General features: G+C 58.8%; 190 protein-coding genes, 6 pseudogenes and 3 riboswitches (1 of these 199 cut by a window edge). Of the genes and pseudogenes, 91 read left to right on the plus strand and 105 right to left on the minus strand.

Annotated features, from left to right (window positions below):
• The 4 genes from CRO62_RS16225 to CRO62_RS16240 form a co-directional block, all read left to right on the plus strand.
• Positions 1 to 438, plus strand: the 3' portion of a protein-coding gene (locus CRO62_RS16225) for a TetR/AcrR family transcriptional regulator (protein ID WP_097100882.1). It extends 222 nt beyond the left edge of the window; 438 of the gene's 660 nt are visible here — the last part of the coding sequence; the start codon falls outside the window, past its left edge; the stop codon is at positions 436 to 438.
• A gap of 198 nt (positions 439 to 636) precedes the next feature.
• A complete protein-coding gene (locus tag CRO62_RS16230; RefSeq protein ID WP_097100883.1) occupies positions 637 to 1,839 on the plus strand; it encodes an efflux RND transporter periplasmic adaptor subunit in 1,203 nt (400 codons plus the stop codon).
• A gap of 53 nt (positions 1,840 to 1,892) precedes the next feature.
• Positions 1,893 to 4,982, plus strand: a complete 3,090-nt coding sequence (locus CRO62_RS16235; protein WP_097100884.1) for an efflux RND transporter permease subunit — start codon at positions 1,893 to 1,895, stop codon at positions 4,980 to 4,982.
• A 149-nt stretch (positions 4,983 to 5,131) separates the two neighbouring features.
• On the plus strand, positions 5,132 to 6,574 hold the full coding sequence (locus CRO62_RS16240) for an efflux transporter outer membrane subunit (protein ID WP_097100885.1): 1,443 nt from the start codon (positions 5,132 to 5,134) through the stop codon (positions 6,572 to 6,574).
• A gap of 113 nt (positions 6,575 to 6,687) precedes the next feature.
• On the opposite strand, the gene efp is transcribed toward CRO62_RS16240, so the two are convergent.
• On the minus strand, positions 6,688 to 7,257 hold the full coding sequence (gene efp / locus CRO62_RS16245) for an elongation factor P (RefSeq protein ID WP_003516849.1): 570 nt from the start codon (positions 7,255 to 7,257) through the stop codon (positions 6,688 to 6,690).
• Between the two features lie 250 nt (positions 7,258 to 7,507).
• Between efp and epmA the strand changes: the two genes are divergently transcribed.
• From epmA to CRO62_RS16260, 3 genes are all read left to right on the plus strand, one after another.
• Positions 7,508 to 8,572: an EF-P lysine aminoacylase EpmA gene (gene epmA / locus CRO62_RS16250; RefSeq protein ID WP_097100886.1), complete on the plus strand. Its 1,065-nt coding sequence runs from the start codon at positions 7,508 to 7,510 to the stop codon at positions 8,570 to 8,572.
• Positions 8,569 to 9,633 (plus strand): lysine-2,3-aminomutase-like protein, encoded by a 1,065-nt coding sequence (locus CRO62_RS16255; protein ID WP_097100887.1) that lies wholly within the window; start codon positions 8,569 to 8,571, stop codon positions 9,631 to 9,633. The genes epmA and CRO62_RS16255 overlap by 4 nt, the downstream gene beginning before the upstream one ends.
• 378 nt (positions 9,634 to 10,011) lie before the next feature.
• Positions 10,012 to 10,200, plus strand: coding sequence for a hypothetical protein (locus tag CRO62_RS16260; RefSeq protein ID WP_003516843.1), 189 nt, complete (start codon positions 10,012 to 10,014; stop codon positions 10,198 to 10,200).
• Positions 10,201 to 10,508: 308 nt separating this feature from the next.
• Here the strand turns inward: CRO62_RS16260 and CRO62_RS16265 are convergent, their stop codons facing one another.
• Both CRO62_RS16265 and CRO62_RS16270 read right to left on the minus strand, forming a co-directional pair.
• Positions 10,509 to 10,745: an Lrp/AsnC ligand binding domain-containing protein gene (locus tag CRO62_RS16265; RefSeq protein ID WP_003516842.1), complete on the minus strand. Its 237-nt coding sequence runs from the start codon at positions 10,743 to 10,745 to the stop codon at positions 10,509 to 10,511.
• A gap of 119 nt (positions 10,746 to 10,864) precedes the next feature.
• Positions 10,865 to 11,773: a LysR family transcriptional regulator gene (locus CRO62_RS16270; protein ID WP_097100888.1), complete on the minus strand. Its 909-nt coding sequence runs from the start codon at positions 11,771 to 11,773 to the stop codon at positions 10,865 to 10,867.
• A 130-nt stretch (positions 11,774 to 11,903) separates the two neighbouring features.
• Between CRO62_RS16270 and CRO62_RS16275 the strand changes: the two genes are divergently transcribed.
• From CRO62_RS16275 to modC, 4 genes are all read left to right on the plus strand, one after another.
• Positions 11,904 to 13,187, plus strand: coding sequence for an NAD(P)/FAD-dependent oxidoreductase (locus CRO62_RS16275; RefSeq protein ID WP_097100889.1), 1,284 nt, complete (start codon positions 11,904 to 11,906; stop codon positions 13,185 to 13,187).
• A 130-nt stretch (positions 13,188 to 13,317) separates the two neighbouring features.
• Positions 13,318 to 14,109: a molybdate ABC transporter substrate-binding protein gene (gene modA / locus CRO62_RS16280; RefSeq protein WP_097100890.1), complete on the plus strand. Its 792-nt coding sequence runs from the start codon at positions 13,318 to 13,320 to the stop codon at positions 14,107 to 14,109.
• Positions 14,110 to 14,165: 56 nt separating this feature from the next.
• A complete protein-coding gene (modB, locus tag CRO62_RS16285) occupies positions 14,166 to 14,873 on the plus strand; it encodes a molybdate ABC transporter permease subunit (protein WP_097100891.1) in 708 nt (235 codons plus the stop codon).
• On the plus strand, positions 14,870 to 15,946 hold the full coding sequence (gene modC / locus CRO62_RS16290; protein ID WP_097100892.1) for a molybdenum ABC transporter ATP-binding protein: 1,077 nt from the start codon (positions 14,870 to 14,872) through the stop codon (positions 15,944 to 15,946). Before modB ends, modC begins: the two co-directional genes overlap by 4 nt.
• On the opposite strand, the gene CRO62_RS16295 is transcribed toward modC, so the two are convergent.
• The 6 genes and pseudogenes from CRO62_RS16295 to thiC form a co-directional block, all read right to left on the minus strand.
• A complete protein-coding gene (locus CRO62_RS16295) occupies positions 15,915 to 16,313 on the minus strand; it encodes a winged helix-turn-helix domain-containing protein (RefSeq protein ID WP_097100893.1) in 399 nt (132 codons plus the stop codon). The genes modC and CRO62_RS16295 overlap by 32 nt on opposite strands.
• Before the next feature lie 3 nt (positions 16,314 to 16,316).
• Positions 16,317 to 17,321: a P1 family peptidase gene (locus CRO62_RS16300; protein WP_097100894.1), complete on the minus strand. Its 1,005-nt coding sequence runs from the start codon at positions 17,319 to 17,321 to the stop codon at positions 16,317 to 16,319.
• Between the two features lie 61 nt (positions 17,322 to 17,382).
• Positions 17,383 to 18,155, minus strand: a pseudogene (locus CRO62_RS16305) (thiazole synthase).
• A gap of 4 nt (positions 18,156 to 18,159) precedes the next feature.
• A complete protein-coding gene (gene thiS / locus CRO62_RS16310) occupies positions 18,160 to 18,357 on the minus strand; it encodes a sulfur carrier protein ThiS (RefSeq protein ID WP_097100895.1) in 198 nt (65 codons plus the stop codon).
• The gene (gene thiO / locus CRO62_RS16315) at positions 18,326 to 19,330 is read right to left on the minus strand and encodes a glycine oxidase ThiO (protein ID WP_102024268.1); all 1,005 of its coding nucleotides are present in this window, start codon (positions 19,328 to 19,330) and stop codon (positions 18,326 to 18,328) included. The genes thiS and thiO overlap by 32 nt, the downstream gene beginning before the upstream one ends.
• Position 19,331: 1 nt before the next feature.
• Complete coding sequence (gene thiC, locus CRO62_RS16320; protein WP_097103071.1) at positions 19,332 to 21,155, minus strand: phosphomethylpyrimidine synthase ThiC; 1,824 nt, start codon at positions 21,153 to 21,155, stop codon at positions 19,332 to 19,334.
• A 94-nt stretch (positions 21,156 to 21,249) separates the two neighbouring features.
• Positions 21,250 to 21,361: riboswitch (TPP riboswitch) on the minus strand.
• Positions 21,362 to 21,541: 180 nt separating this feature from the next.
• Between thiC and CRO62_RS16325 the strand changes: the two genes are divergently transcribed.
• From CRO62_RS16325 to CRO62_RS16345, 5 genes are read left to right on the plus strand one after another with little or no spacing between them, the layout of a single operon-like run.
• Positions 21,542 to 21,793, plus strand: a complete 252-nt coding sequence (locus CRO62_RS16325) for an acyl carrier protein (RefSeq protein WP_003492279.1) — start codon at positions 21,542 to 21,544, stop codon at positions 21,791 to 21,793.
• A complete protein-coding gene (locus CRO62_RS16330) occupies positions 21,793 to 22,974 on the plus strand; it encodes an acyl-CoA dehydrogenase family protein (protein ID WP_097100896.1) in 1,182 nt (393 codons plus the stop codon). Before CRO62_RS16325 ends, CRO62_RS16330 begins: the two co-directional genes overlap by 1 nt.
• Before the next feature lie 4 nt (positions 22,975 to 22,978).
• Positions 22,979 to 23,887, plus strand: a complete 909-nt coding sequence (locus CRO62_RS16335) for an amino acid--[acyl-carrier-protein] ligase (protein ID WP_013636844.1) — start codon at positions 22,979 to 22,981, stop codon at positions 23,885 to 23,887.
• Positions 23,888 to 23,893: 6 nt separating this feature from the next.
• Positions 23,894 to 24,877, plus strand: coding sequence for a DUF1839 family protein (locus tag CRO62_RS16340; protein WP_097100897.1), 984 nt, complete (start codon positions 23,894 to 23,896; stop codon positions 24,875 to 24,877).
• Entirely contained in the window at positions 24,874 to 27,330 is a 2,457-nt protein-coding gene (locus CRO62_RS16345) for a glycoside hydrolase family 2 protein (RefSeq protein WP_097100898.1), read from the plus strand. Before CRO62_RS16340 ends, CRO62_RS16345 begins: the two co-directional genes overlap by 4 nt.
• On the opposite strand, the gene CRO62_RS16350 is transcribed toward CRO62_RS16345, so the two are convergent.
• The gene (locus CRO62_RS16350; protein ID WP_097100899.1) at positions 27,301 to 29,118 is read right to left on the minus strand and encodes an alpha/beta fold hydrolase; all 1,818 of its coding nucleotides are present in this window, start codon (positions 29,116 to 29,118) and stop codon (positions 27,301 to 27,303) included. The genes CRO62_RS16345 and CRO62_RS16350 overlap by 30 nt on opposite strands.
• A 346-nt stretch (positions 29,119 to 29,464) precedes the next feature.
• On the opposite strand from CRO62_RS16350, the gene CRO62_RS16355 reads away from it, so the two are divergent.
• The 4 genes from CRO62_RS16355 (at position 29,465) to CRO62_RS16370 (ending at position 35,635) form a co-directional block, all read left to right on the plus strand.
• Positions 29,465 to 32,182: an ABC transporter ATP-binding protein gene (locus CRO62_RS16355; protein ID WP_003516808.1), complete on the plus strand. Its 2,718-nt coding sequence runs from the start codon at positions 29,465 to 29,467 to the stop codon at positions 32,180 to 32,182.
• Positions 32,183 to 32,225: 43 nt separating this feature from the next.
• Positions 32,226 to 32,681 (plus strand): cyclic nucleotide-binding domain-containing protein, encoded by a 456-nt coding sequence (locus CRO62_RS16360; protein WP_097100900.1) that lies wholly within the window; start codon positions 32,226 to 32,228, stop codon positions 32,679 to 32,681.
• A 188-nt stretch (positions 32,682 to 32,869) separates the two neighbouring features.
• Positions 32,870 to 33,730, plus strand: coding sequence for an MBL fold metallo-hydrolase (locus CRO62_RS16365; RefSeq protein WP_097100901.1), 861 nt, complete (start codon positions 32,870 to 32,872; stop codon positions 33,728 to 33,730).
• Positions 33,731 to 33,940: 210 nt separating this feature from the next.
• On the plus strand, positions 33,941 to 35,635 hold the full coding sequence (locus CRO62_RS16370; protein ID WP_097100902.1) for an adenylate/guanylate cyclase domain-containing protein: 1,695 nt from the start codon (positions 33,941 to 33,943) through the stop codon (positions 35,633 to 35,635).
• A gap of 36 nt (positions 35,636 to 35,671) precedes the next feature.
• On the opposite strand, the gene CRO62_RS16375 is transcribed toward CRO62_RS16370, so the two are convergent.
• Positions 35,672 to 36,154: a class I SAM-dependent methyltransferase gene (locus CRO62_RS16375; RefSeq protein ID WP_003516804.1), complete on the minus strand. Its 483-nt coding sequence runs from the start codon at positions 36,152 to 36,154 to the stop codon at positions 35,672 to 35,674.
• 79 nt (positions 36,155 to 36,233) lie between these two features.
• Positions 36,234 to 37,574: a nucleotide sugar dehydrogenase gene (locus CRO62_RS16380; RefSeq protein ID WP_179784549.1), complete on the minus strand. Its 1,341-nt coding sequence runs from the start codon at positions 37,572 to 37,574 to the stop codon at positions 36,234 to 36,236.
• 127 nt (positions 37,575 to 37,701) lie between these two features.
• On the opposite strand from CRO62_RS16380, the gene CRO62_RS16385 reads away from it, so the two are divergent.
• The gene (locus CRO62_RS16385) at positions 37,702 to 38,799 is read left to right on the plus strand and encodes a glycosyltransferase family 4 protein (protein WP_097100903.1); all 1,098 of its coding nucleotides are present in this window, start codon (positions 37,702 to 37,704) and stop codon (positions 38,797 to 38,799) included.
• Positions 38,796 to 39,539, plus strand: a complete 744-nt coding sequence (locus tag CRO62_RS16390; RefSeq protein WP_097100904.1) for a polysaccharide deacetylase family protein — start codon at positions 38,796 to 38,798, stop codon at positions 39,537 to 39,539. The genes CRO62_RS16385 and CRO62_RS16390 overlap by 4 nt, the downstream gene beginning before the upstream one ends.
• Here the strand turns inward: CRO62_RS16390 and CRO62_RS16395 are convergent.
• The gene (locus CRO62_RS16395) at positions 39,531 to 40,493 is read right to left on the minus strand and encodes a glycosyltransferase family 32 protein (protein ID WP_179784550.1); all 963 of its coding nucleotides are present in this window, start codon (positions 40,491 to 40,493) and stop codon (positions 39,531 to 39,533) included. The two genes, CRO62_RS16390 and CRO62_RS16395, sit on opposite strands and share 9 nt — an antisense overlap.
• Before the next feature lie 213 nt (positions 40,494 to 40,706).
• Here CRO62_RS16395 and CRO62_RS16400 point away from each other — a divergent pair, with 213 nt between their 5' ends.
• The 7 genes from CRO62_RS16400 (at position 40,707) to CRO62_RS16430 (ending at position 50,389) form a co-directional block, all read left to right on the plus strand.
• On the plus strand, positions 40,707 to 42,599 hold the full coding sequence (locus CRO62_RS16400) for an ABC transporter ATP-binding protein (protein WP_025594512.1): 1,893 nt from the start codon (positions 40,707 to 40,709) through the stop codon (positions 42,597 to 42,599).
• Positions 42,596 to 44,497, plus strand: a complete 1,902-nt coding sequence (locus CRO62_RS16405) for an ABC transporter substrate-binding protein (RefSeq protein ID WP_097100905.1) — start codon at positions 42,596 to 42,598, stop codon at positions 44,495 to 44,497. Before CRO62_RS16400 ends, CRO62_RS16405 begins: the two co-directional genes overlap by 4 nt.
• Before the next feature lies 1 nt (position 44,498).
• Complete coding sequence (locus CRO62_RS16410) at positions 44,499 to 45,497, plus strand: ABC transporter permease (protein ID WP_003516797.1); 999 nt, start codon at positions 44,499 to 44,501, stop codon at positions 45,495 to 45,497.
• Positions 45,494 to 46,669, plus strand: a complete 1,176-nt coding sequence (locus tag CRO62_RS16415; RefSeq protein ID WP_003516796.1) for an ABC transporter permease — start codon at positions 45,494 to 45,496, stop codon at positions 46,667 to 46,669. Before CRO62_RS16410 ends, CRO62_RS16415 begins: the two co-directional genes overlap by 4 nt.
• 72 nt (positions 46,670 to 46,741) lie before the next feature.
• A complete protein-coding gene (locus tag CRO62_RS16420) occupies positions 46,742 to 47,950 on the plus strand; it encodes a glycosyltransferase family protein (protein WP_003516795.1) in 1,209 nt (402 codons plus the stop codon).
• Between the two features lie 43 nt (positions 47,951 to 47,993).
• On the plus strand, positions 47,994 to 49,241 hold the full coding sequence (locus CRO62_RS16425; protein ID WP_179784551.1) for a glycosyltransferase family 4 protein: 1,248 nt from the start codon (positions 47,994 to 47,996) through the stop codon (positions 49,239 to 49,241).
• Entirely contained in the window at positions 49,238 to 50,389 is a 1,152-nt protein-coding gene (locus tag CRO62_RS16430) for a glycosyltransferase family protein (RefSeq protein WP_097100906.1), read from the plus strand. Before CRO62_RS16425 ends, CRO62_RS16430 begins: the two co-directional genes overlap by 4 nt.
• Here CRO62_RS16430 and CRO62_RS16435 read toward each other — a convergent pair.
• The 6 genes from CRO62_RS16435 to CRO62_RS16460 all read right to left on the minus strand — a co-directional run bounded on the left by CRO62_RS16435 (position 50,355) and on the right by CRO62_RS16460 (position 57,613).
• Positions 50,355 to 51,095 (minus strand): copper homeostasis protein CutC, encoded by a 741-nt coding sequence (locus tag CRO62_RS16435; RefSeq protein ID WP_097100907.1) that lies wholly within the window; start codon positions 51,093 to 51,095, stop codon positions 50,355 to 50,357. The two genes, CRO62_RS16430 and CRO62_RS16435, sit on opposite strands and share 35 nt — an antisense overlap.
• A gap of 79 nt (positions 51,096 to 51,174) precedes the next feature.
• Positions 51,175 to 52,380 (minus strand): MFS transporter, encoded by a 1,206-nt coding sequence (locus CRO62_RS16440; protein WP_097100908.1) that lies wholly within the window; start codon positions 52,378 to 52,380, stop codon positions 51,175 to 51,177.
• A 62-nt stretch (positions 52,381 to 52,442) separates the two neighbouring features.
• Positions 52,443 to 53,876 carry a M81 family metallopeptidase gene (locus CRO62_RS16445; protein ID WP_097100909.1) on the minus strand — a complete coding sequence of 478 codons (1,434 nt, stop codon included), beginning with the start codon at positions 53,874 to 53,876 and terminating at the stop codon, positions 52,443 to 52,445.
• Positions 53,877 to 53,888: 12 nt separating this feature from the next.
• Positions 53,889 to 55,808: a beta-N-acetylhexosaminidase gene (locus CRO62_RS16450; protein ID WP_097100910.1), complete on the minus strand. Its 1,920-nt coding sequence runs from the start codon at positions 55,806 to 55,808 to the stop codon at positions 53,889 to 53,891.
• A 42-nt stretch (positions 55,809 to 55,850) separates the two neighbouring features.
• Positions 55,851 to 56,633 carry an SDR family oxidoreductase gene (locus CRO62_RS16455; RefSeq protein ID WP_003516784.1) on the minus strand — a complete coding sequence of 261 codons (783 nt, stop codon included), beginning with the start codon at positions 56,631 to 56,633 and terminating at the stop codon, positions 55,851 to 55,853.
• 116 nt (positions 56,634 to 56,749) lie between these two features.
• Positions 56,750 to 57,613, minus strand: coding sequence for a MurR/RpiR family transcriptional regulator (locus CRO62_RS16460; protein WP_003516783.1), 864 nt, complete (start codon positions 57,611 to 57,613; stop codon positions 56,750 to 56,752).
• Positions 57,614 to 57,856: 243 nt separating this feature from the next.
• Between CRO62_RS16460 and CRO62_RS16465 the strand changes: the two genes are divergently transcribed.
• Positions 57,857 to 58,342 carry a hypothetical protein gene (locus CRO62_RS16465; RefSeq protein WP_097100911.1) on the plus strand — a complete coding sequence of 162 codons (486 nt, stop codon included), beginning with the start codon at positions 57,857 to 57,859 and terminating at the stop codon, positions 58,340 to 58,342.
• A 146-nt stretch (positions 58,343 to 58,488) separates the two neighbouring features.
• On the opposite strand, the gene CRO62_RS16470 is transcribed toward CRO62_RS16465, so the two are convergent.
• The 5 genes from CRO62_RS16470 to CRO62_RS16490 form a co-directional block, all read right to left on the minus strand.
• Positions 58,489 to 59,601, minus strand: a complete 1,113-nt coding sequence (locus tag CRO62_RS16470) for an ABC transporter ATP-binding protein (protein WP_003516776.1) — start codon at positions 59,599 to 59,601, stop codon at positions 58,489 to 58,491.
• Positions 59,602 to 59,786: 185 nt separating this feature from the next.
• Positions 59,787 to 61,019 carry an ABC transporter substrate-binding protein gene (locus CRO62_RS16475; RefSeq protein ID WP_003504912.1) on the minus strand — a complete coding sequence of 411 codons (1,233 nt, stop codon included), beginning with the start codon at positions 61,017 to 61,019 and terminating at the stop codon, positions 59,787 to 59,789.
• A gap of 40 nt (positions 61,020 to 61,059) precedes the next feature.
• Entirely contained in the window at positions 61,060 to 61,917 is an 858-nt protein-coding gene (locus CRO62_RS16480; protein ID WP_003516772.1) for a carbohydrate ABC transporter permease, read from the minus strand.
• Positions 61,914 to 62,798, minus strand: a complete 885-nt coding sequence (locus CRO62_RS16485; protein ID WP_003516771.1) for a carbohydrate ABC transporter permease — start codon at positions 62,796 to 62,798, stop codon at positions 61,914 to 61,916. Before CRO62_RS16485 ends, CRO62_RS16480 begins: the two co-directional genes overlap by 4 nt.
• Before the next feature lie 12 nt (positions 62,799 to 62,810).
• Complete coding sequence (locus tag CRO62_RS16490; RefSeq protein ID WP_097100912.1) at positions 62,811 to 63,992, minus strand: Gfo/Idh/MocA family protein; 1,182 nt, start codon at positions 63,990 to 63,992, stop codon at positions 62,811 to 62,813.
• 439 nt (positions 63,993 to 64,431) lie between these two features.
• On the opposite strand from CRO62_RS16490, the gene CRO62_RS16500 reads away from it, so the two are divergent.
• The 4 genes from CRO62_RS16500 to CRO62_RS16515 are packed head-to-tail and all read left to right on the plus strand — an operon-like array spanning position 64,432 to position 68,329.
• The gene (locus CRO62_RS16500; protein WP_003516768.1) at positions 64,432 to 65,187 is read left to right on the plus strand and encodes a GntR family transcriptional regulator; all 756 of its coding nucleotides are present in this window, start codon (positions 64,432 to 64,434) and stop codon (positions 65,185 to 65,187) included.
• Between the two features lie 26 nt (positions 65,188 to 65,213).
• Entirely contained in the window at positions 65,214 to 66,236 is a 1,023-nt protein-coding gene (locus tag CRO62_RS16505; protein ID WP_003516766.1) for an SIS domain-containing protein, read from the plus strand.
• Positions 66,233 to 67,399, plus strand: a complete 1,167-nt coding sequence (gene nagA / locus CRO62_RS16510; RefSeq protein WP_097100914.1) for an N-acetylglucosamine-6-phosphate deacetylase — start codon at positions 66,233 to 66,235, stop codon at positions 67,397 to 67,399. The genes CRO62_RS16505 and nagA overlap by 4 nt, the downstream gene beginning before the upstream one ends.
• A 3-nt stretch (positions 67,400 to 67,402) precedes the next feature.
• Positions 67,403 to 68,329 carry an ROK family protein gene (locus tag CRO62_RS16515; RefSeq protein WP_097100915.1) on the plus strand — a complete coding sequence of 309 codons (927 nt, stop codon included), beginning with the start codon at positions 67,403 to 67,405 and terminating at the stop codon, positions 68,327 to 68,329.
• 6 nt (positions 68,330 to 68,335) lie between these two features.
• On the opposite strand, the pseudogene CRO62_RS16520 reads toward CRO62_RS16515, so the two are convergent.
• Positions 68,336 to 69,593: pseudogene (locus CRO62_RS16520) on the minus strand (FAD-dependent oxidoreductase).
• Positions 69,594 to 69,620: 27 nt separating this feature from the next.
• Positions 69,621 to 70,322 carry a phosphatase PAP2 family protein gene (locus tag CRO62_RS16525; RefSeq protein ID WP_097100916.1) on the minus strand — a complete coding sequence of 234 codons (702 nt, stop codon included), beginning with the start codon at positions 70,320 to 70,322 and terminating at the stop codon, positions 69,621 to 69,623.
• 163 nt (positions 70,323 to 70,485) lie between these two features.
• On the opposite strand from CRO62_RS16525, the gene dxr reads away from it, so the two are divergent.
• Positions 70,486 to 71,679 (plus strand): 1-deoxy-D-xylulose-5-phosphate reductoisomerase, encoded by a 1,194-nt coding sequence (dxr, locus tag CRO62_RS16530; protein ID WP_097100917.1) that lies wholly within the window; start codon positions 70,486 to 70,488, stop codon positions 71,677 to 71,679.
• 35 nt (positions 71,680 to 71,714) lie between these two features.
• On the opposite strand, the gene hemA is transcribed toward dxr, so the two are convergent.
• Entirely contained in the window at positions 71,715 to 72,932 is a 1,218-nt protein-coding gene (gene hemA, locus CRO62_RS16535; RefSeq protein ID WP_097100918.1) for a 5-aminolevulinate synthase, read from the minus strand.
• Positions 72,933 to 73,303: 371 nt separating this feature from the next.
• Here hemA and CRO62_RS16540 point away from each other — a divergent pair, with 371 nt between their 5' ends.
• From CRO62_RS16540 to CRO62_RS16560, 5 genes are all read left to right on the plus strand, one after another.
• Complete coding sequence (locus CRO62_RS16540) at positions 73,304 to 73,555, plus strand: YMGG-like glycine zipper-containing protein (RefSeq protein ID WP_003492347.1); 252 nt, start codon at positions 73,304 to 73,306, stop codon at positions 73,553 to 73,555.
• A 175-nt stretch (positions 73,556 to 73,730) separates the two neighbouring features.
• Positions 73,731 to 75,656 (plus strand): autotransporter assembly complex protein TamA, encoded by a 1,926-nt coding sequence (locus CRO62_RS16545; protein WP_097100919.1) that lies wholly within the window; start codon positions 73,731 to 73,733, stop codon positions 75,654 to 75,656.
• 45 nt (positions 75,657 to 75,701) lie between these two features.
• On the plus strand, positions 75,702 to 79,862 hold the full coding sequence (locus CRO62_RS16550) for a translocation/assembly module TamB domain-containing protein (protein ID WP_097100920.1): 4,161 nt from the start codon (positions 75,702 to 75,704) through the stop codon (positions 79,860 to 79,862).
• Between the two features lie 167 nt (positions 79,863 to 80,029).
• A complete protein-coding gene (locus CRO62_RS16555; RefSeq protein ID WP_003504949.1) occupies positions 80,030 to 80,506 on the plus strand; it encodes a chemotaxis protein CheW in 477 nt (158 codons plus the stop codon).
• Positions 80,507 to 80,878: 372 nt separating this feature from the next.
• Positions 80,879 to 82,651: a methyl-accepting chemotaxis protein gene (locus CRO62_RS16560; protein ID WP_097100921.1), complete on the plus strand. Its 1,773-nt coding sequence runs from the start codon at positions 80,879 to 80,881 to the stop codon at positions 82,649 to 82,651.
• Positions 82,652 to 82,694: 43 nt separating this feature from the next.
• Here CRO62_RS16560 and fdhD read toward each other — a convergent pair whose 3' ends face one another.
• From fdhD to CRO62_RS16600, 8 genes are all read right to left on the minus strand, one after another.
• Positions 82,695 to 83,510, minus strand: a complete 816-nt coding sequence (gene fdhD, locus CRO62_RS16565) for a formate dehydrogenase accessory sulfurtransferase FdhD (protein WP_097100922.1) — start codon at positions 83,508 to 83,510, stop codon at positions 82,695 to 82,697.
• A 275-nt stretch (positions 83,511 to 83,785) separates the two neighbouring features.
• The gene (locus CRO62_RS16570; RefSeq protein WP_003516751.1) at positions 83,786 to 84,196 is read right to left on the minus strand and encodes a F0F1 ATP synthase subunit epsilon; all 411 of its coding nucleotides are present in this window, start codon (positions 84,194 to 84,196) and stop codon (positions 83,786 to 83,788) included.
• Positions 84,197 to 84,325: 129 nt separating this feature from the next.
• Positions 84,326 to 85,780, minus strand: coding sequence for a F0F1 ATP synthase subunit beta (atpD, locus tag CRO62_RS16575; RefSeq protein ID WP_003516750.1), 1,455 nt, complete (start codon positions 85,778 to 85,780; stop codon positions 84,326 to 84,328).
• A 23-nt stretch (positions 85,781 to 85,803) separates the two neighbouring features.
• On the minus strand, positions 85,804 to 86,682 hold the full coding sequence (locus CRO62_RS16580; RefSeq protein ID WP_045021190.1) for a F0F1 ATP synthase subunit gamma: 879 nt from the start codon (positions 86,680 to 86,682) through the stop codon (positions 85,804 to 85,806).
• 30 nt (positions 86,683 to 86,712) lie between these two features.
• Entirely contained in the window at positions 86,713 to 88,242 is a 1,530-nt protein-coding gene (gene atpA, locus CRO62_RS16585; RefSeq protein WP_097100923.1) for a F0F1 ATP synthase subunit alpha, read from the minus strand.
• Positions 88,242 to 88,808, minus strand: coding sequence for a F0F1 ATP synthase subunit delta (locus tag CRO62_RS16590; RefSeq protein WP_026330904.1), 567 nt, complete (start codon positions 88,806 to 88,808; stop codon positions 88,242 to 88,244). Before CRO62_RS16590 ends, atpA begins: the two co-directional genes overlap by 1 nt.
• A gap of 261 nt (positions 88,809 to 89,069) precedes the next feature.
• Positions 89,070 to 89,456: a phage infection protein gene (locus tag CRO62_RS16595; protein ID WP_019566060.1), complete on the minus strand. Its 387-nt coding sequence runs from the start codon at positions 89,454 to 89,456 to the stop codon at positions 89,070 to 89,072.
• Positions 89,457 to 89,533: 77 nt separating this feature from the next.
• On the minus strand, positions 89,534 to 91,750 hold the full coding sequence (locus tag CRO62_RS16600; protein ID WP_097103079.1) for a primosomal protein N': 2,217 nt from the start codon (positions 91,748 to 91,750) through the stop codon (positions 89,534 to 89,536).
• 144 nt (positions 91,751 to 91,894) lie between these two features.
• Between CRO62_RS16600 and CRO62_RS16605 the strand changes: the two genes are divergently transcribed.
• Complete coding sequence (locus CRO62_RS16605) at positions 91,895 to 92,842, plus strand: tyrosine recombinase XerC (RefSeq protein WP_097100924.1); 948 nt, start codon at positions 91,895 to 91,897, stop codon at positions 92,840 to 92,842.
• Positions 92,843 to 92,922: 80 nt separating this feature from the next.
• Entirely contained in the window at positions 92,923 to 94,017 is a 1,095-nt protein-coding gene (locus CRO62_RS16610; protein ID WP_013636881.1) for a TraB/GumN family protein, read from the plus strand.
• Here the strand turns inward: CRO62_RS16610 and CRO62_RS16615 are convergent.
• The 16 genes from CRO62_RS16615 to sdhC form a co-directional block, all read right to left on the minus strand.
• A complete protein-coding gene (locus tag CRO62_RS16615) occupies positions 94,001 to 94,399 on the minus strand; it encodes a DUF2867 domain-containing protein (RefSeq protein WP_323455507.1) in 399 nt (132 codons plus the stop codon). The genes CRO62_RS16610 and CRO62_RS16615 overlap by 17 nt on opposite strands.
• Positions 94,400 to 94,658: 259 nt before the next feature.
• A complete protein-coding gene (locus CRO62_RS16620; RefSeq protein WP_097100925.1) occupies positions 94,659 to 95,159 on the minus strand; it encodes a cytochrome b in 501 nt (166 codons plus the stop codon).
• A 112-nt stretch (positions 95,160 to 95,271) separates the two neighbouring features.
• Positions 95,272 to 96,678, minus strand: coding sequence for a dihydrolipoyl dehydrogenase (gene lpdA / locus CRO62_RS16625; protein ID WP_097100926.1), 1,407 nt, complete (start codon positions 96,676 to 96,678; stop codon positions 95,272 to 95,274).
• A 64-nt stretch (positions 96,679 to 96,742) separates the two neighbouring features.
• A complete protein-coding gene (locus tag CRO62_RS16630; protein ID WP_097100927.1) occupies positions 96,743 to 97,387 on the minus strand; it encodes a LysE family translocator in 645 nt (214 codons plus the stop codon).
• A gap of 14 nt (positions 97,388 to 97,401) precedes the next feature.
• Positions 97,402 to 97,815, minus strand: coding sequence for an MAPEG family protein (locus CRO62_RS16635; RefSeq protein ID WP_003516731.1), 414 nt, complete (start codon positions 97,813 to 97,815; stop codon positions 97,402 to 97,404).
• Positions 97,816 to 97,883: 68 nt separating this feature from the next.
• The gene (gene odhB / locus CRO62_RS16640; protein WP_019566052.1) at positions 97,884 to 99,116 is read right to left on the minus strand and encodes a 2-oxoglutarate dehydrogenase complex dihydrolipoyllysine-residue succinyltransferase; all 1,233 of its coding nucleotides are present in this window, start codon (positions 99,114 to 99,116) and stop codon (positions 97,884 to 97,886) included.
• Between the two features lie 53 nt (positions 99,117 to 99,169).
• Entirely contained in the window at positions 99,170 to 102,166 is a 2,997-nt protein-coding gene (locus CRO62_RS16645; RefSeq protein WP_097100928.1) for a 2-oxoglutarate dehydrogenase E1 component, read from the minus strand.
• Between the two features lie 176 nt (positions 102,167 to 102,342).
• On the minus strand, positions 102,343 to 103,245 hold the full coding sequence (sucD, locus tag CRO62_RS16650; protein WP_097100929.1) for a succinate--CoA ligase subunit alpha: 903 nt from the start codon (positions 103,243 to 103,245) through the stop codon (positions 102,343 to 102,345).
• A 17-nt stretch (positions 103,246 to 103,262) separates the two neighbouring features.
• Positions 103,263 to 104,456 (minus strand): ADP-forming succinate--CoA ligase subunit beta, encoded by a 1,194-nt coding sequence (gene sucC / locus CRO62_RS16655; RefSeq protein WP_003516725.1) that lies wholly within the window; start codon positions 104,454 to 104,456, stop codon positions 103,263 to 103,265.
• A gap of 131 nt (positions 104,457 to 104,587) precedes the next feature.
• Complete coding sequence (gene mdh / locus CRO62_RS16660; RefSeq protein ID WP_003516723.1) at positions 104,588 to 105,550, minus strand: malate dehydrogenase; 963 nt, start codon at positions 105,548 to 105,550, stop codon at positions 104,588 to 104,590.
• A 176-nt stretch (positions 105,551 to 105,726) separates the two neighbouring features.
• Complete coding sequence (gene zapE, locus CRO62_RS16665; protein WP_097100930.1) at positions 105,727 to 106,890, minus strand: cell division protein ZapE; 1,164 nt, start codon at positions 106,888 to 106,890, stop codon at positions 105,727 to 105,729.
• A gap of 87 nt (positions 106,891 to 106,977) precedes the next feature.
• Complete coding sequence (locus CRO62_RS16670; protein ID WP_097100931.1) at positions 106,978 to 107,520, minus strand: protease inhibitor Inh/omp19 family protein; 543 nt, start codon at positions 107,518 to 107,520, stop codon at positions 106,978 to 106,980.
• 205 nt (positions 107,521 to 107,725) lie between these two features.
• On the minus strand, positions 107,726 to 108,505 hold the full coding sequence (locus tag CRO62_RS16675; RefSeq protein WP_003516718.1) for a succinate dehydrogenase iron-sulfur subunit: 780 nt from the start codon (positions 108,503 to 108,505) through the stop codon (positions 107,726 to 107,728).
• Positions 108,506 to 108,520: 15 nt separating this feature from the next.
• A complete protein-coding gene (gene sdhA, locus CRO62_RS16680; protein ID WP_097100932.1) occupies positions 108,521 to 110,362 on the minus strand; it encodes a succinate dehydrogenase flavoprotein subunit in 1,842 nt (613 codons plus the stop codon).
• Positions 110,363 to 110,369: 7 nt separating this feature from the next.
• The gene (gene sdhD, locus CRO62_RS16685) at positions 110,370 to 110,750 is read right to left on the minus strand and encodes a succinate dehydrogenase, hydrophobic membrane anchor protein (RefSeq protein WP_003516716.1); all 381 of its coding nucleotides are present in this window, start codon (positions 110,748 to 110,750) and stop codon (positions 110,370 to 110,372) included.
• A gap of 14 nt (positions 110,751 to 110,764) precedes the next feature.
• On the minus strand, positions 110,765 to 111,157 hold the full coding sequence (sdhC, locus tag CRO62_RS16690; protein WP_013636889.1) for a succinate dehydrogenase, cytochrome b556 subunit: 393 nt from the start codon (positions 111,155 to 111,157) through the stop codon (positions 110,765 to 110,767).
• Positions 111,158 to 111,463: 306 nt separating this feature from the next.
• Between sdhC and CRO62_RS16695 the strand changes: the two genes are divergently transcribed.
• Positions 111,464 to 111,832: a hypothetical protein gene (locus CRO62_RS16695; RefSeq protein ID WP_097100933.1), complete on the plus strand. Its 369-nt coding sequence runs from the start codon at positions 111,464 to 111,466 to the stop codon at positions 111,830 to 111,832.
• 5 nt (positions 111,833 to 111,837) lie between these two features.
• Here CRO62_RS16695 and CRO62_RS16700 read toward each other — a convergent pair whose 3' ends face one another.
• The 5 genes from CRO62_RS16700 to tsaD form a co-directional block, all read right to left on the minus strand.
• Entirely contained in the window at positions 111,838 to 112,482 is a 645-nt protein-coding gene (locus CRO62_RS16700; RefSeq protein WP_097100934.1) for a class I SAM-dependent methyltransferase, read from the minus strand.
• A 7-nt stretch (positions 112,483 to 112,489) separates the two neighbouring features.
• A complete protein-coding gene (locus CRO62_RS16705; RefSeq protein ID WP_003516712.1) occupies positions 112,490 to 112,933 on the minus strand; it encodes an EVE domain-containing protein in 444 nt (147 codons plus the stop codon).
• 6 nt (positions 112,934 to 112,939) lie between these two features.
• A complete protein-coding gene (locus CRO62_RS16710) occupies positions 112,940 to 113,233 on the minus strand; it encodes a YciI-like protein (protein ID WP_097100935.1) in 294 nt (97 codons plus the stop codon).
• 86 nt (positions 113,234 to 113,319) lie between these two features.
• Positions 113,320 to 114,303 carry an NAD(P)H-dependent glycerol-3-phosphate dehydrogenase gene (locus tag CRO62_RS16715; RefSeq protein ID WP_013636892.1) on the minus strand — a complete coding sequence of 328 codons (984 nt, stop codon included), beginning with the start codon at positions 114,301 to 114,303 and terminating at the stop codon, positions 113,320 to 113,322.
• Positions 114,303 to 115,400 carry a tRNA (adenosine(37)-N6)-threonylcarbamoyltransferase complex transferase subunit TsaD gene (gene tsaD, locus CRO62_RS16720; RefSeq protein WP_097100936.1) on the minus strand — a complete coding sequence of 366 codons (1,098 nt, stop codon included), beginning with the start codon at positions 115,398 to 115,400 and terminating at the stop codon, positions 114,303 to 114,305. Before tsaD ends, CRO62_RS16715 begins: the two co-directional genes overlap by 1 nt.
• Positions 115,401 to 115,473: 73 nt before the next feature.
• Here tsaD and hemC point away from each other — a divergent pair, with 73 nt between their 5' ends.
• From hemC to CRO62_RS16750, 6 genes are all read left to right on the plus strand, one after another.
• A complete protein-coding gene (gene hemC, locus CRO62_RS16725; RefSeq protein ID WP_097100937.1) occupies positions 115,474 to 116,403 on the plus strand; it encodes a hydroxymethylbilane synthase in 930 nt (309 codons plus the stop codon).
• 4 nt (positions 116,404 to 116,407) lie between these two features.
• Positions 116,408 to 117,148 carry a uroporphyrinogen-III synthase gene (locus tag CRO62_RS16730; protein ID WP_097100938.1) on the plus strand — a complete coding sequence of 247 codons (741 nt, stop codon included), beginning with the start codon at positions 116,408 to 116,410 and terminating at the stop codon, positions 117,146 to 117,148.
• Between the two features lie 73 nt (positions 117,149 to 117,221).
• Positions 117,222 to 118,664 carry a COG4223 family protein gene (locus CRO62_RS16735; RefSeq protein WP_097100939.1) on the plus strand — a complete coding sequence of 481 codons (1,443 nt, stop codon included), beginning with the start codon at positions 117,222 to 117,224 and terminating at the stop codon, positions 118,662 to 118,664.
• A 3-nt stretch (positions 118,665 to 118,667) separates the two neighbouring features.
• The gene (locus CRO62_RS16740; protein ID WP_097100940.1) at positions 118,668 to 120,275 is read left to right on the plus strand and encodes a heme biosynthesis protein HemY; all 1,608 of its coding nucleotides are present in this window, start codon (positions 118,668 to 118,670) and stop codon (positions 120,273 to 120,275) included.
• Positions 120,276 to 120,285: 10 nt separating this feature from the next.
• Entirely contained in the window at positions 120,286 to 120,774 is a 489-nt protein-coding gene (locus tag CRO62_RS16745; RefSeq protein ID WP_003516699.1) for a TerB family tellurite resistance protein, read from the plus strand.
• Complete coding sequence (locus tag CRO62_RS16750) at positions 120,764 to 121,495, plus strand: glutamine amidotransferase (protein WP_097100941.1); 732 nt, start codon at positions 120,764 to 120,766, stop codon at positions 121,493 to 121,495. The genes CRO62_RS16745 and CRO62_RS16750 overlap by 11 nt, the downstream gene beginning before the upstream one ends.
• A 12-nt stretch (positions 121,496 to 121,507) precedes the next feature.
• On the opposite strand, the gene CRO62_RS16755 is transcribed toward CRO62_RS16750, so the two are convergent.
• Entirely contained in the window at positions 121,508 to 122,740 is a 1,233-nt protein-coding gene (locus CRO62_RS16755) for an MFS transporter (protein ID WP_097100942.1), read from the minus strand.
• Between the two features lie 137 nt (positions 122,741 to 122,877).
• On the opposite strand from CRO62_RS16755, the gene CRO62_RS16760 reads away from it, so the two are divergent.
• Both CRO62_RS16760 and CRO62_RS16765 read left to right on the plus strand, forming a co-directional pair.
• Entirely contained in the window at positions 122,878 to 123,168 is a 291-nt protein-coding gene (locus CRO62_RS16760; protein ID WP_003516688.1) for a YggT family protein, read from the plus strand.
• Positions 123,165 to 123,476, plus strand: a complete 312-nt coding sequence (locus tag CRO62_RS16765; protein WP_097100943.1) for a DUF167 domain-containing protein — start codon at positions 123,165 to 123,167, stop codon at positions 123,474 to 123,476. The genes CRO62_RS16760 and CRO62_RS16765 overlap by 4 nt, the downstream gene beginning before the upstream one ends.
• A 15-nt stretch (positions 123,477 to 123,491) precedes the next feature.
• On the opposite strand, the gene ppa is transcribed toward CRO62_RS16765, so the two are convergent.
• The 4 genes from ppa to CRO62_RS16785 all read right to left on the minus strand — a co-directional run bounded on the left by ppa (position 123,492) and on the right by CRO62_RS16785 (position 128,948).
• Positions 123,492 to 124,025 carry an inorganic diphosphatase gene (gene ppa, locus CRO62_RS16770; protein WP_003516686.1) on the minus strand — a complete coding sequence of 178 codons (534 nt, stop codon included), beginning with the start codon at positions 124,023 to 124,025 and terminating at the stop codon, positions 123,492 to 123,494.
• A gap of 169 nt (positions 124,026 to 124,194) precedes the next feature.
• The gene (locus CRO62_RS16775) at positions 124,195 to 124,701 is read right to left on the minus strand and encodes a GNAT family N-acetyltransferase (protein ID WP_003516685.1); all 507 of its coding nucleotides are present in this window, start codon (positions 124,699 to 124,701) and stop codon (positions 124,195 to 124,197) included.
• Positions 124,702 to 124,917: 216 nt separating this feature from the next.
• On the minus strand, positions 124,918 to 126,738 hold the full coding sequence (gene typA, locus CRO62_RS16780) for a translational GTPase TypA (protein WP_097100944.1): 1,821 nt from the start codon (positions 126,736 to 126,738) through the stop codon (positions 124,918 to 124,920).
• A 149-nt stretch (positions 126,739 to 126,887) separates the two neighbouring features.
• Complete coding sequence (locus CRO62_RS16785) at positions 126,888 to 128,948, minus strand: M3 family metallopeptidase (RefSeq protein WP_097100945.1); 2,061 nt, start codon at positions 128,946 to 128,948, stop codon at positions 126,888 to 126,890.
• A gap of 176 nt (positions 128,949 to 129,124) precedes the next feature.
• On the opposite strand from CRO62_RS16785, the gene CRO62_RS16790 reads away from it, so the two are divergent.
• From CRO62_RS16790 to CRO62_RS16800, 3 genes are all read left to right on the plus strand, one after another.
• Positions 129,125 to 129,550 (plus strand): hypothetical protein, encoded by a 426-nt coding sequence (locus tag CRO62_RS16790; RefSeq protein WP_097100946.1) that lies wholly within the window; start codon positions 129,125 to 129,127, stop codon positions 129,548 to 129,550.
• A 133-nt stretch (positions 129,551 to 129,683) separates the two neighbouring features.
• Positions 129,684 to 130,139 (plus strand): MarR family winged helix-turn-helix transcriptional regulator, encoded by a 456-nt coding sequence (locus CRO62_RS16795; RefSeq protein WP_003516681.1) that lies wholly within the window; start codon positions 129,684 to 129,686, stop codon positions 130,137 to 130,139.
• 20 nt (positions 130,140 to 130,159) lie between these two features.
• Positions 130,160 to 131,338, plus strand: coding sequence for a multidrug effflux MFS transporter (locus tag CRO62_RS16800; RefSeq protein ID WP_097103081.1), 1,179 nt, complete (start codon positions 130,160 to 130,162; stop codon positions 131,336 to 131,338).
• Between the two features lie 54 nt (positions 131,339 to 131,392).
• Here the strand turns inward: CRO62_RS16800 and CRO62_RS16805 are convergent, their stop codons facing one another.
• Positions 131,393 to 132,616: an argininosuccinate synthase gene (locus CRO62_RS16805; RefSeq protein ID WP_003516677.1), complete on the minus strand. Its 1,224-nt coding sequence runs from the start codon at positions 132,614 to 132,616 to the stop codon at positions 131,393 to 131,395.
• Positions 132,617 to 132,955: 339 nt separating this feature from the next.
• Between CRO62_RS16805 and CRO62_RS16810 the strand changes: the two genes are divergently transcribed.
• Positions 132,956 to 133,810 (plus strand): SDR family NAD(P)-dependent oxidoreductase, encoded by an 855-nt coding sequence (locus CRO62_RS16810; RefSeq protein ID WP_097100947.1) that lies wholly within the window; start codon positions 132,956 to 132,958, stop codon positions 133,808 to 133,810.
• Positions 133,811 to 133,960: 150 nt separating this feature from the next.
• Complete coding sequence (locus CRO62_RS16815; protein WP_003516674.1) at positions 133,961 to 134,608, plus strand: LysE family translocator; 648 nt, start codon at positions 133,961 to 133,963, stop codon at positions 134,606 to 134,608.
• 45 nt (positions 134,609 to 134,653) lie between these two features.
• Here the strand turns inward: CRO62_RS16815 and CRO62_RS16820 are convergent, their stop codons facing one another.
• The 7 genes from CRO62_RS16820 to CRO62_RS16850 form a co-directional block, all read right to left on the minus strand.
• Positions 134,654 to 135,448: an ABC transporter ATP-binding protein gene (locus CRO62_RS16820; RefSeq protein WP_003516671.1), complete on the minus strand. Its 795-nt coding sequence runs from the start codon at positions 135,446 to 135,448 to the stop codon at positions 134,654 to 134,656.
• Positions 135,445 to 136,326, minus strand: a complete 882-nt coding sequence (locus tag CRO62_RS16825; RefSeq protein ID WP_003516669.1) for an ABC transporter permease — start codon at positions 136,324 to 136,326, stop codon at positions 135,445 to 135,447. Before CRO62_RS16825 ends, CRO62_RS16820 begins: the two co-directional genes overlap by 4 nt.
• A 96-nt stretch (positions 136,327 to 136,422) precedes the next feature.
• On the minus strand, positions 136,423 to 137,376 hold the full coding sequence (locus tag CRO62_RS16830; RefSeq protein ID WP_097100948.1) for an ABC transporter substrate-binding protein: 954 nt from the start codon (positions 137,374 to 137,376) through the stop codon (positions 136,423 to 136,425).
• Between the two features lie 108 nt (positions 137,377 to 137,484).
• Entirely contained in the window at positions 137,485 to 138,657 is a 1,173-nt protein-coding gene (rlmN, locus tag CRO62_RS16835) for a 23S rRNA (adenine(2503)-C(2))-methyltransferase RlmN (protein WP_075807724.1), read from the minus strand.
• Positions 138,658 to 138,923: 266 nt separating this feature from the next.
• Positions 138,924 to 139,427 carry an invasion associated locus B family protein gene (locus CRO62_RS16840; protein WP_003516662.1) on the minus strand — a complete coding sequence of 168 codons (504 nt, stop codon included), beginning with the start codon at positions 139,425 to 139,427 and terminating at the stop codon, positions 138,924 to 138,926.
• A gap of 298 nt (positions 139,428 to 139,725) precedes the next feature.
• On the minus strand, positions 139,726 to 140,106 hold the full coding sequence (locus CRO62_RS16845; RefSeq protein ID WP_003516660.1) for a YkvA family protein: 381 nt from the start codon (positions 140,104 to 140,106) through the stop codon (positions 139,726 to 139,728).
• Positions 140,107 to 140,157: 51 nt separating this feature from the next.
• A complete protein-coding gene (locus CRO62_RS16850) occupies positions 140,158 to 140,463 on the minus strand; it encodes a 4a-hydroxytetrahydrobiopterin dehydratase (RefSeq protein WP_097100949.1) in 306 nt (101 codons plus the stop codon).
• Between the two features lie 80 nt (positions 140,464 to 140,543).
• Between CRO62_RS16850 and CRO62_RS16855 the strand changes: the two genes are divergently transcribed.
• Complete coding sequence (locus CRO62_RS16855; RefSeq protein ID WP_097100950.1) at positions 140,544 to 141,023, plus strand: low molecular weight protein-tyrosine-phosphatase; 480 nt, start codon at positions 140,544 to 140,546, stop codon at positions 141,021 to 141,023.
• Here the strand turns inward: CRO62_RS16855 and thpR are convergent.
• Together thpR and CRO62_RS16865 are read right to left on the minus strand one after the other, a co-directional pair.
• Positions 140,957 to 141,551, minus strand: a pseudogene (gene thpR / locus CRO62_RS16860) (RNA 2',3'-cyclic phosphodiesterase). The gene CRO62_RS16855 and the pseudogene thpR sit on opposite strands and share 67 nt — an antisense overlap.
• 68 nt (positions 141,552 to 141,619) lie before the next feature.
• Positions 141,620 to 142,270, minus strand: a complete 651-nt coding sequence (locus CRO62_RS16865; RefSeq protein WP_025594574.1) for an arylesterase — start codon at positions 142,268 to 142,270, stop codon at positions 141,620 to 141,622.
• Positions 142,271 to 142,360: 90 nt separating this feature from the next.
• On the opposite strand from CRO62_RS16865, the gene CRO62_RS16870 reads away from it, so the two are divergent.
• From CRO62_RS16870 to CRO62_RS16880, 3 genes are all read left to right on the plus strand, one after another.
• Entirely contained in the window at positions 142,361 to 143,071 is a 711-nt protein-coding gene (locus tag CRO62_RS16870; RefSeq protein WP_003516652.1) for an ABC transporter ATP-binding protein, read from the plus strand.
• A complete protein-coding gene (locus CRO62_RS16875; protein ID WP_097100951.1) occupies positions 143,068 to 145,629 on the plus strand; it encodes an ABC transporter permease in 2,562 nt (853 codons plus the stop codon). The genes CRO62_RS16870 and CRO62_RS16875 overlap by 4 nt, the downstream gene beginning before the upstream one ends.
• Positions 145,630 to 145,847: 218 nt before the next feature.
• The gene (locus CRO62_RS16880) at positions 145,848 to 146,585 is read left to right on the plus strand and encodes a Bax inhibitor-1 family protein (protein WP_013636912.1); all 738 of its coding nucleotides are present in this window, start codon (positions 145,848 to 145,850) and stop codon (positions 146,583 to 146,585) included.
• A 137-nt stretch (positions 146,586 to 146,722) separates the two neighbouring features.
• Here CRO62_RS16880 and CRO62_RS16885 read toward each other — a convergent pair whose 3' ends face one another.
• The 3 genes from CRO62_RS16885 to acnA form a co-directional block, all read right to left on the minus strand.
• The gene (locus CRO62_RS16885; RefSeq protein WP_003516645.1) at positions 146,723 to 147,115 is read right to left on the minus strand and encodes a DUF2794 domain-containing protein; all 393 of its coding nucleotides are present in this window, start codon (positions 147,113 to 147,115) and stop codon (positions 146,723 to 146,725) included.
• A gap of 397 nt (positions 147,116 to 147,512) precedes the next feature.
• Positions 147,513 to 148,253 carry a DUF1223 domain-containing protein gene (locus CRO62_RS16890; protein ID WP_003516643.1) on the minus strand — a complete coding sequence of 247 codons (741 nt, stop codon included), beginning with the start codon at positions 148,251 to 148,253 and terminating at the stop codon, positions 147,513 to 147,515.
• Between the two features lie 195 nt (positions 148,254 to 148,448).
• A complete protein-coding gene (acnA, locus tag CRO62_RS16895; RefSeq protein ID WP_097100952.1) occupies positions 148,449 to 151,142 on the minus strand; it encodes an aconitate hydratase AcnA in 2,694 nt (897 codons plus the stop codon).
• Between the two features lie 271 nt (positions 151,143 to 151,413).
• Here acnA and ccmA point away from each other — a divergent pair, with 271 nt between their 5' ends.
• The 5 genes from ccmA (at position 151,414) to CRO62_RS16920 (ending at position 154,374) form a co-directional block, all read left to right on the plus strand.
• Positions 151,414 to 152,055, plus strand: coding sequence for a heme ABC exporter ATP-binding protein CcmA (gene ccmA, locus CRO62_RS16900; protein WP_065705171.1), 642 nt, complete (start codon positions 151,414 to 151,416; stop codon positions 152,053 to 152,055).
• Between the two features lie 43 nt (positions 152,056 to 152,098).
• The gene (ccmB, locus tag CRO62_RS16905; RefSeq protein ID WP_097100953.1) at positions 152,099 to 152,758 is read left to right on the plus strand and encodes a heme exporter protein CcmB; all 660 of its coding nucleotides are present in this window, start codon (positions 152,099 to 152,101) and stop codon (positions 152,756 to 152,758) included.
• Positions 152,759 to 152,832: 74 nt separating this feature from the next.
• Entirely contained in the window at positions 152,833 to 153,594 is a 762-nt protein-coding gene (locus CRO62_RS16910; protein ID WP_097100954.1) for a heme ABC transporter permease, read from the plus strand.
• A gap of 4 nt (positions 153,595 to 153,598) precedes the next feature.
• A complete protein-coding gene (ccmD, locus tag CRO62_RS16915) occupies positions 153,599 to 153,772 on the plus strand; it encodes a heme exporter protein CcmD (RefSeq protein WP_097100955.1) in 174 nt (57 codons plus the stop codon).
• Positions 153,769 to 154,374 carry a DsbE family thiol:disulfide interchange protein gene (locus CRO62_RS16920; protein ID WP_013636917.1) on the plus strand — a complete coding sequence of 202 codons (606 nt, stop codon included), beginning with the start codon at positions 153,769 to 153,771 and terminating at the stop codon, positions 154,372 to 154,374. The genes ccmD and CRO62_RS16920 overlap by 4 nt, the downstream gene beginning before the upstream one ends.
• Positions 154,375 to 154,392: 18 nt before the next feature.
• On the opposite strand, the gene CRO62_RS16925 is transcribed toward CRO62_RS16920, so the two are convergent.
• From CRO62_RS16925 to CRO62_RS16955, 7 genes are all read right to left on the minus strand, one after another.
• On the minus strand, positions 154,393 to 155,580 hold the full coding sequence (locus tag CRO62_RS16925) for a GGDEF domain-containing protein (RefSeq protein ID WP_179784553.1): 1,188 nt from the start codon (positions 155,578 to 155,580) through the stop codon (positions 154,393 to 154,395).
• Between the two features lie 121 nt (positions 155,581 to 155,701).
• Positions 155,702 to 156,298 carry a DUF2585 domain-containing protein gene (locus CRO62_RS16930; RefSeq protein WP_097100956.1) on the minus strand — a complete coding sequence of 199 codons (597 nt, stop codon included), beginning with the start codon at positions 156,296 to 156,298 and terminating at the stop codon, positions 155,702 to 155,704.
• Positions 156,295 to 156,945 carry a septation protein A gene (locus CRO62_RS16935; protein WP_003516625.1) on the minus strand — a complete coding sequence of 217 codons (651 nt, stop codon included), beginning with the start codon at positions 156,943 to 156,945 and terminating at the stop codon, positions 156,295 to 156,297. The genes CRO62_RS16930 and CRO62_RS16935 overlap by 4 nt, the downstream gene beginning before the upstream one ends.
• Positions 156,946 to 156,947: 2 nt before the next feature.
• Positions 156,948 to 158,378: a signal recognition particle-docking protein FtsY gene (gene ftsY, locus CRO62_RS16940; RefSeq protein WP_097100957.1), complete on the minus strand. Its 1,431-nt coding sequence runs from the start codon at positions 158,376 to 158,378 to the stop codon at positions 156,948 to 156,950.
• A 30-nt stretch (positions 158,379 to 158,408) separates the two neighbouring features.
• The gene (gene mtaB / locus CRO62_RS16945) at positions 158,409 to 159,683 is read right to left on the minus strand and encodes a tRNA (N(6)-L-threonylcarbamoyladenosine(37)-C(2))-methylthiotransferase MtaB (protein ID WP_097100958.1); all 1,275 of its coding nucleotides are present in this window, start codon (positions 159,681 to 159,683) and stop codon (positions 158,409 to 158,411) included.
• Complete coding sequence (dapF, locus tag CRO62_RS16950) at positions 159,680 to 160,582, minus strand: diaminopimelate epimerase (RefSeq protein ID WP_097100959.1); 903 nt, start codon at positions 160,580 to 160,582, stop codon at positions 159,680 to 159,682. The genes mtaB and dapF overlap by 4 nt, the downstream gene beginning before the upstream one ends.
• A 122-nt stretch (positions 160,583 to 160,704) precedes the next feature.
• Complete coding sequence (locus tag CRO62_RS16955; RefSeq protein ID WP_179784554.1) at positions 160,705 to 161,820, minus strand: MBL fold metallo-hydrolase; 1,116 nt, start codon at positions 161,818 to 161,820, stop codon at positions 160,705 to 160,707.
• 282 nt (positions 161,821 to 162,102) lie between these two features.
• On the opposite strand from CRO62_RS16955, the gene ffh reads away from it, so the two are divergent.
• The 5 genes from ffh (at position 162,103) to trmD (ending at position 165,894) form a co-directional block, all read left to right on the plus strand.
• Positions 162,103 to 163,674 (plus strand): signal recognition particle protein, encoded by a 1,572-nt coding sequence (gene ffh / locus CRO62_RS16965; protein WP_097100960.1) that lies wholly within the window; start codon positions 162,103 to 162,105, stop codon positions 163,672 to 163,674.
• Between the two features lie 11 nt (positions 163,675 to 163,685).
• Complete coding sequence (locus CRO62_RS16970; RefSeq protein ID WP_013636924.1) at positions 163,686 to 164,003, plus strand: chorismate mutase; 318 nt, start codon at positions 163,686 to 163,688, stop codon at positions 164,001 to 164,003.
• A 33-nt stretch (positions 164,004 to 164,036) separates the two neighbouring features.
• Positions 164,037 to 164,414: a 30S ribosomal protein S16 gene (gene rpsP, locus CRO62_RS16975; RefSeq protein ID WP_003516612.1), complete on the plus strand. Its 378-nt coding sequence runs from the start codon at positions 164,037 to 164,039 to the stop codon at positions 164,412 to 164,414.
• Between the two features lie 204 nt (positions 164,415 to 164,618).
• Positions 164,619 to 165,185: a ribosome maturation factor RimM gene (gene rimM, locus CRO62_RS16980; protein ID WP_097100961.1), complete on the plus strand. Its 567-nt coding sequence runs from the start codon at positions 164,619 to 164,621 to the stop codon at positions 165,183 to 165,185.
• A 4-nt stretch (positions 165,186 to 165,189) separates the two neighbouring features.
• Entirely contained in the window at positions 165,190 to 165,894 is a 705-nt protein-coding gene (trmD, locus tag CRO62_RS16985) for a tRNA (guanosine(37)-N1)-methyltransferase TrmD (RefSeq protein WP_097100962.1), read from the plus strand.
• Here the strand turns inward: trmD and CRO62_RS16990 are convergent.
• A complete protein-coding gene (locus tag CRO62_RS16990; protein WP_097100963.1) occupies positions 165,876 to 166,622 on the minus strand; it encodes a sulfite exporter TauE/SafE family protein in 747 nt (248 codons plus the stop codon). The two genes, trmD and CRO62_RS16990, sit on opposite strands and share 19 nt — an antisense overlap.
• Positions 166,623 to 166,890: 268 nt before the next feature.
• On the opposite strand from CRO62_RS16990, the gene rplS reads away from it, so the two are divergent.
• The 4 genes from rplS to CRO62_RS17010 all read left to right on the plus strand — a co-directional run bounded on the left by rplS (position 166,891) and on the right by CRO62_RS17010 (position 171,864).
• Entirely contained in the window at positions 166,891 to 167,430 is a 540-nt protein-coding gene (gene rplS, locus CRO62_RS16995; protein ID WP_097100964.1) for a 50S ribosomal protein L19, read from the plus strand.
• A 321-nt stretch (positions 167,431 to 167,751) separates the two neighbouring features.
• A complete protein-coding gene (locus CRO62_RS17000) occupies positions 167,752 to 169,416 on the plus strand; it encodes a type I secretion system permease/ATPase (RefSeq protein ID WP_323455508.1) in 1,665 nt (554 codons plus the stop codon).
• The gene (locus CRO62_RS17005; RefSeq protein ID WP_097100966.1) at positions 169,409 to 170,722 is read left to right on the plus strand and encodes an HlyD family type I secretion periplasmic adaptor subunit; all 1,314 of its coding nucleotides are present in this window, start codon (positions 169,409 to 169,411) and stop codon (positions 170,720 to 170,722) included. Before CRO62_RS17000 ends, CRO62_RS17005 begins: the two co-directional genes overlap by 8 nt.
• A 179-nt stretch (positions 170,723 to 170,901) precedes the next feature.
• Positions 170,902 to 171,864 carry a rhizobiocin gene (locus CRO62_RS17010; protein WP_097100967.1) on the plus strand — a complete coding sequence of 321 codons (963 nt, stop codon included), beginning with the start codon at positions 170,902 to 170,904 and terminating at the stop codon, positions 171,862 to 171,864.
• A 123-nt stretch (positions 171,865 to 171,987) separates the two neighbouring features.
• Here the strand turns inward: CRO62_RS17010 and CRO62_RS17015 are convergent, their stop codons facing one another.
• Entirely contained in the window at positions 171,988 to 173,265 is a 1,278-nt protein-coding gene (locus tag CRO62_RS17015; RefSeq protein ID WP_097100968.1) for an MFS transporter, read from the minus strand.
• Positions 173,266 to 173,692: 427 nt separating this feature from the next.
• Here CRO62_RS17015 and leuC point away from each other — a divergent pair, with 427 nt between their 5' ends.
• Positions 173,693 to 175,102 carry a 3-isopropylmalate dehydratase large subunit gene (gene leuC / locus CRO62_RS17025; protein ID WP_097100969.1) on the plus strand — a complete coding sequence of 470 codons (1,410 nt, stop codon included), beginning with the start codon at positions 173,693 to 173,695 and terminating at the stop codon, positions 175,100 to 175,102.
• A 61-nt stretch (positions 175,103 to 175,163) separates the two neighbouring features.
• Here the strand turns inward: leuC and CRO62_RS17030 are convergent, their stop codons facing one another.
• The 7 genes from CRO62_RS17030 to CRO62_RS17065 form a co-directional block, all read right to left on the minus strand.
• Complete coding sequence (locus tag CRO62_RS17030) at positions 175,164 to 176,624, minus strand: M48 family metalloprotease (protein WP_025594597.1); 1,461 nt, start codon at positions 176,622 to 176,624, stop codon at positions 175,164 to 175,166.
• Between the two features lie 307 nt (positions 176,625 to 176,931).
• Positions 176,932 to 177,648, minus strand: a complete 717-nt coding sequence (locus CRO62_RS17040) for an ATP-binding cassette domain-containing protein (RefSeq protein WP_097100970.1) — start codon at positions 177,646 to 177,648, stop codon at positions 176,932 to 176,934.
• Positions 177,645 to 179,270 carry a thiamine/thiamine pyrophosphate ABC transporter permease ThiP gene (gene thiP / locus CRO62_RS17045; RefSeq protein ID WP_097100971.1) on the minus strand — a complete coding sequence of 542 codons (1,626 nt, stop codon included), beginning with the start codon at positions 179,268 to 179,270 and terminating at the stop codon, positions 177,645 to 177,647. The genes CRO62_RS17040 and thiP overlap by 4 nt, the downstream gene beginning before the upstream one ends.
• A 19-nt stretch (positions 179,271 to 179,289) precedes the next feature.
• A complete protein-coding gene (gene thiB, locus CRO62_RS17050) occupies positions 179,290 to 180,303 on the minus strand; it encodes a thiamine ABC transporter substrate binding subunit (protein ID WP_097100972.1) in 1,014 nt (337 codons plus the stop codon).
• Positions 180,304 to 180,341: 38 nt separating this feature from the next.
• A riboswitch (TPP riboswitch) is annotated at positions 180,342 to 180,452 on the minus strand.
• A 45-nt stretch (positions 180,453 to 180,497) separates the two neighbouring features.
• Positions 180,498 to 180,890: a VOC family protein gene (locus tag CRO62_RS17055; protein ID WP_003516574.1), complete on the minus strand. Its 393-nt coding sequence runs from the start codon at positions 180,888 to 180,890 to the stop codon at positions 180,498 to 180,500.
• Positions 180,891 to 180,981: 91 nt separating this feature from the next.
• Complete coding sequence (locus CRO62_RS17060; RefSeq protein WP_097100973.1) at positions 180,982 to 182,808, minus strand: ABC-F family ATP-binding cassette domain-containing protein; 1,827 nt, start codon at positions 182,806 to 182,808, stop codon at positions 180,982 to 180,984.
• Between the two features lie 4 nt (positions 182,809 to 182,812).
• Positions 182,813 to 183,466 (minus strand): thiamine diphosphokinase, encoded by a 654-nt coding sequence (locus CRO62_RS17065; protein WP_097100974.1) that lies wholly within the window; start codon positions 183,464 to 183,466, stop codon positions 182,813 to 182,815.
• A gap of 90 nt (positions 183,467 to 183,556) precedes the next feature.
• Positions 183,557 to 183,633: riboswitch (SAM riboswitch) on the plus strand.
• 82 nt (positions 183,634 to 183,715) lie between these two features.
• Between CRO62_RS17065 and metA the strand changes: the two genes are divergently transcribed.
• A complete protein-coding gene (gene metA / locus CRO62_RS17070) occupies positions 183,716 to 184,642 on the plus strand; it encodes a homoserine O-acetyltransferase MetA (RefSeq protein ID WP_003516567.1) in 927 nt (308 codons plus the stop codon).
• A 74-nt stretch (positions 184,643 to 184,716) separates the two neighbouring features.
• On the plus strand, positions 184,717 to 185,736 hold the full coding sequence (locus CRO62_RS17075; protein ID WP_003516565.1) for an aldose epimerase family protein: 1,020 nt from the start codon (positions 184,717 to 184,719) through the stop codon (positions 185,734 to 185,736).
• Positions 185,737 to 185,751: 15 nt separating this feature from the next.
• Here the strand turns inward: CRO62_RS17075 and mtgA are convergent, their stop codons facing one another.
• A complete protein-coding gene (mtgA, locus tag CRO62_RS17080; protein WP_003516563.1) occupies positions 185,752 to 186,498 on the minus strand; it encodes a monofunctional biosynthetic peptidoglycan transglycosylase in 747 nt (248 codons plus the stop codon).
• 135 nt (positions 186,499 to 186,633) lie between these two features.
• Here mtgA and CRO62_RS17085 point away from each other — a divergent pair, with 135 nt between their 5' ends.
• The gene (locus tag CRO62_RS17085; protein ID WP_097100975.1) at positions 186,634 to 187,548 is read left to right on the plus strand and encodes a polyprenyl synthetase family protein; all 915 of its coding nucleotides are present in this window, start codon (positions 186,634 to 186,636) and stop codon (positions 187,546 to 187,548) included.
• Between the two features lie 32 nt (positions 187,549 to 187,580).
• Here CRO62_RS17085 and CRO62_RS17090 read toward each other — a convergent pair whose 3' ends face one another.
• From CRO62_RS17090 to CRO62_RS17115, 6 genes are all read right to left on the minus strand, one after another.
• Positions 187,581 to 188,243 carry an OmpA family protein gene (locus CRO62_RS17090; RefSeq protein WP_045020242.1) on the minus strand — a complete coding sequence of 221 codons (663 nt, stop codon included), beginning with the start codon at positions 188,241 to 188,243 and terminating at the stop codon, positions 187,581 to 187,583.
• Positions 188,244 to 188,309: 66 nt separating this feature from the next.
• Positions 188,310 to 189,560, minus strand: coding sequence for a flavodoxin-dependent (E)-4-hydroxy-3-methylbut-2-enyl-diphosphate synthase (gene ispG, locus CRO62_RS17095; RefSeq protein WP_038492469.1), 1,251 nt, complete (start codon positions 189,558 to 189,560; stop codon positions 188,310 to 188,312).
• A gap of 120 nt (positions 189,561 to 189,680) precedes the next feature.
• Positions 189,681 to 190,871 (minus strand): MFS transporter, encoded by a 1,191-nt coding sequence (locus CRO62_RS17100; protein WP_097100976.1) that lies wholly within the window; start codon positions 190,869 to 190,871, stop codon positions 189,681 to 189,683.
• A 12-nt stretch (positions 190,872 to 190,883) separates the two neighbouring features.
• A complete protein-coding gene (locus CRO62_RS17105) occupies positions 190,884 to 191,684 on the minus strand; it encodes a DeoR/GlpR family DNA-binding transcription regulator (protein ID WP_097100977.1) in 801 nt (266 codons plus the stop codon).
• Positions 191,685 to 191,828: 144 nt separating this feature from the next.
• On the minus strand, positions 191,829 to 195,290 hold the full coding sequence (gene pyc, locus CRO62_RS17110) for a pyruvate carboxylase (RefSeq protein WP_038492474.1): 3,462 nt from the start codon (positions 195,288 to 195,290) through the stop codon (positions 191,829 to 191,831).
• Between the two features lie 106 nt (positions 195,291 to 195,396).
• Complete coding sequence (locus tag CRO62_RS17115) at positions 195,397 to 196,134, minus strand: LuxR family transcriptional regulator (RefSeq protein ID WP_003516548.1); 738 nt, start codon at positions 196,132 to 196,134, stop codon at positions 195,397 to 195,399.
• A gap of 337 nt (positions 196,135 to 196,471) precedes the next feature.
• Between CRO62_RS17115 and CRO62_RS17120 the strand changes: the two genes are divergently transcribed.
• Positions 196,472 to 198,235 carry a glucan ABC transporter ATP-binding protein/ permease gene (locus CRO62_RS17120; RefSeq protein ID WP_097100978.1) on the plus strand — a complete coding sequence of 588 codons (1,764 nt, stop codon included), beginning with the start codon at positions 196,472 to 196,474 and terminating at the stop codon, positions 198,233 to 198,235.
• Positions 198,236 to 198,655: 420 nt separating this feature from the next.
• Here the strand turns inward: CRO62_RS17120 and CRO62_RS17125 are convergent, their stop codons facing one another.
• Positions 198,656 to 207,151 (minus strand): GH36-type glycosyl hydrolase domain-containing protein, encoded by an 8,496-nt coding sequence (locus CRO62_RS17125; protein ID WP_097100979.1) that lies wholly within the window; start codon positions 207,149 to 207,151, stop codon positions 198,656 to 198,658.
• A 567-nt stretch (positions 207,152 to 207,718) separates the two neighbouring features.
• Here CRO62_RS17125 and CRO62_RS17130 point away from each other — a divergent pair.
• Together CRO62_RS17130 and CRO62_RS17140 are read left to right on the plus strand one after the other, a co-directional pair.
• Positions 207,719 to 208,897: a M20 aminoacylase family protein gene (locus CRO62_RS17130; protein ID WP_179784555.1), complete on the plus strand. Its 1,179-nt coding sequence runs from the start codon at positions 207,719 to 207,721 to the stop codon at positions 208,895 to 208,897.
• A gap of 452 nt (positions 208,898 to 209,349) precedes the next feature.
• Positions 209,350 to 210,453: an NAD(P)/FAD-dependent oxidoreductase gene (locus CRO62_RS17140; RefSeq protein ID WP_097100981.1), complete on the plus strand. Its 1,104-nt coding sequence runs from the start codon at positions 209,350 to 209,352 to the stop codon at positions 210,451 to 210,453.
• Positions 210,454 to 210,466: 13 nt separating this feature from the next.
• Here CRO62_RS17140 and CRO62_RS17145 read toward each other — a convergent pair whose 3' ends face one another.
• The 4 genes and pseudogenes from CRO62_RS17145 to denD all read right to left on the minus strand — a co-directional run.
• Positions 210,467 to 211,441 carry a threonine/serine dehydratase gene (locus CRO62_RS17145; RefSeq protein ID WP_097100982.1) on the minus strand — a complete coding sequence of 325 codons (975 nt, stop codon included), beginning with the start codon at positions 211,439 to 211,441 and terminating at the stop codon, positions 210,467 to 210,469.
• 127 nt (positions 211,442 to 211,568) lie between these two features.
• Positions 211,569 to 213,353 (minus strand): IlvD/Edd family dehydratase, encoded by a 1,785-nt coding sequence (locus CRO62_RS17150; RefSeq protein WP_097100983.1) that lies wholly within the window; start codon positions 213,351 to 213,353, stop codon positions 211,569 to 211,571.
• A 9-nt stretch (positions 213,354 to 213,362) separates the two neighbouring features.
• Positions 213,363 to 214,266: pseudogene (locus tag CRO62_RS17155) on the minus strand (NAD(P)-dependent oxidoreductase).
• 2 nt (positions 214,267 to 214,268) lie between these two features.
• Positions 214,269 to 215,249, minus strand: a pseudogene (gene denD, locus CRO62_RS17160) (D-erythronate dehydrogenase); the annotation flags it as partial.
• 200 nt (positions 215,250 to 215,449) lie between these two features.
• Between denD and CRO62_RS17165 the strand changes: the two are divergent.
• The 6 genes from CRO62_RS17165 to CRO62_RS17190 all read left to right on the plus strand — a co-directional run bounded on the left by CRO62_RS17165 (position 215,450) and on the right by CRO62_RS17190 (position 222,071).
• The gene (locus CRO62_RS17165) at positions 215,450 to 216,895 is read left to right on the plus strand and encodes an FAD-binding oxidoreductase (RefSeq protein ID WP_097100984.1); all 1,446 of its coding nucleotides are present in this window, start codon (positions 215,450 to 215,452) and stop codon (positions 216,893 to 216,895) included.
• Between the two features lie 119 nt (positions 216,896 to 217,014).
• On the plus strand, positions 217,015 to 217,731 hold the full coding sequence (locus CRO62_RS17170; RefSeq protein ID WP_097100985.1) for a FadR/GntR family transcriptional regulator: 717 nt from the start codon (positions 217,015 to 217,017) through the stop codon (positions 217,729 to 217,731).
• A gap of 206 nt (positions 217,732 to 217,937) precedes the next feature.
• Entirely contained in the window at positions 217,938 to 219,098 is a 1,161-nt protein-coding gene (locus CRO62_RS17175) for a fumarylacetoacetate hydrolase family protein (RefSeq protein ID WP_097100986.1), read from the plus strand.
• A gap of 116 nt (positions 219,099 to 219,214) precedes the next feature.
• The gene (locus CRO62_RS17180) at positions 219,215 to 219,745 is read left to right on the plus strand and encodes a TRAP transporter small permease (RefSeq protein WP_097100987.1); all 531 of its coding nucleotides are present in this window, start codon (positions 219,215 to 219,217) and stop codon (positions 219,743 to 219,745) included.
• Positions 219,746 to 219,749: 4 nt separating this feature from the next.
• Positions 219,750 to 221,027, plus strand: a complete 1,278-nt coding sequence (locus CRO62_RS17185; protein ID WP_097100988.1) for a TRAP transporter large permease — start codon at positions 219,750 to 219,752, stop codon at positions 221,025 to 221,027.
• A 36-nt stretch (positions 221,028 to 221,063) separates the two neighbouring features.
• A complete protein-coding gene (locus CRO62_RS17190; protein WP_003516523.1) occupies positions 221,064 to 222,071 on the plus strand; it encodes a TRAP transporter substrate-binding protein in 1,008 nt (335 codons plus the stop codon).
• A gap of 105 nt (positions 222,072 to 222,176) precedes the next feature.
• Here CRO62_RS17190 and acs read toward each other — a convergent pair whose 3' ends face one another.
• Positions 222,177 to 224,132: an acetate--CoA ligase gene (gene acs / locus CRO62_RS17195; RefSeq protein ID WP_003516521.1), complete on the minus strand. Its 1,956-nt coding sequence runs from the start codon at positions 224,130 to 224,132 to the stop codon at positions 222,177 to 222,179.
• 232 nt (positions 224,133 to 224,364) lie between these two features.
• Between acs and CRO62_RS17200 the strand changes: the two genes are divergently transcribed.
• Complete coding sequence (locus tag CRO62_RS17200; protein WP_003516519.1) at positions 224,365 to 225,069, plus strand: DUF1013 domain-containing protein; 705 nt, start codon at positions 224,365 to 224,367, stop codon at positions 225,067 to 225,069.
• Between the two features lie 108 nt (positions 225,070 to 225,177).
• Here the strand turns inward: CRO62_RS17200 and CRO62_RS17205 are convergent, their stop codons facing one another.
• The gene (locus CRO62_RS17205) at positions 225,178 to 225,837 is read right to left on the minus strand and encodes a YggS family pyridoxal phosphate-dependent enzyme (RefSeq protein WP_097100989.1); all 660 of its coding nucleotides are present in this window, start codon (positions 225,835 to 225,837) and stop codon (positions 225,178 to 225,180) included.
• A gap of 193 nt (positions 225,838 to 226,030) precedes the next feature.
• Between CRO62_RS17205 and leuS the strand changes: the two are divergent.
• The 3 genes and pseudogenes from leuS to holA all read left to right on the plus strand — a co-directional run bounded on the left by leuS (position 226,031) and on the right by holA (position 230,249).
• Positions 226,031 to 228,662, plus strand: a pseudogene (gene leuS / locus CRO62_RS17210) (leucine--tRNA ligase).
• A gap of 46 nt (positions 228,663 to 228,708) precedes the next feature.
• Positions 228,709 to 229,200, plus strand: a complete 492-nt coding sequence (lptE, locus tag CRO62_RS17215) for an LPS assembly lipoprotein LptE (protein ID WP_003516512.1) — start codon at positions 228,709 to 228,711, stop codon at positions 229,198 to 229,200.
• Between the two features lie 11 nt (positions 229,201 to 229,211).
• Positions 229,212 to 230,249, plus strand: coding sequence for a DNA polymerase III subunit delta (gene holA, locus CRO62_RS17220; protein WP_097100990.1), 1,038 nt, complete (start codon positions 229,212 to 229,214; stop codon positions 230,247 to 230,249).
• An 86-nt stretch (positions 230,250 to 230,335) separates the two neighbouring features.
• On the opposite strand, the gene fdxA is transcribed toward holA, so the two are convergent.
• Positions 230,336 to 230,674 (minus strand): ferredoxin FdxA, encoded by a 339-nt coding sequence (gene fdxA, locus CRO62_RS17225; protein WP_003516508.1) that lies wholly within the window; start codon positions 230,672 to 230,674, stop codon positions 230,336 to 230,338.
• Between the last annotated feature and the right edge of the window lie 12 nt (positions 230,675 to 230,686).

The following is a 230,686-nucleotide window of genomic DNA, read 5'->3' on the forward strand; positions in this document are numbered from 1 at the left end:
GCGCTCGTCGATGCCATCGGGTTTGAGCAGATCGGTGCATTCGAGCGGGAAATCCACCCGCTCGATAAAAGTCATGCACCAGTTTCAAGGCTGCGCCATCTCGCCCGCACCCTGATGGAACAACATCATCAGAACCTCAACGACAATCCCTATATATTCGAAATGATCCTGATGACGGCAAAGCAGGACATGAAGTGCGGTGACTATTACAAATCCGTTATCGCAAACCTGGTGGCCGACATTATTCGCGATGGCGTGGATAAGGGAATTTACGCCCCTGCCGACATCCCGCCTCTGGCGGAAACCGTTCTCCACGCACTCACAAGCGTCATCCATCCCGTCCTCATCGCACGGGAAGATATCGGCAATTTAGCAACACGTTGCGATCAACTGGTTGATTTAATCGAGGCAGGATTGCGCAATCCGCTTGCTAAGTGACGATTCTCAACTTACGTCACCTTCTCGCAATTGCTTGCGAAGCGTGAAAGCCTGCGCTTCTATGCGAATGGCGGTCCGAGCAGATTGAACGAAGAAGGTCCACACAGGGCCTTCATCCATCGTCCCTGCACCCGGACCAGCATCCGCCGAGCGACACTGCGCTTATAGTTGAATGCGACCGATACGCAGGGAAGAACAATGAGCCGACGTATTTTACCCCTATTTGCTTCTCTGTGCATGACCGCAGTTCTCGCGGGATGCAGCGATGGCAGCGAAAGCAGCCAGACCGCCGGCCAGGGCGCCGCGCGTCCCCCGTCTCCGGTCAGCATCATCGTGATGAAGACCAGCGAATATCCCCTGACTACCGTTCTTCCCGGCCGCGCAAGCGCGTTCCAGACGGCGGAAATCCGACCGCGCGTCACCGGCATCATCCGCGAAATTCCCTTCAAGGAAGGCAGTGAGGTCAAGCAGGGCGATATTCTCTACCAGATTGAGGACAACACCTATCTGGCAGAAGTGGCGCAGGCCAAGGCAAGCGTGGCGAAAGCCGAAGCAAGCGTTCCGAGCGCCCAGGCGAACCTTGCCCGCTACGAGCGGCTGGTCAACAGCGGCGCAACGCAGATCGAATATGAAAACGCCAAGGTGACGCTGCTGCAGGCCGAGGCCGACGTGGCCCAGACCAAGGCTGCGCTGGAAACGGCTGAGATCAACCTCGATCTCACCAAGGTCCGCGCGCCTTTCGACGGCATCACCAGCACAACCGCTTTCAGCATCGGCAACGTGGTGACGGCAAACCAGACGACGGCTTTGACGACGCTGCGCCGCATCGATCCGATCTACATTGATCTGATGGAATCCAGCATCAATCTTCTGCGTCTGAAAAAGGCGATCTCGTCGGGCCAGCTCGGAGGCGATACCAAGGAAACCGGCATTCACCTGACGCTGGAAGACGGCACCGAATACAAGCATGACGGCAAGATCGACATGTCGGACATGGCGGTGAGCGAAACCACGGGCACCTTCTCCATTCGTGCTCTCTTCGATAACCCGGACGATCTTCTGCTTCCCGGCACCTATGTTCGCGCAACGCTGACCATCGGTAAGGAAACGGGTTTCCGCATCCCGCAGCGCGCAGCGAGCCGGAACGCCAATGGCGAACTGACCGCAAAATTTGTCACCGCGGAAAACAAGGTGGAAACGCGCACCTTCGCGTCCAGCCAGCAGTCGGGCAATGCCTGGCTGGTGACGGAAAACGTCAAGGATGGCGACAAGCTCATCGTTGACGGCTTCCAGTGGATTGCCGACGGCGCGACGGTCGCAGCCGTGGAAGTGACCATCGACGATCGCGGTATCGTCGTTCTGCCGCAGCAAGCTCCGCCTGCCGCCGCCCCCTCGAAATAAACATGAGCACGAAACCCTCGGTCGAAGCTCGTAAAAGGTAAGGCAGGACTGCCATGGCCCATTTCTTTATCAGGCGCCCCGTTTTTGCATGGGTTATCGCCATCGTCATCATGCTGGGCGGCGCTCTGGCAATTGTGACGCTCTCCATCTCGCAATATCCCGATATTGCCCCGACGACGGTCCGCGTCAGCGCGACCTATAATGGCGCTAGCGCGGAGACGGTCGAAAAATCGGTGACGACCATCATTGAGGACGGCATGACCGGCCTCGACGACCTCACCTATATGACCTCGTCTTCCTCGACCGGCAGCGCCGAAGTGACACTGACCTTCGGCAACAGCATCCTGCCTGACATCGCGCAGGTTCAGGTGCAGAACAAGCTGCAGCTCGTGCAGTCGCAATTGCCCGACACCGTGCAGCAGCGCGGTATTCAGGTTAGCCGCTCCACATCGAGCATTCTGATGGTGGGTGCGCTGATCTCGACGGACGGCAAGCGCAATTCGGCCGATCTCGGCGACGTGTTCTCCTCGCGCGTTGAAGACCAGATCAAGCGCCTTGAAGGCGTGGGCAGCATCAACGTCTTCGGTTCCGAATATGCGATGCGCATCTGGCTCGATCCGTTCAAGCTCAACAAATACCAGCTGACCACGGCTGACGTCACCGGCGCCATCGAAAGCCAGAACACCCAGGTTTCGGTCGGCTCCCTCGGTGCCGTTCCCGCCGTCCAGGGCCAACAGCTCAATGTGACGGTGACGGCGCAGAGCCAGCTCACCACCGTCGCTGATTTCGAATCGGTCATCTTGAAGGTTGAGAAGGACGGTGCAACCGTTCGCCTGAGCGACGTGGCCCGCATCGAAATCGGCCAGGAAACCTATGGCGGTGATTCCCGCTCGAACGGCCGTCCTTCGGCCGGTTTCGCGGTCAATCTCGCCACGGGCGCCAACGCGCTCGACACCGCAGCGCGTGTCAAGTCCGCGCTTACCGCCGTTGAGGGCTCGCTGCCTGCAGGCGTCTCGATCGAATATCCCTACGACACGACACCCTTCGTGAAGCTGTCGATCGAGAAAGTGGTGCATACGCTGATCGAGGCGATCATTCTCGTCTTCGTCGTGCTGCTGGTCTTCCTGCAAAACCTGCGCGCCACCTTCATTCCGATGATCGCCGTGCCCGTCGTGCTCCTCGGCACGTTCGGCATCCTCGCAATAACCGGATATTCCATCAACACGCTGACCATGTTCGCCATGGTTCTGGCGATCGGCCTTCTCGTGGATGACGCCATCGTCGTTGTTGAAAACGTCGAGCGCATCATGTCGGAAGAGGGCCTGTCGCCGGTCGAGGCGACGGAAAAATCGATGGGCGAGATAACCGGTGCCATCATCGGCATCGCGCTCGTCCTGACCGCCGTGTTTATTCCCATGGCCTTCTTTGGCGGATCGACTGGTATCATCTATCGCCAGTTCTCGATCACGATCGTTTCGGCCATGCTGCTTTCGGCGGTGGTCGCCATCGTTCTGACGCCGGCGCTGTGCGCAACAATGCTGAAGCCCATCGACCATACCAAAAAGCAGCGTGGACCGGGTGCCTGGTTCAATCGCGGCTTCGGCAAGACGACGGACGGCTATGTTTCGTCGATCGGCTATCTGCTGAAGCGGCCCCTGCGTGTGACGATTCTTTTCCTGATCGTCGTCGGCGGCTGCGCCTGGTTCTTCACCAAACTGCCAAGCTCCTTCCTCCCACAGGAAGATCAGGGCGTGCTGCTGACGATCATCCAGACACCGACCGGTTCGAACATCGAACGCACCAATGAGGTGGTAAAACAGGTCGAAAGCTACTTCCGTGAAAAAGAAGCAGCCAACGTCGAATCGGTTTTCGGCGTGCTTGGATTCAGCTTCAGCGGTTCAGGTCAGAACAACGCGATCGTCTTCACCAGGCTCAAGGACTTTTCCGAGCGAACCGCACCCGATCAACACGCCGCCGCCATTGTGCAGCGGGCCATGGGTACGTTCTTCGGCTTCCGCGATGCACAGGTATTCCCGCTTTTGCCGCCGGCAATTCAGGGCATGGGCACGTCGAGCGGTTTCTCCATGTATCTCGTGGATAGCGGCCGCAACGGCACCGACGCTCTGACAGCCACCTCCAAGGACCTGATTGCGCTTGCAACAAGCAATCCGAAGATCAGCTCTCTGCGAAGCGACAGCCAGGACAACGAAACGCAGATGAAGATCATTCTCGATCAGGAAAAGATGGGGGCCATGGGCGTCGATCTCTCCTCCGTGAACCTCATGCTGTCGACGATCTTTGCCGGACGTGATGTCAACGACTTCACCCTGAACGGCGAACTCAAGCCGGTCTATGTTCAGGGCGATGCGCCCTATCGCATGCAGCCGGACGACCTGAAGTTCTGGTATGCCCGCAACACCAGCGGCGAAATGGTACCTTTCTCTTCCTTCAGCGAGGTGAAGTGGATCAACGCGCCACCGTCACTGGCACGCTACAACGGTACGGGCGCGATCTCGCTTGAAGGCACCGCCGGCGCAGGCGTTGCTTCCGGCGAAGCCATGGACGAGATGGAACGTCTGACGGCAAGCATGCCAGGCGGTTACACCGTGGCATGGCAGGGCATCTCCTATCAGGAACGCCTTTCCGGCTCGCAGGCGCCCATGCTGTACGCGCTGTCGGTTCTCATCGTGTTCCTTTGCCTGGCTGCCCTTTATGAAAGCTGGTCGATCCCGTTCTCGGTCATTCTGGCTGTCCCGGTGGGTGTCCTCGGCGCTTTGACTGCGGCCCATTTCTTCGGCCAGACGAACGACGTCTACTTCAAGGTGGGCCTGCTGACGACTATCGGCCTTGCCGCGAAAAACGCGATCCTGATCGTTGAATTCGCCAAGGAGAGGCAGGAGCACGGGTTAAGTCTGGTGGAGGCGGCACTGGAGGCGGCGAAGCTGCGCCTGCGTCCGATCATCATGACGTCGCTCGCCTTCATCCTCGGCGTCGTGCCTCTCGCGATCGCAACCGGAGCGGGTTCTGCTGCGCAAAATGCAATCGGTATCGGGGTGCTGGGTGGTATGCTTTCTGCAACACTGCTCGGAATTTTCTTCGTTCCGTCCTTTTTCGTCATCATTCGTCGCCTTTCAAGGCGTTAACAAAACAAAAATGGGCTGTGCCAACCGTTAATACGCTGCTAGAAATATGGCCGATTTGGCAAACGCACGTTTCTAGGGCATATCGACCGCGCAGCCCATTTGTCAGCAAGCCGCGCTTGGTAAGCCAACCAGAGAATTGGGAAAATTATATGCTGTCTATTCGCGCTACTATTCCCCTGACAATGCTACTGCTTTCGGGCTGCGTTGTCGGACCCGACCACAAGACGCCGGAAATTCAATTGCCGGGAAAGTTCGCGGAAGCCGGAAAAACCAGTAATGGCGACATCAGCAGCGTTGCATGGTGGACGGCCTTTAACGACAACCGCCTGAACGGTTACGTCTCCACTGGCCTTGCGCAGAACCTCACCGTGATGCAGGCAATCGAGCGCATCAATCAGGCGCAGGCCCAGGTGATCGTGGACGGCGCCGGCGGCCTGCCGAGCCTGACAGGCAGTGGCAGCCACACGACCAGCGAGACCAAGGGCAGCTACCGTGACGTTCCCGTCACCAACGTGTCCAACGGCAGCCTTAGCGTTTCCTGGTTCCTCGACCTGTTCGGTCGCTATCGCCGTGCAACGGAAAGCGCCGATGCGTCGCTTGACGCCGCGTACTCCACCGTCGACGTTCAGCGCCTGACGCTGATTTCGTCAGTTGCCGCGGCCTATATCGACGTGCGCTATTATCAGGAGCGCCTGGCGATTGCCCGCCAGAACCTGGGTTCACGCCGCGAAACGCTCGATCTGACGAAGCTGCAGCTCGAAGCGGGTGCAGCCTCGCGTCTCGATGTCGTCCAGTCCGAAGGTCTGGTCAATTCAACGCTGTCGCAGATACCCGGCCTCGAAACCAGCTTCCGCAAGTCAGCCCACCGCATCGCGACCCTGCTCGGCATGCCGGCCTCGTCGCTCATCGCCGAGCTGCAGAAGGGCGCACGCCAGCCTGTTGCGCGCGCAGTTCCCCGCACCGGCATCCCGGCCGACCTTATCCGCAACCGTCCGGACATCCGCGTCGCTGAACGCAATCTCGCCGCTGCGGTCGCCACGATCGGTGTAACCGAGGCACAGCTTTATCCAAGCATCGAGCTTGGTGGCGCGATCACCCCGAGCTACAATTTCCTGAGTGGCGGCGGCAGGGGAACGGCCAATAGCTGGTCCTTCGGTCCGAGCCTCACTCTCCCGATCCTCGATGGTGGCAGACTGCGCGCCAATGTCGACATCGCGAACTCGCAAGCACGCGAGCAATATCTCGTCTGGAAGGCAACCGTTCTCAATGCAGTTGAAGAAGTCGAAAACGCCCTGGCCGCCATCAATCGCGACCAGCGTACCGTCGACGCGCTGAGAAAGACTGTCTCATCCTACCAGGAAGCGCTGCAGCTCTCGACAGCCAGCTATCGTGACGGTGCTTCGTCTCTGCTCGACGTTCTGGATGCCCAGCGGTCGGTCTCCGATGCGCAGGCAAACCTTGCCACGGCGATCCAGACGACCGCGCAGGATTATGTCTCGCTCAACGTGGCTCTCGGTGGCGGTTATGCCGTTGGCCAGCCTGCCCCGAAGAAGTCCGCCGGCCCAACCGTGGCCGCTGCAAAGGGCATGTAAGAAACGCCTCAAGGCAAATGAAAAGCCCGCGTCGAGACGCGGGCTTTTTTTGTATTCCAGACACAAAAAAAGCACCGGTCGCCCGGTGCTTTTTGTTTAACCTGCCGTCAGGCTCAGTTCTTGGCGCGCTCGACGTAGGAATTGTCTTCCGTCGCGATGACCACGCGGATACCGGCGTCGATATGCGGCGGCACCATGGTGCGGATGCCGTTGGAAAGAATTGCCGGCTTGTAGGAAGAAGAAGCCGTCTGACCCTTCACAACCGGTTCCGTTTCCACGATTTCCAGCGTGACGTGGCGCGGCAGTTCGACAGCCAGCGGATTGCCTTCGTGAATGGAAAGAACGCAGGTCATGCCTTCCTGCAGATAGGCCTTCTGGTCGCCCATCGTCTCGACATCGACAACGACCTGGTCGTAGTTTGCCGGGTTCATGAAGTGGAAGCCTTCGCCGTCTTCATAAAGGAACTGGAAGTTCAGGTCTTCGACGAAAGCGCGCTCGACCTGTTCGGTCGTGCGCCAGCGCTCGGAAACCTTCACGCCGTCAACGATGCGGCGCATGTCAACCTGCGTGACCGGCGTGCCCTTGCCCGGGTGAAAGTTCTGCGCGGTGAGAACAACGTAGAGCTTGCCGTCCACGTCGAGAACATTGCCCTTGCGGACGGATGAGGCGATAACCTTGACCATATGACTTCCTTGTAACTCGATGAAATGCGTCGTAAAGGACTGCGCGATAGCACCGGCCCGGCAGACGTTTTGTCTTTTTTCTGGGGCGCAACTACCTTAAATCCGCGCGAATTGCCAGCCTTCTACAGCAATTCGCGGAAGAGTGCCTAGCGGTTTTCCGCCCGGAATTGCTTTAAATGATGCGATCAGGCGTTTTGCGGGCCGTTTATCCGTAACAAGGCCAGCAGGTAAGACGGAAAAGAAAAAAGAGATGGGCTCAAGCAACGAGACAATGTCGCCCTGGTGGACGCCCGACGTCCACGCCGACCGCCGCGCCTTTCTGCTTGGACGCAACGCGATCCAGTCGGAATTTCGCAGTTATTTCGCGCGCGCGGACTTTCTCGAGGTAGACACCGCCACATTGCAGATTTCTCCCGGCAACGAGGCACATTTGCACGCCTTCGCCACCCAGGGACTGACGCCGGCCGGCGACGCTGCCCCGCTTTATCTCCACACCTCGCCCGAATTCGCCTGCAAGAAATTGCTCGCGGCCGGTGAAGAACGCATTTTCTGTTTCGCCCATGTTTATCGAAACCGGGAAAGAGGCCCCCTGCACCACCCAGAATTCACGATGCTGGAATGGTATCGGGTCGGCGAAACCTACGAGACCCTGATGAAGGACAGCTCCAATCTTCTGGCGCTGGCGGCAGAAACCGCCAAAACAAACAATTTCACCTATCGTGGCCGCAGCGTCGATCCGTTCCTCGAACCGGAACGTCTGAGCGTCGCCGAAGCCTTCGATCGCTATGCGGGAATTGATCTTCTGGCGACGATTGACCGAAACGGCGAGACGGATAGCCAGCACCTTGCCGCAAGCCTCACCAATGCGGGAATCCGTGTGGCCGAGGACGACATCTGGGCGGATATGTTCAGCCGCGTTATCGTGGAGCGGGTAGAACCCGAACTGGGCTTCGGCCGCGCCACCATTCTCGATGAATACCCCACCAGCGAGGCTGCGCTTGCCCGCAAATCGCCTGGTGATGCGCGAGTGGCGGAACGGTTCGAGCTTTATGCGTGTGGCGTGGAACTTGCCAATGCCTTTGGCGAATTGACCGATGCTGCCGAACAGAGACGGCGTTTCGAAATGGAGATGGTTGAGAAGCAGCGGGTTTACGGCGAGACCTATCCTTTGGACGAGGATTTTCTGGCGGCGCTGGCGATCATGCCGCCGGCAAGCGGCATAGCACTCGGTTTCGACCGACTGGTGATGCTGGCAACCGGCGCGCCCCGCATCGATCTGGTCATGTGGGCACCTGTCGCGGAATACGGACGATGACAAGGCTTGAAACCATAAAGACACCCGAAGCGCTTCTCGAGGCGGGGTTGATCAAGCCCGAGGCGCTCGAGGACCTGCGCGCGGTGACGCAGCGTTACGCGTTGGCCATCACACCGACAATGGCCGATCTGATGGACAGCCGCGATCCGCAGGACCCCATCGCGCGGCAATTCGTGCCGGACCTAGCCGAACTCGTCCACCTTCCCGAAGAACAGGACGATCCGATCGGCGACGGTGCACATAGCCCCGTCCATGGCATCGTCCACCGTTATCCGGACCGGGTGCTTTTGAAGGCGGTGCATGTCTGCCCCGTCTATTGCCGTTTCTGTTTCCGCCGCGAAATGGTCGGGCCGCAGGGCAACGGCATGATGAGCCCGGAAGAGCTGGACGCCGCATTCGACTATATAAAAGCCAACCCGGCCATCTGGGAGGTCATCCTCACCGGCGGCGATCCGCTGGTGCTCTCGGCGCGGCGATTGTCCGACCTGATGACGCGGCTGAAAGACGTACCGCATGTCAAAATCGTTCGCTTCCACACCCGTGTACCGGTCGTCGATCCCGAACGAATCGACGGGCGGATGATCGAGGCATTGAAGGCCAGCGGCAAAACCACCTATGTGGCCCTGCACGCCAACCACGCACGCGAACTTGGGCAAGCAGCCAGAAGTGCCTGCGCGCGGCTGATCGATGCCGGCATCGCCATGGTCAGCCAGACCGTGCTTTTGAAGGGCATCAACGATGATTCGACAATTCTCGCCGAACTGATGCGCGCCTTTGTCGAAAACCGTATCAAGCCCTATTACCTGCACCACCCCGACCTCGCGCCTGGCACCAGCCATTTCCGGCTGACGATAGACGAGGGGCAGCGAATCGTTTCCGCCTTGCGCGGGCATGTCTCCGGTCTTTGTCAGCCGACCTACGTTCTCGACATTCCGGGCGGTCACGGCAAGGCCACGATCGGCCCGAATGCGGCCGAAAAAACCCGCGATGGCTGCTACTCGGTCTCCGACTTCAACGGAAACGATCATATTTACCCGCCGCCTGCATCCGGCGACGATTAAAAAAAGCATAAAAAGCCCGCCGTGCCGGGCTTTTCAAAGCGGCGTCGAACGAAAACAAAAATTTCACATTTCCGCCCCTCTCCTGTCATCATAAAGAAAAATATTCTACCTATAACAATCAGCATTGATTTTAATGGTGGTCTGGATTATCAGTGTGGAACTGGAGAGCGAGTCTCCTGATTCCGGACCAACACCAATACAGGGAGTGTGTCATGTCAAAATATATTCGCATCAACGCAATCCTTGGTCTTGAGTCCTGGAATGCTGGATTTAAATCCACGTGTTCCCGCTGCTGTCGAATGTGACCTGACGGTCTCAATTTTCTGAAAATCAGTTCGACAACATGCTGTGTTAATGAGCCACAGCGGGAGTATACCTATGCAAAAGCAAGTTATTGAATTCGCTGGCGAACCCGTCGGCATCGTCATACCGGACAACGACCGGCTGAAGTTCATCGCGGTGAAGTTCCACGTTCACGACCTGGACGAACAGAAGTTCGACAGCGCCGACGATGTGCGGATTGCAATTCGCAATCTCGTGCGCAGCCGGAATCTGGCCGCGGCCTGATGCGGGAAACCCATCACCCGCTCACGGACCTATCAAAACCAAAGCGCGCCCAATATCGGATCCCGAATACTGGGCCAATGGCGCGCTTTTCTATTGCCTGACAATTCGTCCGCTGGTCTGTCGTGAACCACGACGGGGTGTATCAATACGCCCTACACTAAGTTGAAATAGCTTTTTCAAATCCGGATTAGAGTCCAAAAGCCACGCGCGCTCGTGGAGCTCCCACCTCTCATTTCTGTGCTTGTCACAGGAATCCAGCCAGCCGAGATCCTTGGGCTGAAAAGACTCTCTCGCCGACCAGACGCGCGTCAGAACGCGGTAAAGGTCAGCGTCGTCAACGAGCGGACGATGCCTGGAATATTGACGATGTTCTGGTTGATGAACTTGCCGATATCCTCTTCCTGCGGAAGATAGATCTTCAGCATCAGATCATATTCGCCGCTGGTGGAATAAAGCTCGGAAACCAGCTCCGTTTTATAGATGGCATCGGCGACATCATAGGTCTTGCCGGGCTCGCATTGAAGCTGGACAAAAATGGGCTTCACGGACATCTCCCGTATTGGAACTTGCGGTGCGTGGCTCTCCGCCACGCGTCATGGCGCACTATTGGCTTAGCCGCGCCGGTCTTGCAAGACCGCCTGCCGGTTTAGGCCGAAATGTCTGATCAACTGCCACCAGCCCCGATTGCGGCCTGAGAAACGATCCAGCTTCGAAAACTTTCAAGCGGAGCGTAACCGGCGCGATCCGGCATGCAGGCGAGATAATAGGCCTCTTCGCTCTCCACCTCGCCGGTAACCGCCGCGACAAGCCGGCCGCTTCGCAACTCCTCCCCGATCATGAAGGACGGAATGAGCGATACCCCCACCCCGGCACTCGCCGCCTCGGCAATCGTCGTGAACTGATCGAAAAGCATGCCATGCACATTGTCGAAAACCACATCATGGCTGCGAAACCATTGTTCCCAGGCATCCGGCCGCGTCGTCATGTGCAGCAGCGGCACATGCACCAGATCGCCCGGCTGTGAAAGCCCGTAGCGCTCCCTGAAAGCGGGACTGCACACCGGAATGACTGTTTCATGCATCAGAAAAACGAGCTCGGTACCCGGCCAATGCGGCAAACCGAAATGGATCGCCGCATCGACGGTATCCGTACGGAAATCGAACAGCGACGAACGCGTTAGAAGATTGACCGAGACACCCGGATGTCGGGCGATGAAATCGGGAAGACGCGGCACCAGCCAGCGTGTGCCGAAGCTTGGCAGAACACCGAGATTGAGCGTGCCGCCATCCGGATTGGCGCGCAGATTGAGCGACGCGGTCGATATTCGCCGCAGGGCCTCCCGGATTTCCCGCGCATAACCCTCCCCCGCCCGGGTGAGCCGGATTGTCTGCCGTTCGCGCAGAAACAGCGCCACGCCAAGCTGCTCCTCAAGCGCGAGGATCTGCCGGCTGACCGCGCCTTGAGTGAGCCCGAGTTCTCTCGCCGCCGCGGTCACGCTGCCCGTGCGCGAGGCGGCTTCAAAGGCCGCAAGCAGCGAAAGCGACGGTAAGAAGCGGCGAGGCGGTAGAACCATATTCCCTCACGGAATGAACTCTTGACGATATGTCGATATTCAACAGGTGAAGCCACTTGTAAAGTCTCATAAACAAGGACTTGTCACTCATACGGAAAACAAATGAACTCGCCCGGAAAATGGTGGAACGATGTATAATGACCCCCGCTCGCACGGCCTCTGGGAAAAGACCGCGCCGCAGCCGCCCGCTACGCCTGCACTGCAAGGCGAGACGGTTGCCGATGTGGTGATTGTCGGCGGCGGCTTCACCGGACAATCCGCCGCCCTTCATCTTGCTGAAAAAGGCATGGATGTCGTTCTTCTCGAAGCCAGGGAAATCGGTTTTGGCGGCGCCGGCCGCAATGTCGGTCTCATCAACGGCGGCATGTGGGTCATGCCGAGGGAGTTGCCCGGCGTGCTGGGCGAAACCTACGGGGAACGGCTTCTCAGCCTTCTGGGTGATGCGCCGTTGCTGGTGCGCGAATTGGTGGAAAAACACGCGATTCCCTGCGAGATCGAAAAGAATGGCACATTGCATTGCGCCGTCGGTGAAAAAGGGCTCGCCGAAATTCGCGAGCGTTGTGAACAATGGGCAGCGAGGGGCGCTCCCGTCCGCCTTCTCGATGCCGATGAAACGGCAAGACGCACCGGCAGCACCGCCTATTCCGGCGCACTTTTCGATACGCGCGCCGGCACGCTTCAGCCGCTGGCCTATGTCCGTGGTCTGGCTGCCACCGCGCAAAAGGCAGGAGCACGGCTGCACACCGACAGCCCCGTCGTGTCGACCGAACGCAGCGGCGAAAAATGGGTGGTAAAAACGCCGCAGGGATCGGTGACCGCCAACTGGATCGTCGTCGCCACCGAAGCCTACAGCACCGGGCCGTGGCAGATCGTCCGCGACGAACAGACCTACCTGCCCTACTTCAACTTCGCGACCAGACCACTTAGCGACAATCTGCAAAAGAGTATCCTGCCGAACCGAGAAGGTTGCTGGGATACAAAGGAAATCCTCTCCTCGTTCCGCATGGACAAAGCGGGTCGGCTGGTCTTCGGCAGCGTCGGCGCCTTGCGCAGCACGGGTGCCGCCATTCACCGGGCATGGGCCAAACGATCGCTGAAGCGGCTTTTCCCGCAACTGGGCGAGACGGAATTCGAATGCGAATGGTACGGCCAGATCGGCATGACGGACAATGCCGTGCCGCGTTTCCATAAATTCGCGGAAAATGTCGTCGGTTTTTCCGGTTATAATGGCCGCGGCATCGCACCCGGTACTGCCTTCGGCAAGGTGATTGCACAACATATTCTCGGTGATATCGCCGAAAACGACCTGCCTCTTCCCGCGACCGAACCAAAAGCGCAGGCCTTCCGGGCAGTGAAGGAAGCCTATTACGAGGCGGGCGCACAGATTGCCCATTTCGCCGGTGAACGCTTCTGATCAACAGGCCGAAAGCCGCCGGTCGTGGCGGCTTTTTTAAGCGGCATCGATATATTCTTGAAAATATAATGATTGCCCTATAGGCCTATCGATATATTCATCAGGATATCTCGAACCGGGGGAACACACCATGAGACTCTTACGCCGCACCTTCTTCAAAACCATCGCCGCAGCAACATCCTTCTGGGTGGCGGCATCCTTTGCGGTAGTTCCCGCCCATGCCGCCGAAAAAGTCACGGTGTTTGCTGCCGCGAGCATGAAAAACGCACTTGATGCGATCAATGCCGAATGGGCGAAGGAAAGCGGCAACGAAGCGACCGTGTCCTACGCCGCAAGCTCCGCGCTCGCCAAACAGATCGAGCAGGGTGCACCGGCGGATATCTTCATTTCCGCCGACCTCGCCTGGATGGATTATGTCGCCGAGAAGAAGCTGATCAACGTCGAAAACCGCTCCAATCTGCTTGGCAACCGCATCGTTCTCGTCGCCCCGGCCGACAAGGCCAAGCCGGTCGATATCAAAAAGGACTTCGATCTCGCCGGACTGGTGGGCGATGGCCGACTGGCCATGGGCGCGGTCGATTCAGTTCCGGCGGGTAAATACGGCAAGGCTGCGCTGGAAAAGCTCGGCGTCTGGTCATCCGTGGAAAAGAAAGTCGCCGGCGCGGAAAGCGTGCGCGCAGCGCTGCTGCTCGTGTCGCGCGGCGAAGCGCCCTATGGCATCGTCTACCAGACCGATGCGGCCGCCGATCCGGGCGTGAAGATCGTCGGCACCTTCCCGGAAGACAGCCACCCGCCGATCATCTACCCCGTCGCCATTCTCTCGGAAGCAAAATCTCCGGCGGCAAAATCCTATCTGGATTTCCTGAAGTCCGCCAAGGCTACGCCCTTCTTCGAAAAGCAAGGCTTTACCGTTTTGAAATAAACTGCGTTTCGCGGTCCCATCCCGTATGGGACCGCGAGAGATGACGATTGTAGGATATGGATTTGCATTGGTGGACACTCAGCCCTGAAGAATGGACGGCGATCAGGCTCAGCCTGTGGGTGTCCTCCATCGCCATGTTCGCCAGCCTGCCCTTCGGCATTGCGGTTGCCGTCGCGCTGGCGCGCGGGCGCTTTTGGGGCAAGTCGCTGCTCAATGGCATCGTCCACCTCCCGCTCATTCTGCCGCCCGTCGTCACCGGCTTTCTGCTGCTTGTCCTCTTCGGCCGCAGAGGCGCCATCGGCCAGTTTCTAGACAGCTGGTTCGGCATCGTCTTTTCCTTTCGCTGGACGGGGGCGGCGCTCGCATGCGCCGTCATGGCGTTTCCGCTGATGGTGCGCTCCATCCGCCTCTCCATCGAAGCGGTGGACAGCAAGCTGGAAGAGGCGGCCGGAACCCTGGGTGCAAGCCCCCTATGGGTGTTCCTCACCGTCACGCTTCCCCTGATCCTGCCCGGCATCATCGCGGGCATGATCCTCGCTTTCGCTAAGGCCATGGGCGAATTCGGCGCGACCATCACCTTCGTTTCCAATATTCCCGGCGAAACCCAGACGCTGTCCGCAGCCATCTACACTTTCACGCAGGTTCCGGGCGGCGATGCAGGCGCATTGCGGCTGACCATCGTTTCCGTCGTGATTTCCATGTCGGCCTTGCTCGTCTCGGAGTTTCTGGCCCGCATCATCGGCAAACGGGTGAGCATGGAATGACGCTTTCTGTCTCCACCCGCCACCGCCTCGGCTCCTTCGAACTCAACGCGTCATTTACCTCTGATGGCGGCGTTACAGCGCTTTTCGGACGCTCTGGCTCCGGCAAAACCTCGATGATCCGCATCATCGCAGGTCTGCTGCGGCCAGATAGTGGTCAGGTATCGCTCGATGGCGAAGTGCTGGCCGATAGCGGAAAGCGCCTGTTCCTGCCGGCGCACAGGCGCCGTTTTGGTTATGTTTTTCAGGAAGCGCGGCTGTTTCCCCATCTCAGCGTTGCCCAGAACCTGAACTACGGCAAATGGTTCGCTACGGAAAAAGCTGAGCGGGCGAATGAAAACCGCATTATCGAAATGCTTGGCATCGGCCATCTTCTCCAGCGTCGTCCGAACAAGCTTTCCGGCGGTGAAAAACAGCGGGTCGCCATCGGCCGCGCACTCCTGTCATCGCCCAGACTACTGTTGATGGACGAACCTCTCGCCTCACTGGACGAGGAACGAAAAGCCGAGATCATCCCTTATCTGGAACGGCTGCGCGACGAGACGAAAATCCCGATCGTCTATGTCAGCCACTCCATCCAGGAAGTCGCCCGCCTTGCCGACCGCATAGTTGTTATGAAGGACGGCAAGGTGGAGGCACAGGGAAAAGCGACCGATGTGCTGTCGCGGTCGGATTTCAGCGCACATCTCGAGCGACGAGAAGCGGGCAGCATCCTTTCGGGACATATCGAAAGCTTCGATGAAAGGCACGGGCTTGCTGCCGTAAGGCTCTGCTCGTCGCTCCTGCAGGTTCCAGCAAAAAGAGGAATGCCCCGCACCCCGGCACGCGTGCTGATACCGGCGCGTGATGTCATGCTCGCCACGGCAAAACCCGAAGGCCTGAGCGCACTTAACATCCTCGAAGGCCATATTGCCGGCATCTCCGCCAGCGAAGATGGCATGGTAACCGTTCAGGTGGATTGCGGCGGCGATATTATCCAGTCGCGCATCACCGATCTGTCGCGCGAACGTCTCCAGCTGGAACCCGGGAAACCGGTACATGCGATCATAAAGTCGGCAGCTCTCGATCCATATTAATGATGGCGGCATCCGGATTGCGGTTGGCCTCAAGCCAGTCGATATCCTTGCGCAGGGCCTCATTCATCCGCTTTTCCATGCTGCGATACCGTTCAAGCAATTCGGCACCGAATGCGGTCAGCGCAGCCCCGCCACCCTGCTTGCCGCCCCGCTGGGATTCGATCACCGGCTGCCTGAACATATGGTTCAGCGCATCCACTAGCAGCCATGCACGGCGATAGGACATGTCCATCGCTCGCCCGGCGGCCGATATCGAGCCGGTCTCGACAATCAGCTCCATCAACTCGATCTTACCGTGGCCGAGACGATCTCCGGGCGGAAAATCGATGCGGAGAACGGGCTTCAGTGGCTGATGTATATTGCTCATCGGCTAGAAACCCCGGCCATGAAGATCGTGATAGGCTTTCTGCGCACCGTGCTGCGGCAGAGCCGTCGCCTCGTAAACACCGCGCGCCACTGCGCGCGCCATAACGATGGTAGCGAGATGGCAAAGCTCGGCAAAATGAGCGCCGCCCTCAAGCGGCTTCTCACCGGTCGCAGCCGCGAACATGGTGTCGCCATCGCTCGGCAGATGGGCGGGCAGCACGGCGCGCGCCAGCCCGTCATGCGCCATGATGGAAAGGCGATGCGCCTGCGCCTTTGTCAGGACGGCATCGGTGACCACGGCGCCGATGGTCGTCGCGGTGAGGTTGACCCCCTTGAGACGAAGCGCGGTGTGATCCGGTTCGAAACGATCAGGAAAACCGCAATCACCAAACTCGCCCTGCTCTTCAAAAGGCGCGGACCAGAAATGGCGGCTGGTGCCAACGGTTGCAGAGCCAAGCGCATTGACGGCGACGATCGCCGCCACCTTGTAACCGCCGGAACTGACAGCGCTTGCCGAACCAAGTCCGCCCTTGAAGGTGGCGGTGGTCGCCCCCGTTCCCGCGCCGACTGTTCCAAGCTGGAAGGGCTCCGCACGCGCCGCCGTGAAAGCCGCATATCCCATCTCGCGATAGGGCGAATGCAGCCCCCACTCCTTGTTGCCGCCATTCAGCAGATCCATGAGGATCGCCTGCGGCACAATGGGAACACGGGTGGAACCGACTTGAAGGCCACGCCCGATCTCCCGCAGACCGGCCTGAACACCACCCGCCGCATCCAGCCCGAAGGCCGAACCGCCTGAAAGTACGAAGGCATCCACGGTTTCCACCGTCATCGCCGGGTCGAGCAGGCCGGTATCACGACCACCGGGCGCCCCGCCAAGAACCGAACCGGAGGCGATTACGGGTTTTTCGAAAACGATTGCGGTGACGCCGGAACCGAGTGCAAGATCGGTGACATTGCCGACCAAAATCCCATTGATATCCGTCAGAAGATTATTGCGTGCCGCCATGCCGTTCCCCTTTTCTCCCGGTATCTCGCCGCCACGGGGCACTGTCAACGCAAAAGGTGAATCAGGAAAATACCGCCGTGCCAATCACCGGTGTCGAGGGAATGGCCATATCCCTTGGCTCCAGCGGCCCCGCCACATAAGCCTGATGCCCGGCCTCAATGGCGCGGGCGAAAGCTTCCGCCATGCCGACCGGGCACCCGCCCCCGCGACCGCCGTGTTGAGCAGAACGGCATCGTAACCAAGCTCCATCACCGTCACGGCATGTGACGGCCGCCCGATACCGGCATCGACGATCAGCGGCACATCCGGAAAACGCGCCCGCATGGATTTCAGCGCCATCAGATTAAGCGGCCCCATGGCGCTGCCGATCGGCGCGCACCAGGGCATCAGCACCTTGCAACCCGCATCCAGGAGCTTTTCCGCCACGACAAGATCATCAGTCGTATACGGAAAGACTTCGAAACCATCGTCGCACAGAATTTTCGCCGCTTCGACAAGCGCAAACACATCAGGCTGCAAGGTGTCGTGATGGCCGATGACCTCCAGCTTGATCCAGTTGGTGTGAAAAACCTCACGCGCCATCTTGGCCGTCAGCACCGCTTCCTTCACGGTATGGCAGCCAGCCGTATTGGGCAGAATGTAACGATCCAGCTGGCGGATCAGCTCAAAAAACTGGCCACCCTTCTTGCCGCCTGCCGTTTCCCGACGCAGCGAAATCGTCAGAATATCCGTGTTGCTGGCCCGCACTGCATCGGCAAGCACGGCGGGAGACGGATAACGCGCCGTGCCGAGCAGGAGGCGCGACGAGACCTCACGGCCATAAAGCGTCAGCATGGCCTCAACCTCCCTGCATCGGTGAGAGGATTTCGACCCGGTCGAACGCCTTCAGTTGATAATCGGCGCGCTCTTCCGAATGCACCAGATCGCCATTGACCGCCGTCGCCAGCCACTCGCCTTCATAGTCGAGGCTGGTGAGTAACCCGGCCAGCGTCTCGGTGGCGAGATCAAGCTCGTCGCCATTCACCAGAAGTTTCATGATCCTGTTCCTTTCCAGAGATATTTTGGCAGACGATTTCGGCCGCCCGCCGCGCCATCGCCGGCGACAGCAGGAAGCCATGCCGGTGGGCGCCGTTGATGAAGACGGTCCGGCCGTCCTGCGTAACTTTCGGCAGATTGCTGGGATAGGCGGGACGCACGCCCGTTCCGGTCTCGATGATTTCCGCTTCGCCGAAGGCCGGATGTACGGCGTAGGCAGCATTCAGAAACTCCATCATCGAGCGCGCTGAAATGGCTCCGGCATCCTCTCTCTCGATCATCGTCGAACCCACCATGAAGCGACCCGGCTCGCGCGGCACGATGTAAAGCGGAATGCGCGGATGTAAGAGCCGGACGGCGCGCGACAGGGAAACCTCTGACGTGGCGAGATAGAGCATTTCTCCCCGAACGCCGCGAAGGTTGGCAATCTCGCCCACCGCCGCAGCGCCGGTACAATCCACCACCCGATCGAACGGCTGCTCATCCACCGGAATACCCATATGAAACCGCACGCCCAAGCCGCAAAGTCGCGTAAGCAGCGATTTGAGCGCAAGGCGCGGATCGAGATGCCCCTCGCCCGTGAAATAAAGCCCGGAGCGGAACCGCCCGGCAAGGTCAGGCTCCAGAGCGGCGATTTCACCCTCATCCACCCACTGGTACCCTGCGGTTCTGGATGCGAAACGCGAAAGCTCGGCTTTGTCGCGGGCGGGCGCGACGACCAGCGTGCCGTGTCTGATGACAAGGCCGGGGGTCGCCTCGTCCCACCAGTCGAGCGCCGCCTGGCCGAGCGTCAGCACCGCCTCGTCCGCACTTTCACGTTCGCACCAGGGCGCCAGCATTCCGCCCGCATAAAAGGATGCGCCGCGCGAGGCTTCAGCATTGCGCTCCGAAACCTCAACGGTCACGCCGTTTCGCGCCAGTTCGAAGGCCGCCGTCAAACCGGCGACCCCCGTTCCCTTGACAAGGACACGCATGCTACTGGCCGTCTGCCGGGGTCGCGAGCGGCATGTAAAGCTCGCCACCTTCCTTGAAGCGCGCGGCCATGGCCTCCAGCCCCTCCTTCTGCGCCTCGGCGCGGATGTCGTGGGAAATCCGCATCGAGCAGAATTTCGGCCCGCACATGGAGCAGAAATGCGCGACCTTGTGCGCCTCCTTCGGCAGGGTCTCGTCATGGAAGGAGCGCGCCGTGTCCGGATCCAGCGACAGGTTGAACTGGTCTTCCCAGCGGAACTCGAACCTTGCGCGCGACAGCGCATCGTCCCGCACCTGTGCCGCCGGATGCCCCTTGGCGAGATCGGCCGCGTGAGCCGCGATCTTGTAGGTGATGACACCGACCTTCACGTCGTTACGATCAGGCAGACCGAGATGTTCCTTTGGCGTGACATAGCAAAGCATCGCTGTGCCAAACCAGCCAATCATCGCAGCACCGATGCCTGACGTGATATGGTCATAACCGGGGGCGATATCGGTCGTCAGCGGCCCCAGCGTATAAAAGGGCGCCTCACCGCAGGTCTTCAGCTGCTTGTCCATGTTCTCCTTGATCTTGTGCATCGGCACATGGCCGGGGCCTTCGATCATGACCTGGCAATCCTTCGCCCATGCGATCTGTGTCAGCTCACCGAGCGTCTCCAACTCCGCAAATTGCGCGGCGTCGTTGGCGTCGGCAATCGAACCAGGCCGCAACCCGTCACCCAGCGAGAAGGAAACATCATAGGCACGGCAGATGTCGCAGATCTCATCGAAATGCTCGTAGAGGAAGCTTTCCTTGTGGTGATGCAGACACCACTTCGCCATGATCGAACCGCCGCGTGAGACGATGCCGGTGACACGGTTGACGGTAAGCGGAATGTAATGCAGCCGAACACCGGCATGGATGGTGAAATAATCCACGCCTTGCTCCGCCTGTTCGATCAACGTGTCGCGGAACACTTCCCAGTTGAGGTCCTCGGCAATGCCGTTGACCTTCTCCAGCGCCTGATAAAGCGGCACGGTGCCGATCGGTACCGGCGAATTGCGGATGATCCATTCGCGGATGTTGTGGATGTTGCGCCCAGTCGAAAGATCCATGACGGTATCGGCACCCCAGCGGATCGCCCAGACCATCTTCTCCACCTCTTCGGCCATGGAGGAGGTGACGGCGGAATTGCCGATATTGGCGTTGATCTTGACCAGAAAATTACGGCCGATGATCATCGGCTCAAGCTCGGGGTGATTGATATTGGCCGGGATGATGGCGCGGCCCGATGCGACTTCCTGACGGACGAACTCCGGCGTCACATAATCGGGTATCTGCGCGCCAAAACTCTCGCCATCACGAGCCAGCTTCTCCTTCGCCGCTTCGCGCCCCAGATTTTCGCGGATGGCGATGAACTCCATTTCCGGCGTGATGATGCCTGCCCGCGCATAGGCAAGCTGCGTTACGGCTTTTCCTTCCGTGGCCTTAAGCGGCTGGTGGCGCACGGCAAACTCCGGCGTGAGACGCTCACCGGTGGCAAAGCCGTTATCCTCCGGCTTGACATGCCGCCCGTCGTAAGCCGCGACATCGCCGCGCGCTACGACCCAGTCGTGACGCAGGCGCGGTAGACCCTTTTCGATCAGAACGTTATGCAATGGATCGGTATAGGGGCCTGAGGAATCATAGACCGTGACCGGCGGTTCGCCCGCCGTCGGGTGGACGGCGATTTCGCGCATCGGCACGCGAATATGCGGATGCAAAATTCCGGTTTTGTGGATTTTCGTGGAGGCGGGATGCGGCCCGGTTGTGACGACAAGCGGGATATTCTTGGCAACGATATTCATCATGAGGCTCCAAAGTTTGACAGTGGAGACCCAGTTCGAGCCGGAATGATGGAAAATACCGAAGCGTCGGCAGCGCACGTTACACGCAATCCGACCTTCGGTCTTTGCACCGTCCCTACGCCAGTATGAACTGGATCAGGTTCAACGGGTCACTGCGCATAAAAGCAGAATCTCAGCCCCTTGACGGGACACCCCTGGTGAATGGACACAAGAGAAAACACCGCCCGACATTTGTCAAGGGTGCTGCTGATGGCTGGCAAAGGTGGACGAACAACAAAAGCGCCGTTAGTGGTAATTAACCTAACGGTTTAGGCGAATATTATCGTTTTCAAATTAACGATAAGCACAAACCATCCTGATGTTAAATTCATGGGAGATAAGTCGGAATGAATGCGACTATTCGTGAAATACTGGCAAAATTCGGCCAGCTTCCTACCCCCGTCGATACGATTGAAAACGAAGCAGATCTTTATGCGGCAGGCCTTTCTTCCTTTGCATCGGTGCAATTGATGCTGGGTATCGAGGAAGCTTTCGATATCGAATTCCCCGACAACCTCTTGAACCGCAAGTCCTTTGCCAGCATCAAGGCCATTGAAGACACCGTTAAGCTCATTCTGGATGGTAAAGAGGCAGCCTGATGAATGTGACCGTTGCGCCGCAGGATGAAACGCTGTCCGCGCGCGCAGGCCGCGTCGCAGCAATTGCCGCCAAACACGCGGACGAGGTGGACGTCACCGGTCGCTTCCCGGAGGAAGCCGTCAAGGCGCTGAGACAAGAGCGCTTTCTCGGCATTCAGGTCCCGTCCTCTCTTGGTGGCGAAGGCGCATCCATACAGCAAATCGCCGATATCTGCGCCCGGCTTGGCCAGGCCTGTTCGGCAACCGCGATGATTTTCGCCATGCACCACATCAAGGCATCGAGCCTTGTGGAACACGGCGAGACAAGCCCATGGCATGCGGGCTTCATGAGCCGCATCGCAAGCGAACAGCTTCTGCTTGCCTCGGCCACGACCGAAGGCGGAATCGGCGGTAATCTGCGCAATTCCATCTGCGCGATCGAGGTCGAAAGAGACATCTGCCGGCTGGAGAAGGACGCCACCGTCATTTCTTACGGCAGCAATGCGGATGCCATCCTCATCACCTCGCGCGCCCACAAGGATGCCGCCCCGGCCGATCAGGTGATGACCGTCTTCCTGAAAGATCAGTACACGCTCGAGAAGACCCATGTCTGGGACACACTCGGCATGCGTGGCACCTGTTCGGACGGTTTCCTGTTCCGCGGCGAGGCACCGGCGGTGCAGATATTCCCAAAACCCTTTGCGGAAATCGCCGCGCAATCCATGCTTGCAAGCTCGCATCTTCTGTGGAGCGCCGTGTGGTATGGCATCGCGTCGGATGCGGTGCTGCGCGCGCAATCCTTCGTCAGGACGGCAGCACGCAAGTCGCCCGGTGTCACACCGCCAGGCGCTATCCACATTGCCGAAATTTCCACCAAATTGCAGGTGGTCAAATCCAACGTCATTGCGGGCGTAAAGGCTTACGAGGACACCAAGAGCGACCCGGACAAGCTGATGTCCATGGCGTTCGCGGTTGCAATGAACAATGTGAAGATCTGTTCTTCGGAAACCATTCTGGAGATCATCGACCACGCGATGCTGGTCTGCGGCATCATGGGTTACAAGAACGGTACGCCCTACAGCCTTGGCCGACACCTTCGCGACGCGCATTCCGCGCGCCTGATGATTTCCAACGACCGTATTCTCGGCAATTCCGCCAATCTCCTGCTGGTTCACAAGCAGGACACCAGCCTCTTGGGATAAGACCATGGATATGCAAACATCGTTTCTCGATCGACTGTTCGAAGAAGGCCTGCTGATTGAAACGGGTGTCGATGGTCTTTATGGACGCAGCGGCCAGTTCGAGGATGTCATTGCCGCATTCGAACGCCTGATCGACCGCACCGGCGGCCCGGACAGTGCAGAGGCGATCCGCTTTCCGCCCGGCATCAACCGCGCCTATTTCGAAAAGAGCGGTTACATGAAAAGCTTCCCGCAGCTTGCCGGCACAGTGCATTCCTTCTGCGGTTGCGAACTTGACCATGTGAGCCTCCTCAAATCCATGGATGAGGGCGGCGACTGGACAAAGGACCAGAAAGCAACCGATATCGTGCTGACGCCGGCCGCTTGCTACCCTCTTTATCCGACCATCGCCAAGCGCGGCGCATTGCCTTCCGGCGGCGGTCTCTACGACATCCAGTCCTATTGTTTCCGCCATGAGCCCTCCAAGGACCCGGCACGTCAGCAGCTGTTCCGCATGCGGGAATATGTGCGCATGGGCACGGAGAGTGATGTGACCGAATTCCGCCAGACATGGATGGATCGCGGCGTGGCGATGATGGAAGCCGTGGGCCTTGAAGTGACCATCGACGTGGCCAACGATCCCTTCTTCGGCCGCGCCGGCAAAATGCTCGCCAACAACCAGCGCGACCAGAACCTGAAATTCGAACTGTTGATTCCCGTCACATCCGCCACCAACCCGACGGCCTGCATGAGCTTCAATTACCATCAGGACGCCTTTGGCCAGAAATGGGGATTGAACCTCGACAACGGTGATGTGGCTCACACCGCCTGCGTCGGTTTCGGCCTTGAGCGCATTGCGCTGGCACTTTTTGCGCATCACGGACTGGATGTAAAAACATGGCCCGAAAAGGCCTTGAAAACACTCTGGGGCTAACCATTCATGCGGCAGATTTTCCCCGGTCTCAATCCCAAAAACTATGTGCAGCACCCGCTTCATTCTTCGGAAAGAATGTGGCCGGAGACCAATTGCTACATCGATTTGTGGATCGAGGTGCTGGCCTCGAAAGGGTTGCCGCCTGAGGCCATGTTCGGCTTCACACTGACGCAGGATTTCGAAGGCGACCACTTCACCTTCTTCAAAGTGCCGCTGGAAGATCTGGAAGCACTTTATGGCGTTCGCGCCACCGAACTTGCGATCTTCGACCGGGTGGAAAACCATATCGAAGCGCAGCTGGAGCGCGGCCGCATCTGCCTGATCGAGATGGACAGCTTCTATATGCCCGATACCCACGGGGTGGGCTACCGGAAGGAACATGGCAAGACCACCATCGCCATCAACCGGCTGGACCTCGCAAACCGGGAACTCGATTATTTTCATAATGCAGGCTTTTTCCACCTGTCGGGCGAAGATTTCGACGGCCTGTTCCAGCATCACCTGTCAGAGAGCGAGCCGACGTTCCTGCCTTATACGGAATTTGCGAAATTCGCAGACAGCAACCCTTCGCCGGCGCATATCCGCAAAACGGCCGAACGGCTGCTGAAGTTTCATTTTTCGAGGCGACCATCCGACAATCCGGTCAGGGCTTTTGCAGCCGTGTTTCCGGCTCAGGTCGAGAAGGTGGCAGACCGGCCGTTCGGCTTTTTCCACAAATATGCCTTCAATACGCTGCGCCAGCTCGGCGCCAATTTCGAACTGGCGGCGAGCCACCTCGAATGGCTGGACAAGAGCGAATTTGCTGAAGCAAGAGACCACGCGCTACGCATATCCGAGGTCGCCAAGACCGTGCAGTTCCAGCTCGCTCGCGCCGTCACGCGCCGCAAATTCGACGCGCTCGCCTCGGTGCTCGATCCGGCTGCGGATGCATGGGATGGTGTGATGGAAGCCCTTGCGGCAAAATTGTCGAACACCAGCGAGGCCGCGTGAGGACTTATCTTCCGCGCGAAAGCGAAAAATTACTAAGCGAAGGCTGGACGCTGACAATGACGCCGGCCAATGCCTGCGAAACGCCCTCGGATATTCCCGCAACCCTTGAAAGCCTTCACGTATCCGTTCCCGGAACAGTGGCGCAAGCTCTGGAACTGGCCGGAAAATTTGACCGTCTCAATCCGACACCATTGAACGACAGGGATGCCTGGTACCGTCTGACGATGATTTCCGATGTGCGGGAGCGGGCGATCCTGCGCTTCGACGGCCTGTCCACGATTGCAGAAATCTTCCTCAACGGCGAACTGATCGCCGCCAGCCAGAGCATGTTCGAAAGGCTGGAAGTACCGGTTGAACTGACGGGCGCGGACGAACTGTCCATCTGCTTCCGGGCACTTTCGCCAAGGCTCGAAAAAACCGGTCCCCGCGCCCGCTGGCGGCCGCAGATGATGAACACCCAAGGTCTGCGGCTGATTCGCACCACGGCGCTCGGATATATGCCAGGCTGGTGCCCGGAAATCCATGCCGCCGGCCCATGGCGACCCATCAGCCTTATAAGACAGGCAGGCGTGCTCTGCACAGTCCGGTCCTCGCTCGACGAAACCGGGACGGGAACGGTCAACATCGCCCTGGAGGCGAACCACGACATTCCATCCGCACGGCTCACCTGCGCGGGCTACGGCGTCGATCTTTTCGGGGGTGAAAACGGCAGGCTCCTAGGCCAACTCCACATACCCGATGTCGAGACGTGGTGGCCGCATACCCACGGCAGACCGGCGCTCCATGAAGTCGTTCTGGAACTGGATGGTAAGCAACACAGGCTCGGGCGCACGGGCTTCAGGCGCGTAGAGGCGGGTTACGGCGAAAACGGCAACGGTTTCGGCATCCAGATAAACGGGCACCCCGTTTTCTGCCGGGGCGCAGTCTGGACGACCGCCGACATCGTGCGGCTGCCGGGAACAAGACCGGACTATGAGCCTTGGCTTCGAAAAGCTGCCGAAGCCGGCATGAACATGATCCGCGTCGGCGGCACGATGGCCTATGAAACGCCGGAGTTCTTCGCGCTGTGCGATGAACTCGGCATCATGGTTTGGCAGGACGCCATGCTTGCCAATTTTGATTATCCGGCAAAGGATGAGGCGCTCAGCCAGCACATCGTTACGGAAGTCTCGCAGTTCCTCGAGGCGACCGCCCTTTCCCCTTCGCTGACCGTTTTTTGCGGCGGTAGCGAAATGTACCAGCAGGGCGCGATGCTCGGTCTGCCGGAACAGATATGGAAGGGAACCCTCACCGAGACAATTTTGCCCGAAGTCCTGACCGAAAAACGGCCAGACGCGGCCTATGTGGCGAATTCCCCTTCAGGCGGCGCCTTGCCCTTCTTTCCCAATGCCGGAGTTGGTCATTATTACGGTGTGGGCGCCTATTGCCGTCCGCTGGAAGATGCCCGCCGGGCCAATCTCCGCTTTGCTGCAGAGTGCCTGGCCTTCGCCAATATTCCCGAACAGGAAACGCTGGACAGACATCTTCCCGCACTGGCGGTGCATGATCCGCGCTGGAAGGCGCGCACGCCACGCGATCGCGGCGCTTCCTGGGATTTCGAGGATATTCGCGACCATTATCTGAAACTGCTTTACGACGTTGAGCCGGACGTGCTGCGTCGGGAGGATGGCGGCCTCTATCTCGACATGTCTCGTGCCGTCACTGCCGAGGTCATGGAAGCAACCTTCGCCGAATGGCGTCGCGACGCGTCCTCTTGCGGGGGCGCCCTGGTCTGGACCTTGCAGGATATCGTTCCCGGCGCTGGCTGGGGTATCATCGATGCCACCGGCAGACCCAAATCCGTCTGGCATGCGCTGAAAAGAGCGTTTCGTCCCATCCAGGTCAGCCTTTCCGATGAAGGTACCAACGGGCTGGACATTCATGTCATCAACGAAACCGGCGACAACCTTGACGCCATGCTGGAACTGACCTGCCTGCGCGATGGCACGCAACCCGTCGTTCATGCCAAACGGCCGCTCACGCTCTCGCCGCGACAGAGCCAGACCATCGCCGCAACCGATTTGTTCGGCGCCTTTTTCGATACGACCTATGCCTATCGTTTCGGCCCGCCCTCCCATGATGTGACGGTGGCCCGGCTCCGCAATGTCGCGACCGGATCTGTCATCGCCGACGCATTCCATTTTCCTCTCGGTCGGAAAAAAGCACTGCACGCCGCCAACCTTCAAGTGGGGGTGAGCGAGGCGAACGGCATCTGGTCGCTCGAAATCGGCACGGACCGGCTGGCGCAATCCGTCCATATCACGGCGCAAGATTACCGCGCCTCGGAAAGCTGGTTCCATCTCGCACCCGGTGAAACCAGGAAAATCGACCTTCTGCCGGAGACAGCAACATCCGAAACGCCCCCTTCCGGCGATGTCGTCTCGCTAGGCTCCAGCCGGCGATTTTCCTTTTAGAGCCATCAGCTTCACCGCATCGATATAGGCTTTTCTGGCCTCCGGCGTTGAAAGATTATGGTCGGCGTCAGGAATAATCGTCAGCGACACATTCCGGTAGGCCGACAGGCCCCTGCCATCGGCGTTGAAATAATACCGGAAATGCTCAAGCCCGTCGTCATTGTCGCTGTAAAGCAGGCTGATGGACACATCCCTTGTCTTGAGCTTGTCGAAAGCACCGTAGACGGCACGCCCTTCCTCGCTCCCCCGGCGGGAAAGCCTTGCCGTTTTTATCGAAAGCTTCTTGAGCGTCGCCTTGGCGATATTGCGACCGGCGCTCACCACATCGACATCGCCGCTGACGAGACGCTTGAACGTAGCGCCCTGGCGAAAACGCTGGCTGTATTCCCCAAAGGAACGTGGCGGTTTGTGCAGCGCTTCATCGACCGAGCGGCCTTTCCGCCAGTGGAACACAACCGGATTGACCGCAACCACCCCGCTGATCCGGTCTTCGGCAAGCGCGCCGTTGAAGGCGAGGTAGGCGCCGCTGCAGCGCCCAGCTGCAACGACGGGTCCTTTGCCACGCCGACTGAGAAAATCGAGCGCAGCGGCCACGTCGTCATTCTGCGCCGCATCGTAAAGAACCTGATCGGGCGCGTTTTTGACCGGGGGGCTGTCGGCAATATTGGCCGCGTCGAACCGTAGCGAAGCGATACCCTCCCGCGCGAGCGAACGGGCCGTTTGCACGGAAAGCCTGCCCCAACCCGCATGCCGGTCGTAGGCCGCGCCGAGCAGAAGGACCGAGGAGACCGCCAGCCGATCATCAGGCTCGCAAAAAACACCGAAAAGCCGGCCGGCTTCTCCAAATTGCACCGGCTGTTCCAGAAAACCGCGACCGCGCTGCGGAGCGTTGACGATGAAATCTTCCTGCGGACCCGCCGCATCCGTGGTCTGGGTCTTGGACAGGACCCAGTCCCGAAGCCACTTCACCACATCGCCGGGTATTTTCGAGAGTGTGGGACTGGATACGAGATCGTCATATCCCTCAAATTCCGCCTCCCCCACCTCCGCACCAATCGCGGCGAGTTGTTTGGCAAAATCGCTGTCGCTCGCCCGGCCCGGTCTCGACAGCACCAGAATGCTCCGCGCAGGAGCAACATTCAGCTTTGCAAGATTGACCTTCTTGATAGCATCAGCAACACCCACCGGCATGGCCATGCCTGCAATCGCCCCCGCCTCCGCCATGCGCTGCCCGGGACGAAGACCAAGACCATCGTCGATCATGGACGACCACATCGCCAGTTCGCGAAGATAGCTCCGGCCGGAGACGACGGGCGCCAGAAGCGCCATGGAACCGACGTCGGCCGTATCGGCGAGCGCCTGTATGGCGATCAGACAGCCGAGACCCTGAGCGATGACGACCACCCTGGAACAACCGGAAAGACGTTTTAGATAGTCGAGCGCCGCTCGCGTGTCGGAAAGCCAGTCCGCCGCACGCACGACGTCCTCCGGATCGAGCGCGTCCCCAGCGCCATGATAGTCGAACCGCAGGCTGGCGACGCCGGCCGCCGCCAGCCGTTCAGCCACAACCCGCTGAAACTTTCGAGTGCACAGTTCCTCCATGCCCCAGGGGCTGACGAAAAGAACCGCATGGTCCTGTTTGACCTCCTTGCGCGCCGGGTGAAAAATACCCGTGCATCCTTGAAAAGAAACCGGATGCGCGATCGACCCATCGGATGCAATGCCCGAAAGCGACAACATGTCAGGGGACGGTTCACCGCTTGCACGCTCTGAAATATCTATCGCCATCGACCTTGCAATCACTACGCCTGTGTCGGCTCAACCATTTGCGGGATAACTATACCGGGGCGTCTTAACGTCCTGTTCTACAGTAAAACCAATAACATTAGGGAAGTCTAAAAATGTAGTCGTCTCAATATCGAATGTGGAATGCGCGTTACAAAAACAAATATCGGGGATCGTGGGCCAGCCTCGGCACGGGCGCTATTTTGCTCGAAACCGCTTGAATATACTGATAAATAGCGAGTCACATACCTATTTGCAGGAGGGGATCCCGCCACCCGGCAGCCTGACCGTCTTGACACCGCGCAAACCAACACGCCGGGCCCTGCCCGACAGGTCATAGAAGTTTTATATGGAACAAAGCCTTACGCGTTATATCTGGTCGCATACGAAGCGGCAGCAGCTTTTCATTCTGCTGATCGTCGCCCTGTCCATGATCCCCTATTTCCTCGCCTTCGATCTGCCCAAACAGATCGTCAACGGCCCCATTCAGGGAGACGGATTCGAAGGGGCAAACGCGACACAGCTTTTCATGCATCTCACGGTCGATATTCCCTATTGGGGCACCGTGACGCTCTTCCCCGGCCTCGAACTCAACCGCATGTCGATGCTGATGGCGCTCAGCCTCACCTTCCTTGCGCTTGTCGTGATCAACGGGCTTTTCAAATATTATATCAACACCTTCAAGGGCCGCCTCGGCGAGCGGCTTCTCAGGCGTATCCGTTTCGAACTTATCGACCGGATTCTGCGGTTCCCGCCCACGCATTTCAAGCGGGTTAAGGGCGCTGAAATCTCCAGCATGGTGAAGGACGAGGTCGAGCCGCTGGGCGGATTTACCGGTGACGCCTTTGTGCAGCCGGCGCTTCTCGGCGGTCAGGCGCTCTCGGCACTCTTCTTCATTCTCGTGCAGAATTTCTGGCTGGGTCTGATTGCGGCTTTCATGGCCGCCATCCAGGTCGGCATCATCCCCAAAATGCGCCGTCGCCTCATCGAACTCGGACGCCAGCGGCAGCTGAGCGCACGCCAGCTTGCCGGGCGCATCGGCGAAATGGTCGACGGCATCGGCACCATCCACGCCTATGACACCTCTAATTTCGAGCGTGCCGATGCCTCGCACCGGCTCGGCGACATCTTCAGGATCCGCTACGATCTCTACCAGTGGAAGTTTCTGGTCAAATTCATCAATAACTTCCTCGCGCAGCTCACCCCTTTCTTCTTTTATGCACTCGGCGGTTATCTCACGCTCAAGGGCAGCCTTGATGTCGGGCAGCTGGTTGCCGTCATCAACGCTTATAAGGAACTGCCAGGACCGCTGAAGGAGCTGATCGACTGGGATCAGGCGCGTCAGGATGTCCAGGTAAAATACGAGCAGGTCTTCGAGCAGTTCGATGCGTCGAACATGATCGACGACAAGGTGCAAAAACTGTCACCGGGAGCAGTCGCGGCAATTGCCGCACCGATCGTCGTCAGCAATCTGACGCTGGAAGACGATAGCGGCAGCCGGCTTCTGGAACAGGCTTCGTTGAAGATCGAGGCAGGCGAGGTGATCGCCATCGTCGGTGGATCGGGAGCTGAGGCGCTCGCGGATGCTATCGGCCGCACGCTCTGGCCGACCTCCGGCAAGGTGAGCATCAACGACGTCGACATATTGGAATTGCCTGAATCGCTGACGGGCCGGCGCATCTCCTATGTGTCCTCGGACAGCTATTTTTTCCACGCCAGCCTGAAGGACAATCTGCTTTACGGTCTCAAGCACGCACCGCTTGTCGAAAAGCAATACGAAGGTGCGGCGCTGGAGCACCGCAAATGGGAAATCCGCGAAGCCAAGCTTGCGGGCAATCCGACGATCGACATCAACAGCGAATGGATCGACTACGCTTCAAGCCCGGCCGGTGACGGCAAACCGGAAAACCTCATCCAGGCCGTTCTGGCTGTGCTCGACAGCGTGGAACTTTCGCAGGATATTCTGGAATTCGCGTTGCGCTCGACGATCGACCCCTTGACCGACCTGCATCTTGCGGCGCGCATTGTGGAACTGCGACATGTCCTGCGCGCCGAACTGGAAAAGGAGAACCTGAGCGGCCTCATCGCTCCGTTTGAGCTGGAGAGCTACAACAGCGAGGCCACCGTGGGCGAGAACCTGTTGTTCGGTACCATGCGCGACTCATCACAGTCGATCAGAACCGTCATCGAAAGCGAATATTTCCGTTCGCTGATGCGCGAAACAGGCCTCGTCAAAACCCTGTTCGAAATGGGGTATACGATTGCCGAAAACATCGTGGAAATCTTCGCCGACCTGCCGGGTGACCACCCCTTCTTCCAGCAGCTCACATTCATGACGCCCGACGATGTTCCGGTCTATCAGCAAATGCTGCAGCGTCTTCAAAGTAGGAGTTTCGACGAGGCCAATGAAAGCGAAAGACGCGCGATGCTGCGGCTGAGCTTCTTCTACATTGAGCCCCGGCAGCGTTTCGGCCTGCTGTCACCGGAAATCATGAACCGGATCGTTGAAGTCCGGCACATGTTCCATGAAAACCTGCCGGACAGCCTGAAGAACGTGATCGAAATCTACGATCCGACGAAATACATGAGTGCCACCAGCCTTCTGGATAATATTCTCTTCGGCAAGGTCAGCCATCGTTATACCGACGCATCACGGCGCATCACCCACATCGTGGCCGAGGTCATGCGCAAGCAGGGCGTCTATGAGCGTGTGCTTGCGGTGGGTCTGGATTTCAACCTCGGCGCCGGCGGCAAGCGGCTCGGGCCACTCCAGCGCCAGAAGCTCAATCTCGCAAGGGCGCTGATCCGAAAGTCCGACTATTACGTCTTCAATCGCCCCCTTCCCGGCCTCGATCCGCGGCAACAGGAGGAAATTGTCGAACGGGTCATCACATTCCTGAAACAGAACAATAATAACCCGGCGATCGTGTGGGTTCTGTCGAATGCGACGCTCTCGCGCATGTTCGACCGGGTCATCGTCGTCCATCAGGGCCTTATCAGCGCTGATGGAAGTTACGAGACTCTTGCGCAGGAAAACGGTACATTCAAGGATATGGTCGCAACATAAATCCAAGAAAGTGACCGAGGTGGAACAAGAACAGGGTAAGGCAATGCTTTTCAAAGACGAAATTCAAATGCTGAAACGCGTCCCGTTTTTTTCGGAAATGGAACCGTCGAAACTTAAACTTCTCGCATTCGCATCCGACCGCGTGTCCTATCACACCGGCGACATGCTTTTCCGGCAGGGAGATGTCGGCGATGCGGCCTACGTCCTTTTGACCGGCAAAGTGGATGTTCTGGTCGATTCTCCGTCGGGCACGTTAAAAGTGGCCGAAATGACCGGCAATGCGATCGTCGGTGAAATCGCCATTCTCTGCGACAGCGTCAGAACCGCAACCGTGCGCGCCTCCACCAACGTGGAAGCCCTGCGTATCGGCAAGGAACAGTTCTTCAAGCTCATGTCCGATTTCCCTGACATTACCATCAAGGTCATGCGCGTTCTTGCCGAACGTCTCACCCAGACGACGACGGAGCTTAGCAAAGCGCGTACAAACGCGAGAACATGAACCGCAATTTCTTGCTACCGTGGATGGCGATGTTGGAAAAATAAATGTCGCACCATTGCAATATAAATGAAATGCTGACTGAATAAGGGTAAGGGCGTCCGCCAAAAGAGAGCGGATATAATAATCTGTAGAGACAACGGGCTTCATGGGAGGAAGCGTGCAAGATTCCGTTGTAATCGGGGTGTGTCATGGCGTTCGATTCCGACATAGTAAGTCGGGAAGGTAATAAAGATTTTCGGGTAAAGATCTGGGGTGCGCGGGGAACGCTTCCTGTTTCAGGTGAAAACTTCCGAAAATATGGCGGGAATACCATCTGCATCGAGGTACGATGCGGAGATCATGTTCTTTTGTTCGACGCGGGTTCGGGGTTACACCCTGCTGGTCTGGCGTTGCGCGCGGAAGGTATTACCGACGTCAACCTGTTCTTCTCTCACTGCCATTACGACCACATCGTCGGCTTTCCCTATTTCAAGCCGTTCTACAATAGCTCCAATGATGTCGCCATCTGGTCGGGTCATCTTGCCGGCACGATGACAACGCGGGAAATGCTCAAGGACTTCATGAGCCCGCCATGGTTCCCCGTACCGCTGGAAGTTTGCTGCGCAAAAATGGCAACCCGTGACTTTATGCCGGGCGACGTCCTGGATGTTCATCCGGGCCTCTCGATCCGAACCGGAATGCTCAATCATCCGGGCAACGCCATCGGGTATCGCCTGGACTGGGCGGGAAAGTCATTCGCCATCATCACCGATACCGAACATGAACCGGGCAATATCGACAAGACCGTGCTTGATCTGATCAAGGACGTCGATCTCTTCCTCTACGACGCCATGTTTACCGATGAGGAGATGGGCCTTTATCGCGGTTACGGCCATTCGTCCTGGCAGGAGGCGATCCGCCTTGCCAAACTGGCAGGCGCAAAAAATGTCGGCTTCATCCACCACGCCCCAAGCCGCAGCGACGACGAACTGGACGATATCGAAAAACAGGCAAAAGCCCAGTTCAGCGGTGCATTCGCGACAATGGACGGCCAGATCATCGACCTCTGATCGCGGTCATCAATCTCGTGGTGCTGGCCTGCGTTTGACGCTTTTTTGAAGCCTGATTTGTTATCATGCGGCGAACCGACGTTCGAACACGCACAATTGACCATAGCCGGCCCATTGCTCCACGATTTTGCCACGAGATACCCTGCACTAAAGACATCAGAGCACACTTAATGATGATTCTGCGCCAAATGACCGCATGATGGGATTTGCATGATCCGTTTCTTTTCGGAGACCAATTTGAGACGCGCCCGGATCTTGTCCGGCCTCATCATTTTTGCCTTTGTATTTTCCCATCTTTTCAACCATTCCCTCGCTCTCATTTCCATCGACACCGCCGAGCGGGCGCGAAAATGGTTCAGCCTGATCTGGCTCAATCCCGTCAGCAGCCTGCTATTTTATGGGTCGGTTGTGGTGCACGTCTGTCTTGTCCTGCGCTCTCTTTATCAGCGCCGGACATTGCGCATGCCGCTTCGCGAAGCGCTGCAAGCCATACTCGGCCTGTCGATCCCGTTTTTGATCATCGGCCACGCCGTCAATATTCGCGTGTCGCACATGATCTACAACATCGACGTGGGATATTACTCGGTCGTTCGCCGGCTCTGGATCAACAACCCGATGGCAGGCGCGTGGCAAAGCCTCGCATTGATCGTGATCTGGACCCACGGGTGTATCGGCCTGTTTTTCTGGTTGCGTTACCGGGACTGGTATCCCAAAATTGCCGGGATATTCATGACTGTAGCGGTGATGCTGCCTTTGTTGGCGCTTCTGGGCTTCAGCGATGCCGGCCGCTGGCTGGAGGAAGTAGATAGAAAATACTCGCTTCCTCCCGGGCTTGCAGATACCACCGTTCAAAGAGACGACATACCGTTGCAACGGGAAATGGAGACGCGTATCCGTTTCGTTACCGACGCAACGGAAGCGATTTTTGTCGGCGCGGTCATGCTGGTGTTCGTCTTGCGCGGCGTACGCAGCTGGCGACAGAGATCGACTGCTATCGAAATCCGATATGAGCATGGTGCGCAAGCGCGCGTCCCTGCCGGGCTCAGCATTCTGGAGGCCAGCAGACTCGCGGGCGTACCGCATTATTCCGTATGCGGCGGCAAAGGACGTTGTTCGACCTGCCGGGTCAGGATTGTCGAAAGCAAAGGCCCGCTTCCGCCTCCCGGAGATATCGAACAAACCACTTTGAGGCGCATCCATGCCGATTCAGATGTGCGGCTCGGCTGCCAGTTGCGGCCCACCCAGGATATTGGAATAGCGCTTCTGGTATCGCCGCCCCAACAGAGCGACCTGCCAGCGGATGCGCAACCGGCCCGGCCGGGCAAGGAAGAGGAGATCGCCATCCTCTTTTGTGATATCCGCAATTTCACCGCGCTTTCCGAGGCGAAACTGCCATATGACGTCGTGTTTCTTCTGAACCGCTACTTCACCATTGTCGGGCAGGCCGTCGAACAGGCCGGAGGACATCTCGACAAATTCATCGGTGATGGCGCCATGGCTCTTTTCGGACTTGGCGACGATGCAGAAAATGCCTGCCGCAACGCCATGAAGGCCGCCGCTATCATACTGCGGGAGCTTTCAATCCTGAATGAGGGACTAGAAAAACAATTTGCCGTCCGGCTGGAAGTGGTAGTAGGCATCCACGCTGGCCCAACGATCGTCGGCGTCATGGGCTATGGCGCAGCGAAAACCCTGACCGCGATCGGTGACACCGTGAATGTGGCGAGCAGGCTGGAATCCAAGGCCAAGGAATTCGGCGCCGCCATCGTCGTCTCCGAACCCGCCATCATTCAGGCGGGACAGGAGATTGCCGATCTGCGAAGCGAAAAAATCGCCATTCGCGGGAGAAACTCGCAAATGAAAGTTTTCCTGCTCTCCAAAGAAGAGAGCGAGCGCTACCTATAGGGCAACCCCGGCGCTCTCGCTGCGGGCCATCCGGCCTCAAATCTTGCGATAGAGAAAATAACGGTCGGTCGGCACGCTTTCCGGCACCGGCAGAGGCTTCAGCATGGGATGATCCAGAGGCAGACCGCTGACCGCAACGCCACCTTTTGCCAGCATGCCCGCGGCAAGGTCCGGCAGCCATGTCAGGGTAATGGCATCCTTTTCGGGGTAGCCCGTGCCGATATCGGCATGCACCATGGCCGCCTCCACACCGATGAAGGCCGGAGCGGTTTCCGATATTTCACCGATGACGAGATCTTCCTGCGCGGGAACAGACGAGGCGTGTGCACCCATGGCCCTGTCGAAGGCAACGATGCGGCGTTGCGGAAACAGTTCGCGCAAATGATTGAACGTGCGCCCGTTTCCAAGGCCTATTTCCATGATCGCGCCTTCGTCAGGCAGATCAAGATCGGCCTTGACGTGGTTGAGGATATCCCGCTGCGCGGTCAACCGGCGAATGAAACTGTCCAATCTGCTCATAGTCCGTCCGTTCATGAATGCCGGGCACTTCCAGTAAAAGCGTATAGCGATTTTGCTGGAAATGCCCGGGAGAAGGCGATCAGGCCTTGATGATGTGTTTTGCGGCGATATCCCGACGTGCGAAGACGTTTCGCGTATCGATGATCAGCGGCGACCATTCGCAAAGAGCGGCATAGTCCACATTGTCGTGATCGGTCGCCACCAGAACAGCGTCAAAGGCGCTGATGGTCTGCTTGTCCCAAGCCACGGATTTCATGCCCATCAGGTGGCTATATTCCCGGGTTTTCGGGATTTCTGCCACGTGCGGATCATAATAGGCCGCTTCGCCGCCGCGCTCCTGAATAAGTTCTATGAGTTTCAGCGAAGGACTTTCACGAATATCGGGCACATTCTTCTTGTAGGCGAGACCGACCACCAGCACCTTGGAGCGGCTGAGCGCCTTGCCGGAACGGATGTCGAGGGCTTCCGCAACCCGCCCGATGACATGACGCGGCATGCCGGTGTTGATTTCGCCGGCGAGCTCGATGAACCGCGTCGGCAACTCGTATTCCCGCGATTTCCAGGTGAGATAGAAAGGATCGATCGGTATGCAGTGCCCACCAAGACCCGGGCCGGGATAAAACGGCATGAAACCGAACGGCTTGGTTTTCGCCGCGTCGATCACTTCCCATATGTCGATGCCCATGGCCTCATAGACGACCTTGAGTTCATTGACGAGCGCGATATTGACAGCGCGGAAGACGTTTTCGGTGATTTTCACCGCCTCGGCCGTGGCGTTTGTCGAGACCGGAACGATCTTCTTGACCACTGAGCCGTAGAATGCCGCCATCAGTTTCCCGGCAGCCTCACCATCGCCTGCAACGACCTTTGGAATGGTCGAGGTCTCGAAATCGCGATTGCCGGGATCCTCCCGCTCGGGCGAAAAACCGATGAAGAAGTCGACGCCGGAGACAAGTCCCGTACCCTCCAGAATGGTCTTCACAACTCCGTCGGTCGTGCCGGGATAGGTGGTCGATTCCAGCACCACAAGCTGTCCCTTGCGCAGATGCGCAGCAATGTCCCGGCAGGTCTTTTCGACATAGGAGAGGTCCGGCTCGCGATATTTCGTCAGGGGCGTCGGCACGCAGATGGCAATCACATCGCATTCAGCCAGTCTGGAAAAATCAGACGTTGCGATGAAGTCATCATCGCGCCTGACGCTTGCCAGCACCTCGTCCGAAACCGCCTCGATATAGCTGCGGCCAGCATCGATCGCGACCATTTTACCGGGATCGATATCGAAACCGACGACCTTGAAACCGGCCTTGGCGATCGTGATGGCAAGCGGCAGGCCGACATAGCCAAGGCCGATCACCGCCGCTTTGGCGCTTTTGTTTTCGATGCTGGAAAGCAGGTTCTGGGAAACGACTGGGGAAGTCAAAGCGTGTCACGCTCCGCGCATGTGCAAAAGATGCCCTTCAGTTGGGCAAGAATGGTCAGGCTGTCAAGGCTCGGCCCTGTCAAATTCCGGTTGACGCCAGAGCCATGGGCGACGCACAACCATCCGGATGAGGATCGCTTTTTATTCACCGCTCAAATCGCCCAACCATCCCGTTCCCTCAGGAGACCGGCTGATGGCCCGCCTGCTGATGAAGGCGATGGCGATGGGCGGCCACGATGTTTCCGTCGCTTCCGAGCTGCGCAGCTTTCTCAAACAGGCTGACGATCCGGCGCGGTCCTTGCTTGCCGATGCGGCGACGCAGGAAATCGAGACCATCACGGAGCGCTGGCAGCGGGAAGGCGCGCCGGACCTGTGGTTTTGTTATCACCCCTATTACAAGGCCCCGGACTTGCTCGGGCCGGAACTGAGCAGACGTTTCGATATTCCCTACGTCACCGCCGAGGCCTCCTATTCCCCCAAGCGCAATGGCATGGGCTGGCAGGCGGTTCAGGAAGAGTTACTGGCCGCATTGAACGCTGCCGCCATCAATATCTGCTTCACCGCGCGTGATCGCGACGGGCTTGTCCGCGCCTCTCCCGCACTCCGCTCGGCGATGTTGGCGCCCTTTATCGATGCCAGTAATTTTCTTGAAATTGCTCCGCGCCCCACACCAGGAAAACTCATCACCGTCGCCATGATGCGGGCGGGCGACAAGTTCGACAGCTATCGCGCGCTTCGCGATGCGCTTGCGCTGTTGCCGCAGGACTTGAACTGGACATTGGATATCATCGGCGACGGGCCGGAACGCGCTGCCGTGCAAGCCATGTTCAGCTCTTTCCCCGATCGCCGTCTTGTCTGGCACGGAGAAAAAAACGCAAACGAAATCGCAGAACTTCTTTCAAAAGCATCGGTTTACGTTTGGCCCGGGCATGGCGAAGCCTACGGTCTCGCCTATCTCGAGGCACAGGCTGCGGGCCTGCCCGTTATCGCCGAAGCGGTTGCCGGCGTTCCCGAAGTGGTAAAATCCGGAACCACCGGATTACTGACACCGGAAAATGATACAGCCGCCTATGCTGGAGCAATCGAAACCCTGCTCGGCGATGACAAGCGGCGTGAGGAATTGGCAAGGGCAGCCCGCCAATTCGTAAAAAATGAACGATCTCTGGAAAAAGCCGCAAGAGAACTGAACGATATTCTGTTGCGAGCAAAGGCACGAACATCATGAGTCTGGAAACACTCGTCGCGGCACTGGATGAATGTGGACGACGCGGCATAACGGCCGATCTCTGGCTCAGGGACGACGATGCGGTGGAACCGACACCAGCGCTCGACACGCTGCTCGATCTTTGCAGCAGCTTTTCCGCTCCGGTGACGCTTGCGGTTATCCCCGAGATGACGACGGACAAGCTCGCGCAGCACCTGGATACGACTGACATTGCCCATGTCGCCGTGCATGGCTGGTCCCATACGAACTATGCCACCGAGAAAGAAAAGAAACAGGAACTCGGATCACACCGTGACCTGTCCATCGTTCTCGACGAGTTGCAATCCGGGCTCGAAAAACTGCACGATCTGCATGGCAGGCGTTTCGTGCCTATGCTCGTTCCGCCGTGGAACCGCATAGATGCCAATGTGGTGCAGGGACTGGCGGACCTCGGATATCGGGCGCTTTCGGTTTTCGGCCCGGAGAAAGACGCCGTGCCACCTTGCCTGAACACCCATGTCGACGTGATCGACTGGCACGGCAGCCGCGGTGGGCGCGAAGACGACATCCTTTTCGCCGAGACCGCCGCCCGCATCCTGCAGACTGCGGAGCACGGCGGCACGACCGGCATCCTTACCCATCATCTCGTGCATGATGACAACGTCTGGCGTTTTCTGAAACGGCTTTTCGAGGTGACTGCCAGCCATCCTGCCGCGCGCTGGCGTTCCTCGGCGGAACTCATCAACCAAATATCACCATGACTTCCAGGCGATCAGCAGACCACCCGTCTTGGTGGCAAGTTCGCGCCTGACAACTTCGACCTCCTGCAACGCGGCGCGATCGGCAAGAGAAGCGGCAACAAACCCCAGCGGCGCAAGGCTGATGCTCCCAGCCCGAGCGATGACGGTAAAGATCAGCGGACCCGTCGACCACCAGGCTGGCGCACGCGGCATTTCCTCAAGAATCCTCGGAAACGCCTCCAGCATCTTGCTGAAGACCGGATGGCCGGCAGGTGTCGCAATGAAAGAGTTGGCAAGAAGCATGCTGCCCCGCCCGGTATCGCGCGGCGTTTCTTCATCAAAGGCCGTCAGCCCTACCAGTGGCAGGAAAGCATCGAAACTCGCATCATCCCGCGCCGGATACCAGTCGCAATCAAGATAGATGCCACCAAAACGCTCCAGCACGACATAGCGGGCCACATCAACAGCGCCGGGATAATCGCCGTCTTCCAGCATCGTCCTGAAGACGTCATTCGAAAACACGCCTTCCCGCTCAAGATCGGCCTCCCGCCAGAGGCGATATTCGTAGCCATGCGAGGCGGCATGGGCGGCCCAGGCCTTGACCGATACGGGCGGGGCCTTGTCTCCGATCCAAATCTGGTGGATGCGCCTCGGCACGTCCTCCCTGCTTTTCAGATTGATGGCGCGGTGCTCCTCCGGGGAAAAATGCGCATGTTTTGCAAGCACCTGCGGCGGCGGAACCAGCGTATATTGATAGCCGATCCTCGCGACCATATCGCCTTCAGCCTTGGCAAGACGCAGCCGTGCCGCATGCAGCCTGCGCGGCAGACCGAGCACTGTCCGCTCACCCATCAGGTGCCCGTCTTTTACTGCAACCAGCGATAAGAGAAGCGCATGCGCTTCCGCATATTGTCCTTGGTTTTGCAACTGCCGGGCTCTATCCAGCTGGGCATCGTAATATTTCTTGTCGGACATGGATCCTCACCCGGGAACGTTCGTTAACATATCGCCAAACACAAGCCATCAGGCAAGCCATTGCAATTTGGAAGCCGGCTTTGAATTTGCTAAACAATTCGATGTTTCAGAGGCATAGACAGACAACAAACCCTACGATAACGTGCCTTTAAGCCCTCCTGAGCAAATTGTCACAAGACAACGATAAAGAGAGACGGCAAGGAACCTTTTAGCATGAGCGCAGGCGCAGATTTGCTCCGTATTGAAAATCTGCGGGTCTCGTTTTCTCTTATGGGTGGCACGATTGACGCCGTGAGGGGTGCCAGCCTTCGCATTCTTCCGGGAAAAGTGACCGCGCTTGTCGGAGAATCCGGCTCCGGAAAATCCGTCATCGGCCAGACGATCATGGGCATCCACCCCAAGACGGCGCGCGTGAACGGTCGCGTGCTGTTCACCGATCCCGCAAATGCCGCAGCCGGCCCCGTCGATCTGCTGCAACTGCCGAAGGATGGCCGGGAAATCCGCGCTATCCGCGGAAATCGCATCGGGCTGATTTTTCAGGAACCCATGACGTCTTTTTCGCCGTTGCACACGATCGGCAACCAGATTGACGAAGCGCTGAGAATCCACAGCATCCTGTCGCCGGCCGAGCGCGCGGAAAAAATGTATGAGACGCTCGACCTTGTAGGGTTTTCCAACCCGAAGAAGGTCGTGAACATGTATCCCTTCGAATTGTCGGGCGGCATGCGCCAGCGCGCCATGATCGCCATGGCACTGATCTGTCGCCCCGCCCTTCTGATCGCCGACGAACCGACGACGGCGCTTGATGTGACCATACAGGCGCAAATCCTCAAACTCCTGCGCGATCTCCAGAGCCGGCTGAACATGAGCATGCTGCTCATCACCCACGATCTCGGCGTGGTGGCAAACATCGCCGACGAGGTTGCCGTGATCTATCAGGGCGAGATCATGGAAGCTGGAACGGTCGACGATATTTTCAAGGCACCGAGCCACCCCTATCTCAAGGGCCTGATGGCCGCCGTGCCGCATTTCGACATGAAGCCGGGTGAGAGGCTGAAGGCACTTCGTGAGATCACCGTCGACCACGAAAGCCTTGTCGGCAAGAAGACCGCCGCAGTGAACAAGACCCCCGGCCCGCTCTTGACCGTGGAGAATATCAGCAAGACCTTCACGACCCGTAAGTCCAGCTGGTTCAGCCGCCGCGATGCCAATGCCACCAAGGCGGTCAACAGCGTCAGTTTTGAAATCCGCCGGGGAGAATGCCTTGGCCTCGTCGGCGAAAGCGGCAGCGGCAAGACAACCGTCAGCAAAATCCTCATGCGCGCCGTTCGCCCGGATGAAGGCTCCGTGACCTTTCACCGGCCGCAGGGCGATATCGACGTCCTCAACGCAAGGGACGGCGATCTAAAGGAATTGCGGTCGAAGATACAGATGGTCTTCCAGGACCCGATCTCATCACTTTCACCGCGCATGACCGTGCGCAATATTTTGAGCGAGCCGCTTGAAATCCATGGACGGGGCGATGCGAAATACCGCGCGGAAAAAGTCCGTAATCTCGTCAAGGCTATCGGCCTTGGAGAAAGCGCGCTGAACCGTTATCCGCACAGTTTCTCAGGCGGCCAGAGGCAGCGTATCGGCATTGCCAGAGCGCTGGCGTTGGGTCCCGAACTGCTGATCTGCGACGAACCCGTTTCTGCCCTAGATGTCTCGGTGCAGGCGCAAATCCTCAACCTGCTCAAGGATTTGCAGAAGGACCTCGGACTTACCTACCTCTTCATCTCGCACAATCTGGCAGTGGTGGATTACATGGCGGACCGCGTGGCGGTGATGTGCGAGGGCCGCATCGTCGAGCTGGCGCCGCGGGAAATCATGATGCGCTCTCCGGTTCACCCCTACACCAAATCGTTGCTGGCGGCTGTGCCTTTCCCCGATCTCGACCGTCCGCTCGATTTCCGCACCATCGGCAAGATCAGCGCGACAGGCAAGTTCGACTGGGGCAAGCAATTCCGCGACGAGGGTGACGGCGAAATGATCTCTGCCGATCTTGGCGACGGCCATTTCGTTCTCGCAAACGGCAATGCCGACATCAGGGAGCTTCGCTCGTGATTACGCGCCGCACCACCCTTGCCTTGATGGCCTCCGTCTTTTTGCCGACCTATGCGCGCGCTGCCTATACCGACCCCACCTACTTCAAGGAAAAGCGTGAAAAAGGCGAGCTGCCTGATATTGCCGAGCGCTTGCCGAAAAACCCGCGCGTCATCGATATGAAGGCGCTTGGCCGGGAGCCCGGAAAACACGGCGGTTCCGTGCGCATGCTGATCGGCGGCCAGCGCGATATCCGGCTTATGCCCATCAGCAACTATGCCCGCCTTGTCGGTTACGACGAAAAATTCGAGCTTCATCCCGACATTCTGGAAAGCTACGACGTTCAGGACGAACGCATCTTCACCTTCAAGCTGCGCGAAGGCCATAAATGGTCCGACGGCAGCGATTTAACCTCCGAGGATTTCCGGTATTTCTGGGAGGATGTTGCTCTCAACAAGGAAATTCACAAGGGCGGCCCGCCAATCGAACTGCTGGTCAACAACAATCCGCCGCAGATCGAAGTCATCGACCGGCTGACGGTGCGCTATACCTGGGAAGGCCCGAACCCCGATTTTCTGGCAAAGCTCGCAGCCGCGTCGCCTGCGCGGCTTTTCCTACCCGCCGCCTATATGAAGCAGTTCCACGTCAAATATCAGACCGCGGAAAACCTCGCCAAGCTCATCAAGAAGAACAAGGCGGATGACTGGAGCGGGCTGCATATCAAGATGTCGCGGCAGGTCCGTCCGGAAAATCCCGCTCTGCCGACGCTGGACGCATGGCGCAATACGACTTCGCCACCGGCCGAACAGTTCGTTTTCGAGCGCAATCCCTATTATCACCGTGTCGACGAAAACGGCCTGCAACTGCCCTATCTCGACCGGTTCCTGCTGAACGTCACGTCCTCCGACATCATATCGGCCAAGACGGCGTCGGGTGACAGCGATCTGCAATATTTCGGCCTCGATTTCGCCGACTACACCTTCCTGAAGGATGCCGAAAAGCGCTTTCCTCTGAAGGTGAACCTTTATAAGCGCTCTCAAGGGTCGCGCATTGCACTTTTGCCCAATCTGAACTGCGCCGATCCGGTATGGCGAAGCTGTTTCCAGGACGTGCGCGTGCGCCGCGCGATGTCGCTCGCTATAAACCGGCACGAAATCAACATGGTCTGCTTTTACGGGCTGGCAAAGGAAAGCGCCGACACCGTCTTGCCGGAAAGCCCGCTTTACCGGCCGGAATTTGCCGAGGCCTGGAGTGCCTTCGACCGGGCGATGGCCAACAGGTTGCTTGACGAAGCGGGTCTCGATAAGCGCGACAGCGCCGGCAACCGACTTCTGCCGGACGGCCGCCCGGCCTATATCATCGTCGAGACCACAGGCGAAAGCACGCTCGAAACGGACGTGATGGAACTGGTCACAGACCACTGGCGGCATATCGGCATTTCGGTTTCGGTCCGCCCGACCCAGCGAGATGTCTTCCGCAAGCGCGCCATGGGCGGCGAGGTGCTGATGTCGGTGTGGATGGGCATGGACAATGGCGTGCCGACCCCCGACATGCTGCCTTCGGGCCTTGCGCCCACCGGCGACGACCAGTTGCAATGGCCGGTCTGGGGCATCCATTATCTGTCCGGCGGGCGTGAGGGCAAGGAGCCTGACCTGCCGGAAGCAGCGCATCTGCTCGATCTCCTGAAAAAATGGCGCCGAAGCGTCACCGAGGAAGAGCGCGAGGCAATCTGGCTGGAAATGCTTGGTATCTACACGCAGCAGGTATTTTCCATCGGCATCGTCAACGGCGCGCTGCAACCCGTCGTCCATGTCAAACGCATGCGAAACGTGCCGGAAAAGGCGCTTTTCGGCTTTGAACCCACATCGTATCTCGGCATCTACATGCCGGATGCCTTCTGGTATGACGGAGACGCCTGATATGCTGCGGTATATTCTCAAGCGCATCCTCGTCATGATCCCCACGCTGATCCTGATATCGATGCTGGTTTTCACCATCATCGAATTGCCGCCGGGCGATTATTTCGAAAGCTACGTCGCCGAACTGCGCGCCATGGGTGAGACCGCAAACCTTGCCGAAATCGAGGAGTTGCGCGTCCGCTACGGCTTCGACCAGCCGGCGCCGATCCGTTACTTCCGCTGGGCAACCGGCATGCTGGTCGGCGATTTCGGTTATTCTTTCGAATATCAGCTCCCGGTAAACGAGGTTGTGGGAGACCGTCTGTGGTTGACGGTTCTGGTGTCCTTCGTCACCATCATCGTCACCTGGATTCTTGCCTTCCCGATCGGCATCTACTCCGCCACTCACAAATATAGCTGGGGCGACTACGGCCTGACCTTCCTCGGTCTGCTCGGCATCGCCATCCCCAACTTCATGCTGGCGCTGATCCTGATGTATTTCGCCAATATCTGGTTCGGCATCTCCATCGGCCATCTGATGGATCGGGAATATCTGAACCAGGCGATGAGCTGGCCAAAGTTCAAATCGATTCTCGAACATATCTGGATACCCGTCCTCATCATCGGAACGGCGGGCACGGCCGGCATGATCCGCCGCCTGCGCGCCAACCTCTTGGACGAGTTGCAGAAACAATATGTCGTAACCGCCCGCGCCAAGGGGCTTCACCCTTTCAAGGTGCTGATCAAATACCCGCTGCGCATGGCGCTGAATTTCTTCATTTCGGACATCGGCTCGATCCTGCCCGCCATCATATCAGGCGCGGAAATCACCGCCGTCGTGCTGTCGCTCGAAACAACCGGTCCGATGCTCATCCGGGCGCTGCAAAGCCAGGACATGTACCTGGCAGGCTCCTTCCTGATGTTCCTTGCTTTCCTCACGGTGATCGGCGTTCTTGTGTCGGATATCGCCCTTGCCATACTTGACCCGAGAATCCGCTTCGGAGGTGGTAACGTCAAATGACTTCATCCATCCCGACTTCCGGCGAAGCACTGCCCCACTACGTTTCCACGGCGCCGTTCGACCCGTCGCTCATCGAACCCAATACGTCCGGAATGGCGGCCTTCAGCAAGGCGTCGCAGCTGCGGCTCATGTGGTGGCAGTTCCGCCAGCACAAGATCGCCGTCTGGTCCGGCGCCTTTCTGGTGGTGCTTTATCTTTCGATCCTGATCAGCGAGTTCCTCGCGCCTTACAATCTTCACACCCGCAATATCGAGCATATCTACGCCCCACCCCAGGCCATTCACCTTTTCAATGACGGAAAATTTGTCGGGCCTTTCGTCTATGGTCGGGAAATGACGCTCGACATGGACAATCTGCGGCGTGTCTACCGGGATGTGCCGACGGATATCCAGCCGCTGCGTTTCTTCTGCAAGGGCGATACCTATCATTTCTGGGGCATGATCGAGGCTAGAACCCACCTCGTATGTCCGGCCGAAGGCGGTGAAATGTTCCTGCTCGGCACCGACAGGCTTGGACGAGACGTGCTGTCGCGGATCATCTATGGCGCGCGCATCTCGCTGACGATCGGCCTTCTCGGTGTCGCCATGAGCTTCGTTCTCGGCATTGTGATCGGCGGTCTGGCAGGTTATCGCGGCGGCACTTTCGATCTCATCGTCCAGCGTATCATTGAAGTCCTGCAATCCATTCCGAGCATTCCGCTGTGGCTCGCACTCGCAGCGATCATGCCGGTGACCTGGAGTCCAATCCTCGTCTATCTCGGCATCACCATCATTCTCGGCATGCTGGACTGGACGGGACTGGCGCGCGCCGTGCGCTCCAAATTGCTGGCATTGCGCGAGGAAGACTATGTTTTGGCTGCACAACTGATGGGCGCCGGCACACCGCGCATCATCGGCAGGCACCTTATCCCCGGCTTCATGTCACATCTGATCGCCTCGGCGACGCTGACGATACCGGGCATGATTCTCGGCGAAACCGCGCTGAGCTTCCTTGGTCTCGGCCTCAGACCGCCGATCACAAGTTGGGGAATTCTGCTCACGGAGGCGCGCAGCGTCAGCGTCATTGCGCTATATCCGTGGCTTCTCATCCCGACGATTCCGGTTGTTCTCGTCATTCTGGCCTTTAATTTCTTCGGTGACGGACTACGTGATGCTGCGGATCCCTTCAGATAAAATGGAACACGCCTTGATAAACTGCTCTTCCGCCATCGCCTTTTTTGGGAAAGGCAAAAAGAGGTGTGGCCGATGACCTCCCGTCTGAACGACGCACGCATCCTCATGTACAGCCATGATTCCTTTGGCCTCGGACATCTGCGGCGCTGTCGCACGATCGCTCACGCGCTGGTGGAGGATTATCGCGGCCTCAACGTCCTTATCATTTCGGGTGCGACTATCGCCGGCGCCTTCGATTATCGCGCTCGTGTCGATTTCGTGAAAATCCCGAGCGTCATCAAGCTGCGCAACGGCGAATACACCTCCATGGACAGGCATATCGATCTTCAGGAAACACTGAAGATGCGCCGCTCCATCATCTATCACACTGCCGAAAGCTTCCAGCCGGATATCTTCATCGTCGACAAAGAGCCCATGGGTCTTCGTGGCGAGGTGGAGGAAACGCTTGCGTATCTCAAGGGACAGGGAACCAAGCTTGTCATCGGGCTGCGTGACGTCATGGATGCACCGCAACTGCTTGAAGCGGAGTGGAAGCGCAATGACGTGATGACCAAGATTGGCAAGTTCTATGACCACGTCTGGATTTATGGCCCGCCGGATTTCCACGACCCCTTGACGGGCCTCGACGTTCCCCAGACCGTTCGCGACAAGATGGATTTCGTCGGCTTCCTGCAACGCTCCAAAACGCAGGCGGAAACCGTGGCGCACCGGCCGGAGGGCGACTATCTTCTCATCACCACCGGTGGCGGCGGTGACGGCAGCGAATTGATCGATGACGTCATCAACGCTTACCGTCATGATAGCGAACTGACGCACAAGGCGCTCGTGGTGCTCGGCCCTTACATGCCGGCAGACCAGCGCCAGCGCTTCATGAGCAGTGTTGCCGATATTCCGTACATAGAGATCATCGAATTCGACAACCGCATGGAAGACCTCGTTGCCGGCGCTCAGGCCGTCGTGTCGATGGGCGGCTACAACACCGTCTGCGAGATATTGTCGTTCGACAAGCCTGCCCTCGTCGTGCCGCGCACGGTGCCGAGGGAGGAGCAGCTTATCCGCGCAAGCCGCGCGTCGGAGCTCGGCCTTTTCGACATGCTTTTACCTGAGGATGCCGAGAATCCGGCAAAAATGGCGGCAGCTCTTAAAGCGCTGCCGAATCGCGCGCCGCCTTCCGTCAATTCGCAGGACCTGAAGCTCGATGGTCTGGAAAACATTTCGAAACGGATAGCCGAATGGCTGCCGCCCGAGGGCGACAAGGTGCCAATAACGCTGACAGCGTGACCCGCTCCCCGACAACCACCGCTTCAAAAGAGACACGCGCAACGTGACCGACACAAAAAAAATCGTGGTGCTCCTCAAGGGCTATCCGCGCCTGTCCGAAACTTTCATCGCCCAGGAACTTCTGGGGCTTGAAAAGGCTGGCCTTACGCTGGAACTCATGTCCATGCGCCGCCCGACGGATAAAAAACGCCACCCCGTTCACGATGAAATCCGCGCACCCGTGACCTACCTGCCGGAATATCTGCATGAGGAGCCCATCCGCGTGCTGAAGGCTCTGTGGGCATGCCGCAAAAAGCCAGGCTTCACCAAGGCGCTGCGTCGGTTTTTCAGCGATCTGCCGCATGATCTCAGCCGCAACCGCTTCCGCCGTTTCGGGCAGGCGGCCGTGCTGGCGCACGAATGGCCTGTAGATGCCGGGTGGCTCCATGTTCACTTCATCCACACACCCGCCTCGGTCGCCGCCTATACCCATCTTATCACCGGCACGCCCTGGACGATTTCGGCCCACGCCAAGGATATCTGGACCTCCAGCGACCGGGACCTTGCTGCAAAGCTGGAAAGCGCCCGCTGGGCCGTGACCTGCACCGCAAGCGGCTTTCAGCATCTTCGCACCCTTTCCGGCGTCAAACAGAATGTGCATTTGAGCTATCACGGTCTTGATCTCACCCGCTTCCCGCATTTCGACACGCCGCGTCCGCAAAGAGATGGATCGGACGCTCATGATCCGGTCAGGATTTTGAGTGTCGGACGCGCGGTCAAGAAAAAGGGTATCGACATTCTGTTGCAGGCTTTGGCCTCGCTTCCACAGGACATCCATTGGCGTTTCACCCATATCGGTGGCGGCGACGAACTTGCCGGGTTGAAAAAACTCGCCGACGAGCTTGGCATCGCCGACAGGATCGTCTGGACCGGCGCCATGGACCAGAAACAGGTGCTGGAGAATTACCGCGAGGCCGACCTCTTCGCCCTTGCCTGCCGCATCACCAGCGATGGTGACCGCGACGGTCTTCCCAATGTGCTGGTCGAGGCCGCCAGCCAGGCGCTGACCTGCATTTCCACCAATATATCAGGCATTCCGGAATTCTTCGTGGACGGTGAAAACGGCCTGCTGACGGAGCCCGAAAATCCGGTTGCCTTCGCCGAGGCTCTGCGCACGGCGATTACCGATCCGCAATTGCGTGAGCGTCTGGGTAGTGCGGCGGAAAACCGTGTGCGAACCGCCTTCGACAACCGCACCAGCATTGCCGAGTTGAAGACGCTGTTCGAAACCGAGTGGGAAAAAACGCCATGACCGATACGGAAAAGCGCCCTTCCGTTTTCTTCTACGTCCAGCACCTTCTGGGCATCGGCCATATCGCCCGCGCCAGCCGCGTTGCCAATGCCCTTCAGGCTGATGGTTTCGATGTCGTTCTGGTGACAGGCGGCACCCCGGTTCCGGGCTTCCCGGGCGAAGGCATCCGCCATGTCGAATTGCCGCCAATCGCCGTCAGCGATGGCAGCTTTTCCGGCCTTGTCGACAGTTCCGGCAAACCGGTCGATGACGACTTCAAAAAGCTTCGAACGGATATGCTGATCGGCGCCTATCACGGTGCAAAGCCGGATATCGTCATCATAGAGGCCTTCCCCTTTGGCCGCAGGCAGGTACGTTTCGAATTGCTGCCGCTTCTGGACGAGATCGAGGAGAGTGAACCGCGCCCGCTCGTCATGACGTCGCTGCGCGATATTCTGCAGGAAAAAACCAAACCCGGCCGGGACGAAGAAACCGTGTCGCTGGTGAAGAAACATTTCGACGCGGTGCTGGTCCACGGAGATCCGGATTTCGTCCGGCTGGAGGAGACCTTTCCCCTTGCCGGCGAAATCAGCCAGCGCGTTGTCTATACCGGCCTCGTCGCGCCGCTGCCATCGCCGGAACCGGCGGAAAAGTTCGATATCGTCGTTTCCGCTGGCGGGGGTGCCGTTGGTGCAGCCCTTATCCGGGCCGCACTTGAGGCATCGCCTCTGCTGGAAGAGATCAAAAGCTGGTGCCTCATAACCGGCCCCAACATGCCGCAGGCAGATTTCGATGCGATCTCGGCGCAGGCGCCCGAAAATGTGTCCATCTTCCGCTTCCGCAGGGATTTCGCAAGCCTGCTTGCCGGCGCGCGGCTTTCGGTTTCGCAGGCCGGTTACAACACCGTCTGCGATATTCTACAGGCGAAATGCCGCTCGCTTCTGATCCCGTTTGCGGCCGATGGCGAAACGGAACAGAGCGCCCGCGCCGAAAGGCTGGCGCGGCTGGGACTGGCACAGGTTCTGGAAGAGAAGGATATCTCTGCGCAATCCATGGCCGATGCCATCAGGGCGGCATTGGCCCTGCCGGGACCGGACGTGATCCACCTCGATCTCGATGGCGCCGCAGGAACGGCTAGAGCTTTGCGCCGCCTTTTTGATGAGCGGTGAGGATCGCCTTTAATTCTCGAACGGCCTCTTCATCCGTGCCTTTGCGCCCCGCGCCGGTGAAACCGAGTTTCGCCACCCGGCTTTCCGGATCGTAAAACGGAATGGCGGAACAGGATGCGTGGATCTCCGTAATGGGAAAGCGGTCCAGCAATGTCTGCACGACTGGTGGACGCACCCCGGCCCCCGGCATGATGATAATCCGCCCGGCGGCAAGCTCGGATAATCGCGCCAAGGTCTCGATGCCCTCAAGGGCCGAACGCGCGCCCCCGGAGGTCAGAATTCTCGGGAAACCCAGCGCGATAGCGGCCTCCAAGGCCTCATCCATGTCGGGAACAACGTCGATCGCCCGGTGCAGCGTCATATCCAGCCCGTCGGCGTGGCGGCGCAGCTCTTCGAGCAGGGGAATATCAAGCGAGCCATCGCCAAGCGAGGCACCGAGCACCACGCCGGAAAGCCCCGCCGCGCGCGCCGCATCGATATCGCGTTTCATCACATCGGCTTCGTCGCGCGTGAACACGAAATCCCCGGCGCGCGGCCTGATCATTACGCTCACCGGCAGGGCGTAGGCCGCCGCCCGGTGCATGAAACCCGCAGACGGCGTCACACCGCCACCGGACAATGCCGCGCAGAGTTCTATTCGGTCGGCCCCACCCCTGACCGCCGCTTCCAGACCGGCCACGTCGTCCACGCAAATCTCGAGAATCATCGTAACCTCTTTCTTTTGAATGTGCCGTGTTTTCGCGCCGGCTTATCCGAAAACCGCCCACACTTTTCGGTCTGACGCTCTACCTGCGGCGGCCCTTCCCATCAAGCGCGTAGAGCATGTAAACGCCGCCGAGACCCACAACCGCTCCCAGGATTGAAGTGCCTGAATAGCTCGTGACGAGCGTGCCGACGGCAAAAATCAGCGCACCCAAACCCGCGCCGAGGAAGATGTTGACGGCAATCAGCGAGCTTCCTAGCCCCGGCCGATCCGCAATCAGCTCCTGCAGATAGGTGATCGGGATACTGATGATGGCGGCTGCGCCGAGCGCGCTGATCAAGGTCTGCGCGTAGATATGCCAAGGTGCCGTCGCGAGACCCTGCAGGATGAGGTAGATGGCATAAAGCCCCGCTCCCGCCGCAAGGGTCAGCGTTTGCGGCACCTTTTTTTCGATCCAGCCCCACAGCAGAATGAAGACGATTTCCAGCGCGGCAACGATGCCTGCGACGATACCGATATCCGCGACCGTCCCCTTTGCCTGACCCGTTATGATGAGTGAGCGGATGGAATCATTGAGATGCAGCATCGAGCAGATGAGCGCGATGGCGATGATCCGCAGCAGCACCCGTCGCTCCCCGATTTCCGCAAGTGAAGCGCGGACACCGAAGCGTGCCTGCGTGTTCACCGATGCCGGCGTGGCCGTGCGCGGCAGGCAAAAGGCCACAAGCAGAAAGCAGATAAGCGCGCAGATGCCTGAAAACAGGAAAGCCATCAGCATATTGCCGGAGTTTACCAGAAAAATACCGACGATGCCCGGCACCAGCACCCATGAAAGCGAAATCGTGGCCCGCATGATCGAATTCACGGCGATCATGTCGCCCGTCGAAAGATTGCGGGCATCGGCGCGCACATGCGCGAAAATCAGAGAGTTCATCGCCCCGAAAATCGGCAGGAGCAGCAGCTTTGCGGTCACGAAGGCGGTGGCATTACCAACGAGATAAACCAGCAGATAGCCGCTGACGCCGAAAAGCGCGATGAGCAGCATGGGTTTGCGATATTCGCCGAGCCGGTCTGCAACAATGCCCATCAGCACGCTGGCGCTGACATTGATGATGGCGGCAAACAGCATCAGCAGGGAATAGACGGTATTGCTGAGCCCGATTTCGCGAATGCCGATCACCGCCTGATAGGGGGCGGTAGCTGCATTCGAAAAACCGAAGAACAGGATGGCGAGCGCCCCGATGCGGATCGACGGATTGTTGAAAACGATGGAAAGAGCCGACGGCATGAAGGTTCGCCTGAGATGATCCGGCACGGCCGGATCGCTGAATGAATGCTATCGAACCGCTGTCATCGCCAGCGGGCCGAAAGGATGGGTTTCGGGATATAGTTGAAATGCGGTTTCCATGGGTAAAAATCGCCATCCCGGCGGCGATTGGGGAGGTTTTCGATATCCTGATTGATAACCCCCTCCGTCAACGCCATGAGATTGGGATTGGCGATGGGCGCAAGCTCCGGCGAAAGATAACCTGACTTGACGACCAGCAGCCTTACCGCCTTCGGATCGAAGCCCAGACGGGTGAAATCCGCGATCATGTGATAGGGCCTGCGCCTTGCAGCCAGAATGACGGTAATGCCATCGATGACGACTACCGCCTGCCGCTGATCGGAAGCACCTGGATCGTCCAGTTTCAGGACCTTGGCTTCGACAGTGATGGACGGGCTTTCCGGGTCGAGACTGCCGCCAATCTTCAGGGAAAGCGCCGCACCCTCACCCGCCGCAAAACAGGCCTCGACCGCCGGCTTGTCGGTGATGCCGCCGATCAACACACCCTGCCAATTGCGCGCAACCAACGCCGCCAGAACATCGGCGCGATCGCCCACCCCGCCGCCGGTCGGATTGTCGCCGGAATCCGCCAGAATGATCGGCCCGGTTGTTGTTTTTTCCGCAATATCCATGATGACCTCGAGCGGTTCGGTCACGGGGCCGAAACGGAAATCCTGACGGGCATTCCAGTAGGATTGCGCAATCTCCGAGGCGACCGCCTGCGCGGCCTCTCTTTCCGTCCCGGTCACGACAGCGCAGGCCGTAGCCCTTGGTTCGTCGGCCCAGACGTAACCGATCATGAAATTCGCATCCCATATGCCGGGCCGCGCATCGTAGTCCGGCAGAACGGCATAAAGGCTTTTTGCGGGTTCATCTTCCGTGGATGTCTTTTCGCCCGGCAGCAGAACGGGGATTTTCGCCCAGGCCACACCGGGCTTCTCGCCCGTTCTCAAGGCCTTGAGCAGCATCGTCCACGCCCGCACCATTGTTTCACGCACGTCGATATGCGGCGCTGTTCGGTAGCCGGCGAAAATATCCAGCTGGTCGATGATCGTCTGGCTGACATTGCCATGCAGGTCGTAGCTGGCGGAAATGATCACATCCGGCCCAACTACGGCGCGGGCGCTGGAAATCCAGTCCCCTTCCGCATCGTCCATTCCCTCGACATTCATCGCGCCATGCATGGCGAGATAAAGCCCGTCGAGCGGCAGGCAAGCCTTGAGACGCTCCAAGAATTCCTGCTTGAACGCATCATAGGCCGCACGCGATACCGGACCACCCGGCACCGCCCGCGCATGCAGAAGCGGCAACACCTCCGCCCCGCCTTCGTCGAGGAAATTGAAATACTCGGCTTCCAGTAACTCCGCGCCGCGAAAGACGCGAAAATCTTCCTGACGCATCAGCACCGGCGAATAGGTGCTGCATTCGGTATGAATTCCACCAACGGCAATACGCATCTCGCCTTCCTCTCAATAGACCGGGCTCAAGCGGACGATGGCGGAGAAACGCAGCCAGTCCTTCTGCGCTTTCGGCGTCCACGCCGCCTCGGCAATGGCGGGCAGCCTCGGGAAAACCAGATGGTTGAAATAGGCGCGATTGAGGAAATGCTCGGACCAGATGCAGGCCTGAACGCCTTTCATTCGCTCCTTCAATTCCTCGGGAAACTCACCGACTGCCTCGTAAGCATATGTGTGCGACGGCGGAACAGTGCCGGCCCAGCTTGCGCCCGGCTCCTGCCAGGCTTCATCCTGCACCATGTCGAGATAATAGGCCTGTCCCGGCGTCATCACCACGTCGTAGCCCTGCTTTGCAAGCTCAAGGCCAACTTCCGGCTTCTGCCAGGCCATCAGCAATGTTCCCGAGGGATCGACGCCGCCGCCATGCGAAACTTCGTCCCAGCCGGCAAGCTGGCGGCCGCGCTCATGCAGCATCCCCTGAATACGTTTCATGAAATAGGACTGAATGCCGAAGGTGCCGTCGAGGCCTTCCTTTTCCATCAACGACTTGGCAAGCGGCGAGGCAAGCCAGGAGCCATCTGCTACCTCGTCGCCGCCGATATGGATCAGCCGCGAGGGGAAAAGCTCCACCATCTCGTCGAATATCTTGCCAAGGAATTCATAGGTCGGCTCGATGGCGGGATTGAGCGCATTGTTGGGATAGCCCTGTACGGAGCGATAGCTGTCCGGCGCTTCCTGCCCATCCGTCAGCTCCGGATAGGCAACGAGAGCCGCCGTGCTGTGGCCGGGAATATCGACCTCCGGCACGATTTCGATGTTCAGTGCCGCCGCATGCGCGACGACCATGCGAACATCATCCTGCGTGTAATAACCGGAAACCGGCTCCGCCCCATTGCCGAGCTGCGGCAGAAGCGGCGCATCCGGCCCCCGCGTCGCGCCGACGGTCGTCAGCAGCGGGTAAGCCTTGATTTCGAGACGCCATGCCTCGTCATCCGTCAGGTGCCAATGGAACCGGTTCATGCGCAGCCATGCAAGAATGTCGATAAGCCGCACGACATCACCGGTCGGATAGAATTGTCGCGAGACATCCAGATGGCAACCGCGCCAGCTGTAACGCGGCGCATCGGCGATGGTGCCTGAAACCGGGAAACGGAATTTCGTATCGGTGCGCGCGCCGTGCAGCAATTGCGCGAGAACGGTCAGGCCGTATTGCAGACCTGCAGCGGCCGAATATTCCACGACGACGGCGTCATCAGAGAAAGACAGGCGATAACCTTCAGCTTCCAGACCGCTATGTTGCTTGAAACGAAGCGGTTTGCCCTCATGAACAGGCGCGAGGCTGAAAGGCACGTGACCAACGGCAAAAAGCCTGCGGAACAGCGACGAAACAGTCTCCACCGCAAGCACTTCTTCCTTGCCTGCCTCTTCCGTCGGGAAGAGTGCGACGGGGAAGCCGTCGCCCGGCACGGCATCGATTTCGGCAGGCCAGGGCTGGATGGCGAAGGGCAGATCGAGTTTTCCTTCGGGAAGCAGGGCGGGCGCCGGCTCGCTATGGCGCCCATCCAGCATCAGGTCAGCGACATCGACCGCGCGATGTGTGCCGTCGGCAAGGCTGATATAGGCGGATTTCGCACCGTCTGTGCGATGGCGGGCAGGCCTGAGCAGGCCGTCAACGGTGAAACGCCACGATTTCCCGGCTTCGAGCACGAAACCCGGTGGCGGCGCAAATTCATGGAAATTGGCATTGCGGCGCAGATAAACGGCATTGCCGCAAACGGGCTTGTCGATGGTCCGCGTCAGCGACGTATAGACGATCCGGAAATCCTTCACCGGCTCGCTGGAAAGATTGAACAGGGTGAAGGTGAAGCCACCCGATGCGGAATCTTCGAGCGGATGCCATGAGTTTTCGAGACGATATTGTGCGAGCGCCATGATGCTCCCCTTTATTGTGCTTCAAGCCCGAGAGGACTTCGGTCAGTAGTGTTCGGATTGTGAGAAAGTGCGGGCGAGCGGCGCCTGCCCTGCCGTCAGGCCGCAATCGACCGGCAGGCACACGCCGCTGATGGCCGCTGCCTGTGGGCCGGCCAGAAAAGCGACGGCGTTGGCGACATCCTCAGGCCTCACGATGCGCTGCAACGGATACCAGTGCTTCGCTTCCTCGAAGACCTGAGGATTGACCGCTGCCCGCGCTTCCCAAGCCTGCGTACGCACGGTTCCCGGAGCAACAGCATTGGAACGGATGCCGAATTTTCCGTATTCGACAGCGATCAGCTTCGTCAGATGGATCAAGCCTGCCTTTGCCGCGCTATAGGCGGGATGGCCGAACACAGCCATGCCGTTGACGGAGGTGATATTGATGACAGACCCTTGCGTGCGCTTAAGCGCGTCCTCGAAAGCCCTGAAGCAGAGAAACGGTGCTTCCAAGTTAAGGGCATTGTCCTTGCGCCATATCTCTGCGGTCGTGTCGTGCAGGCTGACGGCCCTTGCAGCACCAGCATTGTTGACGAGGGTCGCGACATCACCCAGCTCCGCAACCTCCAAGGCCAGCCTTGCAAGATCCTGCGGATCGGTGACGTCGCAGGTTTTCGAAACGAAGGCGGAACCGGAAAGCAGGGAAAGCGCATTGGAAAGGGCATCGGGATCGATATCGACCAACACCACCTTCGCGTGGCTTTCAGAAAGCGCCGCGGCAATTGCCCGGCCGATGTCGCCCGCCGCGCCCGTTACGACGGCGACTTGGTCTTTCCTGTCCTGCATGTCATGCTACTCCTTCGAAGCTTTCCAGAGCGGGTTTTGAGGTCAAGCCGCTCTACATCTTTGTTTTTACGCATTTTCCGGGCGTGAAACCGCTACGCGGGCTCACTGGAAATGCTCTAGTCACCCAGCAATTGCCGGTCATCCGGATCGCGATGCTCCACAAGCTGCTGCTTGATGTGCCGCAGGGTCACCATCGACCGCTGCCGATGGTGATAGGCAGCTAGCGTCGCCAGAACATCAACCGCCGCCAGATAGGCATAACGCGATGATGTTGGGCGGAAGATATTGTTTCCCTCAGGCACGTTGACGGCCACCACCATATCGGCGGCCAAGGCGACGGGCGTATCGCTCTGGGTGAGCGCGATGGTGGTAACCCCCATTTCCCGCGCCAGCCTGAAGCACTTCACCAACTCCATGTTGCGGCCGGAAAAGGAGGATCCGATGATGACGTCTTCCTTCCGCGCAGCGGCAGTCATCATCAATTGCATGCTGTGGTCGGCGCTGGTCGAAACGCGCAGGCCAAGGCGAAACAGCCGGTTCTGGATTTCCGAGGCGATCATCGAGGAATTGCCACCGGCTCCAAACGCGTAGATCATGCCGCTATTGGCAATCCGGACGGCCGCTTCGTCGGCGAGGGCGGGATCGAGCGTCTTGTGCAGCAGGAAAAGCGCCTCCTGCGCCTTGGCAAGCACCTCCTCGGCGACATCCGACGGGCCCGTGCTGGTCGGTTCCGAGGTGAGGTAGCGGATGCCGACATAAGCGGTCTTGGCAAGGCTGACCTTGAAATCCGAAAAGCTCTGGCAACCCAGACGGCGGCAGAACCGCGTCACAGTTGGCGGGGAAACCTCGGCGCGGGCGGCAAGCTCGATGATCGATGCATTGACCGCAAACTCGAAGTCCGAAACCAGGATATCGGCGATCCGCCGCTCCGATTGCGAGAACTGTCCCCTGTCGTCTTGAATCTTTGCGAAAATATCCATGCTCACCGGTCTCCGTTCCGCCAAAACTTAAGGCTTGGCCGCGTTTCCGATGCACCCTAATCCGAGACGCCCGTCAACCGTACACACCCATGAATCGACCATGTTTCGCCCCGTTGACGACACGCCGGACACCTTTGATTTGAAAATTATTTTCTCTGTTGATTGCAAGATGAGCATATGCCAACAATATTCGCCAGAGAAATATCCAAATCTTGAAAATAATTTCAACAACGGACCTGAATCATGCGCGACCCATTCAAAAATCCCTTTCTCGAAACAGACGTCGCCCGCCACTCCATCTGGGACATGCTGGTAACGCGGGATATCGACGCCTTCCTCACCGCCGACTGGTCGAAAGTCGCGGATGATTTCGTAAAGGACGGCTTTCTCGGCATCAACGCCAACCGGGATGCAAACCCGGACAACTGGCGCCTGTCCTTCCCCTCGCTTGACGCCTATCGCGACGAATGGCTGCGACAGGCGCAGGATTTCCAGACCCAGCAATTCGCTGAAGACCCGCGCAATGCGATCTTCACCACCACCACGCTGGAAGAAATCGAAGTGGAAGGGGAGACCGCGCTGGTTCGCAAGAAGTTCGACGGCGGGATTCGCAAGGCCGACGGCAGCTTCGACGTCATGAAATGGCAGACGCTCTATTATTGCCGACTGCATGAGGGCCGCTGGAAAATCAGCGGTTTCACCGGATACATGCCCAATCCCATGCCGTGATCCAGCGGACCTGCCAGATCGTGTTGAACGCCGGGCCGAAAGCCCGGCGTTGTTTTTTCGTCTGGAAGACGAAGACCGCTGAAAACCGATAGCGTCACAGAAAACCGGGCATGGTGAGACAGATTTCATGGCCCGGTTCCCGCCCTTTATTGTATCAGTTTGAGGACAGAAAGATCGACACGCCGTTCGAGCGATGTGCCGCTTTCATCGAACAGATGGCAATCCGACGCCTTGATACCGGTGACGATGGTTTCATCGACGACAACAGGCGCAGAACCGGAAAGAAGCGCGCAATAATTTTCACCAGTGGGCGCGACGCCATAAGCGATCGTATTCACACCCAGCCGCTCGATAACGCTGGGCGCGACCTTGATATTCAGGTCGGCCGTTTCGAGACCGGTGTGTTCGGGGCGAATGCCGAGCGTCAGTTGCGTGCCTTCAAGACCGGCGCGCGGCTCCACCGGCACGGTGATTGTCTGGCCCTCATACTCCACGGTCACACCATCGGCGCTGACGGATTTGCAGGTGACCTTCAGGAAATTCATTTTCGGATTGCCGATGAAACCGGCGACGAACAGGTTTGCGGGCTTGTGGTAAAGTTCCAGCGGCGCGCCGACCTGGGAGATTTCACCCGCATTCAGCACCACGATGCGGTCGGCCATGGTCATGGCTTCCACCTGGTCATGCGTCACATAGATCATCGTCGCCTTCAGCGTGCGATGCAGATTGGTGAGCTCGATACGCATGTCGGCGCGAAGTGCAGCGTCAAGGTTGGAGAGCGGTTCGTCGAACAGGAAGATCTTCGGCTCGCGAACGATGGCGCGGCCGATCGCTACACGCTGGCGCTGGCCACCGGACAACATGCCGGGACGCTGCTGCAGGCGCTGGTCGAGTTGCAGGATCTTGGCGACGGCCTCGACCTTTTCCTTGATCTTGCCCTCTTCCATCTTTTCGACGCGGAGGGGAAAAGCGATGTTTTCAAAAACCGTCATATGCGGATAGAGCGCATAGGACTGGAACACCATGGCGATGCCGCGTCTTACCGGCGGCAAGTCATTGACCTTCACGCCGTTGATGACGATGTCGCCGGCGGAAATATCCTCAAGGCCGGCGATCATGCGCAGCAATGTGGATTTACCGCATCCCGAGGGGCCGACAAAAACGACGAACTCGCCATCCCTGATGTCGAGCTGAACGCCCTTGATGACTTCGAAATGTCCATAGTTCTTGCGGACGTTGTTGAGATAAAGCTGACCCAAAACTTGCCTCTCCCGTCACCAGCCGACATCAGGCTGCGTTCAGAGACGTTCCGCGACACGGGAAAATCGCGCCTTATCGGAACCGTTGAAACACACGAGAAGCTCCTGCCGTCATAGCGGCGGGTATTCTCGCAACGAATTATGAGGTTGCGGGCGACCTGCGCCCGCAACCGTATAAATGTGGATTACTTGTACTGCTCGAGAGCGGCAGAGGCCTTCTTTGCGGCATCTTCCGGTGTCGCCTTGCCGGTAACGACAGACTGCACCATCTCAATCATCGTGTCCTGGAAGCCCTTGTAGTCAGTGAAGAGCGGCTCGGGACCGCCATAGGCGATACCGTCGATCAGAGGCTTCCAGAAGGGGTCCTTGGCGATGAACTCATCAACCTTCGGCGACGGACGAAGCGGGGTCAGGCCAGCGCCGCCCTGCAGTTCGTATTCGCCCTGCGGGCCGGGAGAGGTGATGAACTTGGCGAATTCGGTCGCCTTTTCTTCGACACCGGTTCCCTTGAAGATCGCGAGGCTGTCGGTGATGAGCAGCGTGCCGGGACCCTTGGCTTCAGGGCCGAGCGGCAGGGTTGCGATACCCCAGTTGATCTTGGTTTCCTGCAGGCGGGTTGCAGCACCCGATCCCGCCTGGATCATGCCAACCTTGCCATCGAGGAAGATGGCGCGGATTTCGTTCTGCTCGTAGGCCGTCGGACCTTCGACGGAGTAAGGCGTGATGTCCTTGTAGGCCTTCAGAGCTGCAAGAACCTGCGGGCTGTCGACGGTGATCTTGTCGCCGTCGATGACCTTGCCGTTATTGGTGTAAACCCAGTGCATGAACTGGTGCATGGTGTTGTCGAAGGTCTTGGCGGGCAGACCATAACCGGCGACGCCGGTCTTTTCCTTGATCTGCTTGGCAAAGGCGATCTCTTCAGCCCAGGTCTTCGGCGGCACTTCCGGATCGAGACCGGCCTGCTTGAAGAGGTCCTTGTTCCAATAGAGCGCCTTGGTCGAGAAGGCGACCGGCACGCCCCACTGCGTATCCTCGAAGGTAACCGTGTCGACGATGTTAGGGTAATAGGTCTTCTTTTCGTCTTCAGTCATCGGCACCGGAACAATGAGGTCGTTCTGGGCGAACTGCTTCAGCGTGCGCGAACCGACATAGGCCATGGCGACCGGAGTGCCGGCGGCAGCGAGCGTGGTTGCCTTGTCCTGGCACTGCGCCCAGCCGACGACTTCAGGAACGACCTTGTATCCGGCATTCTTGCCTTCCCATTCCTTGATGTATTTTTCATGGATGGGGTCCATCTTGTCGCCGCAATAGATCCAGCTGATCTCCTTGTCGGCGGCGTGTGCCGCCACCGTGCCAAGGGCAGTGGAACCGGCAAATGCGAAGGCGCAAAGCGCCAATCCGTAATGTTTCAGTGCCATAGATAGTCTCCCGTTTTCTGGTGGTCGTTCCTATTGTTGATTATTTCACCGCGCCGGCGGTAAGCCCGCTGACGAGATAGCGTTGCATGAAGAAGATGACGACCATGGCCGGCGCAATGCCGACGAAGCTGGCCGCCATCAACTCATTCCAGACGACTTCCTGACGACCGAAATAGGCAAACAGGCCGATGGGCAGCGGCATATATTCGGTCTTGGAATTGAAGGTGAGCGCGAAGATGAACTGCTGCGCATAAGCACCGATGAAGGTGGTGATGGACACGACGGCGATGCCAGGCATCGCAAGCGGCAGGATCACCCGGCGGAAGGTATAGAAATAGCTCGCGCCGTCCACATAGGCCGCCTCTTCCAGTTCGCGCGGAATACGCAGCATGTAGGTCCGCAAAAGCCAGATGGCGGTGGGGATCAAAAAGGCGGCGCCGGGAATGATCATCGCCAGATAGGTGTTCAGCACGCCCATATTGCGCATCAGCCGGTAAAGCGGGATCAGAAGCACCGCACCGGAGAACATGTTGATCGCCAGAAACGCGCCGAGCAATTGCCCGCGACCGCGAAACTGGAACCGCGCGAAAGCATAGGACGCCGGCACCACCAGAAGCAGAACGATGATCGTCGATATCGTCGAGATGAAGAAGGAGTTGAAGACGTAGCGGGCAAAGCCGGGAACGCTGACCCACATGGTCCGATAAGCTTCGAAGGAGCCGTTTTCCGGCCAAAACTTATACGGTGACGAAAAAAGCAGGCTGAGCGGTTTCAGCGAAACCAGAAACCCTTCCACAAACGGCGCCAGCACGAAGGTCAGGAATACGGCGATGCCGCAATAAATCCCGACGATCTCATACCACCTGTAACGGTTGATCATCGCATTTTTGTCGGTCATCGGCTGGTCTCCTGCGAGATACGGCTGGTGATGCGGAAGTAGAAGTAGGTGAATATGGACAGGAAGATGCAGATCAGCACCGCACGCGCTGCGCCCTCACCGTATTTGTAGGAACCGATCGCCGTCTTGTAGGTGTCGATGATCATGGTCGTCGTCTGGCCCGTCGGTCCGCCCTGTGTCAGGATCCAGATAATGTCGAAAGAATTGAAGGTCGAAATCAGCGAGATCATCGACATGGTGATCATGGCCGGCAGCATCAGCGGCAACGTGATGCGGCGGAAGCGGTAGGTGCGGCTGGCGCCGTCGGTCCAGGCTGCCTCGTAAAGATCCTGCGGAATGGCCTGAATTGCCGCCAGCAGATAAAGCGTCACCATCGGCACGCCGATCCATACGTCGGTGATGATGGTCGCCCAGAAAGCCGTGCTGCCATAGGCGAGGAAGGCGACTGGACCGTCCACCAGGCCAAGATTCTGGAGAACACCGGAAATCATGCCGAACTGACCGTTATACATCCAGCCCCACATGAAGATGCCGATAGCCATCGGCACGATCCATGGCGGCATCGTCAGGATGCGAAACAGGGCCCGACCGGGAACGGCCGAATTCAGCAACACCGCACCGAAGGTGCCGATGATCATCTTTATCGAGACGGAAAAGAACGTCCAGATAAAGGTCCGCGTGATGACCCCGGCGAAAGTCTCGTTGAAGATCTTCTCGTAATTGATGAAACCCACCCAGTTCGTCGTCTTTTTCAACGACGCGTCCGTGAAGGACAGGATGAATGTATCGACGAGCGGATAAGCAACAATAACAGTGATGTATAAAAGCGCTGGCAAAAGAAGAAGCCAGGCAAAGATGACCGCGCTGCGTTTCGCATCCATCGCAGCGCCCCCTTAAGCCGATTTCACAGCGGGCGACTTCAACTGCCCGTGGAGCGCCAGATCATATTCCTCCCACACCGGCTTGAGATCGACCACCTTGCGGCCATGGCGCGCTTCGTCCATGGCGAGCGCCAGAATACCGGCCTCGATCGCATCGAGCGCGGAAACCGGCAGGGGCGCCCCCTTGACGACATGGTTGATCACGTCCTCGGCCATCTGCTCATCCGCGCCATAATGCTGGGAGAGCACGGTTGCCGCCGAATAGGTCTTGGCAACGGTCTTTTCGTTGGTGCGGGCATTGTGCACGTTCAGGAAGCCGCGCACGAAATCGCCCTCGGCCATGCCCTTGGCGCCGATGACGCAGAAACGGCGGAAATCGTCGGGAACGTTCAGATTGGTATGGAAGGCGAGCGATGCGCCATTTTCATATTCGACGATCGCGGTCTGGTAGTCGATGATATCGCCGTCGCTGTCGAAAACCTTGTCGGAACCCATCCAGCCGCTCGGCTTGCGATGGTAGACTTCCATGTCGTTGATGCCGTCATTATGCGGAGCATTTGCAGGCGTGAAGCTCTTGCGCCCGCCAAAGCTCGACACGAAACGCGGCCGGGCACCCACCACGCCATTATAGAGATCGAGGTCGTGGCAGCATTTTTCCAGCATGAAGGAGCCGGAATAGTTCTCGTAACGCCGCCAGTCGCGCATGAAGAACGCGCCATGATAGGGCGGGATATGTTCCGAAGCCTCGATGGAGACGACGTCACCCAGCTTGCCTTCGGCCTGCGCAGCACGCAGATCGCGGTAAAGCGGCGAGTAACGCAGGACCAGACCGACCAGCAGCCGCTCATGTCCATGCTTGTTGAGCAACCGGGCGAGTTCGAGGCTTTCCTCGATGCTGACGACGATGGGTTTTTCGGAGAAGATGGTGCAACCGGCTTCAAGCCCGATGCGGATATGCTCCAGATGCATATGGTTCGGTGAGCCGATCATCAAAAGGTCGAATGTCTCGCCGGCGATCAGCGCCTCGGGGCTTTCATAGGCCTTGCCAGCCGAAATGCCCTTTTCCTCAAGACCCGGCAGACCGGCCGGGGCAGGATCGACATAACCGACGATCTCGAAATCCTTGTCGATCTCGTGAAAAACGTAGCCCAGATAACCGAGACGGAATCCGAGTCCGATAATTCCCACCTTCATGAACTTTGTTCCCTGTTCATTCGTAATTCATTTTCGCAGAAGCAACCATTTCTGTGCTGGTTATTCTGATATCTGCGATAATTTTCCGCCACGATGAAATTAATTTTCATAACGGTCAAGTTAAATTCGATCTCGCAAATCCTCGTGAGGACCGGAGACCGATTTCCCCAGCGGAGACAGGCGCAAGATAGAGCGCCGCCAGCCACCGATACAAAAACAATACCAAAAAAATGCCAATCGTCTATAGCAATTCCAATTGCCGGAAATTTTTTTTGGTTAATGCGAAAATTTCAAGCAAGAGGCCTTATTATTCGGCAAATAATCGAAAAAACCACCGATTAATCGTACAAATCCACTAATGGTTCTATTTTGGTATTGCCGATTGTGACGCATATGGTATAGCCGGAATTCGCCACATCGATTGTGACAGAGGTTATGGATGAACGGGGCAGCGCTTAATCTGGACGACCTGCAATCGGGAGGCGGCGGCCCGCTTTACCTGAAACTGCGTCAGACGATTGAAGACGCCATCAATGGCGGCCGCCTCAAACATGGCGATGCCCTGCCGCCCGAGCGCGACATTGCCGAAAGTGCCTGCGTCAGCCGCGTCACGGTGCGCAAGGCTGTGGACGATCTCGTTCGCGACGGACTTCTCGTCCGCAGGCATGGCTCGGGCACCTTTGTTGTCAAACCCATCACCCGTATGCAGCAGCCCTTGACCAAGCTTACCTCGTTTACGGAGGATATGCGCCGCCGGGGAATGGTGGCGAGCACGCGCTGGCTTGAAAGAGGCCTGTTTTACCCCACCGGTGACGAGATGATGGCTCTCGGCCTTTCCCAATCCGCCATGGTTGCCCGGTTGACGCGACTGCGCCTTGCCAACGACCAGCCGATCGCACTCGAAGTCACGAGCCTGCCGGGCGATATTCTGCCGGACCCGCAGCTGGTGGAAAACTCGCTTTATCAGGAGCTTGCGAAAAGCGATATTCGCCCCGTCCGCGCTATCCAGCGCATCTCCGCGCGTAACCTTACGGATGAGGAAACGATGCTGCTTGGGGTTCCCCCGGGGTCTGCTGCACTTTCCGTCCAGCGCATGGCCTATCTCGAAAGCGGCCGCCTCATGGAAATATCGCGCGCCCTTTATCGCAGCGACGCCTACGATCTCGTCGCCGAACTGACGATGACCTCCGACTGAAACACATCGACCAAGGACAGAAAACGATGACAACCCTGATGCGCCAGGAAATCAACGAGATTCCCGATGCCGTCGCCCGTCTGCTGGACAATACCAGTGCCGACTTCCGGCAGGCCGGAGACAAGCTGAAGGCCCGTGACCCGGCCGTTATCGTCACCATTGCGCGCGGATCGTCCGATCACGCCGCGCATTTCCTGAAATATGCGATCGAGTTACAGACAGGGCTTCCAGTCGCCTCGCTCGGCCCTTCGCTCGCCTCGATCTACCAGACGAAACTGCGGCTGGAACGGGCGGCAGCCTTTGCCGTATCGCAATCGGGCAAAAGCCCTGACATCGTCGCGTTGGCGGAGAGCGCCCGCAAGGGCGGAGCGCTTACCTTCTCCCTCGTGAACACCCTGCCCTCCCCCCTTGGAGACGCAGCCAATCACGCCATCGACATCCAGGCGGGACCGGAAAAGGCGGTTGCCGCAACCAAGTCCTTCGTCAACTCCATTGTCGCCGGTCTGGCCATCCTTGCCGAATGGACGGAAGACAGCCTGCTCGCGAAGGCCGTCAGCACCCTGCCGCAGAACTTCGCCAAGGCGATCGCACTTGACTGGAGCCATATTGGCGAGGCTGTGAAGGGTGAGGATTCACTTTATATGCTGGGCCGAGGGCCCGCCCTTGCGATTGCTGCGGAAGCCGCACTGAAATGCAAGGAAACCTGCGAGCTGCACGCGGAAGCCTATTCGTCGGCAGAAGTCATGCACGGTCCGGTTTCGCTGGTCGCACCGAAATTTCCGGTGATCGCCTTTGCCGCGCGCGACCGCGCCGAGACCTCCGTTACGGATATTGCCGCAAGCCTTGCCCATAAAGGCGCCAATGTTTTCGTCACATCCGCCAAAGGTAGCCCGGCCAAGCCCTTGCCCTTCGTGGAAACCAACCATCCCCTGACCGATGCATTGCTGCTTATCGCACCGTTTTACGGCTTCATCGAGCAATTGTCGCGCGCAAGAGGCTTCAACCCGGATGCTCCCGTGGCATTGAAGAAGGTGACTGAAACCCAATGAGCGGCATAAAGGCATTTGTCGGCGCCCGCATTTTCGACGGCGCCGAATGGCATGATGACAAGGTGCTCCTGATCCGCGACGGGCGCGTTGCCGCTGTCCTGGACAGCGTGCCAGCCGACGCCGAAGTGATCGATGTGAATGGGTTGTTGATCGCGCCGGGCTTCATCGACCTTCAGGTCAATGGCGGTGGCGGCGTCATGTTCAACAACCAGCCGGATGTGGCTGGCATTGCCCGCATCTGCTCCGCCCACGCCCAGTTCGGCACGACGGCTTTGATGGTTACGCTCATTACCGACCGGTCGGACGTGACTTCCAGGGCGGCGCAGGCGGGCATTGCCGCCGGCAAGGAGCATGTGCCCGGTTTCCTCGGCCTGCATTTCGAGGGGCCGCATCTTTCCGTCGCGCGCAAGGGCACGCATGATCCGGCGCTGATCCGCAAGATGGAGACAGACGACCTCGCTGTCCTGACCGGCTGCAAGGCGGAACTCCCCTTCGTGCTGACAACCATTGCCCCGGAAAATGTTACTGTCGAGCAGGTTGCAGCACTCAGCGACGCCGGCATCGTCGTCAGCCTCGGCCATACCGACACCGGTCTCGATGTTGCGACGGCCTATGCTGATGCAGGCGCATCCATGGTGACGCATCTCTTCAATGCCATGAGCCCGCTTGGCCACCGCGAGCCGGGGCTGGTCGGGGCCGCACTTTCGAACGGCAAGTTGCATTGCGGGCTTATAGCCGACGGATTTCATGTCGATCCGGCCGCAATCGGCATTGCGCTGCGCGCCAAGAATGGCCCGGCCCGCATCTTCCTTGTCACCGACGCCATGTCCACCATCGGCACGGATGATGACGGTTTCGAACTGAACGGCCGGCGCGTCTATCGCAACGGTGGACGGCTAACGCTGGCCGACGGCACGCTGGCGGGAGCGGATATAGACATGCTCTCCTGCATCCGCTTCATGCGTGAGAAGATGGAAATGCCGCTGGAAGAAGCTTTGCGAATGGCATCCGCCTATCCCGCGCAGGCAATCGGCGCCTCCGGCAAGGGAAAACTCCTGGCCGGTTTCGATGCTGATTTCGTGATGCTGACACCAGACCTCCAGATGCATTCAACATGGATTGGTGGAGAAAAAATCTACGATGCCACACCTTCCGGAGTCTGAACCATGATCGTTTGTTTCGATATTGGCGGAACGACCATCAAGGGCGCGATTGCCCATGCCCCGGACGATATTCGCCCCGTACCACGTATACCAACGCCCAAAACCAGCTTCGAAGACTTCGCCGCAGGCCTGAAATCCGTCATCGACAACAGCGGCGGCACACCCGACTGCGTATCACTGTCGATCGCGGGCGTCATCGATCTTGATACGGGAAAGGCGACAGTCGCCAATATTCCAAGCATTCACCGCAGAACGTTAAAAGACGATCTGGAAAAAGCCCTGAACCTTCCCGTTATCGTTTCGAACGATGCGGATTGTTTCGTGATCGCCGAATCGGAAATCGGCTCCGGACAAGGACATCGCGTCGTCTTCGGCGTTATCCTTGGAACAGGTGTCGGCGGCGGGCTGGTGATTGACGGCAAGCTCATCAACAGCGACGGCGGTTTTGCCGGCGAATGGGGACATGGGCCAGTGGCCGCGACGTTGGCCGGCAATCCACCGGTATCGCTGCCGCGATTCGAATGCGGTTGCGGCCTCACCGGCTGTGTCGACGCGATCGGCAGCGCGCGCGGCATGGAAAAGCTGCATCTGCATCTTCACGGGCAGGATATGACCAGTGAGGATGTTATTGCCGCCTGGCAGGCAGGCGATGCGCAAGCCGCGAGAACCATCGATGTACTCATTGATATTCTCGCCTCGCCGCTGGCGATGGTGATCAATGTCACCGGCGCAACCATCGTGCCCGTCGGCGGCGGGCTTTCGAATTCAAGGGAACTCGTGACAGCTCTGGACGAGGCCGTCAGGGGCCGCATTCTCAGGCGCTTCGACAGGCCGCTCGTCGTGCCTGCCATTTGCCGGATTGAGCCGGGGCTGATCGGTTCGGCCGTTATCGGGCTGAAATATGCCAAGGAAATCGTGACCGCGGCTTAAGCCGCGTCACACCGTCTCGATCTTTTCCCGACGAAAGCCCAACCCCACCAGCCGGCCCGGTCAGATGGGCAAAAAGTGGAAACCGCATGATCGCCCGAACGATGGCGGGTGGGCCTTTTGGCTTTTCCGCCGTTTCCGTCTGCTCTTTCTTGCGACCAACACGCATCATCCGCTGCAAGAACTGCGTGGCCTTGGTTGGAAAGGATCGCCGTTTCTCTATTGCGGCAAGGTCGTCATCGGCAATGGCCCGGCCGGATGTGAATACCGGCACCAGAACATTGGCCGCAGCAACCGCGTCCTGAATGGCAAGATTGATGCCGACACCGCCGACGGGCGACATGGCATGGGCCGCATCGCCGATGCAGATCAGGCCGGGTTTCCACCAGCGCTTCAACCGGTCGATACGGACGGTGAGCAAATGCACGTCATCCCAGCTCGTAATTTCGTCGAGCCTCTCGCGCGGGAAAGGGCAGATCTCCGCAACCCGGTTCCTGAAGGCTTCAAGTCCCTCAATCTTCATGTCAGCGAAAAAGCCCTTGCGCACCACGTACCCGCATTGCCAGTAGTCACCGCGGTTGATCATCACGAAACCCTGCCGCGAACCCGCATGGCCCATGGTGTCGGCCGGATCACCCGGCTGTTTCGAAAGGCGCATCCACAGCACCTCGGTCGGGATGCCGAAGCGCTGTACTTCAAGCCTCGCCGCCTCGCGGACGATGGAGTTGCGGCCATCCGCGCCCACCACCAGATCGGCGGCGATCTCGATTGCGCCTTCCGGCGTATTGACCATGAGGCCACCAACACGCCCGTCGCGCTCGATCAGGCCGGTTACCGGCGCATTCATCAGCAGCCGGAAATTCTCATATTGCCCGGCCTTCCCAACGATGAAATTGAGAAAATCCCATTGCGGCATGAAGGCAATGAAACGATGATGGACCGGCAGCCGCGAAAAATCCGCGATCGTGATACGCTCGCCGCCGATGACTGCGTTCAGCCGTGGCGCACGCGTATGCGGGAGGCTCAGGAACTCCTCGGCGAAACCCAGTTGCTCCATCAGTTCAAGCGTGGAGGGGTGGATGGTGTCGCCGCGAAAATCGCGCAGAAAATCTCCGTGTTTCTCGACAACCGTTACGTCTATACCGCTGCGGGCAAGCAAAAGGCCGAGTATCAGGCCGGCCGGCCCGCCACCGGCCACGACGACGGACGTGCGGATGTGCTGAACGGCCCTGCCGTCATTCTCCGGCACGACTTTCGCTTCTTCCATCACCTTCCCCCTGTCCGTTAAACGTCTCTATCGTGCATCCGCCGCCGGCAGGTTCGCATTTTTCGGCTGCGGCCAGCCATGTGCGTCGAAACGGAAAAGCATTTCAGACCGGGCAAAGATAAAGGCGAAGGCCATGGCCGTCCACATGCCAAGCAACAGCCCGGCGGCCACATCGCTTGGATAATGCGCGCCGACGATGACGCGCGAAACACCAATGACAAGCGCAAGCAGCAGGAACGCCCAGCGGAAGCGCGGCATCAGCATGGCGAAAACACCGAAAAACGCCCCGGCAGCCGTCGAATGGCCTGACGGAAAGCTCTCATAAAGATTGTCACCGGTAAAAGGCGTGAGGCTGTAGGCACCCATTTCCAGAAAAAGCTCCGGCCGCGCCCGCCCGATCAGGAATTTCAGCGTGTGGACCAATACGCTCGCCGTTCCGATCGTCAGAAAGAAGTAAGCGAGAAGCCGCCATGCCGTTCTCAGCCGGCCGGCATAGGTCCGCGCCTGCAGTACCCGCGCGCCGACATAGGCGAGTATGGCAAGAGCGCCGGTGGAATAAAGCATCCAGCTGAACGTACCGAAATCGGTAATGGAGCGATTGAAGGAAACTATCCTTCCCGGCAGGGCCTGAGCATGTTCCGAAAGGCGTGGGTCTAAAGGAATAAAGACCAGAACCAGCACAAGGCTTGCCGCAAAAATCCAACCGCTGGAAACCAGAAAACGTCGCATCAATATACTCTCATCGTTTTTCTTGCATATGGCTTTGCCATCCGCAAAAACAATAGCCCGGCTGTGTCCTTGTTATGACGGGTTTTCACGAGTAGAGGCTAGTGCATGTCGCCAGAAACCACGCATCGGTTTCGGGCAACCGGAAACGACCGACGGACGGAAGATGACAGATACCAGTGAAATGCCACGCAGGCTGACGATATTGGGTTCGACGGGTTCGATCGGTACGAACACACTGGATGTCGTCCGTCAGCTGGGTGGTCGCAGACAATTCGAGATTATGGCGCTCACCGGCGCTGGGAACATCGATCTTCTGGCGCAACAGGCGCGTGAGTTCGGCGCGCAGCTTGCGGTAACCGCCGAGGATGGCAAATACGAAGCGCTGAAAGTGGCCCTTGCCGGCACCGGCATTGAGGTTGCGACGGGCAAATCCGGCCTCGAAGAAGCGGCCTCGATGGAGGCCGGCTGGGTAATGGCAGCGATTGCCGGAACACCTGGTCTTGCCCCGACACTGACAGCCGCACGGCGCGGCGCAGACATAGCGCTTGCCAACAAGGAATGCCTCGTTTCCGCAGGCGATGTTTTCCTGCGCACGGTCAAACAGGGCGGCGGCAGGTTGATCCCGGTCGATAGCGAACACAGCGCGATCTTCCAGTGCCTGACGGGCGATCACAAACAGGCCGTGGAGCGCATCGTACTCACTGCATCCGGCGGACCCTTCCGCACCTGGTCGCGTGAGCAGATGGCCAACGTCACGGCAGATGTCGCCCGTGCCCATCCCAACTGGTCGATGGGGTTGAAGGTATCGATCGGCAGCGCCTCCATGTTCAATAAGGGTCTGGAAATGATCGAGGCGAAATATCTCTTCGATCTCAGGCCCGAGCAGGTGGAGGTGATCGTTCATCCGCAGTCGATCATACATTCGATGGTGGGTTATACCGATGGCTCCTATATCGCCCAGCTCGGCTCCCCCGACATGCGCACCGCCATCTCCTATGCCCTCACCTACCCTGAGCGCGGCAATCTCAACGTCGAGCGTCTCGATTTCGCCAAGCTGGCGCGGCTTGATTTCGAAGCGCCTGATGAAACCCGGTTTCCAGCACTCAGGCTGGCGCGCACGGCGCTGGAGCGCGGAGGCTTGCAGGGCGCGGCCCTGAATGCCGCCGAAGAAACCGCCTTTCACGCCTTCGTCGAAGGCGGCATCGGTTTTCTCGATATGGCCGAAATCGTCGAAACGGTCATGGACCGCATGCATGACGGTCGATCAGCCAACAGCATCGAAGACGTATTTTCGGCGGACGGGGAAGCCCGCAATCACGCGCGGGAACTGATCGCCAGCAAGGAAAAGGCCGCGTAAACGCGGCCTGATTTTCTCTTGTTTGAACTGCGGCCTTAAGCCACCGCGCGCGCCAGCGCACAATGCGACCAGAGCTGGTGCAACGCGCCGACCAACTGTTCGATGTCCGCATCGGTGTGCAGCGGTGTCGGGGTGATACGCAGGCGCTCGGTCCTGCGCGGCACGGTTGGATAATTGATCGGCTGCACATAGACGCCGTGGTTGTCGAGCAGGATATCCGAAATCCATTTGCACTTGGCGGCATCGCCCACCATGACCGGTACGATATGGCTGGGATTGTCCATATGCGGAATGCCGCGTGCATCCAGAAGACCCCGCAGCTTGCGTACCCGGTCCTGATGGCGGGCGCGCTCAAAGGGGCTTGCCTTCAGATGCTGGATCGAGGCGATTGCGCCGGCAGCGAGCGACGGCGGCAGGGCCGTCGTGAAGATGAAACCGGAGGCGAAAGAACGGATAAAATCACAGACCGCCGTGGACCCGGCAATATAACCGCCCATCACGCCGAAAGCCTTGCCGAGCGTTCCCTCGATGATCGTCAGGCGATCCATCAGGCCTTCGCGCTCGGCAATGCCGCCGCCGCGCGGTCCGTACATGCCAACGGCATGGACTTCGTCGAGATAGGTCATGGCGCCATAACGATCGGCAAGATCGCAGATTTCCTTGATCGGGGCGATATCGCCATCCATCGAATAGACGGATTCAAAGGCGATGAGCTTCGGCGCGCTTGGATCGGCTGCCTTTAGCTTTGCCTCGAGATCTTCGAGATCATTGTGTTTCCAGATCACCCGCTCGCAACGGCCGTAACGGATGCCTTCAATCATCGAGGCATGGTTGAGCGCATCGGAGAAAATGATGAGGCCCGGAATTTTCTGGCCAAGTGTGCCGAGTGTCGCCCAGTTGGAAACGTAACCCGACGTGAAGATCAGCGCCGATTCCTTGCCGTGCAGATCGGCAAGTTCCTGTTCCAGCAGGACGTGATGATGGTTGGTCCCAGAAATGTTCCGGGTGCCTCCCGCACCCGCGCCACAGTGATCGATGGCGGCTTTCATGGCTTCGATGACTTTAGGGTTCTGGCCCATGCCCAGATAATCGTTGGAACACCAGACGGTTACGTCCTTGCGCTCGCCATTGGCGTTGTACCGTGTCGCGCGGGGAAAATTGCCCTGCTGGCGTTCGATATCCGCAAAAACGCGATAGCGTCCCTCAGAATGCAGGCTCTGCAGTTCCGTCGTAAAAAATGCCTCGAAGTCCATGCCATGCTCCAGAATTGACCAGATCGTTTTCTGCCTCGACACCGGGACCGTCAACCCTTGCGAGCTGCTTTAACCACGTCTGCGTCAATTCGCCGTTGTTTTGAACCATTCCAATAAACCGTTTATAGACGCCGATGAAAAGTACAAAATTGATTCACATCAAAAAACCCGGAAATTTGGAACCTTTTTCAAACGGCGCCGTTGTTTGGGACGCAATCGATTTACGCGCGGAAGAACGCCTGAAAGAGGAGGCTTCCCTAAACGGTATCGAATTGTTAGTTATCTGTGGCGGTCGGAGGTAGCAGTCGCCGCAGATAAATATGGGACGCCTACCGAGCCGAAGAGCTCATTGTAACGTTGGAGAGAGTTTCATGAAAAAGGCAATCATATTTGCGCTGGTCGGCCTGTCGCTTGCAAGCTGCACGCAGACTGAAAAGGGTGCTTCGATCGGTGCCGTTTCCGGTGCGGTCCTGGGCGGCGCTATCACGGGCAACGTTCGTGGCGCGGCAGTGGGCGCGGCGATCGGTGGCGTTGGCGGCGCATTGATCGGCAATGCATCCGAACCGGGCTATTGCTATTATCGCGACCAGTACGGTCAGCGTTACACGGCGCGTTGCCGTTAATAGCTGCACGAGATACCGTTGCACAGAAGCCCCGGTCATCCGGGGCTTTTTGCGTTAAGGCGGGCAAAAGACAGTCCGAAGGGTCCTCAACGCCGTTTATTTATGATTAAACTGCACTGTTAACGGACAGGAAACGGGTCAGAGCCATAATAAATGCTCAACCATAAAGCAGCTTATGCGAAGAACACGGACTAACCCGAAGACAGGTATTGCGTATCGGAAAGCTGGCACCGCTCTTGCGGTTGCCCTTACGTTCGCCCTGTACCCGGCGTTTACTCGCGATGCCTTTGCCTTCAAGCTGTTCGGCGTGCGTCTCTGGGGTTCGGAAGAACCGGAGATCGAAGTGATCAATCCGGTCAAATATGCCGTGACGCTGAATGCCGCCGATGCGGACAAATCTCTCAAGGGCAGCCTGGAAAACAGCTCGCTTCTTCTGGCCGACAAGGACAAACCGGCCTCCGGCGATCTCGGCCTTCTGATCAAGGCGCGTGATGACAGGGACAGGCTGATCGCAGCGCTTTACGAAAACGCCCGATATGGCGGCATCGTCAAGGTCACGGTCGCCGGCAAGGATGTGGACGATCTGCCGCCCAATCCGGTGTTCGATCACTCCGCTCCCGTGCCCGTGGTCATCACCGTCACCCCCGGCCCGGTCTTCACGCTCGGCAATATCAGGCTCGAGGGCGATGTGACGGGCCGCAACCTTGAAGAATACGGTCTGGTCACGGGCGGCGATGCCGGATCTCTGGCAATCATCCGCGCCGGCAACAAGCTGATCGATGATCTGAAAGCCGAAGGCCGCCCGCTTGCGAAGCTGACGAAACGCGAGGCGGTTGCAAACCACGCGACGAACACGGTCGACATTACCATGGCTGCCGAAGGTGGCCCCGTGGCACCCCTCGGCGCGGTCACCGTCACCGGCGAAAAAACCGTCGACGGCGACTTCATCCGCCGTTATTCGCGCCTCAATGGCGGCGAACCCTACTCCCCGGAAAAACTGCGCAAGGCCGCAGACCGGCTGCGCCAGCTCGGCGTCTTTTCCAGTCTGACAATCAAGGAAGCAGGAACGCTGTCACGCGATGGCTCCATTCCGCTCACCATCGAGGTGTCAGAGGGCAAGCACCGTTATTTCGGCGTCGGCGCCCAATATTCCACCACGGAAGGCATTGGCCTTCAGGGGTATTGGGGCCACAGGAACCTGTTCGGGCAGGCGGAATCGCTGCGGATCGAGGGTTCGGTTTCACGCATCGCCGAAGCATCGAGCGTCGAAGGCATGGACTATTCGGCGGGCATCACCTTCACAAAGCCCGGCATGTTCAACCCGCGCACCACATTCAAGACCAGCCTGATCGCCAAGACCGAACATCCCGATACCTATGAGGCAAAGACCATAACGGGAGCCGCCGGTTTCAGTTATGAGCTGAACGACACCGATACCGCAGCAGCCGGTCTCGAGGTGCAATGGGCCGATACCGAAGACGCATTCGGCAAGAACAAATATCTGACCACCTCCATACCGCTGGAATTCGTTCGCGATACGCGCGACGACAAGCTCAACCCCACGGAAGGCTTTCGTGCATCGGTGGCCGCCAAGCCCAGCTATGAAGCGCTGAACGGCACTTTCTTTTCCTCCTTTGAAGGCTCTATTTCGGGTTATAAGGGACTCGGCGCCGAAGATCGCTTGATCATGGCCGGAAAGCTCTCCGGCGGCGTGCTCGTCGGCGGCAGCAATCTGCAGGACATACCGACCACAAGGCGCTTTTATGCCGGCGGCGGCGGATCGGTGCGCGGCTATAGCTACCAGGAAATATCGCCCTATAATGCAGCCGGTGATGCAACTGGCGGCCGCTCTTACGTGGTTGGCTCCATCGAAGCCCGTATCAAGGTCACCGATACGATCGGCATCGTGCCCTTCATCGATGCGGGTGTGGTATCCGACAGCGTGACCCCTGATTTCTCCGATATCCGGGCTGGCGCCGGTATTGGTTTGCGTTACGCAACGCCCTTCGGGCCTTTGCGTCTTGATGTCGCCATGCCGCTTGAAAAATATGATGGTGGCAACAATTTCGGCATTTATGCTGGCATCGGCCAGTCTTTTTAAACGCCGCCATCGAACACCCTAGCAACAGAGTGTAGATTACGCTTGATGAAAACGTTGATTCGATTGCTGAAATGGCTGGGCTACGCTGCTCTTTGCGGCGTGGTGCTGGTGTTGCTTGCGGTTCTGTTCGTCGGTCTTACCCCGATGGGCGCAAAAATTGCCGCAAAGCAGATTTCATCGCTCGTCTCCACGCCCGACCAGACAATCGAAATCTCTCCACCCAGCGGTCTTTTGACCAGTCGCCTGCGCCTCGACAATGTCACCCTTTCGGATCGGCAGGGACCTTACGCCCGCGTGAACCAGATCGCCGTTGACTGGTCGCCGCTCTCGCTTCTTGCCGGAACCTTCCATGCCGACCGGGTGTCGGCCGGATCGATCGATGTCGATCGCAAACCGCTTCCCGCTGAGCAAACATCGACCAAAAGCTCCGGCAGTTCGTCCCTGCCGATTGAAATCGGCATCGACAGTTTCAATTTCCCCGATATTAGCCTCGGACAATCCCTTCTTGGCCGCGACTTCGAGCTGACCGCCGAGGGCAATCTCAAGGCCGCGCAGGACGATATCAGGCTATCGCTCACCGCCCACCGGCAGAGCACGCCGGACGCTGCCGTCAATGCAGACATCGCGTTTCTGCCGAATGAAAATGTCTTGAAGTTGAAGGCGGAGATGAAAGAGCCCGAGGGCGGGCTTCTGGCCACGCTGCTCTCGCTTCCGGGCACACCCGCCGTGGCGATCGATGTAAACGGTGAAGGTCCGCTTTCTGACTGGACCGGCACTCTGCGCGGCAACGTCGCCGGCAACCCCGTGCTCAACGTCACCGGCCACCATCTACTTGGAGACGACGGCACGCGGCGTATCGAGGTCGCAGGCGGCGGCCAGCCCGATCTGCTTCTGCCCCCCGCTTTCCGACAGCTTTTTGCCGGCGAGACGAAACTTGATGCAAACGCCACGCTCTCACCACAGGGCCGCATCGAAATCGGCAGCAGCACGCTGGAAACCGGCACATTGCTGCTGACGGCCTCGGGCACCGTGGATCCGAACGGCCAGAACGATCTTAGCGCCAACCTCATCGGCACCGCCGGGCCAGTGGATTTCCGCTGGCCGCTGAACAATGGCGAGATCCAGGCCCTCATCAATGGCCTTGATCTTTCCCTGAAAGGCAACGCTGATGCCGCTCATCTCAACACCACGGCATCGTTGCGCAGCCTTTCCCTGCCGCAGGGTAGGCTTGATGATGTCAAGCTGACGGCCAGGAGCGGCAATCTCAACATTGCCGATCGTAGCGGCACCATCGACACCGTTCTCTCCGTCGCACAATCGTCCTTCGTCAGCCCGGATATCGACCGGCTGGTGCGTGCGCCGGTCACCATCAAGGCGCCGGTCAACCTCACCTCGTCGGCTATCGGCTTTGACGGCGCGACGCTGGAGAGCGCCAGTGTCGGCGGAACGCTGAACGGCAGTTTCGACCTCGCCAACAATCGCCTGACATCCAGCGTGCAGCTCTTCGCGTTGCCCGCCACCCTGCCGCCAGCGCTGGCGGAAAAATTCGATACCACCATCGCTTTGCAGGGCGATATCGACGTGATCATTGGCGGGCGCACAAGCGTTCAGAACCTCGTGGTCAAATCCGGAACAATTGAAGCGACAGGTGATGTCAGTCTCGAAAACGATGCGTTGAGCGCCAATCTGACGGGCAAGTTTCCCGCTCTCGAAAAACTGACGCCACAGGCAAAGGGCGTTGCCGATTTTGCAATTGAAGCCAGCGGCGCGCTTGCCGCGCCCGACTTCAATGTCACCTTAAGCTCCGAAAGTGCCACTCTTGCCGGACGGAAGCTTGAAGCCCTGAAGGTCAATGCCGCAGGCAAGGCCGATCCGGCCGCACCGCAGGCAAAACTGACCGCCAGCGGCAGCCTCGACCGGCAGAAGATCGACGCCAACGCCAATGTGGTGCAGACAGAAAACGGCACGGCAATACCCGAGCTTCATGTGGCAGTGGGTCGCAACATCTTGAACGGCAAGCTGCAATTCTCGCAACAATTCCTGCCATCTGGCAATCTGTCGTTCAATTTCCCGGACTTGGCCCTGCTGGCGGCACTTGCCGCGCAACAGGCAGATGGCGATATTGCCGGCGACATCGTACTCAGTAACGATAACGGCCGGATTGCCGCGACGATAAAGGCGAATGGCGGCAGTATCCGCCAGGGCACAACAGTTATTTCGAAGCTCGCTGCCGATATCTCCATTGACGACCTTCAGGCGCTCGCCATCAACGGCAAGGTCAGCGCCGACAGCGTCAATGCCGGCACCGCGGCGATTTCGGGGCTGAATGCGACCATTGGCCATTCCGGCACGACCACCAACTTCGATGTCAACGGACGCTACGACAATGCGCCGCTCGTGGTAAAAGGCAGTGCCAATACCGCAGGATCGCCGATGACCGTGCGGCTCGATGCCTTCTCGGCCGCCCCCAAGGGCATTGCCGTACGGCTCGAAAAGCCGAGTACAATTGCGATCGAGAACGGCACGGCCCGCATCTCCGATCTGACTATCATCACCGGCGACGGGCGCGTCGAGGTAAACGGCACGGCGGGTTCGACACTCGACATCAACGCCAATATCCGCTCGCTTCCCGCGAACCTCGCAAATGCCTTCGCCACCGGGCTGGATGCGGCGGGGAGTATATCCGGGACAGTGAGCGCCAAGGGCACGGCTTCGGACCCGGCGGTCGATTACAATCTGAACTGGACGAATGCCGAGGTTGCCCAGACGCGTGCGGCAGGGCTTGCAGCGCTCGGCATCAAGGCAAACGGCCGTTTCGCCGGCGGCACCCTGCAGATCGATACGAATGTAACCGGTCAGGGCGGCATGTCGCTTTCGGGCGGCGGCTCCCTCGGCATTGCCGGTAACCGTCCGCTTTCCATGGCCTTTTCCGGGAGGTTGCCCTTCTCCGCCGTTGCCGCACAAACCGCAGCACAAGGCCTCGATGTGGACGGCACCGCCGCCATCGATGTGAAGATTTCCGGCAGCGCTTCCGCGCCTGTCGTTACCGGTAGCATCACCACCGATAGTACGCGCCTGACCGATGTGCGCCGTAACCTCACGGTCAACGGGCTGGCAGCAACTGTTACCTTCGATCGTGATCGCGCCGTTATCTCCCGGCTGACGGGAAAGCTTGCGGGCGGCGGAACGATCTCAGGAACCGGTAGCGTCGGTATAACGGGAGGTTCGGGCTTTCCAGCCGACATCACGATCACGCTGGACCGCGCCGGTTACAATGATGGCACGCTGGTGACGACCGTCGTGAGCGGCACGCTGACGCTGAAAGGTCCACTTCTGAATTCGCCCGTGCTTGGGGGCAGGCTGACACTGGACAGAAGCGCCATTACCATTCCGGAGAAGCTTCCGGCCTCGCTGACGGAAATCGATGTCAAGCATAAGAACGCCCCACCACAGGTGCGCGCGCAGGCAAAGGCGCTGGGCGGTGATCAGGGTGGCAGCGGCAGTTCATCCACTATCAATCTTGATCTTCAGGTGAACGCACCAAGCGGCATCTTCGTGCGCGGACGCGGCATCGACGCAGAACTGACCGGCAATCTGACCATTCGCGGTACGGCAGCTGTTCCCGTCATCTCCGGCGGCTTTGAAATGCGCCGTGGACGGCTCGAAATTCTCACCCGCCGTCTCGATTTCAATACGGGCAAGATAACCTTCGGCGGCGGCCTCGTGCCGGTTCTGGATATGGAGGCGCAGTCCACCGCTGGTTCCGCCACCATCACGGTTGCGGTTTCCGGCAATGCCAACGACCCGACATTCGCCTTCTCCTCAACCCCGGCTCTGCCGCAGGATGAGGTTATGGCACAGCTGATCTTCGGCCAATCCATGTCCAAGCTCTCTGCCTTGCAGATCGCGCGGCTGGCGGATGCGGCAGCCCAGCTTGCCGGCGGGCGCTCCACCTCGTTGTTCGACAAGCTCCGAAGCAATCTCGGTGTCGACGATCTCGACATCTCGACGGATTCCGAAGGCCAGGCCCGCGTTTCCGCCGGCAAATATCTCAACGAGCGAACCTATCTCGAACTGCAGCAAAGCGGCGATTCCGGCGCAAAGGCCATCATCAACCTCGATGTCGGGCGCGGCGTGAAGCTGCGCGGTGAAGCGGGCGGTAATGGCGAAGGTGCAGCCGGTATATTTTACGAGAAAGAATATTGAAGTCTTCGCATTTAGGTTTGCGAAACCATCTCATGCTACGAATCTTCCATTGAAGGCGGAAAATATTGTTTCCGGCTGTTCAGGCACCAGGCAGAACGCCAAATTCGCATATGCAAGTGTCGGTGCACTTGCGCTGGCCTCCACAGCGAGCATTGGGAAGAATTCTGATGGCAATGATAAACTCTACCAACTTTGGCGGCGAGACGCTCGAAATCATCGCATTCCGCCTGCATGATCAGGAATTCTGCGTGAAGACGACGACTATCCGCGAAATTCGCGGCTGGGCGCCTTCAACGCCCATTCCCCACGCGCCGAAAGACGTCATCGGCGTCATGAACCTGCGCGGTTCGGTAATTCCGATCATCGATCTCGCACACAAACTCGGAATGAAAAGCACCGTCGCAAATGAAAGAAGCGCCATCGTGGTGGCCGAAGTGCACAACATGGTCATCGGCATGCTCGTCGACCGCGTTTCGGACATTCTGACGATCCCGGCAAATCAGGTCCAGCCGGTTCCGGAAATCTCGGCCTCTTTCGACAAGTCCTATTCCGAAGGCATCATTGCCAACGAACATGGCATGATCTGCTTCCTGAACCTTGCAAAGATGTTCAAGGGAACCGAAGCGGAAGATCTCGCCGCCTGATCGTTGCAATTCCTTTGCATGACGGCCGGTTCGCGTTCTCAGGCAACCTAAGAACAAAGGCTCAAATACGAGACTATTGACCATTGAACCAAACCGCCGGAGCACCTGCCCGGCGGTTTTTGTTTTCATGACCGTCTCTTTTATTAAATAAGAACATTTTAATATTATAGATATCTAATATTAAAAGCCGACGAACAGTACCGCGCCTACATCACATCACGCGGGGTCCGATACCTGACCGAGGCTGACAAGTCGCAAGTGCCTGCATTGCTGCCTTTGGCGGCAGAACCTGTTCGTTGTTCAACATGATACGGCGCCGACCACACCTCCTGTGCGGCAGCGCGCGCCGAGGCCGCTATTTGGGGGACGTTAATGCTGGGGTTAGGGAAAAGCGCAGACAATCGAAATATGCTCGATGCGATATCCAGATCGCAGGCGGTCATAGAATTCGATCTTAAAGGCAATATTCTTACGGCAAACAGCAATTTCTGCGTGACGCTGGGCTATGATCTCACAGAGATCGTCGGCAAGCATCATCGTATCTTCTGCGACCGGGAATTTGTCGCATCGCACGCATACCAGGAATTCTGGGAATCTCTTGCGCGCGGCGAATTTCAGGGCAAGGAATATCGCCGTATCCGCAAGGATGGATCGACCATATGGATCGAGGCCTCCTACAACCCCGTCTTCCGGTCGGGCAAACCTTATAAGGTCATCAAGATAGCGACCGACATCACAGCCAAGAAGATCAAGGCCGTAGAAGATGCTGGCAAACTCGAGGCGCTTTCACGCTCCCAGGCCACCATCGAATTTTTGCCGGATGGCACGATCATTACCGCCAATCCGAATTTCTGCGCCACTGTCAACTACGACCTCAAGGAAATCGAAGGCCGGCACCACCGTATGTTCTGCGATCCGGCCTATGCCGCATCGCCAGCCTATGCCAATTTCTGGCCGCGGCTGGCATCCGGAGAATTCATCTCGGACGAATTTGTTCGTTATGGAAAGAACGGCAAGGAGATATGGATCCAGGCCGCTTACAACCCGGTACTGGATGAGACAGGCAAGGTGGTGAAGGTTGTGAAATTCGCAACCGACGTGACGCCGCGCATGAGCGCCATCACCCTTCTCGCCGATGCCTTGCAGGCACTGGCCGAGGGTGATCTGGTGCAGCGCCTCGATAGCAGCTTCGTGCCCAGCATGGAGAAATTGCGCCAGGACTTCAACGACGTGGTCGGCAAACTTCAGTCCACCATGCAGACGATCGCTCACAATGCCTCGACAATCGCATCCGGCTCGGGTGAAATCCGCATAGCCGCCGATCAACTCTCGCAGCGAACCGAACAGCAGGCGGCCTCGCTGGAAGAAACCGCAGCGGCGCTGGAGCAAATCACCACCACCGTGACCGATGCCAGCCAGCGCGCCGGCGAGGCCGGGAAACTGGTGTTGCGCACGAGAGAACATGCCGAACATTCCGGTGAAGTCGTTCAGCAGGCAATTTCCGCCATGGACGCGATTTCGCGCTCCTCCGGTGAAATCACCAACATCATCGGCGTCATTGACGACATCGCATTCCAGACCAATCTTCTGGCGCTGAATGCGGGCGTGGAAGCTGCCCGTGCCGGCGAAGCGGGCAAGGGTTTCGCGGTGGTCGCCCAAGAGGTGCGGGAACTCGCGCAACGATCCGCCGTTGCTGCCAAGGAAATCAAGTCCCTCATTAACACCTCCCGCGAACAGGTTGCCAATGGCGTCGATCTGGTTGGCAGAACAGGCGGCGCGCTGCGGGATATTCAATCGCAAATGGGCGAAATCGATGCCAACGTCTCGGCCATCGTCGAGGCCTCGCGCGAACAGGCCAACGGCCTGAGAGAAATCAACCAGGCCGTCAACGTCATGGATCAGGCGACCCAGAAAAACGCCGCCATGGTGGAAGAAACCACTGCCGCCAGCCACGGCCTCGCCAATGAAGCGGACAACCTGCACGAATTGCTACGGCAGTTCAGAATATCGCGCGAGGGACAGATATCATCCGCCCAGCCGATCGATAAAAGACCCGCTGCAATAACGAGGCTGACAGCACCACAGCCGCGATACGCAACGGTGAGGTCTCACGGAAATGCTGCGCCCGAATGGGCGGAGTTTTAGTATGCTTCGAAGCCCGGATGCCAATGCCGGCCGGCAGCTGGCATTATAAAATAACGCGGTCCGCACGGGTGAAGATTTCGAAGTCTTCACCCCGCACCAGCGCAACAAGCGTGATGCCCGCACTCTCGGCGGTTTCGATGGCAAGCGCGGTAGGAGCCGAAATTGCTGCCATAACCGGACTACCAAGGATCGCTGTCTTCTGAACCATCTCCACCGACAGGCGACTGGTGACGGCAACAATGCCTGTCTTGGCGGAAATACCGGCATTCACAACAGTACCGGCCAACTTGTCGAGCGCATTGTGGCGACCGACATCTTCGCGCACCGCAAGCAAACCATCTTGAGGACTATAAAAACCCGCACCGTGAACGGCTCTCGTTTCGCGGTTCAGGCTTTGCGCGTCGCTCAGTGCTTTAACCGCGGCAACGATGTCATCACCGTGGATCGACATTCTCACGCCGCTCAGATCGGGGACCACGCGAACCGCCTGTTCTATGGATTCGATTCCACACAGACCGCAACCAACCGGACCTGCCATATGCCGCCGTCTCGCCCGTAGGGCATCGGCCTCCGCATCCATCAGATCTATCTGGACATCATAGCCCTGCCCGGCTTCAATGACCTCTATTGCCCGGATTTCGGTGCGTACCGAAATGATGCCCTCTGTCAGGCTGAAGCCGACGGCAAAATCGATAAGATCAGCGGGACTGGCCATCATCACGGCATGGGTGCTGCCGCCGTAAGAAAAGGCAACCGGCACCTCCTCCGGCACGGCGCGCTCACCCGTGCTAAGGGCGCCCTGTCGCAGCGCGGATCTTGCGACCCTTCGATAACTGGCTTCTATCGACACGGCGATCATCCCTCCATGACAAGAAACATGCCTTCTCGCCTGCTCCCGACCGGCAGCAGCATGTTACTTTTCACCATCATGTCTAGCCTATCGCCCCGAAAATCGGAATCGATTTCCGCAAACGTAATGAGCGGATCGAGACGCTTTTACTGGAACGAGAACTCAGATTTTTCTGCGTGCTTAAGAAAACAAGCAGTGGCCGAAAACAAAAAAGCGACCGAAACGGCCGCTTTCTGTTTTGGGTATTGTGTGGACAGTCATTCTTTCGAACCCGCCCGGTGCTTTCAAGCGGCGACGAGAACCTCATGCAGGTTCGTCAGTTCGTAGAGATGCTTTTCAAGCTTGGTCAGATGCTCGTGGTGATGATTGCCTTCCTGGATTTCGGCCTTGGCCAAATCGATGCGCTTCTGCAGCGTGTCAGGGGACATATCGTCAGCCGAAACAGCGGATTCGGCGAGAAGCGTGCAACCTGTCGGAAGAATATCGGCAAAACCACCGAAAACAACGTATTTATGGGTTTCGCCGGAGGCGAATTTCACCGTCACCAAGCCCGGCTTGATCGTCGTCATGGTCGGCGCGTGATTGGCCAGAACCGTCATCTCACCCAGCGTAGCCGGAATGACGACTTCCGTAACCGTTTCGGAAACGAGCAGACGTTCCGGGGAAACGAGATCGAATTTGAAACTGTCAGCCATGGCTATTCACTTCTTTTCAATTACGCGGGCGTCACGGACTTGTTTATTAAAACGCCGGCAAAGCCGTTCCGGTTTCACCGTCATCGTCGGCAAGGCGCGTGGTCGAACCACGCGCCCGCCAATTCATAATCAGGCAGCTTCAGCAGTCAGCTTCTTCGCCTTTTCGATGGCTTCTTCCATCGAACCGACCATGTAGAAAGCTGCTTCCGGCAGGCTGTCGTATTCGCCGTTGACCAGGCCCTTGAAGCCCTTGATCGTGTCTTCGAGTGCGACGAGCTTGCCCGGAGAACCGGTGAAGACTTCAGCAACGAAGAACGGCTGCGACAGGAAGCGCTCGATCTTACGGGCGCGGGCGACCGTCAGCTTGTCTTCTTCCGACAGTTCGTCCATGCCGAGGATGGCGATGATGTCCTGAAGGGACTTGTAGCGCTGCAGGGTCGACTGAACCTTACGGGCAACCTCGTAGTGTTCTTCACCGACGATCATCGGGTCGAGCATACGCGAGGTGGAGTCGAGCGGGTCAACAGCCGGGTAAATACCCTTTTCTGCGATCGAACGCGACAGAACCGTCGTTGCGTCAAGGTGCGCGAACGAAGTGGCCGGCGCAGGGTCGGTCAAGTCGTCGGCGGGAACGTAAATCGCCTGAACCGAGGTGATCGAACCCTTGTTCGTGGTGGTGATGCGTTCCTGCATCTGACCCATGTCGGTTGCGAGCGTCGGCTGATAGCCCACAGCCGAAGGAATACGGCCGAGCAGAGCCGACACTTCCGAACCAGCCTGCGTGAAGCGGAAGATGTTGTCCACGAAGAACAGAACGTCCTGGCCTTCGTCGCGGAAGTTTTCAGCGATCGTCAGACCGGTCAGAGCGACGCGAGCGCGGGCGCCCGGCGGTTCGTTCATCTGGCCGTAAACGAGAGCTGCCTTGGAACCTTCGCCGCCGCCAAGCTTGTTGACGTTCGACTCGATCATTTCGTGATAGAGGTCGTTACCTTCGCGGGTACGCTCACCCACGCCGGCGAATACCGAGTAACCACCGTGCGCCTTGGCGACGTTGTTGATCAGTTCCATGATGAGAACCGTCTTGCCAACGCCAGCGCCGCCGAACAGGCCGATCTTGCCGCCCTTGGCGTAAGGAGCCAGAAGGTCAACGACCTTGATGCCGGTAACGAGGATCTGGCCTTCCGTCGACTGCTCGACGTAAGACGGCGCGTCCTGGTGGATGGCGCGCTTCTTGGCCGTTACGATCGGACCGGCTTCGTCAACCGGCTCGCCGATGACGTTCATGATGCGGCCGAGCGTTTCCAGACCGACCGGAACCTCGATCGGAGCGCCCGTATCAGCGACGACCTGACCACGGACGAGACCTTCCGTCGAGTCCATGGCGATCGTGCGTACGACGTTTTCGCCGAGATGCTGAGCGACTTCGAGAACGAGGCGGTTGCCGTTGTTATCGGTTTCGAGCGCGTTGAGGATCGGAGGCAGTTCGCCTTCGAACGCCACGTCGACAACAGCGCCGATAACCTGGGTAACCTTGCCCGCGCCGTTCACCGCTGCGGTTTTCTTGGGGGTAGCTGCCTTAGCCATTATCCTTACCCTCTTTCCTTACCTCAGAGCGCTTCCGCGCCCGAAATGATTTCAATGAGTTCCTTGGTGATCTGAGCCTGACGCTGACGGTTGTAGGAAAGCGTCAGCTTGTTGATCATGTCACCGGCATTGCGCGTTGCGTTGTCCATCGCGCTCATCTTGGCGCCCATTTCACCAGCAACGTTTTCGAGCAGAGCCCGGAAAACCTGAACCGAAATGTTGCGCGGAATAAGGTCTTCCAGAATAGAAGCCGCATCAGGCTCATATTCGTAGACGGCGTTCTGCGTTGCCTCAACCTCTTCCACAACAGGAGCTGCGGCAGGAATAAGCTGCAGGCCGGTCGGGATCTGGCTGATGACGGACTTGAATTCCGAATAGATCAGCGTGCAGACGTCAAATTCACCCGCATTGAACAGTGAGATCACCTTCTTGGCGATCTGGTCGGCGTTTTCGAAACCGACCTTCTTCACTTCGCGCAGTTCGATACGCTCGATGATGTTCGCTGCGAATTCGCGACGAAGGCTGTCGTAACCCTTCTTGCCGACCGTGATGATCTTGACCGTCTTGCCTTCGGAAATCAGCTTGCGGGCTTGATCGCGGGCAAAACGGGAAATCTGCGAGTTGAAACCACCGCAAAGACCACGTTCAGCCGTGCAGACAACGAGCAGATGCACGTTGTCCTTGCCGGTGCCGGTCATCAGCGCCGGAGCGACGTCCGCCTCGACCGCCTTGGCGATGTTGGCAAGAACGGCGCTCATGCGCTGAGAATAAGGCCGGGCGGCCTCCGCAGCTTCCTGGGCGCGCCGAAGCTTCGCCGCGGCGACCATTTTCATCGCCTTGGTAATCTTCTGCGTCGCCTTTACGGAGGCAATGCGGTTTTTCAGATCCTTTAGTGAAGGCATCCGTTATCCGTCCGAGTAAAAGAGCCCTAATTACGAGAAAGACTTCGCGAAGCTATCAAGAGCGCCCTTGAGCTTGCTCTTAGTATCGTCGCTGATTGCCTTTTCCGTGCGGATGGTGTCGAGGATCGCCTTGCCTTCCGAGCGGAGGTAGGAGAGCAGACCCTGCTCGAACTTGCCGACCTGTGCGACCGGGATCTTGTCGAGATAACCGTTGACACCGGCGAAGATCACCGCGACCTGCTCTTCCGTCTTGAGCGGAGAGAACTGCGGCTGCTTCAGAAGCTCGGTCAGGCGGGCACCGCGGTTAAGCAGGCGCTGCGTGGAAGCGTCAAGGTCCGAGCCGAACTGGGCGAAGGCGGCCATTTCGCGATACTGGGCAAGTTCACCCTTGATCGAACCGGCGACCTGCTTCATCGCCTTGATCTGGGCGGCGGAGCCAACGCGCGAAACCGACAGACCGACGTTAACGGCCGGACGGATACCCTGGTAGAACAGGTCGGTTTCAAGGAAGATCTGGCCGTCGGTGATCGAGATCACGTTGGTCGGAATGAAGGCCGAAACGTCGTTACCCTGGGTTTCGATGACAGGCAGAGCCGTCAGAGAACCGGCACCCATTTCGTCGGAGAGCTTTGCAGCGCGCTCAAGAAGACGGGAGTGAAGGTAGAAAACGTCGCCCGGATAAGCTTCGCGGCCCGGAGGACGGCGCAGCAGAAGCGACATCTGACGGTAAGCAACGGCCTGCTTGGAAAGGTCGTCATAACCGATGAGGGCGTGCTTGCCGTTATCACGGAAGTATTCGCCCATGGCGCAACCGGCAAACGGTGCCAGGTACTGCATCGGAGCCGGGTCGGAAGCCGTGGCAGCAACGATGATCGAATACTGCAGGGCGCCGCGCTCTTCCAGAACCTTTACGAACTGGGCAACGGTCGAACGCTTCTGGCCGATAGCAACGTAGACGCAATAAAGCTTGTCACCTTCCGGACCATTGTCGTGAATGGCCTTCTGGTTCAGGATCGCGTCGAGAATGATCGCGGTCTTGCCGGTCTGGCGGTCGCCGATGACGAGCTCGCGCTGGCCGCGGCCAACCGGGATGAGGGCGTCGATAGCCTTGAGGCCGGTCGACATCGGCTCATGAACCGACTTACGCGGAATGATGCCGGGAGCCTTGACGTCCACGCGCGAACGCTTGGCGGCGTTGATCGGGCCTTTGCCGTCGATCGGGTTGCCAAGGGCGTCAACGACGCGGCCGAGCAGTTCCGGGCCGACCGGAACGTCAACGATAGCGCCAGTCCGCTTTACGGTGTCGCCTTCCTTGATGGCACGGTCGGAACCGAAGATAACCACACCGACGTTGTCGGCTTCGAGGTTGAGCGCCATGCCGCGAACGCCGCCAGGAAACTCGACCATTTCGCCGGCCTGAACATTGTCGAGACCATAGACGCGGGCGATACCGTCACCGACGGAAAGCACCTGACCGACTTCCGAGACTTCCGCCTCGTTGCCGAAATTTTTGATTTGATCTTTCAGAATTGCGGAAATTTCCGCGGCGCGGATATCCATCAGCCAACCTCTTTCAGTGCAAGCTTAAGGGTGGAAAGTTTGGTGCGAAGAGACGTATCGATCTGGCGAGAACCAACCTTGACGATCAGGCCACCGAGGATCGAAGGATCGACGGTAACGGAAACCGTCACATCCTTGCCGGTAACGCTCTTCAGCGCCGCCTTCAGTTCAGTTTCTTGCGCTTCGTCGAGCGCATGTGCCGAGGTGACCTCGGCGGTAATTTCGCCGCGATGGGCAGCAGCAATGGAGCGATAGGCGCGGATCATGCCGGGAACGGCAAACAGACGGCGGTTATTCGCAACGACCTTAAGGAAATTGACAGCAAGACCGGCAATACCGGCCTTCTCGCAGATTGCGGTGATTGCCTTGAACTGATCCTCGGCGGAAAACACCGGGCTCGCAACCAGACGCTTCAAATCGTCACTTTCATCGAGAAGTGCGCCGAACCTGTCCAGATCGGCTCCAACTGCCTCGACCGCACCCGCTTCCAAAGCAAGCTCGAAAAGCGACGATGCATACCTTTCGGCTACACCGGATGTTCCATGGGAGGTATCTGCCACGGGCACTTTTTCCCTGCTAATCGTCCAAGAACATCAGCGAGGGGGATCCTCCGCATCAAATTCTTGAAATCGTTTCAATTTCCCCGAAAAAGACCGGAATTCCCCCCTGCCTTTTCCCAATTTCGCGGTCCGTCTAGCATAGGACGCCGGGACTCGCAACACGCGTAATAGCGGAAAGCGCCGTTTGGGCAAGGGGGAATGCGTTTAAATTTTCCGATTCCGCCCAGGATGCGCCGCAGGTGCGGCACAAAAGCCAAAAAGCCCGTCTCAGACCAGTCCGAACACGTAGCTCAACGACAGTGCAGACAACAGAAGGTGTACAACCAGAAGTATGAAATTCCGCACTGTTGCGCCTCCATCCGAGAGAATGGAGAGAATGCCCCCGAACACGCTGAGACCGAAGGCCGCACCGAAGGCGAGATAGACCATGGGCTGCGCCAGAAGCAGGGCGGAAGCACCGAGGCCGAGATAAAAACCGGCAAGTGACGACCGCACAAGCGCGTAACCATCCCGGCGCTCGCCGATCGCCTGCAGACCGAAGGCGCGCAGAGTAACGCCTGGTGCAAACATGAAAAAGAGGCCGATCACGACCGACACCACCGCAGCGCCGAAAGCCAGCTGCTCGCCGAATTCGGCGGGAAAATAAAACTCCATCTTGTTCCCCAAATCATTTTTGCCTGCTGCGTTATGACACGGTCATGACAGCGGGAAAACGTCCCCATTGATAAAGTTCAAAGGAAACTTTGCGGATCGATATCGAGCTGCACATGCACGCTGCCCCGTTCCTTCGGGCCATTGGCCAGAAGCGTTCGAAGGAAGGATTGCATGTCGGAATTGCGCCGCCCATGCACCAGCAGGCGAAAACGGTGCCGGCCACGGATAAGCGCCAGCGGCGCTTCCGCCGGGCCGAGCAGCATGATGCCCGTAACCTGCGGTGCTGCCGCCCTTAAACCCCGCGCATGGGTTTCGGCCTCCGCACGCGTATCGGCGGAAACGATGATTGAGGCAAGCCGTCCGAAAGGCGGCAAAACGGCTTTTTCCCGCTCCACGATCTCCCTTTCGTAGAAGGCAGATGCATCGCCGGACACGATTGCCTGCATGACAGGGTGTTGCGGCTGATAGGTTTGCAAAAGGCCGTGGCTTTTCAGCCCGGTTCGCCCGGCGCGACCGGTCACCTGCGAGAGCAGCTGGAACGTTCGCTCCGCTGCGCGCGGATCGCCATTGGCAAGCCCGAGATCGGCGTCGACAATACCGACAAGTGTCATAAGGGGGAAGTTGTGCCCCTTGGCAACCAGCTGCGTGCCGATGACGATGTCCGCCTCTCCCTTGACGATCGCCTCCAGCTCCAGACGCAGCCGCTTGACGCCCATCAGGTCGGAGGAGAGCACGATGGTGCGGGCCTCGGGGAAATGTTTCTCCACCTCCTCGGCGATCCGCTCCACCCCCGGGCCGCAGGCAACCAGATGGTCGAAGGTACCGCATTCCGGGCAATGGTCCGGCGTCGGCTCGTTGTGACCGCACTGGTGGCATTGCAGTTGATTGCGGAACCGGTGCTCCACCAGCCAGCTCGAACATTGCGGGCACTGGAAACGGTGACCGCAGACCCGGCAGAGCGTCAGCGGCGCGTAACCGCGACGATTGAGAAAGAGCAGGGACTGCTCGCCCTTTTCGATGGTTTTGCCGATGCCACGCAGGAGAACCGGCGAAAGGAACCCTCCCCTTTCCGGCGGATGGCGACGCATATCGACCAGATGCAGATCGGGCATCGCCGCATCGCCGAAGCGCGTATGCAGATGGATGGTGTTATAGCGGCCAGAACTGCCGTTGACCTGGCTTTCCACTGACGGCGTGGCGGAGACCAGCACCACCGGGAAATCCCCGATCCGGGCTCTGACGACCGCCATGTCGCGAGCATTGTAAAAGACGCGGTCTTCCTGCTTGTAGGCCGGGTCATGCTCCTCATCGACGATGATGAGGCCGAGATTGTCGAAGGGCAGGAACAGCGCCGAGCGCGCGCCGGCCACCACCTTCACCTCACCCGTCACCGCCTGTCGCCAGACCTTTTCGCGCATGCGCGGCGACAGGTCAGAATGCCATTCCGCCGGCTTGGCGCCGAAGCGGTCGTGAAAGCGATCCAGGAAGGCCGCCGTCAGCGCGATTTCCGGCAACAGGATGAGGACCTGCTTGCCTTGTCTCAGCGTTTCCGCCACCGCCTCGAAATAGACCTCGGTTTTGCCGGAGCCGGTCACACCATCAATCAGTGAAACATGGAAACCACCCTTGCGCACATCCTCGAGAATTTCCGATGCCGCCTGTTTCTGCGGGCCTTCCAGTCTCGGCTCCGCATAGTCAGGATCAGGCTCGGCCACAACAGGCGGCGCGGGCAGAAAAACCGTCTCGAATACGCCCTGCTTGACCAGACCATCGACAACGCTGGTAGAAACACCGGCGGCGTGGGCAAGGCCGCTCTTCGTCCAGCCATGGCCCTCGGCCGCCAGTTCCATCACTCTCTCGCGGGCGGGAGTAAGCCGCTCCGGCCTGCCTTCGGTCAGCCGCAGCCCCTCGATCATAGGTTCGGGATCGAAGGCGGCGGGCGCTCGAAGCGCCATGCGCGCCACAAGGCCGGGCGGAGAAAGCGTGTAGGCGGCAACCCAGTCGATGAAGCGCCGCATTTCCGCTTTCAGCGGCGGGCACTCGAAACTCCTGGTGATGGGCCGCAGCTTTTTCGGATCGACGCTCTTCTCTCCTGCATCGTCCCACACCACGCCGAAGACCTGCCGTGGTCCAAGCGGCACCTGAACGATGGAGCCGGTTTCCACCACCATATCGTCAGGCACGGCATAACTGTAGGGTCCCGGCGCCGGCATCGGCACGAGAACGGGCACCGTGCGCGTGAGCGACGGCGGGTCGAACAGAGCCCCAAACAGATCGGACGAATCTTTTGCCATGATGTGGCGAACATGCCCCGGCGGAATGAAAAAGGAAACCGCCCGGATGTAATGGCTGACCCCGGCAAAGTCCACGCCAGATGCAAAGCCCAGGCGCAAGCCTTAACCAAATACTGACCATAAGGGCATAGCGTTGGGAGAGGAATGGAGCGCCCCGTGACCGAAATTCTGACTTTTGCTACACCCGATCTCTTGAACGAGCGCCAGTCCTGGCTTGCCGCGATTGCCGGTGAACGCCGCCTTGCGGACAATACCGTCGAGGCCTATGAGCGCGACACTCGCCAGTTTTTGACATTCCTCACCGGTTACATCGGCAAGCCAGCTTCAATCGCCGATATCGCCGATCTGCGCCCGGTTGATCTTCGCGCCTTTCTGGCCAGCCGTCGCAGGGAAGGCGCCGGCGCACGCTCGCTGGGGCGGCATATGGCGGGCCTGCGCTCCTTTCTGCACTATCTGCAAAAGAAAGGTCTGGTGAATGCGGCCGGGGCCACCGCCATGCGCTCGCCGAAACAGCCGAAATCTCTGCCGAAACCGCTGACAGACCGGCAGGCGCTGAAAATCACCACCACCGAGGCGCAATTGAATGAAGAGCCGTGGATTGCCGCCCGTAACGCTGCGGTTCTCTCGCTTCTTTATGGCTGCGGTCTTCGCATCTCCGAGGCGCTCGGGCTGGCTCCGGCCGATTTCACGCCCGGCGCCCGCAGCCTTCGCATTACCGGCAAAGGCAACAAGACCCGTATGGTGCCCTTGCTGGCGGTGGTAACGGAAGCGGTTGAGGCCTACAAAAAGCTCTGCCCCTATCATCTGGCTGCCGACCAGCCGCTATTCCTCGGCGCGCGCGGCGGCAAGCTGCAACCTGCCATTATCCAGCGCGAGATGCAGAAGTTGCGTGGCGCTTTCGGCCTGCCGGAAAACGCCACACCGCATGCGCTGCGCCACTCCTTCGCCACCCATCTACTGGCCGGCGGCGGCGACCTGCGCACCATTCAGGAACTGCTCGGCCATGCCAGCCTCTCCACCACGCAGATCTATACCGGCGTCGATACCGCAAGATTGCTGGAAATCTACGATAATGCCCACCCGCGCGCATGAAGCAGGAAATGCTTAACCATAGTCATTAATCAGACGTCCAAGCCGCCGTTCTATAAGTGGACTAGAACCGGATGGTACCTATGCAAAGCCTGATAAAGCCACAAAATCTCACCGCCACCCTGATGGGCAAGACCGGCGACACCCTGCTCTGGTTGCTCGCCGCGCTGCACGTCACTGCTGTCGCAATCCTCTTCGCGACGTTGCTATCGTTGGGTGAGGCGCAAGCCGCCGAACAGGAGATAAGCTGCACGGGCAGCGATATTCTCGTGGAGATGCGCAAGAGCGACCCGCAGGGCTTCGCGAAGATCGAACAGGAAGCGGCAGCTATCCCGAACGGCAAGGGCAACTTCTGGCGCATCGAAAAAGCTGGAACGGCACCGTCCTTTCTTCTCGGCACCATGCACGTCACCGATCCACGTGTTCTCGGCATGCCAGCCGCCGCAACACCCGCGTTTGAAAAAGCCGCGACGGTCATCGTGGAATCGGACGAAATCGTCGATGACAAGAAAATTGCGGCATCGCTGCTGACGAGACCCGACCTCACCATGTTTCTAGACGGCAAGTCGATCACCGACATCCTGTCACCCGAAAATGTCGCACGCCTTGAAAAGGGTCTTAAGGAGCGCGGCATTCCGCTGAGTGCCGTTTCGCGAATGAAGCCATGGATGCTGTCGAGTTTCGTCGCCCTTCCCGCCTGCGAATTTGCCCGCAAGGCCACTGGCCTGTCTTTCCTGGATAAGAAGCTCGCTGAAGATGCGGTCGCGGACGGAAAGCATCTTGTCGGGCTGGAGACCATGGTGGAGCAGCTTGCGGCCATGTCTGAGCTGCCAATGGAGTTTCATTTGCAGGCGCTGATCGAAACGCTCGAATTGGGCGACCGAATGGACGACATCATGACGACAATGACCGATCTTTATGTCAGTGGTGATATCGGCATGACCATGCCCATGCTGAAGAGCATCGACCCCAAGAAAGCGTCTGAAAATGACCAGGGCTATGCCGCCTTCGAGCAACGCATCATCACAGATCGCAACCACGTCATGGCGGAGCGATCGGCCCCTGAGCTTGCCAAAGGCAATGTCTTCATGGCCGTCGGCGCTTTACACCTGCCGGGCGAAGAAGGCGTAATTGAACTCCTGCGTGCGCAGGGCTTTACCCTCACACGGGTCGACTGATCCACTCATCTCCGATCCTGACGGGCCGGACATTGGCGCAAAACGGCCGCATCGTCGCCGGCACGATGCGACGATGAAACGGCCCGACGACGAAAAGATAGAGACGCCCGAACAGGTTCTTGCGCCGGACGATAGTGGTAACCTTCACGATCTGCCGACCAGGCTCCTGTTCCACATCGACGACGATACGGAAATCGAGATGGTTGTCGTCAAAGCCGAGCACGGTCCGGTCCGCAGTAGACGACAGCACGGGAAATCCGCCCGCCGAAGTACCCGCCGCCAGTTCGACCGTTCTGAGACCGAAAAGCGATACGAGATGGTTTCGAAGCGCCATAAGGCCGCTGATCCATGCCGGAGGATGATCGAGGAGAAGTCTGCTCACATCGAGTGAACTCGATGCGGGCCGTCACCATCTCTCCTTCAAAGCAATCCCGCCAGTCGGCGCCCGGCAATATGTCTTCGCTATCCCGCATCCCAGAACCCCATTGCCGCCTTGTGTGGCGAGGCTCATCATCATTTATTTCCAATCATCCGGGAACGTGACAAACCGCCGCTAATGGCAGTTCGAACGGGTTTCGCTTCAGAAAATATGAAGAGACAGAGAGATAGAGCGTCTTCGCTTTTGGAAAAGCGGGAATGCGTTAGCCGTGCGTCATACGCTTCAGAACATTGGTGCGCCAGTAGAACTGGTGAACCAGAACCGCGGCGACGTGGCCGGCAATCAACACCCACATCAGCCCCTTGAACGGCCCGGAATGCAATTCTCCTGCTACTTGCGCGCCGAAATAATAGGCCGCAATGCCCGACAATGGCAGGGCAAAAAACAGCGCGTAAAAGGTGAAATGCGCGACCTTCGCGGCGATTTGAGAAGCGCGCGGTTCATTGGCGGGATGCGGCGGCACCCCCTGGAAAAACCGCAGACAGAGCCGCAGAACCGCAAGGGACAGGACGGCAAAGCCGACATAAGCGTGAATATTGGCCGAAGAGATCTGGTCCGGCGTCAGCGTTTCACCCCGCCGCATCAACCGATACGCATGGGCCATGCCGTCCGGAAACAACAGGTTGAAGAAGATCAGAAGCGCCATCGTCCAGTGAAGGATACGCTGTGGAACGGAGAAGGAAACTTGAGTGGAGGACGCCATTTTATTGCCTTTTATCAAAAGGTTAGACAGGCTATGGCGCAACTATGCTGAACCCCGGCCTGCATTGCAAGCCGGGGTTCGCTTTATGGCTGAAATTTAATATTGGCTACAATCACATATGGATCGGCTTGAAGAAAGTTGCCAGCGCCGCTTCCTTCACCGCTTCCGACATGGTCGGATGCGCATGGCAGGTACGGCCGAGATCTTCCGAGGAACCACCGAATTCCATCAGCACGGTGATCTCGTGGATCATTTCGCCAGCGCCGAAACCAACGATATGGCCGCCGAGAACCCGGTCGGTTTCCTTGTCAGCGAGGATCTTCACGAAACCATCAGTCACCTGCATGGCGCGGGCGCGACCATTGGCGGTGAAGGGGAACTTGCCGACCTTGTAGGCGACGCCAGCGGCCTTCAGTTCTTCTTCCGTCTTGCCGACGGAAGCGACTTCCGGCTGCGTATAGACCACGGCCGGAATGACATCGTAGTTCACATGGCCGCGCTGGCCGGCGAGAATTTCCGCAAGAGCGACGCCCTCGTCTTCCGCCTTATGTGCCAACATCGGGCCCTTCACCACGTCGCCGATGGCGTAGATGCCATCGACATTGGTCTTGAAGTGGCCGTCGATTTCGACACGGCCGCGGCTGTCGAGCACGACACCGGCTTCCGCAAGGCCGAGACCCTCGGTGTAGGGCTTGCGGCCGGTGGAGATCAGCACAACGTTGGCTTCCAGCGTTTCAGCCGCGCCACCCTTGACCGGCTCGAACACCACCTTTGCGCCAGTGCCAGTTTTTTCAACGCCCGTCACCTTGGCACCGAGCTTGAAATCGAGACCCTGCTTGGCCAGCAGACGCTGAGCCTGCTTGGAGACTTCGCTGTCCATGCCGCCGAGAATGGTGTCGAGATATTCGACGACGGTGACCTTCGCGCCAAGACGCGACCAGACCGAACCAAGCTCGAGGCCGATGACACCGCCGCCCACAACGATGAGCTTTTCCGGAACCTTGGAGAGCGCAATCGCGCCAGTGGAGGAAACGATGACGCTTTCATCGATATCCACCTGAACGCCGGGGATGCCCGCAACATCAGAACCGGTGGCAATGACGATGTTCTTGGCTTCGATTTCCTGGCTCTCGCCCTTGTCGTTGGTGACGGAGACCTTGCCGGCGGATACAACCTTGCCCGTGCCCTGGAAGGCATCGATCTTGTTCTTCTTGAACAGGAAGGCAACGCCGTCGACATTGGCTTTCACCACGCCGTCCTTGTGCCCCATCATCTTCTCGAGGTTCAGCTTCGGAGCGGCGACTTCGATACCAAGCGTATCAACGCCATGGGCCACATGCGCGAAGGTTTCGGAAGCGTGCAGCAATGCCTTGGAAGGAATGCAGCCGACATTGAGGCAGGTGCCGCCATAGGTCGCGCGCTTTTCGATCACTGCGACCTTCAAGCCAAGCTGTGCCGCCTTGACCGCGCAAACATAACCGCCGGGACCCGTACCGATTACAACTACATCATATGCCATGTTTCTGTTCCTGATTGATTGCGGGCAGGATTTTGAACCGCCCTGCTTCCGTTTGACCTGAAACTCAGGCCGCTTTTTCCGTTGCGAGTTTTATACCGAGAGCGATGAAGACCACGCCACTGGTGCGGTCGATCCATTGGCTGGCGCGCTGAAAAGCTGCGCGCATGCGAGGCGTCGTCATGAACAGGCTGACGCCGACAAACCACAGGATAAGGCAGCTTGCCATGACGAGCCCATATCCGAACTTGATGCCAACAGGCGTATGCGCGTGAACCACCGTCGAAAAGATCGACAGGAAGAAAAACACCGGTTTGGGGTTGAGCGCGTTAGCGGCAAAACCGAGCGCGAAGGCCTTCAAGGCAGTCTGGCCGCTTCTGGCCCGAACGCCATCTTCGCCTTCCGCAGCCGGCAATTCGGTCTTGCCAGCGCGCAGCGCCTTGATGCCGATATAAATCAGATAGGCGACACCCAACCACTTGACGATGTTGAAGAGATAGATCGACTGGGAAATGATGAGACCAAGTCCAAGGATCGTATAGGTGACGTGGAACATCAGGGATGTGCCAACACCGAAGCTGGTGATGATGGCCTGCTTGCGCCCATGCACCATGGCCTGACGCATGACCATCGCCAGATCGGCGCCGGGAGAAACGATCGCGAAAAAGAAGATCGCCATCAGAGATGCAAGTTCGATCAGATACTGATGCATGGGAAAATCAACCTCTAAAACATCAACACGAAAAGCATCAGCCCAAGACCGAGCATCGAACCGAGCCAGACCAGCGAGCGGATATAGGGCACACCGGCGAGATAAAGTGGAATATAGACCACCCGGCAGATCAGCCAGATCAAAGCGCCGGTGAAGGCCAGCCCGGACGGATCGCCGGCCATGATGACACCGAAGGCGAGCGCGATGAAAGCGGGATAGGTCTCGCGGAAATTCGCCGAGGCACGCGCGGCGCGTCCGGCAACCCTGCCCTCCGGCTTCTTTTCAGCATCCCGCGGACCGGCATTCCAGTCCAGCCCGAATTCCCGCGTTGCCGTCATTCCCTGCAGCGCAATGTGAGCGGCCAGCAGCAGAACGCTGAGCCCGATCAGCGGCAAAAAGGGTGACGCGGCAAGAAATGTCGGCTGCACTTTCGCTCTCCTGATGGCATTTCAGCGGGATCGACTTGAAACCCCGCTGAAACGAAAAGCAAGACCGATCAGAGATCGAGAACCAGACGTTCCGGATCTTCGAGGCTTTCCTTGACGCGAACGAGGAAGGTCACGGCTTCCTTGCCGTCAACGATACGGTGATCGTAGGAGAGCGCAAGATACATCATCGGACGGATGACGACCTGACCGCCGATGGCGACCGGACGCTCCTGGATCTTGTGCATGCCGAGGATGCCCGACTGCGGCGCATTGAGGATCGGCGAGGACATCAGCGAGCCGTACACGCCACCATTGGTGATGGTGAAGGTGCCGCCCTGCATGTCGGCCATGCCGAGCGAACCGTCGCGCGCTGCCTTGGCGAGGCGGCCGAGTTCCTTTTCGACACCAGCGATGGAGAGCTGGTCGGCATCGCGAATGACCGGAACGACGAGACCCTTGTCGGTGCCGACAGCCATGCCGACGTGACAATAGTTCTTGTAGATGATGTCCGTGCCGTCGATTTCAGCGTTGACGGCAGGCAGTTCCTTCAGCGCGTGGGTCACGGCCTTGGTGAAGAAGCCCATGAAGCCCAGCTTGACGCCGTGCTTCTTCTCGAAAACGTCCTTGTAGCGATTGCGCAGATCCATGACGGCGCTCATGTCCACCTCGTTATAGGTGGTCAGCATGGCGGCCGTGTTCTGTGCATCCTTGAGGCGACGTGCGATCGTCTGGCGCAGGCGGGTCATCTTGACGCGCTCTTCGCGAACCTGATCCTGCTCGGCCGAAACCGGACGGGGAGCAGCAGCAGCGACCGGAGCGGCGGCAGGTGCCGAAACACCCTTGGCAACAGCGGCGAGAACGTCGCCCTTCAGAACCTGGCCACGCTTGCCCGAACCGTCGACCTGATCGGCGGAAAGGTTGTTTTCAGCAAGCAGCTTGCCGGCGGCCGGTGCCGGCGGCATGGCGCTGCCAGCAGGAGCGGCGGCCACGGCTGCGGCAGGTGCCGGTGCAGCAGCAGGCGCAGCAGGCTTTGCCGCGGGGGCAGAAGTAGCAGCGCCGGCAGCACCTTCGGCGATCTGGCCGAGAAGGGCGTCGAGACCGACGGTTTCGCCGTTCTGCACGACGATTTCGGTCAGCACGCCGGAGGCAGGCGCCGGAACTTCGACGGTAACCTTGTCGGTTTCGAGTTCAACGAGAGGTTCGTCGGCCTTGACGGTATCGCCGACCTTCTTGAACCAGGTGCCGACGGTCGCTTCGCTGACGGATTCGCCGAGGGTTGGTACGCGGATTTCAGTGGCCATGATCTAGTTCCGTTATTCGGGTGTCTTTTTTGCGGGGCGATGCGGGAGAGTTCTCACTCTCCCAGCGCGTCTTCCAGGAACGCAGCAAGCTGCGCCAGATGCTTGGACATCAGGCCGGTCGCCGGAGAGGCGGCAGCCGGACGGCCCGTGTAACGGACCTTCTGGTACTTGGCGTCGATATGCGCCAGAACCCATTCAAGGTAAGGATCGATGAACGACCACGCACCCATGTTCTTCGGCTCTTCCTGGCACCAGACCATTTCCGCGTTACGGAAACGGGAAAGCTCGTTGATGAGCGCCTTGGCCGGGAACGGATAGAGCTGTTCGACACGCAGCAGGTAGATGTCGTCGATACCGCGCTTTTCACGCTCCTCGAGCAGATCGTAATAGACCTTGCCCGTGCACATGACGACGCGGCGGATCTTCGAATCCTTCTGCAGCTTGATCGGACCATCCTTGATGACCTCCGCATCGTCCCACAGGAGACGGTGGAAGGAGGATTCGCCTGCAAGCTCCGCAATCGATGAGGTGGCGCGCTTGTGACGCAGCAGGGACTTCGGCGTCATCAGGATCAGCGGCTTGCGGAAGTCACGCTTCATCTGGCGGCGCAGGATATGGAAGTAGTTAGCCGGCGTCGTGACGTTGGCAACCTGCATGTTGTCTTCGGCGCACATCTGCAACCAGCGTTCCAGACGGGCGGACGAATGTTCCGGACCCTGGCCTTCATAACCATGCGGCAGAAGGCAGACGAGACCGGACATGCGCAGCCACTTGCGTTCACCCGAAGAGATGAACTGGTCGAACACCACCTGGGCACCGTTGGCGAAGTCGCCGAACTGGGCTTCCCAGAGCGTCAGTGCGTTCGGGCGGGCAAGCGAATAGCCATATTCGAAACCGAGAACCGCTTCTTCCGAAAGCATCGAGTTGATGACTTCGTAACGGGCCTGCGTCGGCGAAAGATTGGCAAGCGGGATGTAACGCTCTTCGGTTTCCTGATCATAGAGAACCGAGTGGCGTTGCGAGAAGGTGCCGCGTTCGCAATCCTGACCGGACAGACGGATCTTGTGGCCGTCTACGACCAGCGAACCGAAGGCCAAAGCCTCTGCCATCGCCCAGTCCAGCCCCTCGCCGGTCTCGACCATCTGGGCACGGTTTTCCATGAAGCGCTGGATCGTGCGGTGTGCGCTGAAGCCTTCCGGAATGGTCGACAGCTTCTTGCCGATTTCCTTCAGCTGCTTCATCGGCACGCCGGTCTTGCCACGACGCTGCTCATCGGCATTGTCGGCGGCGCGCAGACCGGACCACTGACCATCCAGCCAGTCGGCCTTGTTCGGCTTGTAGGACTGGCCTGCCTCGAACTCCTGCTCGAGATGGGCGCGCCAATCGGCCTTGATCTTCTCGAAATCGCCTTCGGTGATCAGACCTTCCGCAATCAGGCGGTCGGCATATATGCGGGCGACAGTCTTGTGGCCACGGATGACCTTGTACATCTTCGGCTGCGTGAACGCAGGCTCGTCGCCTTCGTTATGGCCGAAGCGACGGTAACAGAACATGTCGATGACGACAGGCTTGTGGAACTTCATGCGGTATTCGGTTGCAACCTTTGCCGCATAGACGACCGCTTCCGGATCATCACCGTTAACGTGGAAGATCGGCGCCTCGATCATCTTGGCAACGTCGGACGGATAGGGCGACGAGCGCGAGAAGGCCGGGTTCGTCGTGAAGCCGATCTGGTTGTTGATGATGAAGTGCATGGTACCGGCAACGCGGTGACCGCGCAGGCCGGAGAGGCCGAGAATTTCGGCAACCACGCCCTGACCCGCAAAAGCGGCATCGCCGTGCAACAGGAGCGGCAGCACCTTTGCGCGTTCCGACAGCGGAATGATGTCGCCGTCCCATGTCTTGGCAAGCTGGTCCTGCTTGGCGCGGGCCTTGCCCATGACGACAGGGTTGACGATTTCAAGGTGCGACGGGTTTGCCGTCAGCGAGAGGTGAACCTTGTTGCCGTCGAATTCGCGGTCTGAGGAGGCACCGAGATGGTACTTCACGTCACCGGAACCTTCGACGTCATCAGGCTTGAATGAACCGCCCTTGAACTCGTGGAACACGGCGCGGTGCGGCTTGCCCATCACGTTGGTCAGAACGTTCAGGCGGCCGCGGTGAGCCATGCCGAGCACGACTTCTTCCAGACCGTCCTGGCCGCCGCGCTTGATGATCTGCTCAAGTGCCGGGATCAGCGATTCACCGCCATCGAGGCCGAAACGCTTGGTGCCCTTGAAACGCACGTCGAGGAACTGCTCGTAGCCTTCGGCTTCGACGAGCTTGGACAGAATGGCCTTCTTGCCTTCCGGCGTGAAGTCCACACCCTTGTCCGGACCTTCGATGCGTTCCTGGATCCAGCCCTTTTCTTCCGGGTTGGACATATGCATGAATTCGACGCCGAGCGTCGAGCAATAGGTGCGCTCGAGGATATCGACCATTTCGCGCACGGTCGCGTATTCGAGACCGAGGACGTTATCGATGAAAATCTTGCGGTCGTAGTCGCTTTCCTCGAAGCCATAGGACTTCGGCGAAAGCTCGTTATAGTCCTCAACGGCGCTGGCGATGCCAAGCGGGTCGAGCTTGGCGTGCAGATGGCCACGCATCCGGTAGGCGCGGATCATCATGATGGCGCGGACGCTGTCACGGGTCGCCTGAAGCACTTCGGCCGGGCTGACGGCCTTGCCGGTATCGGCGCTATTGGCCTCGGCTTTCGCCTGAACCTTCTTCTCGATGGCCTTCTCGACCGTAGCCCAGTTGCCATCAAGCGCCGATACCAGGTCGCCGTTTGCCGGGATCGGCCAGTTGGCGCGCTTCCAGGAGGCGCCCTTGGCCGCCTTCTTCACGTCTTCCGGATTGTCGGACAACGCCTTGAAGAAGCTCTGCCACTCCGGCGACACGGAAGAGGGATCCTCTTCGTACCGGGCATAGAGCTGCTCGATATAGGCTGCATTCGCGCCGTCCAGAAACGACGTGATCTGAAACTGCTCGTTCGCTTCTTGCCTTGCCATTGTGTTCTTGCGGACTTGTCCGTCCGCCTCCTCGATGCCGTTAGGGCCGTTTATCGGCCTGCCGCTTGATTATTGCTGTCTGCCGCCGGGGCGGTATGCCGTCTGTCTGTCGTTCTTTGCGGCTTCGGGCAGCGTGGCGTTAAAGCCGCACCGCCCGTTACCGGTCTCATGTGGTCTCAGCCCTTGAGGACTTCAACCAGCGTCTTGCCGAGGCGCGCCGGGGAAGGCGATACCTTGATGCCTGCAGCTTCCATTGCCGCGATCTTCGATTCCGCATCGCCCTTGCCGCCGGAAACGACAGCGCCGGCGTGGCCCATGGTGCGGCCCTTCGGAGCCGTACGGCCCGCGATAAAGCCAGCCATTGGCTTGCTGCGGCCCTTCTTGGCTTCGTCGATCAGGAACTGTGCCGCATCTTCTTCAGCCGAACCGCCGATTTCGCCGATCATGATGATCGACTGCGTGGCTTCGTCGGCCAGGAACATTTCCAGGACGTCGATGAACTCGGTGCCCTTGACCGGGTCGCCGCCGATGCCGACAGCCGTCGTCTGGCCGAGGCCTTCGTTGGATGTCTGGAATACGGCTTCATAGGTCAGCGTGCCGGAGCGCGAAACGATACCGACCGAACCCTTGCGGAAGATGGAGCCCGGCATGATGCCGATCTTGCATTCCTCAGGCGTCATGATGCCCGGGCAGTTGGGGCCGAGCAGGCGCGAGTTCGAACGGTCGAGGCGAGCCTTGACGCGCACCATGTCCATCACCGGAATACCTTCGGTGATGCAGGTGATGAACGGGATCTCAGCCTCGATGGCTTCGATGATGGCGTCGGCTGCACCTGCCGGCGGAACATAGATCACGGATGCGTCTGCACCGGTCTTTTCCTTGGCTTCGGCAACCGTTGCAAAGATCGGCAGGCTTTCGCCATTGGAACCGGTCCAGGTTTCGCCACCCTTCTTCGGGTGAATACCACCGACCATCTGCGTGCCGTAATAAGCAAGCGCCTGTTCGGTGTGGAAGGTACCGGTCTTGCCGGTCAGACCCTGAACGAGGATCTTGGTGTCTTTATTAACGAGAATAGACATTATTTCCGGTCCCTCAATTAGCCGTTGATCGCCGCGACGATCTTCTTGGCTGCGTCGTCCAGGTCGTCAGCAGCCGTAATCGCAAGGCCCGATTCGTTCAGGAGCTTCTTGCCAAGTTCGACGTTGGTGCCTTCGAGGCGAACAACGAGCGGAACCTGCAAACCGACTTCCTTCACCGCGGCGATAACACCTTCGGCGATGACGTCGCACTTCATGATGCCGCCGAAGATGTTGACGAGGATACCCTCGACCTTCGGGTCGGCAGTGATGATCTTGAAAGCTGCAGCAACCTTCTCCTTGCCGGCGCCGCCGCCGACGTCACAGAAGTTTGCCGGCTCCTTGCCGTAAAGCTTGATGATGTCCATCGTCGCCATGGCGAGACCGGCACCATTGACCATGCAGCCGATGTTACCATCGAGCGCAACGTAAGCGAGGTCCCACTTGGAGGCTTCGATTTCCTTGGCGTCTTCTTCGGTCTCGTCGCGCAGCGCCTTGACGTCGTCATGGCGGAACAGCGCGTTGCCGTCGAAGGACATCTTGGCGTCGAGAACGCGCAGATGACCGTTTTCCATGACGATCAGCGGGTTAACCTCGAGGAGAGCCATGTCCTTCTCGTTGAAGGCCTTGTAGAGGATCGGGAACAGCGCCTTGGCGTCTTCCGCAGCAACACCCTCAAGCTCGAGCGCCTTGGAGATCGCGGCAACGTCGGCGTCGCTCACACCCTTTTCCGGGTCGATGGCGATGGTGTGAATCTTCTCGGGCGTGTCGTGGGCAACAGCTTCGATATCCATGCCGCCTTCGGTGGAAACCACGAAAGCAACGCGACCGACCGAGCGATCGACCAGCAGCGAGCAGTAAAGCTCGCGGGCGATATCCGCACCGTCTTCGATGTAAAGGCGGTTGACCTGCTTGCCGGCATCGCCCGTCTGCGCCGTTACCAGCGTGTTGCCGAGCATATCCTTGGAATGGGAAACGACTTCTTCGATCGTCTTTGCGAGACGAACGCCGCCCTTGGCGTCAGGGCCGAGTTCCTTGAATTTGCCCTTGCCGCGGCCGCCGGCGTGAATCTGGCTCTTGACGACATAGAGCGGGCCGGGAAGCTGCTTTGCGGCGGCTTCGGCTTCTTCGACCTTGAGGATGGCGACGCCTTCAGCGACCGGCGCACCATAGCCCTTCAGAAGAGCCTTGGCCTGATATTCGTGAATATTCATGGAATAATCCCTGTTTGGAGCCGCTTGAAGCGCCCTGCATCCTTATCTGACGCAGGGCGCTTCAAGCTGTTGAATCTACGCATCGTGCCTTGCAAAAATCCAATCCGGTTTTGCGCCGATGCGTCAGGCTATTACTTCAGCGACGGAGCGATGTTGATGCAAGCTTCGCAAAGACCGGCGACAGCGCCGACGGACTTCTGGAAAGCGGCTTCTTCGTCCTTGTTCAGCTCGATCTCGATGATGCGCTCGATACCACCGGCACCGATGATCGTGGGCACGCCGACATACATATCGTCCACGCCGTACTGGCCCGACAGATGGGCAGCGGCGGGCAGAACGCGCTTCTTGTCCTTGAGGTAGGATTCAGCCATTTCGATCGCCGAAGCGGCTGGCGCGTAATAGGCCGAGCCGGTCTTCAGCAGGCCGACGATTTCCGCACCGCCGTCGCGGGTGCGCTGGATGATCTCTTCGAGACGCTCGGCGGTGAGCCAGCCCATCTTGACGAGATCGGTCAGCGGAATTCCGCCAACGGTGGAGTAACGCGCCAAAGGCACCATCGTATCGCCGTGGCCGCCGAGAACGAATGCCGTTACGTCCTGAACCGAAACGTTGAACTCTTCGGCGAGGAACAGGCGGAAGCGAGCGCTGTCGAGAACGCCGGCCATGCCGACGACCTTGTTCTTCGGAAGACCGGAGAACTTCTGAAGCGCCCAGACCATGGCGTCCAGCGGGTTGGTGATGCAGATGACGAAAGCGTTCGGGGCATATTTCTTGATGCCGGCGCCGACCTGTTCCATGACCTTGAGATTGATGCCGAGAAGATCATCGCGGCTCATGCCGGGCTTGCGGGCGACGCCTGCGGTGACGATGCAGACATCAGCACCTTCGATGGCAGCGTAGTCGGACGCGCCAGTGAGCTTGGCATTGAAACCTTCAACCGGGCCGGACTGGGCAATATCCAGACCTTTGCCCTGCGGGATGCCGTCGGCAATATCGAAGAGGACGATATCGCCCAGTTCCTTCAGGCTGGCGAGATGCGCCAGCGTGCCGCCGATCATGCCAGAACCAATAAGTGCAATCTTTTTGCGAGCCATCGAATGCTTCCTCTAGAGCTTCAATTCAATTTCACCACGCCACCGGCAGCCAAATTGTCGCACTTCGATTAGCCCCATTGGCCAAAATTGGCAACAGATTCTTTTGGTGTGAATATTTTCAATCGTTTAGATCATTATTTTCTTACGTAAACGTAAGAGAATGCGTCATGAAAGTGTCAAACTTTCTGCCGTTTTTCATGGTGGAGCACCAGATAATCTGCACTGCGCATCTCAAACAGGCGCGAGGCGGTGCGATCGAACTCGAAACCTTCGGTACCCTTGCGCTTGCCCAGCAGGTCTTCGGGCATTGCCGCAGCGGAGGCGAAGAGGCGGACGCTGTGATCGTACAGCGCGTCTATGAGAATGATAAAACGCTTGGTTTCGTTCCGTTTGTCGGCATTGAGAAACGGGATGTGGTCGATGAAGACTATATCGAAACGATTGGCTATGGCGAGAAAATCAGAAGCGCCGAGCGGCTTTTCGCAAAGGTCGGAGAAGGAAAAGCGGGCCACACGGCCGCTGGCGCGCGGCACCAGAATGGAGCGGCCCTTCATCGGTATTTCCGTCGGTGCGACAAGATGGCCGCCGGTCATGTGCCGCCAGGCCATATCCATCGCCTGATCCGCCGCACCGTCGAGTGGCGTCACATAAACCGGCAGGCTTTCCAGCTTTTCCATGCGGTAATCAGTGGGACTGTCCAGCGTCACCACTTCCACATGCTTCTTCAGCAAATCGACGAAGGGCAGAAACAGGCCGCGATTAAGCCCGTCCTTGTAAAGATTGTCGGGCACAACGTTGGAGGTCGTCACCAATGTGCAGCCATTGGCAAAAAGCTCGCTGAACAGCCGGGCGAGGATCATCGCATCGGCAATATCCGTGACGGTGAACTCATCGAAGCAAAGAAGCTCCGCTTCCGCCAGAAGCTGGGCTGCCACTGGCGGAATGGGATCGGCCTGCTTGGTTTCGCCATTCTTGAGCTTCTGCCGATGCGCGTGCACGCGATTATGGACATCAGCCATGAATTCGTGAAAATGGCAGCGCCGTTTGGAAGAGACAGGCGCCATCTCGTAGAACATGTCCATCAGCATCGTCTTGCCGCGGCCAACGCTGCCATGGACATACAATCCCTTGACGAAGGCGGCCGGGCCAGCCTTACGAGCGAACATCCAGCCGAGTGCGCTTTTTTTCCTGGCGGGTTTGCGCGCTTTCAAATCGGCAAGGATACGGTCGAGATGGGCCGCAACGCCGCGTTGTGCGGCATCCGCCTGCAAGGTGCCAGCTGCCGTCAATGCGTTGAGCTGTTCAACGACACTATGGTTGTAGTCAGGCAATGGCTTCATGGAAAAGCGCCCCGGTCGCGGACGGACGCCCGCGACGAATGGAATGGCTCGGAACAGGCGAGGCGATCCGGATGCACCGGAGATGCTCTATCGGCTGAGGCTCAGCGGCTGGCCGCTATTGGTCGTGCCGTCAAAGCGCGCATCGGCGCTCTTGTAGACGCGGCCGATCGTATCGCCGGAACGGTTCTTGAAGAGGACCATCTTGCCGGACACTTCCCAGGACCCCATCGCCGTGAGTTCGCCGGAGCAGCCACGCGTGCCGCCACGAGAACCGCTGCCGAGATTGGTAAGCGTCAGGAACATGTCGCAATTGGCGCCGCCATTGGAAACGCGCCAGTTGCCAACCATGGATTCCTTGGTGACATCGAGTGCCGTTGTCGGCGGAGCGGCAGACGCCATATCAGTGCCGCCAGGCGTCGCAGAAGCGGGTGCCGACGGGAACTGACCGCCGGAAGCACCACCGGGTGGCGGCAGGGCGCCAGACTGAACGGAGGGAACCGGCTGTGCCTGCAACGGCGGCGTATAACCGGGATTGTTGCTGGTGTTGTTGTTGTAATCGTAGGAGGTACGTTGGCAACCGGCCAGGCTCATTACAACCGCAAGACCCGTCACCACATATCTGAATTGCATATCAAGCTCCCGATTCTCTCGCTTCCGGAAAGACCATGATCAAACAAGAAGGCTGAATTATTACCAAAGCCTTATCTTGCGCAAGCGATGGCTGGGATAATTACCATTTCGGTCGATTTTTACCGAAATTTCCCGCGCCCGGTTGTAAAAAAGGGCCGCAGTCCAAACCGCGGCCCGATAGATTTTCTGTCCAAACGAATCGTCTTCAGACGCGACGCTCGACCATCATCTTCTTGATTTCCGCGATCGCCTTGGCCGGGTTGAGACCCTTCGGGCAAGCCTGCGCGCAATTCATGATGGTGTGGCAGCGATAAAGACGGAACGGATCTTCGAGATCGTCAAGACGTTCGCCGGTTGCTTCGTCGCGGCTGTCGATCAGCCAGCGATAGGCCTGCAGCAGAACGGCGGGGCCGAGATAACGGTCGCCGTTCCACCAGTAGCTGGGACAGGAAGTGGAGCAGCAGGCGCACAGAATGCACTCGTAGAGACCGTCGAGCTTCAGGCGGTCTTCATGGCTCTGCTTCCATTCCTTGGCAGGCGTCGGCGAAACCGTCTTCAGCCACGGCTCGATGGAGCGGTGCTGCGCGTAGAAGTTCGACAGGTCCGGAACGAGGTCCTTCACCACTGGCATATGCGGCAGCGGATAGACCTTCACCGTTCCCTTGATCTCTTCCATGCCCTTGGTGCAGGCGAGCGTGTTGGTGCCGTCGATGTTCATGGCGCAGGAACCGCAGATGCCTTCACGGCAGGAGCGGCGCAGCGTCAGCGTCGGGTCGATATTGTTCTTGATGTACAAAAGCGCATCGAGAACCATCGGCCCGCAATCGTCGATATCGATATAATAGGTATCGATGCGCGGGTTCTGGCCGTCATCCGGGTTCCAGCGATAGATCCGGTATTCGCGAACGTTCTTGGCACCATCCGGCTTCGGCCAGACTTTGCCTTCGCTGATCTGGGAATTCTTGGGGAGAGCGAGTTCAACCATATCCAGTTCCTCAAATCAGTAGACGCGAGCCTTCGGCTCGATCTTTTTCGGATCGATGCCGTCGGCGATCAGGTCGGTGTGAACAGGGCGGTAGTCGAGCTTGACATCACCTTCAGGGCTGACCCAGGCAAGCGTGTGCTTGCGCCAGTTCACGTCGTCGCGACCGCCGAACGGACCATCGACGAAATCCTCGCGGGCATGCGAACCGCGGCTTTCCTTGCGCGCTTCCGCGCCGTAGACCGTGGTGATCGCGTTGGCCATCAGATTGTGCAGCTCGAGCGTTTCCACCAGATCGGAGTTCCAGACCATCGAACGGTCGGTGACCTTGACGTCAGGCAGTTCCTTCCAGATGGCGGAAATGCGCTGGCAACCGCTTTCCAGCGATTCCTGTGTGCGGAATACGGCGGCATCGTCCTGCATGGCGCGCTGCATCTTGTCGCGCAGCACCGCCGTCGGCGTCGAGCCGTTGGCATAACGCAGGCTGTCGAAGCGATCCATGATCTTGTCGCAGGCAACCGTGTCGAGAGCCGGAACCGGCGCATCGCGGTCGATGACCTGGGCTGCACGGATGGCGGCAGCGCGGCCGAAGACCACAAGGTCGATCAGCGAGTTGGAGCCGAGGCGGTTCGCGCCGTGAACGGAGGCGCAACCGGCTTCGCCAACGGCCATCAGGCCGGGAGCGATGCGTTCCGGGTTCTCGGCGTTGGCGTTCAGCACTTCGCCCCAATAGTTGGTCGGAATGCCGCCCATATTGTAGTGAACAGTCGGCAGGACCGGGATCGGCTCGCGCGTCACGTCAACGCCGGCGAAAATCTTGGCACTTTCGGAAATGCCCGGAAGACGCTCGTGCAGGATCGCCGGATCAAGGTGATCGAGATGCAGGAAGATGTGGTCCTTGTTCTTGCCGACGCCACGACCCTCGCGGATTTCCATGGTCATGCAGCGAGACACCACGTCACGCGAAGCAAGGTCCTTCGCCGAAGGAGCATAACGCTCCATGAAGCGCTCGCCTTCGGAGTTGACCAGATAACCGCCCTCGCCGCGCGCGCCTTCGGTGATCAGGCAGCCCGCGCCGTAAATGCCGGTCGGGTGGAACTGAACGAACTCCATATCCTGAAGCGGCAGCCCGGCACGTGCGATCATACCGCCGCCGTCGCCGGTGCAGGTATGGGCAGACGTTGCCGAGAAATAGGCGCGGCCGTAACCACCGGTCGCCAGCACCACCATCTTGGCGGAGAACCGATGGATCGTGCCGTCATCAAGGTTCCACGCAACGACGCCCGTGCAACGGCCATCTGCCGACATGATGAGATCGAGCGCGAAATACTCGATGAAGAATTCCGCATTGTTGCGCAGCGACTGGCCGTAAAGCGTGTGCAGAATGGCGTGGCCGGTACGGTCGGCAGCGGCACAGGTGCGCTGCACCGGCGGGCCTTCGCCGTAATTCTGCATATGGCCGCCAAACGGGCGCTGGTAGATCTTGCCTTCGGCATTGCGCGAGAAGGGCACGCCATAATGCTCCAGCTCATAGACCGCTTTCGGCGCTTCCATGGCGAGATATTGCATCGCGTCGACGTCGCCCAGCCAGTCGGAGCCCTTTACGGTGTCGTAAAGGTGCCACTGCCAACAGTCGGGCGTCATGTTGGTGAGCGAAGCGGCGATGCCGCCCTGCGCCGCGACCGTGTGGGAGCGCGTCGGGAAAACCTTGGTGATGCAGGCCGTGCGGAACCCCTGTTCCGCCATGCCGAGCGTTGCGCGCAGACCCGCGCCGCCGGCACCCACCACGATCACGTCATAGGAGTGATCGACGTAGGTGTAAGCCTTGCCGTTCTGGGAAGGTGAACTGATCGATGCCATGGCCGATTTATCCTGCGAATGCGATTTTCAGAATGGCGAAGATGCAAAGACCGCCAATGAGAACCGCGAAAAACGTATTGAGCATCAGAAGAACGAGCTTCGAGACCTCGCCGTGAACGTAGTCTTCGATGATGACCTGCATGCCGAGCTTCATGTGAATGAGGCCGGAAACCAGCACCAGACCCATGATGACCGCAACGAGCGGGTTGGAAAGCGCCGCCGCAACTTCCGGATAGGGAGCGCCGGCATATTTGATGAGAAAAACCACGAAGAAGATCAGCAAGGGTACGTTGGCGACGGCCGTCAGGCGCTGGCGCCAGAAATGGTCGGTGCCTTCCTTGGCGGAGCCGAGGCCACGAACCTTTCCGAGAGGTGTACGCATATCCATGACAGGCTATCTCCTTAGCGCACGATCAGGGCAATGACCCAGATCAGCGCGGTCAGACAGATCGACGCTACAAAGGTCGCCTTGGCGAGTTTCGTGTTGAAGTTCTTCTCGAAGCCATGGCCGAGATCCCACATGAAGTGGCGAAGGCCGCCCAGCATGTGGTGAACGAGAGCCCAGGTATATCCGATCAGGATAAGCTTGCCGATGATCGTACCCATTGCCCAGCTGACCCAGTCGTAATAGGCAGGGCCGGAAGCAAGTGCGATAAGCCACCAGGCGACAAGAAGCGTTCCGAAATAAAGCGCCGCACCCGTGATGCGGTGCACGATGGATGCGACCATCGTCGGAATCGGCTTGTAAATTTGAAGATGCGGCGACAGAGGCCGGTTATTTGTCACGTTCGCCATCAGAACCTCGCGGCGTTTTCCCGTGCACCCGTCAGATCGGGCGCCCCCAAGCAACAGCACATGACGAAAGAATGTGCATTGCACCAACCGCGACGTTTAATCACATGGAAGCATCACGACAAGCACATTTCATGACCGATTCCAATTTAATCGATTGGTTCACGAATTTTTTTTGGAATTTTTTTGCTCGAAAATAAAAAAACGAGCATTTCCAAGATTTACGCCTTCAAAATATTTACCTTTACGTAATTTCGAAATCATGTAATTTACTATTCGTTAACCGAAAAAATCCGGAGAATGAGGCTCATGTTACAGCGTCGAATCGCAGCTCTGGCGGTGATGACTGCAGGCATCATTTTCACCGCACTGCCTCCTAGCGCGGCAGGTGATTTTTATAGTCGCCACCATTATCAGCATCGTCAGTCGCAGTTGAGCTTCTCCACTAACGGACTGCCCTCCACCCTTTCCGGCGGCACTTATGTGGGTGGAATATCCGCCTTGAGGGTCCGCGGCAACGGGAATTATTTCGCGATCAATGGTGGGCTTTCGCGACAAGGCGCAACCGTCAACATGGGCGCGCAGCTGGCACCGAAGGCGAAAATCATCAACGTCCGCGCCGAAACGACAGGCGACGCCTGCGATTACCAGCACGGCGTCTGCATCATCAGGCCCTGATATAATCAGACAAAACGCCAGACGGTGGTCTTTTTGACTTCACTGTCTTCCAGAGCCCGCGTCACCGGCACCTGATAGGTTGCCTCGGCGTAAAGGCGCTGTTTGGCCAGATAGGCCCGCCCCGGATCGCCGACGAGCACGGTCACGCCTCTATCCGCCAGTTCCAGAAACCAAGGCACGAGGAGATCGGCAAAGGCGCGATCATAAAACACGTCGCCCGCCAGCAGAACATCCGCCTCAACCGGCGTCCCAACCAGATTGCGGCCGGTAAAATCGATGGCCACACCATTGAGAGCCGCATTCAGCCGAATGGCCGTTTCCGTCCAGGGATCGATATCGGCGGCTAAAACAGCCGCGGCGCCCGCCTTTACGGCGGCAATGGCGACCAGTCCGGAACCGCTGGCGAAATCCAGCACACGCTTGCCGGAGACACTTTCAGGATGATCGAGAATGTAGCGGGCGAGCCCCTGTCCGCCAGCCCAGGCGAATGCCCAGAATGGCGGCGGCAGGCCGATCTCTTCCAGCTCCTCCTCCGTCTTCAGCCACAGCTCATGGGCTTCGGTCGCAAGATGAAGGCGCAATTCCGGCACATGTGGTGGATGCATGATGCCGGTATTGTCGAGAATGAAGCGTTCGGGATCGGTCCTCACCGAAAGCTCAGTCCGGAGATTTCGGTGGATTGGAAAGGCCACCCATGCGGCAGACTTCGAGATATTCCTCTTCCGTCACCGGCTGCACCGAAAGCCGCATGGAGGTGACCAGCGACATCTTTTCGAGTTTCGGATTGGCCTTCACATCCTTCAGCGAAACCGGTTTCGGCATGTCGCAAACGGCGCGGATATCCACGCAATCCCACTTCAGATCGCCCTCTGCGGTCGAATCCGGGTGCGAAAGGGCGCAGACTTCGACGATGCCGACGACATCAAGCCCTTCATTCGAGTGGTAGAAAAAACCCTTGTCGCCGATTTTCATGGCGCGCATGTTGTTGCGGGCCTGATAATTGCGCACGCCGGTCCATTCTTCGCCGGCCTCGCCCTTGGCCTTCTGCATTTCCCAGGACCATTTGAACGGCTCAGACTTGTAAAGCCAGTAATTCGCCATGGCCGGTCACGCCCCCGGATTGTTGAAGACCCAGTTATAGGGCTTCACATCCACGCTTTCGAACAGGCCGGCCTTTGCATAGGGATCGGCATCGGCAAGGGCCCTAGCCGCATCGATATCGGCAGCTTCCACGATGACAAGGCTGCCATTCGGCTTACCTTCGGCATCCAGAAACGGTCCGGCAATCTTCAGCGTGCCTTCGGCGTTCAACTTGTTCAGGTGCTCCAGATGAGCCGGGCGCGTGTCCATGCGCACGTTCAGATGGCCGGGCTTGTCCTTGCAGATAAAGGCAAACAGCATTTTCGTCTCCTCGCTGGCGCATGTCTCCCAAAAGTGTAAGCGGTTTTGGGACCAGGACATGCGTAAAAACTATTCGAAGGCCACACTCATTCAGTGGTGATGGGCCGTGTCATCAATTGTTGCATGGCGCTCGCCACGTCCAGATTGCCGTCGATGATGGCCGCAACCGCCTCGGTCACCGGCATGTCGACAGCGTGATGTTCGCCGAGACGGGCGGCAACGGCTGCCGCGAAGGCGCCCTCCACCAGCCCGCCGGACATGTCCTTGCCCTCGCCCCGGCCAAGCGCGATGCCGAAACGCAGGTTTCGCGACTGGTGGCTTGTGGCGGTCAGCACCAGATCGCCAAGGCCGGAAAGACCGCGCACCGTATCGGCCTTGCCGCCCATGGCGACGACCAGACGCGACATCTCGGCAAGCCCCCGCGAAATCAACGCCGCCCGTGCGGAATCGCCGAGGCCCGCACCTTCAACGATGCCGGCGGCAATGGCGAGCACATTCTTCAGCGCGCCACCAAGCTGCACGCCCGTGCGGTCGGTCGAGGCATAAAGCCTGAAGGTTCTGCCGGAAATAGTGGTCGCCAGCCGCTCGGCGATGACAGCGTCTTCCGCCGCTATCGCCATCGCCGTCGGCAGTCCGCGCGCGATATCGGCCGCAAAACCCGGACCGGAGAGAACGGCGATTGGATGATGCGGCAGTTCCGCTTCCAGAAGTTCCGTCAGCAGCCGACCGGACACCCGGTCGATGCCCTTGGCGCAGGTAACGATGATACAATCATTAGCCAGATAAGGACCGTAATGGCGCGCCGCATCGGCATGGGCCTGAGAGGGCATGGCAAACAACACGATGCCTGCATCGGCCAGCACATCCGGCTCAACGGAAAATTCCAGCGCATCCGGCAGGTCGACACCCGGCAGGACAGCCTCGTGAATACGATCAGCCCTAAGATCGGCCATCAGTGACGCATCACGGCCGAGCAGGGTCACGTCATGCCGGTTCTCCAGCGCGATGACGACGGCGAGCGCGGTTCCGAAGGCGCCAGCGCCGATGACGACGATTTTCTCCCGCTGCATCAGGCCTTGGCTCCCCTTTTGCCGAAACCGATCAATGTCTCCGCGCTGCCATCAAGCGGCCAGCGCGAGCGCGGCGCGATCTCCAGCGCATCGGGTTCCCGGCCGCATGCCATACGCTCCAGCCCGGCCCAGGCAATCATCGCGGCATTGTCGGTGCAGAGCCGGTGCGGCGGTGCGACAAAGCGGAACCCGTGGGCATCACAAAGCGCCTGGAGGGTCTGGCGGATTTCCGTATTGGCGGCAACGCCGCCGGCCACGACCAAAGCGGGCTCCGTCTCGAGATGCGGAAACTCTTCCTTAAAGCGGGCAAGGCCACGGCCGATACGGTCCTTGAGCGTGCGTGACACCGCCTTCTGGAAGGAGGCGCAGATATCGGCAATATCCTGATCCGAAAGCGGAGCGATCGCGGTTGCCGCCTGCCGCACCGCCGTCTTCAGACCGGAGAAGGAAAAATCGAGTCTCGTCTCGCCGACCATCGGGCGCGGCAGTGCAAAACGGTCAGGGTTGCCTTTCGCTGCTGCCTTTTCAACCGCAGGCCCGCCGGGATAGGGCAATCCCAGAAGCTTCGCAGTCTTGTCGAAGGCTTCCCCAAGCGCGTCATCAATGGTGGTGCCCCAGCGCTCGTATTCACCCACACCGCGAACCAGCACGAGCTGGGTGTGGCCGCCGGAGACCAGCAGCATCAGATAGGGGAAGGAAAGACCGTCGGTCAGACGCGCCGTCAGCGCATGGCCTTCGAGATGGTTGATGGCGTAAAGCGGCTTGCCTGCAGCCATCGCAATCGCCTTGCCGGTCATCAGGCCCACCAACAGGCCACCAATGAGACCGGGACCGGATGTGGCCGCGATGGCATCGACATCAGCAAGGGTGACACCCGCCTGTTCCAGTGCTTCTTCCACCAGTGTGTCCAGCGCCTCGACATGGGCGCGGGCAGCAATTTCGGGCACGACGCCGCCATAGGCGCTGTGTTCCTCAAGCTGCGACAAAACGACGTCGGACACGATCTCGCCACGTCCGTCCGCATGCCGAACTACAATGGATGCAGCGGTTTCGTCACAGCTTGTCTCTATGCCGAGGATACGAAGAAAGGGGGTCATCAATTCTGTTCGTTCATTGCGATCATGCGCTGAGTTGGTCTAAGACAACTCCGGTAACAATGGATAGACGCGGATGCAAACAAAACCTTTCCGAATCGGCACGCGCGGCAGCCCTCTGGCGCTCGCACAGGCTTACGAGACCCGTAACCGGCTGATGTCGGCACACGGTCTGCCGGAAGATATGTTCGAAATCGTCGTGCTTTCCACCAAGGGTGACCGGATAACCGACCGCGCTTTGTCGGAGATCGGCGGCAAGGGCCTGTTCACGGAAGAACTGGAGAGCCAGCTTCTTTCCGGCGAGCTCGATATTGCCGTGCATTCCTCCAAGGACATGCCGACCGTTTTACCGAAGGGCCTTTATCTTTCCGCTTTCCTGCCGCGCGAGGATATGCGCGACGCCTTCATTGGCCGCACCGCACCGAGGCTTCTGGAACTACCGCAGGGCGCCGTTGTCGGCTCCGCATCCTTGCGCCGCCAAGCGCTGATCCGCCGCCTGCGTCCGGACCTGAGCGTCATCATCTTTCGCGGCCAGGTCGAAACCCGCCTGCGCAAACTGGAAGAAGGCCAGGCGGATGCCACGCTTCTCGCCTTTGCCGGCCTGAAACGGCTGGGCATGGAGAACGTCCCGACGGACATTCTCGACCCGAAGGATTTTCCGCCAGCCCCCGCGCAGGGCGCGATCTGCGTCGAGAGTCGTATTGGCGACACACGCATGGACGAGTTGCTCTCACCTATCAACGACATACCCACCTACGATGCCGTTACCTGCGAGCGCGCCTTTTTGGCCGCCCTCGATGGTTCCTGTCGCACCCCGATTGCAGGCTTTGCTACTTGCCACGGTGAGGAACTTCATTTCTCCGGCCTGATCCTCACGCCGGACGGACAGACGAGCCACAGCGTCGAGATTTCCGGTGCTCGCAAGGATGCCGAGGACTTGGGTCGCAAGGCCGGTGAAGACGTGCGCGCCAGGGCAGGCAGCAACTTCTTCGACGGCTGGAGCTGAGCCGATGCGGATCGTCGTCACCCGGCCGCTTCGTTCGGGCGAAAAGACGGCCGCAAAGCTTGAAGCCCTCGGTCACGAGCCGGTGCTTCTTCCGCTGTTTCATCCCGTCCACCACGGCGAGCGCGCCATATCAGCGCTATCGGAGCCGCTCTCGGCCATCGCCGTGACCAGCGCCGAGGCCTTGCGGGCGCTTAGAGATTTCCGCCACCGACTTGCGCCCCATCTTTCGAAACCGCTTTTCGCCGTCGGCGAGGCGACGGCGGAAGCGGCGAGGGAAATCGGCTTCCAAAACATCCTCACCGGATCTGGCGATGCGGTGGCTCTCGCCGGGCTTGTCGCGGAGCATCGCCCCCTAATGGAGGGCACAGATCCATTGCTCTATCTTGCCGGCACGCCGCGAGGCGCCGTGTTCGAGGACGGCATTGCCGCTGCGGGAATTTCCTTTCGGACCGTCGATTGTTACGAAATGCAGCCGTCAGATCTTTCAGACGATATGCTCGAAACAGCACTTCTGAAGACCCCCGCCGATGTGGTGCTGCTCTATTCGTCGGAAGCCGCGCGGGCCTTTTTCCGCCACGCATCGTCGGAAAAATATGTGGCGGCGCTGACCACCACACAATTCGTCTGCATCAGCCGCAATGTGCTTTCACTGGTTCCGGAAATCTTCCGCGCGAACGCCGCAGCCGCCGAAGGGGCAAACGAGGCAGCCATGTTTGAACTTCTCCAGCGAAAGTCTGGAACCTAATTCAGGCTCGCCTCTTTCCTTTGCCGCCGTCACTGACTAGGTTTAGACTATTGCAGGCAGAAATGAGGTTGTCATGGTATCGGGAAAGCCGCCACGCCACTCCAAGTCCAACGCCGAACCGGTCACCATCGACCTGGACGCAAAAGACGTGAAAGCAATTTCCGCCGACGTGGATGCTGCGAAGACTGATGACAAGACCGGCGAGACGACACCGGCAGCAGCTCAGCCAAACGTTCCTCACAAGCCAGAAGCGGCCGAAACGTCCAGCCCGGCTCCCGTCTGGGAACAGACGCATAAAACACCCATGGAGCCTGCACCGAACGTTCACAAGGCGGAACCGGCAACCGGCAAGCCCCAGGTGGAAAAACCTGCCGACAAACAGCCCGAGACAGCTTCGCCAAAAACCGAAGCGAAACCGGTGATCAGCGCGACTGACGCAAGCGCCGCATCCGCTTCCTCGGCGGGCGCAAAGCCTGCGACTTTTGCTTCCACATCCTCGTCCGCCGCATCCGGAAGCGCGACTACTGGTGCAAAGCCATCGACAGGCGCGTCATCATCCGGACCGGCCAAGTCATCCACGCCACAGCAACCCGAGCGCAAACAGGCGGCAACGTCCGGTGCGATCGCGGCGGGTATCGTGGGTGGCCTCGTGGCGCTCGCCGCTGCCGGCAGCATGCAATATGCCGGCATTCTGCCCTCGTTTAGTGTGAGCAAGATCGGAAGCGATGAGATTGCCGCATTGAGAATCGAGCTAGGGAGCCTGCGTCAGCAGCTCGCCAATGTTCCCGCGGCAGGAGGGGATACCTCGGCGCTGGAACAGCGCATCGCCGCTCTTGAGGGCGCAAAGGGCGAAGCCCCGCAGGTGGACGCACTTTCGGAAAAAATAACCGCGCTGGAATCCGCGCTCACGTCAGAGCGATCCGCGCAGGCCTCAGCAACGGCGGAGCTGACACGCCGCCTGACTGACGCCGAAACCAAGATCAATGAACCGCGCGACGATATCGAAGTCGCCCGCGCCATTGCGTCGGCCGCACTGAAAGCCGCGATCGATCGCGGTGGGCCGTTCCTCACCGAACTCGACACATTGTCTAAGGTAATCCCTGACGATCCGGCAATCGCATCATTGCAGTCCTTTGCCGCAACCGGCGTGCCGTCGCGCTCGGAGCTGATGCAGAAATTCCCCGACGTCGCCAATGCGATGCTCTCGGCGATCAATCGGCCCGACCCCAATCAGGGCATTATGGAACGTCTCACGGAAAGCGCCTTGTCGCTGGTGAAGGTCCGCCCCGTCGGAAACATCGAAGGCGAGACCCCCGACGCCATGATCGCGCGCATGGAAAACAAGTTGCGCAACGGAGACCTGCAGGGTGCGGCACTTGAATGGAATGGGCTTCCCGAGGCCGCCAAGACAGCATCCGCCGACTATAAAAAATCTCTGGATGCGCGCATCGAGGTCGAAAACCTGGTGGGAGGCACGTTAAACCGCGCCATCACCAGCACCGGCAAGCAGGGGTAAGGCATGACCAGAATTCTGACTTTCGTCCTCATCGTTCTGGCGCTCGGTTTCGGTTTCTCCTGGCTGGCGGATAGGCCCGGTGTCCTCTCAATCGTCTGGCAGGGCCAGTTGATTGAAATGAGCCTGATGGTCGCCGCCTCCATCGTTGCTGCACTGGTTGCGGCCGTCATGCTGGTCTGGTGGGTCGTCAATGCCATATGGACATCGCCGAACGCGGCACGACGCTATTTTCGCGCCCGCAAGCGTGACCGTGGTTATCAGGCGCTCTCCACCGGCCTCATCGCCGCCGGCGCCGGCAATGCCATTCTGGCCCGCAAGATGACGGCCCGCACGCAGGGGCTTCTCAGTGCTGATCAGGAGCCGCTGATCCACCTGCTCGATGCGCAGGCCGACCTCATCGAAGGCAAATATGACGAGGCGCGGCGCAAATTCGAGGCGATGGCCCGCGATCCTGAAACCCGCGAACTTGGCCTTCGCGGCCTTTACATCGAGGCGCGCCGACAGGGAGCCCATGAAGCAGCCCAGCAATATGCCGAGGACGCAGCCGAAAAAGCCCCTTACCTGCCCTGGGCAGCACAGGCGACGCTGGAAACCCGCTGCCGCAACGGCGAGTGGGATGACGCGATCCGCCTGCTCGACCAGCAAAAAGCAGCAGGCGTCATCCAACGCGGCGAGGCTGAGCGGATGAAAGCTGTGCTTCTTACCGCAAAGGCCGGTGAAAAACTGGAGAGCGACCCGGTGGGTGCGCGCGAAGACGCAAAACAAGCCCTCAAGCTTGCAAAAAGCCTTGTGCCCGCAGCATTGATCGCAGCAAAATCCTATCTGCGCGAAGACAATCTGCGCAAGGCCGCAGCGGTTCTGGAACCGGTATGGAAGAACGATCCCCATTCGCAGATCGCAGATCTCTATGTTCGGGCGCGCAGCGGCGATACGGCCATCGATCGCCTTAAACGTGCCGAACGACTTGAGAGCCTGAAACCCAACAACATCGAATCCCTGTTTGCCGTGGCTCAGGCAGCTCTCGACGCCAAGGAATTTGCCAAGGCGAGGACCAAGGCGGAAGCTGCCGCCCGGATCGAGCCGCGTGAAAGCATCTTCCTGCTGATGGCCGACATCGAGGAAGCCGAAACCGGCGATCAGGGACGGGTGCGTTACTGGATGGCGCAGGCGCTGCGCGCACCGCGTGATCCCGTCTGGGTGGCAGATGGTGTCACTTCGGAAAAATGGCTTCCGGTTTCGCCCGTGACAGGCCGTCTCGACGCCTTCGAATGGAAGGCGCCTTTTGGCCAGCTTGAAGGACCTGTCGAAGACCTGACAATCGAAAATGCGATTGCGGCAGCACCGGCAAGGGCCGAACAGGCTCCGACCCCGATCGTTGTTGAAGTGGCACCTCAGCCCATTGTTGTGACAAAACCCGCACCAATCGAGGTCAAGCCGGACGTCTCTGCCCCGAAAGAGAAAAAGCCGGCAACGAATGAAGTACCGGTGGAAGCCAGGCCAGCGGATGCAAGGACGGAACCGGTGCCATTTTTCGGTGGTGCACCGGATGATCCCGGCGTCAAGAAACCCGGCGTGGAAGCCGAACCCAAAACCCGGCTAAAACTCTTCTGACAGGCTATCGATGTTCAACCAGATCCAGTCGTTTATTCAAAACCTCGTTGGCCAGCATGCGGATGAATTCAGCCCCGATGATCTGAGGGTCGCGGTGGCCGCCCTTTGTTTTCAGGTGATGGAAGCGGACGGCACGGTCTCCAAAAGCGAGCGTGATCGCCTTCGTGAGATCCTCCACGACTATTATCATCTCGATGCCGGCAAGCTGGACGCACTTCTTGCCGCCGGCCAGGAGGCCGGCAAGGAAGCCGTCGACTACTACCGTTTCACCACCGATATCCGCCGCCATCTCGATGAAGAGCAGCGCGTGGAGCTTATTGGCATCCTCTGGGATATTGTTTACGCTGACGGCGAACGAAGCGAAATGGAAGACCATGTGATTTGGCGTGTAGCCGATTTGCTCGGTGTTTCCGTGCGCGACAGGGTTCTGCAACGTCAGCAGGCCGCCACCAGGTCCGGACCCGCTGAAGAAAGCGAAAACGAAGACGATGCTGTTTGACCCCTCCAGGCAACAGAGAAAACAACCTTCGCTGCTTGTCGTCCTGCATCAGGAACGTTCCACGCCCGGACGCGTCGGCCAGATGCTGGTGGAAAAAGGCTATCGGCTGGATATAAGGCGCCCCGCGCTTGGAGACGATCTGCCGCAAACGCTGGAGAAACATGCGGGCGCCATCATCTTCGGCGGCCCGATGAGCGCCAACGACCCGCATGACTACATCAAAGCCGAAATTGACTGGCTGAAAGTGCCGCTGAAGGAAAACAAACCCTTTCTCGGCATCTGCCTCGGCGCACAAATGCTATCCAAACATCTGGGTGGTAAAGTGGAGGCCGACCGTGAAGGCAAGGTGGAGATCGGCTGGTATCCGCTTCATGCGACCGAACACGGGCGATTGCTGATGCCGCATTGGCCGAAGATGGTCTATCATTTCCACCGCGAAGGGTTCGATCTGCCGAGAGGAGCGGAGCTTCTGGCATCCGGCGAAACCTATCCCAACCAGGCTTACCGGTACGGAAAAAGCGCCTGGGGCCTGCAATTTCACGCAGAACTGACCCGCGCGATGATGCACAGCTGGGTGGTGCGTGGCGCACAGCGCTTCGGCATGCCCAATGCGCAGGTCGGCAGCCAGCATCTGGAGGGGCGCATGTTGTTCGACACACCGCTCCGGTCCTGGCTTGGCAATTTCCTTGATCTGGTTTTCGAAGGCAAACCGCAGCGCTGAAGCGCGTCAGCGTCAGCGTGGTGCGTCGAGATTATCGATCCTGCGCAGCTTCGAAAAGCCGAGTGCCCAGATGACCGCAACCGCAAGCGTGCCCGCCCCGCCGATGACGACGGCTGGCACGGCCCCGACGACATGGGCCATGGTGCCGGCGCGGAACTCGCCCAGCTCGTTGGACGCCCCGACAAACACCATGTTCACCGCATTCACGCGCCCGCGCACCTCATCCGGCGTCCAGAGCGCAATCAGCGTTTCCCGCACATAGACCGACACCATGTCCGATGCGCCCATGACCACCAATGCGGCAATCGACACCCATGCGGTTTGAGAAAGTCCGAACACCACGGTGGAAATGCCGAAAAACCCGACACCGACAAACATCAGCAGGCCGGCATGGTGGCGGATGGGCCTGAACGCCAGAATGACCGCGACGGTTATGGCGCCGATACCGGGTGCCGCGCGCAGAAGCCCAAGCCCCCAAGGCCCGAGTGTCAGCACTTCCTTGGCGAAAATCGGCATCAGGGCGACAGCACCACCCAGCAGGACAGCAAAAAGATCGAGCGAGATGGCGCCGAGAACGACTTTTTCCTGCGAGATGAATTTGAACCCGGCCAGCATGGTCTCGAGGCTGATCGCTTTTGCCGGACCCCGTTGCTCCGGTTTGCGGATCGTCACCGCCAGCATAGCGGACACGATGAACAGCACGAGCGCCACGCTATAGGCCACGGAAGCGCCGAGACCATAAAGCAGGCCACCGGCGACGGGACCGAGAATGGACGCCATCTGCCATGAAGAGGAGTTCCAGGCGATGGCGTTAGGCAAATCCTCGACAGGCACAAGATTGGGAGCCAGCGATTGCACCGCCGGCCCCATGAAAGCCCGCTCAATGCCGAACACGACGAGAATGGCAAAGACCGGCCAGGGAGAAAAGCTGTGTGCCAGTGTCAGGCCAAGCAGAGCCGCCGCGCAACCAGCCGCGATCAGGAGGCATACGGACATGATGCGCCGGCGATTGTGCCTGTCCGCCACCGTTCCAGTGACAAGGATCAAAAGCAACGATGGCAGAAACTGGAAAAGACCGATCAAGCCGAGATAAAAGGCATTGCCGGTAACCTCATACATCTGCCAGCCCACGGAAACGCTGACGATCTGGATTGCGAAGGCCGAAAAAAACCGGGCGCTGAAAAAACGGCGATAGGAACTATGCCGGAATGCACCGAAGCGGTTTTCGGCAGAAGGCAGTGACATCGGCTGGGTGCTCTCGAGACAATATGAGAAGTCTGCAATAGAGCGATACGACAAGAATCGCCAGCCCTATAGGCGCAACACTTGCCGGTTCACGAGCGAATGTCTAAATGTCTTGCAATCAAGATACGGAGATATTGATGCTTGCCCTGTTTCAGACCATCGATCTGGCTTTGAACCTCTATACGTGGGTGCTGATCGCCAGCGCCATTTTTTCCTGGCTTTACGCCTTCAACGTCATCAACTCCCGCAACCAGTTCGTGAACGCCATCGGCAGCTTTCTGGTCAACGTCACCGAGCCGGTTCTGCGCCCAATCCGTAGCATTCTGCCCAATCTCGGCGGCATCGATATTTCGCCGATCATCCTGCTGCTGATCATCTTCTTCATCCGCTCCTTCATGTGGAATACGCTCTATCCCATGGTCGCTTGAGCGACCTCTGGCAAAAACACGGCGATCACATACGCCTGTCCGTTCGCCTCACCCCGAACGGGGGACGCAATGCCATTGACGGCGTGGAGCAGGATGCTGACGGAAATGCCCATCTGAAGGTCCGCGTCAGCGCAGTGCCCGAAGGCGGCAAGGCGAACAAGGCCCTGGTTATTTTGCTGGCGAAAAAATTCGGCCTGCCCAAATCGTCCATCACCTTCATTTCAGGTGAAACAGCGCGTAAAAAAATCCTCCGGATCGATACCGACCCGGAGGATTTCGAAAAGCTTTTTAGAAAGCTGGACGTCTAAGGCAACGGGCTGAAATCAGCCCTGCGTCTTGTAGCGCTCGATGGCTTCGACGATCAGCTTCTTGGCAACGTCGACATCCTGCCAGCCGCCCATCTTCACCCACTTGCCGGGTTCCAGATCCTTGTAGTGCTCGAAGAAGTGCTCGATCTGCTTCAGCGTGATTTCCGGCAGGTCGGTGTAGTTGTGGACCTTGTCGTAACGGCGCGTCAGCTTCGGAACCGGAACGGCGAGGATCTTCTCGTCCTTGCCGCCGTCGTCTTCCATGATCATGACGCCGATGGGGCGCACATTGATCACGCAGCCGGGAACCAGCGGGCGGGTATTGCAGATAAGAACATCGATCGGGTCGCCATCGTCGGAAAGCGTGTGCGGCACGAAGCCATAGTTACCCGGATAGGTCATAGGCGTGTAGAGGAAGCGATCGACGATCAGCGCACCGGCGTCCTTGTCCATCTCGTACTTGATCGGCTGGCCGCCAACCGGCACCTCGACAATAACATTCACGTCTTCCGGCGGATTCTTGCCAATGGAAATTGCATCGATACGCATTCGCTTCCCTCATTCGACGGGGTTGGATTTGGTTTTCGATACTGGGAAAGTCGCCGTATTGCAACATGGCTTTAGGCGGATAAGGCAGAATGCCGAATTTGAGGGCATCGGGATTGCGAATGGCCGACCGGAAAAAATGAAACCGGCGTGAAATCACCCGGCTGCGTACTTAGTTCCAGACGAAACCGATCTTGCGCAGCGACCTGCCGCCGAAATCTTCCATGCCCTCGGCGATGTCCCGGCCGCCATGCGAACGGAAAAACCGATTGGCGACCTCGCTATCTTCGAGGCACCAGACCACAACACCGTTGCAGCCGAGCGAGGTCAGCAGCCGGCGGGCTTCCGTAAACAGCAGCGAGCCAAGCCCGATGCCCTGATATTCCGGCCGCAGATAAAGCTCGTAGATCTCGCCGTCATGCGGCAGCCCACGCGCACGGCTTAAGCCCAGCGTGGCATATCCGGCAACCACGCCCTTCACTTCCACCACCAGCATGGTTGCGGAACCCCGGGTCGCCTTCTTCCACCAGATTTCGCCGCGGCGCTCCAGCATCTGCGTCAGCGGTCGGTGCGGGATCAGCCCGGCATAGGCCTGTTGCCATGACAGACGGTGCGCTTCGGCTATTGCGCGCGCATCTTGCGGTTCGGCTCGGCGAACATCTATGGATAACGTTTTCATAACGCGATTCTGGCCCCGACCATGAAAACTTGCCAGCCATAAAGGTTAACGACAGCAAGCTTACCCACAGCCTATTCATGTGGACGACCGAGAAAAATTAACGCATCCTTAACCTTTGACACAAGAGTCTTTCGACTCATGCACAAATAAAACATGCGCATAAAAAAACCCGGCTCGCGGCCGGGTTTTTTTTAAATTCCTGACGGGAAGCCGCAATCAAACTGCGAGCTTCGCCTTTTCGAAACGCTTGCGATCGTTGGCGTCGAGGAACATCTTGCGCAGACGGATGGACTTCGGCGTCACTTCCATCAGCTCGTCGTCCTGGATCCAGGAAAGCGCGCGGTCGAGCGTCATGCGGATCGGCGGCGTCAGCTTTACGGCTTCATCCTTGCCGGCGGCGCGGATGTTGGTCAGCTGCTTGCCCTTCAGCACGTTCACTTCGAGATCGTTATCGCGAGAGTGAATGCCGATAATCATGCCGGCATAAACCTTCTCACCCGGCTCGATGATCATCGGGCCACGATCTTCCAGGTTGAACATGGCGTAGGCGACAGCTTCGCCCGAACCGTTCGACAAAAGAACGCCGTTAACGCGACCAGCAATCGCACCCTTGAACGGCTGATAGTCGTGGAACAGACGGTTCATGATCGCCGTGCCGCGCGTGTCGGTCAAAAGTTCCGACTGGTAGCCGATCAGGCCGCGGGTCGGAGCGTAGAACTTCAGACGAACGCGATTACCGCCGGAGGGACGGAGCTCTGCCATTTCAGCCTTGCGCTCGGACATCTTCTGAACGACGACGCCGGAATGCTCTTCATCGACGTCGATCACGACTTCTTCGATCGGCTCCATCATGGCGCCGTTCTCATCCTTGTGCATGACAACGCGCGGACGCGAAACTGCAAGCTCGAAGCCTTCGCGACGCATCGTTTCGATGAGAACTGCCAGCTGCAATTCGCCACGGCCGGAAACGAAGAACGAGTCCTTGCCTTCAGCCTCTTCAATCTTCAGCGCGACGTTGCCTTCGGCTTCCTTGAACAGACGGTCGCGGATGACGCGGCTCGTGACCTTGTCGCCTTCGGTGCCGGCAAGCGGGCTGTCGTTGACGATGAAGGACATGGTAACGGTCGGCGGATCGATCGGCTGTGCGGTCATCGCCTCGGTGACGGAAGGGTCACAGAAGGTATCGGCAACAGTGCCCTTGGAAAGACCAGCGATGGCGACGATGTCACCCGCATGGGCCTCATCAATGGACGTGCGCTCAATGCCGCGGAATGCGAGGATCTTGGAAATACGACCGGTTTCGATCGTCTTGCCGTCCTGGCCAAGGACCTTCACGGCCTGGTTCGGCTTGATCGAACCGGAAGCGATACGGCCGGTGATGATACGGCCGAGGAAGGGGTTGGCTTCGAGGATCGTACCGATCAGACGGAACGGACCTTCTTCAACCGTAGGCTCCGGAACATGTTCGAGAACCAGATCGAGCAACGGTGCAAGACCCTGATCCTTCGGACCCTCGGGGTTGACGTTCATCCAGCCATCACGGCCGGAACCGTAGAGGATCGGGAAGTCGAGCTGCTCGTCGGTAGCATCGAGGTTTGCGAAAAGGTCGAACACTTCGTTGATGACTTCTTCATGGCGGCCATCCGGACGGTCGATCTTGTTGATCGCGACGATCGGGCGAAGACCAACCTTCAGCGCCTTGCTGACGACGAACTTCGTCTGCGGCATCGGGCCTTCGGAACTATCGACCAGAACGATCGCGCCATCCACCATCGACAGGATACGCTCAACTTCGCCGCCGAAATCGGCGTGGCCGGGGGTGTCGACGATGTTGATGCGAACGCCCTTCCACTCCACCGAAGTCGCCTTGGCAAGAATGGTGATGCCGCGTTCCTTTTCGAGATCGTTGCTATCCATCACGCGTTCCGCAACGCGCTGGTTGTCGCGGAACGAGCCGGACTGCTTCAGAAGCTCGTCAACGAGCGTCGTTTTTCCATGGTCAACGTGCGCGATAATCGCGATGTTGCGAATTGCCATTGTTCAAAATCTCTGAGGTTGGGCGCTACCGTCGGGAGATGCGCCAATTTAGTTTGGCGCGCTCATAACCTTTTTTTTGCAAATGCGAAAGGGGGGCATTGTCATATGCCCCCTGCGCTCAGGTTCTAGCTCAAGAATATGACAGTCTTTTATACGAGGCCGCGCTTCAAAAGCATGGCATCGGGACTTGGCATCTTGCCGCGAAAAGCGAGATAGGCCTCCTCCGGATCGATCGAGCCGCCGACTGAATAGATATTCTCTTTCAGCTTGCGCGCCATCTCACCATCGAAGGGGTTGCCGGTTTCCTCGAAGGCAGAAAACGCGTCGGCGTCCAGCACCTCCGACCACATGTAGGAATAATAACCGGCCGAATAACCATCACCGGAAAACACATGCTGGAAGTGTGGCGTCGCATGCCGCATGACGATGGACTTCGGCATGTTCAGGGCGGAAAGCACCTCACCTTGCACGACCATGGGATCGCCGACGCTGTCACGGGTATGGAACGCCATATCGACGATGGCCGAAGAAGTGAATTCGACGGTGCTGAAACCGGCATTGAAGGTCTGTGCTGCCAGAACCTTGTCCAGCAACGCCTTTGGCATCGGTGCCCCGGTTTCATAATGCAGGGCATATTTCTCCAGAATTTCCGGCACGGTCAGCCAATGTTCGTAAAGCTGCGACGGCAACTCGACGAAATCGCGCGACACACCCGTTCCGGAAACGGAAGGATAGGTAACATCAGACAACATGCCGTGCAGGGCGTGGCCGAATTCGTGAAACAGCGTGCGCGCATCATCAAGCGAAAGCAGCGCAGGCTTCCCCTCGGCCGGTTTTGCAAAATTGCAGACATTGTAGATGATCGGTATTTCACCGACAGTACCGTTCTTCAAAGGCAGCTTGTGCTGCGACTGGAACGAACTCATCCACGCGCCGGAACGCTTGGACGGGCGGGCGAAATAATCGCCGAGGAACATGGCCTTCAGGTCGCCCTTGTCATCGCGGATTTCAAAAACCCGCACATCGGGATGATAGGCGGCTACACCCTTGATCTCGACGGCACGAATTGCAAAGAGCCGGTTGGCCACATCGAAACACGCATCGATGATCTTTTCCAATTGCAGATACGGCTTCAATTCAGTCTCGGAGAAGCTGAATTTCTGTGCCCGCAGCTTTTCGGCGTAATGGCGCCAGTCCCAGGGCATCACCTCGTGGTTCTTGCCCTCCGCGGCGATGATGGCGGCAAGTTCAGCCTCCTCCTCACCTGCGCGCAGCACGGCCTTTTCCCAGACCTGGCCCAGAAGACCGTTCACGGCATCCGGCGTTTTTGCCATCGTGTCGTCCAGCTTGTAGGCAGCAAAATTCTTGTAGCCGAGAAGCTGTGCCTTTTCCTCACGCAGTTCCAGCGTACGGCGGACGGTCGCGCGGTTGTCTGTATCGCCACCATTTTCGCCGCGAGCCACCCAGGCCTTGAAGGCCTGCTCGCGCAAGTCGCGGCGTTCCGAGAAGGTCAGGAATGGCTCGATGATGGAGCGGGAAAGGGTAACGGCGAATTTGCCGTCTTCGCCATGGTCGCGCGCGGCACCCGCCATGGCATCACGCAGAAAACCGGGAATGCCGGAAAGCTCGTCATCGGTGGAAAGCAGAAGTTTCCAGCTCTTTTCATCCGCCAGAACATTCTGCCCGAATTTGGCGCCAAGACCGGCAAGCTCTTCATTGATGGCCGCCAGACGCTCCTGACGGTCCTTCTGCAACTTTGCGCCGGAGCGCACGAAACCCTTCCAGTGCCGTTCGAGAACGCGTTTTTCCTCGCCGGTCAGGGAAAGCGCCTCGCGCGTTTCCCATAGCGTGTCGATGCGTTTAAATAGCGCCTCGTTCATGCCGATCTTGGAATAGTGCCGTGACATTTTCGGCGCGATTTCCCGCTCCAGTGCCTGAATGACGCCGTTGGTGTGGGCACCCGCCTTGTTCCAGAACAGCGCCGAAATGCGCGAAAGTTCGTCGCCGGCGATTTCAAGCGCGGTCACGGTGTTTTCGAAGGTCGGTGCCTGCGGATTACCCGCAATCGCATCGATTTCCTGTTCATGGGATAAAAGGGCGGCTTCAAAGGCCGGGGCAAAATCCTCATCCTTGACCGCATCGAATTTCGGCAGACCGTTCTGACCGTTCCAGGTAACGAGTGCGGGATAGGGCGCGGTCGTGGATGGCATTTCATCTTCCTTGTACAATTCCGGTTTACGCCCATATGGGCATGCCTCCACCGCCAATTCAATATGCCGGAATTTGGTGTGGAAGACATGATCGTCAACACCGCCAAGTATTGACTGGCATGGCGATGGCATGTTTTGATTTCCCGCAATAATATCCCATGATGGAGATATGTATTATGGAGATTTATTCTTTAAGGTCTTCCAATAGTTTCCTTTTCAGGGACAATCCCAAAAACAGCAGACCCGTGGGAAGCCCCGATTTCGGCAAGGCAGCCCCATCCGACGCGGCCACCGGCTTTGAAGAAACGATAGACCGCATCGATTTCACCCGTGTCAGCCCCCGGCAATTGCGGGAAATGGCGCAGGAGTATTACGATACCGGAAAAATCAGCCACGATACCTGGCTTGAGCTGTCGTCTGAACTTCCGGCACAGACGCTGAATGCCAATGGCGAGGTGATTGACATTGCCGGCGTGACCGACGACACGGATTTCGACTTCGTGACGTATTTTTCTGACCGGATCGAGATTGCCCGTTCCATTGGCACGACGGATGAAGTGGAAAAAATGCAGGACGTGTTGTCTTTTTTTGCTTCGACGTGACGATGACAGGCAATGTTGTTGGACGTCCCGCAATCGAACTGACGAATACTTTACGCAATTTTCGATAATATGGTTTATGCGCCATTGCTTATCGTCCGAAACTTAGTAAGGCTGACTTACCAAAAGGCGAAGCATGGGCACACGCGAAAAAGATTCATTGGCATTTTTGCTGAACAGCGGCGCACGCCTGCTGAACAGTGCATTTGAGCGCCGTATCTCCGAAGCCGGACTGGGCCTTACCCCCGGCGAGGCAAGAGCATTGCTGACGGTTGCCGTTATCGATGGCAGTAAACAGGCTGACATCGCCGCCCGTCTCGGCATCGAACCCATGACGATCTGCGCCTATCTCGACAAGTTGCAGTCACTCAATCTGATAGAACGCCAGCAGGACCCGCAGGACAGGCGTTCCAAACGCATCGTCCTGACGAAAACCTCCGCCGACATGCTGGAAGCTGTCGGGCATGAAATCGACCAGCTCGTTCTTCAGGCCACACAGGGGCTGAACGAAGAGGAAGTCGCGCTTTTCCGTAGCTTCCTGCAGACGCTTCGCAACAATCTGCAACCGGAACAGCAGGGCCAGAACGGCTGATCGCAATGTCGAAAACGATCATGTCCAGAAAGCGAACGGCGTTACTCGGAGCATTGCTGACAGCGCTGGCGCCCATTTCAATGTCGATTTACACGCCGGCCATGCCGGAACTGACACGGGTTTTCGCAACCACCGAGTCCGCCATAAAACTCAGCCTATCGCTCTATTTTGCCGGTTTTGCCGTAGCCCAATTGCTTGCCGGGCCGGCATCGGATGCCTGCGGGCGGCGCAAGGCGAGCCTCGTCTTCCTGTCGATCTTTCTGGGCGGTGGTGTGCTCACCCTCTTGGCCCCAACCATCGAAGTGCTGCTGTTCGCGCGCCTCGTTCAGGGCATCGGCGCTTCCGTTGGCATGACCGTTGCGCGCGCCGTGGTGCGCGATCAGTTCACCGGCGCGGAAGCCTCCAGCATCATGAACCTCATCGGCATCATGCTGGCGATCGGCCCTGCGATGGGGCCGACGATCGGTGGTCTGTCGCTTGCGGCTTTTGGCTGGCAATCGGTGTTTTTCCTCATGGCCGGTCTCGGAGCTATCGCCATCCTTTCGGTGGTGATTTTTCTGCGTGAAACGACGGTGCCTGACAAAACCAGGATCCGACCCCGACACCTTCTGTCGGCCTATGGCACATTGCTGAAGCAGCCGCGTTTTCTTCTGGCCGCCCTCGTGCTCGGCGGCTCCATCGGCGCACTTTATGCGCAAGCCACCATGCTGACGTTCATCCTCATCAACGAAGTCGGCATGTCCCCCACGGCCTTCGGTGTCGGCATGCTGATGCAAACAGGCGCCTATTTCTTCGGTTCGATTGCGTTGCGTTACATCGCGCCGAGACTGGGCGACCGGCGTTCCGTCGTGCTTGGCCTTTGTTTTTCCGGCACGGGCGGTCTTCTCATCATGCTGTCGGTTTTCCTCGTGCCGCCATCCTTCCTCTCCATCATGGTACCCGTCGCGGTGGCGACGGTCGGGATCGCGCTGTTGACGCCTTCGATGGTCACGGCGGCCCTTGCTCCCTTCCCGCATATCGCCGGCTCGGCATCGGCCATGATGGGCTTCATCCAGATGGGATCTGGTTTTGCAGGTGGGGCAATGGCTTCGCTCATCGGTTCGCCGCTGACCAGCTTCGGCATCATCATTCCGGTGATGGAATTCGTGGCCGTTGGCAGCTACATCGGCTTTCGCGCCGTTTCCAGAAGAGAGACATGAAAAAACCCGCAGGCGTTGCACCTGCGGGTTTTTCCAATTCATGCTTCAGCAGAATTACTTGCCGAGATTACGCTTCGCCAGGGTGCGCAGGCGCAGGGCATTGAGCTTGATGAAGCCAGCTGCATCCTTCTGGTCATAAGCACCGTGGTCGTCCTCGAACGTCACCAGCGCGTCGGAATAGAGCGACTTCGCGCTCTCGCGGCCGGTCACCATGACATTGCCCTTGTAGAGCTTCAGCGTCACTTCGCCTTCCACATGCTCCTGGCTCTTGTCGATCAGGGCCTGCAGCATCTCGCGCTCGGGCGAGAACCAGAAGCCGTAATAGATGAGTTCGGCGTAACGCGGCATCAGATCGTCCTTCAGATGCGCAGCACCCCGGTCGAGCGTGATGGATTCGATCGCACGATGCGCAGCCAGCAGGATGGTGCCGCCGGGCGTTTCGTAGACGCCGCGCGACTTCATGCCGACGAAGCGGTTCTCGACCAGATCGAGACGGCCGATGCCGTTTTCGCGACCATAATTGTTGAGCGTCGCCAGAAGCGTGGCAGGCGACATTTCCACACCGTTGATGGAGCAGGCATCACCCTTGCGGAAACCGACCTTGATAACGGTTGCCTTGTCAGGCGCCGCTTCCGGGGAAATGGTGCGCATGTGCACATATTCCGGAGCTTCCTTAGCCGGGTCTTCCAGAACCTTGCCCTCGGACGAGGAGTGCAGCAGGTTGGCGTCGACGGAGAACGGCGCTTCGCCCTTCTTGTCCTTGGCCACGGGAATCTGGTTCTTTTCGGCAAATTCCAGAAGGTCGGTCCGGCTCTTGAAAGTCCAGTCGCGCCATGGGGCGATGATCTTGATATCCGGGTTCAGCGCATAGGCCGAAAGCTCGAAACGGACCTGGTCGTTGCCCTTGCCGGTGGCGCCATGCGCAATGGCATCGGCACCGGTCTTCTTGGCGATCTCGATCAGGTGCTTGGAAATCAGCGGACGGGCGATGGAAGTGCCGAGCAGATAGACACCTTCATAAACGGCATTGGCACGAAACATCGGAAAAACGAAATCACGCACGAACTCTTCGCGGACGTCCTCGACGAAGATTTCCTTGATGCCCAGCAACTCGGCCTTCTTGCGCGCCGGCTCAAGTTCTTCGCCCTGGCCAAGATCGGCAGTGAAGGTCACGACCTCAGCGCCGAGTTCCGTCTGAAGCCACTTCAGGATGATCGAGGTGTCGAGGCCGCCGGAATAGGCGAGAACGACTTTCTTAACGTCTTTCGGGAGTGCCATTATGATGTCCATCTGCATGATGACGGCATCGGGGTACCGCCATTTCCTTGGGATTTCGGCACTTTTACAGTGCAACCCGAAAACTGTGAAGCGATTTTCGGAAAAGATGCCCGACAAAACAACGAATAGGACGAAAGGGCAATAGGCATTTGCGAAAGGTCAGATCCCTGCAACAGCGCGTCATGACTGGAACGAACGAATTGTCACATGCATTATGCGATTTCGCGCTTTAACATGAAGCGGCGCGATCAACTTGAAGACCGTGAATGAAGCCACTCAGGGTTCAGGCAACGTTGCAAACGGCTGGAAACAGCACAAAACGACGCGAAAGGAAAACCTATGACGACCATCCACCCCGCATTCAAGGAAGATAATGTCGCCGTCATCACCGGCGCGGCCTCCGGTATCGGACTTGCCGCTGCCCGGAAATTCGCCGGTTTCGGTATGAGCGTCGTCCTCGTCGATCTCGACGGTGACAGGCTTGCCGCAGCGCATGCTGATATTCTGACCATCGCAAAGGACGGCGAAGCACAGATCGTCGCAATACCGACCGACGTGTCGAAACTCGATGAGCTTGAGGCGCTGGAACGCGCTGTGATCCAGCGTTTCGGGCGGGTTCACGTGTTGATGAACAATGCCGGCATCCAGCCGGGCAGCGCCATCTTCGGCGCTCAGGCCAATTGGGAAAAAGTCATCAACGTCAACCTGATGGGTGTCGTGAACGGCAGCCGGGTGTTTGGGCAGGGCATGGTCGCCCATGGCGAGGCCGCGCTCATCATCAATACCGGTTCGAAACAGGGCATCACCACCCCGCCGGGCGATCCGGCCTATAATGTCTCGAAGGCCGGCGTCAAAGCCTTCACGGAAGCGCTACAGCACGAGCTGCGCAATATTCCGAACAGCGCGGTTTCCGCCCACCTCCTAATCCCCGGCTTCGTCTTCACCGGCCTCACGGCAAATGGCAGGACGGAAAAACCAGCAGGGGCCTGGACCGGCGAGCAGACCGTTGATTTCATGGTCGAGAGCATCGCCAGGGGCGATTTCTACATCCTCTGCCCGGATGGCGAAGTGGATCGCCCGACGGACGAGAAACGCATTCTGTGGGCAGCTCAAGACATTGTCCAAAATCGTCCGCCACTGTCGCGCTGGCACACCGAATATTCCGCCGCCTTCACCAGCTTCCTCAAAAACTGATCTCCCGACGCCGCCGCACTTTGAAAGTTGCGGCGGCCATCCACTTTTGATCATCCCCGGTTTTCGTACCAATGCCCGGCGCGCAAAAACATTGGCAGAAACGCGAATTCGCGTTAAGCAACGGCAGTCTCCAGCTTTACGGGTGCCGCGATGGATTTCGTTCCGAGCCTGCCAACACTTGCCGCCTTCACCGTCGCCATCCTGCTTCTGGCGGTAACGCCCGGGCCTGACATGACGCTGTGGATCAGCCGGTCAATACGCGAGGGCCGGGCAGCGGGTTTCATGACCCTTGTGGGCACCAATCTCGGTATTACCGTACATACCATGCTGGTTGCCTTCGGCGTCGCGGCCCTCATCGTCGCATCGCCGACAGCCTTCCTCATCCTGAAGACCGGCGGGGCCGCCTATCTTGTCTGGCTTGCCATTCAGGCGATCCGCAAGGGCTCGGATTTCGTTATGGTCAAGACCACGGGCGAAAAACAGCAATCCTCACTGAAATCCGCCTTGCTGAACGGTATTTGGGTCAATCTGCTCAATCCAAAGGTCATCATCTTTTTCATGACCTTCCTGCCGCAATTCGTCAGCGCATCCGATCCGCATGTCACCGGCAAGCTGATTTTCCTTGGGCTCTGGTCGATCATCGTGGCGCTGCCGATCGGCATCGGCATCGTCGTCGCCGCCGATGTGCTGTCTGCCTGGCTCCAGCGCAACAAGAAGGTTCTGCGCGGGCTGGATTATACGATCGCCGGTGTATTTTCGCTTTTCGCCGTCAAGATTTTCCTCACCCAGACGCGATGACGGACAAATAAAAAAGGCGCCCGCAGGCGCCTTTCGGATAACTCGTCAGCCGATCAATAGTTCATCGTCATCAAGCGTCTGGCCGCGTATCTTGCGGAACATGTCGATAAGATCTTCGACCTGAAGACCCTTGCGGCTTTCGCCGGACACATCGAGCACGATTTCACCGGCGTGCAGCATGATCGTGCGGTCGCCATAGTCCAGCGCCTGACGCATGGAATGGGTAACCATCAGTGTCGTCAGCTTGCGCTCGGAAACCACCTTGCGGGTCAGCTCCATCACGAACTCCGCCATGCCGGGATCGAGTGCTGCCGTATGTTCGTCAAGCAGCAACACGTCCGAACCGGAAAGCGTTGCCATGACAAGCGAGACCGCCTGCCTTTGCCCGCCGGACAACAGATCCATGCGGTCCTTCAAACGATTTTCCAGACCGAGATTGAGCGAAGCGATACGCTCTTTGAAGAAATCCCGCCTGCCGCGCCCAAGCGCCGGCAACAAGCCGCGACGCTCTCCGCGAGACGCCGCAAGCGCAAGGTTCTCCTCAATTGTGAGCGCGCCACAGCTGCCAGCCAGTGGGTCCTGAAACACGCGCGCCACCCGCCCAGCCCGGCTGGCGGTCGTTTTGCGTGTGACATCGGCGCCACCAACCATCACCTTTCCGGCCGTCGGCAGGACATCGCCCGCGAGAACGCCGAGAAGCGTGGATTTGCCGGCACCGTTTGAGCCGATCACGGTAACGAAGGAACCATCCTCGATGGTAAGATCGATCTTGGCCAGCGCCTGCTTTTGCAGCGGTGTGCCACGCCCGAAGATGACCTGAATGTCGGAAAGGGAAATCACGATGTTGCTCCCCCGCGGCGCAGTCGAGGCAGGATCAATGCAATGGCTACCAATACCGCCGTAACGAAATTGAGATCGGAGGCCTTGAGACCCAGCACATCGCTCGACAAAGCGAGCTGGATGGCAAGGCGGTAGGCGATGGAGCCGAAAACACAGCCGATGAGCGCAATCAGAATGCCCCGCGAGCCAAACAGCGTTTCGCCGATGATGACAGCCGCAAGCCCGACGACGATGGTGCCGACACCGGCAGTCACATCGGCAAAGCCATTGGTCTGCGCAAAAAGCGCGCCGCCGAGCGCGACCAGTGCATTCGAAAGCGCCATGCCAAGATAGATCTGGTTGCCGGTCTTCACCCCTTGGGCGCGTGCCATCCGCGCATTCGCGCCCGTCGCCCGCATGGCAAGGCCCGCATCGCTCTCAAGAAAACGCCAGACGAGAATGACAGCGAGCAATACCAAAACGCCGATAAAGAGTGGCCGCACGAGATATTCGGAAAGACCGAGACCGTAGAATGGCGAGATCATCGTATCCTGATTGAGCAGCGCCACATTCGGTTTTCCCATCACCCGGAGATTCACCGAAAACAGCGCGATCATCGTCAGGATTGACGCCAGCAGGTTAAGTATCTTGAACCGGACATTCAGCGTTGCCGTAACGATGCCAGCACCGGCGCCGGCAACCATCGCAATCGCCGTCGCGACCCAGGCATTGAGGCCGGCGATGATCATCACGGCCGCAACGGCTGCGCCGAGCGGAAAGGAACCGTCAACGGTCAGATCAGGAAAATCAAGTACCCGGAAAGCGAGATAGACGCCGATCGCCACAAAGGCGAAGACCAGTCCCAGTTCCACGGCACCCCAGAAAGCGATTTGGCTCACGGTAATGTCCTTGTTATTGCCGCCGCGTCGGCGGATACGGGCACCGTTGCGTGCCGCGCAAAGCGGGCGGCGAGTGACCGCCGCCCGAAGTCCGGTTTAGTCGATGACCTTGGTGGCGCGCTTCGTCACGCTCTCGGGGAAGGTGACGCCAGCTTTTTCAGCAGCCTTCTTGTTGATCACCAGATCGGTGCCGACGGCAACGGTTGCCGGAATGTCGCCGGGCTTCTCACCCTTGAGAATGCGAACAACGACAGCGCCGGTCTGCTTGCCAACGTCGAAATAATTGAAGCCGAGGGCCGCAACCGCACCGCGCGCAACGGAATCCGTATCGGCGGCATAAAGCGGAATCTTCGCCTCGCTCGCAACGCCGGCTGCCGCCTCGAAAGCGGAAACGATGGTATTGTCGGTCGGCACGTAGATCACGTCGGCCTTGCCGACCAGTGCGCGCGTCGCGCCCTGCACTTCGGCGGATTTTGTGGCGACAGATTCAACGACCTTCAGGCCGGCCTTTTCGGCCTCAGCCTTCAGCGCTGCAAGCGTCGAGACGGAGTTGGCCTCGGCGGAGTTGTAGATAAAGCCGATGGACTTGGCGTCGGGCGAAATTTCCTTGATCAGCGCCAGATGCTCGGCAACCGGCAGCATGTCGGAAAGTCCGGTCACGTTGCGGCCGGGCTTTTGCATGTCCTTGACGAGCTGTGCGCCAACCGGATCGGAAACAGCCGTGAAGACGACCGGAATATCGCGGGTCGCCGCAACGACGGCCTGGGCGGACGGTGTGGAGATCGGCACGATGACATTGGGGGCTTCGCCCACGAACTGACGCGCGATCTGCGCTGCGGTGCCTGGATTGCCCTGCGCGGACTCGTAGAGGAACTTGAGGTTCTCGCCTTCCTTGTAACCGGCTTCGGCAAGCGCTGCCTTGACGCCGTCACGTGCGGCGTCAAGCGCCGGATGTTCGACAATGGCGGTGACGGCAACGGTGACGTTTTCAGCCTTGGCCGGCAGAACGAGGGCGCTCGCGGCTGCGAGCGCCAGAATGAATGCACGCATAGGTATCCTCCAGTTGGTTTCTTATTGCCGTCTTATTAGAAACAAGACCGCCCGAAATCAATCAAAGAACCGTAACGAACCAAGCTTTCTGCCGCGATTGGCGTCGATTCAGTCGTCCGCACCATGGTTGGCAATCATCATCGCCTCGAAAGCCAGCCTTTCGGTTTTGCGCATGCGCTCGGATTCCGATTTCAGCTGGCCGCAGGCAGCGAGAATATCGCGGCCGCGCGGCGTGCGGATCGGCGAAGCGTAACCCGCCTGATTGATGAAATCCGCGAACTTCTCGATCTGCGCCCATTCGGAGCACTGGTAATTCGTGCCCGGCCACGGATTGAACGGAATGAGATTGATCTTGGCTGGAACGCCCCTCAGAAGCTGCACCAGCATCTTGGCGTCTTCCAGGCTGTCGTTCACATCCTTCAGCATCACATATTCGAAGGTGATGCGGCGGGCGTTGGAGACACCCGGATAATTGCGGCAAGCCTCGATCAGCTCCTTCAGCGGGTATTTCTTGTTGATCGGCACCAGCATGTCGCGCAGATCGTCGCGCACCGCATGCAGTGAAATTGCCAGCATGACGCCGATCTCATCGCCCGTGCGGAATATTTCCGGCACAACGCCCGAGGTGGACAGGGTCACGCGACGCTTGGAGAGCGACAGGCCGTCACCATCGGTGGCGATCAGAAGTGCGGTCTTCACATGTTCGAAATTGTAAAGCGGTTCGCCCATGCCCATCATCACGATGTTAGAGACCTTGCGGCCTTCGCTCGGCACATAGGCGCCGACCGGCGTCGAACCGTCAGGAAAATCACCGAGCCGGTCGCGGGCGAGCAGAAGCTGGGAGAGAATTTCCTCGGCCGTCAGGTTCCGCACCAGACGCTGCGTGCCGGTGTGACAGAAGGAACACGTCAGCGAACAGCCCACCTGGCTCGAAATGCAAAGTGTGCCGCGTCCTTCTTCGGGAATATAGACCGTCTCGATCTCGACGGGACGTCCCGCACCGCGGGGCGGAAAACGCATCAGCCATTTGCGGGTGCCGTCGTTGGAAATCTGCTCCTCGACGATTTCCGGGCGGGCAATGGTGAAGGCTGCTTTCAGCTTTTCCCTGAGTTCCTTGGCAACATTGGTCATGTTGTCGAAATCCGAGACGCCGCGCACATAAAGCCAGTTCCACAACTGGCTGACACGCATCTTCACCTGCTTCTGCGGCACGCCGATCTCGGCCAGCGCCTCGCCCATTTCCTCACGCGTCATGCCGATCAGCGACGGCTTGCCGGACATGAGATCGCTATTGGCGATCAGGGGAGTTTTAACTGCCAGACCGGCAGGGGCATGCAATACGGACATCACGCTATCCCATCATCCAATGCATCGCACGACCGGCCTTTAGGAAAGGCGGAACATCGTCTGCATGTCGAGAAAATCAAAGGCGGAGCACTTTTCGCGCATCCGCCTGTCAATGTTGCCGCGCCTTTAGCATCAAACAAGCAAAAACGCAAATGGCCGGTCGATGACCGGCCAATCACAAAGCTGACGAAGCGTCAGGATTATTTGCAGCTTTCGATCTGCTTGAAAGCAGCCGAAATGCCCGAAAGCGAATAGGAATAGGAAGTCGCGGTGCCGCGGCCGGAGACCGCCTTGACCGTCATCGACTTGCCGCCCTTCATCGCGGCCACGAGAGCGGGTTCTTCGGCAGCATTTTCAACCCAGGCAGCCTTGTCCTTGGTGAACATCACAAAGTTCTTGTTGTCGATCGTGACATTGACCTTGGAGCCCTGCTTCAGCGGGTAACCCACCATGGCCTGCGGCTCGTAGGAAATATTCTGGCCCGGACGCTGCGACACGATGAAGAATATATCGCCGTGATCGACGCTCGCCGGTTCCTTGGAAGTGGGGATGGAAAGAACGTAGCAGACGGTGCTGTTGCCCGATTTGTACGAATAGGCGCCCCATGCATTGAACTGCTGGATGCGCGTGGGCGACTGTGCAGATGCTACGCCGACGCTGGTCAGCAAAATGGCCACTGCGGTTGCTACACTTCTTACAAACATAGAATTTCCTGCCGGGTTATTGTCTTCCATTGGCCCGAAGCAGCGGCGGGCTCCATGTTTATGGATCGGCCACGTTCAGGTGCGGATCGTCTTTTCTCATTGTGGTCAGGAAGCGGTTACCAAACCGTCAACAACACGTATAAAATGCCGAAAACGTCTTGCAGTGTTACAGATCGGCTACGCCCGCACCCTGAGAAGAAAGGCGTGGCACGCCCTCCCCGTCATGTCTATGACACACAAATTCAGGCAACAATTTGTCACCTGCCCGGCTCCGAAGAGCCTCGTCATCACAGACGTGTTATTCGGCCTCCTGCTGCCGTTTCAGCATGGCATCCGCCGCATCGTAATGCTCCATCTTGATGTGGGCGCGGATCATCGCAAGCGCGGCCGTAATGACCGCGATATCGTCGGTAAAGCCGACGACCGCCAGCATGTCGGGGATGGCATCAAACGGCATGATGAAATAGGCGAGCGCGGCCAGAATGATGCCCTTGGCACGCAACGGCGTATCCCGATCGATCGCGCAATAATAGGCCGCTGCCGCATCGCGCGCGAAGGGCACCTTGGTCATCACACGCTTGAGCTTTGGCCAGAATTTGGCGCGCACGACGCGTTCGCGTTCGCCTTGGCTGCCCGTTTCCCCGGGCAAGAGAATTTCACCGATTTTCACATCATCCATGATCGACGGTCCTCCGGTCACGGTTATTATATGGGAGTTAAAGCCCGCCGTTCAATTCCCACGGCCCGTTGCCGCCTTCTGCATGGCCTCCGCGAGCAGGAAATCCCGCTCGGTCACGCCTTGCGAATCGTGGGTGGTGAGGCAGACCCTGACGCGCGAATAGACATTGGACCATTCTGGATGATGATTGAGCTTTTCTGCCACGAGTGCGGACTCGGCCATGAAACCGAAAGCCTCCGCAAAACTCGCGAACTTGAACGACCGGACGATTGCCGCCCCGTCCTCGCGCAAAGACCAGCCATCGAGTTTTAAAAGCGCCTGCCGGACGGCTTCCGGTTCAAGTCTGGGATATTTCATGCATCTTGCCTCCGCTTGACATGCGATCCGCTCTTTCGGAGAAACATTAACGCCTCAACGACCGGATCGACGCATATTCAATGAAACATACAGCCGTTCTTTTTGTCTGCATGGGCAATATCTGCCGCTCACCGCTTGCCGAAGGCATTTTGACAAACCTTGCCGAAACCGGAGGCCTGTCTCGCCAACTCACTGTCGATTCCGCCGGCACCGGCGGTTGGCACACCGGTACCGCCCCGGATCGCAGATCCATCGCAATCGCCCGTAAGCATGGGATAGATATTTCCCTGCAGCGTGCGCGGCAGGTCAGCCAGGCCGATTTCGAGACCTTCGATCTCATCCTTGCCATGGACGCAGGCAATCTCGCGAAACTGCTCCGAAAGGCGCCCGAAAACCGGAAGCACAAAATCCACCTGTTCCTGGACTACGCTTCGGGACGCCACGAAAACGTCCCCGATCCCTACTTCGGTGGCGACGACGGATTTCTGGCCGTCTACAACATGCTTTTTGCGGGATGCAGCTCGTTGCTCGAGAAGATGGCGCTGGACCGCGCTTCGTGAAGCGGGAACACCTCTTCCACGATGTAGGGTCCGCCACCCACCGATTCCTTGGACGACATCAGCACGAAACGACCGACCGTGAAGGCGGATGTGCGGAAATTGCCGCGTCCGGAAAGATACTGCACCACATCGTCCAGCCGTGAAGAGCGCAACCGCGCCAGCGTCACATGCGGCATGAACTTGCGCGGATCCGGCGGCAGGGCCGATCCTCTGGCAGATCCTTTCGACCTCCGCCTGAAGCGCATTCATTTCCGGCGAGGGGGAAACCCCCGCCCAGATCGAATGCGGTTTCTTGGAGCCGAAGGAACCCATTCCGTTGAGACTGAGCTGGAATTCCGGTCTGTCGATCCGGTCCAGTCTGTCAACGACCTCATCGGCGGTTCTCCCGTCGATATCGCCGATAAAACGCAGGGTTATGTGATAATTCTCCACATCGATCCACCGGGCTCCCGGCAGACCACCGCGCAACAATGACAGGCTCATAGCCGCATTGCGCGGAATTTCGAGGGCGATAAACAGTCTCGGCATGGCGAGCTCCCCGAATCTCTTGGCAGAACAAGCATAGCGAATCATGCAATGCAGGCGGGCGCAAGTGCTTATTTTTTTTGCGCACCGATTGTCTTGATGAAGCTTTCAACAGCCGGCAAAGATTTCTCCACCATCATTGCCACACCCTGCGTATTGGGATGCATTTTGTCCTCCAGCTTCAACTTATCATCCGTCACCACGCCATCCAGAAAGAACGGATAAAGCGGCAGGTTGTATTTTTCTGCAAGCTGCGGATAGATCGGGTTGAAGCGCTTGGCGTAATCGTCACCCATGTTCGGCGGCGCCATAATGCCGACCAGCAGCACCGCTATGTTGCGTTTCTGAAAGCCGGAAATGATGGCGTCGAGGTTCTTTTCCGTCTGTTCCGGCGCAATACCGCGCAATGCATCATTGGCGCCGAGTTCCAGAATGACCCCGTCCGTGCCATCGGGAACCGACCACTCCGCCCGCGCCAGACCACCGGAGGAGGTATCGCCGGACACACCGGCATTGGTGACGGTAACATTGATGCCCTTGGCCTTTAATGCAGCTTCAAGCTGTGCCGTATAGCCATCGGTGGGGGGTAACTGGTAACCCGCCATGAGGCTGTCGCCGAGGCCAACCAGTTGCAGTGTCCGCTCCTGCGCCATGGCCGCCGAGGCGGAAAAGGCGGCGGCGAAAATGACGATGAAGTGAAACAGGGCAGCTTTAAATCTCATCACGGCTTTCCTAACTTGGTTTGCATTGTCTGAAATACCGTCCGCATCGACACCGCCAGACTGTTTTCATCATATATAGGAACGAGAATTGTGACGAAAAGCATCATAGAGCTTAAGAAAGCCGACCTCACGCTCGGCAACGCCGCCGCCTCCGTTCACGTTCTCAAGAGCATCGATCTTGCCATTGGCGAAAGCGAGGCGGTGGGCATCGTCGGCCCTTCAGGTTCGGGAAAATCGACCCTTTTGATGGTGCTTGCCGGTCTCGAAAGGCTGGATAGCGGCGAGATCGTGATAGCGGGCACGGAACTGCATAAGCTCGGCGAGGACGCTCTCGCGGATTTCCGCGGCAAGAATATCGGCATCGTTTTCCAGTCTTTCCACCTCATCGCCAATATGACGGCGCTGGAAAACGTAGCCGTTCCACTGGAACTGGCCAACGTGCCGAACCCCTTCGAGATCGCCAAACGGGAACTCGTTGCTGTCGGTCTCGGCGAACGCCTCAACCATTATCCCGGCCAGCTCTCCGGTGGCGAACAGCAGCGTGTTGCGATCGCCCGCGCGCTTGCACCCTCCCCCGCCGTGTTGATCGCAGACGAACCGACCGGCAATCTGGATGCGGATACGGGCCAGCAGATCGCCGATCTCCTTTTCTCAAAACAGGCCGAACGCGGCATGACGATGATCCTTGTCACCCATGATCCGTCACTGGCCGCCCGTTGCTCGCGACAGATCAAGGTGCGCTCCGGCGAGATAGAGGGTGACAGCGCCACTGCCCATATGGCCCGGGCGGTATCGGCATGATCGGCTCCATTCTCCCGTCTGTTGCCAACATCAAAAATGCATTGAGGCTCGCGCGGCGCGAAATTCGCGGCGGCCTGCGTGGCTTCTATATTTTCCTCGCCTGCATCGCGCTCGGAACCGGCGCCATTGCCGCCGTCAACTCCGTATCACGCGCCGTCACCAGCGCGATTGCGACGGAAGGCCAGTCGATACTGGCTGGCGATGTGCGCTTCGAGCTGCGCAACAGGGAGGCAACCGCAGAGGAACGGGCCTATCTCGATGGCCTCGGCAAAATCGCGGTTTCCACCGGGCTGCGCTCCATGGCGCGCCTTGCCGATGGTTCCGAACAGACACTGACGGAAGTAAAGGCCGTAGACGGCGCCTATCCGCTCTACGGCGCGTTCGTGGCAGATCCAAACCGGCCTCTGAGCGAGCTTCTGGCTGCGAACGGCGATACCTATGGCGCCGTTGCCGCGCCGCTTCTCCTGGAGCGGCTGGGCATCAAGGTCGGCGACGATATCCTTCTCGGCAATGTGAAGCTGAAACTGACCGGCACGGTTGTCGACGAGCCGGATGCCCTGTCCGACGGCTTCGGTTTTGCCCCAAGGCTGATGGTCAGCCGTGATGCGCTTTTCGCCTCAGGTCTCGTTCAGAACGGAAGTCTGGTCGAACACGCCTACAAGATCATGCTGAACGATCCTGCAGCGCGGGCAACGATGACCGATGCGGCCAACAAGACGTTTCCCGATGCCGGCTGGTCCATCCGCACGAGTGACAGGGCGGCGCCATCGCTTACCGAAAACGTCAACCGCTTCTCGCAATTCCTGACGCTGGTGGGCCTGACCGCCCTCATCGTTGGCGGCGTCGGCGTTGCGAACGCCGTTCGCGCGTTCCTAGATTCCAAGCGCACCACAATCGCCTCGCTGAAATGCCTAGGCGCGCCGGCTTCCGTGGTCACCATGACCTATCTCTTCCAGATCGTGTTCATTGCCGCCGTTGGCATCATCATCGGCCTCGCTGTGGGCGCCATCGCCCCGCTGATCGCCATGCGGTTTCTGGAGGGCTTGCTTCCGGTGCCGAAAGAGCTTGCCTTCTATCCGGCAGCACTTGGTCTTGCCGCCCTGTTCGGCATATTGACGACACTTGCCTTCGCCATCGTGCCACTCGGCCAGGCGCGCGAAGTTCCCGCGACCGCCCTTTTTCGAGAGCAGGGGTTCGAGGAGGGCAGCTGGCCGTCCTGGCCTTATCTCGCAGTGACGGGCTTGTTGTTGGCTGCGCTGGCCATACTTGCCATCTTTTCGGCAGAAGAACGTTTCATCGCCTCGGTTTTCCTTGCCGCCATCGCCTTCGCGTTTGTGGTGCTGCGACTGGTGGCGTCAGGCGTCAAGGCCATCGCCAAACGCAGCCCGCGCGTTCATTCCGCCGCCCTTCGCCTGGCGATCGGCAATATTCACCGGCCGGGTGCGCTCACCCCCTCCGTCGTTCTCTCCCTCGGCCTCGGGCTGACGCTGCTGGTGACCCTGACGCTGATCGACGGCAATCTGCGCCGCGAACTGACCGACAGCCTGCCGGAACGAGCGCCGAATTTCTTCTTCGTGGATATTCAGGGCACCGAGTTGCAGGGTTTCCGCGATCTTCTCAGGCAAGAAGCGCCTCAGGGAACGCTGACCGAGGTGCCGATGCTGCGCGGCCGCATTCTGGCTCTTAATGGCGAGGACGTGACGAAGATAGATGTGCCGCCATCCGGCCGCTGGCTGCTGCGCGGTGATCGGGGCATAACCTATTCGCAGGATGCTCCCGAAAACGCCAAGCTGACCGAAGGAACATGGTGGGGACCGGATTATAGCGGCGAGCCGCTGGTCTCTTTTGCGGCGAAAGAGGCGCAGGAACTGGGCCTCAAGATCGGCGACACCGTTACCGTCAACGTGCTCGGCCGCAGTATCACGGCAAAGATCGCCAATCTGCGCAATGTCGAATGGGAATCGCTGTCGATCAATTTCGTCATGGTGTTTTCACCCAATACCTTCCGTGGCGCACCACATGCCTGGCTTGCCACACTCGCCGACCCCTCCGCATCCGCAAGCGAGGAGGGCCAGATATTGCGCGCCGTTACCAACGCCTACCCGACGATAACAAGCGTACGCGTGAAGGACGCGCTCGATGTGGTCAACCGGCTGGTCGGCCAGCTTGCCACCGCAATTCGCGCAGCAGCGGCCGTTGCGCTCATAGCCTCCGTCCTCGTCCTTGCTGGCGCTCTTGCCGCCGGAAACCGTGCCCGCACTCATGATGCGGTCATCCTTAAAACGCTGGGGGGCACACGAAGCCTGCTTATCCGCGCCTTTTCCTATGAATATATGATGCTTGGTCTCGCCACCGCCGTTTTCGCGCTTTTCGCTGGCGGCGTCTCCGCATGGTTCGTGATTTCCCGCATCATGAAACTGCCGTCGAGTTTCCTGCCGGATGTGGCGATCGGCACAGTCGTCGTCGCCCTCGTCATGACGGTGGGCATCGGTCTTATCGGCACATGGCGAATTCTCGGGCAGAAGGCCGCTCCGGTTTTGCGGCAGGCGGGTGAATAATCTTCGGTTGTGCACCGCTTAACTTTAACGATTAATTCTTTGTAATGATCGCTGAAACGTGAGCGCTTTTCGCGCATATGGTGTCTTTTCGACTGCAAAAGGCCTTGTATCGGACACGTTCTGCCATCATATTCTTGGGCAGGCTTGCTGAAGCTCCGCAGCGGCGCCCGGGAGGTATCCCGACACCGTAGCAATTACGGAGCTCAAAAGAGGAAACAATGGCTGACTTCAATAACTACCAGAACCGCATGGCCCAGACCCGTGCACAGACTGGTGCGATGATCGATGAAGGTCTTCGCGCCTACATGCTCAAGGTTTACAACCTTATGGCACTGGCTCTGGTCATCACCGGTGTTGCGGCATTCGCTACCTTCACGCTCGCGACCACCAATCCGGCTTTCGCCCAGTTGCTCTATGCATCGCCGCTGCGCTGGGTCGTCATGCTCGCACCGCTCGGACTGGTGTTCTTCCTTAGCTTCCGTATCCAGAACATGAGCGTTTCTGCCGCCCAGATGACCTTCTGGGTCTATGCGGCGCTGATGGGCGTGTCCCTGTCTTCGATCTTCCTGGTCTATACTGGCCAGAGCGTCGTACAGACGTTCTTCGTGACCGCTGCCTCGTTCGGCGCACTCTCGCTTTACGGTTACACCACGAAGAAAGACCTTTCAGGCATGGGTTCGTTCCTGATCATGGGTCTGTTCGGCCTGATCATCGCGTCCATCGTCAACATCTTCCTCGCCTCTTCCGCGCTGCAGTTCGCGATTTCCGCGATCGGTGTTTTGATCTTCGCTGGCCTCACCGCCTATGACACGCAGAAGATCAAGGAAATGTATTTCGATGGCGACGAAGTTGCCGTGGCTGGCCGCAAGGCGATCATGGGTGCGCTGACTCTCTATCTCGACTTCATCAACCTGTTCATGTTCCTCCTGCAGTTCATGGGCAACCGTGACAAGTAAGGGCAGGAACCCAACTGGAAAACATGCAAAAGGCGGCCATTCGGCCGCCTTTTTATTTACCGAAATTCGAAACTTGATCGCCTCTCCACCCGCGTGTCCGCATGAAGCTGCGGCAGGGTAGTTTGTCCCGTCTCATCTCACTCGATGAGCTTCAGGACCTTGTCGAAAACCTTGAGAACCTGCGGCAGCTCGTGGCCACGTTTGAGAATGCGGCCATCCGTATTCACCACGCAATAGGCACCCTGTTTCGCCGCCAGCTTGGGGTTCTTTTCGATCCTGTAGAGCGGCATTTCACCAGAGCGTTTAAACACTGAAAATACCGCCTTTTCCCTCAAGTGGTCGATGGCATAGTCGCGCCACTCGCCCTCTCCCACCATGCGGCCATAGATGCGCAGGATCGCATCCAGCTCGCGCCGGTGGAATGTAATTGGCAGAGGGTCTTTGTCTTTTTTGTACTCTCGGAGATCGACAACGGTGGAACTGTCGCGTGAAGCGGTCTGCACCTGCTGCACATCCGGTTGATCGGTCATCCAATACCTCCGATTCCACCCAAGTCGTCCGATTAATGTGAGCCGGAGAAGACAAAATTGCAAGTCTCGAACAGCCATTGAACATGAGATCGCAACTTTGGAGCAGGGTTTTACGGTCTCTGGACGGCAGCGAAACCCGGCGTCTGGGACGCAGAAAGACGCCCGCCGATGCCCATAAGGACGCTGCCTTATAAAAAAACAGGGGTAAAAAAGGTAACCATTTAGGCAGCCATTTTAGCATGGCCTGCCGTATTTCGGTCAAACCATGGCCCGAATTGAATGGAATAGTCCTATTGTCAATTGATGCCTAGGCACCAAGATGACCCGATCCGGTGCATTGACCCTTTACCCCCAGCCCCCAATGCCCGGATCGGATCTTCCATCGCCAGACAGGCGATCAGGGTGTTTCATTCCCCAGTAAAATACTTGCACCGACGATTGCCGCCGGATCGCCGCTGGCATTTGCCGTTTGCAACAGCACGGCGCAGCCACCCTTTTTCACCTTTGCCACCACGCTTGCTGGAAGCTTCACCGTCATCGGTGAACCATCCCACATGCCGACTGTCTGCACGTCATAGACGCTGTGCCAGTAGGACATTTTCTTCCCCTGGTTTTCGCCCTTCTGCACGTCTACCGTCTGCTCGCGCGTGAAATAAGCGACCACGACATCGGCCTTGCCGCTGCCGGCGCCAATATCGATCTCCACCTCGTCACCGGCAAATTTGGACGCGACCGGCACGTTCAGCCCCTGGCCCTCGCGCTTGAAAGCATCCAGCCTGTCGTAAATCCCGCGGACATCCGCACCCTTGACGTGGTCGCGACCGTTCAGGATGGCCTGCGGCGTATAGACACCGTTGCGGCCGAGAGCGCGCATGTAACCATATTGCCGCTCGGTATTTTCCTTCGATGCCAGGGAATCTGTCCAGCCAAGATAATTCCAGTAGTCGACATGGTAGGAGAGGCCGACGACATCACCCTTCTGGATCATCTTGCGCAACGCTTCGTCCGCCGGCGGGCAGGACGCGCATCCCTGCGATGTAAACAACTCGACAACGCCCTTCACAGCCTCCTGCGCATGCGCGGATGTGACGAGGAACGTGCCGAGAAGACATATCGACAGGGGCAATTTCAGCGGCATTACAAGAACCTTTGTCCGGAGCAGATATCCAGACGAATTGATGCGATCAACCCAACCGGATGCAAACCGGAAAATAACGTCTATTCCACTTCAATAGAAAGTCACGAAGGGGTGAGTGGCAATCACAAAAAAAGAGGTGATGAAACGCAAAGACGCCGGGAAAAATCCCGGCGTCCTTCGTTGGTCTAAGCTTTGTCAGGCAACCAGATCGCGAAGAACGGTCTGCAGAATGCCGCCATTGTTCATGTAGATCACTTCATCCAGCGTATCGATGCGGCATAGAAGCGGAACTTCCTTCACCGAACCGTCGCTGTAGGTGATCTTGGCGATCTTCTTTTCGCGCGGCTTGATTTCACCTTCGAGACCATCGATCTCGACGACTTCATCACCTTTGAGATCAAGGCTTGCCCAGGTCGTGCCCTCCTCGAAGACAAAGGGAACGACGCCCATGCCGACGAGGTTGGAGCGGTGGATACGCTCGAAGGACTGTGCGATGACCGCCTTGACGCCGAGCAGGTTGGTGCCCTTCGCCGCCCAGTCACGGGAAGAACCGTTGCCATATTCGACACCGGCGAAGATGACGAGCGGAACGCCCTCCGCCTTGTACTTCATGGCAGCGTCGTAGATCGACATCTCTTCCTTCGACGGATAGTGGATGGTGTAGCCACCTTCCTTGCCGTTCGGGCCGAGCATGTGGTTGCGGATGCGGATATTGGCGAAGGTGCCGCGCATCATGACTTCATGGTTGCCGCGACGCGTGCCGTACTGGTTGAAATCGGCAACGCCCACGCCGTGCTCCGTCAGATAGGCGCCGGCGGGCGAAGCAGCCTTGATCGAACCGGCCGGGGAAATATGGTCGGTTGTGATCTTGTCGCCGAAGAGACCGAGAACGCGGGCGCCCTTGATGTTCGTAAGGCCTGTACCGGTCTTGCCCATGCCCACGAAGTAAGGCGGGTTCTGAACATAGGTCGACTTGTCGTCCCAGGCATAGGTCTGGCCCGGGGGAACCTGAACGGCCTGCCAGTTCGCGTCGCCCTTGAAGACATCAGCGTACTTCGATTCGTAAAGTTCGCGGGTGACGTATTTCAGGATGAATTCCTGGATTTCCTGCGAGGTCGGCCAGATATCCTTGAGATAGACCGGATTGCCGTTCTGGTCGTCGCCGATCGGCTCCTTCGTCAGGTCCTTCTGGACCGTGCCGGCAAGCGCGTAGGCCACGACGAGCGGCGGCGAGGCGAGATAGTTCGCCTGAACATCCGGCGAGATACGGCCTTCGAAGTTGCGGTTGCCGGAAAGAACGCCGGCCGTGATCAGGCCCTTGTCGTTGATAGTCTTGGAGATCGGTGCCGGCAGAGGGCCGGAGTTGCCGATGCAGGTGGTGCAGCCGAAACCGACGAGGTTGAAGCCGATCGCATCGAGATCCTTCTGCAGACCCGACTTGTCGAGATATTCGGCAACGACCTGCGACCCCGGCGCCAGCGAGGTCTTCACCCAAGGCTGGGACTTCAGACCCTTGGCAACCGCATTGCGGGCGAGAAGGCCGGCAGCGATGAGAACGGAAGGGTTGGACGTGTTGGTGCAGGAGGTGATGGCGGCAATCGCCACATCGCCATGGCCGAGATCGAAGTCCTCGCCCTCAACCGCATAGCGGCTGTGGAGCTGACCGGGCTTCTTGTAGTCGTTCTCGAGAGCCGTCGCGAAATTCGGTGCAATGGTTTCGAGCGGCAGACGGCCTTCCGGACGCTTCGGACCGGCCATGGATGGCACGACGTCGCCAAGGTCGAGTTCAAGGGTGTCGGTGAAGACGAGGTCGGAACCGTCACCGGTCCGCCACATGTCCTGCGCCTTCGAATAGGCTTCGACAAGCGCGATACGGTCCTTGGTGCGGCCGGACATGGTCAGGTAGTTGATGGTCTCGCCATCAACCGGGAAGAAGCCGCAGGTAGCGCCATATTCCGGACCCATATTGCCGATGGTGGCACGGTCGGCCAGCGTCATCGAATCGAGGCCGGGGCCGAAGAATTCGACGAACTTGGAAACCACGCCCTTCTTGCGCAGCATCTGCACGACGGTCAGCACGAGGTCGGTCGCAGTCACGCCTTCCTTCACCTTGCCGGTCAGCTTGAAGCCGATGACCTCAGGCAGGAGCATGGAGACCGGCTGGCCGAGCATCGCTGCTTCAGCCTCGATACCGCCAACGCCCCAGCCAAGAACGCCAAGACCGTTGATCATGGTGGTGTGGCTATCGGTGCCGACGCAGGTATCCGGGTAAGCGATCGTTTCGCCGTCCTCTTCCTTGGTCCAGACGGTCTGGCCGAGATATTCGAGGTTGACCTGGTGACAGATGCCGGTACCGGGCGGAACCACGCGGAAGTTCTTGAACGCCTGCTGGCCCCACTTCAGGAAGCGGTAACGCTCGCCATTGCGCTCATATTCAAGCTCGACGTTGCGTGCAAACGCAGTCGGCGTGCCGAATTCGTCAACGATAACAGAGTGGTCGATCACGAGGTCGACGGGAACGAGCGGATTGATCTTTTCCGGGTCGCCACCGAGCGACACCATGGCGTCGCGCATGGCGGCGAGATCGACCACAGCCGGAACGCCGGTGAAGTCCTGCATGAGAACGCGGGCGGGGCGATAGGCGATTTCGTTTTCGGTCAGACCCTTATTGTTCAGCCACTCTGCAACGGCCAGAATATGCTCCTTGGTGACGGACTGGCCGTCCTCGAAACGAAGCAGGTTTTCCAGAAGAACTTTCATGGAATAGGGGAGCTTGGAAACGCCCTTCAGGCCGTTTGCCTCAGCCTTGGGAAGGCTGAAATAGACGTAGTCCTTACCATCAACGGTAAGGACGGAACGACAATGAAAACTGTCGAGTGATTTGGGCATGGATAAAAACCCCGCTTACTCTGATAGCCAACACGTGCGTGCGGACACCTATGCACTCATGCACATCAGGATGCGGGTACGACCATTTCCGCTGTCCGCACGTGAAAATTGCTCCTCGCAATCGTCAAGTCCGGCGCAAGATGATGTTCACGCCGGCCGCTGGCGTGGTTGACACCCATATAGATAATTTCTCAGAAACGTGCCAGACCATTCAGGAAATCAAATCGATTTTTTTATGCGAGACGATGAAAATCTTATACGGAAACGCAGCATGGATTTGACGGCGGAAAATCTTGGCGTGCGACGCGGCGAAGATTTCATATTCATGAACATTTCCTTCAAGTTAAGCGACGGCGAAGCACTGGTGCTGACCGGCCGCAACGGCTCGGGAAAATCCACGCTTCTGCGCACTGTGGCCGGCCTGCTGCGCCCCGAGCAGGGCTGGGTAAAGATAGCCGGCAAAGGAATAGAAGCGGACATGCGTCCATCGGAGGCTTGCCATTATCTCGGCCATCGCAACGCAATGAAAACGGAACTGACGGTTTCGGAGAATCTGCGGTTCTGGAAAGACTTTCTCGGTGACTTCACCGGCGGCGCCGGTGTCGATATCGATGAGGCGGCAGACATCGTCGGCCTTGCGGGCATCACCCACCTGCCCTTCGGTTACCTGTCTGCGGGCCAGCAGCGACGTTTTGCTATGGCAAAGCTTTTGATCGCATGGCGGCCGGTGTGGATTCTCGACGAGCCGACAGCGGCGCTCGACAAAGCCGCGGACGGCATGTTCACGGATCTGGTCAAGAGCCACCTGAGGAGAGGCGGCATCGTCATGGCTGCGACCCATCAGCCGCTTGGGCTCGACAATGCGCGGGAATTGCAGATGACGGGCTTTGCAGGTGTGGAGGCTTGGGCATGAGGGCTATGCGCGCGGGGTATACCCGCCTACCGAGGCGCCTCCAATGACCGCCCTCTTCCTCCGCGACCTGAAACTCTCCATCCGCGCCGGCGGTGGCGCGCTGATCGGCGTCTTGTTCTTCATGACCGTTGTCGCCGTCATCCCCTTCGGTGTCGGGCCTGATCTCAATCTGCTTGCACGCATCGGCCCGGCCATCGTCTGGATCGGCGCGCTGCTCTCCACCCTCCTCGGGCTCGACAGGCTGTTTCAGGCAGAGCGGGATGACGGCTCGCTAGACCTCATACTCATGCAGGAAAACCCGCTTGTGCTGACCGTGCTCGTCAAATGCCTGGCGCATTGGGTGGGAACGGGTCTGCCGCTGGTCATCGCCTCGCCGCTCATCGGCCTGTTCATGAACATGGACGAAGTGGCGATCGGCGCGGTGATGCTCACACTCCTTGTCGGATCGCCCGCCATTACATTCATCGGCGCGGTGGGTGCCGCTGTCGCAGTTGCCTTGCCGCGCGGCGGCCTTCTGGTCTCCATCCTTGTGCTGCCATTGGCCATTCCAGTTCTGATCTTCGGCGTCAGCGCGTCCTATGCGGCGGTGCAGGATCCGGCACCCTTTATGCCGCCCTTCCTCATTCTCTGCGCGATCACGTTATTTTCAGCCGTGACCGGTCCTTTCTTTGCCGCTTTGGCGTTGCGCAATGTTATGGATTGATGAAACCGCAATTGCCGATCTACGATTGACGGCGATCAATTGCGGGGCGGCCATTCTCGGGTTACACAAACGGCATGAACGAGCAGACTTTCACCATCACCAAATTCAGTGATCTCGCCAACCCCACGCGGTTTCTGGTGCTCTCGGCACGCATTCTGCCCTGGCTTGCGGTCCTGACGGCGTTGGTTCTGGCCGCCGGTCTCTATCTGTCTTTCACGACAGAGGGCGACTACCAGCAGGGTTATACCGTGCGCATCATGTATGTGCATGTCCCCTCCGCCTGGCTTTCGATGATGTGTTATACGGTCATGGCGGTCTCAGCGATCGGCACGCTCGTCTGGCGTCATCCGGTCGCGGATGTCAGCCACAAGGCGGCCGCACCCATCGGCGCTGCCTTCACGCTGATTGCGCTTGTTACCGGCTCGCTCTGGGGTAAACCCATGTGGGGAACCTGGTGGGTATGGGACGCGCGGCTGACGTCCGTCTTCGTGCTTTTTCTGATGTATCTTGGCCTGATAGCGCTCAACCGCGCCATGGACGACCCTTCAAGAGCCGCCCGTGTCAGCGCCGTGCTTATCCTCGTGGGTTTTGTGAATATTCCCATCATCAAGTTTTCAGTTGAATGGTGGAATACGCTTCACCAGCCAGCAAGCGTCATCCGCATGGGCGGCTCGGCAATCGATGCGGAATTTCTCTGGCCGCTTCTGACCATGGCGATCGGCTTTACGCTACTGTTCTTCACGTTGCACATCGCCGCAATGCGCAACGAAATCTGGCGCCGGCGCGTGGCAGCCCAGCGGCGGCTTGCCGCCCGCATGGCAAACCGGGAGGCATGAGGCCATGACACACGCCTTTTATATCGGCATGTCCTATGCGGCGACCGGCCTTGTCGTCCTCTGTCTCATCGCCTGGGTCATCTTGGATGGTCAGGCGCGCAAACGGGAACTGAAGGAATTGGAGGCATCCGGCGTGCGCCGCAGGGCAAAAGCCGGCTCCGCGAGTGAAACCCGATGACACAGGCCAGCCAGGACCAGAACACCAAAGCCAAAAGCACGGGGCGCACACGATATGCCCTGGCGCTTCTGCCGCTTCTGCTTTTCGGCGGTTTTGCCATTATCGCCGGCAAGATGCTCTACGATCAGGACGTCAACGGGCTGGATATCAGCGCCATTCCATCGGCGCTCATCGGAACCAAGGCGCCCGCACTGTCGCTGCCGCCGCTGGAAGGCTCAAACCTGCCGGCCCTCAACGATGCCGCCGTCAAGGGTAAGCTGACGCTGGTCAACGTCTTCGCCTCCTGGTGCATTCCGTGCCGTCAGGAGCATCCCATCCTTCAGGAATTGGCGAAAGACAAACGCATCACCGTCGTCGGCATCAACTATAAGGACAAACCGGACAACGCGCTTCGTTTTCTCGGCGAACTCGGCAATCCCTTTGCCGCGATAGGCGTCGACCCGAACGGCAAGGCCGCGATTGACTGGGGTGTCTACGGTATCCCTGAAAGCTATCTGGTCGGCGCCGACGGCACGATCCTCTACAAAAAGGTCGGCCCCTTCGATGCCCGCAGCGTCGAGCGGGATTTATTGCCGGCGATCACCGCTGCGGCCGGAAAGTAGCCCGCGCGCGGAACGGTATTATACCTTGGAAATCACCCTTAGCGACGGCCCTTCGGCTGTCGCCTGCAAACCCATCCCTTCAAGCACGACCTGATTGCGGCCACCACGCTTTGCCGCATACAGGCTGTCGTCAGCGCGTTTGATCGCATCGTGAATTGAATGATCTCCCCTCGCGACAGCTGAAACGCCGAAGCTCGCCGTGACCTTGGTGGCCACGCCACGGCTACGCCAATCCAGCGACAGAAGGTTCAAACGCATGGCATTGGCAAGGTGACCGGCCGCGGCGGCGGTGTGGCCGGGCAGGAAAACTACGAATTCCTCGCCACCGAAACGCGCCACCAGAGCGTCGCTACGCGCGCTTTTCCTGAGAAGGTCTGAAAGGCCGATGAGAACGATATCGCCGGCGGCGTGGCCATAGTCATCGTTGATACGCTTAAAATGGTCTATGTCGCAGGCAATTACTGCGCCTATTGGTGTCCCGCTGCGAAAATCGGGAACGCGCCGGTCGAACCCACGGCGGTTCAGCACATCCGTCAGCGGATCGTGCTCAGCCGCTTGCAGGTGCCGGTCGACAGTCACGGAAATCTGGCTCGCGAGTATGGATAGCGCAAGCAGAAAGCCGAATATGCTCGCGGCAACTTGCATGTAAAATGCATAATCGGATTCGAAGAATTCGCTGAGTTCGATCATCGAACCGTTCGGCGTCATCACCAGCAACATGCCGATGCGCGCCAGCGTTTCAAGCACCACCAGCGACGCAATCGCCACCATCAGCCTGTCTGCAAGCGCCAGGGGCCGCTTCCGCACGATCCAGACCGGGATGGCGAGCAGCAGGGCGCAGACAAGATCACCGATGACCAGCTCACGTTTCAGATCCGGCGTGACGAAGACATGGAACGAGACCAGCAAAACCGCCGCAGCCACGATCGACAGTCGCGCCGTCGTATAAAGCGGCTGTCCGAAATGGATGAGCAGCGCATGGCCGTAGAGAAAAAAGGCAGAGAAAAACAACAGGTTCGAGACGATCGCCTGCACTTCGAAGGGCAAGCCGCCAAGCACCAGAGGTGCGGCAAAACCAAACGCCGCCGAAAGATATCCGAAACCCCAATATCGCGCCGAAGCGTGGCCGGTCCTCTGCAGGAACAGGAATACCACACCGAATGTCAGCATGATGAAGGGGAGAAGATAGGCGAAATTATCTTGCACAGTGTTCTGCCGGACGGAAAGACGAGCCTTTGAGTCCGGACACTACCGCAATGCCCTTAAGAAAACTTGCATATAATGCAGGGTTTTCGTGCCTTTCCGACGCACGTACGGGCAGATATGTTCACATTGGCGGGAGCGCGTTCTGCCATTGCTTGATCGCTTCGACGGGCCAGACCAGCATCACCACGTTCAGCGTCAGATTATCGCGGATCAGCCAGCCGGTGAAGATTTCAAAGAAGATGGCGATCACAACCGTCAGCCACACCGGCACGCGGGCGGCGAAGAGGAAACCCAGCGCCATGAAAACGGTGTCCATCGCGGAGTTCAGGATGCTGTCGCCGGTATAACCCAGCGCCATGGTCGCCGTGCGGTAACGATCGATGATGAGCGGCGAGTTTTCGAGAATTTCCCACGCTGCCTCTATCAAAACCGCAAAAGAAAGCCGCATGGAAAGGGGTTTCTTGCGAAACAGCAGCCAGGCGAGCCCGTAAAACAGGAAGCCGTGGATAATGTGTGAGGGCGTGTACCAGTCGGCAAGATGCTGGGAATTGCCCGGCGTGTTCACACCGGGTTCGAACAGCTTCACATAGCCGCATTCGCAAATGGGAATGCGACCCATGGCATAGAGGATGACGATCTGCAGGAGAAGAAGTCCGGCGGCGACACCGAACCATCTGAACGAGCGCGAACGGGAAGCCGGCATCTCTGCAACTGTCATTTTTCGTCCTTGTTCAGCGGTTCGAGCGAATGACGCATGACGAGCGGCATTTGCGCCATGGTGAAGATGATCGTGATCGGCATCGTGCCCCACACCTTGAACGCAACCCATGCGTCGGTAGAGAACATGCGCCAGACCACCTCGTTCAGCACGGCGAGAAAGAGGAAGAAGACGCCCCACCGCAGCGTCAGCTTGCGCCAGCCCTCATCGTTCAGCCTGAAGGCCGAATTGAAGACATAGCCAAGCAGCGACTGACCGAAAAACAGGCCGCCCAGCAGAATGACGCCGAACAGCGCATTGACGATGGTTGGCTTCATCTTGATGAAGGTATCGTTCTGCAGCCACAGCGTCAGCGCACCGAACACGAGAACCACGATGCCTGATATCAGCGGCATGATCGGCAGCTTGCGCGTCAGCATCCATGAGACGGAAAGCGCAATTGCGGTTGCAATCATGAACAGGCCGGTGGCGATGAAGATCGGCCCGCCGAACTCCGTCAGTACCGGAAAAGTGGAGGCCAGCCATTCGCCGCGGGAATTGGCGAAAAAGAACACCATAAGCGGACCAAGCTCGAGCACGAATTTCAGGAGCGGGCTGATTTCCGCCACCATCTTTTCGCTTTCCTTGGAATTGCTTTCAATATCCATACTCAAACTCCCGCAATGGCCTTGGCGAAATCTTCCGCCTCGAAGGGCTCCAGATCGTCCACGCCTTCACCCACACCAATGAAATACACCGGCAGCTTGTGTTTGGCGGCAATGGCCACGAGGATACCGCCACGCGCCGTGCCATCCAATTTTGTCATAATCAGGCCCGAAACACCCGCAACATTGCGGAATATCTCCACCTGGTTCAAGGCGTTCTGCCCGGTCGTCGCGTCCAGTGTCTGAAGCACGGTATGCGGCGCATCGGGATCGAGCTTGCCGAGCACGCGCACGATCTTTTCCAGCTCCGCCATCAGCTCCGTCTTGTTCTGCAAACGGCCGGCAGTATCAATGATGAGCACATCGCTTTTTTGCGCACGCGCCTGCTCATAGGCGTCGTAAGCCAGACCCGAGGCATCCGCGCCGAGCTTGGTGCCGATGAATTGCGAGCCGGTGCGATCAGCCCAGATCTTGAGCTGCTCGATTGCCGCCGCACGGAACGTATCGCCGGCCGCGAGCATGACCTTGAGGCCAGAGCCTGAAAGCTTGGAGGCGAGCTTGCCGATGGTCGTGGTTTTGCCAGTGCCGTTCACGCCGACGACGAGAATGACATGCGGCTTGTGTGAAAGATCGAGTTCCAGCGGCTTGGCGACAGGTTTCAGGACCTTGGTGATCTCACCCGCCATGATGCGCGCCACGTCCTCGCCGCTGACATCCTTGCCGTAACGTTCCGAAGACAGGGCGCCGGTGATGCGCATGGCGGTCTCGACACCCAGATCCGACTGGATGAGAAGGTCTTCCAGTTCGTCGAGCGTATCCTCATCCAGCTTGCGCTTGGTGAACAGCGCCGAAATCTGGGTGGTAAGTTGCGAGGAGGTGCGCGCAAGCCCGGCCCGCAGGCGCTGGAACCAGCTGAGCTTCGGCTGCGGCGCTTCGGCGACAGGCTCTTCGCGCTCGCTTGCCGCCGCAAAACCTTTCGGCAAGATCGGCGAAACGGCAGAGGGCTCGACGGCACCGGCGGCCTCCGCCTCATCGAGCAGCGCATCCATCGCATCCGCATCGAGCACGGCATCGGCAGCTTCGGGCAAAACCTCGGCCTGTTCTTCGGCGGCGGCTTCGGCCTGCAACAGCGACAGCGGAACAACGCCGATGTCTCCGGCCTGCTCGGCACCGGGCAGAAGCGGCGCGTCCTCTTCCTCTTGATCGTCGGAAAGGGCCGCATCGACATCCGGAGCAGGCCCACCGGCCGTCTCGATCTCCAGTTCGGAAACCGGGTCTTTCTCGACAATGGGATGTGCTTCGGCTTCGCTCAGCGCCTCATCGAAAGAGGCATTTTCTCTGGCGCGTTCAAGCGCGGAATCCTCTTGCGGCTTGCCGTCCGTCCCGGCCTTGTCCTTGCCGAAAGAAAAGACTTTTTTGATGAAGCCGAGGGCCATGGTCGTTCCCGTGTCTTTTCCTGTGCCGCTTCAGGCCGCATCCGCTGCCAGAAGCTTCATGTTCAGATGTTTGCCGTTGTGGCCGGTAATCTCAACCTGCGCAAGAGTGCGCGGGAGAAGATCGGGCGCCGCCACCAGCGTGAAATTGTCGGTATGCGCAAAACCGGTGTTTTCAACGAGGATCGTTTGCGTCGAACCGACCATGTTTTGCAGATGCACGAGCCTGAGTGCCTCGCCACGTTCACGAAGCCTCGCTGCCCGCTCCTTCACCAGCGCACGGTCGAGCTGCGGCATACGTGCAGCAGGCGTGCCGGCACGCGGGCTGTAGGGAAATACGTGCAGGCTGGAAATGCCGCATTCTTCCGCAAGCGTCGCGGCGTTTTCGAACATCTCTTCGCTCTCGGTCGGAAAACCGGCGATCATATCAGCACCGAATGCGATATCCGGGCGGAGCGACCGCACCTCGTGACAGAAACGGATGGCATCGGCCCGTAAATGACGGCGTTTCATGCGTTTCAGGATCATGTCGTCGCCATGCTGGAGGGACAGGTGCAGATGCGGCATGAAACGCGGTTCACCGGCAATCATATCCATCAGATGGTGGTCAGCCTCGATGCTGTCGATGGAGGATAGCCTGAGCCTTGATATCTCCGGCACCTGCTTCAGCAATGTCTTGGCGAGAAGCCCTAGCGAAGGTTCGCCCGGCAGGTCGGCACCGTAGCTGGTAGCATCCACGCCGGTCAGCACGATTTCGCAATAGCCGCTTTCCACCAGCCTGCGCGCCTGCTCGACCACAGCGCCCATCGGCACGGAGCGGGAATTGCCCCGCCCATAGGGGATGATGCAGAAAGTACAGCGATGATCGCAGCCGTTCTGCACCTGAATGAAGGCACGGACATGCCCATCAATGTGCTTGACCATCTGCGGCGCCGTCGCCTTGATGCTCATGATGTCGTTGACGCGCAGCTTTTCTTCCGCCGAAACGCCGAAATCCGGCAGCGCGCGATAGGAGGCGCTTTTCAGCTTTTCCTCATTGCCCAGCACTGCATCCACTTCGGGCATCTCGGCAAAGGTCTGTTTTTCAGTCTGGGCAGCACAGCCGGTCACGATGATGCGCGCATGCGGATTGTCGCGCCTTGCCCGGCGAATGGCCTGGCGCGCCTGGCGCACCGCCTCGCCCGTCACCGCGCAGGTATTGACAAGCACGGCATTGTTGAGCCCGGCCTTTTCGGCCTCCGCCCGCATCACTTCCGATTCATAGGTATTGAGACGGCAGCCGAAGGTTATGACCTCGACGCCGCTCATATGGCCCCCTGCTCAGCCACGGCATCGCGCGACCACGCGCCGCTGATGGGATCGACCGTGCCGGACCATTCCCATTCGGCCGGCCCGGTCATGATGACGTGGTTGTCCTCGCGCCACTCAATTGTCAGCGGCACACGCACGGGGCTGGAGGCGACATCGATGGTGACCTTCCTGCCCGTGCGGCCGGTGCGCGCAGCGGAAACAGCAGCAGCACATGCGGCAGAACCGCAGGCGAGCGTCAGCCCGGCGCCGCGCTCCCAGGTGCGGGTGCGAAGCGCGCTATCGGAAATCACCTGCGCCAGCGTGATATTGGCCTTTTCCGGGAACATCGGGTGGTTTTCCAGAAGCGGCCCGAAGCGTTCCAGATCGAACTCCATCGGATCGCGATCCACCCAGAAAATGGCGTGCGGGTTTCCCATGGACATGACGGCGGGCGAATGCAGGATCGGCGCGTCGATCGGCCCGATCTGCAACTCGATGCGGCTCGTATCGTGGAACTCTTCGGAAAGCGGAATGTCGCTCCAGCGAAAACGCGGCAGGCCCATATCAACGGAAATCATGCCGTCTTCATGCTCGACGGCGTTCAGGATGCCCGCCACCGTCTGGAAGGTGAAGGTGGTCTTGCCGGTCTCCGCGGACAGCGCCTGCACCACGCAGCGCGTGCCGTTGCCGCAGGCCTGCGCCTTCGTGCCGTCGCAATTGAGGATATCGATGAATGCATCGGTGCCGCCGACACGCGGATCGTGGATCGCCATGATCTGATCGAACTGCGTGGCGGGATCGGCATTGAGCGCGATGGCCGCCGCAGGCGTCACCATATCCCTGCGGCCGCGCATGTCGACAACGAGGATCTTGTTGCCAAGCCCGTTCATCTTCGCAAATTCGACCGTATCCGCCATCGTACTGAACCTGAAAAACACCTGAAACCGGATTAAAAGACGGGCTTTGCCCGCACTTTCGCTCTATATGGCGGAAAGGACGGCAAATTACCAGACTGTTGCGGCGCAAACCGCTGAGCCGCTCAGGCGGAAGGTACGTCGAAGACCTTGCCGGGACGCATGGGCTGGAAGCGGCTCTCATCTACCCCCTGCTCAGCAAGCGCTGCTTTCAGCGCGACAAGAGGAGCTTCGACCGCTTCATCGGTCAGTTGCACAGTGCCCCAATGGTGGCCGCAGACATGTGCCGCACCGCAGATCTTCATGCCTTCCACGGCTTCCGCCGGGTTCTGGTGCTGGCCCTTCATAAACCAGCGCGGCTCATAGGCGCCGAAAGGCAGGTTGGCGAGACGGAACTCACCGTGTTTCTTGCGCGCGGCGTGATAATTGAGGCCGTCGTGAAAGCCGGTATCGCCGATATGATAAATCTTGCCATAAGGCGTTTCGATGACAAAGGCCGCCCACAGCGCCATGCGCCGGTCGTTCAGCCCACGCGCGGACCAATGGTGGCACGGCTCGAAATGAATTTTGACCGAACCAATCTCAAGGACATCGCCCCAGTCTCCCACCTTGATGCGCGCTGCCTCGACGCCGGTGCGGATGATGGCGTCATTGCCAAGCGGCGTGATGAAAAGCGGCTTGTGCGCGACATGCAGGCGCTTCAGCGTTTCCATATCCAGATGGTCGTAGTGATTATGCGTCACCAGTACCAGATCGATCGGCGGCAAATCCTCAAAACGGATGCCGGGCGGGTTGACGCGTTTGGGACCGGCGAAGCTGAACGGGCTGGTACGCTGCGACCACACCGGATCGATGAGAATATTCAGCCCTGCCGTCTGGATGAGAAAGGAGGCGTGACCGACGAAGGTGACGCGAATGTCCTTGCCGTCGAGACGGGGCTCCGGCTTTGCGAACGGAAACGGGCTGGGGTAGTTTTCCGGCCACGTAGCGCGCTCGCCGTTGAAGCGCCATTTCAGGAGGCCCATGAAATTACCGGGCGGCGAACCGCCGGGATTGAAGAAACGCACCCCGTCGAAATGATCGGAGACCGGCCCACTATAATAGGCGCTGGCGTTAGAGCGGCGCGCAAACAGGCCGCCGCCCGCAAGAGCAAGCAGACCAAGTGCGGAAAAACGAAAGAAGTTTCGACGTTTCATGGGAAAGGTATAGGAAGCCAGGCGACGCCGTTCAAGCACCGCCATCGCAGCTTTCGTCTTATCACGTAAAGATGACAGGGCATGCTTTGCCGCATGAAAACCGGCACTCCCTTGACTTTCACGGCACTTTCCTGTTTATCGCGGCCAATCAGCTGGCAGTTTCACGACTCCAAGCCGCCGACCGGGACCCGCAAAGGTATAAAGAGATCCCGGAGGTCAACACCCGACAGCGCGATGCGCCCTCGGGTGCTTTTTGGCTTTGCGTCTTGTTTTTGGCAGCGAAAGCACCGACGTTTCGGAGACCCCGGAACGAAGAAGGAAGAAACGATGTTTGAAAACCTCCAGGACCGCCTTGGTTCCATTCTGAATGGACTGACCGGCCGTGGCGCGCTGACGGAAGCCGATGTTGCCGCCGCCCTGCGCGAGGTTCGCCGTGCGCTTCTGGAAGCGGACGTTGCGCTGGAAGTCGTGCGTTCCTTCACCGACAAGGTGCGTGAAAAGGCAGTCGGCGCAGCCGTTCTGAAATCCATCAAGCCCGGCCAGATGGTCGTCAAGATCGTGCATGACGAACTTGTCGAAATGCTCGGCACCGAAGGTGTCTCGATCGACCTGCATGCGGCCGCCCCCGTCGTCATCATGATGGTGGGTCTGCAGGGTTCGGGCAAGACCACGACAACAGGCAAGATTGCCAAGCGCCTGACCGACCGCGACAAGAAGAAGGTGCTGATGGCATCTCTCGACACGCGCCGTCCGGCCGCACAGGAACAGCTTCGCCAGCTGGGCGTGCAGACCGGCGTCGATACGCTGCCGGTCATCGCCGGCCAGTCTCCGACAGATATCGCCGCACGCGCCGTGCAGGCCGCCAAGCTCGGCGGCCATGACGTCGTCATTCTCGACACCGCCGGCCGCACGCACATCGACGAACCCTTGATGCTGGAAATGGCCGACATCAAGAAGAAGTCCAACCCGCACGAAATTCTGCTGGTCGCGGATTCGCTGACCGGTCAGGACGCGGTCAACCTCGCGCGCAACTTCGATGAACGCGTCGGCATCACCGGCCTCGTGCTCACCCGTATGGATGGCGACGGGCGCGGTGGTGCAGCCCTCTCCATGCGCGCCGTCACCGGCAAGCCGATCAAGCTGATCGGTATCGGCGAGCGCATGAACGAACTCGACGAGTTCCATCCGCGCCGTATCGCCGACCGTATTCTCGGCATGGGCGACATTGTCTCGCTGGTCGAGAAGGCCGCCGAGAATATCGATGCCGAAAAAGCCCGCGCCATGGCCGAAAAGATGGCCAAGGGCAAGTTCGACCTCAACGATCTCTCCGACCAGCTTGCCCAGATGAAGAAGATGGGTGGCATGGGCGGTATCATGGGGCTGATGCCCGGCATGGCCGGCATGAAGGACAAGATGGCTTCCGCAGGCCTCAACGACAAGATGTTCGACCGCCAGATCGCCATCATCTCGTCGATGACCAAGGCCGAACGCGCCAATCCCGATATCCTCAAACACAGCCGCAAAAAGCGCATCGCCGCCGGTTCCGGCACCGATGCCGCCGAAATCAACAAGCTCTTGAAGATGCACCGTGGCATGGCCGACATGATGAAAGCCATGGGCGGCAAGGGCAAGGGCGGCATCATGAAGCAGATGATGGGCGGCCTTGCGGGCAAGATGGGGCTTGGTGGCATGATGGGCGGCGGCATGCCTGATCTGTCGAACATCGACCCGAGGCAGCTCGAAGCGCTTCAAAAACAGGCTGAAGCTTCCGGTCTTGGCAAGCCGGGCGCAATGCCCGGTCTCGGTGGTCTGCCCGGCGGGCTACCCGGTCTGGGCGGGACAAAGCTGCCGGGTCTTGGCGGCATGCCGGGCCTGCCCGGCTTCCCCAAAAAGAAGTGAGGGCGACGCCAGTGAACAACGCAGAAGTGAAAGCCCAGCTTTCCGAATACCGCCAGTCGATCGACAATATCGATGCCGCACTGGTTCACATTCTTGCCGAACGTTTCCGCTGTACCAAGGCGGTGGGCGTGCTGAAGGCAAAATACAATTTGCCGCCGGCGGACCCGGCGCGCGAGGAATACCAGATCGAACGCCTTCGCCGTCTGGCAAAGGATGCCAATCTGGATCCGGATTTCGCCGAGAAGTTTCTAAACTTCGTCATCAAGGAAGTCATCCGGCATCATGAAGCAATAGCCGCCGAACATGGCGGTAATGAAAAGACCGCCTGACCGGCGGACAAGCTATCTCAAGGAGTAAATAACATGGCACTTAAAATTCGTCTCGCACGCGGTGGTTCCAAGAAGCGCCCGTACTACCAGATCGTCGTTGCTGACGCCCGTTCGCCCCGCGACGGCCGTTTCCTCGAGAAGGTCGGTTCCTGGAACCCGATGCTCGCCAAGGACAACCCGCAGCGCATCGAGCTGAAGGCTGACCTCATCAAGGAATGGATCGCCAAGGGCGCACAGCCGACCGACCGCGTTCTGCGCTTCCTCGCAGAGGCAGGCCTTGCCGATCGCGCCGCTCGCAGCAACCCGGAAAAGGCACTGCCGGGCAAGCGCGCTCTGGAACGCGTTGCAGAAAAGAAGCAGAAGGCTGAAGACGCAGCTGCTGCCGCAGCAGAAGCTTCTGCTGCAGAATAATCTGCAATAGAATTTTAGAGAACGGGTGGCGTGGTTTTCCATGCCGCCCGTTTTTTGTTTATTTTGGTATCAACAAACTTTAGAGCGTCAGGAACTATGCTCTAACGCGTTGGATCTGCGCATCGTGCCCTGTGAAAATCGATTCCGATTTTCACGCTGATGCTGTAAACCAGACGCAACCAACACCAGAAGACGGACGGCCCGATGGCAAAGCTGGAAAACCCGATACTCATGGCAAAGATCGGCGGCGCACAGGGATTGCGCGGCGAAGTCCGCGTCAGCACCTATACGGACGAACCGATGGCGCTCGGCGATTACGGCAATCTGGTCAGCGCCGATGGCCGCGTCTTCGAAATTCTGGAAGTGCGCGAGGGCAAGAATGTGGTTGTCGTCCGCTTCAGGGGTATCAACGACCGCAATGCGGCGGAAAGCTTGAACGGGCTCGAACTGTTCATCGAACGCGACAATCTGCCGGATGACGAGCTGGACGACGACGAATTTTATTATGCCGACCTCGAAGGGCTGGAAGCCGTCGATGCCGAAGGCAAAAGCTACGGCGCCGTCAGCGCCGTTTACGATTTCGGCGCAGGCGACCTCCTGGAGCTGAAAGGTGCGGGCCGCCGTCCCGCCCTCATCCCCTTTTCGGAAGCAGCCGTGCTTGAAATCGATCTGGAGGCGAGACGCATTCTCATCGACCCCATGGCTGCCGGCCTGATCGACAACCCGGACGACAAAGACGAAGCCGGCGCATCGCCTTTCGGCAAGAAATAAGGCCATGACGTTCAAGGCTACCGTTCTGACGCTCTACCCGGAAATGTTTCCGGGGCATCTCGGATATTCGCTGGCGGGCAAGGCGCTGGAGCGCGAGCAATGGTCGCTTGAGGCCGTGCAGATCCGTGAATTCGCCACCGACAGGCACAGAAGCGTGGACGACACCCCGGCAGGCGGCGGCGCCGGCATGGTGCTGAAACCCGACATTCTGGCCGCAGCCATCGACCATGTTTCAGATGGAGATACGCGACCGCGTCTGCTGATGAGCCCGCGCGGCAAGCCATTGTCGCAGGACCGAGTGCGCGAACTGGCGGCAGGCGACGGCGCGATCATCGTGTGTGGCCGCTTCGAAGGCGTCGACCAGCGGGTCATAGAGGCGCGCGGGTTGGAGGAAGTGTCGATCGGCGATTACATTCTCTCCGGCGGCGAGCCGGCCGCCCTGACGCTTCTGGACGCCATTGTCCGCATTCTGCCGGGCGTCATGGGCAACGATCTCTCAGGCGTGCATGAAAGCTTCGAGGGTGGGCTTCTGGAGCATCCGCATTACACCCGTCCGCAGGTCTGGGAAGGCCGCGACATCCCAGCCGTTCTCACCTCTGGCAATCACGCCGTCATCGACAAATGGCGACACGAGCAGGCGCTGGCGTTGACGAAGCAAAGACGGCCAGACCTGCTGGAAAAGGCCAAGGTTCAAACCGAGACGAAATAATAGGCCGTCAGCACCAGCCCGACTGCAATGACCAGCCAGCGGATGATCCATTGCGGCACCCGCCTTGCCGTGTGCACCCCCATATATCCGCCAAGCGCGGCCGCCGGGAACATGATGAGGGCGGCCCACCAGGAAACGACGCCGCCGCTGACGAAGATCGTAATGGCGATGATCGCAATCACCACCGAGAGCAGGTTCTTCAGGGCATTCAGATGATGATAGCTGCCACCCGAGGTCATTCCGAGGATGGCCAGCATCATGATGCCCATGCCCGCCCCGAAAAAACCACCATAGATGGAGGCGAGCCCCTGAAAGAAGAGGCTCGGCACATTACCGGGTGAACGCTCGGCACAGGCCTTCGGCCGAAGCCACGGGCCAGCGGCAAAAACAACGGTTGCGGACAGAAGCAACCACGGCACAAGCTGGCGGAAGGAGGGGTTGTCGAGCGACAAGAGCAAAAGTGACCCCGCCAGCCCGCCGACGATGGAGACGACCGACAGGAGTATCGCCTCGCGCCAGTGGGCGCGGATTTCAGGCCCGTAGGCGATCACGGAGGTGATGTAACCGGGAAACTGCACGATCGCCGACGTGGCATTGGCGACAATCGGCGGCAGGCCTGCAAGCGTCATCGCCCCGAAGGTCAAAAAGGTGCCGCCACCGGCGATCGCATTGACCACGCCAGATAGAAAGCCGGTCGCAAACAGCATCATGATAGTAAGTACGAACATGGCCCCTCCCAAGGTTTTCATGCCATAACCGGGGAAGCGCACCTTCGCAACAGCCCGTACGTCGCCCACAATTGATAAAATATTGTCATGAAAGGGATGACAAATGGCGCTACCTCGTGTATGTGCCCGCGTGGAATTGGGGTTTTCCCCTTTAACCGCAAGCAAAGAATGGCGAACCCGCTCCTGCCGCACGGCATGGTCTGAAGGCATTGACCGACAGACGAAACGTTGAGCGCTCTGGCTGTTTCAGAAGAAATCAGAGGTTAACATGACCAATATCATTCAGCAGCTGGAAGCCGAACAGGCTGCCAAGATCGAAGCAAAGCGCACCCTGCCTGAGTTTTCTCCGGGCGACACGCTGCGCGTCAACGTGCGCGTTACCGAAGGTAACCGTACCCGCGTTCAGGCTTACGAAGGCGTTTGCATCGCCCGTTCCGGCGGCGGCCTTTCCGAGAGCTTCACCGTTCGCAAGATCTCCTACGGCGAAGGCGTCGAGCGCGTATTCCCGATCTACTCCCCGCTGGTCGAAGGCGTTGAAATCGTTCGCCGTGGTAAGGTTCGCCGCGCGAAGCTCTACTACCTGCGCGATCGTCGCGGCAAGGCTGCCCGTATCGTTGAAAACACCGGTACGCGCGCCCGCAAGCTGAACGAATCCGAGCGCCAGGCGATCGCCGAAGAAAAGGCACGTCTGGAAGCTGAAAAGGTAGCAGCAGCACAGGCTCTCGCCGCCGAAAAGGCAGCAGCTGAAGCCGCAGAAGCCAAGGCAGCGGAAGAAGCAGCAAAGGCTGCTGAAACCGCAGCGGAATAAGATTTCCATTTTGATGGATTTACGGAGAAGGCGGTCTTTGGACCGCCTTTTTTGTTGCATCGATGCGTCATAACAATCTGGTGGGCGACATAGCGTCACGTCCAGCCTTCGATCCCATCTCCGCATCGACAGATCAAGATCAAAGTCGTATTGCTACTTATCTCTTTGCCCAATTTATTTAGAACATTCTCGAATAGCATTGCCTAGTTTCACTTATTGTGCAATTTTTGCGCAGTTTTAGGTGTTGATATGTTTTTTTTTAATTCTTTTTTAACAAAAAATAAGCGCGCTTTCTTCGCTGTCGGCCTTGCCAGCGCACTCATGAATATTCTCAACCTTTCCGGCTCCCTTTTCATGCTGGAGGTTTATGACCGGATTCTGCCAAGCAAGAGTATTCCTTCTCTTGTCGCTCTCGTTGTTCTGCTGGTTATTCTCTATGCCTTTCTCGTGGGGTTCGATGCTCTGCGCGGCCGGATATTGGCGCGCATCTCGGACAATATGGACGACGCGCTCAATCAGAAGCTCTTCAGGGCATCGATCAGCGCACCACTTGCCGCCTACGGCAAGGTAGATGGGCTGCAGATCGTCGGCGATCTCGATCAGATACGTCAATTCCTGTCCGGGCCGGGACCAGCAGCTTTCTTTGATATTCCCTGGCTGCCTATCTATCTGCTGATCTGTTTTGCCTTGCATCCCTGGATCGGTTTTGCCGTGCTTGGCGGCGCCCTGGTCCTTGTCGTGTTGACGCTCATAACCAACTGGCTGACCGAAAGGGCGACCAAACAGGCCTACACGGTGCGCGGACAGAGAAATGCACTCGTTGGCAGCAGCCAGCGCAACATCGAGTCCATAAGAACCATGGGCATGATGAATGCGGTGACATCGATGTGGGACGATCTGCACTCCAAGTATCGCGCCGTCACACTCTCGACGTCGGACACGGCGGGCATGCTCGCCGCGATTTCCCGAACATTCCGTCTTTTGCTACAGTCGGGTGTGATGGCAATCGGCGCCCTGCTGGTTATCGGGGGGCATGCGTCAGCGGGTAGCATCATCGCAGGCTCCATCCTCTCGGCCAAGGCGCTAGGCCCTGTCGAACATGCAATTGCAAATTGGCGCAGCTTCATGACTGCGCGACAGGGCTGGAAACGCATCAACGAGTTTCTCGAACTCGTACCGGAACCCGCACAGCCGCTTTCCCTGCCGCCACCGAAATATACGGTTGCCATCGATCGCGTGACCGGCGGTCCGCCCAATGGTGCGCGTGATACCGTGGCCGACATTTCCTTCACGTTGAACGCGGGTGATGGCCTTGGCATCATTGGGCCGAGCGCTTCCGGTAAATCCACGCTGGCACGTTTGATAACCGGTATCTGGCCCTATGACCGCGGCTCCGTGCGCTTCGACGGGGCCGCACTGAACCAGTGGGATTTCGAGGTTCTCGGTAAATCCATCGGGTACATGCCCCAGCAGGTGGAACTGATGCCAGGCACGGTCGCGCAAAATATCGCGCGCTTCGACCGTGACGCAACGGCAGAAGCCATCGTTGCGGCCGCAAAGGCCGCTCAGGTTCATGATCTCATCTTGAACCTGCCCAATGGTTACGACACCTATATCGGCGACCGTGGAGAGGCGTTGTCAGGCGGGCAAAAACAGCGCATCGGCCTGGCGCGGGCGCTTTTCGGGGAGCCATTCTTTGTCATCCTCGATGAGCCGAACTCCAATCTGGACAGCGAAGGCGAGGCAGCCTTGCGCAACGCCATTGGCAACATAAGGGCGCGGGGCGGCATCGTGGTCGTCATTGCCCATCGTCCGAGCGCCATCGAAAGCGTCAATCTTGTGATGGTGATGACCAACGGCCGCATGCTTCGCTTCGGTACCAAGGAAGAGGTGCTTGCGCAAATCCTGCGTCAAAATATTCGCCAGGTGCCGGAAACAGAAGAAGAAGTACGTAAGCTGGAAAGCCGGGTGGGTGAAAATGGTTGAGGGAGAAAAAACCGGCGTGACGAAAACATCTATCGTCAAACACTCAACCGCCGTAGTCGTTCTTGCTGCCGGCCTTCTTTTCGGCCTGGGTGGCTGGGCGGCTTTAGCGAAGCTTTCGGGCGCGGTCGTCGCCACGGGCCGGGTGGTTGTCGAAGGCAACTCCAAGAAAATTCAGCACCTTTCCGGCGGTATCGTCAGCCAGATCAATATTGCGGAAGGTGACACGGTGGAGGCCGGTCAGGTTTTGCTGCGGCTGAGCGGCACGATCGTTCAGGCAAACCTGTCCATTGTCGAAAATACGCTCGCGCAGCTTTATGCACGCCGCGCGCGTCTGCGTGCCGAAATCTCCGACGCCACCTCTTTCACAACGCCCGAAGATCTGGCCGTCTTGACCAATTCCAAAGCTACCAAAACGTTCATCGACAGTGAACAGAACCTTTTCAACAGCCGTCGCAGTGCACTGATCGGCATGAAAAAGCAATTGGTAACGCGCAAGGATCAGCTAGCCGATGAAGCGCGGGGCATGGACGTGCAGATTGAGGCAACCAACAATGAGCTTGCGATCGTAAGGGAAGACGTCTCAAAAACACAGGAGCTATATGCCAAGGGGCTGGTAACGCTTCAGCGCCTCAACCTTCTCAAGCGCCAGCTTTCCAATCTCGAAGGTCAGCAGGGCCAATATATGGCCGCGCGTGCGCAGACGGTAGGCAAGCTGAGCGAAATGGACTTGCAGTCGCTTCAGCTTGACGAGGACCGCAACTCCGAGGTCACTAAAGATCTGACGTCAATCGAAGCGACGGTTGCGGAATACGAGGAACGGCTTGCGGCAACACGCGACCAGCTCGACCGCCTCGATATTCGCTCGCCGATTGCGGGGCGTATCTACCAGCTGTCGGTGCACAACATAAACGGCGTCATCCAGCCGGGCGAAGTGCTTATGCTGGTGGTGCCGGCAAAGGAAGATCTTGCAATCGACGCCAATGTTCTTCCAAACGACATAGACCAGATCTATGTCGGGCAGCCAGTGACCATTCGCTTCACGGCTTTCAATCAGAGCACGACGCCGGATGTAAGCGCTGAAGTCGCAGTCGTCGCCCCGGACTTGCAGACAGATTCCCGAAGCGGGGCGTCATATTACGCACTGCGCATCAAACCGAGCAAAACTGGAATGGACCATATACCAGGCGGACGGTTGTATCCGGGCATGCCGGCCGAAGTCTTCATACAGACAAGCGAAAGAAGCGTTCTTTCCTATTTTGTCAAACCGTTCCAGGACAGGCTTAGAAAGACGTTCCTGCAGGAATAAAAGACTTTCATTACATGTTTTCTTAGAAACGATTCGCAAATACACCAAAGGCGAGAATTTTTCCAAAAAAACAATTTCTCATATTGTCTTGCCATTTATAATGTACTAATTATCACCCGCAATATTTATTAAATTTAATTTCGATACATCGAATTCTCAAAAATTTATAGGAGAGTAAAATGGCGTTAAAAGTAACTTTTGGTAATGGCGGTGCGGCATCGGTTTCGTCGCTCACCAGCCTGATCGATCAGGAAGCATATAAGCTCCTCACGGAATCGACAGCACAGGTCAAAAACGGCTCTACGCTCGATTCAGGCGCTGTCAGCGTTGGCGCTGTGGCGGTTGCCGGTACCGGTGCTGGTGGCACTGTCGATGTCGGCTACGACCCCAACGCAAACGGCTTCACATTTGACGTATCCTCGGCATGGAATTCGGTGAAGAACGCTCTCGCCCAGTCTGACACCTCTGAAAACCTTAAGTTCAAGGATTTCGTACAGGTAGACGTTCACCTCGGCGGCACCGGTTCGTCCACCGTTGAAGTTCTCAATGCCAAGCGCGGTAACATCTCGACCGGCGCTGGCAATGACACGGTGAACGTTTCTGTCGTTTCAAATGAAAAGACCTGGGTAAACAATTTCAACATCGATACCGGCGCAGGTAACGACACGATCAAAGTCAAGGCCGGCACCGCATTTAACGACGCCTCTTCAGCCGGGACGGGCGGTCTTGCCGCCAATACTGGTGCTGTGAACGGCGGCGCTGGAATCACGGACGGCAGCTACACCTCCGTCAAGATCGACGCCGGTGCGGGTAACGACTTTATCGACCTGAGCGAGGTAAAGCTTGCTTCGTCGCTGGTCACCGGTGGCAAGGGCATCGACCACATCATCGCAAGCGGTGGCGCCGATACCTTCGTCTTCAATCTGGGTGACATGGCGAAGAGCTTTGCCACAGATACCATTGAAGGCTTCAACGCCTCCATGGACAAGCTCAAGCTGGTCGGTACAGTGATCGATAACTGGGCGGTTTCGACCTATGATAACGATACCGTCCTCAGCTACAACGTTACTGGCGAGCACAAGGGTGAGAAGATCATTCTCTCCGGCGTTCACCTGACCGGCAGCGATTGGTTCACGGCGTAATTTCTCTCGAAGAGAATTTCATCGGTTACCGTTTAAATGGATCATGGCCCGGACATATCCGGGCCATGATTTTTTACATATGCGGCGGTTCGGAAATTATGCCGGCTGCCGCAATCTTGCAGATCAGGCGGCCTCGGCCTGATTGCCCATTTTTCGCGCCGCGATGATGACAAGCACACCTGCCAGCGCAAGGCAGAAGGCAAGGAAGAACATCGGCGCAATCGTGCTGCCGGTCTGGTCCTTGATCCAAGGCACCACGTTCTGCGCCACGAAACCACCGAGATTGCCGACGGAATTGATGGCGGCGATGCCGGCAGCGGCACCGGCTCCCTTGAGGAAGCGGCCGGGCAGGCTCCAGAACACCGGCTGGCCGGCAAAAATGCCCGCAGCGGCGATGCAGAGGAAGGCGAACTGCAGGACCGGATTGCTGAGCAGCGCCGACATCAGCAGGCAAAACGCGCCGACGAAGGCAGGGCCGACGATATAAGGCGTTTTGTTTTTTGCCTTGTCAGCCGCCAGGGGCACGACGAAGAGAGCGACGGCCACGATCACCCAGGGTATGATGTTGATGAAGCCGTTGGCGGTGTTGGAAACGCCGAAGCTCTTTACGATCGTCGGCAGCCAGTAGCTGAGACCATAGGCCGCCAGCGGAAAGCCGACATAGCAAAGCGCCATGAACAGCACGCGCGGATTGATCAGCGCCTTAAAGCCGTCCTCCGCATGCTCTTCCATGCCCTTGTTTTCTTCGGCCAGGCGGTTCTTCAACCAATCCTTCTCGGCCTGCGTCAAGAACTTCGCCTTTTCCGGCGTATCGTCCAGATAGAAGAAGGTGACGATACCAGCGATCACGGCGGGAATACCCGTCGCCAGGAACACCCATTCCCAGCCGGCATAACCGAGGAAACCATCGAGATCGAGCAGCATGCCGCCAAGCGGTGCGCCGATGGCATTGGCAAGCGCACTGAAGATCATGAAGAGGCCGATCATGCGGCCGCGATAATCGCGCGGGAACCACAGCGTCATCAGGAACAGCACGCCCGGGAAGAAACCGGCCTCGCAAAGCCCGAGCAGGAAGCGCAGGATGTAGAACATCGTCGCATTCTGCGTGTAGGCAAGCGCGATGGTGACGGCACCCCAGGACACCAGAATGCGGGCGAACCATTTGCTGGCGCCGAAACGGTTGAGGAAAAGGTTGCTCGGAACCTCAAAGAGGAAATAGCCGATGAAGAACAGCGAAGCGCCAAGTCCATAGGCATATTCGCTGAGGCTCAGCGCATCGACCATCTGCAGCTTGGCATAGCTGACATTCTGCCGGTCGATATAGGCGATGAGATAGAGAAGGCCAAGAAACGGCATCAGCCGCCAGGTGATCTTCGAGATTAGGGATTTTTCCGATACCATGTGCTTTTCCCTCCCTTCGATTGCTCGTCGAAATGCAAATGATAAGGGGACCCATCTATATGTGCGCCGCAAGATACGCAAGTTGCATTGCATCATAACCAATGCCGAAAGGGCTGCGAAACGGGGATTTTAAAGCACTGAGTGCATGATGCGGCGCACATCAAAGCCGCCGGGCACCGTTTTACGGTCTGCGTGCATTCATATTGCCGCCAAACCGGCAATCTGCTATGAAGACCGCCATGGGATCTAAATTCGGATGTCTCGCGCAGAATGTTTATGTGCTGCAGGACCACAAGCGTCTGCCGGCACGGTTTTTTGCGCGCATTTCCGGGGCGCTCAATAGCCGACTTAGGCTCGCCTGACAGCACCCGCTGTCCACCGCCTTACTGAACCCTGATTTTACCTTTCCATGACAAGGCATAGAGCCATGAGCGTACCCCGCACCTTATACGACAAGATCTGGGACGACCACGTCGTCAATCGTGACCCGGACGGAACCTGTCTTCTCTATATCGACCGTCACCTGGTCCATGAGGTGACGAGCCCGCAGGCCTTTGAAGGCCTGCGCATCGCCGGCCGTCCGGTCCATTCGCCCACCCGCACGCTTGCCGTCGTCGATCATAACGTGCCAACCACAGCCGACCGGCTGGAAGGCATCAAGAACGAGGAAAGCCGTATCCAGGTGGAAGCGCTTGCGCAGAACGCCAAGGATTTCGGTGTCGAATATTATTCCGAGCGCGACAAGCGCCAGGGCATCGTCCACATCGTTGGCCCGGAACAGGGCTTTACCCTGCCGGGCATGACGATTGTTTGCGGCGACAGCCACACCTCCACCCATGGTGCTTTCGGCGCGCTGGCGCACGGCATCGGTACGTCGGAAGTGGAGCATGTGCTGGCGACCCAGACGCTGATCCAGAAAAAGGCCAAGAACATGCTGGTGCGTGTCGATGGCAAGGTTCCGGAAGGTGTCACCGCCAAGGACATCATCCTCGCCATTATCGGTGAGATCGGCACAGCGGGCGGCACCGGCCATGTGATCGAATTTGCCGGTGAGGCAATCCGCTCGCTCTCCATGGAAGGCCGCATGACGGTTTGCAACATGACCATCGAGGGCGGCGCCCGCGCCGGTCTGATCGCGCCTGATGAGACCACCTTCGACTACATCAAAGACAAGCCGCGCGCGCCAAAGGGCGAGACGTTGGAACAGGCCATCGCATACTGGAAAACGCTGAAATCCGATGAAGGCGCCCATTACGACAAGATCGTGGTGCTGGACGCCGCCAACCTGCCGCCGATCGTCTCCTGGGGCTCATCGCCTGAGGACGTGACGTCCGTCGAGGGCATCGTTCCCAATCCGGATGATATCGAGGAAGAAAACAAGCGTACTTCCAAATGGCGTGCGCTGGATTATATGGGCTTGAAACCCGGGACGCGCATCACCGATATCGCCATCGACCGCGTTTTCATCGGCTCCTGCACCAATGGCCGTATCGAGGATTTGCGCGCAGCGGCAAAGATCGTCGACGGCCGCAAGGTCGCGCCCACCGTCTCGGCCATGATCGTGCCCGGCTCCGGTCTCGTGAAGGAACAGGCGGAAAAGGAAGGTCTGGACAAGATTTTCCTCGAAGCCGGTTTCGAATGGCGCGAACCGGGCTGCTCCATGTGCCTTGCCATGAATGATGACCGCCTGAAGCCTGGCGAACGTTGCGCCTCCACCTCGAACCGCAACTTTGAGGGCCGCCAGGGCTACAAGAGCCGCACCCACCTCGTCTCCCCCGCCATGGCAGCGGCGGCGGCCATCGCCGGTCATTTCGTCGATGTGCGCGAGTGGCGGTAATTATCGATAACGTCTGAAACGAAAAACCCCGGATCACAATCCGGGGTTTTTTGTTAGCATCTCATTCCGCAATGATCTTCACCCGCTGGCCGGGCTGAAGCGTGGCGGTGGCGCTCATCGCATTCATCATGCGGAACATGTCGAGCTTACGGTCGGTCCCCATCATCCGTGCGGCAATCGTTGCCACGGTTTCACCGGGCTTGACCGTCACCACGCGCACGCGCAGAGGTTTTAACGATGCGATCTCCTGCGGCGTCATCTTGCGGAAACTCGTGCGCAACACGTTGGCGATGGAATCGAGCTGCGTGTTACCCTTCGGCACGGCCGTCAGGAAGCGGAATATCTGCTGACCAACACGGATGACGGTAACGTCAAAGTCCCATTTGTCCGCCGTCGCCCGGGCTGTCGCGGCCTCCAGACCGTTGATCTGCGTTTCCTTCACGGTTTCCGGCATCAGGCCGGCAACCCAGCCGCTGGTAAGGTAATTGGCAAGAGTGGTCTGTTTCGGATCGGCCACGCCGTCGAAACGGATCGCCACATCGCCCGGCCCCGTCGCAAGAACGGCCTCCACCTTGTTGTCGATCACGAAACCTTCCGGCACGTCGAAACGGATACCGAGCGTTCCGTGCAGGAAGGTCTGGCCCCGGACATAACCCTCCTGCGGGCTGTCGCCGTAAAGCAGGCCATCTATTCCATCCAGAAACCAGTCGCGACCACGATCCCCGACCTGACCGTCCTGGCCGAAGGCGCGGGCATGCCGGCGTGCAAGCTCGATGCGCTGCGGTGTGTTGGGGTGGCTGGAAAGAAAGTCGAGGCTTTGGTCGTTTTCGGGATCAGCCGAGGAGAAACGCGCATAGGCCGCCATCGAATCCAGAAACCGCGGCGATGCGAAGGGGTCGTAGCCGGCCTCACCCAACATGCGCACGCCAATCACGTCCGCCTGCAATTCCTGCTGACGCGAAAAAGCCGCAAGCCGCAGCTTGCCGCGAGCAAGCGCCTGCTTGCCAGCGAGATCGCTCGACAGAACCTCGGCGACCACGCGGCTTGCAATCACCTCCGCCTCTTCCCGACGCTGGCGCTCGATGCCGTGGTTTGCGGTAACGTGGCCCATCTCATGCGAAAGCACGGCGGCCACTTCCGAGGCATCGTTGGCGAGAGCCAGAAGCCCGCGCGTCACGTAAAGATACCCACCCGGCAGCGCAAAGGCGTTGATAGCAGGCGAGTTGAGGATGGTGATGCGATAGGATTGCTGCGGATTTTCCGAAACGGCCGTCAGCGCGCCGGCGATGCGGGCGACAAGCCGCTCCGTCTTGGCATCACGATATTCGCCACCATAACTCGCCACGATACGCGGATGTTCGCGCGCGCCCATCTGCGCGCGGGGATCATTCTTCTGCACCTCTTCCACCGTCTGCGGATTGTCCGAAGGCCGCAAGGTGGACTGGTAGGCCGGGCTGAAGAGAGACTGACACGATGACAGAAATACGGCAGATGCGGTCAGCACGGAACACACGGCAGCCATCCTGCCCGAACGGCGAAGGCCTGAACGGGAGAAAAGCCTCCACTGCGCAGTCATGCTATTTCTCATTCTCTATGCCTGCCCCTAACGTTCCTGATCATCCGTTAATTGCAGACCAGAATAACAGATTCGCCCCAACGAGCCATGAATGTCGAAACGGTAAAAACGATCCATCAAGTCCGGAATATTCCTGAAGAACGCAATAATTCTCGTCTTTTCTCGGGCAACGACTTGAAACTGGCAAGTGCAAATTAACGCCATTGAAGTTATCTAAAGCGATTGCCAGCGGCACGCGTCGAAAATAAGGCGATCAGCCGTTCAGAAAACTGTCGACCGCCTTCACATTTTGTGTGGCGAAGAAATCTGTGGTCGAGCCCGCATAGACAACGCGGCCACGATCAAGAAAAACCACCCGCTGCGCCAGCTTTTTTATGTCGTCTGGATGGTGCGTGACAATAATCACCGTATTTTTTGTTTCGGCATGCAAGTCGAGAAGCAGGGAGGTCATGCCCGCCCGCAGCCCCGGATCTAGCGCCGCGAAAGGCTCGTCCAGCAGCATGACCGGTTTTTTCCGAACCAGCGCACGCGCCAGCGCCGCCCTTTGCCTTTCTCCGCCGGAAAGCGTGCCCGGCAAACGTTTGTCAAAACCCGCAAGACCAACGCGTGTGAGCGCCATGTCGATCCTCTGCCTGTCTTCCGCCCGCAGCTTCAGCCCGGGGCTGATGCCGAGCGCGACATTGGTGAAGATATCGAGATGGGCGAAAAGATTATTATCCTGGAAGATCGAGGAGACCGGTCGCTCGGAAGGATCGAGCGCCTTCATGTCCCGCCCGCCGATCAGGACGCGCCCGGAATCGGACAATTCAAAACCGGCGATGAGATTGAGGAGCGTCGACTTGCCAGAACCGGATGCACCGACGACGGCAGTCATCTGGCCTTGCGGGAATATACAATCGAGATCGAAATCCTGCGTTCCGAGCTGCAGCCTGACTTTGTCCAGCCCCACGGCAAATTCATCGCCCGTCATATACTCGCCCTTGCTGATTGGGATTGCCGTGAAACGCCGCCCGCGGCAAGCAGCAGGCAGACGATGCCAAGGATGAACGCGTATCCGGCGGCATCATTGGTGCGGTAGCTGCCCATATTGCTATAGACCAGCCATGGCAACGTGATGAAATTTTCCGACCCGAACAGGGCAACCGCCCCAAGATCACCAAGCGACAGCGCCATGGCGAAGGAAAACGCCATAACCAAAGGCCGCCAGAGTACCGGCAGATCAGCGAATCGCAGCCGTGTCAGGCCTTGAAGCCCGAGACTGGCGGAGAGCCGGCCGGTGCGCAGAAAATGGCTGGTAAAGGCTGGCTCCAGCACCCGCATGGCAAGCGGCAACGCCATTAGCATGTTGATGAGCGCCACGAGAACGGGAGCGTAAAAACTGACATCTCCAAAGGGCCGCAGCAACAGGAACCACCCGCTTCCCAGCACGACGGGCGGCACCAGCAGCACCAGCGATGACCCTGCCCCAAGCGTGGCGGACAAAAGGCGCAAGGGCTGAGCCGCGTGCCGTCTGGAACCCACGGCCTGTCGCGCACCGATGATCGCAAAGCAGCAGAGCACGACGAGAGTTGCGGAGAGCGCAGCGATTGCAAGGCTGGTCGCCGCCGCATGCAGGAAGATCGGCGCTGACAAAAGACGCGGCAGATCGGCCCCCAAGCCCGAGACGCTTATGGCAACAAGCGGCAGGCCGACCAGCAGAACCGCAAAAATGATTGCCGCTCCGTCCCACAGGCGCGCGCCAACACGCTTGCCGTCGAAACGACGAACAGGGCGGCCAAGCGAAGCAATTTCCGCCTCGGGCGATGGCAAAAAGGCAAGAAGGCCGAGCAGAACTGCCGTGATTGCAATCTGCAAAACCGAAAGCGCGATTGCCCGCTGCGGATCGAAATCAAACCGCAGCGCCTGATAGATTGCGACCTCAAGTGTCGTCGCCGCCGGTCCACCGCCCAGCAGAAGCACCAGCGTGAAGCTGGTGGCGCACAGCATGAAGACAAGCCCGGCAATACCGGGAACAAGCCGCGAGACGGCCGGCCACTCGATGAAGCGGAAAACCGAAACCGGCCCCATGCCAAGACTTGCCGCCATCCGCCAATATTCGCCCGGAATACGCTCCAGCCCGGCCAGCATCAGCCGCACCGCAAGCGGCAGATTGAAAAACACATGCGCGATGAGAATGCCGGAAAGGCCGTAAATACTGAAGGGCTGCTCCGCACCGGCAAAAACAAGGGCAGTATTCAAAACACCCTGCCTGCCCCAGATCGTGATGATACCGAACGCGCCGACGATGACCGGCAGCCCCATCGGCACCGCCATCAACCTGACAATCCATATGCGCCCCGGAAAATCTTGTCTGCGGGAGAGCGCAAGCGCCACCGGCAGGCCGAGAACAATGGAAAGAACGGTGGACAACGTTGCCTGATAGAGCGTGAAGCGCAGGATGCGCAGCGTGTAGGCATCCACGATTCCGGCGGCGGATGTGCCGGCATCGAAAGACAGGAGTGCTGAGACAGCAAGCGCCATGAACAGGAAAACGGCGGCAAACGCCGCCGTTCCGCCAATGATCGACCATCTGTAGTCGCGACGCAGCATCATGCGCGGGCGTGCCTCTTGCTCAGTTCATGCTCATGGCCGCAAGCCATTCGTCGATCCAGGCCTTGCGGTTCTTCGCCACTTCTTCCGGGTCCATCAGGAAGGTCTTCTGCGGCACGACGAGTTTGGAAAATGCCTCGGGCAGGGGCGTGGACGTTGCCGCGACCGGCATCATCCAGTTGTTTTCCGGAATGGCATCCTGAAATCCTGATGTGAGCGTGAAAGCGAGGAACTGCTTCGCCAGTTCCTTATGCGGCGCGTTTTTGAGAAGACCGGAAACCTCGATCTGGATGTAGTGCCCCTCGGAAAAAGCCGCAGCCTGATAGCGATCCGTCTTTTCCGAGACCATGTGATAGGCAGGCGACGTGGTGTAGGAGAGCACCATTGGCACCTCACCCTTGGTGAAAAGGCCATAGGATTCCGACCAGCCCGGCGTGACGGTGAGAATGCGCTTCCGGAGCTTCGCCCAGGCTTCCGGTGCCTTGTCGCCGTAAACGGACTTCACCCAGAGCAGCAGGCCAAGCCCCGGCGTGGAGGTGCGCGGGTCCTGAATGGCGATTTTCTGTGAAGGATCGCCGTCCACCAGATCCTTCAGGCTCGTCGGCGGATTTTTTATCGTCTGCGTGTCATAGACAACGGCGAAATGACCGTAGTCGTAAGGGACGAAAACGTCGTCCTTGTAACCGCCCGGCACCTTGGCCGCCGATACATCGATACCGCTGGCGTCGAAGAGGCCGGTCTGTTTCGCTTCCGCGACCAGATTGGTGTCGAGACCGACAACGACATCCGCCTTCGACCCCGCCCCTTCAAGCTTCAGGCGGTTGAGCAGCGCCACTCCATCCGCCACACCGACGAAATTGACCGTGCAATTGCACATTTTCTCGAAGGCCTCCTTCACCTTGGGGCCGGGACCCCATTCGGAAACGAAGCTTTCATAGGTGTAGACGGTCAGTTCCTGTCTGTCCTGAGCAGTGGCAAGACCGGGCAGAAACAACGAAACGGCAACGAGGGAATTCAGGAAAAGACGACGGCGCACGGGTATCTCCTCAAAAAACGAAAAGGGAAATAGCCGCTTGCCTTAAGCCGTCTAATCCCTCCGCCGGTATGAACCGGATCAGGTTCTTCGGGTTGGCAAGCCTCTCAGCCTTTTGCACGCAAGCACAAAAGACACCCCGTTAGATCAAGATGATGATGTAGTCCCGCTGTCTCTGATTGGCAAGATGGCTGCCGTCAGGCCTGCTGCACCATGTGCACCAGTTCCCAGACATGGCCGTCGGGATCCTGAAAACTACCGGCATACATGAAACCGTGATCCTGAACCGGTTTCCAGCTGCTGCCACCCGAGGCGAGCGCCGTTTCGATCATCCGGTCGATTTCCTCACGGCTTCCCGCTGTGAGACAGGTCAGGACCTCGGTGCTGCGTGTGGCGTCGGCGATATCGCCATTGATGAAATCGCGAAAACGCTCCTCCTGAAGAAGCATCACGAAGATGTTCTCCTCAACGATCATGCAGAGCGTGCGGTCATCCGAATATTCCGGATTGAAGGTGAAACCGAGAGCCGTGAAGAAGCTTCTCGATGTCTCGATATTCTTGACCGGCAGATTGACGAAGATCATGCGCATTTTCTGAACTCCTCCGAACCCGCACAGGAAACGGCAATTCCGCCTCCCTGTCAAAGGTGGATGAGACCTCAGTCAAGAAATCGCGACCCAGTCACCCTTCAATTTCCTCGCGCAGCATCTCCAGTTCCAGCCATTCCTCTTCCATGGCTTCGAGCTTTTCGCGCAGCTTTGTCATTTCCTGCGCCAGCGTATTGAAGGTAGCCGGGTCCTTGGTGAACAGATTGGGGTCGGCCATGCGCTGCTCACGCTTGGCGATTTCGCCCTGCGCCTTCTCCATTTCCTTTGGAAGGTTTTCGAGCGCAAATTTTTGCTTGAAGGAAAGCTTGCCCTTGGCCTTTGAGGGGTCCTGCGACGCGGAGGCGGAAGGGGCGGTCTTTGCCTTTTCCTGCTTCTCCGCCTTGCGCTTTTCTTCTGCAGCGCCCTTGCGTTGCGCCATCATGTCCGAATAGCCGCCGGCATATTCGATCCAGCGTCCGTCCGGCTGGTCCGGATTGGCGGGCGCGATTGTGGAGGTGACGGTACGGTCGAGGAAATCGCGGTCGTGGCTGACGAGAATGACCGTGCCGGAAAAACCAGCAACGATTTCCTGCAACAGATCGAGCGTTTCGATATCGAGATCGTTGGTCGGCTCGTCAAGGATCAGCAGGTTGGTAGGCCGCGCCAGAATGCGCGCAAGAATAAGACGGGCGCGCTCACCTCCGGAGAGGTTGCGGATGGGCGTGCGGGCCTGTTCCGGCTGGAACAGGAAGTCCTTCATGTAACCCGTCACATGTTTCAACTCGCCATTGACCAGCAAATTGTCGCCGCGACCGTCGGTGAGGTAATGAGCGAGCGTATCGTTTGGATTGAGATCCTCACGCTTCTGGTCAAGCGTCGCGATTTCCAGATTGGTGCCGAGCTTTACCGTGCCGCTATCGGGCTGAAGCTGGCCGGTCAGCATCTTCAAAAGCGTTGTCTTTCCGGCACCGTTCGGCCCGACGAGACCGATGCAATCACCGCGATGCACCCGCAGCGAAAACGGCGCGATGATCACGCGTTCGCCGTAAGACTTGGTGATGACGTCTGCCTCGATGACCAGCTTGCCGGATTCCCGCACCTCCGCAGCCGTCGCCTGCACGCTGCCCTGCGGTCCCTTGTGGCCGCGATAGTCCGCACGCATTGCCTGAAGCTCGCCCACGCGGCGCATGTTGCGCTTGCGTCTCGCGGTCACGCCGTAACGCATCCAGTGTTCTTCACGCTCGATGGCCTTGCCGAGCTTGTGCTGCTCCAGCTCTTCCTCTTCCAGCACCTTGTCGCGCCATTCCTCGAAATGCGCAAAACCGCGATTGAGACGGCGGGACTGGCCGCGATCCAGCCACACGGTCGAGGTCGAAACCTTTTCCAGAAAACGCCTGTCGTGCGAAATCAGCACCAGCGCGCTACGCGCCTGCTGCAACTCGCCTTCAAGCCATTCGATGGTGGGCAGGTCCAGATGGTTGGTCGGCTCGTCCAGCATCAGAATATCGGGTTCAGGCGCCATGACGCGGGCAAGGGCCGCACGCCGCGCTTCGCCGCCGGACAGGCTATCCGGATGTTCCTGTCCCGTCAGGCCCAGATGCTCGAGAATATAGGTAACGCGATAGGGATCGTCGCCAGGTCCCAGCCCCGCCTCGGCATAGGCCTGCACGGTGTCGTAACCGGCAAAATCCGGCGCCTGTTCCAGATAACGGATGGTGGCGGAGGGGTGACGGAAAACCTCGCCCGACTGCGCCTCGACCAGACCGGCGGCGATCTTCATCAGGGTCGACTTGCCCGAACCATTGCGTCCGACAAGGCAGATGCGGTCGCCCGGCTCCACCTGAAGATTGGCGCCGTCGAGCAGCGGGGTCACGCCGAAGGTCAGCTTGATGTCATCGAGTTTCAAAATTGGTGGTGCCAAGGCGTCAGGCTCCGGTCAGATCATAAGGGCGGGCGAGCACGATGGCTTTTCCGCTTTTCAGCGAGAAATGCACAGGGCCGCCATTCGCGACATTGGAAATAGTGCGGGAAGAGCCGAAAGCAAGCGGGAAATCCTTGAGCGGATAACGCACATTGCCGATATCGAGCCCCACAAGGTCGGTAAACCCGGCAACGGAAAACAGCGTACCGGGTGGCAGATCAAGATCGAACGACCCCGCCAGCAGCGGGCGGGCCTCCTCTTCGCCGGAGGTCAGCGTAACGTTGAGACCACGCTCAGTAAGCGCCACCGCGTAAAGAAGGTGCTGAAGTGCATGGTCGCTTCTCGCTCCACCAAGCGCACCGGCAAGTACCAGAGAACGCGCACCGCGGGCAATGGCCTCCGACACCGCAATTTCGCCATCGGTCACAGCCTTTGCAGCGGGATAGGGCTGTCGCATCACATTGGGCCAGGCGTCCAGCAGGTCCTTGTCGGTGGAATCGAAATCCCCCACCCAGAGCTCGGGTGTGAGCCCAAGCGGTGCGGCATGGCGCATGCCGCCATCGGCCGCAATAACACGGCTACCCTCAACCGCCGCTTTGAGGCGGTCGGTAACGGTGACATCGCCGCCAAGCAGAATGGTGAAGCGTTCTCTATCCATGCCCTGCCTTATCGCACCTCAGGCAAAAATGGAAAGGCAGAAACCCGATGAAATCAGCCGATATTGATTTTCGTCGGCTTCGGGATTATGAAACGCCTCAGTGGTGATTTGCCGACCGGCTTGCAGCCACTTTAAAGAAGTCGCTAAAGGGTCGAGGAAAAGGCTAATTTCCTGGGACCGGCTGCGATTTCGCTGCCGGTTTTTTTGTTTTCGCAACGTTCTTTACGTCATCCGAAAAGAGAGTTCGACATGCCGATCAAGATTCCCGATACGCTTCCCGCCTTCGACACCCTCGTTCATGAGGGCGTGCGGGTCATGACCGAAACGGCGGCCATCCGGCAGGATATCCGCCCGCTCCAGATCGGGCTCCTCAATCTCATGCCGAACAAGATCAAGACGGAAGTGCAGATGGCGCGCCTCGTCGGCGCATCGCCGCTGCAGGTGGAGTTTTCGCTGATCCGCATCGGCGGCCATCGTGCCAAAAATACGCCGGAAGAGCACCTCCTGTCCTTCTATGAGACATGGGAGGAGGTGCGCCACCGCAAGTTCGACGGTTTCATCATCACAGGCGCGCCCATCGAGATGCTTGATTATGAAGACGTGACCTACTGGAACGAGATGCAAAAGATTTTCGACTGGACGCAAACCAACGTCCATTCGACGCTGAACGTCTGCTGGGGCGCGATGGCCGCCATCTACCATTTCCATGGTGTGCCGAAATACGAACTGAAGGAAAAGGCTTTCGGTGTCTATCGTCACCGCAATCTCTGCCCCTCGTCGATATATCTCAACGGTTTTTCCGACGACTTTCAGGTTCCGGTCTCACGCTGGACGGAAGTGCGCCGCGCCGACATCGAAAAACACCCGGAGCTCGAAATCCTGATGGAGTCAGAGGAAATGGGCGTATGTCTGGTGCATGAAAAAGAGGGCAACCGGCTCTATATGTTCAACCACGTCGAATATGATTCAACCTCGCTTTCGGATGAATATTTCCGCGACGTGAACTCGGGCGTTCCAATCAAGCTGCCGCATGATTATTTTCCGCACAATGATCCGGAGCTTGCCCCGCTCAACCGCTGGCGCAGCCATGCCCATCTGTTTTTCGGCAACTGGATCAACGAGATATATCAGACGACGCCTTATGATCTCGAAGCGATCGGTAAACTAGCGGCGTAAATTGCGGGATTGCGAATTGCCGGAAAATGACGCAACGTCCGCCGGCAATTCAAAAATATCGGGAGAATGACGCAATGAGCGACGCGGCGGCACGGGAGAATTTCGGTTTCACGGCAACCGGCGAAAAGGTTGAGCGCGTCACCATCTCGAAGGGCGGGCTGACGGCCAAGGTTATCACCTGGGGCGCCGTCATTCAGGACCTGCGCCTCGATGGGCACCAGCCGCCGCTCGTTCTCGGCTTCGATACATTCGAGGATTACAAATATTCATCCTATTTCGGCGCCACACCCGGCCGCAACGCCAACCGTATCGGTGACGGAAAATTCTCGATCGACGGGCACGAATACCAGCTGGAACTGAACGAAAAAGGCGTCAGCCACCTGCATGGCGGCAGCGACGGCATGGGCAAACGTAACTGGATGCTGATGGAACACGGCGAAAGCCATGCGGTTCTCCAGATCATCGATCCCGACGGCCGCGCCGGTTATCCCGGAAATTGCACGGTCACCGCGACCTATACGATCCGCGACGGCGGCGTGCTTTCGGTGGTCTATGAAACGGTGACCGACCAACCGACCATCGCCAATATCTGCCAGCACTCCTATTTCAACCTCGACGGTGCTGATACCGCACTTGGACATGAGATCAGCATCGCCGCTGACTTTTACCTGCCAACCAACGACAAACAGATACCGACGGGCGAAATCCGCTCCGTAGAAGGCACCGTCTTCGACCTGCGCCACCCGACGCCGATGCGGCGAACGGAGGATGGCGAGCAGGTGCTCTACGACCATAATTTCTGCCTTTCGCCCGAGCGTCGCGCCAAGCGCAAGGTTGCCCGCGCCTATTCGCCCGCCTCCGACATTGCCCTTGAGGTTCACACCACCGAACCCGGCGTGCAATTCTATTCAGCCTTCAAGCTGAATGTTCCCGTTCCAGGCCTCGATGGCCGCCATTATGGCCCCTTTGCCGGTTTTTGTCTGGAAACGCAGATATGGCCTGATGCCGTCAATCATCCCGATTTCCCCTACGCGATCCTGCGTCCCGGCGAGACCCTGCGTCAGGAAACCGACTATATTTTCAAGAAGGGTTGAGGCGGCGGGCTGGGCTCAGTCCAGCACGCATCCCACATAACCGCCCGATGCTCGGGCACGCCGTTCGATAAGGCCGGCAAGCCGTTGCAAACCACGCCCCGGCTTGCTGGCAACGCGATCGATGGGATTGGGCAGGGAAACGGCAAGCAGTGCCGCCTGGCGGGAGCTGAGCTTTGCCGCCGGTACCTTGAAATGGTGCTGTGCTGCGGCCTCGATGCCGTAAATGCCGGGTCCCCATTCCGCAACGTTGAGATAAATCTCCATCATTCGTTTTTTGGACCAGACGAAATCGGCAGCAATCGCCAGCGGCAACTCCAGCCCCTTGCGCAAGAACGAGCGGCCGTTCCAGAGGAACAGGTTCTTGGCCGTCTGCATGGGAATGGTGCTGGCGCCACGAGTGGACGCGCCTTCGAGCGCATTGTTGACCACGGACTGCATCTGGTTCCAGTCAACGCCGCCGTGGAAACAGAATTGTCCGTCCTCGGACATCATTACGGATTGCACAAGGCGCGGCGAAATATCCTCGAGCGGCACCCAGCGCCGGTCATAACCCTGCAGAGTCACCAGATCGGCAAGCATCAGCGTCGAGACCGGCCGCATGAAAGGCAGGGCATAAACCGGGATCAGCAGATAGGGCAGGATCAGCAACGCCAGCAAGGTCATGATGATACGCTTTGCCAACGTGCGAAAATCCACCTTCGGACTGCTCCGGTCTTCCGCCAGCACGGCGTAATCTGCGTCGCTTTCAGGCGTACTGCTCAATATTCGTCAAAGCCCCGCACCAATCGAAGCCTTTCATATTCCATTGCCGCCTTCAAGGCGAGTCCGGTCAAACAGTTGACCTCAGGAATCACGAAAAGGTTGCCTGACCCCGCGCGCCATGCCAAAGAGCGCGGCATGGACGCTCAGATGACGAATTTCGAAACGAAGCTGCGCGATAACGCGGCACAGACCGAATCCCTGCTTGGTCGCCTGCTTTCCGCAGAGGCGCGTGCGGATGAGATTACGCGCCCGCAAAACCTGCTCGACGCCATGCGTCATGGTGTGCTGAACGGCGGCAAACGCCTGCGGCCCTTCCTGGTCATAGAAAGCACGGCCTTGCTCGGCGGAAATGCCGAAGCAGCCCATCACGTCGGTGCCGCGCTGGAATGCTTGCATTGTTACTCGCTGGTGCACGACGATCTGCCAGCGATGGATGACGACGACCTGCGCCGCGGCCAGCCGACAGTGCACCGCAAATTCGACGAGGCGACCGCCATTCTCGCAGGCGACAGCCTGCTGACACTCGCCTTCGACATTATCGCATCGGACGAAAATCCTCTCCAGGCAGACCGCAAGGCGGCTCTCGTACTCTCCCTCGCCCGCGCCGCAGGCATCGGCGGCATGGCGGGCGGTCAGGCGCTTGATCTGGCTGCGGAAAAGAACGCACCTGATGAGACCGGCATTATTACATTGCAGGCTATGAAAACCGGTGCGTTGCTGCGCTTCGCCTGCGAGGCAGGCGCGATCATCGCCGGCAGCGATGTTTCCGAAAGGCAAAGACTGCGCCTCTTCGGTGAAAAGATCGGCCTTGCCTTCCAGCTTGCCGACGATCTCCTGGACCTGACGGCCGATGCCGCCACCATGGGCAAGGCAACCGGCAAGGATGCCGCACGCGGCAAGGGAACGCTGGTGGCACTACGCGGTGAAGACTGGGCGCGCGGCAAGCTTCAGGAACAGGTGGCGGAAGCCTCCGAACTTCTGGCCCCCTACGGCGAAAAGGCCGCGATACTCATCGCGGCCGCCAGATTCATCGCCGAACGGAAAAGCTGAGCCGGTTTCCCGGCTCACCGTTTTTCAGCCAATCAGCCCTTGAGCGGCGAAATCAGCACTTCGACGCGACGGTTCTGGGCGCGGCCATCCGGCGTTGCGTTCGAAGCGATCGGCTGCGAGGGGCCGAAGCCGAGTGTCGAAATGCGGCGCTGGTCGACGCCGCGTGCGCCGAGATAGTTTGCAACAGACGCCGCACGACGCTCGGAAAGCGCCTGGTTGTGCTGCTGGCTGCCGGTAGAGTCGGTATGGCCGTTGATGTCGATGAGCGTGCGGTTGAACTTGTTCAGCACGATGCCGACGGAATCCAGCGTCTGATAGAAGGGCGGGATGACCTGATCCTGATCCGTCGCGAAGGTGATGTTCGACGGCATGTTGAGAACGATGCTGTCGCCACGGCGGCTAACGGAAACGCCGGTTCCCTGCAGCTGGGCGCGAAGCTCGGCCTCCTGGCCATCCATATAGTTGCCAATTGCGCCACCGGCGAGGGCACCGATGCCGGCGCCGATGAGGGCTGCGTTGCGGCGACCGACCGGCGAACCGCCGACAGCCAGACCACCGAGAGCACCGACGACAGCGCCGATACCAGCGCCGCCCGCCGTGTTCGACATCTTCTGCTCACCCGTATAGGGATCGGTGGTGGTGCAGGCGGAAAGATAGGTCCCGCAAAGGGCAACGATCGCGATTTTTTTGATCATGTGTTTTGATGCTCCGAAGGGTTCAGGCGGTATGACAGTGGAATTTCGGCATTTTCACGGTAGTTTTTACTCCGCCGCATCTTTCCGGCCAAAACGCTTTTCGATGTAATCGATCACAAGCGCTTCAAAATCCGCGGCGATGTTGGGACCGCGCAGGGTGAGCGCCTTCTCGCCATCGATGAAGATCGGTGCGGCGGGGCTTTCGCCGGTTCCGGGCAGTGAAATGCCGATATCGGCATGTTTGCTTTCGCCGGGGCCATTAACGATGCAGCCCATGACAGCAACATTGAGCGCTTCCACACCGGGATATTTTTCACGCCAGATCGGCATGTTCTTGCGAATGTCGTTCTGGATATTCTGGGCAAGTTCCTGAAAGACGGTGGAGGTGGTGCGCCCGCAGCCGGGACATGCCGCAACCACCGGAATGAACTGGCGGAAACCCATGACCTGCAGCAATTCCTGCGCCACCTGCACCTCGCGGGTGCGGTCGCCGTTCGGCTCCGGTGTCAGCGACACGCGGATCGTATCGCCAATACCGTGCTGCAGCACATAACCCATGGCGGCAGACGAGGCGACGATGCCCTTGGAACCCATGCCGGCTTCGGTAAGACCGAGATGCAGTGCGTGGTTGGAGCGTTCCGACAGCATCGAATAAACGGCAATCAGGTCCTGTACCTGGCTGACCTTGGCAGACAGGATGATGCGGTTGCGCGGCAGGCCGATTTCTTCGGCAAGCTCTGCGGAAATCAGTGCCGACTGGACGATGGCTTCGCGAGTGACCTGACGGGCAGAGAGCGGAAAACCCTGCTCCTTGTTCTTGTCCATCAGCGTCGTCAGCAATTCCTGATCGAGCGACCCCCAGTTCACACCGATGCGAACCGGCTTGTCATAACGGATCGCCATTTCGACGATTTCGCCGAACTGCTTGTCCTTCTTGTCCTTGAAGCCGACATTGCCGGGATTGATGCGGTATTTCGCCAGTGCTTCGGCACAGGCCGGATGATCGGCCAGAAGCTTGTGGCCGATATAGTGGAAATCGCCAATCAGCGGCACGTCCATGCCAAGGCGCAGCAGCCGTTCGCGGATTTTCGGCACAGCGGCAGCGCTCTCATCGCGATCGACGGTGATGCGCACCATTTCAGAACCGGCCTGGAAGAGTGCCGCCACCTGCTGCACGGTGGCGTCGATATCCGCCGTGTCGGTATTGGTCATGGATTGTACGACGACAGGCGCACCGCCACCCACGATGACGCCCCCTACGTCGACGGCAACGGATGCACGGCGGGGCTTTGGATCGTAATCGGCGTGTGACGTCATGGCGGTCTCTGGAGCTTGCGGCAAGGTCTGGCAATTGAGGTGAAACAAGGGGGCCTGCTTGTCAACACCCAACGCATAAGAGCTTCTACTTTACCGCAATCATGGCAAAATTCGAGACGCCTATTCCTTGCCCGCACCATCCGCATGCCGGGCGAGCCGCGAAAGCAGCAAAACCACCACATGCAACAACGGCAGAGCGAGAAATACGCTGGCAAGGCCGGTATGTTCGGCAATGAAGCCGATAGCCGAGGGTGCTACCAGAATCCCGGAATAACCCATGGTGGTGACGACCGACAGGCCGATGCCGGGTGCCAGTCCCGGCATGTTCCCCGCCGCCGAAAAGGCGATCGGCACCATGTTGGAAATACCGATGCCGGCAATAGCGAAGCCGATGATCACGAACGTGGAATTTCCCGCAAGACCCGCAATCAGAAGACCCGCAATCGACATGACCGAGCAGAACCGCAGGGTGTTGACCGCGCCGAACCGGTCGCGCACCAGATCGCCGGCAAAACGCATGGCCGCCATGGTCATGGAAAAGGCCGCGAAAGCGAAACCGGACTGGGACACGGAAGCGCCGAGTTCATTGCGCAGATAAAGGGCACCCCAATCGAGGATCGCGCCTTCCGGAATCATCGAAAACAGCGCCATCAGACCGATAATCCACGGCAAGGGCGTCAGCGGCAAGCCACCTTTCGGACGCTCCTCCTCGGCATGCGGGCGATCCGCAAGAACGCGCGGCCACGCGACGACGAGCAAGACAAGGGCGATGACCGTCAACGCGACCGCATGCCCCTGCACGCCAATGGCCGTGATGAGATATCCGCCGAGACCGGCACCGATCAGGCCGCCCAGGCTCCAGAAAGCATGGCACGAAGACATGATGGCGCGGCGCATGTCACGCTCGACCGCCACCGCATTGGCGTTCATGGCGACATCCATCGCCCCCGTCAGCCCGCCGAACAGGAAAACCGCAATCACACCTGCCCAGATCGTGTCTGCCCAGGAGATGAAAAGCAGTGTCGGCAAGAAAATAGCCGCACTCGCAAGGCTAACCGTGCGCGATCCGAAACGGGCGATCTGGGAACCGGCGATCGGCATGAAAACCAGCGAGCCGACGCCGAAAACCAGAATGATGAGGCCGAGCGCGCTTTCACTGAGGGATAAGCGCGCCGCAAATTCCGGTATTTTGGGCGCCCACGATCCCATCATGAAGCCGTTCATCAAAAATAGCAGGGATACACCGAGCCTGTGCCGCGTCAGATAGGACGAGCGCTTGACCGTCGGCGAAAATGTCGTGGGGCCGTTCATCGGTAATATCCTTCAGACTTGACCGTGAGAGAATTGGACGGCGTCATCGTCGCCGAAATGAACTTGCACGCCTTTAGCCGACAGCGCCTCGACCAATATGCGGTCGGCGTCATGTTCGAGCACCAGGGAAAGAGGCGGAGAAAAGTCATGCACGTGAAATGCCGCCTTGTGGCCCAGCTTTTCCGTGGTGATGGCGGCAACGATCCGCTGGCTGGCGCTGCAGGCAAGCCGCTTGAACACGGCATCCTCGAAAATATCCGCCGACAGGCCGGTCTCAGCCGCAACACCGCAAACGCCGAGAATACACAGCTCGGGCCGCATCAGCTCGAGTTGTCGCAACGCCATGGCGTCGATGGCCGCACCGACGGCCGGATCGACCTTTCCGCCGATCATGATCAAATCGATACCGGCCCGCCCCGTGAGTTCAGCGGCAATAGCAGGCGTATTCGTTACCACCGTCAATTTGAGACCGGCGGGGATAGCCCTTGCAATGGCCAGATTGGTGGAGCCGGCATCGATGAAGACGACCATGCCCGGCTCAAGAAGCGGTATTGCTGCGCGCGCCAACGAAGCCTTGCGATCGGCATCCTCGGCGATCCGCGTCTTCAGCGGCACCGTCTTGCTGTCGGAAAGCAACGCCCCGCCATAGACGCGCAGACACTCCCCGCGCGCCGCCATATCCCGCAGATCCCGGCGGACAGTATCTTCCGAAACGCCGAAATTCTGGGCCAGATCCTGCGCAAGCACTCGGCCGCTTTGCCGCAACTGTGCAAGTATGAGCGCCTGTCGCTCGCTGACAAAATGATCGCTCATCGGGACTCATGCATAAACGGGAACAAACGTGCACGAACATGCATATTTGAGTTTTAGCGAAGGTGCAACAGCAAAACGCCCGCCGGGAGGGCGGGCGTTTATAAGGAAAGACAAAATATCGCGGCTAGCGATGCCGTGTGAGCATCATTCCGCGTAGGCGATCAGCAGATCCTTTGCGTCGATCTGGTCACCCGGGCGCACGAGAACCTCGGCGACCTTGCCATCGCGTTCGGCGTGAAGCGCGGTTTCCATCTTCATGGCCTCGATGGACAAGAGCACGTCGCCGGCCTTGACCTCCTGACCCTGATTGATGAATACGCGGCTGATGACACCCGGCATCGGCGCACCAATATGTGTGCCATTGCCGAGTTCCGCCTTGCGGCGCACCGCAGAGCCGGAGGCGCCATGAGCGCGATCCGGCACCTTGATGCGGCGCGGCTGGCCGTTGATCTCGAAGAACACCGTCACCATGCCCTTATCGTCAGTGCCGGAAGAGGCCTGATTGACGATGACCAGCGTTTTGCCGCGCTCGATATCGGCAAACAGCTCTTCACCGTCCTCCATGCCGTAGAAATACGCATGGGTGGGAAGCACGGAAACCGGACCGTAAGTCTCGGAGGTCAGCGCGAAATCGGTGAACACCTTCGGATACATCAGATAGGATGCGAATTCGAAGTCGTTCACGGAACGCTCGAGTTTGGTCTCGATCGCCTTTCTTTCCGCGTCGAGATCGGCATCCGGCAGCAATGAGCCGGGACGAACCGTATAGGGCGCGTCACCCTTCAGCGCCTTTTTCTGCAAGGCTTCCGGCCAGCCGCCTGGCGACTGCCCAAGATCGCCCTTCAGCATCGAAACCACCGAGTCCGGGAAGGACACTTCGCGATCAGGATTTTCTACGTCGGCGACCGTCAGATCCTGGCTCACCATCATCAGCGCCATATCGCCGACAACCTTGGAGGACGGCGTGACCTTGACGATATCGCCGAACATCCGGTTGGCGTCGGCATAGGCCTGCGCGACCTCGTGCCAGCGGCTCTCAAGACCGAGCGAGCGCGCCTGCTCCTTGAGATTGGTGAATTGCCCACCGGGCATTTCATGCAGATAGACTTCCGAGGCAGGGCCCTTCAGATCGCTTTCGAAAGCCGCATACTGGTTGCGCGCCGACTCCCAGTAGAACGAGATGCGGCGGATCCATTCGGTATCGAGACCCGTATCGCGTTCCGATCCGGCCAGCGCTTCCACGATGGAACCGAGGCAGGGCTGGGACGTGTTGCCCGAAAGCGCGTCCATGGCGGCATCCACCGCATCCACGCCCGCATCGACGGCGGCAAGCACGGTCGCAGCCGCAATGCCGGATGTGTCATGCGTGTGGAAATGGATCGGCAGGCTGGTCGCCTCCCTCAGCGCCTTGAACAGCACTTTGGCAGCGGCAGGCTTCAGAAGTCCCGCCATATCCTTGACGGCGATGATGTGCGCGCCTGCGCGCTCCAGCTCGGCGGCGAGGTTGGTATAATATTTCAGGTCGTATTTTGGACGCGCAGAATTGAGGATATCGCCCGTGTAGCAGATGGCCGCTTCGCAGAGCTTGTTCTCTTCGGCGATCGCATCCATCGATACGCGCATATTCTCCACCCAGTTCAGGCAGTCGAACACGCGGAACAGGTCGATACCGCCCTTCGCGGCCTGACGGACGAAATATTTAACGACATTGTCGGGATAGTTCTTGTACCCGACGCCGTTCGCACCGCGCAGCAGCATTTGCAGCAGCAGGTTCGGCGCACCCTCGCGGATCAGCGCCAGGCGCTCCCACGGGTCTTCCGTCAGGAAGCGCATGGAAACGTCGAAAGTGGCGCCGCCCCAGCACTCCAGAGACAGAAGCTGCGGCAAGGCCTTGGCATAGACGCTTGCGACGCCGGCAATGTCATGAGTGCGCATGCGCGTGGCCAGCAGCGACTGATGGCCGTCGCGCATCGTCGTGTCCGTTACCAGCACCCGCTTTTCGTTGCGCATCCAGTCGGCAAAGCCCTTCGGCCCCAGCCGGTCGAGCAATTGCTTGGTACCATCAGGCGTCGGCGCATCGATGTAGGGAACCACCGGCTGTGCCGCATTTGCCGGCGGCTTGACGCGGCCCTTGGTTTCCGGATGCCCGTTCACCGTCACATCGGCAAGGTAGGTGAGCAGCTTCGTAGCGCGGTCCTGACGCTTGACCTGTGCAAACAGCTCCGGCGTCGAATCGATGAAGCGGGTCGTATAGGTGTTGTTGCGGAAACTCGCGTGGCCAATGATGGCCTCGAGGAAGGTCAGGTTGGTCGCAACACCGCGAATTCGGAATTCGCGCAGCGCGCGGTCCATGCGGCTGATCGCTTCATCCGGCTGCGGCGCCCAGGCCGTTACCTTCACCAAAAGCGGATCGTAGTAACGGGTGATGATCGCCCCCGAATAGGACGTCCCGCCATCCAGACGAATGCCGAAGCCGGAAGCCGAGCGGTACGCCGTTATGCGGCCGTAGTCGGGAATGAAATTGTGCTCCGGGTCTTCCGTGGTGATACGGCACTGCAGCGCATGGCCGTTGAGGCGGATATCTTCCTGTTTCGGCACACCCGATTCCGGCGTGCCGATGGCGGCCCCTTCCAGAATATGGATTTGCGCCTTGACGATATCGATGCCGGTCACGACTTCGGTAACGGTATGCTCCACCTGGATGCGCGGATTGACCTCGATGAAGTAGAATTTGCCGGTATCGACATCCATCAGATATTCGACCGTGCCGGCGCCGATATAATTGGTCGCAGCCGCGATCTTTAAGGAATAGGCGGCCAGTTCCTGACGCTGCGCTTCGCTGAGATAGGGTGCCGGCGCGCGCTCAACCACTTTTTGATTGCGGCGCTGGATCGAACAATCGCGCTCGAACAGATGCACGACATTGCCGTGGGTATCACCGAGAACCTGGCTCTCGACGTGGCGGGCGCGCTCGAGCAGCTTTTCGAGATAGACCTCGTCCTTGCCGAAAGCAGCCTTCGCCTCGCGCTTGGCCTCGGTGACCTCGCGTGCCAGATCCTCCTTTTTGCGGATGGCGCGCATGCCGCGACCGCCGCCGCCCCAGGAGGCCTTCAACATCACGGGATAACCGATCTCTTCGGCCAGCCGCTCCACCTCTGCCATATCGTCCGGCAGCGGCTTGGTTGCCGGAACAACGGGAACATTGACCGAGATCGCCAGATTGCGGGCGGCAACCTTGTTGCCGAGCTGGCGCATCGTATCTGCCGTCGGTCCGATGAAGGTGATGCCAGCCTTGTTACAGGCCTCAACGAATTCGGGGCTTTCGGACAAAAGGCCGTAACCGGGATGGATCGCGTCCGCGCCGGAAAGTCGGGCCACGCGGATGACCTCCTCAATCGAAAGATAGCTCTCGATCGGTCCCATATCCTTGGCGAGATGCGGACCCCTGCCGACCTGATAACTTTCATCCGCCTTGAAGCGGTGCAAAGACAGCTTGTCCTCTTCCGCCCAAATGGCGACGGTTTTTATCCCCAGCTCGTTCGCTGCCCGGAAAACTCGGATCGCAATTTCGGATCGGTTGGCAACAAGTATTTTCGATATTTTCAAGACGGTCTCCCCACACGCCAAAACAGAATTTCTGCTGCACTGCGGAATTAAGCAGCAAAACCCGGTCTTGAAAAGGGCAATTCGGGAGAGAAGCGTACTGTCGTAACTAGCTCAGCAAGCCGTTGCGAAAGGCGAGTGCTACAGTGTGCTGCCTGTTCTTGGCGCTGAACCGACGCTGGATTCCATTGATATACCAGTCGACCGTATGATTGGAGATCGATAGCTGGCGTCCAATTTCGGTTGAGGTCATGCCATCAGCCATCAGCGTCAGCACTTCCATTTCCCGCCTTGTAAGTTCAAGAGCGGAAACATTCGGCGCGTTGTTGAGGTTATGGACCTGACCTGAAAGATCGAGCAGACGCCAGAACACCGCGCGCGTGGCCGCATCCAGCAGCTCAACGTGCAACGAGGGCAATTGCCGGTCCTCACCGCCAAGGAACACCGCGCCGATGAATCCCGCGCGCCCGTGCACCGGAAAGGCATACCCACCCTGCAGACCGTAACGGCCGGCATCGTGAAAAAACACATTCGCCCTTTTTCGATGCATCGCGCGGGGCAGGCCCTCAAGCGCCTCTTTCCACTGAAACGGCTTGTGCACCATGCCGATCACCTTACGGACGGGATCGACGAGATTATATTTCTTGGCGCGGTAGACCTCGATCCACCCTTCCGGGAGATGTTGTGCGAGAATCTGGCCGGTGGAAGCGAGCTCCCCGGTCATCCGCCGGCTGACGAGGAAATATTCGAAACCATATTCGCGAATAAGCGTTACAAATTCTGAGCGAACACGATCAGCGTTTCCCGCCTGGTAGCACGCAGAGATGAAGTGAAGAATATCATGCATAAAGACACATGCCCGGAGCTTGGCTGGAAGGGATGACATGAAGGACAAGGTCCCGCGAGGACGTCATGTTACTCGGGCGCCGGTCGGTTCAGACTGAACATATCGTCGTTAGCAATCCCTGAAACGAATATGCAAAATCTTGTGACGGCATCCCATAGAAACATCGGGTTCAGTTTTTTTTCGGTTCGCACGCGTGCTCGGTTTGTTAAGCCGCCATTCAGACTGAAAGAGCGATAATTACACAAATTTCGCCGTCTCATGCAACCTTGCTAAAACAGCATTGTATTGAGACCGAACAATCAACCGCTCGAAACAGACGCTGGACTGGATTGAAAATTTGACCTTGTTTCAGGTTTACACACGCGCCCTGCGCTATCTGACCGTACATAAATGGCGGGTGTTGATCGTTGTCATCGCCAACATCATTCTTGCAGCGATCACCATTGCCGAACCCGTGCTGTTTGGACGGATCATCGACGCCATCTCTTCCGGCTCCGATGTCACGTCCATCCTCATCCTGTGGGCGGGTTTCGGCGTCTTCAACACCGTGGCTTATGTCGCTGTTGCCCGCGAGGCCGACCGGCTGGCCCATGGTCGCCGCGCGACCCTGCTGACGGAAGCCTTCGGGCGGATCATCTCCATGCCGCTCTCCTGGCACCATCTGCGCGGCACTTCGAACGCGCTGCATACGCTTCTGCGCGCCAGCGAGACGCTGTTCGGCCTGTGGCTCGAATTCATGCGCACGCATCTGGCGACTTTCGTCGCGCTCATGCTGCTTATTCCGACAGCCATGGCCATGGACCTGCGCCTCAGCTTCGTCCTGATCGGTCTTGGCATCGTCTACTGGTTCATCGGCAAGTGGGTGATGGGCCGCACCAAGGACGGCCAGGCTTCGGTCGAGGAGCATTATCACAGCGTTTTTGCCCATGTCAGCGATTCCATCAGCAACGTGTCCGTCCTGCACAGCTACAACCGCATCGAGGCTGAAACGAAAGCGCTGAAATCCTTCACCGAAAAACTGCTGAGCGCCCAATATCCGGTGCTCGACTGGTGGGCTTTCGCAAGTGCCTTGAACCGCACTGCCTCCACCGTTTCGATGATGATCATCCTCGTCATCGGCACCGTGCTGGTGAAGAACGGCGAATTGCGCGTCGGTGACGTCATTGCCTTCATCGGTTTCGCCAATCTTCTCATCGGCCGTCTCGATCAGATGCGTCAGTTCGTGACCCAGATTTTCGAGGCGCGCGCAAAGCTCGAGGATTTCTTCGTGCTGGAGGATTCCGTCAAGGAACGGGAAGAACCGGGCGACGCCCGCGAATTGTCGAATGTCTCCGGCACCGTGGAGTTCCGCAACGTCAACTTCGGTTTCGCCAACACCAAGCAGGGTGTCCACGACATCTCGTTTACGGCCAAGGCCGGCCAGACGATTGCCATCGTCGGACCGACGGGCGCGGGCAAGACCACGCTCATCAATCTTCTGCAGCGTGTCTATGATCCGGATTCAGGCCAGATTCTGATCGATGGAACCGACATCTCGACGGTGACGAAGAACTCGCTCAGAAACTCCATCGCCACGGTGTTCCAGGATGCTGGCCTTCTGAACCGCTCCATCCGCGAAAACATCCGCCTTGGTCGCGAATCGGCGACCGACGCGGAGGTCGTGGAAGCAGCAGCAGCTGCTGCTGCGACGGATTTCATCGACAGCCGTATCACCGGCTACCTGACCCAGGTGGGTGAACGCGGCAACCGTCTGTCCGGTGGCGAGCGCCAGCGTATCGCCATTGCGCGTGCTATCCTGAAGAACGCTCCCATCCTGGTCCTTGACGAGGCAACCAGCGCGCTGGACGTGGAAACGGAAGCACGGGTTAAGGCCGCCGTGGACGCGCTGAGAATGAACCGCACGACCTTCATCATCGCCCACCGCCTTTCCACGGTTCGCGATGCCGATCAGGTGCTGTTCCTCGATCAGGGCCGTATCATTGAAAAGGGCACGTTCGACGAGCTCAGCCAGCGTGGCGGACGCTTCACCTCGCTGCTGCGCACCAGCGGCCTGCTGACGGAAGACGAGGGCCAGCCCCGGCCGAAAGCCATCGCCTCCTGACACTCTGGCTTACGGAATATAATAAGGGCGGGTACCGTGGTGTCCGCCCTTTTTCTTTGTCCGTTTTCCAAGGTCTGCGAAGCTGCGGACATGTGCCTTGAAAATGCAGGCAAGCGCCCAGGCCTTAGCCTGGCCATCAGCATTCAGCGATCCAACAGCGCAGAAACATGGCTCTGTAAAACTGCTCTGCCTACGTGCCACGTCGAGAGGGGCACGGCTTACATTCTCGGTGGCCCCCGCAAGAGCGTCGCGAGGCTGCGTCATTTCTCTCATTGAGATGATGCTGGAGATACCCGCCAGGACAAAGTCGTCACCGCGCCTCCGTGCAGATAAACAATACCAGGGCAGCCACAATAAAAGTTCAGGCCCCTGCGTCGCCGCAGGAGCCTGGCTTTAAAAGCAAACGTAGAGCCGGTCGTCTCAGTCGAACGGGATCACCCGATCGTCAGCCGACAGGGGCTTGCCGTCCACGGATACGGAGACCTCCGCCGTGCCGGCCTTACGGCTGACGACGATGTCCTTTGCTTTTCCGTCCAGCGTGATCTTCACCGAGAAGCCGCTCCAGTCTTCCGGCAGCGAAGGCGCGATGTGAAGCTTGCCTTCGGTTCGGGTGATACCGAGAATGCCCTCGATTGCGGCGCGATAGAGCCAGCCGGCGGAACCCGTGTACCAGCTCCAGCCGCCGCGACCCGCATAAGCGCCCTCACCATAGACATCGGCGGTCACCACATAGGGTTCGACTCGATAGGTTTCGGACGATGCCGCGTCGAGCGCATGGTTGACCGGGTTGAGCAGCTTGAAGCAGTTCCACGCCTCCTGCGCACGCCCCTGCTTGGCAAGGGCAAGCACTACCCAGGTCGCCGCGTGGGTATATTGTCCGCCGTTTTCGCGCACACCCGGCGGATATCCTTTGATATAACCCGGATCATGCGGCGCCCGCGAGAATGGCGGGGTGAACAGACGGATGATACCGGCCTTTTCATCGACCAGATGCTCAATAACGGCGTCCATCGCCTGCCGTGACCGGCCTTCCTCACCCTCGCCGGAAAGAACGCTCCAGCTCTGGCCAAGTGAATCGATCTGGCATTCCTCGCTGGTGGCGGAACCGAGCGGCGTGCCGTCGTCGAAATAACCGCGACGGTAGTAGCTGCCGTCCCAACCCGCAGTTTCGAGAGCATTGCGAAGCTTTTCGCGATGCGCCGACCACCTGCCGACACGGTCTGCATCACCGCGCTTTTCGGCGATCGCGATGAAGTCGCGAAGCGCACCGGCCAGGAACCAGCCAAGCCAGACACTGGTGCCCTTGCCGCCGATGCCGACACGGTTCATGCCGTCGTTCCAGTCACCGCCGAGGATCAGCGGCAGACCGTTTTCGCCGGTGCGATGGATGGCGAGATCAAGCGCCAGCGCCGCGTGTTCGTAGAGGCTAGCGGATTTGTCGCTTGTCTCCGGCTGGAAGAAGGCATCGTGCTGCCCCGGCATCAATGCCGGTCCCTTGATGAAGGGGATGCTTTCATCAAGGATGGCCGCATCGCCCGTAGCCGAGACATACTGGTTGATCGCATAAGCGAGCCAGACCACGTCATCAGAGATCGTCGTGCGAACACCGGCACCGGTCAAAGGCAGCCACCAATGCTGGACGTCGCCTTCCGCAAACTGGCGGCCTGCCGCACGCAGGATCTGCTTGCGAGCGAGATCCGGCTGGTAGAGCAGGAATGCCAGCGTGTCCTGAAGCTGGTCACGGAAGCCGAAGGCGCCGCTCGACTGATAGAAGGCCGTGCGCGCCAGGATGCGGCACGCCAGCGCCTGATAGGGCAACCAGCTATTGACCATGTGGTTGAAGCCGGCATCGGGCGTGGTAACCTGCAACTGGCCGGTAAAGCCAGTCCAGAACGCCTTGCTGCCCTCCAGCACTGACTGGAAATCCGCCGCACGGACTTGCTCGATCAGCGTTGCCGCCTCCTCCGCATTGTCGGCATCGCCGAGAATGAAGGTCATATGTCGTTCTTCACCGGGCTTCAGGTGGATTTCCTGCATCAGTGCAGCACAGGGGTCGCCGTCCACCTCGGTGCTGCCACTCAGTGCCGCACCGGACACAATGCCCTGCGGAGCCTGTGCAGAACCGAAGCGGCCGATGAATTCACGGCGGCTGGTGGTAAAGCCGCTTGCCTCGCTGTCGAGCGTCAGGAAGGCAGTGCGGGTGCTATAGTCGATGCTGTAAGGGTTCGAAGCAAAAATCGCATTGCTGCTGGCATCGTGCCTGCTCAGGATGAACGGCGCAGATTTCTGGCCATTATTGCCCAGCACCCATTCCACATAAGCATAGACTTTCAGGCGGCGGCTTTTCGAACCCTTGTTGCGTACAATGAGCTGCGAGAACTTGACCGGCTTTTCACGGTCTACCGTCTGCGTCACCTCGACTTCAAGCTTATCCGTCTTGCCGGTCATTACGGAGTAACCGAGACCGTGACGGGTTTCGAACAGGGCTTCCGGATCACGCGACAGGGCAGCACAGGGCGTATAGAGCTTTCCTGTTTCCACATCGGCAACATAGAAGGCCTCGCCCGGCCGGTTGATGACTGGATCGTTGCTCCAGGGTGTCAGCTGATAGTCACGGGAATTGCGGCTCCAGGTGAAACCAGCGCCTTCCGCCGACACATGGAAGCCGAAACTTTCGTTCGAGATGACGTTGATCCAAGGATGCGGCGTGGATTGCCCACCATGCAGGCGCACGACATATTCCTCTCCGCTTTTGGCGAAACCACCAAAACCGTTCCAGAAATCGAGATCGCCGGCATCCTCGACAGCCTCAGCGACGGGGAACGCCGGCACCGGCAGGCGAGCCTGCGCGGCCTCAGTCGCGCCGTCAGGACCGCGATGCGCCGCAAAAAGCGACACGGCGCGGTTGATCTGGTCGACAATCTTGCCATTCCGCACATGCAGCACGACACGGGAGGCCGCCAGAAGCGCGCTCCAGGTCTCTTCGTCCATCAAGTCGCGGCGAACGGAGAACACATGCGGCCGACCACCATCGGCGGGATTGATGCGACGCTGCGACTCGGAAATATGATCCAGCGCATGCTGCATATCCTGTGCATACGACGCGGCCCGTTCGTTGACGATGACGAGATCGAATATCACACCGCGCGAACGCAGATATTCGTGGGCGCTGAGCGCCTCACGGGCGATATCCATGTCCATATCGTCGTTAATACGCAGGCTGAAGATCGGGAAATCGCCCGAAATGGCAAGCGGCCAAAGCGCCCGCTGCGAAGCAAGACCCGTTTTCAGCGTTTCCGAATCCGCGCGCAGATGCATGTCCGGATAGGTCAGATAACGGCCGAGATGCTGGAAAGCGGCGGCCTGCTGCGAAGTGACACCCACATGGCGCATCTGCACCTGCGTGCGCGTCCATGCATGCACGAGTTCATGGGCAAATGCGTCCGGATGGCGATAACGGTCGATCGCCTTGTCGACTTCCTCGCGGCTCGGCGCGGCAATCGTCCAGAAAATCACGCTCACCTTCTTGCCGGCCGGTACGCGCACAGTGCGGCGCAACGACAGGATCGGATCGAGCGTAAAGCCGTCGGTGTTGGAAAGCGTGGCACCGGTATCGAATGCAGCCGCTTCACCGAGCGATCGGCCGCGACCGATGAACTTGGCACGGTCCGTCTCGAACTCCGTCGGGCGCGATGGACCGGCGTTATCCGCAGCAAGATGCGCGATGATCGTGCCGGGCTCGTTCGGGCTGCGGCGGTTACGCCAGGCGCGGATGACATCGCCGCGCCGGCCGATCTCCGTCTGCACGAACATGCGCGAGAACAGCGGATGGGCGTTGTCGTCGTCTTCCGACGCAATGACCGGCTCCATATAGGAGGTCACTTCAATGTAACGATCCTCGGAACCGACATTGAGCAGCGTGACGCGGCGGCCATCGGCATCGTGCTCGGTGGCGACGATGCATTCAACGACGCTCTGCAGATCGCCGACATTCTTGTGGAATTCGGCCTTGTCGTCGGTGAAGATCGTCTTGGTCTTTTCGCCTTCGATGACACGCGGCTCAGCCGTCGCACTCCACCATTGTCCATTGGTGGTATCGCGCAGGAAGATGAAGGTTCCCCAACGATCTTCGGTCGGATCGGCCTTCCAGCGGGAAATCGCCTGACCGTTCCATTTCGAATATCCCGCACCCGTTGAGGTGAGCATCGTCGAATAATGGCCGTTCGACAGGAAAACCACTTCGCGGTCGCGAACGGCCGGGTCGGCAATGGAGCGCACTTCCGCACGCAGCAGGTCGGCCTGTTCCTTGCCGGGGGTTTCCGGCTCGTATTTGGCGCTCATGACAGGCACTTCGCGCGGTGCCTTTTCCTGCAACAGGAGTTCGGCCGCCTCGATTACCGGGTCGGAATGGAAGAGTTCGCGCAACACACCGTCAAAGGCGACGTTGGCGACAGCCGCGATCGACATGCCGTGGTGGTGGGCATAATAGTTGTAGACCACCGCGCAGACCTTGCCGTCAGGCACACGTGTCGGCGTGAAATCCACGGCATCATGGAAGCCGTACTGGCCAAGCGCGCCAAGCTTGCGCAGCTTGTCGAGGTTTTCCAGCGCACCGTCAGGATCGTACTGGCTGGCGAGGATCGACGCATAGGGCGCGATGACAGCATTCTGGCCGAGACCGCGCTTGAGGCCAAGCGTCGGCACGCCGAAGTTGGTGTACTGGTAGTTCATATTGTGATCGCGGGCGTTGAACGCCGCTTCGGAAATACCCCATGGCGTGCCGAGACGGCGGCCGTGGTTCATCTGTTCCTTGACGATCAGATTGTTGGTCTGGTTGAGAATGCCACCCTGACGCTCCTGCATGACGAGCGGAGGCATCAGATATTCGAACATCGAACCCGACCAGGAGACCAACGCGCCCTGCGCACCGATCGGCACGACCTGGCGGCCGAGACGGTACCAGTGCTCGGTCGGCAGATCGCCCTTGGCGATGGCAAACAGGCTGGTCAGGCGGCATTCGGACGCCAGAAGGTCGTAGCAGGCCTCGTCCAGTTCCTTGCTTTCGACGCGGTAGCCGATCGAAAGAAGACGGCGATCCTTGCGATAGAGGAACGTGAAATCCATCGAGAAAGCGAGGTTGCGGCTGCGGTCGCGCAGCGATGCAAGACGCTGGCGCAGCGGTTCCATATTGGTGAGGTCGATGGCGCTGTCTGAAATATGCGCCTCGCAGCAATCCACGAGCAATTGCGCCCAGCGGGTCACTTCCGCGCTCTGCGCAGACTTCACTTCGTGATCGACATTGGTAGCGAGCTTCTGGATGTCGCGCGCGAGTACCGCAAGATTGATGACGCGGATCGATGCGAATTCATGCTCGCGCTTGACCGAGGCAAGAGCGTTCGAAAAACCGATGATGCGTTCTTCGAGGCGGCGATGCAGCGGACGCAGGTTCTTGCGGTCGTCAGGCAGCGCTTTCAGCGTTTCGCGCAGAATACCGGCGAGATCACCGATACCGTCGAGATTACCCTGAAGATGCGCGGAAGGCGCTTCCGCCCACTGGCGGCAGGCAGACGAAACCGCAATCAGGTGACCGGCGAGATTACCGCTGTCCACCGCCGAAACGTAACGGGGGCCAAGCGTCTGCAGCGTGTCCGTATGGTACCAGTTGTAGAGATGGCCACGATGTTTCTCCATCTTCTCGACGGTCTGGATCGTGTTCTCGATCCGCTCCAGCGTATCGGCAAAGCTGATCCAGCCAAACTGGCGCGCCGAAATGATGGAAAGCAGGTAAACGCCGATATTGGTAGGCGATGTACGCGAGGCAACGATCGGCTCGGGCGTTTCCTGGAAGTTGTCCGGCGGCAGGTGGTTTTCCTGCGGCGTCACGAAGGCTTCGTAATAACGCCATGTGCGACGCGCGATCTTGCGAAGCTCGAAAGAGACGTGTTCCGAAACGAACAGCCGGTCTTCTGTTTCCGCCGACTGGCTGACATACCAGGCAACGGCGGGAGACAGAACCCAGAGCAATGTGAAGGGAATGCCGATCAGGAAGGCATTGTCACCGGGCAGCGCCGCAAACAACAGGCCGAGCATGGCCACAACAGGCGCATGCCACATCTGGCGGAAATAATAGGTGATGCCGCCCTGGGCGCTAGACTGCATGCTGGCGGCGGTGCGCCATTCCAGCATCAGCTTGTGGCTGACGAGCAGACGGTAGAGCGAACGGACAATTGCATCCGTCATCATGCAGGCAGAATCGGCAATGAAGACGATACGCAGCGCAACCTGCGCATTGGTGGCGCGGATTTCCGACCAGATGGTGTGGAAATGCGCCTGCGGCACGATGTCAGTCGAGCGCGGCACGAGGCCGGAAAGCAACGAGAGCGTCGGAGCGACGAACAGCGAGAAGATCAGCAGGATCTGCCAGATCAGCGCACCGAGCGGGTCCATGAAATACCAGCCGAGGATCGAGGCGAAGAACCAGGCAATCGGCGTCAGCGAACGGCGCAGGTTATCGACCATCTTCCACCGGCCGATCGCGGTAACACCACGGGCGCGGTCGAGAATATAGGGAAGCAGCTGCCAGTCGCCACGCGCCCAGCGATGCTGGCGCGAGACTTCCACCTCGTAGCGGGTCGGGAAATCCTCGACCAGTTCCACATCGGTCACCAGCGCGCAGCGCGCAAAGGATCCTTCGAGCAAATCATGGCTGAGGATGGAGTTTTCCTCGATCCGGCCCTTGAGCGCCGCCTCGAAGGCATCCACGTCGTAAAGACCCTTGCCGGTAAAGGTGCCTTCGGAGGTCAGGTCCTGATAAACGTCGGAAACGGTGAAAACGTAAGGGTCGATACCGCGATTGATCGAGAAGACACGCTGGAAGACGGAGGCATCCTTGCCCGTCGTCAGCGAAGGCGTAACGCGCGGCTGCAACAGGCCATAACCTTCAACCACACGTCCCGAGACCGGATCGATGACGGGGCGGTTGATCGGGTGATGCATCTTGCCGACGAGTTTGGTCACCGCATCGCGCATCAGGCGCGTATCGGCATCCAGCGTCATGACGTATTTGACATCGGCCGGCACGATATTGGCGCCACCGAGGAATGTCGTGTCCTTGTCGCCGCGCAGCAGCATGTTCAGTTCATGCAGCTTGCCACGCTTGCGCTCCCAGCCCATCCAGCAGCCTTCGGACGGGTTGTAGATGCGGCGGCGGTGCAGCAGGTAAAAACGCGTCTTGCCATCGAAGGCATAACGGCTGTTCAGCGCCGCCAGTTCGCGCTTGGCATATTCGAGAATCTCGAGATCGTCGCCGGATTGCTCATACTGGGCATCGCGCCAGTCGCTGACCAGCGCGAAATAAATCTCGCCATGCGGGTTGGCGAGATAATGCACCTCGATATTGCGCATCATCTCGTCGACGCTGTCGCGGCTGGTCAACATGCAGGGCACGGCAACAAGCGTGCGGGCGTCCTGTGGAATACCGTTCTTGAACTCGTATCCGACCAACCGGAACGGCTTCACGAAGAAAGTGACGAGCGTGTTGAACAGACCGGTCGCGCCTTCCGAAGCAGGCAATGCAAACATCAAGAGGAATGCGGTCACCACATACCAGGGCATGCCCGCTTCGGCCAGGAACCAGCCGACGGCAAGCATGACGAGCGCGGTGATGAGAAACACTGGCGCTGCAATTGCCAGCCAGTTGAACTTGCGCATTGACCGGACGATATGCTGCGAGACCAGCGGCCTGTAAGCGAGCACCTTTTCAAGCTCGAACCGGCGCTGGCCGACGAGTACGGAGCCGACATTGACGCGATGGTTTTCAGACACCTCGGCAGGCTCGCCGGATCTCGCCATTTCCACGGCGGCACGCGCGACCTCTACCTCTGTCTTGGGGGAGCGACGCGCCAGAAGCTCGATCGTGTTGCGATAGGTGTTGCGCGAACCGAAATCGAGAATCTCGTAATCGGTTTCCTCGCGCAGGACCTTGTCGATATGGCTGACTTCCTCGAACCACACAGACCATTCGGTATCGTCGATTTCCCTCAGGCTCTTGACGATATTGCCCATCGTCACATTGCCTGAGGCCAGCCGGTTGTGTTCCGACATCATGACGTTTTCAGCATCGGTGCCCGCAGCATGCAGGCGTTCTTCAAGCCAGGCTACCGCAAAACCCGAAGTCTGCGAGCCGTTTCTGAGGCGATAGAGGAACTGCGTCGCAAATGTCGGGTCATCGACCAGCGAATCGACCTGCTTGAGAAGCGCTGCGGAGGCTTCCGCATCGTTCAGGCGAATGATTTCGTCGACGACTTCATTCGCCTTCTGGCGCATGCGGCGCGAGCGTTCCACGCGAATGGAGATGCGGCGAAGATTTTCGATGAGGACGAAACGGATGATGGAGGGCAGCGCCCACAATTCGCCGATCTGCAGCGTCTTCGACGTCTGGTAGCCATCCACCAGCGCCGTCATGTTCTCGCGCGAAACCGTGCTGTGGGTATGCGCGACATAAAGCCAGCCGAGCGCCATGACCCGCGGGATCGTCACGCCGCCCACCGTCATTGTCGGCAGCTGGCGATAGAACTTGCGCGGAAAATCGCGGCGGACTTCCTGGATCGCCTCTTCGATGACGTAGTGGTTGTCGAGCAGCCATTCCGCCGCCGGCGTTATCGTCGCGCCATTTTCCGCGTCGACGGCCGTTGTGCGGTAGACACGCAGGATTTCCTTCTCGTTCTCACGGTGGCGCTCGAAGAAGTCGAACTCCATGAAGCCGGGAAGGGTATCGGCACCGTCGCGCGAAAGCGCGGCACCGGCATCATGCAGTTCCTCGACCGTCATATAGGACGCGCGGATCGAATCATTGTGATCGATCTGCTTCGTCTCGGAATCACGGGCGGCGGCGGTCGGGGTAATATGAAATGACATCGGCTCGTATTCTGAACTTTATGGAGAATTGTTCGACTTGACCGGCGTTTCGTCCGTGGCGGGAATACGCACGAAATCGGGCCACGCTATATTTATGACTTATCCTGAACCTTCGGTGAACCGGATCAGACGTTGTGTGCAACGCATCGTCAAACGGCGAATATCCGCAAGCACGGCGTTTTGCTGCGCGATCCCTCCGACCATGCAAAGCCGGGGATCTCTGCGGAGAATGGATTTTCGACGACAGGAAAATTTCGCCCTATGGCCCGGCAATGCCGTTCCAACCGGATTTCGCACCTTCCCCCACGGCGAAAATTGTTCGCGCAACGTCAGATAGTCCCCCTTTGACACCTGAAGGGCAACGCGAGGCCGAGAAGGCCTGCGCCACATCCGAAACGCTAATGCCCCAGGACGTCTATAGTTCCATGCCACCTGTCGCGATACGATGCAAGCGATGAATTTCAAGGCATTCCGGCTCCGGGAACGCCCCTTACATGCCCGCGTATATGCTGCTATGAAATTTGCAAAAAGCGCTGGAAAAAAGCGGCGTAACCAGGGACTTCGAAAATGACCAGACAGACCGCAAACATTGCCTCCTTCGCCAACCATATGCCGGATGTGGTGGCAATCCGCCGCCACCTGCACCGGCATCCCGAAATCGGTCTTTCCGAATTCCAGACCTCGGATTTCATTGCCGGGCAGCTGGTGGAAATGGGTTACGAAGTAACGCGCGGACTTGCCGGAACCGGTATCGTCGCCACACTCCGCAATGGCGACAGTACCCGCACGCTCGGCATTCGCGCCGATATCGATGCCCTGCCGATCCGTGAGGAAACCGGAGCGGAATATGCAAGCGCCAATGATGGCGTCATGCATGCCTGCGGCCATGACGGACACACGGCCATGCTCCTGGGAGCCGCGAAGATCATCGCCGAACGCAGGAATTTCGATGGGACCCTGCATCTGATCTTCCAGCCGGCGGAGGAGAATTTCGGCGGCGCCCGCATCATGATCGAGGACGGACTGTTCGACCGCTTCCCATGTGATGCGGTTTTTGCCCTCCATAACGATCCCGGCGTGCCCTTCGGACAATTCGTCCTGCGTGACGGCCCCATCCTCGCCGCCGTCGATGAATGCAGGATCACCGTCAACGGATATGGCGGCCACGGCGCCGAACCGCAGGATGCGGCCGACCCCATCGTTGCGGGCGCAAGCATCATCATGGCCTTGCAGACGGTGGTGTCCCGTAACATCCATCCGCAACTGTCGGCGGTCGTCACGGTTGGCGCATTCCATGCTGGCGTTGCGAGCAACGTCATTCCCGAGAAGGCGGAAATGCTGCTCACCATCCGTTCCTTCGACGCGGGTGTGCGCAACGAACTGGAAAAGCGCATCCGGGCGATAGCCGAAGGCCAGGCGGCCAGCTATGGCATGAGTGTCACGCTCGATTACGAGCGCGGCTACAATGCGACCGTCAACCACAAGGCGGAAACGGACTATGTCGCCGGTCTCGCCCGTCGTTTCGCCGGGGCGGAAAAAGTGGTTGAAATGCAGCGCCCGTCCATGGGCGCGGAAGACTTCGCCTACATGCTTGAAAAACGGCCCGGCTGCTACTTCTTCCTCGGCACCGCGCGCACCGAAAACGACCCGCCGCTGCACCATCCGAAATTCGACTTCAACGACGATATCCTGCCAATCGGAACCGCCTTCTGGGTCGATCTGGCGGAGGATTATCTCAAGGCGTGAATGAATATAAAAAGGCCGGTCGGAGGAGCGACCGGCCTTTTTTTCTCACGTTTCCTGATGAGAAAATCTGGGAGGATCAGGGAACGAGACCGAGTATGACCGCGGCGACAAAAGCCACGCACACGCCGACAAGAGCCGCGTGAACCGAATCTCTCCAGTTTCGTTGCGACTGGGGCTGCGAGACAAAGTCTTTTGCTTTTCCGGCCTTGGAATAAGACATTGTACAACTCCCTTCCTTGCTCGGCCCGTCAAAGCAGGCACTGCTTATTTCCCCTAAAGAATAGCTTTATTCCCCACTGTTTCAGTAGAGATAAAATTCCATAAGTTCGGCGCATTGGGAAAAATACGGATCGCGACTTGCCGCCGGACAAGCATCAATCTACCCATTGCGCAGGATCAACGTCGCAGACGGCATTTCCGTTCAAAATCATTGGCAGGCTCGGATAAGGACCATGACGGATATCGACGCCATCATCATAGGAGCCGGGGTGATCGGACTGGCGACGGCCCGCGAGCTGGCGATGCGTGGTCTTTCCGTCATCATCCTCGAAGGCGAAAAGGAATTCGGTTCCGCCACCTCTTCGCGCAACAGCGAGGTTATCCACGCCGGGCTTTATTATCCTGAAGGCAGCCTCAAGGCACGCCTTTGCGTTGAAGGCAGGGAGCGGCTTTATGCGTTCTGCCAGAGCCATGGCATTTCGCACCGCCGCTGCGGTAAACTCATCGTGGCAGCGAACGCGGACGAGACGGCTCTGTTGGCGGCCCTCAAGGAAAAGGGTAACGCCAATGGCTGCGACGACCTCGAACTGATCGATGCCACGCAGGCGCTGTCGCTCGAGCCTGCGCTCACCTGCGTAGCGGCCCTGCTTTCACCTTCGACCGGCATCATTGATAGCCATGGTTATATGCTGGCACTGCTCGGCGACGCGCAAGACCATGGTGCAGCCCTCGCCCTCAATGCACCGTTCGAAAGGGCCGAAGCGGCCGGCAACGGTTTCCGGGTTTACGTGGGTGGGAAAGAGCCTCTCAGCCTGACATGCCGGATACTCGTCAATTCCGCCGGCCTTCTGGCACCGCTGGCGGCAAAACAGATCGAGCGATTGCCGAAGCACACGATCCCGGAGGCGCGTTTCGCCAAGGGCAGCTATTTTTCGCTGACCGGCAAGTCGCCTTTTTCACGGCTCATCTACCCCGCACCGCATGCTCACGGCCTTGGCGTGCATCTGACGCTGGATCTCGCCGGTCAGGCCCGTTTCGGGCCGGATGTGGAGTGGGTCGACACCATTGATTATGCCGTCGATCCCCGCCGCATGGAGGGTTTTGGCGACGCGATCCGCCGCTATTGGCCGGGCCTACCAGAACATGCGCTGATCCCGGCCTATTCGGGCATCCGGCCGAAGATTTCAGGACCCGACGAACCGGCAATGGATTTTCGCATCGACGGGCCGGAAACCCACGGCCTTGCCGGTCTCGTCAATCTTTTCGGCATCGAAAGTCCCGGCCTCACCGCCTCACTGGCGATAGCCAACGAGGTTGCGACACGGCTCGAGGCCTGATCCCACCCTGATCTCAGCCGAAACGGGACAGTGCGCTCGCCATGATCTCCGGATCGACATTGCCGCCGGAGGCAACAGCAATCACCGTTTCGCTCCCCAGCTCGTTGCCGTGAAACAGCGCCGCCGCCAAGGCCACCGCGCCGCCCGGCTCGACGACGACCTTCAGCCTGTTGAAGGCGAGAACCATGGCCCGCAGTGCTTCCTCTTCGGTCACGGCAATGCCTTTTCCGCAAAGCCCAACCATAATCGGGAAGGTGATGTTACCCGGCTGAGGCGTGACGATTGCATCGCAGATCGAACCGGAAGTCGTTGCATTCCGCTCAATCCTGCCCGTTGCGAGTGAGCGCGCCACATCGTCGAACCGCTCGGGTTCTGACGTCCTGACCTTGTAGGTCGGCGCTTTCGCCGCAAGGGCAAGGGAGATGCCGGATGTGAGGCCGCCGCCGCCGCAGGGCACGAGAACCTCGGCCGCATCGATACCGAGTTCCAAGCCCTGTTCGGCGATTTCCAGCCCGACAGTCCCCTGCCCTGCAATCACCAGCGGTTCGTCGTACGGCCTGATCAGGGTCAGTCCGCGCTCGCTCGACAGGCGATCGCCAATGGCGTCGCGATCGTCATTCGCCCGGTCATAGAGAACCACTTCCGCACCATAGTCGCGGGTATTGTCGATTTTGATCTTTGGCGCATCGGACGGCATGATGATGACGGCAGGCACGCCGTGCAGACGAGCAGCAAGCGCGACGCCCTGCGCATGGTTGCCCGAGGAAAAGGCTATCACGCCACGGGCGCGCACATCGGCTGGCAGACCGGATACCGCCGACCAGCCACCGCGAAATTTGAAGGAACCCGTTCTTTGCAGGCACTCGGCCTTTACGAAAAGCTTCCGCCCGGCAATCTCATCCAGAAAATGCGACGACAGAAGCGGTGTCCGCACCGCATGTTCGCCGATGCGCTGGCGCGCCGCCTCGATCATCGAAATATCTGTCATGCCCTGCCCCTGTAATGCGGATGTTGGGTGTACATTAGGAGGTAGCAATCAATAGTGAAACCGGCTGGACAAGAAAAATCCCCGGTCTTGGCCGGGGATTTTTTGTCATGCTCTTGTCCGTGAATGGTCAGTGGTTGTGCCGGGGCATCTTCTCGGCAATCCGGCGGAAATCCGCGGCTCCTTCCAGAACCGCGCCGTCCGAAAGCTGGGTCACCGATTGACGATAGATGCGCTGCCAGGGCGTGGCATCCGCAGGCACCGCAGGAATGCCATCGGCCTTTCGGGCAGCAAGCTCTGCATCCGGTACCAGTGCGTCGCACTTGCCCTGATTGAAATCGATGCGGATCACATCACCGGTGCGAAGCCATGCCAGTCCTCCACCGGCGGCACTTTCTGGCGAGGCATTGAGGATCGACGGGCTGTCTGCCGTGCCCGATTGCCGGCCGTCGCCGATTGTCGGCAGGCTGGTGATGCCTTTTTTCAATAGCGCGTCCGGCGGCTGCATGTTGACGACTTCAGCCGAACCCGGCCAGCCGAGCGGTCCGGCCCCGCGAATGACGAGAATGGTGCGCTCATCGATATCGAGAGAAGGATCGTTGATACGGGCGTGATAGTCTTCCGAACCATCGAAAACCACACATTTACCTTCGAAAATTCCCTCACGGCCCGGCTCGCTCAGATAACGCTGCCGGAATTCAGCCGAAATCACGCTCGTCTTCATGATGGCGAAATCGAACAGATTGCCCTTGAGGACGAGGAAGCCGGCCCGTTCCTTGAGCGGCTTATCGTAAGGCAGGATCACATCGCGGTCGGTCGATTCCCGCCCGTCCAGATTTTCCGCCATGGTTTTGCCGGTCACGGTCGGACAGCTCCCATCAAGCTTGCCTGCCTTCAGAAGCTCCCACATGATGGCGGGCGTACCGCCGGCACGGTGATATTTCTCACCCAGCCATTTGCCGGCGGGCTGGACATTGGCGAGGAGCGGAATGTCATAACCGTGAACCTGCCAGTCTTCCTCGCGAAGGTCGACGCCCGCATGTTTCGCCATCGCCGCCAGATGCGGCTGGGCATTGGTGGAGCCGCCGATTGCCGAATTGACGCGGATCGCGTTCAGGAACGCTTCGCGCGTCATGATATCGGAAGGCTTGATATTCTCGACAACCAGTTCGACGGCGCGGCGGCCGGTGCGATAGGCCATCTGGCCGCGTTCGCGGTAAGCGGCCGGGATTGCGCCGCAGCCGGTGAGCGACATGCCGAGCGCTTCCGCAATGGCATTCATGGTAGAGGCCGTGCCCATGGTGTTGCAGTGGCCGACCGACGGAGCGGATTCCAGCGCCGCCTGCAGGAATTCCTCGCGGGTGATTTCGCCGGCGCCGTATTTGCGGCGCATGCGCCAGATGACCGTGCCGGAACCAACCAGATCGCCGTCATGGTATCCGTCGAGCATCGGCCCGCCGGATAAGACGATGGCTGGAATATCAACCGTGCTTGCCGCCATCAGCGCCGAAGGCGTGGTCTTGTCGCAGCCCGTGGTCAACACGACGCCATCGAGCGGATAACCGTAAAGCACTTCCACCAGGCTGAGATAGGCAAGATTGCGGTCAAGCGCCGCTGTCGGTCGCTTGCAGTTTTCGAACATCGGATGGGTCGGAAACTCGATGGGGATGCCGCCCGCATCACGGATACCATCGCGCACCCGCTTGACCAGTTCGACATGGACGCGGTTGCAGGGCGTCAGGTCGCTGCCGCTCTGGGCAATGCCGATGACCGGCTTGCCGGAACGCAGCTCTTCCGGCGTCACGCCATAATTCATGAAGCGCTCCAGATAGAGCGCCGTCATGTCGAGATGGTCAGGGTTGTCGAACCAGTCCTGGGATCGCAGCCGCCGCACGGGTGTCTTGTCGTCGCTCATGAGACCGCCTCAGCCCTGTTCCCGGTTGTTGAGTTTTTCGAGGTAAAGCAGGATACCGCTATGGTCGATATCGGCTCCACCATCGCTGACGAAATCATCGAACTCCCGCGTCACCTGCTGGGTCAAAGGCAACGTCAGGGACAAATCCTTCGCCGTCGCCAGCACCCCGTTCAGATCCTTGAGCTGGAACTTGGAGGGTCCGCCTGGCGCGAAATTGCGCTTCACCATGCGTTCGCCGTGTAATTCCAGTATCCGGCTTTCGGCAAAACCGCCACGTATGGCGTTGCGGAACCCTTCGCGGGATGCCCCCCCCGCTTCCACAAGCATCATCGCCTCGGCAACCGCGCCGATGGTGATGGCGACGATCTGCTGGTTGGCGAGTTTGCAAAGCTGTCCCGCACCGGCGGGGCCGACATAGGTGAGCCTGCCCATCGGCGCGAAGAAATCCGAAAGACCGGAGATCAGCGCCTCATCGCCACCGGCCATGATCGCGAGCGTACCCGCCGTTGCGCCCGGCACACCGCCGGAGACCGGCGCATCGACATGATGAATGCCCATTGCCTGCAGCCTGGAGGAGTGTTCGCGCGCAATAGGCGGTGCAATCGAGCTGCTGTCGATGACCACAGCGCCTTTTTCCAGCACCTCGGCCACACCCGCCTCGAACAGCACCTCGCCCACGGCTTTGCCGTCGCTCAGCATGGTGATGACGATATCGGCACCCCTGGCGGCTTCGGCCGGCGATCCCGCGAGAACCGCGCCATCGGCTACCAGCGCCTCAGCCTTTTCGACGCTGCGGTTCCACACCGCAACCGAAAAGCCCGCGCCCAGCAGACGTCGGGCCATCGGCCCGCCCATCAGGGCCGGTGCCGATAAAGGCAACCGACCGCTTCTTCTCCTCCCCGCCGACACCCATTTCAGTGAACCTCCTAGTTCGTCTTCGATATGAACCTGAATGATCTCTTCGAAGGAGCTTTCAGCCGTAAAGCCAAGTTCGCGCGCACGCTTTGCTTCGAAACCGGGCGCCCAGCCTTCGCACATGCGCATGATCATCTCGTTCGGCTCGCGGCGAATGAGGGCAACGGCCTTTTCGCCAGCAACCTTGCGCAGCGCTTCGATCTGTTCGCCAACGGTGGCGCTGAGGCCGGGCATGGACAGGTTGCGGCGCGGACCGACCTTTTCCACGTCGATCGTTGCGCCATGAAGAAGGAAACCGACAGCGGAACGCGGCGAGGCGTGCCAGTGGCGAATGCTTTCCGGCACCGGCAGAACCGCTTCCTGACCAACCAGCGGCTCGCGCAGGATATTGGAGAAGAAGCCGGAAGCAGCCGCATTCGGCTTGCCGGGACGAATGCAGATGGTCGGCAGGCGAATGCCGATGCCGTCGAAGAAACCGCGACGGCTATAGTCGGAGAGCAGCAGCTCGCAGATCGCTTTCTGCGTGCCATAGCTGGTCAGCGGCGTGGTGTGGAACTCATCCGGGATCGGATAGGGGAGCGGCGCACCGAAGACGGCGATCGACGAGGTGAAGACCACTCGCGGCTTGTAACCGTCCTTGCCGTTGGCAATGCGGATGGCGTCGAAGAGATAACGCGTGCCATCGAGATTGATGCGGTAGCCCTTGTCGAAATCAAGTTCGGCTTCACCGGATACGATGGCAGCAAGATGAAAGATCACATCGGGGCGGGCTTCGACTAGCTTTTCGGCCTCACCCGGCGCGGACAGATCGGCTGCGCGCGCATCAACCGCACCGGAGAAGCCAGCGGGCGCTTCAGGCTGAAACACGTCGATAAGCGTGAATCTGTCAATCGACTTGCCGCCAAGCGATCCATCCTTGACGAGACGCTGCGTCAGCTTACGGCCAACCATGCCTGCAGCACCGATGATTGCGATATGCATATCTTCCTCCTCTTTGGCCCGGTCATTCTCCCGAGACCGAAAAAACATCATCGGCTCGTGAACCGATAAATTAGCTTGTAAGGTTGTCTGATAACCTTATATGGTTTGATTGAAAATAGTATTTTTTCACAAACCGGCAAAAGCAAGGGCGAAAGACCTTTGCCTGGATATTTTAGGGCGGATTGGACGGAGAGGGTGGAATGACGATCGTGAACGAACACGATATCGAGGAATTGCGGTTCTCGCTGAAGAACAGGCTGGGCGAGGCATTGCTGCTGACATCGCAGGAAGACATGCTTCGCTATTGCCGCGACTGGCACGGCGACGTCACCAGTTCGGCGGTAGCCGTCATCCGCCCCCGCTCGACCAAGGAAGTCTCCGACGCGGTGCGCGCCTGCGCCGAGCTCGGTCTCGCCATCATCCCTCAGGGCGGCAATACCGGACTGGTGCTCGGCGGCATTCCCGATGAGCCGAAGCGTCAGATCGTGCTGAGCCTCGAGCGCATGAATGCCATCCGCACCATAGACAGCGACGATTTTTCGGCTGTCGTCGAAGCCGGCTGCATTCTGTCGGAATTCAAGGATGCGGTTCAGGACAAGGGAATGTTCTTTCCGCTGTCGCTCGGCGCGCAGGGCAGCTGCCGCATCGGCGGCAACGTCTCCACCAATGCTGGCGGCATCAACGTTCTGCGCTACGGCATGACCCGCGAACTGGTGCTGGGTCTCGAAGTGGTATTGCCTGATGGCACCATCTGGAATGGCCTGTCGACGCTGCGTAAGGACAATCGCGGCATTGACCTGAAGCAGCTTTTCATCGGCGCGGAAGGAACACTCGGCATCATCACGGCCGTGTCCGTAAAGCTCTACCCCAATCCAGAACATGTCGAGACGGCACTGCTCGGCCTCAATTCGCTGGATGACGCCATCAAGCTTTATCGCCGCGCCCGCCGCGAATGCTGCGACCTGATGTCCGCCTTCGAATTCATGCCGCCCGTCGCCTTCACGCTCGCTATCGAAGCAATCCCCGACCTTAAAATGCCGATCGCCGGAGATTATCCGGCCTACGTGCTGATGGAAATTTCCGGCTCGGGGCTAGTAGACACTGCCGACCTGATGGGACGGTTCCTCGAGGGCGTCATGGAAGACGGTCTGGTGCTGGACGGCGTCATCGCCTCCTCGCGAGCACAGGCGCAATCGCTGTGGCTCTTCCGCGAGGGCATGAACGAGGGTCAGGCGCTGCGCGGCAGCCATATGCGCACCGATATTTCCGTGCCGCTGTCCAAACTTGCGGCGTTCGTGGCCGAAGCAGAGGCTGAACTGGCGGAAAAACTGCCGGAATGCCTGGCGGTTTCCTATGGCCATGTCGGAGACGGCAACGTCCATCTCAACGTGCTGCCGCCAAACGGAGCAACGCCGCAGGAGCGCGAAGCCTTCATCTATAAATCGAAAACCCTCGTCAACGACGTCCTCGACCGTTACGTCGGCAGCATCAGCGCCGAGCACGGCATCGGCCGCCTGAAACGCTCCGATTTCGAAAGCCGGCTATCTGATGTGCAGCGCCGGATGATCACGGGTTTGAAAAATGCCTTTGACCCCGATTTGCGGATGAATCCCGGTTGCCAGATAACCCTGCAACCGGATAGCTAGTCGAGAAACAGCAAAGGCGGCGGAATACGCCGCCTCTGAAAACCCCGCTGACGGCGAAGGAGGAAGTCGCCTGTCGCGGGAAAAAACGGACCAATCGTTTCTGTGGAACGGGAGCAATCATGACGCTGGAGTTCAATCAGATACATCGCAACGATCATCTGCCCGGCCGCATCGCCGCGGAGATCGCCCGCGAGATCAATGATTCGAAACTCGGGCCCGGCGACAGGCTGCCGACGGAACATGTTCTGGCGAAAACCTTCGGCGTCAGCCGCTCGGTCATTCGTGAAGCGATCGCGCAATTGCGCAACGAAGGTTTTGTCGAAACACGGCAAGGCGTGGGCGCTTTCGTTACCGATCCCCGGCAGAGACTGTCCATTCGCATCGAGCGGTCCCGTCTGAACGATCCGGAAAACTTCCGCGATCTCTTCCAGCTTCGCATGCCAATGGAAATCGAGGCGGCGGGTCTGGCAGCACTCCACCGCAACCCGCAGCAGCTGGCGCGGCTGGCTGCGGCACTGGAAAAGATGCGAACGACCGACGACTGGTCGACGGAGGGCGTTGCGGCTGATCTCGACTTTCACCGTATTCTGGCGGAAGCGACGCAGAACGAATATTTCCTGATGTTCCTCGGCTTCATCGCAGAACGCATCAGTTCGGCTATCAACATCGCCTTCTCCCGTGCTATTTTCGGGGAAATCCTCGAGGTGACGATCGCCGAACATGTGGCAATCTTCGAAGCCGTCGAACGCGCCGATGCGACAGCGGCCAAGGATGCGATGCGCAAACATCTGCTCGGCGCAGCAAGCCGGGTCAATCTGGAACTGGATATCTTCTGAGCCGCAAACAGAAGCTTAAACGGCAAAGCTATAGGACAGGTTTCGCTGCTTTCCGGCAATCCAGAGGCGAAAGACGATAATTTTGTCTGCGGTGCCGCTAGACTCGCTGTAAAAGTCATACTAAGAAGAATGAGATTAGGTTGTCAGACATCCAGACAATATGACCGCAGGAGGCGGCTGTCGGAGGGCTGAAGGGGAGGATATATATGACCGGCTCAAGGTCCATCGACGCTACCGCTATTTTGCCTGAAGACTTTGAAAACGCCCTGCTCGTCGGCCGTGTATGGTCGAAAAGCGAAGGCGGCCCCTGCCCCGTTCTGCTCAAAGGCGGCGTGCTTTACGACCTCACCTCTCTTTCGCCAACCATGTCGGAACTTCTGGAAAAGACGGATCTGGTGGAGCTGCTTGCAGACACCGGCACATTCGTGGCGCTTGGCGCGCTCGATGCCTTTCTGGATGGCTCCGCTGGTGAACTTCTCGCCCCTAACGATATTCAGGCCGTCAAGGCTGCGGGCGTCACCTTCGCCGACAGCATGCTGGAACGCGTGATCGAGGAGCAGGCCAAGGGCGATCCACTTCGCGCGCAGGAAATACGCGGACGGCTGGCGCCGGTTCTCGGCGATAATCTCAAGGGACTTGAGGCCGGTTCGGAAAAAGCAGCCGAAGTGAAGAAACTGCTGCAGGAAATGGGCCTGTGGTCGCAATATCTGGAAGTTGGCATCGGCCCGGATGCGGAGATATTCTCCAAGGCGCAGGCTATGGCCTCCGTCGGCTGCGGCGCGCTGATCGGCGTTCACCCGAAATCGCAGTGGAACAACCCGGAGCCGGAAGTGGTGCTGGCCATTGCCTCCGACGGCCGTATCGTTGGCGCGACGCTCGGCAACGACGTCAACCTGCGTGACTTCGAGGGCCGCTCCGCCCTCCTGCTCAGCAAGGCAAAAGACAACAACGCATCCTGCGCAATCGGTCCCTTCATCCGCCTGTTTGATGGACGCTTCACCATCGAAGACGTGAAGAAGGCGCAGATATCGCTTCTGGTCGAAGGCGAGGACGGCTTCACCATGACGGGTGCAAGCGCAATGCAGGCGATCAGCCGCACGCCGGAAAACCTCGCTTCCCAGCTCTTGAACCGCAACCATCAATATCCTGACGGCGCCGTCTTTTTCCTTGGTACGATGTTCGCGCCGGTAAAGGACCGCCATGGCCCGGGTCTCGGCTTCACCCACTCCAAGGGCGACCGTGTCGAAATCTCCACGCCCAAGCTCGGCAAGCTGATCAACTGGGTCACGACGACAGACGAATGCCCGGAATGGACATTCGGCACCGCGGCCCTCATGCGCAACCTGGCGAAACGCGGGCTGCTCTAGGCAATCCAGCAAAACTGCATCGCGGTTTTGCGCCCAGAATTGCGAAAACCCATAGGTGGAGCATTGAGGGCGATCCTTCGCCGAAAATGCTCCAGATATTTCTTCGGGAGGGGAAAATGCAAAAGACCATCAATCTCTTTTACCGGATTCTCGAAATCATTCTCGTCCTGCTGCTCGCCGGCATGTCGATCATGGTCTTCGTCAACGTCGTCATGCGTTACACGATGAATTCCGGCATCAATATCTCGGAAGAATTGTCGCGATACTTCTTCGTATGGCTGACCTTCATCGGTGCCGTACTAACCTTCCGTGAAAACAGCCATATGGGCATCGAAACTCTCGTGATGTTCCTGTCGCGCCGCGCCCGTGTCGTCTGCATGATCTTGTCGAACATCATCATTCTGGGCTGTTCCGCCATCTTCTTCTGGGGAACATGGAAGCAGTCTGCCATCAACGCCAGCATGCATGCGCCTGTCACCAAGCTGTCGATGATCTGGGTCTACGGCATCGGCATGTTCACCGGCGGCCTGATGTTCATCATCGCTCTGGAACGCCTCTACCGTTATGTGACGGGCCGCGTGACAGAGGACGAAATCGCCCAGTTCGCCGGCGAGAACCTCACGATCGAACAGCTTTCGGAGCGCTGATACCATGACACTTTTCGTTTTTGTCGGCTCTCTTCTCGGAGCCATGGCGATTGGCGTTCCCGTCGCTTTCTCGCTGATGTTCTGTGGCGTCGTGCTCATGTGGTACATGGGCATGTTCAACACCGCGATCATCGCCCAGAACATGATTTCGGGCGCGGACACCTTCACGCTGCTCGCCATCCCCTTCTTCATTCTGGCTGGCGAACTGATGAACTCCGGTGGTCTTTCCCGCCGCATCATCGACTTTGCGATTGCACTTGTGGGCCATATCAGGGGCGGTCTCGGCATCGTGGCGATTGTCGCGGCCATCATCATGGCCAGCATCTCCGGTTCGGCCGCTGCCGACACCGCAGCCCTTGCCGCAATCCTCATCCCGATGATGGCGAAAGCCGGTTACAACATTCCGCGCTCCGGTGGCCTCATCGCTGCAGGCGGCATCATTGCCCCGGTCATTCCGCCCTCCATGGCCTTCATCGTCTTCGGCGTCGCTGCCAACGTTTCGATCACCCAGCTTTTCCTTGCCGGCATCGTACCCGGCATTCTGATGGGCATTTCGCTGATCATCGCCTGGCTGATCGTGGTCCGAAAGGATAACATCAAGCCCCTGCCCAAAACCTCGGGTAAGGAACGTCTGGTTGCCACGGTCCGCGCCGGCTGGGCGCTTGGCATGCCGGTCATCATTCTGGGCGGCATCAAGGCAGGCATCATGACGCCGACGGAAGCCGCCGTTGTCGCTGCCGTCTACGCCCTATTTGTCGGCATGGTGATCTACCGCGAACTGAAGCCGGCGGATCTGTTCCACGTTCTTCTGCGCGCCGCCAAGAGCACCTCGATCATCATGTTCCTTGTCTGCGCAGCCCTCGTCTCCGCATGGCTCATCACGGCTGCGAACATTCCAAACGAGGTCGCCGGTTATATCGAACCGCTGATCGATCGTCCGATGCTTCTGATGGTTGCCATGATGGTGCTGGTCTTCATCGTCGGAACCGCGCTCGACCTGACGCCGACCATCCTGATCCTGACGCCCGTTCTGATGCCAATCGTCAAGCAGGCAGGCATCGACCCGGTCTATTTCGGCGTCCTCTTCATCATCAACAATGCCATCGGCCTGATTACCCCGCCGGTCGGTGTCGTGCTGAACGTCGTCTCAGGCGTCGGACGCATCCCGCTCGGCAAGGTCACGATCGGTGTCTGGCCTTTCCTCGTTGCAGAAACCATCGTTCTGGCGTTGCTCGTGGTTTTCCCGGACATCGTGATGGTTCCGCTGCAGTACCTTCGTTAATCGCCACTTCTCAACCAAAATCCAAGGGAGGATATTATGAGAAAGCTTCTTCTGACCACCACGGCCATCGCTTTTGCGGTGGGCGCCGCAGCCCCGGCAATGGCTGAATTCAACAGCCGCAACATCCGCGTTTCGAACGGCATCAACCAGGACCACCCGGTCGGCAACGGCATCAAGGCCATGCAGGCCTGCCTCGACGACAAGTCGGGCGGCAAGCTGAAGCTGACGGCATTCTGGGGCGGCGCTCTCGGCGGTGACCTTCAGGCGACGCAGGCCCTGCGCTCCGGCGTTCAGGAAGCGGTTGTTACGTCCTCGTCACCGCTCGTCGGCCTGATCCCGTCGCTCGGCGTCTTCGACCTGCCGTTCCTGTTTTCGAATGCCAAGGAAGCCGATGCCGTGATGGACGGCGCCTTCGGCGACATGATGAACAAGAAGCTGGAAGAACAGGGCCTCGTAAACCTGGCCTACTGGGAAAACGGTTTCCGCAACCTCTCGAACTCCAAGCACGCCGTGAACAAGTGGGAAGACTTTTCCGGCCTGAAGGTTCGCGTGATGCAGAACAACATCTTCCTCGACACCTTCCAGAACCTCGGCGCCAATGCAACGCCGATGGCTTTCGGTGAAGTGTTCTCGGCACTTGAAACCAACGCGATCGACGCACAGGAAAACCCCTATGTGACGATCGACACCTCCAAGTTCTATGAGGTGCAGAAGTACATCACCGAGACGAACCACGCCTACACGCCGTTCCTCTTCCTCTTCTCCAAGCCGATCTTCGACAGCTACACGCCCGAAGAACAGACGGCCCTGCGCGAATGCGCAGTCGTCGGCCGCGACGAAGAGCGCAAGGTCATCCGCGAACTGAACCAGAAGTCGCTGGAAAAGATCAAGGCTGCAGGACTTGAAGTGAACTCGCTGTCTGCGGAAGAGCAGGCACGTATCCGCGAAAAGTCGATGGTCGTCTACGAAAAGCACAAGGCTGAAATCGGTGCCGACGTCGTTGACGCCGTTCTGGCGGACCTGAAGAAGATCCGCGGCCAGTAATCCTGTCTGGATAAAATTAAAACACCCGGAGGTCAGCCTCCGGGTGTTTTTGTTTATGCGAATACAGAAAAGAAAAAGGCTGCCCAAGCAACCTCTTCCAGAAAATCAGGACGCCGTGCGGTTTTGCCGGTTGGCGATGAGATCTTCGACTACCGCGGGATCGGCAAGCGTCGATGTATCCCCAAGCGCGCCGAAATCATCCTCCGCGATCTTGCGCAGAATACGCCGCATGATCTTGCCCGAACGGGTCTTCGGCAGGCCCGGCGCGAACTGGATCTTGTCTGGCGTCGCAACCGGCCCGATCTCGTTTCGGACGTGCTTTACCAACTCCTCGCGCAGCGCATAGTCGCCGCTCTGGCCCGCCATCAACGTGACATAACAATAAATGCCCTGCCCCTTGATGGCATGCGGGTAACCCACGACCGCCGCTTCCGACACCTGATGATGCGAAACAAGTGCCGACTCGACTTCGGCGGTGCCGAGGCGGTGGCCGGAGACGTTCAGCACGTCATCGACGCGGCCAGTGATCCAGTAATAACCGTCCTCATCGCGCCGGCAGCCGTCACCGGTGAAGTACTTGCCCTTGTAGGTCGAGAAGTAGGTGTCGACGAAGCGCTGGTGATCCCCGTAAACGGACCGCGACTGGCCCGGCCAGCTGTCGATGATGCAGAGATTGCCGTCGGCCGGCCCCTCCAGCACGTTGCCTTCGGCATCGACCAGCTGCGGCTGCACGCCGAAGAACGGCCTTGTCGCCGAACCCGGCTTCAGGTCTGTCGCACCCGGCAGCGGCGAGATGAGAATGCCGCCCGTTTCCGTCTGCCACCAGGTATCGACGATGGGGCTCTTGTCCTCGCCGACCACATGGTAATACCACTCCCACGCTTCGGGATTGATCGGCTCGCCCACCGTGCCGAGAAGCCGCAGGCTTTCGCGCGACGAACGCGTGACGAACTGGTCGCCCGCCCCCATCAGGGATCGGAGCGCCGTCGGTGCGGTGTAGAAAATATTGACCTTGTGCTTGTCGATGACTTCCCAGAACCGTCCCTGATCCGGGAAGTTGGGAACGCCTTCGAACATCAGCGTCGTCGCACAGTTCGCCAGCGGCCCGTAGACGATGTAGGAATGGCCGGTGACCCAGCCGACATCGGCGGTACACCAGAAGACCTCCCCGTCCTTGTAGTCGAAGACATATTCATGCGTCATCGACGTATAAACGAGATAGCCGCCCGTGGTGTGCAGCACGCCCTTCGGCTTGCCGGTGGAGCCTGACGTGTAGAGGATGAACAGCGGATCTTCCGCCCGCATCTTCACCGGCGGGCAATCCGGTTTCACCGTGGCGATTTCCTGATGGTACCAGATGTCGCGGCCAGGCGCCCAGCCGGTCTTGCCGCCGGTGCGGCGCACGACCAGAACCTTGTTGACGATGACATATTGCTTGGCGGCAATATCGATCGCCTTGTCGGTGTTTTCCTTGAGCGGGATCGGCTTGCCGCCACGCACGCCTTCATCGCAGGTGATGACGAAGGTGGACTGGCAATCGACGATGCGGCCAGCCAGGGCTTCCGGCGAGAAGCCGCCGAACACGACCGAATGAATGGCGCCGATGCGGGCGCAGGCAAGCATGGCATAGGCCGCCTCGGGTATCATCGGCATATAGATGGTGACCCGGTCGCCCTTCTTGACACCATGCTTCTTCAGCACGTTCGCCAGGCGGCAGACATAGTCATAGAGCTGATTGTAGGTGATCTTCTTGTCGATATAGGGATTGTCACCTTCCCAGATGATCGCCGTGCGTTCGCCATGCGTCTTCAGGTGCCGGTCGATACAGTTGTAGGAGACGTTCGTCAGGCCGTCCTCGAACCACTTGATCGGCACTCTTCCCTTGAAGGACGTGTTCTTGACCTTGGTATAGGGCTTGAACCAGTCGATCCGCCGGCCGTGCTTGTCCCAGAACTTCTCGGGATCCTCGACGCTCTCCTGATACCATTTCTGGTAACGCTCATTGTCGATGAGCGTGCGGGCTTTCGCCGATTTGAGCACCGGGTAGATTTTGGCAGACATGAACTCCTCCTGGAACCAGATATGGCTTGATATGCGCGACCTTGAGACTCCCACCTCAGGCATGTGTTGAATTCATAGCAGTTCAAATGCACACGGCAATTAGACAAAGGCATTTGTTTCGCAAAGAATTGCAATTATGATGCAATCCGGTTATAGAGCGCCAATATCCCGGAAATCAGTGGTTGATACCACGCCCGCGACCCCGGCGCGGACGGACAGAAGGACTGTATCTATGGCTCAACAATTGCTCATGCCAAAAGCTACGGCTGTATGGCTGGTAGACAACACCGCGCTGTCGTTCGATCAGATCGCCACGTTCTGCAAACTGCATCCGCTCGAAGTCAAGGCAATCGCCGACGGTGAAGCCGCGCAGGGCATCAAGGGCCTCGACCCGATCGCGACCGGACAGCTTTCCCGCGACGAGATCGCCCGCGCTGAAGGCAACCCCAACCACAAGCTCAAGCTTTCCGAGCCAAAGGTTCGTGTGCCGGAATCCAAGCGCCGTGGCCCGCGCTACACGCCGGTTTCCAAGCGTCAGGATCGTCCGAACGCCATTCTCTGGCTGGTCCGCAATCATCCTGAGCTGAAGGACGCGCAGATTTCGCGCCTCGTTGGCACCACCAAATCCACCATCGAGCAGATCCGCGACCGCACCCACTGGAACTCGGCAAACCTCACCCCGATGGACCCGGTAACGCTTGGCCTTTGCAGCCAGATCGATCTCGATCTCGAAGTTGAACGCGCATCGCGCGGCCGACCGCTGCCTACAGCGGAAGAGCTTGGCAACACGCTGCAGCCGGCAACGGCGACGGAAGGTCTGGATTACAACTTCCAGCGCGACGAAGAAGAAAAGCAGATCGACGCGGACGCCGTCTTCAAGAAGCTCAGCTCGCTGAAATCGGCTCCGAAGGACGAAGACGAGGACGATCACTACTGATCGAAAGTCTTTCCGTTTATGAAAACCCGGCCATCGTGCCGGGTTTTTTGTTTTCAGAGCTTCAGGGCATTTCCAGTAAACCGGCTATGCGCTTTTACCGGAAATGCTCTAGCGGGCACCGAAGATTGCCGAGCCGACACGCACGCTGGTGGCGCCGAATTCTATCGCCGTCTCGAAGTCCCCCGACATGCCCATGGAAAGCTTCTCGAGGCCGCATTGGCTGGCAAGCTTCGCCAGAAGCGCAAAATGCGGGCCGGGATTTTCATCCGCAGGCGGAATGCACATCAGGCCCTCGACCGACAATTTCAGCTCGTCCCGGCAAAAAGCCACGAAGGCGACCGTCTCGCGTGGATCGATGCCGGCCTTCTGTGGCTCCAGCCCTGTATTGACCTGCACATAAAAACGAAGGCTGCGGCCCTGTTTGCCGCATTCCTCGGAAAGCGCACGGGCGATCTTTTCCCGATCAACGCTCTGTACGACGTCGAACAGCGCAACGGCATCCGCCGCCTTGTTGGATTGCAGCGGCCCGATCAGGTGCAGCTCTATACCCGATGACTTTTCTTTAAGCGCAGGCCACTTGCCCTGTGCTTCCTGTACGCGGTTCTCGCCGAATACGCGCTGGCCGCTATCGATCACCGGCTGGATCTCTTGCGCATCGAACGTCTTCGAGACGGCAACGAGAGAAACATCCGTCGCCTTGCGGCCGGACTTTTCCGCTGTCTCCGCTATGCGTTGCCTGACATCCTCAAGACGTGCTTCGATTTCCATCACAGGACCTCTATTTGAAACATTCTGAACGCTAACTAGACGCCGATTGCCTTGATGCCAAGCGGGTTTAGCACCATTTGAGGCACGCTGGCCAAGATTGAACGCCCGGAGGCCCCGCCAAACTTGACGCCCCGGTCGTTTCATGGTGAAGGTCAGCGCAAATTTTTCCCCTCGATACCCGGAATTCTAAACAATGGCCATCGAACGTTACAATCCTCGCGACGCCGAGCCGCGCTGGCAGCAGAAATGGAACGAAGACAAGGTTTTCGTGACCGACAACAGCGATCCGCGCGAGAAGTATTACGTTCTAGAGATGTTTCCCTACCCGTCGGGACGCATTCACATGGGCCACGTCCGCAACTACGCGATGGGCGATGTCGTTGCGCGCTACAAGCGCGCGCGCGGCTTCAACGTTCTGCACCCCATGGGCTGGGACGCCTTCGGCATGCCTGCCGAAAACGCGGCTATGCAGAACAAGGTTCACCCGAAGGACTGGACCTATCAGAACATCGCCACCATGCGTGGCCAGCTGAAATCCATGGGCCTGTCGCTGGACTGGACCCGCGAATTTGCGACCTGCGATGTGGAATATTACCACCGCCAGCAGGCGCTGTTCGTCGATTTCATGGAAAAGGGTCTGGTCTACCGCAAGCAGTCCAAGGTCAACTGGGATCCGGTCGACCATACCGTTCTGGCCAATGAGCAGGTCATCGACGGCCGCGGCTGGCGTTCCGGCGCGCTGGTCGAACAGCGCGAATTGACGCAGTGGTTCTTCCGCATTACCGATTTCAGCCAGGATCTGCTGGACGAGCTGGACACGCTGGATCAGTGGCCGGAAAAAGTACGCCTGATGCAGAAGAACTGGATCGGGCCGCTCCGAAGGCCTGTCGCTGCGCTGGCAGACCGTTGCTGGCACAGTGCCGGAAGGCTTTTCCGACATCACCGTTTATACCACGCGTCCCGACACCCTGTTCGGCGCATCCTTCCTGGCAATCGCCGCCGACCATCCGCTGGCGAGAGAGCTGTCGGAGAAGAACCCTGATATTGCCGAGTTCTGCGACGAATGCCGCCGCCATGGCACCTCTCTCGCAGCGCTGGAAACAGCGGAAAAGAAGGGTATCGATACCGGCGTCAAGGTCGTGCATCCGCTGGACCCGACGTGGGAACTGCCGGTCTATGTCGCCAACTTCGTGCTGATGGACTACGGCACCGGCGCGATATTCGGCTGCCCTTCGGGTGACCAGCGCGATCTGGATTTCGCCCGCAAATACGATCTGCCGGTGGTGGCCGTCGTTGCGCCGGAAGGCCCCGACGCTGCCAGCTTCACCATTGACGACATCGCCTTCACCGATGATGGCGTGATGATAAACTCCGGCTTCCTGAACGGCATGAACACGACTGACGCCTTTGAGGCGGTCGTGCAGAAGCTCTCTGCCCAGACGCTGGGCAACACGCCGCAGGCCGAGCGCAAGGTCAATTTCCGCCTGCGCGACTGGGGCATTTCCCGCCAGCGTTACTGGGGTTGCCCGATACCCGTCATCCATTGCGAAGTCTGCGGCGTAGTTCCGGTTCCGAAGAAGGACCTGCCGGTCAAGCTGCCCGACGACGTGACCTTCGACGTGCCCGGCAACCCACTGGATCGCCACCCCACATGGCGTCACGTTGCCTGCCCGCAATGCGGCCATGACGCACGCCGTGAAACCGACACGATGGACACATTCGTCGATTCCAGCTGGTACTACACGCGCTTCACCGCGCCTTGGGAAGATGAGCCGACGGATCCGAAGGCCGCAAACCACTGGCTGCCGGTGGACCAGTATATCGGCGGCATCGAGCATGCTATTCTGCACTTGCTCTATTCGCGCTTCTTCACCCGCGCCATGCGCGAGACCGGCCATGTCGGCGTCAAGGAGCCCTTCAAGGGCCTGTTCACGCAGGGCATGGTTGTGCACGAGACCTACAGCCACGGTGAAGGCCTGACCCGCGAATGGGTAGCGCCCGCCGACCTGCGCATCGAAGAGACTGATGGTGCCCGCCGGGCATTCCTCTTGTCCTCCGGTGCGGAAGTGAAGATCGGCTCGATCGAGAAGATGTCGAAGTCGAAGAAGAACGTGGTCGACCCGGATGACATCATCGCATCCTACGGTGCGGATACCGCTCGCTTCTTCGTCCTGTCGGATTCTCCGCCCGACCGCGACGTCATCTGGTCCGAAGCGGGTGTGGAAGGCTCAAACCGCTTCGTACAGCGCGTCTGGCGCATCATCGGCGAAGTCGCGACCGAGCTGAAGAGCGTCACGCCGAAGCCCGCGAGCGAGGGCGAGGGCCTGGCAGTATCCAAGGCAGCCCACAAGACGCTGAAGGCCGTTCAGGAGGATCTGGACAAGCTTGCCTTCAACAAGGCGATCGCCCGCATCTACGAACTGGTCAACGCGCTCGCAGCTCCGCTGGCGGATGTCGCGGCTGGTGGCAAGCCCGGTAACGTCAAGGCGGCGGCGCGTGATGCCGTCGAAATCCTCATTCGCATCATCGCCCCCATGACGCCGCATCTGGCCGAAGAATGCTGGTCGGCGCTGGGCAACGAGGGTCTCGTCGCCCAAACGCCGTGGCCAACTTTTGTACCCTCGCTGGTCGAGGAAAACGATGTGGTCATGCCCGTTCAGGTCAACGGTAAGAAGCGCGGCGAATTGACAATCGCGCGCGATGCGGATCAAGATGCGGTCCGAGCGGCTGCCCTTGCGCTGGATGCCGTCAAATCCATTCTTGCCGGTGGCGAGCCCAAAAAAGTCATCGTGGTTCCGCAGAGGATTGTGAACATTGTTGTCTGACGTTTTTTCGAGATGGAGCCGCGTTGCGGCAGCAGTTTCCGTCGTGATGATGGCCGGTCTTCTGGCAGGCTGCCAGGTCCGCCCGCTTTACGGCGAGGCTTCCGGAACCAAGGAGAGACTGGCGGCTGTCAGCATCTCGAATGCCGGCGACCGCATAACGCAGGAAGTGCGCAATCAGCTGATCTTCCTGGTGTCCGGCGGTGCGGGTGAACCGGCTACGGCTCAGTACAACGTCAAGTTATCCGTAAGCTCGAGCGCCACGTCCACGGAAGTCGAGAACTACGATCTGACGACCCGTACCAACAGCAATTATAACGGCCCCTACCCAGGCCGTGTTGTGATGAACGGTAATTACGTCCTGACGCGTATTTCCGATGGCCAGATCCTGCGCTCCGCGCGGCGTAGCGTAACGGCGCAAGTGGATCTGCCACAGCAGGAATTCGCCAAGATCAGGGCGATCCGCGACGCAGAAAACCGTGCGGCCCGGGAACTGGCTGAAATCATCCGTACCGATATCGCTGCCACCCTTGGCCGCTGAGAGCGGCGGCCGTGGCAGAGATAAAATCGCATGAATTTGAGCGCTTCGCCGAAAATCCGGCGGAGCGCTTTCGCGTTTTCGTGCTCTACGGCCCGGATCGCGGCCTCGTGTCGGAGCGGGCCAACCTCATCGCCAAAAAGACCGGCATTGACCCAGATGACGCCTTTGCATCGTTGAAACTGAGCGCATCCGACCTGCAGGGCGATCCCGGCCGCCTTCTCGACGAGGTGAACGCCATCGGCCTTTTCGGTGGCGAAAAACTCGTATGGATCAAAAGTGCCTCGGCTGAAAAAGCGCTGTTGGATGCTCTCCAGATTCTGGCTGAGACGCCGCCCGAAGCGAGCTTCCTCATCATCGAGGCCGGCGACATCAAAAAAGGCACGGGCCTGCGCAAGATCGCAGAACCCGCGCGCTCTATCGCAGCAATCCCGTGTTATGCGGATGACGCCCGTTCGTTGAATGCGTTGATCGACCAGGAACTGTCTGCCGACAATCTGCGCATTGCGCCGGCCGCACGGCAGAGGCTGATCGAGCAGTTGGGCGGCGACCGTATTGCCTCGCGCAACGAGATCCGCAAGCTTGCGCTCTATTGCCGTGGCGCAGAGGTGATCGAGGAAGATGATGTGCTGGCAATCATCGGCGATGCCAGCACGGTTTCGGCCGACGACGCCGTCGATGCCATCCTGAAGGGCGACAGAAACGCCTTTTTCCACGCGACCCAGAAGATCGTCTCGTCGAAGACGCCGATCTTTCTCGTGCTTCAGGGATGCCTCAAGCAATTTCAGTTGCTGGATCAGATGCGCGCTGAAATGGATGAGAAAAAGCAGCAGGCCGGGCAGGTCATGCAAACGCTTGGACGCCACATCCATTTTCGCAGGAAACCGGTGATCGAACGGGCGTTGCGAACCTGGCAGCCAGCGGCGATCGCCCGTGAGATGAACCGCCTGCAAGCCGCCATATTGCAAAGCCGCCAGCGCCAAAGCCTCGAAGACAGCGTGGCACTTTTGACCCTGCTATCGACCACACTGCAATCCGGCCGCGGCGGATAACTCGCTGAAGGTCGGCAAAAAGCCCTCACGCTGGCGCTGCGAGGGCTTTTAAAATCATGACACCAAGGACACCAGTCGTTGAGAACTCAGTCGCCCTTACCCGGCTCGGCAGAGAAATAAAGCTCGAGCTTGCCTGTCACGCCATCCATTTCCTTGGCTTCTGGCAAGGGGTCGCGCTTGATCGTGATATTCGGCCAGATCGCCGCATATTCCGTATTCAGCTTTAGCCACTTGTCGAGACCCGGCTCAGTGTCGGGCTTGATCGCTTCGGCAGGACATTCCGGTTCGCACACACCACAATCGATGCATTCGTCAGGATTGATAGCGAGGAAATTTTCACCCTCGTAAAAGCAGTCGACAGGGCAGACTTCAACGCAATCGGTATATTTGCAGCGGATGCAATTGTCGGTCACGACATATGTCATGATGAACTCCAG

Origin of the sequence: Rhizobium sp. AN6A (genome assembly GCF_900215635.1) — a bacterium.
Classification (GTDB): domain Bacteria; phylum Pseudomonadota; class Alphaproteobacteria; order Rhizobiales; family Rhizobiaceae; genus Agrobacterium; species Agrobacterium tumefaciens.

What these genes read in the sequence shown, in the direction of transcription:
- ftsY (WP_097100957.1), bottom strand. Translation starts at nt 158,378, where the DNA reads ATGGCCCTCGGCTTCATCAAAAAAGTCTTTTCTTTCGGCAAGGACAAG.
- CRO62_RS17085 (WP_097100975.1), top strand. Translation starts at nt 186,634, where the DNA reads ATGGACGCTCAGATGACGAATTTCGAAACGAAGCTGCGCGATAACGCG.
- CRO62_RS16875 (WP_097100951.1), top strand. Translation starts at nt 143,068, where the DNA reads ATGATCGGCTCCATTCTCCCGTCTGTTGCCAACATCAAAAATGCATTG.
- CRO62_RS16515 (WP_097100915.1), top strand. Translation starts at nt 67,403, where the DNA reads ATGATCGTTTGTTTCGATATTGGCGGAACGACCATCAAGGGCGCGATT.
- trmD (WP_097100962.1), top strand. Translation starts at nt 165,190, where the DNA reads ATGACGTTCAAGGCTACCGTTCTGACGCTCTACCCGGAAATGTTTCCG.
- CRO62_RS16795 (WP_003516681.1), top strand. Translation starts at nt 129,684, where the DNA reads ATGGGCACACGCGAAAAAGATTCATTGGCATTTTTGCTGAACAGCGGC.
- CRO62_RS16395 (WP_179784550.1), bottom strand. Translation starts at nt 40,493, where the DNA reads ATGTCCGACAAGAAATATTACGATGCCCAGCTGGATAGAGCCCGGCAG.
- tsaD (WP_097100936.1), bottom strand. Translation starts at nt 115,400, where the DNA reads ATGACCCCCTTTCTTCGTATCCTCGGCATAGAGACAAGCTGTGACGAA.
- CRO62_RS16295 (WP_097100893.1), bottom strand. Translation starts at nt 16,313, where the DNA reads ATGAGCAATATACATCAGCCACTGAAGCCCGTTCTCCGCATCGATTTT.
- CRO62_RS16715 (WP_013636892.1), bottom strand. Translation starts at nt 114,303, where the DNA reads ATGCAGCGGGAGAAAATCGTCGTCATCGGCGCTGGCGCCTTCGGAACC.
- sucD (WP_097100929.1), bottom strand. Translation starts at nt 103,245, where the DNA reads ATGTCTATTCTCGTTAATAAAGACACCAAGATCCTCGTTCAGGGTCTG.
- ccmB (WP_097100953.1), top strand. Translation starts at nt 152,099, where the DNA reads ATGACCGCCCTCTTCCTCCGCGACCTGAAACTCTCCATCCGCGCCGGC.
- CRO62_RS17075 (WP_003516565.1), top strand. Translation starts at nt 184,717, where the DNA reads ATGAGCGACGCGGCGGCACGGGAGAATTTCGGTTTCACGGCAACCGGC.
- CRO62_RS16755 (WP_097100942.1), bottom strand. Translation starts at nt 122,740, where the DNA reads ATGTCACTGCCTTCTGCCGAAAACCGCTTCGGTGCATTCCGGCATAGT.
- ispG (WP_038492469.1), bottom strand. Translation starts at nt 189,560, where the DNA reads ATGACGTCACACGCCGATTACGATCCAAAGCCCCGCCGTGCATCCGTT.
- thiS (WP_097100895.1), bottom strand. Translation starts at nt 18,357, where the DNA reads ATGAAACTTCTGGTGAATGGCGACGAGCTTGATCTCGCCACCGAGACG.
- CRO62_RS16920 (WP_013636917.1), top strand. Translation starts at nt 153,769, where the DNA reads ATGACACAGGCCAGCCAGGACCAGAACACCAAAGCCAAAAGCACGGGG.
- thiO (WP_102024268.1), bottom strand. Translation starts at nt 19,330, where the DNA reads ATGCGTGTCCTTGTCAAGGGAACGGGGGTCGCCGGTTTGACGGCGGCC.
- zapE (WP_097100930.1), bottom strand. Translation starts at nt 106,890, where the DNA reads ATGAAGCCATTGCCTGACTACAACCATAGTGTCGTTGAACAGCTCAAC.
- CRO62_RS17010 (WP_097100967.1), top strand. Translation starts at nt 170,902, where the DNA reads ATGGCGTTAAAAGTAACTTTTGGTAATGGCGGTGCGGCATCGGTTTCG.
- atpA (WP_097100923.1), bottom strand. Translation starts at nt 88,242, where the DNA reads ATGGATATCCGCGCCGCGGAAATTTCCGCAATTCTGAAAGATCAAATC.
- lptE (WP_003516512.1), top strand. Translation starts at nt 228,709, where the DNA reads ATGATGGCCGGTCTTCTGGCAGGCTGCCAGGTCCGCCCGCTTTACGGC.
- rlmN (WP_075807724.1), bottom strand. Translation starts at nt 138,657, where the DNA reads ATGTCCGGCAAGCCGTCGCTGATCGGCATGACGCGTGAGGAAATGGGC.
- CRO62_RS16420 (WP_003516795.1), top strand. Translation starts at nt 46,742, where the DNA reads ATGACCTCCCGTCTGAACGACGCACGCATCCTCATGTACAGCCATGAT.
- ccmD (WP_097100955.1), top strand. Translation starts at nt 153,599, where the DNA reads ATGACACACGCCTTTTATATCGGCATGTCCTATGCGGCGACCGGCCTT.
- CRO62_RS16865 (WP_025594574.1), bottom strand. Translation starts at nt 142,270, where the DNA reads ATGAGATTTAAAGCTGCCCTGTTTCACTTCATCGTCATTTTCGCCGCC.
- CRO62_RS16555 (WP_003504949.1), top strand. Translation starts at nt 80,030, where the DNA reads ATGGCAATGATAAACTCTACCAACTTTGGCGGCGAGACGCTCGAAATC.
- CRO62_RS16745 (WP_003516699.1), top strand. Translation starts at nt 120,286, where the DNA reads ATGTTCAACCAGATCCAGTCGTTTATTCAAAACCTCGTTGGCCAGCAT.
- CRO62_RS16355 (WP_003516808.1), top strand. Translation starts at nt 29,465, where the DNA reads ATGGAACAAAGCCTTACGCGTTATATCTGGTCGCATACGAAGCGGCAG.
- CRO62_RS16910 (WP_097100954.1), top strand. Translation starts at nt 152,833, where the DNA reads ATGAACGAGCAGACTTTCACCATCACCAAATTCAGTGATCTCGCCAAC.
- ccmA (WP_065705171.1), top strand. Translation starts at nt 151,414, where the DNA reads ATGGATTTGACGGCGGAAAATCTTGGCGTGCGACGCGGCGAAGATTTC.
- CRO62_RS16810 (WP_097100947.1), top strand. Translation starts at nt 132,956, where the DNA reads ATGACGACCATCCACCCCGCATTCAAGGAAGATAATGTCGCCGTCATC.
- CRO62_RS16435 (WP_097100907.1), bottom strand. Translation starts at nt 51,095, where the DNA reads ATGATTCTCGAGATTTGCGTGGACGACGTGGCCGGTCTGGAAGCGGCG.
- CRO62_RS17125 (WP_097100979.1), bottom strand. Translation starts at nt 207,151, where the DNA reads ATGTCATTTCATATTACCCCGACCGCCGCCGCCCGTGATTCCGAGACG.
- CRO62_RS16570 (WP_003516751.1), bottom strand. Translation starts at nt 84,196, where the DNA reads ATGGCTGACAGTTTCAAATTCGATCTCGTTTCCCCGGAACGTCTGCTC.
- sucC (WP_003516725.1), bottom strand. Translation starts at nt 104,456, where the DNA reads ATGAATATTCACGAATATCAGGCCAAGGCTCTTCTGAAGGGCTATGGT.
- CRO62_RS16645 (WP_097100928.1), bottom strand. Translation starts at nt 102,166, where the DNA reads ATGGCAAGGCAAGAAGCGAACGAGCAGTTTCAGATCACGTCGTTTCTG.
- CRO62_RS16540 (WP_003492347.1), top strand. Translation starts at nt 73,304, where the DNA reads ATGAAAAAGGCAATCATATTTGCGCTGGTCGGCCTGTCGCTTGCAAGC.
- CRO62_RS16815 (WP_003516674.1), top strand. Translation starts at nt 133,961, where the DNA reads ATGGATTTCGTTCCGAGCCTGCCAACACTTGCCGCCTTCACCGTCGCC.
- CRO62_RS16695 (WP_097100933.1), top strand. Translation starts at nt 111,464, where the DNA reads ATGTTACAGCGTCGAATCGCAGCTCTGGCGGTGATGACTGCAGGCATC.
- CRO62_RS17150 (WP_097100983.1), bottom strand. Translation starts at nt 213,353, where the DNA reads ATGAGCGACGACAAGACACCCGTGCGGCGGCTGCGATCCCAGGACTGG.
- CRO62_RS17190 (WP_003516523.1), top strand. Translation starts at nt 221,064, where the DNA reads ATGAGAAAGCTTCTTCTGACCACCACGGCCATCGCTTTTGCGGTGGGC.
- CRO62_RS16545 (WP_097100919.1), top strand. Translation starts at nt 73,731, where the DNA reads ATGCGAAGAACACGGACTAACCCGAAGACAGGTATTGCGTATCGGAAA.
- CRO62_RS16990 (WP_097100963.1), bottom strand. Translation starts at nt 166,622, where the DNA reads ATGTTCGTACTTACTATCATGATGCTGTTTGCGACCGGCTTTCTATCT.
- CRO62_RS16675 (WP_003516718.1), bottom strand. Translation starts at nt 108,505, where the DNA reads ATGGTTGAACTCGCTCTCCCCAAGAATTCCCAGATCAGCGAAGGCAAA.
- CRO62_RS17185 (WP_097100988.1), top strand. Translation starts at nt 219,750, where the DNA reads ATGACACTTTTCGTTTTTGTCGGCTCTCTTCTCGGAGCCATGGCGATT.
- CRO62_RS17030 (WP_025594597.1), bottom strand. Translation starts at nt 176,624, where the DNA reads ATGGCTGCCGTGTGTTCCGTGCTGACCGCATCTGCCGTATTTCTGTCA.
- CRO62_RS16705 (WP_003516712.1), bottom strand. Translation starts at nt 112,933, where the DNA reads ATGGCGAATTACTGGCTTTACAAGTCTGAGCCGTTCAAATGGTCCTGG.
- CRO62_RS17000 (WP_323455508.1), top strand. Translation starts at nt 167,752, where the DNA reads ATGAATATTCTCAACCTTTCCGGCTCCCTTTTCATGCTGGAGGTTTAT.
- CRO62_RS16330 (WP_097100896.1), top strand. Translation starts at nt 21,793, where the DNA reads ATGAATGTGACCGTTGCGCCGCAGGATGAAACGCTGTCCGCGCGCGCA.
- CRO62_RS16455 (WP_003516784.1), bottom strand. Translation starts at nt 56,633, where the DNA reads ATGCAGGACAGGAAAGACCAAGTCGCCGTCGTAACGGGCGCGGCGGGC.
- ppa (WP_003516686.1), bottom strand. Translation starts at nt 124,025, where the DNA reads ATGCGTATCGATGCAATTTCCATTGGCAAGAATCCGCCGGAAGACGTG.
- atpD (WP_003516750.1), bottom strand. Translation starts at nt 85,780, where the DNA reads ATGGCTAAGGCAGCTACCCCCAAGAAAACCGCAGCGGTGAACGGCGCG.
- CRO62_RS16340 (WP_097100897.1), top strand. Translation starts at nt 23,894, where the DNA reads ATGCGGCAGATTTTCCCCGGTCTCAATCCCAAAAACTATGTGCAGCAC.
- dxr (WP_097100917.1), top strand. Translation starts at nt 70,486, where the DNA reads ATGACAGATACCAGTGAAATGCCACGCAGGCTGACGATATTGGGTTCG.
- CRO62_RS16790 (WP_097100946.1), top strand. Translation starts at nt 129,125, where the DNA reads ATGGAGATTTATTCTTTAAGGTCTTCCAATAGTTTCCTTTTCAGGGAC.
- CRO62_RS17175 (WP_097100986.1), top strand. Translation starts at nt 217,938, where the DNA reads ATGACCGGCTCAAGGTCCATCGACGCTACCGCTATTTTGCCTGAAGAC.
- CRO62_RS16260 (WP_003516843.1), top strand. Translation starts at nt 10,012, where the DNA reads ATGCAAAAGCAAGTTATTGAATTCGCTGGCGAACCCGTCGGCATCGTC.
- CRO62_RS16275 (WP_097100889.1), top strand. Translation starts at nt 11,904, where the DNA reads ATGTATAATGACCCCCGCTCGCACGGCCTCTGGGAAAAGACCGCGCCG.
- mdh (WP_003516723.1), bottom strand. Translation starts at nt 105,550, where the DNA reads ATGGCTCGCAAAAAGATTGCACTTATTGGTTCTGGCATGATCGGCGGC.
- CRO62_RS16235 (WP_097100884.1), top strand. Translation starts at nt 1,893, where the DNA reads ATGGCCCATTTCTTTATCAGGCGCCCCGTTTTTGCATGGGTTATCGCC.
- ffh (WP_097100960.1), top strand. Translation starts at nt 162,103, where the DNA reads ATGTTTGAAAACCTCCAGGACCGCCTTGGTTCCATTCTGAATGGACTG.
- CRO62_RS16430 (WP_097100906.1), top strand. Translation starts at nt 49,238, where the DNA reads ATGACCGATACGGAAAAGCGCCCTTCCGTTTTCTTCTACGTCCAGCAC.
- CRO62_RS16760 (WP_003516688.1), top strand. Translation starts at nt 122,878, where the DNA reads ATGCTTGCCCTGTTTCAGACCATCGATCTGGCTTTGAACCTCTATACG.
- CRO62_RS16525 (WP_097100916.1), bottom strand. Translation starts at nt 70,322, where the DNA reads ATGCGACGTTTTCTGGTTTCCAGCGGTTGGATTTTTGCGGCAAGCCTT.
- CRO62_RS16445 (WP_097100909.1), bottom strand. Translation starts at nt 53,876, where the DNA reads ATGCGTATTGCCGTTGGTGGAATTCATACCGAATGCAGCACCTATTCG.
- hemC (WP_097100937.1), top strand. Translation starts at nt 115,474, where the DNA reads ATGCAAACAAAACCTTTCCGAATCGGCACGCGCGGCAGCCCTCTGGCG.
- CRO62_RS16460 (WP_003516783.1), bottom strand. Translation starts at nt 57,613, where the DNA reads ATGGATATTTTCGCAAAGATTCAAGACGACAGGGGACAGTTCTCGCAA.
- mtaB (WP_097100958.1), bottom strand. Translation starts at nt 159,683, where the DNA reads ATGAGCGGCGTCGAGGTCATAACCTTCGGCTGCCGTCTCAATACCTAT.
- CRO62_RS17100 (WP_097100976.1), bottom strand. Translation starts at nt 190,871, where the DNA reads ATGAACGGCCCCACGACATTTTCGCCGACGGTCAAGCGCTCGTCCTAT.
- CRO62_RS17165 (WP_097100984.1), top strand. Translation starts at nt 215,450, where the DNA reads ATGACGATCGTGAACGAACACGATATCGAGGAATTGCGGTTCTCGCTG.
- CRO62_RS16670 (WP_097100931.1), bottom strand. Translation starts at nt 107,520, where the DNA reads ATGCAATTCAGATATGTGGTGACGGGTCTTGCGGTTGTAATGAGCCTG.
- sdhC (WP_013636889.1), bottom strand. Translation starts at nt 111,157, where the DNA reads ATGGCGAACGTGACAAATAACCGGCCTCTGTCGCCGCATCTTCAAATT.
- CRO62_RS16490 (WP_097100912.1), bottom strand. Translation starts at nt 63,992, where the DNA reads ATGAAGGTGGGAATTATCGGACTCGGATTCCGTCTCGGTTATCTGGGC.
- CRO62_RS16300 (WP_097100894.1), bottom strand. Translation starts at nt 17,321, where the DNA reads ATGGCGGCACGCAATAATCTTCTGACGGATATCAATGGGATTTTGGTC.
- metA (WP_003516567.1), top strand. Translation starts at nt 183,716, where the DNA reads ATGCCGATCAAGATTCCCGATACGCTTCCCGCCTTCGACACCCTCGTT.
- CRO62_RS16890 (WP_003516643.1), bottom strand. Translation starts at nt 148,253, where the DNA reads ATGCCGCTGAAATTGCCCCTGTCGATATGTCTTCTCGGCACGTTCCTC.
- CRO62_RS17040 (WP_097100970.1), bottom strand. Translation starts at nt 177,648, where the DNA reads ATGACGGGCGATGAATTTGCCGTGGGGCTGGACAAAGTCAGGCTGCAG.
- fdhD (WP_097100922.1), bottom strand. Translation starts at nt 83,510, where the DNA reads ATGATCGCCGTGTCGATAGAAGCCAGTTATCGAAGGGTCGCAAGATCC.
- rpsP (WP_003516612.1), top strand. Translation starts at nt 164,037, where the DNA reads ATGGCACTTAAAATTCGTCTCGCACGCGGTGGTTCCAAGAAGCGCCCG.
- modB (WP_097100891.1), top strand. Translation starts at nt 14,166, where the DNA reads ATGGATTTGCATTGGTGGACACTCAGCCCTGAAGAATGGACGGCGATC.
- CRO62_RS16805 (WP_003516677.1), bottom strand. Translation starts at nt 132,616, where the DNA reads ATGGCACTCCCGAAAGACGTTAAGAAAGTCGTTCTCGCCTATTCCGGC.
- thiC (WP_097103071.1), bottom strand. Translation starts at nt 21,155, where the DNA reads ATGAATATCGTTGCCAAGAATATCCCGCTTGTCGTCACAACCGGGCCG.
- rplS (WP_097100964.1), top strand. Translation starts at nt 166,891, where the DNA reads ATGACCAATATCATTCAGCAGCTGGAAGCCGAACAGGCTGCCAAGATC.
- odhB (WP_019566052.1), bottom strand. Translation starts at nt 99,116, where the DNA reads ATGGCCACTGAAATCCGCGTACCAACCCTCGGCGAATCCGTCAGCGAA.
- CRO62_RS16620 (WP_097100925.1), bottom strand. Translation starts at nt 95,159, where the DNA reads ATGGCGTCCTCCACTCAAGTTTCCTTCTCCGTTCCACAGCGTATCCTT.
- CRO62_RS17180 (WP_097100987.1), top strand. Translation starts at nt 219,215, where the DNA reads ATGCAAAAGACCATCAATCTCTTTTACCGGATTCTCGAAATCATTCTC.
- CRO62_RS17015 (WP_097100968.1), bottom strand. Translation starts at nt 173,265, where the DNA reads ATGGTATCGGAAAAATCCCTAATCTCGAAGATCACCTGGCGGCTGATG.
- CRO62_RS16360 (WP_097100900.1), top strand. Translation starts at nt 32,226, where the DNA reads ATGCTTTTCAAAGACGAAATTCAAATGCTGAAACGCGTCCCGTTTTTT.
- CRO62_RS16450 (WP_097100910.1), bottom strand. Translation starts at nt 55,808, where the DNA reads ATGGCGCTCGCACAATATCGTCTCGAAAACTCATGGCATCCGCTCGAA.
- leuC (WP_097100969.1), top strand. Translation starts at nt 173,693, where the DNA reads ATGAGCGTACCCCGCACCTTATACGACAAGATCTGGGACGACCACGTC.
- CRO62_RS16855 (WP_097100950.1), top strand. Translation starts at nt 140,544, where the DNA reads ATGAAACATACAGCCGTTCTTTTTGTCTGCATGGGCAATATCTGCCGC.
- CRO62_RS16600 (WP_097103079.1), bottom strand. Translation starts at nt 91,750, where the DNA reads ATGGCAAAAGATTCGTCCGATCTGTTTGGGGCTCTGTTCGACCCGCCG.
- CRO62_RS16505 (WP_003516766.1), top strand. Translation starts at nt 65,214, where the DNA reads ATGACAACCCTGATGCGCCAGGAAATCAACGAGATTCCCGATGCCGTC.
- CRO62_RS16740 (WP_097100940.1), top strand. Translation starts at nt 118,668, where the DNA reads ATGACCAGAATTCTGACTTTCGTCCTCATCGTTCTGGCGCTCGGTTTC.
- CRO62_RS16350 (WP_097100899.1), bottom strand. Translation starts at nt 29,118, where the DNA reads ATGGCGATAGATATTTCAGAGCGTGCAAGCGGTGAACCGTCCCCTGAC.
- CRO62_RS17055 (WP_003516574.1), bottom strand. Translation starts at nt 180,890, where the DNA reads ATGCGCATGATCTTCGTCAATCTGCCGGTCAAGAATATCGAGACATCG.
- CRO62_RS16240 (WP_097100885.1), top strand. Translation starts at nt 5,132, where the DNA reads ATGCTGTCTATTCGCGCTACTATTCCCCTGACAATGCTACTGCTTTCG.
- rimM (WP_097100961.1), top strand. Translation starts at nt 164,619, where the DNA reads ATGGCAAAGCTGGAAAACCCGATACTCATGGCAAAGATCGGCGGCGCA.
- CRO62_RS16800 (WP_097103081.1), top strand. Translation starts at nt 130,160, where the DNA reads ATGTCCAGAAAGCGAACGGCGTTACTCGGAGCATTGCTGACAGCGCTG.
- thiP (WP_097100971.1), bottom strand. Translation starts at nt 179,270, where the DNA reads ATGATGCTGCGTCGCGACTACAGATGGTCGATCATTGGCGGAACGGCG.
- CRO62_RS16465 (WP_097100911.1), top strand. Translation starts at nt 57,857, where the DNA reads ATGCGCGACCCATTCAAAAATCCCTTTCTCGAAACAGACGTCGCCCGC.
- CRO62_RS16480 (WP_003516772.1), bottom strand. Translation starts at nt 61,917, where the DNA reads ATGACCGACAAAAATGCGATGATCAACCGTTACAGGTGGTATGAGATC.
- CRO62_RS17115 (WP_003516548.1), bottom strand. Translation starts at nt 196,134, where the DNA reads ATGCATGATATTCTTCACTTCATCTCTGCGTGCTACCAGGCGGGAAAC.
- CRO62_RS16935 (WP_003516625.1), bottom strand. Translation starts at nt 156,945, where the DNA reads ATGGATATTGAAAGCAATTCCAAGGAAAGCGAAAAGATGGTGGCGGAA.
- sdhD (WP_003516716.1), bottom strand. Translation starts at nt 110,750, where the DNA reads ATGGATATGCGTACACCTCTCGGAAAGGTTCGTGGCCTCGGCTCCGCC.
- CRO62_RS16335 (WP_013636844.1), top strand. Translation starts at nt 22,979, where the DNA reads ATGGATATGCAAACATCGTTTCTCGATCGACTGTTCGAAGAAGGCCTG.
- CRO62_RS16385 (WP_097100903.1), top strand. Translation starts at nt 37,702, where the DNA reads ATGAGGATCGCTTTTTATTCACCGCTCAAATCGCCCAACCATCCCGTT.
- CRO62_RS17200 (WP_003516519.1), top strand. Translation starts at nt 224,365, where the DNA reads ATGGCTCAACAATTGCTCATGCCAAAAGCTACGGCTGTATGGCTGGTA.
- CRO62_RS16255 (WP_097100887.1), top strand. Translation starts at nt 8,569, where the DNA reads ATGACAAGGCTTGAAACCATAAAGACACCCGAAGCGCTTCTCGAGGCG.
- CRO62_RS16605 (WP_097100924.1), top strand. Translation starts at nt 91,895, where the DNA reads ATGGAGCGCCCCGTGACCGAAATTCTGACTTTTGCTACACCCGATCTC.
- acnA (WP_097100952.1), bottom strand. Translation starts at nt 151,142, where the DNA reads ATGCCCAAATCACTCGACAGTTTTCATTGTCGTTCCGTCCTTACCGTT.
- CRO62_RS16580 (WP_045021190.1), bottom strand. Translation starts at nt 86,682, where the DNA reads ATGCCTTCACTAAAGGATCTGAAAAACCGCATTGCCTCCGTAAAGGCG.
- CRO62_RS16415 (WP_003516796.1), top strand. Translation starts at nt 45,494, where the DNA reads ATGACTTCATCCATCCCGACTTCCGGCGAAGCACTGCCCCACTACGTT.
- CRO62_RS16410 (WP_003516797.1), top strand. Translation starts at nt 44,499, where the DNA reads ATGCTGCGGTATATTCTCAAGCGCATCCTCGTCATGATCCCCACGCTG.
- CRO62_RS16500 (WP_003516768.1), top strand. Translation starts at nt 64,432, where the DNA reads ATGAACGGGGCAGCGCTTAATCTGGACGACCTGCAATCGGGAGGCGGC.
- CRO62_RS16390 (WP_097100904.1), top strand. Translation starts at nt 38,796, where the DNA reads ATGAGTCTGGAAACACTCGTCGCGGCACTGGATGAATGTGGACGACGC.
- CRO62_RS16885 (WP_003516645.1), bottom strand. Translation starts at nt 147,115, where the DNA reads ATGACCGATCAACCGGATGTGCAGCAGGTGCAGACCGCTTCACGCGAC.
- epmA (WP_097100886.1), top strand. Translation starts at nt 7,508, where the DNA reads ATGGGCTCAAGCAACGAGACAATGTCGCCCTGGTGGACGCCCGACGTC.
- typA (WP_097100944.1), bottom strand. Translation starts at nt 126,738, where the DNA reads ATGGCAATTCGCAACATCGCGATTATCGCGCACGTTGACCATGGAAAA.
- CRO62_RS16370 (WP_097100902.1), top strand. Translation starts at nt 33,941, where the DNA reads ATGATCCGTTTCTTTTCGGAGACCAATTTGAGACGCGCCCGGATCTTG.
- CRO62_RS16485 (WP_003516771.1), bottom strand. Translation starts at nt 62,798, where the DNA reads ATGGATGCGAAACGCAGCGCGGTCATCTTTGCCTGGCTTCTTCTTTTG.
- modA (WP_097100890.1), top strand. Translation starts at nt 13,318, where the DNA reads ATGAGACTCTTACGCCGCACCTTCTTCAAAACCATCGCCGCAGCAACA.
- fdxA (WP_003516508.1), bottom strand. Translation starts at nt 230,674, where the DNA reads ATGACATATGTCGTGACCGACAATTGCATCCGCTGCAAATATACCGAT.
- CRO62_RS16270 (WP_097100888.1), bottom strand. Translation starts at nt 11,773, where the DNA reads ATGGTTCTACCGCCTCGCCGCTTCTTACCGTCGCTTTCGCTGCTTGCG.
- modC (WP_097100892.1), top strand. Translation starts at nt 14,870, where the DNA reads ATGACGCTTTCTGTCTCCACCCGCCACCGCCTCGGCTCCTTCGAACTC.
- CRO62_RS16880 (WP_013636912.1), top strand. Translation starts at nt 145,848, where the DNA reads ATGGCTGACTTCAATAACTACCAGAACCGCATGGCCCAGACCCGTGCA.
- CRO62_RS17065 (WP_097100974.1), bottom strand. Translation starts at nt 183,466, where the DNA reads ATGGATAGAGAACGCTTCACCATTCTGCTTGGCGGCGATGTCACCGTT.
- nagA (WP_097100914.1), top strand. Translation starts at nt 66,233, where the DNA reads ATGAGCGGCATAAAGGCATTTGTCGGCGCCCGCATTTTCGACGGCGCC.
- CRO62_RS16955 (WP_179784554.1), bottom strand. Translation starts at nt 161,820, where the DNA reads ATGGCGGTGCTTGAACGGCGTCGCCTGGCTTCCTATACCTTTCCCATG.
- CRO62_RS17145 (WP_097100982.1), bottom strand. Translation starts at nt 211,441, where the DNA reads ATGACAGATATTTCGATGATCGAGGCGGCGCGCCAGCGCATCGGCGAA.
- hemA (WP_097100918.1), bottom strand. Translation starts at nt 72,932, where the DNA reads ATGGACTTCGAGGCATTTTTTACGACGGAACTGCAGAGCCTGCATTCT.
- CRO62_RS16845 (WP_003516660.1), bottom strand. Translation starts at nt 140,106, where the DNA reads ATGGATGATGTGAAAATCGGTGAAATTCTCTTGCCCGGGGAAACGGGC.
- CRO62_RS16610 (WP_013636881.1), top strand. Translation starts at nt 92,923, where the DNA reads ATGCAAAGCCTGATAAAGCCACAAAATCTCACCGCCACCCTGATGGGC.
- CRO62_RS17005 (WP_097100966.1), top strand. Translation starts at nt 169,409, where the DNA reads ATGGTTGAGGGAGAAAAAACCGGCGTGACGAAAACATCTATCGTCAAA.
- CRO62_RS16775 (WP_003516685.1), bottom strand. Translation starts at nt 124,701, where the DNA reads ATGAAAACGTTATCCATAGATGTTCGCCGAGCCGAACCGCAAGATGCG.
- CRO62_RS16230 (WP_097100883.1), top strand. Translation starts at nt 637, where the DNA reads ATGAGCCGACGTATTTTACCCCTATTTGCTTCTCTGTGCATGACCGCA.
- CRO62_RS17205 (WP_097100989.1), bottom strand. Translation starts at nt 225,837, where the DNA reads ATGGAAATCGAAGCACGTCTTGAGGATGTCAGGCAACGCATAGCGGAG.
- CRO62_RS16785 (WP_097100945.1), bottom strand. Translation starts at nt 128,948, where the DNA reads ATGCCATCCACGACCGCGCCCTATCCCGCACTCGTTACCTGGAACGGT.
- CRO62_RS16375 (WP_003516804.1), bottom strand. Translation starts at nt 36,154, where the DNA reads ATGAGCAGATTGGACAGTTTCATTCGCCGGTTGACCGCGCAGCGGGAT.
- acs (WP_003516521.1), bottom strand. Translation starts at nt 224,132, where the DNA reads ATGTCTGCCAAAATCTACCCGGTGCTCAAATCGGCGAAAGCCCGCACG.
- CRO62_RS16440 (WP_097100908.1), bottom strand. Translation starts at nt 52,380, where the DNA reads ATGCCGTCGGCTCTTTCCATCGTTTTCAACAATCCGTCGATCCGCATC.
- CRO62_RS16750 (WP_097100941.1), top strand. Translation starts at nt 120,764, where the DNA reads ATGCTGTTTGACCCCTCCAGGCAACAGAGAAAACAACCTTCGCTGCTT.
- CRO62_RS16400 (WP_025594512.1), top strand. Translation starts at nt 40,707, where the DNA reads ATGAGCGCAGGCGCAGATTTGCTCCGTATTGAAAATCTGCGGGTCTCG.
- CRO62_RS16630 (WP_097100927.1), bottom strand. Translation starts at nt 97,387, where the DNA reads ATGCATCAGTATCTGATCGAACTTGCATCTCTGATGGCGATCTTCTTT.
- CRO62_RS16850 (WP_097100949.1), bottom strand. Translation starts at nt 140,463, where the DNA reads ATGAAATATCCCAGACTTGAACCGGAAGCCGTCCGGCAGGCGCTTTTA.
- CRO62_RS17130 (WP_179784555.1), top strand. Translation starts at nt 207,719, where the DNA reads ATGACCAGACAGACCGCAAACATTGCCTCCTTCGCCAACCATATGCCG.
- CRO62_RS17170 (WP_097100985.1), top strand. Translation starts at nt 217,015, where the DNA reads ATGACGCTGGAGTTCAATCAGATACATCGCAACGATCATCTGCCCGGC.
- CRO62_RS16475 (WP_003504912.1), bottom strand. Translation starts at nt 61,019, where the DNA reads ATGGCACTGAAACATTACGGATTGGCGCTTTGCGCCTTCGCATTTGCC.
- CRO62_RS16730 (WP_097100938.1), top strand. Translation starts at nt 116,408, where the DNA reads ATGCGGATCGTCGTCACCCGGCCGCTTCGTTCGGGCGAAAAGACGGCC.
- CRO62_RS16550 (WP_097100920.1), top strand. Translation starts at nt 75,702, where the DNA reads ATGAAAACGTTGATTCGATTGCTGAAATGGCTGGGCTACGCTGCTCTT.
- sdhA (WP_097100932.1), bottom strand. Translation starts at nt 110,362, where the DNA reads ATGGCATCGATCAGTTCACCTTCCCAGAACGGCAAGGCTTACACCTAC.
- CRO62_RS16595 (WP_019566060.1), bottom strand. Translation starts at nt 89,456, where the DNA reads ATGGAGTTTTATTTTCCCGCCGAATTCGGCGAGCAGCTGGCTTTCGGC.
- CRO62_RS17140 (WP_097100981.1), top strand. Translation starts at nt 209,350, where the DNA reads ATGACGGATATCGACGCCATCATCATAGGAGCCGGGGTGATCGGACTG.
- CRO62_RS16830 (WP_097100948.1), bottom strand. Translation starts at nt 137,376, where the DNA reads ATGCGTGCATTCATTCTGGCGCTCGCAGCCGCGAGCGCCCTCGTTCTG.
- CRO62_RS17105 (WP_097100977.1), bottom strand. Translation starts at nt 191,684, where the DNA reads ATGAGCGATCATTTTGTCAGCGAGCGACAGGCGCTCATACTTGCACAG.
- dapF (WP_097100959.1), bottom strand. Translation starts at nt 160,582, where the DNA reads ATGGCGGATACGGTCGAATTTGCGAAGATGAACGGGCTTGGCAACAAG.
- CRO62_RS17090 (WP_045020242.1), bottom strand. Translation starts at nt 188,243, where the DNA reads ATGATCAAAAAAATCGCGATCGTTGCCCTTTGCGGGACCTATCTTTCC.
- CRO62_RS16840 (WP_003516662.1), bottom strand. Translation starts at nt 139,427, where the DNA reads ATGTTTGTAAGAAGTGTAGCAACCGCAGTGGCCATTTTGCTGACCAGC.
- CRO62_RS16930 (WP_097100956.1), bottom strand. Translation starts at nt 156,298, where the DNA reads ATGACAGTTGCAGAGATGCCGGCTTCCCGTTCGCGCTCGTTCAGATGG.
- CRO62_RS16325 (WP_003492279.1), top strand. Translation starts at nt 21,542, where the DNA reads ATGAATGCGACTATTCGTGAAATACTGGCAAAATTCGGCCAGCTTCCT.
- CRO62_RS16560 (WP_097100921.1), top strand. Translation starts at nt 80,879, where the DNA reads ATGCTGGGGTTAGGGAAAAGCGCAGACAATCGAAATATGCTCGATGCG.
- efp (WP_003516849.1), bottom strand. Translation starts at nt 7,257, where the DNA reads ATGGTCAAGGTTATCGCCTCATCCGTCCGCAAGGGCAATGTTCTCGAC.
- lpdA (WP_097100926.1), bottom strand. Translation starts at nt 96,678, where the DNA reads ATGGCATATGATGTAGTTGTAATCGGTACGGGTCCCGGCGGTTATGTT.
- CRO62_RS16735 (WP_097100939.1), top strand. Translation starts at nt 117,222, where the DNA reads ATGGTATCGGGAAAGCCGCCACGCCACTCCAAGTCCAACGCCGAACCG.
- CRO62_RS16710 (WP_097100935.1), bottom strand. Translation starts at nt 113,233, where the DNA reads ATGCTGTTTGCCTTTATCTGCAAGGACAAGCCCGGCCATCTGAACGTG.
- CRO62_RS16365 (WP_097100901.1), top strand. Translation starts at nt 32,870, where the DNA reads ATGGCGTTCGATTCCGACATAGTAAGTCGGGAAGGTAATAAAGATTTT.